Annotated in this window: 242 protein-coding genes, 18 tRNA genes, 3 rRNA genes, 2 other RNA genes, 1 riboswitch and 2 other annotated features (2 of these 268 only partly in view); of the genes, 106 read left to right on the top strand and 159 right to left on the bottom strand. The window is 32.2% G+C overall.

Features of this window, described 5'->3' with window-relative positions:
* On the bottom strand, positions 1–974 hold the 5' portion of the coding sequence (locus tag ACY3IT_RS05285; protein WP_463081934.1) for a DUF362 domain-containing protein. The gene continues 166 nt to the left of window position 1, outside the view; only the first 974 of its 1,140 coding nucleotides appear in the window; its start codon is at positions 972–974; its stop codon lies beyond the left edge, outside the window.
* Positions 975–1,168: 194 nt separating this feature from the next.
* Between ACY3IT_RS05285 and rplU the strand changes: the two genes are divergently transcribed.
* Genes rplU through ACY3IT_RS05320 form a run of 7 tightly spaced genes read left to right on the top strand, consistent with a single transcriptional unit; the run spans position 1,169 to position 5,772 of the window.
* Complete coding sequence (gene rplU, locus ACY3IT_RS05290) at positions 1,169–1,483, top strand: 50S ribosomal protein L21 (RefSeq protein ID WP_463081935.1); 315 nt, start codon at positions 1,169–1,171, stop codon at positions 1,481–1,483.
* Between the two features lie 19 nt (positions 1,484–1,502).
* The gene (gene rpmA, locus ACY3IT_RS05295) at positions 1,503–1,763 is read left to right on the top strand and encodes a 50S ribosomal protein L27 (protein ID WP_148807410.1); all 261 of its coding nucleotides are present in this window, start codon (positions 1,503–1,505) and stop codon (positions 1,761–1,763) included.
* A gap of 8 nt (positions 1,764–1,771) precedes the next feature.
* Positions 1,772–3,076 carry a GTPase ObgE gene (obgE, locus tag ACY3IT_RS05300; RefSeq protein WP_463081936.1) on the top strand — a complete coding sequence of 435 codons (1,305 nt, stop codon included), beginning with the start codon at positions 1,772–1,774 and terminating at the stop codon, positions 3,074–3,076.
* A gap of 2 nt (positions 3,077–3,078) precedes the next feature.
* Positions 3,079–3,693 carry a nicotinate-nucleotide adenylyltransferase gene (gene nadD / locus ACY3IT_RS05305; protein WP_463081937.1) on the top strand — a complete coding sequence of 205 codons (615 nt, stop codon included), beginning with the start codon at positions 3,079–3,081 and terminating at the stop codon, positions 3,691–3,693.
* A complete protein-coding gene (locus ACY3IT_RS05310; protein ID WP_463081938.1) occupies positions 3,683–4,138 on the top strand; it encodes a VOC family protein in 456 nt (151 codons plus the stop codon). The genes nadD and ACY3IT_RS05310 overlap by 11 nt, the downstream gene beginning before the upstream one ends.
* A 3-nt stretch (positions 4,139–4,141) precedes the next feature.
* Positions 4,142–4,753, top strand: a complete 612-nt coding sequence (locus ACY3IT_RS05315; RefSeq protein ID WP_463081939.1) for a ThuA domain-containing protein — start codon at positions 4,142–4,144, stop codon at positions 4,751–4,753.
* A complete protein-coding gene (locus ACY3IT_RS05320) occupies positions 4,744–5,772 on the top strand; it encodes a polyprenyl synthetase family protein (RefSeq protein WP_463081940.1) in 1,029 nt (342 codons plus the stop codon). Before ACY3IT_RS05315 ends, ACY3IT_RS05320 begins: the two co-directional genes overlap by 10 nt.
* On the opposite strand, the gene ACY3IT_RS05325 is transcribed toward ACY3IT_RS05320, so the two are convergent.
* From ACY3IT_RS05325 to ACY3IT_RS05335, 3 genes are read right to left on the bottom strand one after another with little or no spacing between them, the layout of a single operon-like run.
* Positions 5,739–6,356, bottom strand: a complete 618-nt coding sequence (locus ACY3IT_RS05325) for a YaaC family protein (protein ID WP_463081941.1) — start codon at positions 6,354–6,356, stop codon at positions 5,739–5,741. The genes ACY3IT_RS05320 and ACY3IT_RS05325 overlap by 34 nt on opposite strands.
* Before the next feature lie 14 nt (positions 6,357–6,370).
* Positions 6,371–7,810 carry a glutamate--tRNA ligase gene (gltX, locus tag ACY3IT_RS05330; protein WP_463081942.1) on the bottom strand — a complete coding sequence of 480 codons (1,440 nt, stop codon included), beginning with the start codon at positions 7,808–7,810 and terminating at the stop codon, positions 6,371–6,373.
* A 24-nt stretch (positions 7,811–7,834) separates the two neighbouring features.
* Positions 7,835–8,245 (bottom strand): OsmC family protein, encoded by a 411-nt coding sequence (locus ACY3IT_RS05335; RefSeq protein ID WP_463081943.1) that lies wholly within the window; start codon positions 8,243–8,245, stop codon positions 7,835–7,837.
* Positions 8,246–8,373: 128 nt separating this feature from the next.
* On the opposite strand from ACY3IT_RS05335, the gene ACY3IT_RS05340 reads away from it, so the two are divergent.
* Genes ACY3IT_RS05340 through ACY3IT_RS05350 form a run of 3 tightly spaced genes read left to right on the top strand, consistent with a single transcriptional unit; the run spans position 8,374 to position 10,819 of the window.
* Positions 8,374–9,444 (top strand): bifunctional phosphoglucose/phosphomannose isomerase, encoded by a 1,071-nt coding sequence (locus tag ACY3IT_RS05340; RefSeq protein WP_463081944.1) that lies wholly within the window; start codon positions 8,374–8,376, stop codon positions 9,442–9,444.
* On the top strand, positions 9,441–10,025 hold the full coding sequence (locus ACY3IT_RS05345; protein WP_463081945.1) for a metallophosphoesterase family protein: 585 nt from the start codon (positions 9,441–9,443) through the stop codon (positions 10,023–10,025). Before ACY3IT_RS05340 ends, ACY3IT_RS05345 begins: the two co-directional genes overlap by 4 nt.
* A 2-nt stretch (positions 10,026–10,027) precedes the next feature.
* On the top strand, positions 10,028–10,819 hold the full coding sequence (locus ACY3IT_RS05350; protein WP_463081946.1) for a DUF4032 domain-containing protein: 792 nt from the start codon (positions 10,028–10,030) through the stop codon (positions 10,817–10,819).
* Here the strand turns inward: ACY3IT_RS05350 and ACY3IT_RS05355 are convergent.
* Positions 10,816–12,066: an endonuclease Q family protein gene (locus ACY3IT_RS05355; protein WP_463081947.1), complete on the bottom strand. Its 1,251-nt coding sequence runs from the start codon at positions 12,064–12,066 to the stop codon at positions 10,816–10,818. The genes ACY3IT_RS05350 and ACY3IT_RS05355 overlap by 4 nt on opposite strands.
* A gap of 94 nt (positions 12,067–12,160) precedes the next feature.
* On the opposite strand from ACY3IT_RS05355, the gene ACY3IT_RS05360 reads away from it, so the two are divergent.
* A complete protein-coding gene (locus tag ACY3IT_RS05360) occupies positions 12,161–13,159 on the top strand; it encodes an alpha/beta hydrolase family protein (RefSeq protein ID WP_463081948.1) in 999 nt (332 codons plus the stop codon).
* Positions 13,160–13,231: 72 nt separating this feature from the next.
* Complete coding sequence (locus tag ACY3IT_RS05365; protein ID WP_463081949.1) at positions 13,232–13,645, top strand: RrF2 family transcriptional regulator; 414 nt, start codon at positions 13,232–13,234, stop codon at positions 13,643–13,645.
* A 6-nt stretch (positions 13,646–13,651) separates the two neighbouring features.
* On the opposite strand, the gene ACY3IT_RS05370 is transcribed toward ACY3IT_RS05365, so the two are convergent.
* The 6 genes from ACY3IT_RS05370 to cysE all read right to left on the bottom strand — a co-directional run bounded on the left by ACY3IT_RS05370 (position 13,652) and on the right by cysE (position 19,937).
* Positions 13,652–14,653 (bottom strand): DUF933 domain-containing protein, encoded by a 1,002-nt coding sequence (locus ACY3IT_RS05370; RefSeq protein ID WP_463081950.1) that lies wholly within the window; start codon positions 14,651–14,653, stop codon positions 13,652–13,654.
* A complete protein-coding gene (locus ACY3IT_RS05375) occupies positions 14,653–15,069 on the bottom strand; it encodes an archease (protein WP_463081951.1) in 417 nt (138 codons plus the stop codon). Before ACY3IT_RS05375 ends, ACY3IT_RS05370 begins: the two co-directional genes overlap by 1 nt.
* The gene (gyrA, locus tag ACY3IT_RS05380) at positions 15,066–17,489 is read right to left on the bottom strand and encodes a DNA gyrase subunit A (RefSeq protein ID WP_463081952.1); all 2,424 of its coding nucleotides are present in this window, start codon (positions 17,487–17,489) and stop codon (positions 15,066–15,068) included. Before gyrA ends, ACY3IT_RS05375 begins: the two co-directional genes overlap by 4 nt.
* A 69-nt stretch (positions 17,490–17,558) precedes the next feature.
* The gene (locus ACY3IT_RS05385) at positions 17,559–18,203 is read right to left on the bottom strand and encodes a thiamine diphosphokinase (protein ID WP_463081953.1); all 645 of its coding nucleotides are present in this window, start codon (positions 18,201–18,203) and stop codon (positions 17,559–17,561) included.
* An 11-nt stretch (positions 18,204–18,214) separates the two neighbouring features.
* Positions 18,215–19,015, bottom strand: a complete 801-nt coding sequence (locus tag ACY3IT_RS05390; RefSeq protein ID WP_463081954.1) for an energy-coupled thiamine transporter ThiT — start codon at positions 19,013–19,015, stop codon at positions 18,215–18,217.
* A gap of 90 nt (positions 19,016–19,105) precedes the next feature.
* Positions 19,106–19,216, bottom strand: a riboswitch (TPP riboswitch).
* A 22-nt stretch (positions 19,217–19,238) separates the two neighbouring features.
* On the bottom strand, positions 19,239–19,937 hold the full coding sequence (gene cysE / locus ACY3IT_RS05395) for a serine O-acetyltransferase (protein WP_463083628.1): 699 nt from the start codon (positions 19,935–19,937) through the stop codon (positions 19,239–19,241).
* A gap of 99 nt (positions 19,938–20,036) precedes the next feature.
* Positions 20,037–20,273, top strand: a binding site (T-box leader).
* 43 nt (positions 20,274–20,316) lie between these two features.
* On the opposite strand from cysE, the gene ACY3IT_RS05400 reads away from it, so the two are divergent.
* Positions 20,317–21,669: a TrpB-like pyridoxal phosphate-dependent enzyme gene (locus ACY3IT_RS05400; protein WP_463081955.1), complete on the top strand. Its 1,353-nt coding sequence runs from the start codon at positions 20,317–20,319 to the stop codon at positions 21,667–21,669.
* Positions 21,670–21,775: 106 nt separating this feature from the next.
* Positions 21,776–21,850, top strand: a tRNA-Ile gene (locus ACY3IT_RS05405).
* 793 nt (positions 21,851–22,643) lie between these two features.
* Here the strand turns inward: ACY3IT_RS05405 and ACY3IT_RS05410 are convergent.
* From ACY3IT_RS05410 to ACY3IT_RS05435, 6 genes are all read right to left on the bottom strand, one after another.
* Positions 22,644–23,198, bottom strand: coding sequence for a hypothetical protein (locus tag ACY3IT_RS05410; RefSeq protein ID WP_463081956.1), 555 nt, complete (start codon positions 23,196–23,198; stop codon positions 22,644–22,646).
* Between the two features lie 44 nt (positions 23,199–23,242).
* Entirely contained in the window at positions 23,243–23,365 is a 123-nt protein-coding gene (locus ACY3IT_RS05415) for a hypothetical protein (RefSeq protein WP_463081957.1), read from the bottom strand.
* An 88-nt stretch (positions 23,366–23,453) separates the two neighbouring features.
* Positions 23,454–24,584 (bottom strand): thermonuclease family protein, encoded by a 1,131-nt coding sequence (locus ACY3IT_RS05420; protein ID WP_463081958.1) that lies wholly within the window; start codon positions 24,582–24,584, stop codon positions 23,454–23,456.
* Positions 24,585–24,611: 27 nt separating this feature from the next.
* Positions 24,612–24,785: a hypothetical protein gene (locus ACY3IT_RS05425; protein WP_463081959.1), complete on the bottom strand. Its 174-nt coding sequence runs from the start codon at positions 24,783–24,785 to the stop codon at positions 24,612–24,614.
* On the bottom strand, positions 24,786–25,223 hold the full coding sequence (locus tag ACY3IT_RS05430; RefSeq protein ID WP_463081960.1) for an ImmA/IrrE family metallo-endopeptidase: 438 nt from the start codon (positions 25,221–25,223) through the stop codon (positions 24,786–24,788).
* Between the two features lie 17 nt (positions 25,224–25,240).
* Complete coding sequence (locus ACY3IT_RS05435; RefSeq protein WP_463081961.1) at positions 25,241–25,552, bottom strand: helix-turn-helix domain-containing protein; 312 nt, start codon at positions 25,550–25,552, stop codon at positions 25,241–25,243.
* A gap of 157 nt (positions 25,553–25,709) precedes the next feature.
* Between ACY3IT_RS05435 and ACY3IT_RS05440 the strand changes: the two genes are divergently transcribed.
* From ACY3IT_RS05440 to ACY3IT_RS05500, 13 genes are all read left to right on the top strand, one after another.
* On the top strand, positions 25,710–26,018 hold the full coding sequence (locus tag ACY3IT_RS05440) for a hypothetical protein (protein WP_463081962.1): 309 nt from the start codon (positions 25,710–25,712) through the stop codon (positions 26,016–26,018).
* A gap of 46 nt (positions 26,019–26,064) precedes the next feature.
* Positions 26,065–26,217: a hypothetical protein gene (locus ACY3IT_RS05445; protein WP_463081963.1), complete on the top strand. Its 153-nt coding sequence runs from the start codon at positions 26,065–26,067 to the stop codon at positions 26,215–26,217.
* Positions 26,204–26,419: a helix-turn-helix domain-containing protein gene (locus tag ACY3IT_RS05450; protein ID WP_463081964.1), complete on the top strand. Its 216-nt coding sequence runs from the start codon at positions 26,204–26,206 to the stop codon at positions 26,417–26,419. The genes ACY3IT_RS05445 and ACY3IT_RS05450 overlap by 14 nt, the downstream gene beginning before the upstream one ends.
* Positions 26,409–26,732: a hypothetical protein gene (locus ACY3IT_RS05455; RefSeq protein WP_463081965.1), complete on the top strand. Its 324-nt coding sequence runs from the start codon at positions 26,409–26,411 to the stop codon at positions 26,730–26,732. The genes ACY3IT_RS05450 and ACY3IT_RS05455 overlap by 11 nt, the downstream gene beginning before the upstream one ends.
* Positions 26,719–27,405, top strand: coding sequence for a hypothetical protein (locus tag ACY3IT_RS05460; RefSeq protein WP_463081966.1), 687 nt, complete (start codon positions 26,719–26,721; stop codon positions 27,403–27,405). The genes ACY3IT_RS05455 and ACY3IT_RS05460 overlap by 14 nt, the downstream gene beginning before the upstream one ends.
* Before the next feature lie 181 nt (positions 27,406–27,586).
* On the top strand, positions 27,587–28,174 hold the full coding sequence (locus tag ACY3IT_RS05465; protein ID WP_463083629.1) for an ATP-binding protein: 588 nt from the start codon (positions 27,587–27,589) through the stop codon (positions 28,172–28,174).
* Positions 28,175–28,495, top strand: coding sequence for a PDDEXK family nuclease (locus tag ACY3IT_RS05470; protein WP_463081967.1), 321 nt, complete (start codon positions 28,175–28,177; stop codon positions 28,493–28,495).
* The gene (locus ACY3IT_RS05475) at positions 28,467–28,676 is read left to right on the top strand and encodes a hypothetical protein (protein WP_463081968.1); all 210 of its coding nucleotides are present in this window, start codon (positions 28,467–28,469) and stop codon (positions 28,674–28,676) included. Before ACY3IT_RS05470 ends, ACY3IT_RS05475 begins: the two co-directional genes overlap by 29 nt.
* A 69-nt stretch (positions 28,677–28,745) precedes the next feature.
* Entirely contained in the window at positions 28,746–28,955 is a 210-nt protein-coding gene (locus tag ACY3IT_RS05480; RefSeq protein ID WP_463081969.1) for a DUF1659 domain-containing protein, read from the top strand.
* Between the two features lie 38 nt (positions 28,956–28,993).
* A complete protein-coding gene (locus ACY3IT_RS05485; RefSeq protein ID WP_463081970.1) occupies positions 28,994–29,227 on the top strand; it encodes a DUF2922 domain-containing protein in 234 nt (77 codons plus the stop codon).
* An 85-nt stretch (positions 29,228–29,312) separates the two neighbouring features.
* Positions 29,313–29,549: a hypothetical protein gene (locus ACY3IT_RS05490; RefSeq protein WP_463081971.1), complete on the top strand. Its 237-nt coding sequence runs from the start codon at positions 29,313–29,315 to the stop codon at positions 29,547–29,549.
* Between the two features lie 8 nt (positions 29,550–29,557).
* Positions 29,558–30,019 carry a glycosyl hydrolase 108 family protein gene (locus ACY3IT_RS05495; RefSeq protein WP_463081972.1) on the top strand — a complete coding sequence of 154 codons (462 nt, stop codon included), beginning with the start codon at positions 29,558–29,560 and terminating at the stop codon, positions 30,017–30,019.
* An 18-nt stretch (positions 30,020–30,037) separates the two neighbouring features.
* Positions 30,038–30,208: a YvrJ family protein gene (locus ACY3IT_RS05500; RefSeq protein ID WP_463081973.1), complete on the top strand. Its 171-nt coding sequence runs from the start codon at positions 30,038–30,040 to the stop codon at positions 30,206–30,208.
* Between the two features lie 78 nt (positions 30,209–30,286).
* On the opposite strand, the gene ACY3IT_RS05505 is transcribed toward ACY3IT_RS05500, so the two are convergent.
* Positions 30,287–30,520 carry a hypothetical protein gene (locus tag ACY3IT_RS05505; protein ID WP_463081974.1) on the bottom strand — a complete coding sequence of 78 codons (234 nt, stop codon included), beginning with the start codon at positions 30,518–30,520 and terminating at the stop codon, positions 30,287–30,289.
* Between the two features lie 67 nt (positions 30,521–30,587).
* Between ACY3IT_RS05505 and ACY3IT_RS05510 the strand changes: the two genes are divergently transcribed.
* From ACY3IT_RS05510 to ACY3IT_RS05520, 3 genes are all read left to right on the top strand, one after another.
* Entirely contained in the window at positions 30,588–31,472 is an 885-nt protein-coding gene (locus ACY3IT_RS05510; RefSeq protein WP_463081975.1) for a hypothetical protein, read from the top strand.
* A gap of 367 nt (positions 31,473–31,839) precedes the next feature.
* On the top strand, positions 31,840–32,055 hold the full coding sequence (locus ACY3IT_RS05515; RefSeq protein ID WP_463081976.1) for a hypothetical protein: 216 nt from the start codon (positions 31,840–31,842) through the stop codon (positions 32,053–32,055).
* Entirely contained in the window at positions 32,052–32,447 is a 396-nt protein-coding gene (locus ACY3IT_RS05520) for a type II toxin-antitoxin system death-on-curing family toxin (RefSeq protein ID WP_463081977.1), read from the top strand. Before ACY3IT_RS05515 ends, ACY3IT_RS05520 begins: the two co-directional genes overlap by 4 nt.
* A 79-nt stretch (positions 32,448–32,526) precedes the next feature.
* On the opposite strand, the gene ACY3IT_RS05525 is transcribed toward ACY3IT_RS05520, so the two are convergent.
* Positions 32,527–33,423, bottom strand: a complete 897-nt coding sequence (locus tag ACY3IT_RS05525) for a tyrosine-type recombinase/integrase (RefSeq protein WP_463081978.1) — start codon at positions 33,421–33,423, stop codon at positions 32,527–32,529.
* Positions 33,424–33,539: 116 nt separating this feature from the next.
* Between ACY3IT_RS05525 and ACY3IT_RS05530 the strand changes: the two genes are divergently transcribed.
* The 45 genes from ACY3IT_RS05530 (at position 33,540) to ACY3IT_RS05750 (ending at position 74,320) form a co-directional block, all read left to right on the top strand.
* Positions 33,540–33,615 (top strand) — tRNA-Val (locus ACY3IT_RS05530).
* A 615-nt stretch (positions 33,616–34,230) separates the two neighbouring features.
* Complete coding sequence (locus ACY3IT_RS05535) at positions 34,231–36,087, top strand: glycoside hydrolase family 127 protein (protein ID WP_463081979.1); 1,857 nt, start codon at positions 34,231–34,233, stop codon at positions 36,085–36,087.
* 54 nt (positions 36,088–36,141) lie between these two features.
* Entirely contained in the window at positions 36,142–36,858 is a 717-nt protein-coding gene (locus tag ACY3IT_RS05540; RefSeq protein WP_463081981.1) for a zinc ribbon domain-containing protein, read from the top strand.
* Between the two features lie 315 nt (positions 36,859–37,173).
* An RNA gene (gene rnpB / locus ACY3IT_RS05545) (RNase P RNA component class A) lies at positions 37,174–37,542 on the top strand.
* Between the two features lie 170 nt (positions 37,543–37,712).
* On the top strand, positions 37,713–38,153 hold the full coding sequence (gene mraZ, locus ACY3IT_RS05550; RefSeq protein ID WP_463081982.1) for a division/cell wall cluster transcriptional repressor MraZ: 441 nt from the start codon (positions 37,713–37,715) through the stop codon (positions 38,151–38,153).
* Positions 38,141–39,034, top strand: coding sequence for a 16S rRNA (cytosine(1402)-N(4))-methyltransferase RsmH (gene rsmH, locus ACY3IT_RS05555; RefSeq protein ID WP_463081983.1), 894 nt, complete (start codon positions 38,141–38,143; stop codon positions 39,032–39,034). Before mraZ ends, rsmH begins: the two co-directional genes overlap by 13 nt.
* On the top strand, positions 39,031–39,336 hold the full coding sequence (locus ACY3IT_RS05560; RefSeq protein ID WP_463081984.1) for a hypothetical protein: 306 nt from the start codon (positions 39,031–39,033) through the stop codon (positions 39,334–39,336). The genes rsmH and ACY3IT_RS05560 overlap by 4 nt, the downstream gene beginning before the upstream one ends.
* A gap of 21 nt (positions 39,337–39,357) precedes the next feature.
* Complete coding sequence (locus tag ACY3IT_RS05565) at positions 39,358–40,911, top strand: peptidoglycan D,D-transpeptidase FtsI family protein (protein ID WP_463081985.1); 1,554 nt, start codon at positions 39,358–39,360, stop codon at positions 40,909–40,911.
* A complete protein-coding gene (locus ACY3IT_RS05570) occupies positions 40,908–42,398 on the top strand; it encodes a UDP-N-acetylmuramoyl-L-alanyl-D-glutamate--2,6-diaminopimelate ligase (RefSeq protein ID WP_463081986.1) in 1,491 nt (496 codons plus the stop codon). Before ACY3IT_RS05565 ends, ACY3IT_RS05570 begins: the two co-directional genes overlap by 4 nt.
* Positions 42,388–43,785, top strand: a complete 1,398-nt coding sequence (locus tag ACY3IT_RS05575) for a UDP-N-acetylmuramoyl-tripeptide--D-alanyl-D-alanine ligase (RefSeq protein WP_463081987.1) — start codon at positions 42,388–42,390, stop codon at positions 43,783–43,785. Before ACY3IT_RS05570 ends, ACY3IT_RS05575 begins: the two co-directional genes overlap by 11 nt.
* Positions 43,782–44,720, top strand: coding sequence for a phospho-N-acetylmuramoyl-pentapeptide-transferase (mraY, locus tag ACY3IT_RS05580; protein WP_463081988.1), 939 nt, complete (start codon positions 43,782–43,784; stop codon positions 44,718–44,720). Before ACY3IT_RS05575 ends, mraY begins: the two co-directional genes overlap by 4 nt.
* Positions 44,705–46,075: a UDP-N-acetylmuramoyl-L-alanine--D-glutamate ligase gene (murD, locus tag ACY3IT_RS05585; protein ID WP_463081989.1), complete on the top strand. Its 1,371-nt coding sequence runs from the start codon at positions 44,705–44,707 to the stop codon at positions 46,073–46,075. Before mraY ends, murD begins: the two co-directional genes overlap by 16 nt.
* Positions 46,062–47,147 carry an FtsW/RodA/SpoVE family cell cycle protein gene (locus ACY3IT_RS05590; protein ID WP_463081990.1) on the top strand — a complete coding sequence of 362 codons (1,086 nt, stop codon included), beginning with the start codon at positions 46,062–46,064 and terminating at the stop codon, positions 47,145–47,147. The genes murD and ACY3IT_RS05590 overlap by 14 nt, the downstream gene beginning before the upstream one ends.
* Positions 47,144–48,223, top strand: coding sequence for a UDP-N-acetylglucosamine--N-acetylmuramyl-(pentapeptide) pyrophosphoryl-undecaprenol N-acetylglucosamine transferase (locus ACY3IT_RS05595; protein ID WP_463081991.1), 1,080 nt, complete (start codon positions 47,144–47,146; stop codon positions 48,221–48,223). Before ACY3IT_RS05590 ends, ACY3IT_RS05595 begins: the two co-directional genes overlap by 4 nt.
* Positions 48,224–48,225: 2 nt before the next feature.
* The gene (gene murC, locus ACY3IT_RS05600; protein WP_463081992.1) at positions 48,226–49,617 is read left to right on the top strand and encodes a UDP-N-acetylmuramate--L-alanine ligase; all 1,392 of its coding nucleotides are present in this window, start codon (positions 48,226–48,228) and stop codon (positions 49,615–49,617) included.
* On the top strand, positions 49,601–50,485 hold the full coding sequence (gene murB / locus ACY3IT_RS05605; RefSeq protein ID WP_463081993.1) for a UDP-N-acetylmuramate dehydrogenase: 885 nt from the start codon (positions 49,601–49,603) through the stop codon (positions 50,483–50,485). The genes murC and murB overlap by 17 nt, the downstream gene beginning before the upstream one ends.
* Before the next feature lie 4 nt (positions 50,486–50,489).
* Complete coding sequence (locus ACY3IT_RS05610) at positions 50,490–51,068, top strand: hypothetical protein (protein WP_463081994.1); 579 nt, start codon at positions 50,490–50,492, stop codon at positions 51,066–51,068.
* On the top strand, positions 51,069–52,280 hold the full coding sequence (gene ftsA, locus ACY3IT_RS05615; protein WP_463081995.1) for a cell division protein FtsA: 1,212 nt from the start codon (positions 51,069–51,071) through the stop codon (positions 52,278–52,280). It abuts the gene before it with no gap.
* Between the two features lie 27 nt (positions 52,281–52,307).
* A complete protein-coding gene (ftsZ, locus tag ACY3IT_RS05620) occupies positions 52,308–53,378 on the top strand; it encodes a cell division protein FtsZ (protein WP_463081996.1) in 1,071 nt (356 codons plus the stop codon).
* Positions 53,375–55,072: a radical SAM protein gene (locus tag ACY3IT_RS05625; protein WP_463081997.1), complete on the top strand. Its 1,698-nt coding sequence runs from the start codon at positions 53,375–53,377 to the stop codon at positions 55,070–55,072. Before ftsZ ends, ACY3IT_RS05625 begins: the two co-directional genes overlap by 4 nt.
* Entirely contained in the window at positions 55,069–55,782 is a 714-nt protein-coding gene (locus ACY3IT_RS05630; protein WP_463081998.1) for a purine nucleoside phosphorylase YfiH/LACC1 family protein, read from the top strand. The genes ACY3IT_RS05625 and ACY3IT_RS05630 overlap by 4 nt, the downstream gene beginning before the upstream one ends.
* On the top strand, positions 55,779–56,690 hold the full coding sequence (locus ACY3IT_RS05635) for a biotin/lipoyl attachment domain-containing protein (protein WP_463081999.1): 912 nt from the start codon (positions 55,779–55,781) through the stop codon (positions 56,688–56,690). Before ACY3IT_RS05630 ends, ACY3IT_RS05635 begins: the two co-directional genes overlap by 4 nt.
* A 6-nt stretch (positions 56,691–56,696) precedes the next feature.
* Positions 56,697–57,410 (top strand): YggS family pyridoxal phosphate-dependent enzyme, encoded by a 714-nt coding sequence (locus ACY3IT_RS05640; RefSeq protein WP_463082000.1) that lies wholly within the window; start codon positions 56,697–56,699, stop codon positions 57,408–57,410.
* A complete protein-coding gene (locus tag ACY3IT_RS05645) occupies positions 57,407–58,099 on the top strand; it encodes a response regulator transcription factor (protein ID WP_463082001.1) in 693 nt (230 codons plus the stop codon). Before ACY3IT_RS05640 ends, ACY3IT_RS05645 begins: the two co-directional genes overlap by 4 nt.
* A complete protein-coding gene (locus ACY3IT_RS05650) occupies positions 58,092–59,132 on the top strand; it encodes an ATP-binding protein (protein ID WP_463083630.1) in 1,041 nt (346 codons plus the stop codon). The genes ACY3IT_RS05645 and ACY3IT_RS05650 overlap by 8 nt, the downstream gene beginning before the upstream one ends.
* The gene (locus ACY3IT_RS05655) at positions 59,129–60,352 is read left to right on the top strand and encodes a DUF1015 family protein (protein WP_463082002.1); all 1,224 of its coding nucleotides are present in this window, start codon (positions 59,129–59,131) and stop codon (positions 60,350–60,352) included. Before ACY3IT_RS05650 ends, ACY3IT_RS05655 begins: the two co-directional genes overlap by 4 nt.
* A gap of 3 nt (positions 60,353–60,355) precedes the next feature.
* On the top strand, positions 60,356–61,459 hold the full coding sequence (gene rodA, locus ACY3IT_RS05660; protein ID WP_463082003.1) for a rod shape-determining protein RodA: 1,104 nt from the start codon (positions 60,356–60,358) through the stop codon (positions 61,457–61,459).
* On the top strand, positions 61,456–63,246 hold the full coding sequence (locus ACY3IT_RS05665; protein ID WP_463082004.1) for a TIGR03960 family B12-binding radical SAM protein: 1,791 nt from the start codon (positions 61,456–61,458) through the stop codon (positions 63,244–63,246). The genes rodA and ACY3IT_RS05665 overlap by 4 nt, the downstream gene beginning before the upstream one ends.
* A complete protein-coding gene (locus ACY3IT_RS05670; protein ID WP_463082005.1) occupies positions 63,239–63,874 on the top strand; it encodes a TIGR03936 family radical SAM-associated protein in 636 nt (211 codons plus the stop codon). Before ACY3IT_RS05665 ends, ACY3IT_RS05670 begins: the two co-directional genes overlap by 8 nt.
* On the top strand, positions 63,867–64,619 hold the full coding sequence (locus ACY3IT_RS05675; RefSeq protein ID WP_463082006.1) for an HAD family hydrolase: 753 nt from the start codon (positions 63,867–63,869) through the stop codon (positions 64,617–64,619). Before ACY3IT_RS05670 ends, ACY3IT_RS05675 begins: the two co-directional genes overlap by 8 nt.
* Before the next feature lie 13 nt (positions 64,620–64,632).
* Entirely contained in the window at positions 64,633–64,944 is a 312-nt protein-coding gene (gene cutA, locus ACY3IT_RS05680) for a divalent-cation tolerance protein CutA (RefSeq protein ID WP_463082007.1), read from the top strand.
* An 8-nt stretch (positions 64,945–64,952) separates the two neighbouring features.
* The gene (locus tag ACY3IT_RS05685) at positions 64,953–65,387 is read left to right on the top strand and encodes a nucleoside deaminase (protein ID WP_463082008.1); all 435 of its coding nucleotides are present in this window, start codon (positions 64,953–64,955) and stop codon (positions 65,385–65,387) included.
* Positions 65,388–65,417: 30 nt separating this feature from the next.
* Positions 65,418–65,509, top strand: a tRNA-Ser gene (locus ACY3IT_RS05690).
* 36 nt (positions 65,510–65,545) lie between these two features.
* Positions 65,546–65,773 (top strand): ABC transporter permease, encoded by a 228-nt coding sequence (locus tag ACY3IT_RS05695; protein ID WP_463082009.1) that lies wholly within the window; start codon positions 65,546–65,548, stop codon positions 65,771–65,773.
* 12 nt (positions 65,774–65,785) lie between these two features.
* An RNA gene (ffs, locus tag ACY3IT_RS05700) (signal recognition particle sRNA large type) lies at positions 65,786–66,051 on the top strand.
* Between the two features lie 22 nt (positions 66,052–66,073).
* Positions 66,074–66,838, top strand: coding sequence for a TatD family hydrolase (locus tag ACY3IT_RS05705; protein WP_463082010.1), 765 nt, complete (start codon positions 66,074–66,076; stop codon positions 66,836–66,838).
* Entirely contained in the window at positions 66,835–67,434 is a 600-nt protein-coding gene (locus ACY3IT_RS05710; protein WP_463082011.1) for a TatD family nuclease-associated radical SAM protein, read from the top strand. Before ACY3IT_RS05705 ends, ACY3IT_RS05710 begins: the two co-directional genes overlap by 4 nt.
* Positions 67,431–68,336: a radical SAM protein gene (locus ACY3IT_RS05715; RefSeq protein WP_463082012.1), complete on the top strand. Its 906-nt coding sequence runs from the start codon at positions 67,431–67,433 to the stop codon at positions 68,334–68,336. Before ACY3IT_RS05710 ends, ACY3IT_RS05715 begins: the two co-directional genes overlap by 4 nt.
* A gap of 48 nt (positions 68,337–68,384) precedes the next feature.
* Positions 68,385–68,522: a hypothetical protein gene (locus tag ACY3IT_RS05720; protein WP_463082013.1), complete on the top strand. Its 138-nt coding sequence runs from the start codon at positions 68,385–68,387 to the stop codon at positions 68,520–68,522.
* A 7-nt stretch (positions 68,523–68,529) separates the two neighbouring features.
* Positions 68,530–70,077 (top strand): 16S ribosomal RNA (locus ACY3IT_RS05725).
* 80 nt (positions 70,078–70,157) lie between these two features.
* Positions 70,158–70,234, top strand: a tRNA-Ile gene (locus ACY3IT_RS05730).
* 15 nt (positions 70,235–70,249) lie between these two features.
* Positions 70,250–70,325: transfer RNA gene (locus ACY3IT_RS05735), tRNA-Ala, on the top strand.
* A gap of 55 nt (positions 70,326–70,380) precedes the next feature.
* Positions 70,381–73,394 (top strand): 23S ribosomal RNA (locus tag ACY3IT_RS05740).
* A 66-nt stretch (positions 73,395–73,460) separates the two neighbouring features.
* Positions 73,461–73,577, top strand: a 5S ribosomal RNA gene (gene rrf / locus ACY3IT_RS05745).
* The 16S, 23S and 5S rRNA genes sit together here with 2 tRNA genes alongside, the layout of an rRNA operon.
* 224 nt (positions 73,578–73,801) lie before the next feature.
* The gene (locus ACY3IT_RS05750; RefSeq protein WP_463082014.1) at positions 73,802–74,320 is read left to right on the top strand and encodes a TlpA disulfide reductase family protein; all 519 of its coding nucleotides are present in this window, start codon (positions 73,802–73,804) and stop codon (positions 74,318–74,320) included.
* Positions 74,321–74,438: 118 nt separating this feature from the next.
* On the opposite strand, the gene ACY3IT_RS05755 is transcribed toward ACY3IT_RS05750, so the two are convergent.
* On the bottom strand, positions 74,439–74,993 hold the full coding sequence (locus ACY3IT_RS05755) for a 5-formyltetrahydrofolate cyclo-ligase (protein ID WP_463082015.1): 555 nt from the start codon (positions 74,991–74,993) through the stop codon (positions 74,439–74,441).
* Between the two features lie 156 nt (positions 74,994–75,149).
* On the opposite strand from ACY3IT_RS05755, the gene ACY3IT_RS05760 reads away from it, so the two are divergent.
* The 6 genes from ACY3IT_RS05760 to ACY3IT_RS05785 all read left to right on the top strand — a co-directional run bounded on the left by ACY3IT_RS05760 (position 75,150) and on the right by ACY3IT_RS05785 (position 82,147).
* Positions 75,150–75,875 (top strand): ECF transporter S component, encoded by a 726-nt coding sequence (locus tag ACY3IT_RS05760; protein WP_463082016.1) that lies wholly within the window; start codon positions 75,150–75,152, stop codon positions 75,873–75,875.
* Between the two features lie 3 nt (positions 75,876–75,878).
* Positions 75,879–76,646, top strand: a complete 768-nt coding sequence (locus tag ACY3IT_RS05765) for a type III pantothenate kinase (RefSeq protein WP_463082017.1) — start codon at positions 75,879–75,881, stop codon at positions 76,644–76,646.
* 56 nt (positions 76,647–76,702) lie between these two features.
* Complete coding sequence (locus ACY3IT_RS05770) at positions 76,703–78,475, top strand: FecR family protein (protein WP_463082018.1); 1,773 nt, start codon at positions 76,703–76,705, stop codon at positions 78,473–78,475.
* Between the two features lie 75 nt (positions 78,476–78,550).
* Complete coding sequence (locus ACY3IT_RS05775; RefSeq protein WP_463082019.1) at positions 78,551–80,302, top strand: CHASE2 domain-containing protein; 1,752 nt, start codon at positions 78,551–78,553, stop codon at positions 80,300–80,302.
* Positions 80,292–81,428: an HD domain-containing phosphohydrolase gene (locus tag ACY3IT_RS05780; protein ID WP_463082020.1), complete on the top strand. Its 1,137-nt coding sequence runs from the start codon at positions 80,292–80,294 to the stop codon at positions 81,426–81,428. The genes ACY3IT_RS05775 and ACY3IT_RS05780 overlap by 11 nt, the downstream gene beginning before the upstream one ends.
* Positions 81,413–82,147: a DUF3307 domain-containing protein gene (locus tag ACY3IT_RS05785; protein WP_463082021.1), complete on the top strand. Its 735-nt coding sequence runs from the start codon at positions 81,413–81,415 to the stop codon at positions 82,145–82,147. Before ACY3IT_RS05780 ends, ACY3IT_RS05785 begins: the two co-directional genes overlap by 16 nt.
* Here the strand turns inward: ACY3IT_RS05785 and ACY3IT_RS05790 are convergent.
* The 12 genes from ACY3IT_RS05790 to ACY3IT_RS05845 all read right to left on the bottom strand — a co-directional run bounded on the left by ACY3IT_RS05790 (position 82,116) and on the right by ACY3IT_RS05845 (position 92,008).
* The gene (locus tag ACY3IT_RS05790) at positions 82,116–82,907 is read right to left on the bottom strand and encodes an HAD-IIA family hydrolase (protein ID WP_463082022.1); all 792 of its coding nucleotides are present in this window, start codon (positions 82,905–82,907) and stop codon (positions 82,116–82,118) included. The genes ACY3IT_RS05785 and ACY3IT_RS05790 overlap by 32 nt on opposite strands.
* On the bottom strand, positions 82,882–83,619 hold the full coding sequence (locus tag ACY3IT_RS05795) for a biotin--[acetyl-CoA-carboxylase] ligase (RefSeq protein ID WP_463082023.1): 738 nt from the start codon (positions 83,617–83,619) through the stop codon (positions 82,882–82,884). Before ACY3IT_RS05795 ends, ACY3IT_RS05790 begins: the two co-directional genes overlap by 26 nt.
* On the bottom strand, positions 83,619–85,202 hold the full coding sequence (locus ACY3IT_RS05800) for a bifunctional riboflavin kinase/FAD synthetase (protein WP_463082024.1): 1,584 nt from the start codon (positions 85,200–85,202) through the stop codon (positions 83,619–83,621). Before ACY3IT_RS05800 ends, ACY3IT_RS05795 begins: the two co-directional genes overlap by 1 nt.
* Before the next feature lie 5 nt (positions 85,203–85,207).
* The gene (gene truB, locus ACY3IT_RS05805; RefSeq protein ID WP_463082025.1) at positions 85,208–86,086 is read right to left on the bottom strand and encodes a tRNA pseudouridine(55) synthase TruB; all 879 of its coding nucleotides are present in this window, start codon (positions 86,084–86,086) and stop codon (positions 85,208–85,210) included.
* Positions 86,061–87,056: a DHH family phosphoesterase gene (locus ACY3IT_RS05810; protein WP_463082026.1), complete on the bottom strand. Its 996-nt coding sequence runs from the start codon at positions 87,054–87,056 to the stop codon at positions 86,061–86,063. The genes truB and ACY3IT_RS05810 overlap by 26 nt, the downstream gene beginning before the upstream one ends.
* A complete protein-coding gene (rbfA, locus tag ACY3IT_RS05815; protein ID WP_463082027.1) occupies positions 87,040–87,402 on the bottom strand; it encodes a 30S ribosome-binding factor RbfA in 363 nt (120 codons plus the stop codon). The genes ACY3IT_RS05810 and rbfA overlap by 17 nt, the downstream gene beginning before the upstream one ends.
* A gap of 21 nt (positions 87,403–87,423) precedes the next feature.
* Positions 87,424–87,705 carry a DUF503 domain-containing protein gene (locus tag ACY3IT_RS05820; RefSeq protein ID WP_463082028.1) on the bottom strand — a complete coding sequence of 94 codons (282 nt, stop codon included), beginning with the start codon at positions 87,703–87,705 and terminating at the stop codon, positions 87,424–87,426.
* A 3-nt stretch (positions 87,706–87,708) separates the two neighbouring features.
* On the bottom strand, positions 87,709–89,697 hold the full coding sequence (infB, locus tag ACY3IT_RS05825; RefSeq protein WP_463082029.1) for a translation initiation factor IF-2: 1,989 nt from the start codon (positions 89,695–89,697) through the stop codon (positions 87,709–87,711).
* Positions 89,697–89,984 carry an RNase P modulator RnpM gene (gene rnpM / locus ACY3IT_RS05830; RefSeq protein ID WP_463082030.1) on the bottom strand — a complete coding sequence of 96 codons (288 nt, stop codon included), beginning with the start codon at positions 89,982–89,984 and terminating at the stop codon, positions 89,697–89,699. Before rnpM ends, infB begins: the two co-directional genes overlap by 1 nt.
* Positions 89,977–91,065 (bottom strand): transcription termination factor NusA, encoded by a 1,089-nt coding sequence (gene nusA / locus ACY3IT_RS05835; protein WP_463082031.1) that lies wholly within the window; start codon positions 91,063–91,065, stop codon positions 89,977–89,979. The genes rnpM and nusA overlap by 8 nt, the downstream gene beginning before the upstream one ends.
* Before the next feature lie 15 nt (positions 91,066–91,080).
* Positions 91,081–91,551, bottom strand: coding sequence for a ribosome maturation factor RimP (locus tag ACY3IT_RS05840; RefSeq protein ID WP_463082032.1), 471 nt, complete (start codon positions 91,549–91,551; stop codon positions 91,081–91,083).
* Positions 91,552–91,801: 250 nt separating this feature from the next.
* Positions 91,802–92,008 carry a hypothetical protein gene (locus ACY3IT_RS05845; protein WP_463082033.1) on the bottom strand — a complete coding sequence of 69 codons (207 nt, stop codon included), beginning with the start codon at positions 92,006–92,008 and terminating at the stop codon, positions 91,802–91,804.
* Positions 92,009–92,216: 208 nt separating this feature from the next.
* Here ACY3IT_RS05845 and rpsB point away from each other — a divergent pair, with 208 nt between their 5' ends.
* The 10 genes from rpsB (at position 92,217) to galK (ending at position 100,053) form a co-directional block, all read left to right on the top strand.
* Positions 92,217–92,960 (top strand): 30S ribosomal protein S2, encoded by a 744-nt coding sequence (rpsB, locus tag ACY3IT_RS05850; RefSeq protein ID WP_463082034.1) that lies wholly within the window; start codon positions 92,217–92,219, stop codon positions 92,958–92,960.
* 28 nt (positions 92,961–92,988) lie between these two features.
* On the top strand, positions 92,989–93,585 hold the full coding sequence (gene tsf / locus ACY3IT_RS05855; protein ID WP_463082035.1) for a translation elongation factor Ts: 597 nt from the start codon (positions 92,989–92,991) through the stop codon (positions 93,583–93,585).
* A gap of 4 nt (positions 93,586–93,589) precedes the next feature.
* The gene (gene pyrH / locus ACY3IT_RS05860; protein ID WP_463082036.1) at positions 93,590–94,339 is read left to right on the top strand and encodes a UMP kinase; all 750 of its coding nucleotides are present in this window, start codon (positions 93,590–93,592) and stop codon (positions 94,337–94,339) included.
* Positions 94,332–94,889, top strand: coding sequence for a ribosome recycling factor (frr, locus tag ACY3IT_RS05865; protein ID WP_463082037.1), 558 nt, complete (start codon positions 94,332–94,334; stop codon positions 94,887–94,889). The genes pyrH and frr overlap by 8 nt, the downstream gene beginning before the upstream one ends.
* A gap of 4 nt (positions 94,890–94,893) precedes the next feature.
* Entirely contained in the window at positions 94,894–95,109 is a 216-nt protein-coding gene (locus ACY3IT_RS05870) for a hypothetical protein (protein ID WP_463082038.1), read from the top strand.
* Positions 95,087–95,815 (top strand): isoprenyl transferase, encoded by a 729-nt coding sequence (locus ACY3IT_RS05875; protein WP_463082039.1) that lies wholly within the window; start codon positions 95,087–95,089, stop codon positions 95,813–95,815. The genes ACY3IT_RS05870 and ACY3IT_RS05875 overlap by 23 nt, the downstream gene beginning before the upstream one ends.
* Positions 95,808–96,590, top strand: coding sequence for a phosphatidate cytidylyltransferase (locus ACY3IT_RS05880; protein WP_463082040.1), 783 nt, complete (start codon positions 95,808–95,810; stop codon positions 96,588–96,590). Before ACY3IT_RS05875 ends, ACY3IT_RS05880 begins: the two co-directional genes overlap by 8 nt.
* Positions 96,587–97,729 (top strand): 1-deoxy-D-xylulose-5-phosphate reductoisomerase, encoded by a 1,143-nt coding sequence (gene dxr / locus ACY3IT_RS05885; protein ID WP_463082041.1) that lies wholly within the window; start codon positions 96,587–96,589, stop codon positions 97,727–97,729. The genes ACY3IT_RS05880 and dxr overlap by 4 nt, the downstream gene beginning before the upstream one ends.
* 216 nt (positions 97,730–97,945) lie before the next feature.
* Positions 97,946–98,905: a galactose-1-phosphate uridylyltransferase gene (gene galT, locus ACY3IT_RS05890; protein ID WP_463082042.1), complete on the top strand. Its 960-nt coding sequence runs from the start codon at positions 97,946–97,948 to the stop codon at positions 98,903–98,905.
* Positions 98,906–98,907: 2 nt separating this feature from the next.
* On the top strand, positions 98,908–100,053 hold the full coding sequence (galK, locus tag ACY3IT_RS05895; RefSeq protein WP_463082043.1) for a galactokinase: 1,146 nt from the start codon (positions 98,908–98,910) through the stop codon (positions 100,051–100,053).
* Here the strand turns inward: galK and cimA are convergent.
* Genes cimA through ilvB form a run of 8 tightly spaced genes read right to left on the bottom strand, consistent with a single transcriptional unit; the run spans position 100,050 to position 109,268 of the window.
* Positions 100,050–101,624 (bottom strand): citramalate synthase, encoded by a 1,575-nt coding sequence (gene cimA, locus ACY3IT_RS05900; protein WP_463082044.1) that lies wholly within the window; start codon positions 101,622–101,624, stop codon positions 100,050–100,052. The two genes, galK and cimA, sit on opposite strands and share 4 nt — an antisense overlap.
* Before the next feature lie 6 nt (positions 101,625–101,630).
* Positions 101,631–102,725 carry a 3-isopropylmalate dehydrogenase gene (gene leuB / locus ACY3IT_RS05905; RefSeq protein WP_463083631.1) on the bottom strand — a complete coding sequence of 365 codons (1,095 nt, stop codon included), beginning with the start codon at positions 102,723–102,725 and terminating at the stop codon, positions 101,631–101,633.
* A complete protein-coding gene (gene leuD / locus ACY3IT_RS05910) occupies positions 102,722–103,222 on the bottom strand; it encodes a 3-isopropylmalate dehydratase small subunit (RefSeq protein ID WP_463083632.1) in 501 nt (166 codons plus the stop codon). Before leuD ends, leuB begins: the two co-directional genes overlap by 4 nt.
* Positions 103,223–103,224: 2 nt before the next feature.
* Positions 103,225–104,499 carry a 3-isopropylmalate dehydratase large subunit gene (gene leuC / locus ACY3IT_RS05915; protein WP_463082045.1) on the bottom strand — a complete coding sequence of 425 codons (1,275 nt, stop codon included), beginning with the start codon at positions 104,497–104,499 and terminating at the stop codon, positions 103,225–103,227.
* Between the two features lie 39 nt (positions 104,500–104,538).
* Positions 104,539–106,050, bottom strand: coding sequence for a 2-isopropylmalate synthase (locus ACY3IT_RS05920; RefSeq protein ID WP_463082046.1), 1,512 nt, complete (start codon positions 106,048–106,050; stop codon positions 104,539–104,541).
* Between the two features lie 23 nt (positions 106,051–106,073).
* A complete protein-coding gene (gene ilvC, locus ACY3IT_RS05925; protein ID WP_463082047.1) occupies positions 106,074–107,069 on the bottom strand; it encodes a ketol-acid reductoisomerase in 996 nt (331 codons plus the stop codon).
* A 26-nt stretch (positions 107,070–107,095) separates the two neighbouring features.
* Positions 107,096–107,578 carry an acetolactate synthase small subunit gene (gene ilvN / locus ACY3IT_RS05930; RefSeq protein ID WP_148807603.1) on the bottom strand — a complete coding sequence of 161 codons (483 nt, stop codon included), beginning with the start codon at positions 107,576–107,578 and terminating at the stop codon, positions 107,096–107,098.
* Positions 107,579–107,594: 16 nt separating this feature from the next.
* On the bottom strand, positions 107,595–109,268 hold the full coding sequence (gene ilvB, locus ACY3IT_RS05935) for a biosynthetic-type acetolactate synthase large subunit (protein WP_463082048.1): 1,674 nt from the start codon (positions 109,266–109,268) through the stop codon (positions 107,595–107,597).
* A gap of 43 nt (positions 109,269–109,311) precedes the next feature.
* Positions 109,312–109,533 (bottom strand) — a binding site (T-box leader).
* Positions 109,534–109,787: 254 nt separating this feature from the next.
* On the opposite strand from ilvB, the gene ACY3IT_RS05940 reads away from it, so the two are divergent.
* From ACY3IT_RS05940 to ACY3IT_RS05955, 4 genes are read left to right on the top strand one after another with little or no spacing between them, the layout of a single operon-like run.
* Positions 109,788–111,500, top strand: a complete 1,713-nt coding sequence (locus ACY3IT_RS05940; protein WP_463082049.1) for a DUF4900 domain-containing protein — start codon at positions 109,788–109,790, stop codon at positions 111,498–111,500.
* On the top strand, positions 111,497–111,739 hold the full coding sequence (locus tag ACY3IT_RS05945) for a hypothetical protein (protein ID WP_463082050.1): 243 nt from the start codon (positions 111,497–111,499) through the stop codon (positions 111,737–111,739). The genes ACY3IT_RS05940 and ACY3IT_RS05945 overlap by 4 nt, the downstream gene beginning before the upstream one ends.
* A gap of 17 nt (positions 111,740–111,756) precedes the next feature.
* Positions 111,757–112,317: a type IV pilus modification PilV family protein gene (locus ACY3IT_RS05950; protein WP_463082051.1), complete on the top strand. Its 561-nt coding sequence runs from the start codon at positions 111,757–111,759 to the stop codon at positions 112,315–112,317.
* Positions 112,314–113,075: a pilus assembly FimT family protein gene (locus ACY3IT_RS05955; RefSeq protein WP_463082052.1), complete on the top strand. Its 762-nt coding sequence runs from the start codon at positions 112,314–112,316 to the stop codon at positions 113,073–113,075. The genes ACY3IT_RS05950 and ACY3IT_RS05955 overlap by 4 nt, the downstream gene beginning before the upstream one ends.
* On the opposite strand, the gene ACY3IT_RS05960 is transcribed toward ACY3IT_RS05955, so the two are convergent.
* The 48 genes from ACY3IT_RS05960 to rapZ form a co-directional block, all read right to left on the bottom strand.
* Positions 113,072–113,413: a hypothetical protein gene (locus ACY3IT_RS05960; RefSeq protein WP_463082053.1), complete on the bottom strand. Its 342-nt coding sequence runs from the start codon at positions 113,411–113,413 to the stop codon at positions 113,072–113,074. The genes ACY3IT_RS05955 and ACY3IT_RS05960 overlap by 4 nt on opposite strands.
* The gene (locus ACY3IT_RS05965) at positions 113,365–114,384 is read right to left on the bottom strand and encodes a lamin tail domain-containing protein (RefSeq protein WP_463082054.1); all 1,020 of its coding nucleotides are present in this window, start codon (positions 114,382–114,384) and stop codon (positions 113,365–113,367) included. The genes ACY3IT_RS05960 and ACY3IT_RS05965 overlap by 49 nt, the downstream gene beginning before the upstream one ends.
* A gap of 2 nt (positions 114,385–114,386) precedes the next feature.
* Positions 114,387–114,773, bottom strand: coding sequence for a type II secretion system protein (locus ACY3IT_RS05970; protein ID WP_463082055.1), 387 nt, complete (start codon positions 114,771–114,773; stop codon positions 114,387–114,389).
* Positions 114,770–115,204, bottom strand: a complete 435-nt coding sequence (locus ACY3IT_RS05975) for a pilus assembly FimT family protein (protein ID WP_463082056.1) — start codon at positions 115,202–115,204, stop codon at positions 114,770–114,772. The genes ACY3IT_RS05970 and ACY3IT_RS05975 overlap by 4 nt, the downstream gene beginning before the upstream one ends.
* 42 nt (positions 115,205–115,246) lie before the next feature.
* Complete coding sequence (locus tag ACY3IT_RS05980) at positions 115,247–115,702, bottom strand: hypothetical protein (RefSeq protein ID WP_463082057.1); 456 nt, start codon at positions 115,700–115,702, stop codon at positions 115,247–115,249.
* A 54-nt stretch (positions 115,703–115,756) separates the two neighbouring features.
* The gene (locus ACY3IT_RS05985; RefSeq protein ID WP_463082058.1) at positions 115,757–116,140 is read right to left on the bottom strand and encodes a type II secretion system protein; all 384 of its coding nucleotides are present in this window, start codon (positions 116,138–116,140) and stop codon (positions 115,757–115,759) included.
* Positions 116,141–116,225: 85 nt separating this feature from the next.
* Entirely contained in the window at positions 116,226–117,428 is a 1,203-nt protein-coding gene (locus ACY3IT_RS05990; protein WP_463082059.1) for a type II secretion system F family protein, read from the bottom strand.
* Position 117,429: 1 nt separating this feature from the next.
* Complete coding sequence (locus ACY3IT_RS05995; protein WP_463082060.1) at positions 117,430–119,118, bottom strand: GspE/PulE family protein; 1,689 nt, start codon at positions 119,116–119,118, stop codon at positions 117,430–117,432.
* On the bottom strand, positions 119,115–120,560 hold the full coding sequence (gatB, locus tag ACY3IT_RS06000; RefSeq protein ID WP_463082061.1) for an Asp-tRNA(Asn)/Glu-tRNA(Gln) amidotransferase subunit GatB: 1,446 nt from the start codon (positions 120,558–120,560) through the stop codon (positions 119,115–119,117). Before gatB ends, ACY3IT_RS05995 begins: the two co-directional genes overlap by 4 nt.
* 2 nt (positions 120,561–120,562) lie before the next feature.
* Entirely contained in the window at positions 120,563–122,011 is a 1,449-nt protein-coding gene (gene gatA / locus ACY3IT_RS06005) for an Asp-tRNA(Asn)/Glu-tRNA(Gln) amidotransferase subunit GatA (protein ID WP_463082062.1), read from the bottom strand.
* A 5-nt stretch (positions 122,012–122,016) separates the two neighbouring features.
* The gene (gene gatC, locus ACY3IT_RS06010) at positions 122,017–122,343 is read right to left on the bottom strand and encodes an Asp-tRNA(Asn)/Glu-tRNA(Gln) amidotransferase subunit GatC (RefSeq protein ID WP_463082063.1); all 327 of its coding nucleotides are present in this window, start codon (positions 122,341–122,343) and stop codon (positions 122,017–122,019) included.
* Positions 122,321–123,310 (bottom strand): ABC transporter ATP-binding protein, encoded by a 990-nt coding sequence (locus tag ACY3IT_RS06015; protein WP_463082064.1) that lies wholly within the window; start codon positions 123,308–123,310, stop codon positions 122,321–122,323. Before ACY3IT_RS06015 ends, gatC begins: the two co-directional genes overlap by 23 nt.
* Complete coding sequence (locus ACY3IT_RS06020; protein ID WP_463082065.1) at positions 123,307–124,293, bottom strand: ABC transporter ATP-binding protein; 987 nt, start codon at positions 124,291–124,293, stop codon at positions 123,307–123,309. Before ACY3IT_RS06020 ends, ACY3IT_RS06015 begins: the two co-directional genes overlap by 4 nt.
* 75 nt (positions 124,294–124,368) lie before the next feature.
* Positions 124,369–124,456, bottom strand: a tRNA-Leu gene (locus ACY3IT_RS06025).
* 61 nt (positions 124,457–124,517) lie between these two features.
* A complete protein-coding gene (gene recA, locus ACY3IT_RS06030) occupies positions 124,518–125,585 on the bottom strand; it encodes a recombinase RecA (protein WP_463082066.1) in 1,068 nt (355 codons plus the stop codon).
* 59 nt (positions 125,586–125,644) lie between these two features.
* Positions 125,645–126,685, bottom strand: a complete 1,041-nt coding sequence (locus tag ACY3IT_RS06035; RefSeq protein ID WP_463082067.1) for an NAD(P)H-dependent glycerol-3-phosphate dehydrogenase — start codon at positions 126,683–126,685, stop codon at positions 125,645–125,647.
* Positions 126,667–127,272, bottom strand: a complete 606-nt coding sequence (gene plsY / locus ACY3IT_RS06040; protein WP_463082068.1) for a glycerol-3-phosphate 1-O-acyltransferase PlsY — start codon at positions 127,270–127,272, stop codon at positions 126,667–126,669. Before plsY ends, ACY3IT_RS06035 begins: the two co-directional genes overlap by 19 nt.
* A 5-nt stretch (positions 127,273–127,277) precedes the next feature.
* The gene (gene der / locus ACY3IT_RS06045) at positions 127,278–128,624 is read right to left on the bottom strand and encodes a ribosome biogenesis GTPase Der (protein WP_463083633.1); all 1,347 of its coding nucleotides are present in this window, start codon (positions 128,622–128,624) and stop codon (positions 127,278–127,280) included.
* Positions 128,582–129,433, bottom strand: a complete 852-nt coding sequence (ispH, locus tag ACY3IT_RS06050) for a 4-hydroxy-3-methylbut-2-enyl diphosphate reductase (protein ID WP_463082069.1) — start codon at positions 129,431–129,433, stop codon at positions 128,582–128,584. The genes der and ispH overlap by 43 nt, the downstream gene beginning before the upstream one ends.
* A complete protein-coding gene (locus ACY3IT_RS06055; protein ID WP_463082070.1) occupies positions 129,430–130,065 on the bottom strand; it encodes a lysophospholipid acyltransferase family protein in 636 nt (211 codons plus the stop codon). The genes ispH and ACY3IT_RS06055 overlap by 4 nt, the downstream gene beginning before the upstream one ends.
* Positions 130,052–130,714, bottom strand: a complete 663-nt coding sequence (locus ACY3IT_RS06060; RefSeq protein ID WP_463082071.1) for a lysophospholipid acyltransferase family protein — start codon at positions 130,712–130,714, stop codon at positions 130,052–130,054. Before ACY3IT_RS06060 ends, ACY3IT_RS06055 begins: the two co-directional genes overlap by 14 nt.
* The gene (locus tag ACY3IT_RS06065) at positions 130,695–131,621 is read right to left on the bottom strand and encodes an ABC transporter permease (protein WP_463082072.1); all 927 of its coding nucleotides are present in this window, start codon (positions 131,619–131,621) and stop codon (positions 130,695–130,697) included. The genes ACY3IT_RS06060 and ACY3IT_RS06065 overlap by 20 nt, the downstream gene beginning before the upstream one ends.
* Positions 131,614–132,717 carry an ABC transporter permease gene (locus ACY3IT_RS06070; RefSeq protein ID WP_463082073.1) on the bottom strand — a complete coding sequence of 368 codons (1,104 nt, stop codon included), beginning with the start codon at positions 132,715–132,717 and terminating at the stop codon, positions 131,614–131,616. Before ACY3IT_RS06070 ends, ACY3IT_RS06065 begins: the two co-directional genes overlap by 8 nt.
* The gene (locus ACY3IT_RS06075) at positions 132,714–134,246 is read right to left on the bottom strand and encodes an ABC transporter ATP-binding protein (RefSeq protein WP_463082074.1); all 1,533 of its coding nucleotides are present in this window, start codon (positions 134,244–134,246) and stop codon (positions 132,714–132,716) included. The genes ACY3IT_RS06070 and ACY3IT_RS06075 overlap by 4 nt, the downstream gene beginning before the upstream one ends.
* 64 nt (positions 134,247–134,310) lie before the next feature.
* Positions 134,311–135,321, bottom strand: a complete 1,011-nt coding sequence (locus ACY3IT_RS06080; RefSeq protein WP_463082075.1) for a BMP family lipoprotein — start codon at positions 135,319–135,321, stop codon at positions 134,311–134,313.
* Between the two features lie 75 nt (positions 135,322–135,396).
* Positions 135,397–137,346, bottom strand: coding sequence for a DNA translocase FtsK (locus tag ACY3IT_RS06085; RefSeq protein ID WP_463082076.1), 1,950 nt, complete (start codon positions 137,344–137,346; stop codon positions 135,397–135,399).
* Entirely contained in the window at positions 137,334–138,977 is a 1,644-nt protein-coding gene (locus ACY3IT_RS06090; protein ID WP_463082077.1) for a ribonuclease J, read from the bottom strand. The genes ACY3IT_RS06085 and ACY3IT_RS06090 overlap by 13 nt, the downstream gene beginning before the upstream one ends.
* Positions 138,967–139,863 (bottom strand): 4-hydroxy-tetrahydrodipicolinate synthase, encoded by an 897-nt coding sequence (gene dapA / locus ACY3IT_RS06095; protein WP_463082078.1) that lies wholly within the window; start codon positions 139,861–139,863, stop codon positions 138,967–138,969. The genes ACY3IT_RS06090 and dapA overlap by 11 nt, the downstream gene beginning before the upstream one ends.
* Positions 139,864–139,879: 16 nt before the next feature.
* Positions 139,880–140,674 carry a 4-hydroxy-tetrahydrodipicolinate reductase gene (gene dapB, locus ACY3IT_RS06100; RefSeq protein WP_463082079.1) on the bottom strand — a complete coding sequence of 265 codons (795 nt, stop codon included), beginning with the start codon at positions 140,672–140,674 and terminating at the stop codon, positions 139,880–139,882.
* A complete protein-coding gene (locus ACY3IT_RS06105; protein ID WP_463082080.1) occupies positions 140,671–141,945 on the bottom strand; it encodes a M16 family metallopeptidase in 1,275 nt (424 codons plus the stop codon). Before ACY3IT_RS06105 ends, dapB begins: the two co-directional genes overlap by 4 nt.
* A gap of 14 nt (positions 141,946–141,959) precedes the next feature.
* Positions 141,960–144,041 (bottom strand): polyribonucleotide nucleotidyltransferase, encoded by a 2,082-nt coding sequence (locus ACY3IT_RS06110; RefSeq protein WP_463082081.1) that lies wholly within the window; start codon positions 144,039–144,041, stop codon positions 141,960–141,962.
* Positions 144,042–144,045: 4 nt separating this feature from the next.
* Positions 144,046–144,315: a 30S ribosomal protein S15 gene (rpsO, locus tag ACY3IT_RS06115; RefSeq protein WP_463082082.1), complete on the bottom strand. Its 270-nt coding sequence runs from the start codon at positions 144,313–144,315 to the stop codon at positions 144,046–144,048.
* A gap of 82 nt (positions 144,316–144,397) precedes the next feature.
* A complete protein-coding gene (locus tag ACY3IT_RS06120; RefSeq protein ID WP_463082083.1) occupies positions 144,398–144,910 on the bottom strand; it encodes a S16 family serine protease in 513 nt (170 codons plus the stop codon).
* Positions 144,911–144,987: 77 nt separating this feature from the next.
* Complete coding sequence (locus ACY3IT_RS06125) at positions 144,988–145,431, bottom strand: ATPase (protein ID WP_463082084.1); 444 nt, start codon at positions 145,429–145,431, stop codon at positions 144,988–144,990.
* Between the two features lie 2 nt (positions 145,432–145,433).
* Positions 145,434–145,919, bottom strand: a complete 486-nt coding sequence (gene coaD, locus ACY3IT_RS06130; protein ID WP_463082085.1) for a pantetheine-phosphate adenylyltransferase — start codon at positions 145,917–145,919, stop codon at positions 145,434–145,436.
* Positions 145,916–146,488 carry a 16S rRNA (guanine(966)-N(2))-methyltransferase RsmD gene (rsmD, locus tag ACY3IT_RS06135; RefSeq protein WP_463082086.1) on the bottom strand — a complete coding sequence of 191 codons (573 nt, stop codon included), beginning with the start codon at positions 146,486–146,488 and terminating at the stop codon, positions 145,916–145,918. The genes coaD and rsmD overlap by 4 nt, the downstream gene beginning before the upstream one ends.
* Positions 146,478–148,829, bottom strand: coding sequence for an ATP-dependent DNA helicase RecG (gene recG, locus ACY3IT_RS06140; RefSeq protein ID WP_463082087.1), 2,352 nt, complete (start codon positions 148,827–148,829; stop codon positions 146,478–146,480). Before recG ends, rsmD begins: the two co-directional genes overlap by 11 nt.
* A gap of 6 nt (positions 148,830–148,835) precedes the next feature.
* The gene (locus ACY3IT_RS06145) at positions 148,836–150,479 is read right to left on the bottom strand and encodes a DAK2 domain-containing protein (RefSeq protein WP_463082088.1); all 1,644 of its coding nucleotides are present in this window, start codon (positions 150,477–150,479) and stop codon (positions 148,836–148,838) included.
* Positions 150,476–150,901 carry an Asp23/Gls24 family envelope stress response protein gene (locus ACY3IT_RS06150; protein ID WP_463082089.1) on the bottom strand — a complete coding sequence of 142 codons (426 nt, stop codon included), beginning with the start codon at positions 150,899–150,901 and terminating at the stop codon, positions 150,476–150,478. The genes ACY3IT_RS06145 and ACY3IT_RS06150 overlap by 4 nt, the downstream gene beginning before the upstream one ends.
* Positions 150,873–151,754, bottom strand: coding sequence for an ABC transporter permease (locus ACY3IT_RS06155; protein WP_463082090.1), 882 nt, complete (start codon positions 151,752–151,754; stop codon positions 150,873–150,875). Before ACY3IT_RS06155 ends, ACY3IT_RS06150 begins: the two co-directional genes overlap by 29 nt.
* 27 nt (positions 151,755–151,781) lie before the next feature.
* Positions 151,782–152,711: an ABC transporter permease gene (locus ACY3IT_RS06160; RefSeq protein WP_463082091.1), complete on the bottom strand. Its 930-nt coding sequence runs from the start codon at positions 152,709–152,711 to the stop codon at positions 151,782–151,784.
* Positions 152,712–152,775: 64 nt separating this feature from the next.
* Positions 152,776–154,341, bottom strand: coding sequence for an ABC transporter substrate-binding protein (locus ACY3IT_RS06165; RefSeq protein WP_463082092.1), 1,566 nt, complete (start codon positions 154,339–154,341; stop codon positions 152,776–152,778).
* Between the two features lie 25 nt (positions 154,342–154,366).
* Positions 154,367–154,588: a preprotein translocase subunit SecG gene (gene secG, locus ACY3IT_RS06170; protein ID WP_463082093.1), complete on the bottom strand. Its 222-nt coding sequence runs from the start codon at positions 154,586–154,588 to the stop codon at positions 154,367–154,369.
* Positions 154,589–154,604: 16 nt separating this feature from the next.
* Positions 154,605–155,354: a triose-phosphate isomerase gene (gene tpiA / locus ACY3IT_RS06175; protein ID WP_463082094.1), complete on the bottom strand. Its 750-nt coding sequence runs from the start codon at positions 155,352–155,354 to the stop codon at positions 154,605–154,607.
* Positions 155,355–155,387: 33 nt separating this feature from the next.
* The gene (locus ACY3IT_RS06180; protein ID WP_463082095.1) at positions 155,388–155,744 is read right to left on the bottom strand and encodes a roadblock/LC7 domain-containing protein; all 357 of its coding nucleotides are present in this window, start codon (positions 155,742–155,744) and stop codon (positions 155,388–155,390) included.
* A gap of 19 nt (positions 155,745–155,763) precedes the next feature.
* Positions 155,764–156,954: a phosphoglycerate kinase gene (locus ACY3IT_RS06185; RefSeq protein WP_463082096.1), complete on the bottom strand. Its 1,191-nt coding sequence runs from the start codon at positions 156,952–156,954 to the stop codon at positions 155,764–155,766.
* A gap of 72 nt (positions 156,955–157,026) precedes the next feature.
* Positions 157,027–158,001 (bottom strand): gluconeogenesis factor YvcK family protein, encoded by a 975-nt coding sequence (locus ACY3IT_RS06190; RefSeq protein WP_463082097.1) that lies wholly within the window; start codon positions 157,999–158,001, stop codon positions 157,027–157,029.
* Positions 157,998–158,891 carry an RNase adapter RapZ gene (gene rapZ, locus ACY3IT_RS06195; protein WP_463082098.1) on the bottom strand — a complete coding sequence of 298 codons (894 nt, stop codon included), beginning with the start codon at positions 158,889–158,891 and terminating at the stop codon, positions 157,998–158,000. Before rapZ ends, ACY3IT_RS06190 begins: the two co-directional genes overlap by 4 nt.
* A gap of 71 nt (positions 158,892–158,962) precedes the next feature.
* Between rapZ and ACY3IT_RS06200 the strand changes: the two genes are divergently transcribed.
* Positions 158,963–160,876, top strand: coding sequence for a transglycosylase domain-containing protein (locus ACY3IT_RS06200; RefSeq protein WP_463082099.1), 1,914 nt, complete (start codon positions 158,963–158,965; stop codon positions 160,874–160,876).
* Between the two features lie 8 nt (positions 160,877–160,884).
* Here ACY3IT_RS06200 and hisIE read toward each other — a convergent pair whose 3' ends face one another.
* The 9 genes from hisIE to ACY3IT_RS06245 are packed head-to-tail and all read right to left on the bottom strand — an operon-like array spanning position 160,885 to position 168,055.
* Positions 160,885–161,511, bottom strand: a complete 627-nt coding sequence (gene hisIE, locus ACY3IT_RS06205) for a bifunctional phosphoribosyl-AMP cyclohydrolase/phosphoribosyl-ATP diphosphatase HisIE (RefSeq protein WP_463082100.1) — start codon at positions 161,509–161,511, stop codon at positions 160,885–160,887.
* Entirely contained in the window at positions 161,496–162,251 is a 756-nt protein-coding gene (gene hisF / locus ACY3IT_RS06210; protein ID WP_463082101.1) for an imidazole glycerol phosphate synthase subunit HisF, read from the bottom strand. Before hisF ends, hisIE begins: the two co-directional genes overlap by 16 nt.
* A complete protein-coding gene (locus ACY3IT_RS06215; protein WP_463082102.1) occupies positions 162,241–162,969 on the bottom strand; it encodes a 1-(5-phosphoribosyl)-5-[(5-phosphoribosylamino)methylideneamino] imidazole-4-carboxamide isomerase in 729 nt (242 codons plus the stop codon). The genes hisF and ACY3IT_RS06215 overlap by 11 nt, the downstream gene beginning before the upstream one ends.
* Positions 162,966–163,568: an imidazole glycerol phosphate synthase subunit HisH gene (gene hisH, locus ACY3IT_RS06220; protein ID WP_463082103.1), complete on the bottom strand. Its 603-nt coding sequence runs from the start codon at positions 163,566–163,568 to the stop codon at positions 162,966–162,968. Before hisH ends, ACY3IT_RS06215 begins: the two co-directional genes overlap by 4 nt.
* The gene (gene hisB / locus ACY3IT_RS06225) at positions 163,565–164,125 is read right to left on the bottom strand and encodes an imidazoleglycerol-phosphate dehydratase HisB (protein ID WP_463082104.1); all 561 of its coding nucleotides are present in this window, start codon (positions 164,123–164,125) and stop codon (positions 163,565–163,567) included. Before hisB ends, hisH begins: the two co-directional genes overlap by 4 nt.
* Positions 164,122–165,174, bottom strand: coding sequence for a histidinol-phosphate transaminase (gene hisC / locus ACY3IT_RS06230; RefSeq protein ID WP_463082105.1), 1,053 nt, complete (start codon positions 165,172–165,174; stop codon positions 164,122–164,124). Before hisC ends, hisB begins: the two co-directional genes overlap by 4 nt.
* A gap of 4 nt (positions 165,175–165,178) precedes the next feature.
* Positions 165,179–166,435 carry a histidinol dehydrogenase gene (gene hisD, locus ACY3IT_RS06235; protein WP_463082106.1) on the bottom strand — a complete coding sequence of 419 codons (1,257 nt, stop codon included), beginning with the start codon at positions 166,433–166,435 and terminating at the stop codon, positions 165,179–165,181.
* On the bottom strand, positions 166,422–167,048 hold the full coding sequence (hisG, locus tag ACY3IT_RS06240; protein WP_463083634.1) for an ATP phosphoribosyltransferase: 627 nt from the start codon (positions 167,046–167,048) through the stop codon (positions 166,422–166,424). Before hisG ends, hisD begins: the two co-directional genes overlap by 14 nt.
* Complete coding sequence (locus tag ACY3IT_RS06245) at positions 167,030–168,055, bottom strand: ATP phosphoribosyltransferase regulatory subunit (RefSeq protein WP_463082107.1); 1,026 nt, start codon at positions 168,053–168,055, stop codon at positions 167,030–167,032. Before ACY3IT_RS06245 ends, hisG begins: the two co-directional genes overlap by 19 nt.
* A gap of 92 nt (positions 168,056–168,147) precedes the next feature.
* On the opposite strand from ACY3IT_RS06245, the gene ACY3IT_RS06250 reads away from it, so the two are divergent.
* Positions 168,148–170,211, top strand: a complete 2,064-nt coding sequence (locus ACY3IT_RS06250) for a phosphodiester glycosidase family protein (RefSeq protein ID WP_463082108.1) — start codon at positions 168,148–168,150, stop codon at positions 170,209–170,211.
* 4 nt (positions 170,212–170,215) lie between these two features.
* Here ACY3IT_RS06250 and ACY3IT_RS06255 read toward each other — a convergent pair whose 3' ends face one another.
* The 3 genes from ACY3IT_RS06255 to ACY3IT_RS06265 are packed head-to-tail and all read right to left on the bottom strand — an operon-like array spanning position 170,216 to position 172,286.
* A complete protein-coding gene (locus ACY3IT_RS06255) occupies positions 170,216–170,776 on the bottom strand; it encodes a CDP-alcohol phosphatidyltransferase family protein (RefSeq protein ID WP_463082109.1) in 561 nt (186 codons plus the stop codon).
* Positions 170,733–171,695 (bottom strand): ROK family protein, encoded by a 963-nt coding sequence (locus tag ACY3IT_RS06260; protein ID WP_463082110.1) that lies wholly within the window; start codon positions 171,693–171,695, stop codon positions 170,733–170,735. Before ACY3IT_RS06260 ends, ACY3IT_RS06255 begins: the two co-directional genes overlap by 44 nt.
* 12 nt (positions 171,696–171,707) lie before the next feature.
* Positions 171,708–172,286 carry a hypothetical protein gene (locus tag ACY3IT_RS06265; RefSeq protein WP_463082111.1) on the bottom strand — a complete coding sequence of 193 codons (579 nt, stop codon included), beginning with the start codon at positions 172,284–172,286 and terminating at the stop codon, positions 171,708–171,710.
* Positions 172,287–172,449: 163 nt separating this feature from the next.
* On the opposite strand from ACY3IT_RS06265, the gene ACY3IT_RS06270 reads away from it, so the two are divergent.
* Positions 172,450–172,677: an FmdB family zinc ribbon protein gene (locus ACY3IT_RS06270; RefSeq protein ID WP_463082112.1), complete on the top strand. Its 228-nt coding sequence runs from the start codon at positions 172,450–172,452 to the stop codon at positions 172,675–172,677.
* A gap of 11 nt (positions 172,678–172,688) precedes the next feature.
* Here the strand turns inward: ACY3IT_RS06270 and ACY3IT_RS06275 are convergent, their stop codons facing one another.
* Genes ACY3IT_RS06275 through lepA form a run of 7 tightly spaced genes read right to left on the bottom strand, consistent with a single transcriptional unit; the run spans position 172,689 to position 180,619 of the window.
* Positions 172,689–173,450: a class I SAM-dependent methyltransferase gene (locus ACY3IT_RS06275; RefSeq protein WP_463082113.1), complete on the bottom strand. Its 762-nt coding sequence runs from the start codon at positions 173,448–173,450 to the stop codon at positions 172,689–172,691.
* Positions 173,437–175,296 (bottom strand): tRNA uridine-5-carboxymethylaminomethyl(34) synthesis enzyme MnmG, encoded by a 1,860-nt coding sequence (mnmG, locus tag ACY3IT_RS06280; RefSeq protein ID WP_463082114.1) that lies wholly within the window; start codon positions 175,294–175,296, stop codon positions 173,437–173,439. The genes ACY3IT_RS06275 and mnmG overlap by 14 nt, the downstream gene beginning before the upstream one ends.
* The gene (locus ACY3IT_RS06285; protein ID WP_463082115.1) at positions 175,283–176,311 is read right to left on the bottom strand and encodes a glycosyltransferase family 4 protein; all 1,029 of its coding nucleotides are present in this window, start codon (positions 176,309–176,311) and stop codon (positions 175,283–175,285) included. Before ACY3IT_RS06285 ends, mnmG begins: the two co-directional genes overlap by 14 nt.
* Positions 176,308–176,904 (bottom strand): ANTAR domain-containing response regulator, encoded by a 597-nt coding sequence (locus tag ACY3IT_RS06290; RefSeq protein ID WP_463082116.1) that lies wholly within the window; start codon positions 176,902–176,904, stop codon positions 176,308–176,310. Before ACY3IT_RS06290 ends, ACY3IT_RS06285 begins: the two co-directional genes overlap by 4 nt.
* A 17-nt stretch (positions 176,905–176,921) precedes the next feature.
* Positions 176,922–178,046 (bottom strand): radical SAM family heme chaperone HemW, encoded by a 1,125-nt coding sequence (hemW, locus tag ACY3IT_RS06295; RefSeq protein ID WP_463082117.1) that lies wholly within the window; start codon positions 178,044–178,046, stop codon positions 176,922–176,924.
* A gap of 6 nt (positions 178,047–178,052) precedes the next feature.
* Positions 178,053–178,811 carry a 5'/3'-nucleotidase SurE gene (gene surE / locus ACY3IT_RS06300; protein ID WP_463082118.1) on the bottom strand — a complete coding sequence of 253 codons (759 nt, stop codon included), beginning with the start codon at positions 178,809–178,811 and terminating at the stop codon, positions 178,053–178,055.
* A gap of 5 nt (positions 178,812–178,816) precedes the next feature.
* Positions 178,817–180,619 carry a translation elongation factor 4 gene (gene lepA, locus ACY3IT_RS06305; RefSeq protein ID WP_463082119.1) on the bottom strand — a complete coding sequence of 601 codons (1,803 nt, stop codon included), beginning with the start codon at positions 180,617–180,619 and terminating at the stop codon, positions 178,817–178,819.
* Between the two features lie 132 nt (positions 180,620–180,751).
* Here lepA and rpsT point away from each other — a divergent pair, with 132 nt between their 5' ends.
* Positions 180,752–181,027: a 30S ribosomal protein S20 gene (rpsT, locus tag ACY3IT_RS06310; RefSeq protein WP_463082120.1), complete on the top strand. Its 276-nt coding sequence runs from the start codon at positions 180,752–180,754 to the stop codon at positions 181,025–181,027.
* Here the strand turns inward: rpsT and holA are convergent.
* The 31 genes from holA to rho form a co-directional block, all read right to left on the bottom strand.
* Complete coding sequence (gene holA / locus ACY3IT_RS06315) at positions 181,017–182,000, bottom strand: DNA polymerase III subunit delta (protein WP_463082121.1); 984 nt, start codon at positions 181,998–182,000, stop codon at positions 181,017–181,019. The two genes, rpsT and holA, sit on opposite strands and share 11 nt — an antisense overlap.
* Positions 181,981–183,309, bottom strand: coding sequence for a ComEC/Rec2 family competence protein (locus ACY3IT_RS06320; RefSeq protein ID WP_463082122.1), 1,329 nt, complete (start codon positions 183,307–183,309; stop codon positions 181,981–181,983). The genes holA and ACY3IT_RS06320 overlap by 20 nt, the downstream gene beginning before the upstream one ends.
* Positions 183,310–183,312: 3 nt before the next feature.
* Positions 183,313–183,870 carry a helix-hairpin-helix domain-containing protein gene (locus ACY3IT_RS06325; protein WP_463082123.1) on the bottom strand — a complete coding sequence of 186 codons (558 nt, stop codon included), beginning with the start codon at positions 183,868–183,870 and terminating at the stop codon, positions 183,313–183,315.
* Positions 183,871–185,124 carry a S41 family peptidase gene (locus tag ACY3IT_RS06330; protein WP_463082124.1) on the bottom strand — a complete coding sequence of 418 codons (1,254 nt, stop codon included), beginning with the start codon at positions 185,122–185,124 and terminating at the stop codon, positions 183,871–183,873.
* Between the two features lie 15 nt (positions 185,125–185,139).
* Positions 185,140–186,270: a murein hydrolase activator EnvC family protein gene (locus tag ACY3IT_RS06335; RefSeq protein WP_463082125.1), complete on the bottom strand. Its 1,131-nt coding sequence runs from the start codon at positions 186,268–186,270 to the stop codon at positions 185,140–185,142.
* Entirely contained in the window at positions 186,267–187,076 is an 810-nt protein-coding gene (locus tag ACY3IT_RS06340; protein WP_463082126.1) for a permease-like cell division protein FtsX, read from the bottom strand. Before ACY3IT_RS06340 ends, ACY3IT_RS06335 begins: the two co-directional genes overlap by 4 nt.
* A gap of 15 nt (positions 187,077–187,091) precedes the next feature.
* The gene (locus ACY3IT_RS06345; RefSeq protein WP_463082127.1) at positions 187,092–187,337 is read right to left on the bottom strand and encodes a DUF4321 domain-containing protein; all 246 of its coding nucleotides are present in this window, start codon (positions 187,335–187,337) and stop codon (positions 187,092–187,094) included.
* On the bottom strand, positions 187,334–187,861 hold the full coding sequence (locus ACY3IT_RS06350) for a Gx transporter family protein (RefSeq protein WP_463082128.1): 528 nt from the start codon (positions 187,859–187,861) through the stop codon (positions 187,334–187,336). The genes ACY3IT_RS06345 and ACY3IT_RS06350 overlap by 4 nt, the downstream gene beginning before the upstream one ends.
* On the bottom strand, positions 187,858–188,793 hold the full coding sequence (locus ACY3IT_RS06355) for an FAD:protein FMN transferase (protein ID WP_463082129.1): 936 nt from the start codon (positions 188,791–188,793) through the stop codon (positions 187,858–187,860). Before ACY3IT_RS06355 ends, ACY3IT_RS06350 begins: the two co-directional genes overlap by 4 nt.
* 32 nt (positions 188,794–188,825) lie before the next feature.
* Positions 188,826–189,626, bottom strand: coding sequence for an RnfABCDGE type electron transport complex subunit B (locus ACY3IT_RS06360; protein ID WP_463082130.1), 801 nt, complete (start codon positions 189,624–189,626; stop codon positions 188,826–188,828).
* 15 nt (positions 189,627–189,641) lie between these two features.
* On the bottom strand, positions 189,642–190,229 hold the full coding sequence (rsxA, locus tag ACY3IT_RS06365) for an electron transport complex subunit RsxA (RefSeq protein ID WP_463082131.1): 588 nt from the start codon (positions 190,227–190,229) through the stop codon (positions 189,642–189,644).
* 4 nt (positions 190,230–190,233) lie between these two features.
* Entirely contained in the window at positions 190,234–190,830 is a 597-nt protein-coding gene (gene rsxE, locus ACY3IT_RS06370) for an electron transport complex subunit RsxE (RefSeq protein WP_463082132.1), read from the bottom strand.
* A gap of 12 nt (positions 190,831–190,842) precedes the next feature.
* A complete protein-coding gene (locus tag ACY3IT_RS06375; protein WP_463082133.1) occupies positions 190,843–191,379 on the bottom strand; it encodes an RnfABCDGE type electron transport complex subunit G in 537 nt (178 codons plus the stop codon).
* Positions 191,376–192,347: an RnfABCDGE type electron transport complex subunit D gene (locus ACY3IT_RS06380; protein WP_463082134.1), complete on the bottom strand. Its 972-nt coding sequence runs from the start codon at positions 192,345–192,347 to the stop codon at positions 191,376–191,378. Before ACY3IT_RS06380 ends, ACY3IT_RS06375 begins: the two co-directional genes overlap by 4 nt.
* An 18-nt stretch (positions 192,348–192,365) precedes the next feature.
* On the bottom strand, positions 192,366–193,679 hold the full coding sequence (gene rsxC, locus ACY3IT_RS06385) for an electron transport complex subunit RsxC (protein WP_463082135.1): 1,314 nt from the start codon (positions 193,677–193,679) through the stop codon (positions 192,366–192,368).
* Positions 193,680–193,713: 34 nt separating this feature from the next.
* Complete coding sequence (locus ACY3IT_RS06390) at positions 193,714–196,356, bottom strand: valine--tRNA ligase (protein ID WP_463082136.1); 2,643 nt, start codon at positions 196,354–196,356, stop codon at positions 193,714–193,716.
* 12 nt (positions 196,357–196,368) lie between these two features.
* On the bottom strand, positions 196,369–197,598 hold the full coding sequence (gene clpX, locus ACY3IT_RS06395; protein ID WP_463082137.1) for an ATP-dependent Clp protease ATP-binding subunit ClpX: 1,230 nt from the start codon (positions 197,596–197,598) through the stop codon (positions 196,369–196,371).
* Positions 197,599–197,624: 26 nt separating this feature from the next.
* Entirely contained in the window at positions 197,625–198,212 is a 588-nt protein-coding gene (gene clpP, locus ACY3IT_RS06400; RefSeq protein WP_463082138.1) for an ATP-dependent Clp endopeptidase proteolytic subunit ClpP, read from the bottom strand.
* A gap of 7 nt (positions 198,213–198,219) precedes the next feature.
* On the bottom strand, positions 198,220–199,512 hold the full coding sequence (gene tig, locus ACY3IT_RS06405) for a trigger factor (RefSeq protein ID WP_463082139.1): 1,293 nt from the start codon (positions 199,510–199,512) through the stop codon (positions 198,220–198,222).
* 154 nt (positions 199,513–199,666) lie between these two features.
* A tRNA-Gly gene (locus ACY3IT_RS06410) sits at positions 199,667–199,741 on the bottom strand.
* Between the two features lie 17 nt (positions 199,742–199,758).
* Positions 199,759–199,842: transfer RNA gene (locus ACY3IT_RS06415), tRNA-Leu, on the bottom strand.
* A 5-nt stretch (positions 199,843–199,847) separates the two neighbouring features.
* Positions 199,848–199,923: transfer RNA gene (locus tag ACY3IT_RS06420), tRNA-Lys, on the bottom strand.
* Between the two features lie 5 nt (positions 199,924–199,928).
* Positions 199,929–200,005, bottom strand: a tRNA-Arg gene (locus ACY3IT_RS06425).
* Positions 200,006–200,018: 13 nt separating this feature from the next.
* Positions 200,019–200,095: transfer RNA gene (locus ACY3IT_RS06430), tRNA-His, on the bottom strand.
* Positions 200,096–200,125: 30 nt separating this feature from the next.
* Positions 200,126–200,202, bottom strand: a tRNA-Arg gene (locus tag ACY3IT_RS06435).
* A 16-nt stretch (positions 200,203–200,218) separates the two neighbouring features.
* Positions 200,219–200,293 (bottom strand) — tRNA-Gly (locus ACY3IT_RS06440).
* A gap of 12 nt (positions 200,294–200,305) precedes the next feature.
* Positions 200,306–200,383 (bottom strand) — tRNA-Pro (locus tag ACY3IT_RS06445).
* Positions 200,384–200,446: 63 nt separating this feature from the next.
* Positions 200,447–200,995, bottom strand: a complete 549-nt coding sequence (gene yfcE, locus ACY3IT_RS06450; RefSeq protein ID WP_463082140.1) for a phosphodiesterase — start codon at positions 200,993–200,995, stop codon at positions 200,447–200,449.
* Between the two features lie 5 nt (positions 200,996–201,000).
* Positions 201,001–201,726 carry a metallophosphoesterase family protein gene (locus tag ACY3IT_RS06455; RefSeq protein WP_463082141.1) on the bottom strand — a complete coding sequence of 242 codons (726 nt, stop codon included), beginning with the start codon at positions 201,724–201,726 and terminating at the stop codon, positions 201,001–201,003.
* Positions 201,727–201,728: 2 nt separating this feature from the next.
* The gene (locus ACY3IT_RS06460) at positions 201,729–202,235 is read right to left on the bottom strand and encodes a GerMN domain-containing protein (protein ID WP_463082142.1); all 507 of its coding nucleotides are present in this window, start codon (positions 202,233–202,235) and stop codon (positions 201,729–201,731) included.
* A 6-nt stretch (positions 202,236–202,241) separates the two neighbouring features.
* A complete protein-coding gene (gene rho / locus ACY3IT_RS06465; RefSeq protein ID WP_463082143.1) occupies positions 202,242–203,648 on the bottom strand; it encodes a transcription termination factor Rho in 1,407 nt (468 codons plus the stop codon).
* 197 nt (positions 203,649–203,845) lie between these two features.
* Here rho and ACY3IT_RS06470 point away from each other — a divergent pair, with 197 nt between their 5' ends.
* Entirely contained in the window at positions 203,846–204,535 is a 690-nt protein-coding gene (locus ACY3IT_RS06470; protein WP_463082144.1) for a DUF72 domain-containing protein, read from the top strand.
* On the opposite strand, the gene hflX is transcribed toward ACY3IT_RS06470, so the two are convergent.
* The 9 genes from hflX to ACY3IT_RS06515 are packed head-to-tail and all read right to left on the bottom strand — an operon-like array spanning position 204,524 to position 215,777.
* Positions 204,524–205,744 (bottom strand): GTPase HflX, encoded by a 1,221-nt coding sequence (gene hflX, locus ACY3IT_RS06475; RefSeq protein ID WP_463082145.1) that lies wholly within the window; start codon positions 205,742–205,744, stop codon positions 204,524–204,526. The two genes, ACY3IT_RS06470 and hflX, sit on opposite strands and share 12 nt — an antisense overlap.
* Entirely contained in the window at positions 205,708–206,913 is a 1,206-nt protein-coding gene (locus ACY3IT_RS06480; protein ID WP_463082146.1) for an LL-diaminopimelate aminotransferase, read from the bottom strand. Before ACY3IT_RS06480 ends, hflX begins: the two co-directional genes overlap by 37 nt.
* Positions 206,906–207,883, bottom strand: coding sequence for a tRNA (adenosine(37)-N6)-dimethylallyltransferase MiaA (gene miaA, locus ACY3IT_RS06485; RefSeq protein WP_463082147.1), 978 nt, complete (start codon positions 207,881–207,883; stop codon positions 206,906–206,908). The genes ACY3IT_RS06480 and miaA overlap by 8 nt, the downstream gene beginning before the upstream one ends.
* On the bottom strand, positions 207,880–209,607 hold the full coding sequence (gene mutL / locus ACY3IT_RS06490; RefSeq protein ID WP_463082148.1) for a DNA mismatch repair endonuclease MutL: 1,728 nt from the start codon (positions 209,605–209,607) through the stop codon (positions 207,880–207,882). The genes miaA and mutL overlap by 4 nt, the downstream gene beginning before the upstream one ends.
* A complete protein-coding gene (gene mutS / locus ACY3IT_RS06495) occupies positions 209,595–212,183 on the bottom strand; it encodes a DNA mismatch repair protein MutS (protein ID WP_463082149.1) in 2,589 nt (862 codons plus the stop codon). The genes mutL and mutS overlap by 13 nt, the downstream gene beginning before the upstream one ends.
* Complete coding sequence (gene miaB, locus ACY3IT_RS06500; RefSeq protein ID WP_463082150.1) at positions 212,176–213,498, bottom strand: tRNA (N6-isopentenyl adenosine(37)-C2)-methylthiotransferase MiaB; 1,323 nt, start codon at positions 213,496–213,498, stop codon at positions 212,176–212,178. The genes mutS and miaB overlap by 8 nt, the downstream gene beginning before the upstream one ends.
* Before the next feature lies 1 nt (position 213,499).
* On the bottom strand, positions 213,500–214,930 hold the full coding sequence (locus ACY3IT_RS06505) for a histidine kinase N-terminal domain-containing protein (RefSeq protein ID WP_463082151.1): 1,431 nt from the start codon (positions 214,928–214,930) through the stop codon (positions 213,500–213,502).
* Positions 214,931–215,422, bottom strand: coding sequence for an arginine repressor (gene argR, locus ACY3IT_RS06510; RefSeq protein WP_463082152.1), 492 nt, complete (start codon positions 215,420–215,422; stop codon positions 214,931–214,933).
* A complete protein-coding gene (locus ACY3IT_RS06515) occupies positions 215,385–215,777 on the bottom strand; it encodes a Fur family transcriptional regulator (RefSeq protein WP_463082153.1) in 393 nt (130 codons plus the stop codon). Before ACY3IT_RS06515 ends, argR begins: the two co-directional genes overlap by 38 nt.
* 113 nt (positions 215,778–215,890) lie before the next feature.
* Here ACY3IT_RS06515 and ACY3IT_RS06520 point away from each other — a divergent pair, with 113 nt between their 5' ends.
* A complete protein-coding gene (locus ACY3IT_RS06520) occupies positions 215,891–217,411 on the top strand; it encodes an amidohydrolase (protein ID WP_463082154.1) in 1,521 nt (506 codons plus the stop codon).
* Here ACY3IT_RS06520 and ACY3IT_RS06525 read toward each other — a convergent pair.
* The 10 genes from ACY3IT_RS06525 to ACY3IT_RS06570 all read right to left on the bottom strand — a co-directional run bounded on the left by ACY3IT_RS06525 (position 217,393) and on the right by ACY3IT_RS06570 (position 223,310).
* Positions 217,393–218,790, bottom strand: coding sequence for an NAD(P)/FAD-dependent oxidoreductase (locus ACY3IT_RS06525; protein WP_463082155.1), 1,398 nt, complete (start codon positions 218,788–218,790; stop codon positions 217,393–217,395). The genes ACY3IT_RS06520 and ACY3IT_RS06525 overlap by 19 nt on opposite strands.
* On the bottom strand, positions 218,787–219,611 hold the full coding sequence (locus ACY3IT_RS06530) for a DUF4388 domain-containing protein (RefSeq protein ID WP_463082156.1): 825 nt from the start codon (positions 219,609–219,611) through the stop codon (positions 218,787–218,789). Before ACY3IT_RS06530 ends, ACY3IT_RS06525 begins: the two co-directional genes overlap by 4 nt.
* A gap of 21 nt (positions 219,612–219,632) precedes the next feature.
* Positions 219,633–219,709 (bottom strand) — tRNA-Arg (locus ACY3IT_RS06535).
* A 66-nt stretch (positions 219,710–219,775) separates the two neighbouring features.
* Positions 219,776–220,024 carry a metal-sensitive transcriptional regulator gene (locus ACY3IT_RS06540; protein ID WP_463082157.1) on the bottom strand — a complete coding sequence of 83 codons (249 nt, stop codon included), beginning with the start codon at positions 220,022–220,024 and terminating at the stop codon, positions 219,776–219,778.
* Positions 220,025–220,027: 3 nt separating this feature from the next.
* Positions 220,028–221,422, bottom strand: coding sequence for an NADPH-dependent glutamate synthase (gene gltA / locus ACY3IT_RS06545; RefSeq protein WP_463083635.1), 1,395 nt, complete (start codon positions 221,420–221,422; stop codon positions 220,028–220,030).
* Entirely contained in the window at positions 221,397–222,248 is an 852-nt protein-coding gene (locus ACY3IT_RS06550) for a sulfide/dihydroorotate dehydrogenase-like FAD/NAD-binding protein (protein ID WP_463082158.1), read from the bottom strand. The genes gltA and ACY3IT_RS06550 overlap by 26 nt, the downstream gene beginning before the upstream one ends.
* Before the next feature lie 72 nt (positions 222,249–222,320).
* Positions 222,321–223,016 carry a hypothetical protein gene (locus tag ACY3IT_RS06555; protein ID WP_463082159.1) on the bottom strand — a complete coding sequence of 232 codons (696 nt, stop codon included), beginning with the start codon at positions 223,014–223,016 and terminating at the stop codon, positions 222,321–222,323.
* 32 nt (positions 223,017–223,048) lie between these two features.
* Positions 223,049–223,123: transfer RNA gene (locus ACY3IT_RS06560), tRNA-Ala, on the bottom strand.
* A 17-nt stretch (positions 223,124–223,140) separates the two neighbouring features.
* Positions 223,141–223,216, bottom strand: a tRNA-Cys gene (locus tag ACY3IT_RS06565).
* A gap of 19 nt (positions 223,217–223,235) precedes the next feature.
* Positions 223,236–223,310, bottom strand: a tRNA-Gly gene (locus ACY3IT_RS06570).
* Between the two features lie 153 nt (positions 223,311–223,463).
* On the opposite strand from ACY3IT_RS06570, the gene ACY3IT_RS06575 reads away from it, so the two are divergent.
* The 5 genes from ACY3IT_RS06575 (at position 223,464) to ACY3IT_RS06595 (ending at position 230,060) form a co-directional block, all read left to right on the top strand.
* On the top strand, positions 223,464–225,566 hold the full coding sequence (locus ACY3IT_RS06575; protein WP_463082160.1) for an ABC transporter substrate-binding protein: 2,103 nt from the start codon (positions 223,464–223,466) through the stop codon (positions 225,564–225,566).
* A gap of 74 nt (positions 225,567–225,640) precedes the next feature.
* Positions 225,641–226,705: an ABC transporter permease gene (locus ACY3IT_RS06580; protein ID WP_463082161.1), complete on the top strand. Its 1,065-nt coding sequence runs from the start codon at positions 225,641–225,643 to the stop codon at positions 226,703–226,705.
* Between the two features lie 10 nt (positions 226,706–226,715).
* Positions 226,716–228,101: an ABC transporter permease gene (locus ACY3IT_RS06585; protein WP_463082162.1), complete on the top strand. Its 1,386-nt coding sequence runs from the start codon at positions 226,716–226,718 to the stop codon at positions 228,099–228,101.
* A gap of 11 nt (positions 228,102–228,112) precedes the next feature.
* A complete protein-coding gene (locus tag ACY3IT_RS06590) occupies positions 228,113–229,081 on the top strand; it encodes an ABC transporter ATP-binding protein (RefSeq protein WP_463082163.1) in 969 nt (322 codons plus the stop codon).
* Complete coding sequence (locus ACY3IT_RS06595) at positions 229,074–230,060, top strand: ABC transporter ATP-binding protein (RefSeq protein ID WP_463082164.1); 987 nt, start codon at positions 229,074–229,076, stop codon at positions 230,058–230,060. Before ACY3IT_RS06590 ends, ACY3IT_RS06595 begins: the two co-directional genes overlap by 8 nt.
* A 9-nt stretch (positions 230,061–230,069) precedes the next feature.
* Here ACY3IT_RS06595 and ACY3IT_RS06600 read toward each other — a convergent pair whose 3' ends face one another.
* Complete coding sequence (locus tag ACY3IT_RS06600) at positions 230,070–230,378, bottom strand: YerC/YecD family TrpR-related protein (RefSeq protein WP_463082165.1); 309 nt, start codon at positions 230,376–230,378, stop codon at positions 230,070–230,072.
* Positions 230,356–230,686, bottom strand: the final stretch of a protein-coding gene (gene aroA / locus ACY3IT_RS06605) for a 3-phosphoshikimate 1-carboxyvinyltransferase (RefSeq protein ID WP_463082166.1). The gene runs 977 nt beyond the window's last position; 331 of the gene's 1,308 nt are visible here — the last part of the coding sequence; its start codon lies beyond the right edge, outside the window; its stop codon occupies positions 230,356–230,358. Before aroA ends, ACY3IT_RS06600 begins: the two co-directional genes overlap by 23 nt.

A 230,686-nucleotide genomic window follows, 5' to 3' on the forward strand; every position in this document is an offset into this window, starting at 1 on the left:
ACTATAGTTACATCTGAAAGATCAACATCTGGATAGTTTTCAATGATGTCTGAGAGACCACTGCTTACTGCCCTTTTACATCCCTGGCATGCCTTAAATGGATCTATTATATTTATTCTGTCCCTAAAATTTTCATAGTCTATGATTGGCAAAGCAATATTTTTTCTCCATTCTAAAGATTCTATAGATTCACCAACAAGTTCTATATTCCCCATATCTATAGGTCCAAGTCCTAAGTCATTTGCTAATGTTAGGTGTCTTATATTGTGAGGATCAGCATTTAATATTAATGCTGATACAGAATCTACAGCAACTACATTATCTCCAGCAATCAATGTATTACTCTCTATTCCATATCCTGTAACTGGGAAATTTCCAACTATAGTATGTATTGCAGTAGAAATTACAAGATTACTTCTTCTAAAATAGTTAAGATCTACAATTGCATCCTCTAATCCAGAAAGGTGTATCAAAAGAGTTGTTTCCTTAGGCATAATTCCCATTATGTTTTTCATACCATTTGATATAATAGTTAAGGCATGAAATCTCAGACCAGGTACATTTATAAATACATCACATTCTTCTACAATTTTAGGTATGGGAACAGCTGTTTTTATAACTCTGGCATTAGGTAATACCCTTAAATTAAAATGAGTGTCATCAAAGCATACTACTTTTGCTATATCTATTTTCTCTTGAGGATACCATTTATAAACACTAGGTGTTCTCTCTCCTATATATACCTCTTTTGCTCCTTGCTCTTTACATAACCTTGCTATGGAAAGAACCACATCAGGGTCTGAAATAAAACCTTTCTCTTCCTTACTTATAAAGGCATTTGGTTTTATTAGAACAACATCACCTGACTTTACAAATTTATCAATTCCGCCAATAAGATCTATCGCATCTCCAACAGCATTATATATATTTTTATTAGTTGTTCTCACTATACTAACCTTACTTTTTTGGTTCATATTATTTACCTCCATTTTCATAATTTGCAAAATATATGTATAAAAGTAAAAGCTTATTAAAGTATAGAATTATATAACTAAAGTTGTCAAATTTTATTTTCTAATCTTGAAATCTTGACAAATACTTGTATAAAGTGATAAATTGTAATGTTAATTCATTTAAAATATCAACTTTTGTAAGGAGGTTATAGGGAATGTTTGCTATAGTGGAAACAGGAGGGAAACAATATAAAGTAAGTGTAGGAAGCTTAGTTAATGTGGAAAAAATAAAAGCAAATGTGGGTGAAGAGGTAGTATTGGATAAAGTTCTATTGGTAAGTAAAGAGGATAACGTTTTGGTAGGAAAGCCATACGTAAATGGTGCTAAGATTAAGGCAAAGGTAGTTAGGCAGGATAAATATCCAAAAGTAATTGTATTTAAGTTCAAAAGAAAGAAACATTATAGAAGAAAGTATGGTCATAGACAGCCGTTTACACAACTCTTAATACAAGAAATAGTAATACCTTAAAAATAGGAGGTGAAAATAAATGGCTCACAAAAAATCAGGTGGAGCAAGTAGAAATGGTAGGGATAGTAATCCTAAATATTTGGGAGTAAAGAGATTTGAGGGGCAGTTGGTGGATGCTGGAAATATATTAGTTAGACAGAGAGGTACAAAGATTTATCCAGGTATAAATGTGGGTTTGGGTAAAGATTTCACTCTTTATGCATTAAAACCAGGTATTGTTAAGTTTTCTGTAAAACATGGCAGAAAATATATAAATGTTCTCCCTGTTTCTCAAAATTAATCCAAGGTATGTTTATAGACCGGGCAAAAATATATATTAAAGCAGGTGATGGGGGTAACGGATGTATTGCTTTTCGTAGAGAAAAGTATGTGCCCAAAGGAGGACCTGCTGGTGGTGATGGTGGTAAGGGTGGAGATGTAATTATAGAAGCTGATGAGAATTTGGATACTCTGCTCGATTTCCATTATAAACGTCATTATTATGCTGAGAGAGGAGAGCACGGAAAAGGTAAAAATCAAAAAGGAAAAGATGGAAGGGATTTAATTATTAAAGTTCCAGTAGGAACTTTAATTTTTGATGCTGAAACAGGAGAATTACTAGGGGATTTGACATTCCATGGGCAAAGAATAGTAGTAGCAAAAGGTGGTAAGGGTGGTAGAGGTAATGCTAATTTTGCAACCTCTACAAGACAGACCCCTTATTTTGCAGAAAAGGGAGAAAAAGGAGAGGAAAGGTGGCTATATTTAGAATTAAAACTTTTAGCTGACGTAGGACTTGTGGGCTTGCCAAATGCGGGTAAATCAACTCTTCTTTCAAAAATAACTAATGCAACTCCAGAAATTGCTCCCTATCCTTTCACAACAAAATTCCCTAATCTTGGTGTTGTGGATAGAGGAGATTTTACATTTACTGTAGCAGATATTCCAGGAATCATAGAAGGAGCTCATGAAAACAAGGGAATGGGAGATGAATTTTTAAGACATATTGAGAGAACATCAGTTCTGGTTTTTGTTCTTGATGGAAGTGATTTGGAGAATCCTCTACAAAAAGCATATGAAATATTACAAAAAGAGTTAAGTCTTTATAGCCCAAAACTTCTTGAAAAACCGAGGATTATTGTAATCAATAAAATTGATTTACCAGAGACTCAAGAAAGAATGAAAGAAATTAAAGAATGGCTTAAAAGCTTAAGTATACCTTATATCTTTATCTCAGCCAAAGAGGGAATAAATGTAGATAAGTTTTTAGAAATGTTAGAAAAATATGTGAAAGAAAAGAAGAAAGATATTCCTGCTATTGACTTAGATAAAGAGATTTCTAATAAAGAATTAATTAAAGAGTTAGAGGTACCATTACTTGAGAAAAATGAAGAAAATATATGGGTACTTAAAGATGATAAAACTGAAAAAATAGCTAATAAATTAGATCTTTATAATCCGCAAGCCTTTGCCTATTTTTCTAATTATATTAAAAGACGAGGAATTATAAAACTTTTGAATAAATATAGAGTGTCTGATGGGGATATAGTTAAAATAGGAGATTACATGTTTATATTTGATAAAAAAAATAATTCTTTAATATTGAAGGGATAACTATGAAGAGAATTGGCGTTTTAGGAGGTACTTTTGATCCTATTCATTATGGACATCTCTGGTTTGCAGAATATGCAAGAGAAAAATTTCATTTAGATAAGGTATTTTTTATACCTAATAAGATACCACCCCATAGAGAAATTCCAGAAGCTACCTCAAAACAAAGATATGAGATGGTTATGTTAGCTATTCTTAATAATCCTTATTTTGAGGTATTACCTATAGAGCTTGAAAGAGAAGGTGTTTCTTACACTATTGACACTTTAAAAGATCTATCTTCTCTTTTTTATAATACGGAGATGTATCTTTTACTGGGACAAGATGCATTTAAATATTTTCTAACTTGGAAGGATCCTTATGATATTTTGGGACTTTCAAAAATAGTTATTGGAAGTAGAGGAGAAAATTATTTTTCCGAAGAGATTAAGGAGCTTTTTGAAAAATTTGAAGATAGAATCTTTTTTCTGGAATTTCCATATTTCCCAATTTCGGCAAGAGAGATTAGGGACAGAATAAAAAAAGGGTTGTCTATTAAATACTTGGTACCAGATCTTGTAGAAAATTATATAATTAAAAATAGAATATATTGTAAGGAGGAAAAGGAAAATGGTGAATGATATTTTAGGTACTGATGTAGTGGTTCAGATAGGTATAATTGTGAGAGATATTGAAAAGGCAGTAGAGGAATATTCTAAAATTTTTGGGGTTGAAAAACCTGAAATTATTATCACTGATGTCTATGAAAAAGCTAAGACACAATATAAAGGAAATCCTACACCAGCAAGGGCTAAGCTTGCTTTCTTTAAAAATTTTAAGAACGTAGAGATAGAACTTATTGAACCGGATGAAAATCCTTCTACTTGGAGAGAGTTTTTAGATACTCATGGGGAAGGGGTACATCATTTAGGATTTTTAGTAAAGGGTACGAAAAAGATAATAGAGGATTTTAAGAAAAATGGGATAGAAGTTGCTCAGCAAGGCTACTATACAGGTGGTATGTATACTTATCTTGATTCATTTGAAAGAATAAAATTTATAATAGAACTTTTGGAGAATTTTTAGAAAATGAGGAGAATTCTTGCAATATTAGGGGATTTTTATCATCCTGAAGTTTATTTGAAAGAAGTCTTAGAAAAAGTAAAAAATAAAGAGGACTATATTGATTATATAATTCCAGATGATTTTCCTATTAATTTAAAAAATTATCATCTAATTATTTTGGGAAGGGAAAATAGAATAGGGCAAGATAAAGACAAAGTTTGGATGCGAAAAGATATAGAAAGTAATATACAAAATTATATATTAGAAGGAGGAAAATTTTTAGTCTGGCACTCTGGTCTTGCCTCCTATGATCCAGAAAGTCTTTTTGTAAAAGATATATTAAAAGGTTATTTTAAATATCATCCTGAAAGAGGGAAAGTAGAATATTTCGGAAAATCGCCTAAGGATGGGAAAAATATAAATTTTGAGCTTCTTGATGAACACTATTTTGTATATTGTGATAAAGGAAGAACAAATGTTTTTCTTTATTCCAAATCCTTAAATGGGGAATCCATAGCAGGATGGTATCATTGTTATGGTAATGGAAAGGTGGTATGTATAACACCTGCTCATAACGAAGCTTTATCAGATAAACATTTTTTGGAATTTTTTAAAGAATTAATGGAATGGATATGAACGAAATTCAAAAATATCTTCTTCAAATAGAGAAAAGATTACAAGAAAATTGGAATAAGTTTTCATCAGAGGTTCCAGTTCATTTTATTACTGCATACCATATGGGCTGGGTGGGTGAAAACTTTCAGCCTCTTATGGAGTTTAAAGGTGGAAAAAGATTAAGACCTCTTTTTTGTGTATTAATAAATCAATCCTTAGGTGGTGATCTTGACTCTGTTTTAGATATAGCATCCTCTTTAGAATTTCTTCATAATTTTTCTCTTGTTCATGATGATATTCAAGATAGAGATGAGAAAAGACATGGAAGATGGACTGTATGGAAAATTTGGGGAGAAGCTCAAGCTATAAATGTGGGAGATCTTTTATTTGATATGACATTTCAGGTTCTATCTAATTTAAATCCTCAGCTTCTTGCTAAAACCCTATCAACTATTACTGAGACTATAAGAGAACTTATAGAAGGTCAATATCTGGATTTATTGTTTGAAAAAAAGAAAGAAGTATCTCTTAAAGAATATCTTATTATGATAGAGAAAAAGACAGCTAAACTTTTTTCTACAAGCTTCTATTTAGGAGCTTATTCAGCAATTTATAAGGAGGATATAGCAAAAATCTTCCAAGAGATTGGTAGAGATTTTGGATTGTTCTTCCAGATAGCTGATGATGCTATGGGAATTTGGGGTGATCCAAATAAAACAGGAAAGAACACCTTTAATGACCTTTTACGACGGAAGAAAACTTATCCTGTATTGTACTTATATTCGGAGGCTTCAGATAAGGAAAGAATGATGTTAGAAGAAATATGGATGAGGGAAAGATTATCTGAGAGGGATATTTTATATATAATTGAGCTTTTAGATAAAAAAAGGGTAAAAGAAGCTACCTTTAATATTGCTGAAAAATACTTTGACAAAAGTTATAATAAGCTAATGAGTTTTAAAGATCTTTATAATATTTCTCTAATTAAGGATCTTTTTGAAAGCTATTATAAATTAATCTTCTCTCTCCAAAGATCATAAATCTCTCTTCCTACAATTTTTAAATAGGTATTCAATTCTCTTGAGAAAGAAGATTTTTCATATGCCCATCCCCACTTTTGAGGTTCATATCTTGCTAGCATAGATAGAAGAAATAGAATAAGATAATGGACAGCTAAAGGTTCTAATGAGGTTTTTTTTTTTTCGAGAAAGAGGAAGAGATCTCCTAAGGTGTATTTTTCACCCTCGGGAAGAGCATGGGAAGATATAGATTTGTAAAAAGTAGGAAAAAGACCTTTTTCCTTAACGAGAACTGTTTCATTTTTAGGATCATAGTTTTTAGTCCAATCTATGGATTTTTCTCCAGCTACTCTTACTGTAAGTCCATGTAAAACCTCTCTTGGTATAATCTTGGAGTTTTTCAAAATTATAATTTTGGCTAATGCTACTATACCATAGAAAAAGAGAAGAGGAGAGACAAAATAGTCAGATTTTTCAGCTATTTCCAGATTACTTTTTGCTTGTATTAAGGTATAGTGCAGAAAAAGACGCTCTCCTTCTCCTATATCCTTAGAAAGGATATTTTCGTAATTTATTATATCTTTATAAGGAGAGCGTCTTAACATATTACTTTTGGAGTTTAAAGTTCTTTAAGGCACTCTATAAACTCTTCTAATCTTTTTATGACTCTTTCTTTCCCAAGAATTTCTGCAAGTTCGTAAAGACCAGGCCCAACAGTTTTATTTGTTAATGCAACACGGATAGGATGGACTAAATTTTTTGTTGGAATCTGATGGGTTTCAGCTAAATTTCTTAATATGTTTTCTAAATTTTGAGCGCTGAATTCTGAATTTGGAATTTTAGACCATTCTTCTTTAATTTTCTCTAAATAGATATGTATATCTGGACTTTTACATACTTTTTTTACAGTTTCAAGGTCGTAATTAAGTTTATCTAAGAAGAAATAATCTCCATATTCTCGTATCTGGGATAGGGTTTTTAATCTTTCTTGTAGAATAGAGACAACTTTTAAATAGTAATTTTTATCAAAATTGTTCCTATTGAACCATTCTACCTCTTCTAAGAATGGCAAAGTAAGCTCAGCCAATTTTTCCACAGAAAGTCTTCTTATATGTTGTGTATTTATCCACTCAAGTTTTGTTATATCAAAGATACCTGGATTTTTAGTGACCCTTCTTAAATCAAAAAGTTCTATTAATTCTTCAATTGTATAAATTTCTTTATTTTCTTCTGGGGTCCACCCTAAAAGAGCAAGGTAGTTAACTAAAGCTTCTGGTAAATATCCCATCTTTTTATATTCTGTAACAGATGTAACACCATGTCTTTTTGAAAGCTTAGATCGATCCGGGCCAAGAAGTAAAGGTAAATGGGCAAATTCAGGTGGAGTCCAGTTAAGGGCATTATATATAAAAAGCTGTTTGGGAGTATTTGATATATGATCTTCTCCTCTTATTACATGAGTGATTCCCATTGTGTAGTCATCTACAACTACAGCAAAATTATAGGTAGGAATGCCGTCTGATTTCATTATCACAAAATCTCCTATATCCTCATTATCAAATTCTATTTCGCCTCTTATGATGTCATTAAAAACAGTTTTACCTTCTGGAACTAATAATCTTATAACAGGTTTTCTTCCCTCTCTTTCGTATTTTGCTATTTCTTCATCTGATAGATATAAGCATTTTCTATCATATTTTGGAGGTCTTTTTTGAGCTAAAGCCTCTTTTCTTCTTTGTTCTAATTCTTCAGGAGTGCAATAACAATAATATGCTGCACCTATTTTAAGAAGCTCTTCTGCATATTTTCTGTACAGATCTAATCTTTGAGTTTGATAATATGGACCTTCATCCCAATATAGACCAAGCCAAGTTAATCCTTCTAAAATATTTTCTTCATATTCTTTTGATGACCTTTGTATATCAGTATCCTCAATTCTTAATATAAATTTTCCATTGTTATGCTTTGCAAAAAGCCAGTTAAAAAGAGCAGTATGAGCAGTCCCTACATGGAGATATCCAGTGGGGCTTGGTGCTATTCTTACTCTTACATTATCCATACTTAGCCTGTTCTCTCCCTTCCACTAAAGTATTTTATATGAGTATGTAACTTCTGCTGTGTTTCTTAACATAGCAGATACAGAGCAGTATTTTGTTTGAGAAAGATCTATAGCTTTTTTGATGTTAGCTTCATTTAAATTTTCCCCTTTGAAAATGTATTCAATATGTACTTTGGTATAAACCTTAGGATGCTCTTGGGCTCTTTCTGCTGTGATTTTCATTTCAAAATGTTCAACCTTCTCTTTCATTTTATTTAAAATAGAGATTACATCCATACCTGTACATCCCCCAAGAGCTACAAGTATAAGCTCCATAGGGCGAGGTCCTTCATTTCCTCCTCCATGATCTGGTGTAGAATCCATGACGATATTGAAGTTAGAAGGAGTTGTTCCTGTAAATTTCATTTCTCCATTCCATACAACCTTTGTTTCCATTTCTTTCATCCTCCTTTCTTAAATTATTTTAAATACTTTTAAAGTATACAGAGTATTTAATTATTGTCAACGATTTAATTATAAGCTAAAATAATTTCACAAACAAAATAATTAAAGGAGGCATAAAGATGGTAGAGAAATTGGATCAAATTGAGGTTCTTAAAAACTTAGACCCCAAGGACATGTATTCAGCAGTTTATAATTTGCCAGAACAAATAGAAAGAGCCGCAGAAGTTTCTTATTCTACTCCTATAAAAAATGTGTCTTATAATATAGAGAGGGTTCTTGTGCTTGGTATGGGCGGATCTGCTATAGGAGGCGACGTTTTACAAAGTGCCCTTTTTAAAGAAGCAAGATTTCCTATATATGTAAACAGAGATTATGATCTCCCTACTTGGGTGGATAGTAAAACCTTAGTATTTGCGGTTAGTTATTCAGGTAATACTGTAGAAACTTTAAATTCTGCCAAAGCTGCTTATGATAAAGGAGCCTCTGTTGTAGCAGTAACAAGTGGAGGAAAATTAAAAGAATTTGCAAATGAAAAAAATCTTACTTTGGTTGAGATACCATCAGGCATGGCACCAAGAGCTGCTATAGGCTATGTAACAATTCCTTCTTTTGTAGTTTTGGAAAAAATAGGAGCAGTATCCTCTAAAAAGTCAGAGATAGAGGAGACTATTAATTATCTTAAAAAGGCAAGAGAAAGCTTCAAGAGAGAAGTACCAACAGAAGAAAATGTAGCCAAAAAAGTTGCAAAAATGATCTTTAAGCGTATTCCTGTTATTTATGCTGTAGAGGAAAAATGGAAGGTAGCAGCTTATAGATGGAAATGTCAAATCAATGAAAATTCAAAATATCCTGCATTTTATCACTTCTTTCCAGAGCTTAACCATAATGAAATTATGGCGTGGGAAGCTATGGATGAAGTTATTAAGCCATTAACTCTTATTTTCTTGTACACCTCTCTTGATGGAGAAATGAAGATTAGGGTAGAGTTCATGAAAGAGAAAATATCTGAAAGAGGAGTACCTATATTCATGTGGCAAGCTGAAGGAAAATCTCCTCTTACTCAGTTCTTTTCTATGACATATTTAGGAGATTTTGCTACTGTATATCTTGCTTATTTAGCAGATAAGGATCCTTTCTCTATAGGATATATTAATGAACTTAAGATGAGGATAGGACAGCCCTTAAGTTGAAGGTATTAGCTCTATCTGACATTGAATCTCCAAATTTTTATGAAAAATTTGATATAACTCCATATAAAGGGGTAGAGGGGGTTATATCCTGTGGTGATGTTATGCCGGAACTTCTTACTTATATAGCTACAATGTTAAATGTACCAGTATTTTATGTACATGGAAATCACGATGAGATATATGAAAAGAGGCCTCCAGAAGGTTGTGAAAGTATTGATGGAAGGATGATAGAGTTTAAAGGGAGGAAAATTTTGGGACTTGGTGGTTCTATAAAATATAGTGTAGGTAAATTTCAATATACCGAAGAGGAAATGGAGTGGAGAATTAGAAGATTGTTTTTAAAGTTAAGAAAAGGGGTGGACATTGTGGTAGCTCACTCTCCACCTTTTGGAATTCATGAAGGAGATGATTTAGCTCATAAAGGTTTTAAAGCTTTTCTAAAATTAATAGAGAAATATCAACCTCAATATTTTCTTCACGGGCATACACACATGAATTATGTTTATAACTCTAAAAGGTTTGCAGAGCTTGGTAATACAAAAATTATAAACTGTTCTGGAATAATTCTTTTGGATTTATAGAAATGAGGTTTTTTAAGAGATTTTTAAAAAATAAAAAACATTTAAAGAGTTTTGATGAAGTTTTAAAAGAAGAAGAAATTTCAGGATGGAGAGACTTAGGTTATCAGACTATTGAGGTTGATAAGATTGTTGGTAGTGTTGGAAGATATAAAGATTTTGATGAAGAGTTTAGACCTTTAAAAGGTAGTTCAAAAAGTAGATTACAAGAGCTTGAAAATGCAATTTTGAGAGGAAAAATTTTACCTCCTATCGAGGTTTATAAGATAAAAGATGAATATTATGTTGTTGATGGAAATCATAGAGTGGCTGTAGCAAAGAAATTAGGTCAGAAAGAGATTGATGCTCATGTAATTGAATATATTCCTTCTGAAAACAGTATAGAAAATATATTACACAGAGAAAGGTCAGATTTTGAATTAATTACAGGGTTAAGAGGGATAATTCTTACAGAAATAGGGCAGTATAGAAAGCTTTTAAATCAAATTTTAGAACATAAATATTATATGAGCGAAAAAAAGGGGGAAGAGGTTAATATTAAAGAAGCGGCAAGAGATTGGTATAGAAATATTTATCTACCAATTGTTAAAAAAATCCAACAAGAAAGACTTTTGGATGCTTTTCCAGGAAGAACAGAAGCAGATCTTTACGTTTATATATCAGATCATAAATGGTTAGAGAGTCAGAAAAGAGGTTATGATATCGGATTTGATAAGGCCATTGAAGATTTTAAAAACTTACTACCAGGCATAACTTTAAAGGATAAAATTTTAGAGCTTTTCAAAAGACCTTTTTAGAAGAGAGAAAGTTGATTTTCTGAAGATGCCTCTTCTGGAAAAATTATTATTTTACCATAGACCCCATCATATCCCGGAATTTTTTTTATTTTTCCTTGTCTCATAAGGTTTATGCCTTTGGCAATTTTTTCTCCAGAAATTCTAATTATATCCTCTAATGATACATCCATTAAGATGCTTAGCTCATTTCCAAGATTTGATATGGTTTTTAAATATTCCCTTTGTACTATAGGTGATGAAGGTTCTTTATTTAAAGATTGCCCAATAATCTCTTCCAATGGTACTAAATTTTTATAAGGTATTTTAATAGGTAAATATACCTCTTCTCTATCAGCTAATTCTTCTACTCTATGTAGAACACCTATAGTAAGTGGTTTACCGCAAATGGGACAGATTTTCCCTAACTTAATACTCTCTTTGGGGTGTAATGATATATTACAATTTCTATGACCATCAAAGTGGTATTTTCCTTCTTCTGGGAAAAATTCTATAGTATATAAAAATTTATCTTTATCTTGATTTTTAATAGCATTAAAGATATCTTTGTAATTTAAATTGCAATTAAGTACATTAGCTTCTCTACCTATTTTATTTGGAGAATGGGCATCTGAATTTGAAATTAAACAAATCTTATCTAATTTACTTAACCTCCAATTCATAGAGGGATCACTACTTAATCCAGTCTCTATAGCAAAAATGTATTTAGAATAATTACCAAAGGCTTCTTCTATTGAGTCAAAACCTGATTTTGAGCCAAATATAGAGTACCAAGGTGTCCAAGCATGAGCAGGTATTATATGGATCTCTTCAGATAAATCCCAAAGTTGAGGTATAACTTTTTGTATGGGTTCACCCAATGTTGGCCTTCCATCTGACGTTAAATTACTATATTTTTCAAGTATGCGATTAATCTTATATGCTATCTCAAAGGAAGGAGCAAAAATAAGAAGATGAATTCTCCTTAATTTGTTATTTTGATTATATATAAGACTTATCTCTGAGGATAAAATAAAATAAATATCATTGTAAGAATATATGCCGTAATTTTCTTCTTTTAATTTACCTTTCAACTCGTTAAACCATAATGGATGCGTAAAATCGCCAGTACCTAAAATATTTACTCCCTTAATTTTAGCCCATTTTGTAAGGCTATGGAGATCCATATCTTTACTTGTAGCCCTGCTATATTTTGAATGTATATGAAAATCCGCAATTAACCTCAATTTATTAATCTCTTTATAATTCATTTTAAGTTATTTTAAAACAATCATTTATTTTTGTTAACATCAGATAAATTAATAGTGTACAATATAAACATTATTTTGATTAAGGAGGATACTTATGGACTTTTTATATTTTAAAAAGCTTTATCAAAACGAAAGATTATATGGATTTAAAGCAAAGAATAAGGAAGAATGGCTAAATTGGAGAAAAAATTTTAGATTAAAGTTAATTGAACTTTTAGGGGGATTTTCAGAAAAATGTGATACCAATTTGAGGGTTTTAGATACTAAGGATTTTGAGGATTATAAGAGAGAACTTATTATATTCAATTCGGCAGAAGATATAGAAGTTTATGCTTATCTTCTTACTCCCAAAAAGGTAGAACTTCCTGCTCCTGCTGTTATTGCTGTTCCTGGTCATGGAATAGGGATGAATGATGCTGTTGGACTTGATGAGAATGGTAATGAGAGAGAAATTCCATCTGGTTATATGAAGGATTTTGGAATCTCATTGGTAAAACAGGGTTTCATTACATTTGTTATTGAACAATTGGGTTTTGGATACAGGAAAATAGTAAAGAATGAAAAGATTTCTTCTTGTAGAGAGTTATTTTTCTGGGCTTTAATGCTTGGTAAAACAGTTATAGGACTTAGGGTTTGGGATATAATAAGAAGTATTGATTTACTTCAAGGTTTCCCTGAGGTAAAAAAAGATTCTATAGGCATTTATGGGATTTCAGGTGGTGGGACCTCTTCCTTATTTGCATCATCATTAGATGATCGTATTAAAGCTACCGTTATTAGTGGATATTTAAATACCTTTAGAGACAGCGTATTAAGTATTTCTCATTGTGAATGCAATTATATTTATGGTATTTTGAAATATGCAGAGATGTATGATATTGCAGGACTTATTGCACCAAGATTTCTATTTATTGAACATGGTATAAAAGATCCTATTTTTCCTATAGAAGCAACAAAATTTGCTTTTTCAAAGATTAAAAAAGTATATGATTTTTTAAATGTATCTGATAATTTAAATTATGAGTTTTTTGATGGGGGACATGAGATTTGGGGGAATAAATCTTTTCAATGGCTGAAGAATGTTTTGGTCTGATTGATGTTTGACTTTTAAAAGGATAACATGTAAAATATCCTAAAAAAGTATGAATTTAGAGGTGTAATAATTATGAAATTATCAACAAGGTCAAGATATGGTTTGAGAGCTCTCATATACATAGCTAAAAATCAAAAAGAGGGAAATCCTGTAAGTGTAAGGAGAATATCTGAGGCTGAAGAGATTCCTCTAAGATACTTGGAAAGAATTATGAGAATTCTTTCGCAAAACAAATTTGTTAAGGCTGAGGTTGGAGCAGAAGGTGGTTATTATATAAATGGTGATCCAAAGGAAATTAAGATTTTAGAGGTGGTAGAGGCTTTAGAGGGTAGGACTGCATTAGTGGATTGTATAGTTTTTCCTAATAAGTGCAAGAGGGTTTCTCAGTGTAAAACAAGACCTTTATGGATTGAGATGACAAATAAACTAAGAGAAACGCTAGCTAAATATACACTTTATGATTTTGTTAAAGGAGAAAAGACTTAATTAATTTTATATGTGGAATCTTATATATAATACATCTCCATCTTCTACTATATAATCTTTCTTTTCTACTCTTACTTTTCCTTCTTGATATGCCTTTTTCCAATCACCGATTTTTACAAGCTCGTCCCATCTTATTACTTCAGCTCTTATAAAACCTTTTGCAATATCTGTATGAATAACACCAGCAGCATTTAAAGCTGTGCTTCCTTTTTTTAGCTTCCAAGCTCGAGCATCCTTTTCTCCAACTGTAAAGAAGGAAATAAGATTGTTAAACTCAAAAATTTTATCTATTAATAGGTTTCTTATGCTTTTTGATAAGTTATACATGGACAAATACTCTGTGACATCTTTTTCATCAAGTTCTAAGAGTTCTTCTTCTAATTTAGCCGGAAATAAGAAATAGATTTTATCTTTTAATTTCTCCTTTATGGAATTTAGAAGTTTTTCATCTTCTAATTGAGTATTTGAGATATTTATTATGTAAAAAATTGGTTTTATAGATAGTAGATTCCAAGCAGAAAGTATTTTTAGTTCATCCTCTCTAAATTCCATATTGCTTAATGGAATCTCATCTAATAAACTTTTTTGGATTTTATCTAAAACTGCTTTTTCAGGTATACCTAATTTTCTATTTTTCAAAAGTTTTTCTGTAGTTTCCAGATCTTTTAGTATAAATTCATTTTCTTGGTTTTTTATCTCATCAAGATCTTTATCTTCTCTAAAAAGAGGCAGCATATAAAGAATTATTTCTGCTTTTTGTATTTTTTCATAAAGTTGGGGATTTAGGGATGTAAAAGTAGCATTACCTGGTGGATCCATAAAGTCTAAGTTTATAAAATTAATAGATTTACTTTTAAAGATTTTCCAAAGTTCTATTAGCCTTTCATCCTCTTTGGGTACTGCACATATATTATAATCAGAAAATTTAATGTGTGCCTTTCCTTTTGAAAGGACTTTTATAAGTGTTGTTTTTCCTGATTGAGATTCTCCAACTATTAAGTTTGCCATTAAATATCAAATACCACCTGTATTATCCATTGGTTATCTTTATTTTCAATCTTTAATAGATTATATGTTACTGCTTTTATTTCTCTTATGATTTCATGTTTTCTAGGATCAAATTTCTCACCAAAACAGTGGCTTATTAGTTGATTATTCCCTATAAGGGTGACATTAAATTTTTTGAATATAAGTCTTTTAACGTCAAATACATAAAGGAGTTCATTTAACCATGTAACAAGTAGAGATTCTAAATCTTCAGCATCTACTTCAATGTCAAACCTTTCCTTTTCATCAATTTTTTCTAACGGACACATAAGGTCAAACATTGCTTCTGCTGATACCTCAAAAGCTTCTTCCTTCGTACTTCCATATGCAATTATTCCTATATCTGCTGTATGATCTATTAATTCATATTTTTTCATTCTTCGTTACTCACCAGATCAATACTAACTACTCTATCTTCATCATTTAATTTTACCAATTTTACCCCTTGAGTATTTCTACCCATGATAGGTATATTTTTTACAGCTAATCTTATGATTTGACCCTTTTGAGTGCTAATTAATATTTCATCATTTTCTGACACATTTTTTACTCCTATTAAATTACCTGTTTTAGGTGTTATTTTTATTGCTCTAATTCCAATTCCACCTCTTTTTTGCAAATTGAATTCATCAGGTTTTATCCTTTTACCTATGCCATATTCTGTAACAAGTACAATGTCTTTATCATTTTTAACTATTATTCCACCTATTACAGAGTCGTCCTTTCTTAGTTTTATTCCTACCACTCCTTGAGCAGATCTCCCCATAGGTCTAACATCTTTTTCATCAAATCTTATAGCATTACCTTTTTTTGTAAGTAATATAATTTGATCGTTTCCAGTGGTTAAGAATACGTTAACCAATAGGTCATTATCTGCTAATTTTATAGCATTTATGCCGGTTTTTCTAACATTTTGAAATTCTTCCACAGGAGTCTTTTTGACTATTCCTTGAGAGGTTACAAATAGAAAATAGAGATTTTGAGGAAATTCATTTAAAGATATAATTTCTGTTATTTCTTCTCCTTCTGATATGCCTATATAATTCTTAAGAGGAGTACCTTTACTTTGTCTTGAAGTTTCATCTAATTCATAGGTTTTTATGTAAAAGACCCTTCCTTTGTTGCTGAATAAAAATAATGTACTTCTTGTAGATGTAACCACAAAAGAGGTTATTATGTCATTTATATTATTGGCAAGAGTATTAAGACCCTTTCCACCTCTTTTCTGTATTTGATACGTGGATAATGGAAGTCTCTTTATATATCCTTCTCGAGTAAGACATACAACTTCAGGATTATCAGGTACTAAATCCTCAATAGTTATGTCGCTTTTTTCTTCCTCTTGAATTTCTGTTCTTCTTTTATCAGAGTATTTATTTTTTATCTCTTTTAATTCCCCTGCAATTACTTTCCATAATTCTTTTTCATCGTTAAGTATTTTTTGTAGTTCTTCAATAGTTTTTCTTATGCTTTCCATCTCATTTATTAATTTCTCTTTTTCAAGCTTTGTTAATTGATGTAATCTCATGTCAAGAATTGCCTGAGCTTGTACCTGTGTGAGCTTAAATTTTATCATTAATTCCTCTCTTGCAGAATCAGCATTCTCAGCTTGTCTTATAATTCTTATTACTTCATCTAAGTGATCTAATGCTATTAACAATCCCTCTAAAATATGAGCCCTTGCCTTTGCTTTCTCCAGATCATACTTAGTTCTTCTCAGTACAACATCTTTTCTATGTTCTAAGAAAATCTTAAGTAATTCTATAAGATTAAAGACTTTAGGCTGACCATCCAAAATAGCGAGCATGATAACTCCAAAAGTGGTCTCTAATTGGGTATGTTTATAAAGCTGATTAATAACAATTTGGGGTTCTGCTTCTTTTCTAAGCTCTATTACAACTCTTATTCCATGTTTATCCGACTCATCTCTTAGATCTTTTATTCCAGTTATTTTCTTTTCTTGTACAAGTTCGGCAATTTGGGTTAGTAGATTAGCCTTGTTAACCTGATAGGGTATTTCGGTAATAATAATATTTTTTTCACCTTTCTTTGTTTCCTCTATTTTAACCTTTCCTCTTACTATGATTTTACCTTTACCTGTTAAGTAACTTTCCCTTATTCCTTTTCTTCCCACAATTATTCCACCTGTTGGAAAATCAGGACCATCTATAAACTTTAATATTTCATCAAGCCCTGTATGAGGATTTTCTATTAAATATAGTAAGGCATCTATTAATTCTCCTAAATTATGAGGTGGGATATTAGTTGCCATTCCTACAGCTATTCCAGAAGAACCATTCATAAGAAGCTGAGGAATTTTAGTGGGAAGTACTACCGGCTCCTTTAGTGAATTGTCATAGTTGGGTACAAAATCTACCACATCTTTTTCTATATCTGCAATCATTTCTGAGGCTATAGGAGCAAGTCTTACCTCTGTGTATCTCATAGCTGCTGGTTCGTCTCCGTCTATGGAACCAAAATTCCCATGTCCATCTATTAATGGGTATCTGAAGGAAAAATCCTGAGCCATTCTTACTAATGCTTCATAGACTGCAGCATCCCCATGAGGATGATATCTACCTAAGACATTACCTACTACATGGGCACTCTTTTTGTAGGGTCTATTATGTAGCATTCCAGATTCGTACATAGAATATATAATTCTTCTTTGTACAGGTTTTAGTCCGTCCCTTGCATCAGGTAAAGCTCTTCCTACGATTACGCTCATAGCGTAATCCAAGTAGGAATTTTCCATCTCTTTTTCTAAGCCAACTAATATTATTTTGCTTTTTTCCATTTTCTCCTCAGAATTAAAAAAATTTCAATGATATTGAAAAATAAAGACTATATATTTTAACATAAGAGCTTATTTTTTGTGTAGATGTATTACAAAGAGTGTCCCTTCAGAAGTTTTTATTTTTGCTTGCGGTAAAAGGAATTCATTACTTATTCCTCTTGTAAGCTTTCTATATAATGGTTCATTTTGTAAGGGGTATTTTAAGCCTTCTAAAGAGATACCATCAACCACATCTGATAGGGGAATGAGGGAGAGTGTATCTCCCTTGTTCCCCCAAAATATTCTTTCTTCTTCCCCTTTCATAAGATATATATTTAAATTTTTATCTATTACATATGGCTCTATGCCCATATCTTTTACTTTTTCTAAAAAGAATAGATTAGAAAGTAAATGGTCAATCCTTCCCCCCAATAGTCCAATAAAATATATTTCTTGGGGGTTGAATTTTATAGCTTCTCTTACAGCTAATTCTAAATCAGTTTCATCTTTTTCTTTTGGATAAATTTTCCACTCTATTTTTTTATTCTCAAACTTTTTAGATATATCTTCTGTTAATGAATCTAAATCACCTACAATTATGTCAGGTGTTATATCAAACCTTAATGCCAATTTAGTACCACCGTTAGCACAAATAATTTTGTCGACAGGGAATATAGTTCCTATATCATTTATATCTAAATTGCTTTCTCCATTTGCAAAAATTACTATTTTCATAGATTCTTTTATTATATCTCACTTTCTTTTAGTCTGGGGTATATAAGTAGTACTAATGGTAAACATACAAAAGTACTAGGTACAACTACAAAAAGATTATATATTAGGGAGTAAATCCATGCAGGTGTCCCAGGTGGAGCATATTGGGAAAAGAAAATCACGCCTGACAGGAAATGAGCAAATAATCTTCCAAGACCACCAATAAATACTCCAAGTTCTATGGGTTCTTGGGTCTTTCTGAGGACAGCACCATAAATTAAAAGTAATGCCCCAAGAATACCTGCAACTATTAAAACTATTCTTGAAATTGGGAACCACTTCAATTTAAATTCTAAATCTTTAATATCCTCTTCTATATTAGTTTTTTCTTCACCTTGGGCAGATTGAAGTTTTAATTTTAACTCTTCTAGGGTTTTTTGAGCTTGAGGAAGTTCATTAGATATATTAACTACAAACAGAATTGAACCTGCTAAGAAAAGTAAAGCTATAAAAAAGGAAATTATTTTTGAGACCTTAACCTTTTTTGCTATTCCTGAAAGGCCTATTAAACCAAAAGCAATGGGATAATCTAATAAATATTGGGCCCAATGAACAACATACATATCTTGTAAGGAGTGTATAACCCCATATACTAATCCTACTAAAATACCTGGTAATGTTCCCCATCTTAAAGCAAAGATAAAGAGAGGAAGCATTTGCATACTTATACTTCCACCTTGAGGCATAGCTCCTATTCGCAAATACCAAAGAAGTAGAGATAAAGCTATGGATAGAGCACCCTCTGTAAGAAGCCTTACAGGCTTTTGAGACATTATGAAGCACCTCCTATATTAAAAATTAAGATTCCCTATCCAGCATAGTGGAAGGGAACCTTAATTTTTATATACCTTAAATGTTATATTTTTTTATCCTTAGCCCTTCCCTACGCTGGCATTACCCAGATCAGGTTCAAAGGGTCGGTAGCTTCCGCTACCATCTCAGCCTCGGATTAAGAGGCTCCCCCGGGAACCTTTTTTCTTTTAATCTGTAATTATATCATAAATTTTCTGGTTTTTCTCTTAATAGTCTTTCCAGCTTTTCTATTCTATTTTCAATGTTCTCAATTCTTGATTTTAGTTCTTCAATTAAACTTAGTTCAGGGTCTGGGATATTACCATGTTCTAGCATTTCCTTAGGAGTTAGTTTTCTCCCCTCTTGAACTATAACTCTTCCAGGTACTCCCACAACTGTACAATTGGGGGGTACAGACTTTAATACTACAGACCCAGCACCTATTCTTGTATTATCTCCTATAGTTATTGGACCAAGAACTTTTGCTCCTGCTCCTATAACCACATTGTTGCCTATCGTAGGATGTCTTTTACCCTTTTCTTTACCTGTTCCTCCTAAGGTAACGCCTTGGTATATGAGTACATTATCTCCAATTTCTGTTGTTTCACCTATCACTACCCCCATACCATGATCAATAAAGAAACCTTTACCAATCTTTGCTCCAGGATGGATCTCTATTCCTGTTAAAAGTCTATTGAGATGGGAAATTAAACGTGGAATAACTGGTATTTTTAAATTCCAAAGAAAATGGGCTAATCTATGTAATAATATAGCATGAAAGCCCGGATAACAAAGTATTACTTCTAAAAAATTTCTTGCAGCAGGATCCTTTTCAAATACAGCCTTGTAGTCTGCAACTATTGTTTCAATTATTTTAAGCATTTTTTTCACCCCATCCTTTATAAATTATACCAATTTGATATAAAATAACATAAAAATAAAAAATTTTCCACTGAGAGTTTTTGTTATTAAAAATTTATAGTATAATATCATCTAAAAATAGGAAAGGCTGTGAAGGGAAATAGTAACTACCAAATAGCAAGATAACAGAGAGGTTGGTATTAGCTGTAAACCAGCCATCTTGCAGGTAGTGAATGGGGCCTGGAGCCTTGGAACGAAAGAGATAATATATCTTCGAGTAGTCTCCAACGGGTTAGCCTCCGTTAAATGGGCAAAGAGTTGGGGGATATCTACCTCAATTAAGGTGGTACCACGAGATCAAGCCTTCTCGTCCTTTGTGGATGAGAAGGCTTTAATTTTTATTAGGGGAGGTTTTTAATGTATGAGTCAGTATAAGTATATTTTAGAAGAGTCAAAGCTTCCTAAGGATTGGTACAACATTATACCTGATCTTCCTTTTCCGCTACCTCCTGTAATTCATCCTGCAACATTACAGCCTGTTAAGCCTGAAGATCTTGCACCTATTTTCCCCTTGGAGTTAATTAAACAAGAAGTGAGTCAAGAAAGGTATATTCCTATTCCTGAAGAAGTGTTAAATATTTATAAGCTTTGGAGACCCACACCTTTGTATAGAGCTGTAAATTTGGAAAAATATTTAGATACACCAGCACATATATATTATAAATATGAAGGGGTTAGTCCTCCAGGAAGCCATAAACCAAATACTGCAGTAGCTCAAGCTTTCTACAATAAACTGGAAGGTGTAAAAAGATTATCTACAGAGACTGGAGCAGGCCAATGGGGCTCTGCTTTATCTATGGCATGCAATTTCTTTAAGTTAGAATGTAAGGTATATATGGTTAAAGTAAGTTATTATCAGAAACCTTATAGAAGATCCTTAATGGAAATATGGGGTGCAAAGGTTGTACCAAGCCCAAGTCAAGATACAGAAGCTGGAAGAAGGATTTTGGAGAAAGATCCAGATTCTCCTGGTTCATTAGGTATCGCTATTAGTGAAGCAGTAGAAGATGCAGTTAAGAGAGATGATACAAAATACTCCCTTGGTAGCGTACTTAACCATGTACTTTTACATCAGACCATAATTGGAGAAGAAGCTTTGATGCAGATGGAAATGGCAGAAGAATTTCCTGATGTGGTTATAGGATGTGTGGGTGGGGGAAGTAATTTTGCAGGTCTTTCTTTTCCTTTTGTAAGAGAAAAATTTAAGGGTAAAAAGATTAGAATTATTGCTGTAGAACCCGAATCTTGCCCAAGTCTTACAAAAGGTATATATACATATGATTTTGGTGATGTGGCTAAAATGACCCCCCTTTTAAAGATGTATACACTTGGCCATAATTTTATCCCTCCTTCTATTCATGCAGGAGGTTTACGTTATCATGGAATGGCACCTTTGGTAAGTGCTCTTTATCATAATGGATATATTGAGGCTGTAGCGTATCCTCAAACAAAAGTATTTGAAGCAGGAATTCTTTTTGCAAGGACGGAGGGTATTGTACCAGCACCAGAATCTTGCCATGCTATAAGAGCAGCTATTGATGAGGCTTTGGATGCCAAAGAAAAAGGAGAAAGAAGAGTAATATTATTTAACCTTAGTGGTCACGGTTTCTTTGATCTTTCTGCCTATGATCAATATTTAACAGGTAGACTGGAAGATTATTCTTATCCTAAGGAAAAGGTTGAAGAAGCACTTAAGGATCTACCTAAGATTTAAGCTATTTGAAGAGGGGAGAATTTAAGATTTCTCCCCTCTACTTTTTAAATCACACTTAAGCTCTTGAAATTTGTAAAAGAATATAATATAATTTACGTTGAAAGTTGGGCCCGTAGCTCAACGGCAGAGCAGCCGGCTCATAACCGGTTGGTTCTAGGTTCGAATCCTGGCGGGCCCACCATTTTTTATATAACTTTCATCATAAATACTTATAACTCCTTAAAGTCTATATGAATTTTTTTAATTTAACCTATTTGACTTTAGTTAATGGATGAAAGGAAAGAAGAAGATCAAAATATTCTTTTTGTAAAATACTTTAATTAGTAAAAGAGTTTTAAAGGAAAACCCAATTTTAACCTCTAAAAAGGGAGGCAAACCTTAATCCCATGGCGATATGTTTATCTTTTAATCTTTGGCTATTTTAAACTTTACATAAATTTTTCCATAAGAGAGATCTATGAATATATCATTATAAGTTTCAAAAAGTTGTAAAGGAGATTTTACATGAGTTAATTAAGAAAGTTGGGAAAATATTTTTTCAAAGAAAAGAAGTAAGATAGAAAGGGTTAATAGTTGATGGGACTGGATTTGGTTGTAGAAAAGTATGTATTTGAGTGACTTTGTGGGACATCTTAAAAAAAACTTTCATTACATGTTATAAATAATCTTATATTATTTGGGATATATGAGAGAATGAGAAAAATGATAGGACATTTGGGGATTTTAATACTATATTTTAGAATTTACCGAAGGTCTCTTCATAGTTATTGACAAAAATTTCTTTTTGTATTACTTTATCATTAGCAAGCTTGGGCGGATAGCTCAGTGGTTAGAGCGCCTGCTTCACACGCAGGAGGTGTATTTTTTTATATATTCCATCTTTAATTTTTATAGTAAAATCCCAGTTTTTAATGAGTTCAACCCTCCTTTCTTTTTTAATTTTGTTCGCCTGACTCAGGAAAATCTTTTGAAACTCAGAAAGTAAAGTCCATTTTAAATTCTTTCCCTAAGACTTTGATTATATCTCCTTCAACTTCTGCTTTCTCTCCATTTATCCATATCTCACATTGTTTAAGAAATTCTGCTCTTGTTATCTTTTCTTTAAAGAAGTCAAGTAATGCACCTATTGGAAATTCAACAATTAAAGAATCAGTATCTTGTAATTGTATGTAGAAATTAAGTTTAATTGTTGGAGGATATTTTGAAATACCATAGCCAAAGACTCTCCATATGGAAGAGAAAAATAAATTAAGATCTTCTTCTTTTATACCTTCATAAGGTGGTAAAAAGGTACGAAATTTTACTGAAATAATAATACCTTTAGGTTCCACATAAGTAACAAAAATATCTGTAGTTCCTCCTTCTCTTATTTCATCAGCTCTCATTCCTCCTATAATCAATTTATTAAATTCTCTTTCCTTTAAGTCATCTCTAATTTCCTTAGTACTCATTTGAGCAAAAACAAATGAGGTAAGAATGGTTAAAATAACAGTTAATATTAAGCTGATATTAAGTATTTTTTTAAACATAGCTTAATCTCCCCCCCATAATTAAAATCAAAAAGTCATATTAATTATTTACTCTCTTTCTCAAGTTCACCAATAAGTCTTTCTTTTTCTTTTTGTAAGTTCACTATTTCTTCTCTTAATCTTACAATTCTTTCATAAAGTTTTAATATCTCTTTCTCTTTATCCATAATTTCTCTCTGTTTATCCTTGATTTTTTTATTTAATCTCTCTATTTAATACCTTAACCTATCAATACTCATTGAATTCACTCCTTTCTTAAGGTTTACAAACTTCACAGGGTCTATAACCTGAATTTATCGCGTTTTCTCTGCTTGAGAAATATACCTTATTTTTCTCACTCATTGCTTGAGCATATTTACACCAAGGATAATGGAAGATTTTTGAGTTAATATTTCCTATATAAAGAGTTTCTGCAAATGGATATTCTATTTTTCCTTCTTTTATATTAACCTTCATGCCATTAATGAGAATAATGCATTTAGAAAGAAAATCTGTTCTTGTGATTTTCTCTTTGAAGTAGTCAGTAATTGCACTTAGTGGTACTCTCACTATTAAGGAATAGTAATCAGGAATAGCTACATAAACATTTATCATGGTTTCTAGGGGATACTTTGCAGTTACAAAAGCATCACAAAGTTTGTCAAAGAAAAGATTAAAGTTATCTTCGTTTAATAAACTCCCATATCCTCCTATTAGAATGATTACTATTCCTTCTGGTTCTACATATGTAGCTAAACTATATATTGCACCATATTGTGAGAAAGTATACATTTTTCTTATAAACTCTCTTCTGTCATCAAGATCAGTCCTTATTTTCTTTATCTCTTCTGGTGTTAACTTTGAAGTTTTAATCTCTTTTTTCTCCTCTTCTTTTGCAACTATTATGCCCCACAGTCCTTTTTTACTTTCTCTTGCTTCTTTTTGGAATTTTAAAAAGTAGTCTACATATTTTACATTTGGAGGAACTGTCATTACTTGTGCGTATCCTTCTAAGAGTAATATTGCATTAAACATTTTATTCCTTATTTCCTGTTCTGATATTCCCTTAGGTTGAGATAGCCATACATATGCAAGAAGTCTTCCATAAGAATCATATTTTTGTACATCAAATTCTATCAATATTTGTTTGCCTAAGAGTAATGTTGTGGTAAATTGAGTTGCCTCTATCCCAAGAGCCTCAATACGGGTAGTGCTTTCTGGACAATCAACCCCAATAAATCTTACTTTTTCAGTTTTACCATCTAAAATTACTTCTATAGTATCTCCATCAATAACTCTTGTAATTTTTGCTGGGATTAATTTTGGTAATTCTTGAGAAATTGCTAAAAAAAGGTTTATAAGAAAAAGGAAAATTAATAATATGGAAATTCTTTTTAGTATTTTCATTTTACTTCACTCCCCCATATATGTCTTTCATTTTTCCTTTTTAACTTTTATAATTTGCCCCCATTTTGCCATTGCTTCTATAGAGTTTTTCTCGGCTATAACCTCTAAATGATTTGCTATTCTACTTATTTCCTTCCTGATTTCTGTAAGCTCTTTTAAAATATCTTTAATTAATTCTTTTTCATCTATTCCATTATTCATTTAATATCCCCCCTTTAATAATTCTCTCACTCTTGTAAGTTTTATATAAAACCTTATCACTTCTTCATCTACATCAAAGTATTCTGCAAGTTCCCAAACTTCTGTTATTCCTTTTCTTATTGCCTCTAAAAATTTTTCTTCAGGGATAAGATAAAATACTTGCCATTTTTTTGCTCTATATTCTTTTCTTGAAATCTCAATCTTTTCTCTATAATTTTCTGGGTTTTTGCTTTTGTATGTTGAACCTGTGAAGTAGTGTCCAAGTTCTTCAGCAAGAACACATTTTAGTTTTCTATTACTTTTATCAATACCTTTTTTCAATCCTATTATTTTACAATCATCTACTTCTACATATACACCTAATAGATAATCTGGAAAATCCCACCACTCCAAATTAATGTCTTCCTTTTCCAGGATCTCAAAGATTGCAGAAAGCATCCATCACCCCACATTTTTTATTTTTTCCCATACTTTTTTCTTACAAAATCAATGAACTCTTCAATACTTTTTATTGCCTCATCAGGAAGATCTGAGAGATCTTCAAGATTTAAAGACGTACCTATTTTTGCATCTTCTTTTCCAAGAAGATAGTCTATAGAGATATCTAAAATTTCAGAAAGTTTTTGCAATGTTCCAAAATCAGGTTCTCTTTGATTCCTTTCCCATCTGCTTACAGTAATTGGTGCTACGTTAAGTAGCTCTGCAAGTTTATTAAGAGATAAACCCCTTTTTTTTCTAATATGTCTGAGTCTCTCTCCAAAAGTCATATTATCATCTCCTTATTACCATTATGGTTATATTCTAAACCTAAAATCTAAAAATGAAAAGAGAAATTTTATTCTTGACAATTAACCTTTATGGTTATAGAATGTATATAAAGATAACCAAATGTGTTATTAATTATCATGAAAGGAGCGTATAAAAATGAGAGAGGTTAGAACTGGAAATTATATCTTAATAGTTCCTGATGATTATCAGGAAGAACCCAAAGCAACACCAAAACAAATTAATTATATTCATGTCTTAGTAAAAGAATTAAATTGGTCAAAAGAGGAATATATAAACTATTTGCAAAGAAATTTCCAAGTTAAATCCTCAAAAGATCTTAGTAAGAAAGATGCATCAAGAATGATTGATAAGCTTCTTAGCTTAAAAGTCAAGCAAACAAAAACTGATGAAGTAGAGTTTGAAGAGTTCCCGCAAGATCTTCCAGATTTTGGAAGTGATATATAGGGGGCCGAAAGGCTCCCTAATTAATTTCAATAGGGAGGTAGAAAAGATGAATGAGTATTTTTTAGATGAGGCAATTGAGTATTTAGAAGGAAAGCTTGGGTATTTTGTTTTCAAAAGTGAAGAAGAAATAATTGATTATATTATGTCAGATGAAAGATTAAAAAATATATTGAGGAGGCTACTTTATGATAGATCTTGAGAAGATTAAAAAGTTAAGGAAGGAGAAAGGAATAAAGATGGGGGATATAGCAAAAGAACTTGGCTATAAATATTACCAAAGCTATTACAGGATAGAAAATGGGAAGAGGAAACCAAGCCTTGATAAACTTTTTAAAATCTCAGAAATTTTGAATATCTCTATTGAAGAATTAATAAAGAAAGGAGAAGAAGATGAAAGATAGACTTTTTAAAATCTTTGATGAAATATTATCTTCTGAGATTTTATATTTCAACATAAATGAAGAGATATTACTTCCTGATAGTATTGGCGATAGCAAAAAGAGTTTAAGGATTGATTTTAGAAAGAAAATTTATGAGAAAAAAATCACAGAGAAGCAATTAAACCTACTAAAGAAGATCCTTGCTAAGGATGAGAATAAAAAGATACTTGTTGATAAATTTCAGATAGACCCAGAGGATATAGAGGATATTTCTTTAGATTTAGCAAAAGAAATTCTTTCATTCTTTATGGAGGAAAGGAATGCCCAAAAATAAAAACTGGTTCAGAGTATATGACAGGATGATATACTCCCCACAAGTCATAGAGCTTTCAGATAGTGAGTTTAGACTTCTTGTATCTTTATGGTGTCTTGCAAGTTCTCATGGAGATGTAGAAGGGGCAATTCCCTACACAATTACAGCATTAAAAAGATTAATCATGCCATATAAAAAAGAGGAAGAAATAAAAGCTATGCTAAATAAACTTATTAGTCTTGATCTTCTTTATATAGATGAAGAAGTCTTAAAAGTATCAAGGTGGAAAACTCATCAATATGATTATGAATCAAAAAATCCTGAGTATGTAAGAGAATACAAGAGAAAATATAGGGAAAGAAAGAAGCAAGAAAATAACAATGATAATGAGGATGTCCGAAATTTGTCCGAAGAATGTCCGAAGGATGTCCGAAGTGTGTCCGAAGAATGTCCGAAGGTAGAAAAGAAAAGAATAGAAAAGAAAAGTAAAGAAAAGAATATTAAAGAAAATATATTTATAAATAACTCATCTGAAAATAAAAATTTTAATCTTTTAGGAGGAGATTATGGAACAACTAAAAGAGAGTTTAGCGAGAATTCCTCTAATAGAGAAGATAGAGAGTTTGAGAGATGGCTTGAAGGAACAGAAGATATCCCTGTCTGCTACATACCCGAAATTTTACGAGAGGGTTAGAGCATTGAATATACCAGAAGAACTTATAAATGAAAATATAAATTTCTTAGAGAAGTATTTTGATGCAGGAGAAGAGATCTTGGAAAGATGTATAAAAAAAGATTGTGAGGGTTGTCTATCTGCTATACCAACATTTGAGCTTTTAGATGGAAAAATCTATCCCACCTATGAGCCATGCAAGATGTATTACTATAGAAAATACAAAGAAAAGCTAAAAGGATTTATTATTGAGATACCTACACATAAAAGCTTCAAAAACTTCACAATCACAAAAGAGATAGAGGGAGCAATAAATCTTGTTAATATTTTTTTATCAAAAGAACTTTTCAAGGAAGGGAAAGGAATATTCTTTTATGGTCCAACGGGAACAGGAAAAACTCATTTATCATATGCCATATTAAATGAGATAAACCAAAAGACTGATACATTTTCATATGCAATATTTGTCCCTGAGTTTGTCCAAAAAATAAGAGATTATTATTCTCAAGGAGATGTTGAGATAAACCCTATACTTGAGATTGCAAAAATTCCTGTACTTCTTGTTGATGATCTTGGAGCTGAAAGATACACTGAGTGGGTGCAGGAGCAAATAGTCCAGCTTTTGGATTATAGATATAGGAATAATCTTTCAACAATTATTACATCAAACTTAAACCTAAAAGAGTTAAGGGATAAAGTAGGTGAAAGAATATATTCCAGAGTGGTTGGGCTTTGCAAACCTATATTAATTTATGGGAAAGACTTTAGAAAGAAACAACAGGATTGGTAGATGGGAAGAAAGAGCAAAAGGAAAGGATACAGGATTGAGCATGAGATAGAGGGGATCCTCAGAGAAAGTGGCATTGTTGCCAAGAGGATCCCTCTTTCTGGAGGATCATGGATTAAAGGAGATATTGCAATGGAATTTCTTGGAAAAGGATATATAGGTGAGGTAAAAGCAAGAAAAGATGGCTTCAAGGAGATTTACAAGTGGATTGAGGATAAAGACTTTTTATTCTTAAGGGCGGATAGAAAAGATTTCTTAGTTGTCATGGATATTAAAACTTTTTTGGAGATTGTAAATGGATATAAAAGCAAAAGAGATAATTGAACTTCTGGATTTAAAAAGTGAATATGAAGAATTTAAAAGAGTGATGGATAAAACTATTGAGAAATTTATCAGTACTGGATATGATGAGGATTTTTTAATCTACAAGCTTAAGGTTTGTTTTAAAAAGAATAAGAATGTAATTTCATTGATATTTTTAAATGCGTATGAAGAGGAGAGGTAATACTACATATTGTGTTATAATAAAAATATATGCTACTAAATTTAGTATTAGAAAGGAGGTGAAAAGTGAATGGCTGTCCAAAGTTTTCCCAGAAATTCCCAGATAGTTTTAAGACTTTCTGAGGATGGAATTGCTTTTAGGTATCTAAGGATAAACAATATTAAATATGATGCAAGCGATCAAGATGTTTACGATGTTGCAGTTGCAATTGGTGGTCTACAAAAATATCCAGTTGTAAATGTAATAAGAACCAATGATGAAGAGCTTGTTGAGGTGTAGTTGCCTGAAAAATTTTATTTGAAAGGAGGTAAAGAAGCTTGGGTGTTGTAAGTTCTCGTAAAGTAATAAGGATGACTTTTCTTGATAGTGGAGGAGAAAGGAATATAATAACTGTTGCAAATCCAAGGGATGATATTACAGAGCAGGATATTTTAAATGTTATGGACTTAATTATCCAGAAAAATATATTTGTAGGAAAATCTGGAGATTTAACTTCAAAATATGATGCAAGAATAGTAGAGACCACTTCCAACGATATCTATAACCCTTAGAATATTATCCTGTTTAAGGGGGTGAGAATTAGGGGGCTTGTGCGAGGACGTGCGATAGCGTGGCCGAGCCAAGCCCCATTTAAAAATGAAAATTGGAGATTTAAAGATTTATTTTAAAAATGATGAGTTAGTTTTTATAGATAAAGATGATAAATTTCTCTTTTCTCTCGGATTTACTGGAGATATAAAAAAACTTCAGGAGGTTTTAAATGATGATCCGAGGAAGATTAAAATATATTTTTCTCTTTTCCCTTTTGGTCTTGGGATTTTTGATTTGTCTTCCCAAAAAACAATTGGGGTTTTGAGGATAAGGCTTTGGTAGGTGATAATATGGCAGAGTTTAATTATGGAATAATAAAAGAGTGGATCCTTGAGATTGAAGGAGGATACGTAAATGATCCAAGAGATCCAGGAGGAGAAACAAAATTTGGGATATCAAAAAGAAGTTATCCAGATCTTGATATAAAGAAAATAACAATTGAAAAAGCAATGGAGATATACAGGAAAAATTTTTGGGATCCTCTACCACTTGAAAATTTACCCTTCTCAGTTGCGTTTGTAATTTTTGATACATCAATAAATACGGGAAAGGAAACTGCATTAGTTTTGATGAAAAATGTAAAGTATGATCCAGTGAAGGAACCCATAAAATTTGTAATGAAATATTTGGGATTAAGAGAGAAATATTACACAAGATTGGCAAATTTTAATTACTTTGGAAGAGGATGGATAAATAGGATTGCGAAGCTTAAAGACAAATTTTTAGAGTTATATGATAAGGAGGTGAGATAGCTGAACGAAGTAAGCGGATTGATACAGATTATTTCAAATGTAGGCTTTCCTGTTGTAGTTGCCCTATATCTTTTAGTAAGAGTAGATAAGACAATTGAGAAGTCTACAGAAGCATTAACAGAATTAACAAAGACAATAATTGAACTTCAGGAACTTATTAAATCTGTTTCCATTAAAGAGAAAGAATGAAATTCATATGAATACAATCATTTTAAAAGCTCACAAGGATAAAAAATCTTGTGGGCTTTTTTTTAATTATAAAAGCTCTTACTTTTTCCACCACTCTTTAAATTTTTCTGCTTTTATCTTTGCTTTTTCAGTTAAAGCTTTTAAAAAGATACTAAAACCTACAAGGAGCAAAACAAGGCTTAAGAAAATACCAATAAATCTCACATAAGCAAGAAGAGGCCAAAAAATTATAATAGCTACAATCATTAACAGGCTTGAAATTGTTATTTTTTTATTTAACTCTTTCTCTTTTTCTTCCAAATCTTCCTTCATGTTAACACTCCCAATATATTATAATTAATAATAAAAAATAAAAGAAAGTTTATTGGAGTAATAGGTAATGACAAGAGAAGAAATGGACAAGATTAATAATCACTATGTACTTTTTATTGATGAAGTTGGTGACTGGAAAAATCCTCTATATATAGTTGGAGGATTAGTATTCAACCTATGTGATTTTTGGGATATCACTACAGAAATTAGAAATGCTAAAAAAGAAATTTTAGGTAAAAAACCACATGAAGAGTTTAAATGGAATGAGTGTACATGTATTGAAAAAAGTAATGAAAAGAATAAACTCAAAGTTAAGGAATATATAGACGTAGCAACGAATATTATTAAAGATAAATCAGAAACTTTTCTTGCTGCTATTGTTGATCTTAAAAGAGTAATATTATGGAATGAATGGAAAGAACAAAAACAAAATGATAACAAAAAGAAATATAAAACAAATCTGGATAAATGGGTAAGAGAAACATGTATGAAAGATTTAATTGATAGGTATCAAAATTGGTTAGAAGAAAACAAGGGTTTAGGACTTATTATTATAGATAGATATCGTGGTCCAACAAAATATGCAGAGTTTGAAAAAGAACATATAGGAGTCTTAACAAGCTTAATTTATGATGGATCTAAATATAGAGAGAATTATTGTAACATTATTCCGCCATTGTTTGCAAATTCGGAGTTTTATGCTCTATTTGATATAAATGATTATGGACTTGGTGCATTTAGTTATGTTTTAAGACAACTCTATGATAAAAAGGAAGATTCTATTTACTATGAGCAAACTTTAAAGTTATACCAAGTAGTATTAGATAAAGTAAGAAAATCAAAAGACGGGAAAATATGGGGTTATGGTCTTATAGATATTCCTAAAAATTTTAAGCCATTATTAAGAAATGTCATTAGTGAAGATGTACTTTACAATGTTATAAAAATATGAAGCCGGTGGGTTAATACACCCAACAGGATCACCCTGCCACCTATAGGTGCCCGGCCCTAAAATATTATATCATATTTAAAATTATGATGCGACAGCTCAGCCTCGCTTACGCTCGTTTTTGCTCTCGCAACTTTTTTAAATCTTTTCCCACCCTCCACCCTAATTTCAAATGCTTCGTTTCACTCCGCATTTCAAATTCTGCTCGCTTTGCTCGCAGTGTTTTTTCTCTCGCTCATGCTCGCCCTTGACCCTCGCTTTTGCTCGGACTATCCGCTCGCATAAGCTCGCTTCAAAAACAATCTATTCCCACCCACCACCCCAAAAGACAAAATTTGTGTTAAAATAATGGAATGAAGGAGGAAAAATTATGAAGTATCTCGGAATAGTAAGAAAAGAAAATAATATACTTTTTATGCCTGAAGGTTTTAAAGAGAAGGATAAAACCTATGAAGCTTTAGAGATTGAAGGAGTTATTATTTTAATCCCCTCACCTATAGATAAAGAAAGACTTTCTCATATAGAAAAGCTAATAGATGTATCTATAAATGAACATCGCAAATCCCTTGAGGATCTTGCTAAGTGAATTTTATTACCCTTGAAGAAATTCTATTGATCCATGAAAAGGTAGTTTTAGAAACTGGTGGGATTTTTGGCATTCTAAATTTTGAAGCAATAAAATCATCCTTAGAAAGACCCTTTTCGTCTTTTGAGGGAAAAGAGTTTTATCCTGATTTATGGCACAAAGTAGCTGTATTAATTCATAGTATTATCTCTTATCACCCTTTCATAGATGGAAATAAAAGAACAGCTCTTGTTGCTGGTGATGTATGTTTAAGGTTAAATGGATATAGGATAAGACCATCGGAAGAGGTAGAAAAATTCTTTTGGGAAATAGCAAGGGGAGAAAAGAGTATAGATGATATTGCAAAATGGTTGCAAGAAAACTCTGAGCCATGGGAAGAAAGAACAAAATAGGAAGGCGAGAGCGAGCAAATGCGAGCTGTCGCCCAAAAAATAATTGGCTTTGAGATTGCGAAAGCAATCTGAAAGCCAATTAATATCTCTCCATTCTATCCACCGGACTAAATTTCATCATGGCTTCCTGTATTTGCCTTCCTCCCATATGAACATAGATCATGCATGTTGTGATATCAGAATGTCCCAGAATTTTCTGAAGTGTAAAAACATCTCCACCATTTCTAATGAAATTTGTTGCAAAGGTATGCCTTAATGTGTGAGGTGAGCATCTTACTCCTGTTATTCCTGCCTTCTTTGCAAGTCTTTCAATGACCCTTTCAATCCCTCTTTTATTTAGAGGATCACCTTGTCTTGTGATAAATACTCTATCCTCATATGGGAAATGTCCTCTCATCTTTATCCATTTTGCCATCTCTTTTAATAATGTCCTTCCCATATAAACTTCTCTGTCTTTTCCGCCTTTTCCATCTCTGATCAGGATGCTTTTCTTATTAAAATTAATATCTTGTAGCTTGAGATTAATTAATTCAGAAAGCCTTATTCCAGTATCAAGAAATGTAATCATCATTACGTAATTCCTGAAGCCTTCCCATGTTTTTTTATTACATGCTTTTAAAAGAGCAAATACTTGTTCATCATTCAGTACATAAGGATACTGTTTTGGGAGCTTTGGCTTTTTAATCTTTTTAGACAGATCCTCATCAATATATCCTTCCTCATGAATAAAATGTAAGAATGTTTTAATTGCTCTTATATGGCAATCAATTGTTGTTGGTTTTAATCCTCTTTTTTGTAATTGTGCGATATATCTTCTAATTTCCAGAATATTGAGGTTTTCAAAAGAGAGAGAATTAATAAATGGAGTAAGCATATCTTTATACCAAGATAATGTTTTTTGTTTTTTTCCATTTACTTGAGAGAATAAAATAAAATCATCAAACAATTTTTTCAGTGTAATATCTAATTTTTTCATTGTTCGCCTGACTCATTAAAAACTGAGATTTCAGAAGAATATTTAATTAAATATCTAAAATTTAAAATTTTATTGACAAAAATTTCTTTTTGTATTACTTTATCATTAGCAAGCTTGGGCGGATAGCTCAGTGGTTAGAGCGCCTGCTTCACACGCAGGAGGTCGTAGGTTCAAATCCTGCTCCGCCCACCATTTTTAATTAATATTGACCCAAATCTGATCCATATTTTCTATTCTTAATTTTTTATATATTAGAATGAGTAGAAAGAAGTTAAAAAATACCGTATTTGTTGGTTTCATGGGTAATGGAAGTGTAGGAATTATAATTTCTACAAAGAGTTAAAAATAAACTTAAAGATTTGATAAAAATGTGCCTGAAATAAATAAAGAAAATAGTGATACAGATAATGACTATTAAAGCGAAAACATATTTTTCTATAGGTAAAACAATTTGAATTGAAAGACTTATTAGATAAAATCAAAGCTGTTCTTAATTAAGAAGACCCATTATTTCTTTTATAAGAGCAGTAACGATTGTGAACATAGAAAAAATATCTAAAAATAAAAGTTTCAAAGTTAACTCATACTAAAATATCAGATATAGATGAGGACATGTGATTTTAAATCATATATATGGAATAGCTAAGCTTTTCTTAGAAAAAAAGAGTTCTTTTAGTGAGATCATAGAAAGGTTACCTGAAGTTTTTTAATCCTCTTTTTGACAAGACTTTGGAAAAACGTAAAATAATTAAAGAGAAAACTAATAAAATTTTCCAAATATATTAATAATATAAGGTGGGCGAAAAGATGAATAGAAGTTTTGTAATTGATACTACAAAGAGTCCATATGCGAAATTAAAGACAATACCTATATCCTCTGTAAAGGTATCTGGTTTTTGGGGGAAAAGAATAATAATACTACACGATGTTACCTTACCAGAGCAATATAGACTATTAGAAGAGACACAAAGATTGTACAACTTTAGAAGAGCAGTGGGAAAAGTAGAAAGGGACTATTTTGGCTTTTTCTTTAATGATACAGATGTATATAAATGGCAAGAAGCAGTATCATTTTCCTTTGCATCTTATGGAAGAGATGAAAATTTAGAAAAGATATTAGATCAAACCATAGAGGAAGTAGCAGAAACCCAAGATGAAGATGGATATTTAGATACCTACTTTACCTTTGAAAGAAAAAAGGACAGATGGACAAACCTAAAAGACATGCATGAACTATATTGTGCAGGACATTTAATACAAGCAGGAATAGCGCATCACAGAACATCGGGAAAAGATACTTTGTTAAACATTGCAAAAAGATTTGCAGACCATATAGACCATGTATTTGGGCCAGGCAAAAAAGAAGGCACATGTGGACATCCCGAGATAGAGATGGCACTTGTAGAACTATACAGAGAGACAGGAGATAAAAGATACTTAAATCTTGCAAAATTCTTTATAGATGAAAGAGGAAAAGGACTAATAGGCGGAGAAACATATCACATAGACCACAAATCATTCAGAGAACTCACTGAAATTGTGGGGCATGCAGTAAGAGCCTTATATCTAAACTGTGGGGCTACAGATCTCTATTTAGAGACAGGAGAAAAAGAGCTAATGGAAGCGTTAGAAAGATTATGGAAAAATTTTGTAGAAAAGAAGATGTATATAACAGGAGGTGCAGGAGCAAGACATGAAGGAGAAGCCTTTGGAGAAGAGTACGAACTACCAAATGATACAGCATATGCAGAGACATGTGCAGCAATAGGAAGTTTCATGTGGAATTTTAGGATGCTACTTGCAAAAGGAGAAGGAAGATTTGCAGATATAATGGAACAAACATTATACAATGGATTACTATCAGGAATATCTCTAAATGGTAAAGAATACTTTTATGTAAACCCATTAGAAAACAATGGAGAACACATAAGAAAGCCATGGTTTGCATGTGCCTGTTGTCCACCAAACATAGCAAGATTAATAGCATCAATACCGGGATATTTTTATACTACATCAGAAGAAGGAATATGGGTTCATTTATATGGAGAGAATGAAGCCCAAATTCCATGGAGAGATAAGGAGGTAAGGCTCATAGAAAAGACTAATTATCCGTGGGAAGGGAATATAGAATTTGAAATAAAAACAGAAGGAGAATACAAAATCTTTTTAAGGATACCGAGCTGGGCAAAAGGCTACACGATAAAGATAAATGGAAATCATTTAAATACAAAGGAAATAAGAAATGGATATATAGAAATAGAGAATCAATGGAAAGAAGGGGACAAAATAAATTTAAGATTACCCATGGAGATAGAAATAATAGAGAGTCATCCAAAGGTAAAAGACAATATAGGGAAAGTAGCGATAAAGAGGGGACCAATAGTTTACTGTATGGAGCAGGTTGACAATTCATGGGGTGATCCAAGATACATGGAAATTTCTGAGTATAATTTAAAAGCAGAGCTATCAGAGATTCTTGGAGGGATAGTTACGATAAAAGGCAAGGGAAAGATTATAAACAGTAGAATTTGGGAGAGCAATTTATATTTACCGAAGGAAGAAGTAGAAAAAAACAAAAAAGAGGTAGAATTTATAGCCATACCGTATTATGCATGGGCAAATAGAGAAAAAGGTCCTATGACAGTTTGGATAAGAAAAGGATAGATTATAATAAAATGATATACTTTATATAAATAAAAAAAATTTTAGGGAGAAGGTATGAGGAGAGAAATAATACCAAGTTTACTAGAAATCCAAGAATTAATATTACAACTAAGAGATTATGAAAAAAGGCTTAAAAATTTGGAATTAGAATTTGAAAACTATCTCAATGAAAATCTTAAGTTGATTAATGACAAAGAGGAAGAGTTAAGAAAGATCATTGATGATTTTAAGTTAATTAGAGATCAGCAAAAGGAAAAGGAAGATAAGGTTGTAATATATAGGGAAAAACTATCTCAGGAGGAAAAAAGAAGCTTAACTTTAAAAAATCCTAAAGAGGTGATGCATATTGAAAAGGAAATTGAAAATCTAAAGAAACAAATTAATAATCTTGAAGATGAAATATTAAATTTAATGATTCAGTCAGAAGAAATAGATTTAAGGAAAAAACATGTAAGTTTAGAATTACAAAAAATGAGAGAAGAGTTTGAAAACAATAAGAAAATATTAGAAAATGAGATAAATTTAGTTAAAGATGAGATAAGGAACTTATCTGATAATATTTCTGAAAAAAGGTCTAAGATACCTGAGCAAGATTTGATTGAGTTTGACAATTTATTAAAATCTAAAAATAGTAGAGCAATTGCCAGAGTTATAAATAAAGAAATATGTGAAGGCTGCAGACTTTCGATACCTAAAGCTGTTTTAGAAAAGGTTAAAAAAGGTGATATTGTAAATTGTCCAAATTGTGGTAGAATTTTATGGTTGGAATAATATTATTAAGGTAGGAAATTTATGGAATTAATATTATTATTACTTTTTGCAATCTTGATATTGTATATAGGTGATAGAGTTATTAAATATTTAACAACTCCTCGATGTCCTAATTGTGGTAAAGTTTTGAATGTACATTACAAATTAATCAAAGCTCCAACAACTATTGAGGATGGAATAGAAGAAAAGACTTTATACTGTGAATGCGGATACGAAAGGAAAGTAACATATAAAGTTCCTTACTGGAAAATAGTTAGGAAAGAAGGACTTAGAGGTTTTGAAGTTGTACCTTGGACTAAGTTGTATGAGGGGGAAGAAGTAGACCAGGCAACCGCGGAATCGAAAGATTCCGAGGAAAGTCCGAACACCACAGGGCAGGGTGCTGGGTAATACCCAGTCAGGGTAACCTGAAGGATAGTGTCACAGAAAACAGACCGCCCATATAAGGTTAATGAAAATTCTTATATGGGTAAGGGTGAAAAGGTGAGGTAAGAGCTCACCAGCAGGAAGGGTGACCTTCCTGGCTTGACAAACCCCACCCGGTGCAAGGCCAAATAGGAGGGGTTGAGGTGGCCCGCTGACCCTCGGGTTGGCCGCTTGAGGTAAGGAGTAATCCTTACCCTAGATAGATGGTTGCCGCCCCTAAAAAGGGGAACAGAATTCGGCTTATGGTCTGCTTCTTCCCTCTTAGTGTTTATTAAACAAAACTTGAACAAAAGTTAGGCATTAATTTAACCAGTTTTAATAAACCCTTATTACATCATATTTAACTCTTATTTCTATTTGTTAAGGATTACATTGTATAATTGTGTAAAAAGGTGGTAAAAAGTGGAAATCTTGTGGGGGATATTAAATTGTTTTGTGGGGAATATCATTATTCTTTAGATGAGAAAGGGAGGATAGTTATACCTACAGTTTTTAGACAAGTATTAGGAGATACTTTTTATATAACAAGAGGCTTTGAAAAATGTTTAAACATTTATACTATTGTGGATTGGAATAATTTCTCAGAGATAATAAGTAGTTTTTCTCCTACGGATGATTATATAAGAAGATTATGTAGGTTTTGGTTTTCAGGCTCTGTACAAGTTACAACAGATAAGTTGGGCAGGATTCTTATTCCCTCTTTTCTTATCGAATATGCCCAACTAAATAGAGATGTGGTGATTGTAGGGGCTGGTAGACATATAGAGATTTGGGCAGAGGAAAAGTGGAAAGAAATTAATAAAGAAGAAGATTTGATTAATAATATGAACGAAATAAATGAAAAGATAAAGGACTTATGGAAGAGATAGAAATTATACATAAGCCAGTTATGCTAGATAAAGTTTTATATTACCTTAAGGTAACACCTGGAAAAATCTACATTGATGCTACTTGTGGACTTGGGGGACATAGTAGTGCCATATTGAGAGAATTAAATAGATCAGGGTTACTGATAGGTATAGATAGAGACATAGAAAGTTTAGAAATAGCTAAAAATAGGTTGAAAATTTATGGAGATAATTTTGTACTTTTTAATACAACGTTTGATAGAATTCCAGAAGTTTTAGAAAAGCTAAGTATAGCTAAAGTTGATGGTATCTTATTTGATCTTGGTTTCTCATCATATCATATAGAGAAAAGCAAGAGAGGTTTTTCCTTTCAAAGGCCTGAGGAACCTTTGGATATGAGATTTTCTAAAGATGACTCTTTAACAGCTGAATATATTTTGAATAATTTTTCTGAAGAGGAACTTGCAGAAATTTTTTACAAATATGGTGAGGAACCCAATGCCTACAAAATAGCAAGGAAAATAGTAGAAAGAAGAAAAATAAAACCCTTAAAATATGTGGGAGATTTGTTAGAAGTTATAGGGAAAAATATCCAAAATTATAAAAAGCATCCTGCAACCCGTATATTTCAAGCATTGAGAATAGCTGTAAATAGAGAATTAGATCTTTTAGAAAGGTCTTTAGAAATTACATCTCATATTCTTAATCCACAAGGAAGAATTGTAGTTATAACCTACCATTCCTTGGAAGATAGAATTGTAAAAAATTTTTTAAAGAACAACAGAGATAAATTTGAAATTATTACTAAAAAGCCAGTAGTACCCTCAAAAGAAGAGATTGAAAATAATAAGAGGGCAAGGAGTGCAAAGTTGAGAGTGGGGGAAAGGAGGGTGGAAAGTTGAAACAATTTTTAGTAATTATATTGTTTTTTTTAGTGTTTTTAAGTACAGTTTTTTTAAATGTAAAAGTTTCAGCTCTTAAAAGTGAAATAGCAAAAATAAACAGAGAAATAGATAACTTAGAAAAAGAAAAAGTATACTTGGAAACAAAGATTCAATCATCTTTAAGTATTAAAAATATAGAAACTAAGGCTCAAAAATTAGGTTTAACTTATCCTAAAAATGTGGTAGAAATAAAAGTTTATAATGGTAGCGTGGCAGAGGTAATAAGGGAGAAGTATTATGCAGCTTCTTTAGAACAATAAATATGGTAATATAAATTGTTTATGAATATTATAAGAGCACGAATATTCTTAACTTTTTGGATTATAACAATTTTTTTCATTGAAATATTTATCATTATACTCCAGTTAGGAGGGGGTATATCTTACTCTCAAACAAGGACAAAAGACAGGGGGATTATATTAGATAGGAATGGGGAAGAGATTGTATTTAATGTTAAAAGGAAATCTTTAGCTATTAATCCTAAAGGCATTGAAAGTAAAGAGAGAAAAAAAATAATATCCATACTTTCCAATAATCTTAAACTTTCTTCAGATGAACTTTACAAAAAGATAGATCTTCCATATGAATTTGTTTGGATTAAAAGAATGCTCTCTGATGAAGATGTCAAAAGAATAGAAAAATATGTTGATAATAAAAAGATTATTTTAATAGATGAACCTTATAGGACTTATCCTATAGGAATAGGAATTTCAAATCTTATTGGTTTTGTCGGAGTTGATAACCAAGGACTATCGGGATTAGAGGCATATTTTGATTCTTATTTAAGAAATGGATATAGTATTTATCTTACTATAGATAAAAATCTTCAAGAGCTTTTGACTATGTATTTAAGAGAATACATGAAAGAGTATAATGCAGATAATGCTTTTGGTGGAATTATGGATTTAAATACAGGAGAAATTATTGCCCTAACTACTCTTCCTGAAATTGATTTAAGTAGAAATCTTGATGAAATAATAGAACAGAATAATAGATTTAGAAATCTTTTAAATACTGTTTTAGAACCTGGATCTCTCTTTAAAGTAGTTACAACTGCTATTGCCTTAGAAGAAAAATTGGTAGATGTAAATTTTTCTGTTTATTGTAAAGGAGAAGAAATAATTGACGGTTATAAAGTAAGATGTACAGAGCATCATGGATTAGTAAATATAGAAGATGCTTTAGTTAGATCCTGTAATATATATTTTTATTATTTAGCAAAAAAAATACCTGCATCTATCTGGGAAAAATATTTTAAACTCTTAGGGTTAGATTCTGATATACCGTTAGATGTGAAGATATTTTCTGGAGATACAATTTTACCTGATGTTAAAAGTAGTATTGTTATGCATGGTACGTTAGGTTTTGGACATGGTATTGGTATGACACCTTTGAAAATGTTATGGACTCTTAGTTTTGTAGGAAATGATGGGTTTTTAGTAAAACCTAAACTAATCAAAAAGATAGAAAATAATGGTAAAACTATATATACGTCTAAATCAGAAATATACAGACAAGTTTTTTCTAAAGATACATCTCTGCAGACATTAAATTATATGTTTCAAGTGGTAAAAAGAGGAACGGCAAATATCCTAGCTGATTTAAATTATAAAATAGCTGGAAAAACAGGAACTGCTCAAGTTTCCGGTAAATTTGGATATACATCTTATTATAATCACTTTTTCTTAGGTTATCTCTTTTTAGATGATAAAAAATATTGTATTCTTGTTATGTTAGATAAGCCAAAGAAAGGTAGGTTTGCAAGAGAAACAGTAGTACCTATATTTGGTGAGATTGTTAATAAACTCTCTATATATGGGAGGTTAATAAATTGAAAAATTTGCAGGATATATTAGGTTATCTTAAAGAAGAAATAATTGATATTATGGGAAGTACTTCTCTATATATTGAAGGTATTAGTGTAGATTCAAGAAAGGTTAAAAATGATTATGTATTTTTTGCTTTGCCTGGAACTAAAGATGATGGGAAAAAATATATTGATCATGCAATATCAAATGGTGCTAAAGTAATCTTTTACAATGGTGATTTAAATTATGCAATAAAAGATGGTATAACTTATATTAAAGTAAATGATATATTCAAAGTTCTTGGGATTTTTTCTTCTTCTTTTTATGATTTTCCAAATAAACATTTAAAGATATTTGGAGTTACGGGTACTAATGGAAAGACTACTACTGCGAATTTAATCTACCATTATTGGAAATCAAAAGGTAAAAAATCAGGCCTTATAGGTACTATAGATTATAGAATAGATGATGAGATCTATCCTTCCAATTTTACAACCCCACAGCCTCATGAACTACAGGAACTTCTAAGGAAGATGGTAGATAAAGAAATAGAATATGTTTCTATGGAAGTATCATCTCATGCTTTAGCTCTTAAGAGAATTGAAGGATTAGAATTCAAAGGTGTTATATTTACCAACCTAACTCAAGATCACTTAGATTTTCATAAAACTATGGAAGAGTATTTTAATTCAAAGATGAAAATCTTTGATTATTTAGAGCAGGATGGCTTTGGAATTATAAATAAAGATAATGAATGGACAGGAAAAATAAATCTAAAACATAAAAAAATTTATTGGGTGTCTCTATATGATGAGAAGGCGGATATAGTCCTTAAAAAAGTTTTTGTAGATAAAAAAGGAATGTTCATAGAAGCTATTACTCCTAAAGGTCAAATAGAATTATCTACCAAGTTAAGAGGAAAATTTAATATTTATAATCTTCTTTTTGCGGTAGGTTTATTAATAGCAAGTGGTGAAAACTTAGATGATATTGGTAAATATTTAGCTACTTTTAAAGGGGTAAAGGGAAGATTAGAGTTTATAGAAGAGGGGCAAAATTTTGATGTGATTGTTGATTATGCTCATACACCAGATGGATTACTGAATGTTCTTGAGACAATTAAGGAGTTTACTAAAGGGAGGATAATTGTGGTATTTGGATGTGGTGGAGATAGAGATCTTACAAAGAGAGATAAAATGGGTGAAATATCTGCTAAATTATCTGATTATGTGATAATAACTTCGGATAATCCAAGAACTGAGGATCCTTTAAAAATCATTAGGGACATAGAGGCAGGAGTCAAAAGAGTTGGTTTTAGAAATTATGAGATTATAGAAAATAGAGAAGAAGCAATAAAAAAAGCCATAGAAATAGCAAAAGAAAACGATACTGTGCTAATTGCAGGTAAAGGACATGAAAACTATCAGATTATAGGAACTCAGAAATATCCATTTAGTGATCAAGAAGTAGCAAGAAAATATATAAAGGGGCGCTTATCAGGGCATGAAGATTAATCTTACTGTAGAAGAAATGCTAAAAGCTACAAAGGGAATCCTAATTAAAGGGAATTTGAAAGACGTAGTAAATAGTGTCTCTATAGATTCGAGAACAATTAAACCTGAAGATCTATTTATACCTTTAAAAGGAGAGAAATTTGATGGACATGATTTTATAAACGATGCAATAAGAAAAGGTGCAAAAGGCTTCATCTTTAGTAGGGATTTGGAGATTCCAGTGGAAGAAGTAATTGTTATAAAGGTAAAAGATACTCTTATAGCCTTACAAAATTTAGCAAATTATTATAGGAAAAAGATTAAGGCAAAGGTTATCGGAGTTACAGGTAGTAGCGGTAAGACTACTACTAAAAATTTAATTGGTGAATTGTTAAGTAAGATAGGAAAAGTTAATATAAGTAGAGAAAATTATAATAATGAAATTGGAGTTTCACTAACTATATTGGAAACGGAAATAGATACGAATTTCTTAGTTTTAGAAATGGCTATGAGAGGTAAAGGACAGATTAGAGAATTAAGTAAAATTGCAGAACCTGATGTAGGAATCATAACCAATATAGGTTGGGCTCATATTGGAATTTTAGGTTCTAGAGAAGCGATTATGGAGGCAAAAGCTGAGATTTTTGATTATATTAATGATCAAGGTTATGCAATTTTAAATAGAGATGATGACTTAAGTATGCGGATTTTTGAAAATTTAAAATTAAATAAATATACCTTCGGGTTTAGTGAGGATAGTAATATAAGAGGAAAAATTTTGGATAAATTAGATGATAAAGTAAGAATGTCTATAGGTTTTCCAGATAAATCAGAGATTGAGATCTTACTACATTTATATCCATTAAACATATATAGAAATGTCCTTTCTGCTTTTGGAGTATTGTGGATATTTTCTCCCAAATCTGTAAATAATTTTTCTTTTGTCAATTATGATTTGTCATTACCCAAACAGAGGTTGAACACTAAAATTACATATAAAGGGATTAAAATTATTGATGATACATATAACGCAAATCCTGATTCTGTTAAAACAGCAATTGAGTACTTAGATATATTGCCTTCATCTGGTAGGAAAGTCCTATTATTAGGGGATATGTTAGAACTTGGGGAATATAGCATTTCTGCACATAAAGAAGTAATAAAACATGCTATAGACAAGGATTTTTATTATTTATTATTTTATGGCGAAGAGTTTAGTAAGGCTATTGATGATATGAAAGCTGAATTAAAAGATATTTTTGATTCTAAAATTTTTTATACGAAAGATGAAAGAGAGATAAAGGGTTTTTTAAGAAAAATTTTGAGACCTTATGACATTATTTTAATTAAAGGTTCAAGGGCTATGAAAATGGAAAATTTCGTTAAGTTCATTGAGGAGGAAATATGAAAGAACTATTATTTTTCAGTATTGTATCTTTCATATTTTCATGGTTTTTTTTAAATTACTGGATTAAACTTCAAAAGAATAAACAAATAGGCAAATATATTAGAAAAGAAGGACCTTCATCTCATTTTTCTAAATCAGGAACTCCTATAATGGGAGGATTAATTTTTATAATTATTTCATTACCCTTTTTGTTTATAAAAGAAACCTTTTTTATCTCTTTATCCACCATACTTTTCGGATTATTAGGACTTATAGATGATTTAAAACTACTCAGAAATAAAGATTATGGAATAAGACCTCTTAAAAAAATATTTCTATCTTTTGCTTTAACCTTGATACTGCTCTTTGCTTATGGTTTATTTTTTACTACAGATTATAAGATAAGTTGGGGCTCATACACTCTATTTAACTCAAGAATTATTTACTTTATATTATTTTTTTGCCTCTTTATCGCAGTACCTAATGCAGTTAATTTGACTGATGGTCTTGACGGACTAGCAGGTGGGACTACTTTAATTACTTTTTTAACCTTTTTAATTTATAAGTTTTCTTATACTTCCTTACAAATAAGCATATATATAGGTGTTATTATAGCATCTATCTTAGCCTTTCTTTGGTACAATATGCATCCTGCTGAAATATTTATGGGAGATGTGGGTGCTTTTTCCTTAGGAGGAGCAATTTCTGCCTTAGCTGTAACAAAAAAGGTAGAACTTTTAATGATCTTTTTAGGAGGTATTTTTTTAATAGAATCTTTGTCCGTCTTTATACAAGTATTCTTTTATAAATGGAAAAGGAAAAGAATCTTTTTGATGAGTCCTCTCCATCATCACTTTGAGTTAAAAGGATGGAAAGAAACAAAGATAGTAGCAAGATTTAATATAATTCATATCATTATGATTGTAGGAGGAATTATTTTATGGATGTTAATTTAAATTTTAAAAAAGCTTTAGTTTTAGGGCTTGGTATAAGTGGTTTGAAGATTGCAGAATTTTTAAAAAATGAAGGCATAGATGTAATTGTAAATGATTATAAAAAAGAAGATAGTTTTAAAGATGTGATCCCTTTGCTTAAGGAAAAAGATATAGATTTCTTCTTTGGAGATCATCCGGTAGAACTTTTACAAGATATTGATTTATTAGTGTTAAGTCCTGGTATCCCGAAAACAAATCCTATTTATCAAGAAGCTATAAAAAGAAACTTAAAAATTGTTGGAGAAATAGAACTTGCTTATTGGTTTGCAAAGGTGCCTATTATTGCTGTGACTGGAACCAAGGGAAAATCAACAACTACTACTTTAATAGGGGAGATCTTAAATGGAGCAAAGATAGATAATGTGGTGGCTGGTAATATAGGCTTACCATTTATAAGTGTTGTAAAAGATCTTGATAAAGGTTATTTTGTATTAGAAGTAAGCAGTTTTCAGTTAGAAGATATTGAGAGTTTCAGACCTTACATATCGGTTTTTACAAATATTTATCCTGATCATTTAGATAGATATGGTAGTATGAATGAATATATAGAAGCAAAAGAAAGAATTTTTATGAATCAACAAGAAGAAGATTTCGCTATTTTAAATTATGATCAAGATATTATTAGAGAAGTAGCCAAAAAGTACCCCGTAAATAAACTATACTTTAGTGAAAACCCAATTAAAGAGTACGGCATATATTTCGATAAAAATAAACTTATTTATCATACAGAGAACAAAAATGGTTTTATGAATCCCTCTCCTAATGGGTTATGGAATAGTATTTTACTAAAGAATTTTATGGCTGCATCTTTAGTAGGATTGATTCTTGGTATAGATGAAAAAGTTATTGAAGATGTGGGAAATAGGTTTAAGGGAATACCTTTTGCTTTGGAAAAAGTAGATACCGTAAATGGAAGAGTATTTATTAATGATTCAAAGGCTACTAATCCAATTTCAACTATATTGGCTATAAAAAGTATTAATGCAAGTATCGTATTAATATTGGGTGGAAGAAATAAAAATTTTGATTTTACTGAGCTTTTTGAAAGTATAAAACAAAATGGCAATGTAAAGCATGTAGTTCTTATTGGAGAAACTAAAAATATAATGAGAGATTTAGCTAAATCTTATAATATATCATATGAGGAAGCAAATACATTAGAGGAAGCTGTTAAAAAGGCTTATTATTTATCAGATTTTGGTGATGTAGTATTACTTTCTCCTGCTTGTGCAAGTTTCGATATGTTTGAGAATTATAAAGAGCGAGGTAAAGCTTTTAATAAGATAGTTGAGAGATTAAAAAATGAAAAGATATGATAGAATGATATTTATTTTATCATTGCTACTTTCCCTTATTGGGCTTCCAGTAATTCATACAGCGAGCTGGAAGTGGGCAAGTATTTCGCTCAATAACCCTTCTTATTTTTCTAAACACCAATTGATTTATTTACCTTTAAGTATTGGAATTGCATTTTTTGTATCTATAATCCCAATAAATTTTTGGAAAAAGTTTTCTTTTCCTTTCTTAATATTAGGTTTTTTAGGATTAATATTAGTTTTTATACCACCTTTTGGGAAAGTCTCAAGAAATGTTGCACGTTGGATTGAAATAGGGCCTATTCAGATTCAACCAATAGAGATAATGAGGTTTACATGGATTATTTTTCTTGCTCAATTTTTATCTTTAAATAAGGATAAAAAATTAGAAAACATAAGGTTAATATGGATAATGTTTTTTTTATTTTTAATAGCTTTTCTTCTATATCTTCAACCTAATGTGAGTATGCTAGTATTATTTTCTCTTTCAACCTTTATAATCCTCTTTATTTCTAATATGGATTATAAACAAACCACGTTTCTGGCTTTAATCTTGATCCTTTTTATTGGTATCTCAATATTAACTGGTGACTATAGGAAGCAGAGAATAGTTATGAGTGGATCAATTTTCCCCCTTTTTTCCACTTATCAGCAAAGTCAAGCTTTAAATGCAATAAAAGATGGAGGATTATTTGGAAAGGGTTGGGGTAGAGGTAGCTTGAAATTTTATATTCCAGAAGCATATAATGATTTCTTGTTACCAGTAATCTTTGAGGAAGGAGGATTAGTAGCTGGTACTTTTATTATTTTTATTTATGTTTTGTTAGTTTTAACTATATTTTATTTATCTTTAAATATTTCGAAAAAAGATCTTTTTAGTGGGTTATTAAGTATTGGAATATTAGTTTTTTGGAGTATTGAAATTATTTTAAATATATTAATGAATATAGGTCTTTTACCTGTTATGGGTTTACCATTACCTTTTTTAAGCTTTGGGGGTTCTGCTCTAATAGTTAATTGGGCTCAAGTAGGATTATTAATGAAACTTGGAAGTATGGGTGATAGAAAATGATTAGTTTAGTTTTTGCTGCTGGAGGAACAGGTGGGCATGTGATACCAGCCATTAATATGGCCGATTTTATTATTAGTAAAGCACCCCATTGGAAAATTATCTTTATAGGAAGAGAAAATAGTTTAGAAGAAAGACTTATAGTTGGGAAATATCAATTTTATGGTCTTCCACTTAATAGAAGTACAGAATTAAAATCTATAAAGTTTTTATCCTCGGTGAAAAAAAGTATACATATTTTAAATGAAATAAAACCTGATCTTTTAATAGTATTTGGAAGCTATATTACAGTTCCAGTTTTGATCTCTGCTATTATTAGAAGATATCCTTTTTGGCTTCATGAGCAAAATGTTATTCCAGGAAGAGTAACTAAATTGTTTACCCCCTTTTCAACAGGTGTAGCAGTTACTTTTTCTGACACAAAAAAATATTTGGGAGATAGATCAAAAATTTTTGTAACTGGTAATTTTATAAAAACTGAATTATTGACTTTAGATAAAGAGAATTGTAAAAAAGAATTAGGGTTTCAAACAGATAGAAAACTTCTTCTGATTACTGGAGGAAGTCAGGGGGCAAGGATGATAAATATGGTAGTAAAAGAGATTATTCCTCAGCTTTTAGAGAATGGTTGGCAGGTACTTCATCAAATAGGTGAAAAAAATTATGTAGAATTTGTAAAAGATATTCCCCTTGAAGAATGGGTCAACAAGGGATATAATCCTGTTCCTTTCATAAAAAATATGGAGATTGCAATAAGGGCATCAGATCTTGCTATAAGTAGGGCTGGTGCTACAACCATTTCTCAGTTTTTGGTAGCAGGTTTGCCTGCCATATATATTCCTTATCCATATGCGAAAGATAATCACCAAATATATAATGCAGAATTTGTAGTTAAGAGGGGAGGGGGAGAGATAATTTTTGAAAAGGATCTTAATCATGATCTACTTTTTAAACATATTATGAATTGGGATGATAATAGGCTATTAGAAGCTTCTAGTGCTTGTATTTCAATTTCTAATCCTTATGGTAGAGAATATTTTTGGAATTTGATTTTAGAGACATTAGAAGGGAGGAACTAAATTTGTTTAATTATAAGAGGATTCATTTTATTGGTATTGCTGGTACAGGTATGAGTGCTCTTGCATACATTTTTGCAGAAAAAGGTTATGAAGTATCAGGATCTGATATACAAGAAAATATTTCTACAATAAGATTAAAAGCAAAGGGTGTAAAAATATATAATGGACATCATAAGAAAAATCTCAAAGGTGTGGATGTAGTTATAGTCTCTTCAGCTATTCCTCCCGAAAACGAGGAGTATTTAGCTGCAAAAGAAAAAAATATCCCCATATTACATCGTAGTGAACTTTTAGGAGAACTAACTAAAGAAAAAAAGTCTATTATTGTCAGCGGGACTCATGGAAAAACAACAACCACTTCTTTAATAGGGCTTGTTCTTGAAAATAATAGGGTAGATCCAACAATTATTGTGGGTGGGGAAGTAGAAGATATAGGTGGAAATGCAAAACTTGGGAATGGAGATTATTTGGTGGCAGAAGGAGATGAAAGTGATGGTTCTATTTTAAAACTTTTTCCATTTATTCTTGTGGTCACTAATATAGATAATGATCATTTAGATTATTATAAAGACTTAGGTAAGATAAAAGAAACATTTCTTAATGTAATAGATAAAATACCCCAAAATGGAAAGGTTCTATTATGTTCAGAATGCGATAATATAAAATCTATCATACCCTATATTAATAAAGAATTTTATACCTATGGCTTTGATAACGCAGATTTTACCGCTAATATTATAAATATTACACCATATGGATCTGAATATGTGGCTTATTTCAGGGGAGAGGAAATAGGTAAGGTTAAATTAAAAATACCAGGTAAACATAATGTATTAAACTCTCTTTCTGCATTAGCTACAGCTAAAATACTTGGATTAGATATAGATCTAACAATCAAAGCATTAGAAAAATTTAATGGTGTGCAAAGAAGAATACAACTAAAAGGTATATTAGAAAATAATGTTTTAATTTTTGATGACTATGGACATCATCCCACAGAGATAAAAGCAACTTTATTAACTCTTAAGCTTTATAACAGAAGAATAGTAGTAGTTTTTCAACCTCATAGATATACACGTACTTTCTATCTTTATAGAGACATAGCAGAAGCATTAACCTTAGCTGATGTAGTCATCTTGACAGAGATTTATTCTGCTGGTGAAAAACCTATATTAGGAGTTTCGGCTAAAAAAATATATGAAGAAATTAAGGGAAAAAGGCCAGATTTTAATATATACTATGTAGAAAATTTAACCGATGCAGCTTCTACAGCATTAGACATATTAAGAGATGGAGATATATTATTGACAATAGGAGCAGGAAACGTTTGGAAAGTAGGAGAAGTACTACTTGCTAAATTGAGGAGTGAAAGTAAGGTTGAATATCATCAATAATGAGAAACTTAAGAGTAGAATACTTTCACAACATGATCTGGCTCCTTATACATCTTTTAAAATAGGTGGAAAAGCAGATTTATTTATTATTCCTTATTCATGGGATGAACTTATTTATATATTGTCTGAGCTTAAAGAAAAAGAAATTCCTACAAAGATTTTAGGAGCAGGAACTAATGTGCTGATTTCTGATGAGGGTATAAAAGGAGCAGTGATAAAAATATGTAAAAACCTTGGTAATGTTAAAAGAATAGATTCTTTAATAGTTGAGGCTGAGAGTGGATGTTTGATTTCAGAATTGTTGTATTTTGGATGGCAAAACGAATTAGGTGGATTAGAATTTTTAATGGGAATTCCAGGAACCATTGGTGGGGCTGTAACAGGAAATGCAGGAGCGTGGAGAAAGGCTATTGGAGATTATATAGAAGGATTATATGTTATAGATAATTCTTTAAGTGTAAAATATATAGATAAAAAGGATTTACATTTCTCTTATAGGAATTCTAATATTCCAAAAGAGTATATTGTTAAATCTGTATTGGTAAGATTTGAAAAAAAAGATAAAGATATTTCTATAGAACAAGCTAAAAAATACTTAAAAGAAAGAAGTAAAAGGTTACCTAAATATCCCTCTGCAGGAAGCGTTTTTAAAAATCCTCCTCAAGGGCCAGCAGGAGTTTTTATAGAAAGACTTGGTTTAAAAGGAAAAAGAATTGGAGATGCTATGGTATCTTATGAACACGCTAATGTGATTATTAATTTAGGCCACGCTAAATATAAGGATGTTATTTCTTTGATAAGTTTAATTAAGGAAGAAGTGAAGAAGGAGTATGGTATAGAGTTAGAACCTGAGATTAGGATTTGGTAAAATTATGAGAAAATTTCTTGTCTTAATTTTAATAATAATCTTTTCGTCTACGTGGATCTTATACGTAATAACAAATGATGGTGATACGAAAATTAAAGAGGATATTTGTCAAATTTTTAAATTTAATAATATTCTTTTTTTAAATAGAAAAATCGACCTAATTGAGAAAAAGCATGAAATAATAATAAAAGATATAAATTACCTTCCTTGGGGTGTAAAGATTAATTGGGAACCTGAGGTGACTCTTCTTGAGGTAGACTATGACAGTATAAAATTTTTTTATAATCAAAAACTTAAAGAGATGAAGAAATTTAAATCTTTTGATGGTACAATAAAGATAGAAGGTACAAAGAATATTCAACTTATTAGAACAATATTAGAAGCCTTTAAAGATCTAAATATAAAAAAAATAGTTTTTTATAAAAATTATTTTGAGATTTATGGAAATAATTTTTTATTAAAATTTTCTAATGATAACTTTAAAGAGAAAATTGAAACATTTAAAGAAATTGTCAAGAAGATGGGTATAGAAAACAAAAGTTTAGATTTCAGGTTTAGGATTCCTTTTATTGGAGGAATATAGATGGCCGATACTGTTGGGGCTATAGATTTAGGTTCTACAAAAATAGCGGTTGTGGTAGGAAATGTTTTAGAAAAAAACATTGAAATAATCGGTTTTGCTATTTCACCTTCTAAGGGAATAAAATATGGAGTTATAGTTGATATTCAAGAGGCAAGTAATAGTATAAAAGATGCATTAAATAAGGCTATAAGAATTGCAGGAATAAAGAACATATCAAGATTATATGCAGCAATTAGTGGAGAAAAAGTAACAGCTATTCCAAGCAGAGGCATGATTATAGTAAAAAGCAGAGAACAAGAAGTTACGGAAAAGGATGTTGAAAGGGCGATTGATGCAGCAAAAGCAACCTCTATTCCTCCGGATAGGGAAATTATATATCATGTAGTTAGGGGATTTAGATTAGATGGCCAAGATGGAATTGTAAATCCAGTAGGCATGATGGGTACTCGCTTAGAATCTGATTTGTTATTAGTAACTCATGATAAAATTCAACTTAGAAATATTATCAATACTTTGGAAAAAGCAGAAGTGAATATTGAAGGATTTGTTCCTCAAGAGATAGCAGCAGCAGAAGCAGTTCTTACTCAAGAAGAAAAAAAATTAGGAGTAGTAATGGTAGATATTGGAGGAGATTTAACTAATCTTGCTATTTATAGAGAAGGTTGTCTTCATAGTATTGGTATATTAAAATTAGGTGGGGAAAGAATAACAAGAGATTTGGCTATTACGCTAAGAATTTCTACCGAAGAAGCAGAAAAGGTTAAAAAAATATTAGGAACTTTAAAAGATGAAGAAGAAGAAACGTTAGAAGTTACATCATTACAAGAAAGAAAAATTAGAGTATCAAAGTCTCAAGTTAGAGAGATCATACAACCTCGCGTAGAAGAGATTTTAGAATTTATACAAAAAAAACTAGAAGAACTAAATTCTCCCTTAGAAATTATTCCAGGAGGTATCGTGCTTACAGGTGGTACTGCTCTCTTAGATGGTATAGATGAATTTGCAAGTAATTATTTAAAAGTACCGGTCAGAATAAGTGCCCCTTCTCAAATGAGAAGTTTTCTGGGAGAAAAAGATGCTGTATTTTACTCTTCTGCAGTAGGGGCTTTAGAGAGTTTTTTGAAGACTATTTCTTTTGAAGACAAAAACAAAAAACTTCTTGACTATTTAAAAGAAACATTTAACAATATATTTAGACCTTTTAAAGAGTAAAGAATTAGGGGAAGGTGGTGTTAGAAATTGACTTTATCAAGATTTACAGACAGCTTAGATAATGGAGAGATAAGGGCAAAAATTAAGGTTATTGGTGTTGGGGGTGGTGGTGGTAATGCCATTAATAGGATGATTGAAGCTGGAATTCATGGCGTTGAGTTTATTGCAGTTAATACCGATATTCAAGTACTTGATCTTAATAAAGCTCCTCATAAAATCCAAATAGGGGAGCAAGTGACTCAAGGTCTTGGTGCTGGTGGAGATCCTAAGATTGGGGAAAAAGCAGCTATAGAAAGTAAAGAGATTTTGAAAGATATCTTAGATGATGCAGATATGATCTTTATAACTGCAGGAATGGGAGGAGGTACTGGAACAGGAGCTTCTCCAGTTATAGCTGAAATAGCAAAAGAAATTGCAAAACTTGTGGTAGCTGTGGTCACATTACCTTTTACTTTTGAAGGAAGAAAAAGAAGAGTTAATGCTATGGAGGGAATAGAGAAACTTAAGGATAAAGTTGATACTCTTTTAATAATACCTAATGATAAACTTTTAAAACTTGGTGATAGTAGATTGCCTTTAGTTGAGGCTTTTAAGAAAGCCGATGAGGTTTTAAAACAAGCTGTTCAAGGAATTACAGAATTGATTACTGTTCCTGGATTGATAAACTTAGATTTTGCTGATATACAATCTATAATGTCAAAGGCTGGTACAGCTTACATGGGTATAGGAGTAGGAAAAGGTGAAAATAGAGCAAAAGAAGCAGCTCAGAATGCCTTACAGAGTCCTCTTTTAGACTTCTCTATTAATGGAGCTAAAGGAGTTATATTTAATGTAACAGGGGGCTTAGATTTATCCTTACATGAAGTAGAAGAAATTGCAGAAGTTATTACTCCTAAGGTTGATCCAGAAGCTAATATTAAGTTTGGTGCTGTAATTGATGAGAATATGAAGGATAGTATAAAAGTTACATTGATAGCCACAGGTTTTGATCATCAAGGTGAGGAAATAGAAGAAAGTTCTAGTAAGAAGGATTATACTAACATATCAGAAGATGATTTAGATATTCCTGCTATCTTACGGAGAAAGAGATATTCTTGAACTGGAAACTAAAGAAAGAAATATTAGATGTATTAAACAGTGAGAAAGGATTTAAGTTAAGTAAAAAGGGTGGAGATGTAAAATTATTATTTATATACCCTAGCACATATAATGTATCCATAAATAATTTAGGATATATAGGTTTATATCATATTTTTAATGAGCAACAAGGAATTTTATGTGAAAGAGCGTATATTCCTATAGATTGGAAAAAGAGAAAAGATTTTAGAGTTTATTCAATTGAAGGATTTAGAGAATTAAGAGACTTCGATGTTTTGCTTTTTTCTGTTAGTTTTGAACTGGATTTTTTTAATATAATTTATATTTTAAACTTGGAAAAAATCCCCCTTTATAGTTACGAAAGGGATGACAGTTATCCTCTAATAATTGGAGGGGGAATTGCTTTAAGTTCCAATCCAGAGGCAATATCTGAGATTTTCGATCTAATACTAATAGGTGAAGGAGAAGACATGGTTTCAGAATTATCAGAAGCTTTAATATTAAAGAAAAAAAACGGTTGGACAAAAGAAAGGTTTTTAAATACTGTAAAAGATTATGAGGGTTTTTATATACCTAAATTTATCAAATTCACATATAACGGTAAAAAAATAGAGAAAATATGGGGAGATCAAAAATTACCAGTAAGAAGAAGAATTTATTCAAATTTTTCCAATAACCCCATGGTTTCACCTATAACATCTAACAAAGGTGTATTTTCTGATATGGCATTATGTGAATTGGTTAGAGGGTGTAAATATCAATGTAGATTTTGTTTGGCTGGTTATTTCTATAGACCCTATAGGGTTTCTTCCCTAGAGAGAATATATGAAAAGGTTAATTGGTTTTATAAAGAGGATATACCTAAATTAGGATTTATTGTTCCTGCCATAGATCCCTCTTTAAGCCTGATAAATGTTAAGGATTATGTGGTGAGAGGTGAAATACTTATATCTTTCTCATCTCTTAGACTAGAAGATATTACAGAAGACATATTAGATCTTATAAAAATTACTAATCAAAAAACTATTACTATAGCTCCAGAGGCAGGTACTGATAGGCTTAGAAAAGTATTGAATAAAAAGTTTACTAATGATGATATCCTAAATTTTAGTGGGAAAATTAAGGATTATGGGATAAAAACTTTAAAATTATATTTTATGATTGGATTACCTACTGAAACTTGGGAAGATATTGAAGGGATTTTGGATTTAATAATGAATATCAGAAGAATTGTTAAAAAAATGGAGATAAGTGTAAGTGTTTCTACCTTTATTCCTAAACCCCATACACCTTTCCAATGGGAAAAAATGGCAGATCTTGAATATATTGAAAGAGTTAGATCTTATCTATTAAAAAATCTTAGGAAAATGGATAATGCAAAAATGGAAGATGAAAATATCATTTGGGTTTTTTGGCAAGGAGTTTTAAGTAGAGGAGATAGAAGATTGAAAGAATTTTTTAAAGAATATATAAAAGATCCTCATAGTTTAAGAATTTTAAAGAAACTTGTAAAAGATAATCTATTAAAAGAGTATTACTTAGAAGAAAAAGAAAAGGATGAAATTTTTCCTTGGAGTTTTATAGATACAGGAGTTAAAAGAGAATATTTGTGGAGAGAAAGGGAGAAGGCATATCAAGGAGTTATTACTTTGCCATGTAACAATTATTGTAAGACTTGTGGGGTGTGTATATGATTTGGCAATCCAATCTTTTGAATAAATTTCACGAAATATCCCATGGATTCGTATCAGATCCATATTCTTTTCCTTTTTATTTCTCCCTTAAGCATATCCCTTCATATATAAGGTTTCTTTCTTTGATTAAGATATTTCCAAATAGATGGGTTGTAGCAGAACAAGTACATGGAGATAATATATATGTATCAAAAATTAGCAATGTATCTTTTTTTCCAAAAATTGCAAATAAAACTGATATTATACTAACCCAAGAAAGAAGACATCCCCTTATTATGTTTTTTGCAGATTGCATTCCAATTTTTGTCTATATACCTAAAATTAGATTGATTGGTTTGGCACATTCTGGATGGAGAGGAACAATTAAAAAACTTCCCCAAAAATTAATATACGAATTAAGGAATAGATATAATATCTATTCTGAGGATATATTTATAGGTGTTGGTCCAAGCATTCATTCTTGCTGTTTTGAGGTTAAGGAAGATTTTATTTCTCAGTTGCCTAAGGAATATAGAAAATACCTTATATATGAAAAAGAAAAGGTAAAATATGATCTTATAGCCCTTCTTTTGCAACAACTCGAAGAAGAGAAAATACCAAAAGAAAATGTTGATATATCTGATATATGTACCTATTGCAACAATGCTTATTACTCCTATAGGAGAAATAAAACATCCGAAAGAAATATTGCCTATATATTTTTAAAATGAATCCTTTTTATAAAGAAGGTTTTTATAGATTAAGAAAGAATAGAAAAAGACTTTTTAGAAGAGTTTTATTATTTTTTATTATTTTTATAATTTTCATAGTTTTTCTCATTTATGTTTTACTGTCTAATAGAATCCCTCCTATAATTGGATATTTTGAATTTGATGAAAGTCTTATAAGAGCTCCAGTTGATGGAATCTTTAGAACAAGTATAGAGGATATGGAGAAAGTTAGAGTAGGACAAATAATTGGTTATATGGATACAGTTAATAAAAGGAAAGAACAGAATATTTTATACGATAAAAGATACATAGATCTACTTGAAGAAATAAATAAACTGGGCGATAAAATTAATTTGAAAATTGATGAAATCAGGATTAAAGTTTTTAATAATGATTTCAAAGAAATAGATAAAGATATTTTATATCTTAAAAGTGTATCTGAAGAAAGATTAAAAATTTTTAACAGTATAAAGGTTTTAGAAGAAAATATTCGGAAGGAGATAAAGAGGATTCAGGGAGAAAATTATATTTTTGCAATTAAATCTGGATATATTTCTTTTTTTATTGATAATTTAATAGACAAAAATCTTAATGAGGTATCACTTTCACAACTCAATAATGTAAAATATACTTCTTTTTCTGGAAAAAGAGTAAAAAAGGGGGATCCTTTATGTGTGATAAGGGAGTTACCACCTAAATCTTTAATACTTTTTTCTAAAAGCTTGGTAGAATCTGGTAGATATGTAATAATCGATACAAATTTTCCTTCCAAAAATCTAATTAGAACAAAAGTCTTAAAAGTTGAATTTTTAAAAAATTTTTACAAATTAACTACTTTACCTTTAGAATTTAACAATATAATATTAAAAGAAAGGATTATTAAGGGAAAAATTCTAAAGATATATTAATCTCTTATGGATAACGAATTAAATTTTATTAAAGAAAATTGGGAAAAAGTAAAAGAAAAGATAGAGAAAGCTGCTCTTAGAGTGGGAAGAAATCCTGATGAAATTAAAGTAGTTGCAGTTTCTAAGGGTTTTCCATCAACTTATATAAGAAAGGCTTATGAGGTCGGAGTTAGAAAAATTGGAGAAAACAGAGTGCAAGAAGCAGAAAAGAAAATAAACGAATTAGCAGGAGATTTAGAATGTGAATGGCACTTAGTGGGTCATCTACAAACAAATAAGGTAAAGAAAGCATTAAAATTATTTGACTTGATTCATTCCTTAGATAGATTGGATCTTGCTAAAGCTTTAAATAAAGAAGCCCAACGTGAGAACAAAGTAGTAAAGGTATTAATTCAGTTAAACTTATCTGGAGAAAAGACGAAATATGGATTTAAAGAGGATGAATTTTGGAAATCATTAAATGAATTATTGAGTTACGAATACCTAAAAATAGAAGGTCTTATGACAATAGGTCCTTTGACTACAGATAAGGATGAAATAAGGAGGGTTTTTAGAAGTCTTTATAATATCTGGGAGGTTTTAAAAGTTAAGGAAAACCTAAACTTAAGGTATCTATCAATGGGAATGTCGGAAGATTTTGAAATAGCCATTGAAGAGGGATCTAACCTTCTTAGGTTAGGAAGAATAATATTCTCTAAAGAATTTGAGGTGAGAGGATGAAAAAGATATTACTAGTGGAAGATGATAAGGGTATAGTAAGCTCTCTATCGCTTTTATTGAAAAAAGAGGGATATGAAGTGGAAGCAGCTTATGATGGTGTAGAAGCATTAAACAAATTCAAGCTCTTCAATCCTGATTTAGTGCTTCTTGATATAATGTTACCTGAAAAGGATGGATGGGAAGTATGTAAAGAGATAAGAAAAGTAAGTAATGTACCAATTATAATGTTAACAGCCAAAGATGAGGAAGTAGATAAAGTTCTTGGTTTAAAAATAGGAGCAGATGATTATATTACAAAGCCTTTTAGCGCAAAAGAATTACTTGCAAGGATAGAAGCTGTTTTAAGAAGGTATCAATCAGATCTTTTAAAAAGTCAAAAAATCGTTGCCCCACCTTTTGAAATGGATTTAGTCAAAAGAACTGTAAAAGTGAAAGGAAAAGAAGTTAATCTTTCATATAGAGAGTTTGAAATATTAAAACTATTAATATCTTCACCTGGAAGAGTGTGGACGAGGGATATGATTATAAAACATATATGGGGAGAGAACTTTTGGGGAGAACCTCGAGCGGTAGATGTATATATAAGATGGTTAAGAGAAAAAGTAGAGGATGATCCTAGTCACCCTAAATATATTGTGACAGTTAGAAATTTAGGTTACAAATTCCAGGAGGCGAGCGAAAATAAATAAGTTAAAAGAAAGATGGAATTTTCTTTTAGAATATATTCCTATAGGGGTAATTATCATTAACAAGGATGGTACTGTACTATGTGTGAATAAGAAGGCTTCTGAAATTTTTGATATACCGAAAAAAGCGAGAAGGAAAAAGTTAATAGAATTAATACCGGATTATGAAATAGATGATGTATTTAGAAAAACATTAGAAAATCAAAAATATAATAAAATATCCCTCAATTTTTGGGGAAATGAAAGAAAATTTTTAGAAATCGAAGCCTATTATTTAAAGGAAAATAATGAAGTGATGTTAATAATAAATGATTATACTCCTATACAAAAAATGGAGGAAAACTTCAAGGAATTCTTAGGAAATGCATCTCATGAATTAAGGACACCGCTTACTTCTATACAGATATTAATAGATCTTTTCTCTGAAAAAAAGATTACTCTTGAAGAAATATATAGTGAATTTTTCCCTTATTTAAGAAGAGAAATAGAGAGAATGTCAAAACTAATAAGTAATCTTCTTAATTTATCAAGATTAGAGGCTGGTGTTATGGAACTTCAACCTAAAGATGTATCTCTCTATGAAAGTGTAATTAATGTCTTAGATAGACTTAGTCCTCATATTTCTAAGAAGAACTTAAAAGTAAATATAAATTTACCAGAGAACATTGTAATATTTGCAGATCCACAGTATTTAGACACTATTTTATTTAATTTGATTGAAAATGCTGTTAAGTATACCCCTTCTGGAGGGAAAATTGAGGTAGGAGTAAATGATAAAAATGAATACTTACACTTATGGGTACAAGATACAGGTATTGGAATTCCTGAAAAGGATATAGATAGAATATTTGACAGATTTTATAGAGTAAGTAAATCTCGCACTAATGAGGATGGATTTAGTTCAGGGTTAGGGCTTTCTATTGTCAAAAAGTTGGTTGAAAGACATGGGTGGAGTATAAAAGTAGAAAGTAAACTTGGAGAAGGGACAAAATTTGAAATTATAATTCCTAAAAGAAAGGAAGGTAATAATGTATGATTAAGTTTTTACCATTTAGAGCTCTAAGATATAATTTAAATCTTCCCTTAGAAAAACTTATTGCTCCACCTTATGATGTGATACAAAAAGAAGAAAGGGTTTATTTTCTATCTATGCATCCTTACAATATAACTCATCTTACATTAGGAGATAAATATCCAACCAATTATATAGAAATTTCTAAAGTTTTTAAAGAGTGGATAAATCAAGGTATTCTTGTCTTTGAGGAAAATGGATATTTTTTATATAAACAAGAATATCAATGGGGAGACAAAATAGATAAGATGTATGGACTTTTAGGAATATTAGAATTACAACCCTTAGGCGAAAACATTTTACCTCATGAACGTACTTTTTCTGGTCCAAAGAAAGATAGATTAGAGCTTCTCAAAGAATTAAGGGCTAATCTTGAACCTATTTGGGGCATTTATGAAGACAAAGAAGGAAAACTTTCATCATTGTGGAAGAAGATTGAAAAGGAGAAACCTCTCATTAAAGTAACTAGCTGGGATTATAGAGATCATTATCTATGGAAAATAAACGATGAATCACTTATAAATCTCATTGAACAATATTTGATTGAAAAAAAGATTTTAATTGCAGATGGTCACCATAGATATGAAGCCTCATGGCTTTATTATAGTGAGACTAAAGATGAAAAAGCCAAATATATACTTATGCTTATTACTGACTTATATGATCCAGGAGTTAAGCTTTTACCAACCCATAGAATAGTTAGTAAAGAAGTTCAATTAAATATTGAGGATCTCAGAAAGAACTTTGATGTATATTTAGGGGAGAATATGGATGATTTAGATCTTGTATTTAATCCAAACAAACCTTTTATATACCTTCTTAAAGATAATAGAATATTGAAATTAATTCCTAATACCTCATATATAAATAGTAGGAATAATGACGTTTCAGATTTATGGTGGATCTTACCTACAACTCTACTTCAAAAAGGTGTTTGGGAAGGTATATTAAATACTACTGAAAGTGATTTACAAGAAGAAGGATTAATAAGATTTTCCCATGATCTTAAAGAGTTAAGAAAAAATATAAATTCTAACGAATTTGAATATGCTTTCATATTACCCTCCATACCTATTGAAATCGTCTATGCTTTGGCTATAAACAGAGAAAGACTTCCTCAAAAGTCTACATATTTTTATCCAAAACCAGCATCAGGATTGGCTCTTTGGAAAATGGATGAATAAAACATGGTACGAAAATATTTAGTACGTATTTTTATATTATCTATATTACTTACGTTTATAGGACTTTTTCTTATTTATGATACTACTGTAAGTAGACTAACTTATCAGGAACTTTCACCCTTTCTTTTTGTAAATAGACAATTAGTAGCTTTTTTAATAGGGATTATATTTTTCTTTCTATTTATGTCCATTCCCTTTAGAGTTTGGGAAAGGGCTTGGAGTTTAGTATATCTATTAAATTTAATTTTACTGATATTTGTTTTATTCTTTGGAAGAAGAAGTTTAGGAGCTCAAAGATGGTTTTCTATTCTTGGTTTTTCTTTTCAGCCCTCTGAATTATCAAAACTCTTTATAACCATATCAATATCGGGCTTTCTTATTGAATTATCAAAACATAAAAAAAGTTTTTCTTTTAAAGACTATACTTTAATTTTATCACTCATCTTAGTTCCTACTATGTTAGTGGTTATACAACCGGATCTTGGAACAGCAATAGTTATTTTTACTTCTGGAATTTTTGTTTTATATCTTTATGGTATTCCCAAAAAATATATTATAAGAACCTTTTTTCTAATACTTACTATTCTTCCTTTTCTTTGGCTTTCTCTTAAGCCTTATCAACAACAGAGAATATTGACATTTTTTGATCCTATGAGAGATCCTCTCGGTAGTGGATATCAAGTAATTCAATCTATGATAGCTATAGGTTCTGGAAGAATTTTGGGAAAAGGATGGTTACAAGGACCCCAGACCCATTTAAGTCTTATTCCAGAACAACATACTGATTTTATATTTTCTTCTCTTGCTGAAGAATTTGGGTTTATAGGTAGTGTTTTGCTAGTTTTACTCTATTATTTATTATTTAGAAATATATGGGAAATTTTGAAAAGGCTAAAAGATAATTTTGGTAAGTTAGTAGTTGGAGGAATACTTTTTACCCTTTTATTCCAGACCTTTATAAACCTAAGTATGGTTATGGGAATGGCACCAGTTGTTGGTATTCCTCTGCCCTTTGTAAGTTTTGCAAGAACCTCATTAATCGTAAGTTATGCTATGTTGGGATTAATGTTTAACATTGCATTGAGGAGTGAAATAAATATTTTATGAGAGATTTAGAATTAATCTTGGATAAAGTAGAAAAACCCTCAAGATATATAGGCAATGAGCACAATATTATTATTAAGGACTGGAATAAAGTTAAATTGAAAGTTGCATTAGCATTTCCAGATTTATATGAAATTGGAATGTCTCATTTAGGTTTTCAGATAATTTACTTTTTACTAAATAATAGAGAGGATACACTATGTGAAAGAGTTTTTGCCCCTTATATAGATTTAGAAAATTTGCTAAGGGATAGAAAAATCCCTCTTTTTTCATTAGAAACGAAAAAGCCTATTAAGAGTTTTGACTGGTTGGCTTTTAGTTTATCCTACGAGCTTACTTACTCTGGAATTCTTACCATATTAAATTTATCACATATTCCTATTTTCTCAAGGGATAGAGATGAATCTTATCCTTTAATAATAGCAGGTGGTCCTACAGTATTAAATTCAGAACCTATTGCTGATTTTATTGATGTAATTTTTATTGGTGAAGCAGAGGAAGCTATTAACGAAATTATTAATGTATATTTGGAATGGAAGGAGACAAAAGAAAATAAAACTCAACTGTTTAAAGAACTTGTAAAAATAGAAGGAGTATATATCCCTTCATTATACAAGCCAATTTATGAGAAGGATAAATTTAAAGAAATAATTCCTTTATATCCTTGGGTTCCTCCAAAAATATCAAGGAGAATTGTCTATGATTTAGAAAAAGCTCCTTTTCCAACTCGTCCTATTGTGCCCATCCAGCAGGTTGCTCATGATCGTGGATCAATAGAAATTATGCGAGGATGTCAAAGAAGTTGCAGATTTTGTTTTGCAGGTTATATATATAGACCTAAAAGATACAGAAGTATAGATACTATAAGAAAATATGCTAAGGAAATATTTGAGAACACAGGTTATGAAGAAATTAGTTTATTATCTTTAAGTACTAATGACTATCCCAATATAGAAAAACTATTAGATTTATTGAACGAGGATTTTGAAGGAAAACATGTAAACTTTACTTTACCATCTCTTAGAGCTGATAAATTCTCCTTAGAGCTTGCAGAGAAAGTAGAAAAAAATAAAAAATCAAGTCTTACTTTCGCGATAGAAGCAGGAACTGAAAGGTTGAGAAAAGTTATAAATAAAAACCTTAAAGAAGAAGAGTTTTTTAAGACTCTCGATGTGGCTTTTAGTAAAGGTTGGAATAATATTAAGTTATACTTCATGCTAGGACTACCTACAGAAACAGATGAGGACATTTATGAGACTGTCAATCTAGTTGAAAAAATAATAAGGTTAAATAGAAGATCTAAAATACATTTGAGTTTCTCCATATTTGTTCCAAAACCTCATACCTCATTTCAATGGGAAAAATTTGAGGATAGAGAAATAATTGAGAGAAGAAAAAATATTTTAAGAAAAGCTCTTAAAAGAAAAAATATTTCTATAGATTTCCATGACTATAGTATGAGTTATTTGGAGGCAATTTTTTCAAGAGGTGACAGAAGACTTTCGAATATTCTTAATTTAGCTTGGCAAATGGGAAGCAGATTTGAAAGTTGGACAGAGTTTTTAAGAATAGATATTTGGGAAAAGATCTTTAATAATCTAAATATAAATCCTAAATGGTATACAGAAAAGAAAAATATAGATGATCCTTTACCCTGGGATCATATATCTTGTGGGGTTAGAAAAAATTATCTTATAAAAGAAAGAGAAAAAGCTTATAAATGTGAAGAGACACCTCCTTGTGAATGGGGATTATTTTGTGATTTTTGTGGAGTATCTCATTATGGATAAAATAGTCTATAGACTTGCATTTTACAAAAAAAGGTTGCTTAAATATATAAGTTCAATAGATATGTTAAATTTTATGAATAGGGCTGTAAGGAGGTCTGGATTACCTGTAGCTTATTCTCAGGGGTATAATCCAAGGCCTCTAATATCCTTGGGATTACCTTGTCCAGTTGGAATTGAGAGCAAAAAAGAATGGTTAGATATAACGTTAAAGTATTATATTGAAAAGGAAGAAGTTCTTAATAAATGGAACAAAGAATTACCTGAAGACCTTCAATTTTTTGAGGTGTTAGAATCACCTAAATCATCTCTTATCAAAGATACTTACGGCATAAATTATGAGTTAGAAGTTTTTGTGGCTAATGAAAGTTCATTTTTAGAAGATATTGAAAGATTTAAGAATAATGATAAGGTTTATATATTAGTAAGAAGAGGGGAAAAGATAAAGGAAATAGATTTGAAAAGGTATATTTACGATATAAAAATAGAAAAAAGGGACAATAGATATAATATAGAATTGAAGACCAAAAAGATAGAAGATTCAATTATTAGAGGAGAGGAATTCTTAGAAATTTTTTCCTATAAGCCTTTGCTAATAAATCAAGTAAGAGAAGTGATTTTAAATGTATAAGCTACTTGTGGCTGATTTTGATGGAAGTATAGTTGATTATACAGAAACCTTATCATCTCAAAACATTATTGCTATAAGAAAGCTCAGAGAAAAAGGAATAGATTTTACCATAGCAACGGGTAGAAGATGGTCATCTATAGAATCGAAGATAAGAATATTAAATATTAATATACCAGTAATATTATACAATGGGGCTGGAATATATCACCCTGTGGAGAGTAGATTTTTATTTATCAAATATTTATCCAATAGAGAAGTTAAAGATTCGCTTCAGTTTATAAAGATATATTATGAAAAAATAAAAGTAGGGGTATATTATGAAGATATGCTTTTTGAAGATGAAGAGGCTTTATTGCTACTTGAAAGAGAAAACGAAAAAATAATTAAGATATTCTTGGAAGGAAAAGAAGAAGATTTAAAGATTATTAAAACTCATATAGATAGAAATTATAATAATAAAATTAATGCTGTATTCTCTGCTCCGTATTATTTAGAAATATTACCATATGGTATATCAAAGGGTAATGCCCTCAAGATGCTTATAAATATGTTAAATATATCTCCTAAAGAAGTTATTGCCATTGGGGATTTTGATAATGATGAGGATATGTTAAAATTAGCTGGATTGAGCTTTACATTGATAAACTCATCAGAGAAACTTAAGAAGGTTGCTAATTTTATATTAGATTGTAATCCAAATGATTCATTATATAGAATTGGGAAGAAGATTATTAATTTAAAGTGAGGTGAAGAGAAAAATGATATTATGTATTATAACGGTGGATAAGGAAGAGACAGCAGAAAAGATAGTCAACGCTCTTTTAGATGATCATCTAATTGCTTGTGGTAATATTATTCCTAATGTTAAGTCTTACTTTTATTGGAATAATGAAAAACAAATTGCAGATGAAGTGATAGTTTTATTAAAAACAGATAAAAGTAAATTTCCAGATTTAGTAAAAAAAGTGAAAGAGTTACACCCATATGAACTTCCTGAAATTATAGGTATCCCAATAAATTATGGACTTCCCGAGTATATAAAATGGGTCATGGACTCAGTAAAGATATAAACTTTTTTATGTCAGAAGCATTAAGAGAAGCAAAAAAGGCTTTAGAAAAGAATGAAGTACCTGTAGGTGCTGTTGTTGTAAAAGATGGGGAAATAATTTCTCGAGGACACAATCTTCGTGAATCAAAAAAAGATATTCTTTGCCATGCAGAGATTATAGCTATAAGGAAAGCATATAAAAAGCTTGGTGATTGGAGATTTTATGGCTGTACTATATATGTAACGCTTGAACCTTGTATAATGTGTTTCGGAGCTATACTACAAGCAAGATTTGATAAATTAATATATGGGGCGAGTAATCATGAAGAAGGATTTTCAAGGTTTATATGTAATATTGAAAATTATAAAAAGTGGCAGAAATTGGAAATTATAACTGGAATAATGAAAGAAGAAAGCGAGGAAATTCTAAAGAAGTTTTTTACTAATTTAAGGAGTTCACCTTAACGTATTTTTATGATAAAATATAATCAGAGCGGAGAGGTGGCTGAGTGGACGAAGGCGCTCGCCTGGAGAGCGAGTAGGCCACGAAAGTGGCCTCGTGGGTTCGAATCCCACCCTCTCCGCCATTTAGTATAAATAATTAATATTAAAGATATGAAGATATGAAAAATATAAGAGAATTAATGAGTCTAACGAGTATTATAATTAGTTTTTTTGTTGGTATATTGGCTGCTTTTGCAGTTGTAAAAGAGCTAAATTTTTCTTTGTTTTTTAGAAATGAAAAAAGCATAGGAGCATGGATAGGTAAAATATTAGTTTTCTTATTAATACTTTCATTTGTTTGGGTTATTTTTAGTACTTTATTCATATTATTAAGAATTCAAGAATAAAAATGCCCAGGGCTATGCTTAGGCGGGGAGCTAGCGGTGCCCTGAACCTGCAATCCGCTATAGCAGGGCCGAAAGGCCACCTGAGGTTTGATCTTGTGGGTAAGAAGGGAGAGATGGAAGCGATGAAGATTAGGAGCTGTGCACTAAGAGGTCCTCAAACCCCGCCAGGTCCGAAAGGAAGCAACGGTAAGAGGTACTTCTTAGGTGCCGCAGTGAACCTAATTGGAGCTTTCCTATCTCTCTTCTCCCGGAGGATCAAATCGACGGTGGAGGCATAGCCCTGGGCTATTATTTTAAAGTATGTGGATTGATACACATGTTCATCTAAATGATAAGCAACTTTATGCTTCTTGGGAAGAGATCGTAAATAGAGCTAAAGAAAAAGAGGTTAATAAATTTTTTGTAGTAGGATATGACATAGAGTCAAGCCGAATTGCAGTGGAACTAAGTGTGGATGATGATATTTATGCAGTCATAGGCTTACATCCGCATGAATCCGACAAATTTGAATTCAATAAAAAAGAGTGGGATAAACTTCTTAAGTCAAAGGTAATAGCTATTGGAGAAATAGGGCTTGATTATTATAAACTATACTCTTCAAAAGATTCTCAGAAACAAGTATTTATACAATTTATTCAATATGCCAAAGAAAATAAACTTCCTATTGTCATTCATAGTAGAGAGGCCTGGAAAGATCTTATAAATATTATGAAAGCCGAAAGAGTATGGGATGTAGGAGGTATAATGCATAGCTTTAGTGGAAGTTATGAAATAGCAAAAATTATAGCAGATTGGAATTTTTTGTTCAGTTTTTCTGGACCTATAACTTATCCAAATGCAAATAATTTAAGAGAAGTTTTAAAAAAATTACCACTAGATTTAATAGCTATTGAGACTGATGCACCTTATCTTCCTCCTCAATCTATAAGAGGAAAGATTAATGAACCTGCCTATTTACCTGAGATAGCCCAAAAAATATCCGAAATAAAAAAAATAGATCTAATCACTCTCTCTGATATTATCAAGAAAAATTTAAAAAGAATATTCAAAAATATAAATATATGAACGTAGTATATGTATTAGGTGAAAATTTGTATCTTAATATAACCAATAAATGTACTAATAGATGTACATTTTGTATACGCAATTATTCAGATAGAATCGGTGATAAAATATTATGGTTAGAAAAAGAACCTACCTTTAAAGATATTATTATTGAATTAAAAGAATTAAATTTGAACGACTATAAAGAAATAGTATTTTGCGGATATGGAGAACCCTTATTAAGAGTAGAAATAGTAAAGAAAGTTTCAAGATATGTTAAAGAATACTATCCCAACAAAAACATAAGAATAGATACTAATGGACATGCTAATATCTTTCATGGAAGAAACATTTTGCCAGAAATTGCACCTTTTGTAGATAGTATTTCTATTAGTCTAAATGCAGAAAATGAATATAAATATAACTTAATATCACGACCAGTATTTAAAGATGCATATAAACATTTAATTGAATTTATCAAATTCTCTTCTATTTATATTAAAGATGTGTGGGTAAGTGTTGTCAATATACCTTCTATAGATATAAAAAAATGTGAGGAAGTGGCCCATAATTTAAATGTAAAGTTTAAGATAAGGGAATTTTTAAGGTCCTTATGAGACCTATTTACATTGAGAGTTATAAGAAAGGTGATTTGGAAAGAAAAATTAATATCTTAAGTAAAAAACTGGAATCATGCAACCTGTGTCCAAGAAATTGTAAAGTAAATAGAAAAAAAAGAGAAAAAGGGTATTGTAAGGCTTCATCAGAAATAACTATATCAAGTTATTTCCCTCATTTTGGTGAAGAAAAGGTTCTAGTTGGGAAAAGTGGATCTGGTACTATATTCTTTACTTATTGTAACCTGGGTTGTATTTTTTGTCAAAATTATACTATTAGTCATTTAGGGATTGGAGAAATTATTGATACAGAAACCTTAGCAAATATAATGATTGAACTACAGAATATGGGTTGTCACAATATTAATCTTGTCACACCTACTCATTATGTACCTCAAATATTAGAAGCTCTTTATTATGCTATTCCTAAGGGTTTAAATATACCTTTAGTTTATAACAGTAGTGGATATGAGTCTTTAGAAACCCTTAGAGAGTTAGAAGGTATAATAGATATATATATGCCAGACATAAAATTTTGGTCCTATGATATATCTTTAAAACTTGCTAATGCATTTGATTATCCTGAGGTAGCAAAAGAAGCAGTAAAGGAAATGTATAGACAAGTAGGAAATCTTATAACGGACGAGAATGGCGTAGCTATAAGAGGCCTTATTGTAAGACATCTCCTACTTCCCAATGGGGTTTCATCTATAAAGGAATGGCTCGAATTTTTAAAAAGGGAAATCTCTACAGATGTTTTTATAAATATAATGCCTCAATACAGACCGCTCTATAAAGCCTATGAATATCCATTAATAAACAGAACAATATTACCAAGTGAATATAAGGAGGCAATAAATTTAGCTAAAAATATGGGGTTTACAAGAATATATATAGACTAATTTCTTCTAAAAAATTTAAATCCCCCCTCTTGCAAAAGGGAGATATATATGATAGAATTTAATCCGCCCGATGAGAAAGGGCGGATGCACATTAGACAAAGGGAGAAAAGGGAGAGAGAAGAGAGAAGGAAGAAGAGAGGAAGGCATATAGAGAGCGAGGATACAGACCCGAAAGGGAAGGTATGATATATACTGGATGGAGGGTTTGATCCTGGCTCAGGACGAACGCTGGCGGCGTGCCTAAGGCATGCAAGTCGAGCGGTAGCTCCTATTGGGATAACCGATAGGAGTGAGAGCGGCGCACGGGTGAGTAACACGTAGGTAACCTACCCCAGAGAGGGGGATAACACCCCGAAAGGGGTGCTAAACCCCCATATACTTACCGAGCGGAGAGCTAAGGTAAGGAAAGAGTATACAGAGGCAACTCTGTATACTGCTCTGGGATGGGCCTGCGGCCTATCAGCTAGTTGGTGGGGTAATGGCCCACCAAGGCGAAGACGGGTAGCCGGCCTGAGAGGGTGGTCGGCCACACTGGGACTGAGACACGGCCCAGACTCCTACGGGAGGCAGCAGCCGGGAATCTTCCGCAATGGGGGAAACCCTGACGGAGCGACGCCGCGTGAGGGAAGAAGCCCTTCGGGGTGTAAACCTCTTTTCTCGGGGAAGAAAGCTGACGGTACCCGAGGAAAAAGCCCCGGCTAACTACGTGCCAGCAGCCGCGGTAAGACGTAGGGGGCGAGCGTTGTCCGGATTTACTGGGCGTAAAGGGCGTGTAGGCGGCTTAGCAAGTCAGATGTGGAAGCCCCAAGCTCAACTTGGGGAGGCCATCTGATACTGCTAAGCTAGAGGGCAGGAGAGGAGAGCGGAACTTCCGGTGTAGCGGTGAAATGCGTAGATATCGGAAGGAACGCCGGTGGCGAAGGCGGCTCTCTGGACTGGCCCTGACGCTGAGGCGCGAAAGCTAGGGGAGCGAACGGGATTAGATACCCCGGTAGTCCTAGCCGTAAACGATGGGCACTAGGTGTGGGGAGTCAGACTCTCCGTGCTGCAGCAAACGCGATAAGTGCCCCGCCTGGGGAGTACGGCCGCAAGGCTAAAACTCAAAGGAATTGACGGGGGCCCGCACAAGCGGTGGAGCGCGTGGTTTAATTCGATGCTAAGCGAAGAACCTTACCAGGGCTTGACATGCAGGCTGAAAGCTTACCCGAAAGGGTAAGTGCCGAATGAGGGGGTTTCCCCTTATTTGGAGCCTGCACAGGTGGTGCATGGCTGTCGTCAGCTCGTGTCGTGAGATGTTGGGTTAAGTCCCGCAACGAGCGCAACCCCTGCCCTTAGTTGCCAGCGGGTAAAGCCGGGCACTCTAAGGGGACTGCCGGCGATGAGCCGGAGGAAGGTGGGGATGACGTCAAGTCAGTATGCCCCTTATGCCCTGGGCTACACACGCGCTACAATGGGTGGTACAGAGGGGAGCGAAGCTGCGAGGTGGAGCGAATCCCTAAAGCCACCCCCAGTTCAGATCGCAGGCTGCAACTCGCCTGCGTGAAGGCGGAATCGCTAGTAACCGCAGATCAGCCACGCTGCGGTGAATACGTTCTCGGGCCTTGTACACACCGCCCGTCACACCACGAGAGTCCGCAACACCCGAAGTCAGGCGAAGAGCCTGCCGAAGGTGGGGCGGATGATTGGGGTGAAGTCGTAACAAGGTAGCCGTACCGGAAGGTGCGGCTGGATCACCTCCTTTCTTATGGAGAAGGAAAAGTGTCCTCTTTTTCCTTTATCTCTTCTCCCTCTTTTCTCCCGACTAATCATGATTATTAAAGTGGGCTCTTAGCTCAGGTGGTTAGAGCGCACCCCTGATAAGGGTGAGGTCCCTGGTTCGAGTCCAGGAGGGCCCACCATTTTATTTGAGGGGTGGGGCTGTAGCTCAGCTGGGAGAGCACCTGCTTTGCACGCAGGGGGTCACCGGTTCAAGTCCGGTCAGCTCCACCAAATTTGCACCTTAGACAAGAGAAGATAGAGAGGGATGATGCAGTAATCAGCCGGGCGTCAAAGTAGAAAGGGCGTACGGTGGATGCCTAGGCACCAAGGGCCGAAGAAGGACGCGGCAGGCGGCGAAACGCCCCGGGGAGCTGCGAGCAAGCTATGATCCGGGGATTTCCGAATGGGGAAACCCACTCTGGGTAATGCCAGAGTATCCCTAAGGGGAAACTCTTAGGGAGGGGAACCGGGGGAACTGAAACATCTTAGTACCCCGAGGAGAAGAAAGAGACAATCGATTCCCTGAGTAGTGGTGAGCGAAAGGGGAGGAGCCTAAACCTGAGTGGTGGAGAAGCTCGCGGGCGTTGCCACTCAGGGGTAGAGGGATAAGGCCGGAGGGAGCCGCGACTCTCTCGTAAGGGAATGCATACTTAGCCGAACAGTCTGGGAAGGCTGGCCAGAGAGGGTGAGAGCCCCGTAGGCGAAAAGTATGTATCTCTTATGGGCCTTAATCCCGAGTAGCGTGGGGCACGTGGAATCCTGCGCGAATCAGGGCGGACCACCGCCTAAGGCTAAATACCCTTGGTGACCGATAGCGCATAGTACCGTGAGGGAAAGGTGAAAAGAACCCCGGAGAGGGGAGTGAAATAGAACCTGAAACCGTACGTCCACAAGGAGTAGGAGAGCGATGCTCAAAAGGGGTAACTCTTTTGAGCTGGCTCGACTGCGTGCCTGTTGAAGAATGAGCCGGCGAGTTAATGCGTGTGGCGAGGTTAAGGGAGAGGAGTCCCGGAGCCGAAGTGAAAGCGAGCCTGAAGAGGGCGATTAGTCACACGCATTAGACCCGAAACCAGGCGAGCTACCCATGGCCAGGATGAAGCGGGGTTAACCCCCCGTGGAGGTCCGAACCCGTTAGCAGTGAAAAGCTATGGGATGAGCTGTGGGTAGGAGTGAAAAGCTAATCGAGCCTGGAGATAGCTGGTTCTCCCCGAAATAGCTTTAGGGCTAGCCTCAGCCGATGAAGCCTAAGGAGGTAGAGCACTGGTTGGGCGAGGGGCGGGGATCCGCTGCCGAGTCCAGTCAAACTCCGAATGCCTTAGGTGGATGGCTGGGAGTCGGACTGTGGGGGATAAGCTCCATAGTCGAGAGGGGAACAGCCCAGATCAACAGCTAAGGTCCCAAAGTCCGGGCTAAGTGGTAAAGGAGGTAGCTTGGCGAAGACAGTCAGGATGTTGGCTTAGAAGCAGCCATCATTCAAAGAGTGCGTAATAGCTCACTGATCGAGCCAAGCTGCGCCGAAAATACACGGGGCTAAAGCCCGGCACCGAAGCTTTGGGTTCTACCTATCTTCGGGTAGGTAGAGCGGTAGGGGAGCGTTCCGCTGTAGGGAGAAGGCGGACCGGAAGGACCGCTGGACGAGGCGGAAGTGAGAATGCCGGCATGAGTAGCGAAAAGGAGGGTGAGAATCCCTCCCACCGAAAGCCCGAGGTTTCCTGGGTAAAGCTCGTCTTCCCAGGGTTAGGCGGGAGCTAAGCCGAGGCCGAAAGGCGTAGGTGATGCACAGCCGGTTAATATTCCGGCCCCACCTGCTAACCGTTAATACCGAAGGAGGGACGCAGGAGGGTAGGTGCGCCTGGTGGTGACATACCAGGTCCAAGCTCTAAGGGAGGGAGTGTAGGCAAATCCGCACTCCTGATGAACCGAGGAGTGATGGGGAGTCCTCGAGAGAGGGCGAAGGCATCGAGCCCACACTGCCGAGAAAAGCTTCTAGGGAGGTTAGCGGGTGCCCGTACCGCAAACCGACACAGGTGGGCGAGGTGAAGATCCAAAGGTGCGCGGGATAACCCTCGTTAAGGAACTCGGCAAAATGGCCCCGTACGTTCGCAAGAAGGGGTGCCCGAGTAAGGTGAATAGTCTGAAAGGGCCGCAGTGAAGTGGCTCTGGGGACTGTTTACCAAAAACACAGGTCTCTGCTAAGGCGTAGAAGCCGATGTATAGGGGCTGAGGCCTGCCCGGTGCTGGAAGGTTAAGGGGAAGGGTTAGGGGAATACCCGAAGCCCTGAACCGAAGCCCCAGTGAACGGCGGCCGTAACTATAACGGTCCTAAGGTAGCGAAATTCCTTGTCGGGTAAGTTCCGACCTGCATGAAAGGCATAACCACTGGAGCGCTGTCTCAACGAGGGGCCCGGTGAAATTAGAGTGTCCGTGAAGATACGGACTACCCGTGGCAGGACGGAAAGACCCCGTGAAGCTTTACTGCAGCCTGGCATTGAACTTTGGCACCGCATGTAGAGGATAGGTGGGAGGCTGAGAAGCAGGGGCGCCAGCCTCTGTGGAGCCGCCGGTGGAATACCACCCTTGTGGTGTTGGGGTTCTAACCCCAAAAGAAGAGCCTTTTGGGGGACAGTGCTTGGTGGGCAGTTTGACTGGGGCGGTCGCCTCCTAAAAGGTAACGGAGGCGCCCAAAGGTAGGCTTGGCACGGTTAGAAATCGTGCCTAAAGTGTAAGGGCGTTAAGCCTGCCTGACTGTGAGGCCGACGGGCCGAGCAGAGACGAAAGTCGGGCCTAGTGATCCGGTGGTCCCGAGTGGAAGGGCCATCGCTCAACGGATAAAAGTTACTCCGGGGATAACAGGCTGATCTCGCCCGAGAGTCCACATCGACGGCGAGGTTTGGCACCTCGATGTCGGCTCACCGCATCCTGGGGCTGGAGAAGGTCCCAAGGGTTGGGCTGTTCGCCCATTAAAGCGGTACGTGAGCTGGGTTCAGAACGTCGTGAGACAGTTCGGTCCCTATCCGCCACGGGCGTAGGAAACTTGAGGGGAACTGCTCCTAGTACGAGAGGACCGGAGCAGGCGGACCTCTGGTGTACCAGTTGTGCCGTCAGGTGCAGGAGCTGGGTAGCCAAGTCCGTACGGGATAAGCGCTGAAAGCATCTAAGCGCGAAGCCCACCCCAAGATAAGGTTTCCCACAGGGAGAACCTGGTAAGGCACCTCCGAGAAGAGGAGGTAGATAGGCCGGAGGTGGAAGCGCAGCAATGCGTGAAGCCGACCGGTACTAATATGCCGAGGCTTTGACGCCTGGCTGGTTACGGTGTGATCTCTCTCAAGAAGGATTTATGATGGAGTTATGAAGGAAGAGGAGGCTACTGGTGATTAGAGCGGAGGGGAAACGCCCGTTCCCATTCCGAACACGGAAGCTAAGCCCTCCAGCGCCGATGGTACTGCCCTGGCAACGGGGTGGGAGAGTAGGTCATCGCCAGAGAGCCTCCTCTTTTTTTGATCAGTGTAAATTATTTCTGTTATTATTTTTAATCAATTTTAAAATTAGGAATCTTGACAAAAAATTTTTAAAATGTTAATATTATTTCAAAAAGAATTTGTTAAGAACCTTTCCAGGCGAGGGTCCCCTTCCCCCCTCACCCATCACCCCCTACCTCGCCTGGAAAGTTCTTTTAATTAATATATGCAAAAAGGGAGGAGTTTAAAATGAAAAAAATGATGAAGAATAATAGATTTTTAAAAATTTTTTTAATGATTATATTATTTGTCCTATTAATTCATACATCTTACTCAATAGCCAATATAGGAGAAAATGAAAAAGCTATAGATTTTTCACTTAAAGATCTAAAGGGGAAAAATTATAGGCTTTCTGATTTTAAAGGGAAAGTTATTTTATTAAATTTTTGGGCTACATGGTGCCCTCCATGTAGATATGAAATGCCGTTATTAGATAAGCTATACAAGGAACATAAAAATAAAGGATTTGAAATAGTGGCTGTTAGTCTAGACTCCAATCCTAAAAATGTTAATGATTACTTAAAGAATAATCCAGTTAGTTTTACTATTCTTTCTGACAGAGAAGGAAAAGCAGGATATACATATCAAATTGTAGCTATACCAACATCTTTTTTAATTGATAAAAATTTTATTATAAGAAAAATTTATTTAGGAATTATCTCAGAAAAGGATATTAAAAAGGAATTGGAAAAATGGCTAAAAAAGTAATTATAAGATTTTTTATATTCTTTCTTATATTCCTTTTTTTGACTATTGGTATTTATATGGGAGAATTTTATGAGATCTATAGAAATAGTATTATTTTGTGTTTATCTTGTATAGGTATTCAATAATTATTAGTAAAAATAATCTTTTTCTCTGAAATAATAATATCAACTTTTTGATCGTAAGGATCTTTTGGAAGTTCATTAATGATTAAATCGTCAAAGGTTAAACCTATTTTTATACCTCTTTTAATGTTGCTTAAAAAACGATCATAGTAACCTTTACCATAACCTATTCTATAACCTTTAACATCAAATGCAATTCCAGGTACTACAATAATATCGAACAAGTTATAATCTATTTCATAAATCTCCTTAGGTTGCAGTATACCAAATGGACCTTTTTCTAAATCATTAATTGTCTTAATTTCTCCAAATTTTAAGTCTTTACCAAAGATAACGGGGCAAAATACTCTTTTGTTTTCTACAAGAGCATGATAAATTATGAACCTTGTATCTACCTCATCTTTTATAGAGACATAAGTGTTAATTATAGATGCTTTTCCCCAAATAACTAAATTCTTCAGCTTATGAAAAATTTCATGAGATTTTACCTCTTTATCTCTTATATTCCTTCTTTTTTCTAAAAATATCTTCCGCAATTCTTTTTTATCCATTTATATAACCTCTTTTCTTTTTTTAGTTTATATATTATAATCCAAAAAAGCCTGCAGATCTTTAGGATCGCGGGACAATATCAATAAATATCAATATAAATAGTCAAATCAAAAAAACGGCATCCCTTGTTGGGGAGCCGGAAGGGAGGTATTAAAATGTTTAAAAACATCAAAAAAATCTCATTAGCATCTCTTTTTGTTGCAATTACCCTCTTATTAGGTTTTTCACGTATAGGCTATATATCCCTACCAACACCAGCAGGTGCTGCAACAATAATGCATATTCCAGTGATATTAGCAGGCATTGTTATGGGACCATGGTTTGGAGCCTTAGTAGGTAGCATTTTTGGCATTTCTGCAGTTATGTATTTTTCCCATATTGCTCCTTTCTGGGTGCTTTTTCCTGCAAGACCTTTTATTGGTATTGTTTCAGGTCTTGTTTATAATTTTCTCTTATCCTTTTTTAGGTCTCAAAAGAAGCTTAAAAACTCTACCGCTTTTATTATCTCTTTTGTAGTTTTCTCTTTCGCATATCTTAGTGGTGTCTATATCATGAGAGAGTGGTTTACAGAAAGCCTTATTAATTACTCTTTAGAATTTAGTTTTTTAATAGCTTTAATCTCTTTTATCATAGCTTTTTTAATTTTATTTATAATAAAAGAAAAAGAAGGAGAAATAGTTGCCATTGGAATAGCATCCTTCTTAGGAAGTATGACTAACACTGTGGGAACTCTTGGTCTTGCAGCAATTTTTAAAATTTTCCCATTAGGAGTTATTATATCCATAGGAATTCTTCATGGTATTCCAGAAGCAATTATCGCGTCAATAATTTGTCCACCTATAGTTGTATTATTAAAAAGATTAATTAAGGAGAGTGCATAGGGTATGCTTTTAACTATAGATATCGGCAATTCAAATATAGATATAGCTTATTTTAAAAAAAATAAAATTATATCTCATTATGAATTTGAGACTAAGAAATACTCTACAAGCTATGAATATTCACTACTTATTGAATGGACTCTAAAAAGAAATGGGATCTCCGAGGCTAAAGTAGAAGGTATAGCTATATCTTCTGTAGTTCCATCTCTTACCTCAGTTTTTGTTGATGCCATAAGATATATCTTCAATTATTCTCCTTTTGTTGTAGAACCAGGAATAAAAACAGGAATCTCCATAGAGACAGAAAACCCCAAAGAGGTAGGTTCAGATCTTATATGTAATGTGGTTGCTATTCAAGAAGAGTATGGTCCAGTTGGAATAGCTATAGATTTTGGCACAGCAACTACTTTTTCTGCTATAGAGAATAAGAAATTTTTAGGAGTAGCTATAGCACCGGGCGTAGGGACGGCATCCTACGCCCTCTTTGAAAAAACCGCTAAACTTCCTCAAGTAGATATTAAAGCTCCAGAATCTTCCTTAGGAAAAAACACTATATCTGCAATTCAAGCAGGAATAGTTTTTGGGTTTGCAGGACTTGTTGATGGAATTTTAGAAAGACAAATATCAGAAATGAATGGAAATCCTGTTCTTATAAGTACTGGTGGTTGGGCTAAAAGAATAGTACCTCATTCAAAATACCTTAAATTAGAAAATATTGATCCTTATCTTACTCTTAAAGGACTTTGTTATCTTTATAAAAAGAACCTGTGATATAATATAAAAAGTTTAAGATTATTTTAAAAACAATTTAGTGGGGTGTATTAAAAATGTTTAAAAAACTTTTTGTCTTTCTTTTAGTTTTATTAATCCTTATTGTCCCTATTTTTGCTCAAGCAACAAAAAGGGTAGCAATAATAACATATCTAAAAGGAAATGTTTATGTAAAAAAGGCTGAATCAGAGTTATGGATACCTGCTAAGTTAAAAATGGAACTTTCTTCAGGAGATAAGATTTGGGTACAACAAAACTCACAAGCTATATTAGAGTTTTCAGATAGATCAACCCTAAAACTTGCTTCAAATACCCAGCTTGATATTTTAAGATTGGATCGTGATAAAGATACACAAAAAGAAGTATCAATATTTAAATTACTTTTAGGAAAAGTATGGGCGACAGTTGAGAAGATATTATCTATAGGAGAAAGAGTAGAGATACACACACCTACAGCTGTTGCAGGTGTAAGAGGTACGGAATGGATTCAGCAAGTAAGTGAAGATGGAACGACTGTGGTGAAAACTCTTAAAGGAGTAGTTTCTTTTTCTGCTAAAGGTGTAACAGTAGATGTAAAAGAAGGTTTTCAAAGTATTGTAAAACCTGAAAATCCTCCTGAAAATCCGACACCAATAACAGAAATTGAAAAGTTTGATGAAGAAGAGAAACCAAAAGAAGAAAAGCCCAAAGAAGAGATTAAAGAAGAGAAACCTATTACACCTCCTCAAAGGGGATCATCCGAAGGTGTTAGATTAGCGCTTAATAATAATTTAGATTATGGTTTATATAAAAAGAATGATTTGATGCTTGCTAAACTTTCCTTTTCTCCAGAACTTTCTTTTGGAATATTAAAACTCGGTCTTGATCTTTCTTTATATACCGATGGAGAAAGTATAAGTTATATTCAAGGAAAAATAAGGTATGGAGAACTAAATTTACCTTGGCTTGGAATAAAATATGGTGTTATAGATCACTTTACTCTTGGATACGGATTAATTGCCAATAGATATTCCACATATGAAATGGAGGGGGTAGTACTTCGATTAGAAGATCCAAAAAGAGGGGGTATTCTTACTCTCTTTCCTTCTCCTTTTAATAAATATGAAAATCTAACCTCAACATATGCATTGAGAGCTTTTTATCGACCCATAAATAGATTAGAAATTGGTATAAATGGTATGATGGATATGGATGTTGATGAAAATAAAAGACAAGCAATAGTTGGAGCAGATTTATCGTACTTTTTGACAAAAAATACTGTTATTTATTCATCTTTTGCACAAAGAATAATACATGATGGAGTAACAATTAGTGATCCAAGAGTTCTAAGTGAAAATGGTGTTGCATTAGGTCTTCAAAGCAATTTCAGTCTTTTCAACAGTGTTTTTAGTGTCCAGCTAATAAACTTTTCTGATAATTTTTATCCTGGTTATTTCAATGCTTATTATGAAAAGAATAAGGTACTTAAAACTCTATCTCCTTTAAAAGAGTCTGTAAATAGAATATTTGGTTTAACATTAGACTTAGACACTAATATATTAAATATTGCCTTTTTAAATGTAAATTACCAATCTTTTAATGGTATGCGTCCATCTATATATAGTAGATTTACTATGTCATTAAATGAAAGATTAAAGATGAACTTACTATACGAGCAAAAAGAGATAAAAACTCCATTTATGCTCTTTAATGAAAATACAATTATGACTTTAAATATAACCTATCCATTAGCTCAAAATGTAGATGCTATACTAACTATAAAAAGAACTTTTGATCCTTATGGTAATCCAACAGATATATATTTTGTATCGACAAAGTTAAGACTTTAAAAAGTGAATTATATAAATAGGTTTATAAAGAATGGCATAATAATAAGATGTATAATAGTGCTAATATCTTTTGTAGTGACTTTATTATTGTTTCAAAGTCAAGTACTTCAAAAACTTGAATTAGGCTCTATTAACTTAAGATTTATATTTAGAGGGGAGAGAGAGTCAGAAAGTAATATCGTAATAATAGGAATAGACGATAATTCAATACAAGAATTAGGTAATTTTCCTTGGAATAGATCTTTATATGTGGAATTAATAAATAAACTAGGGAAAAATCCCAAAATTATAGCCTTTGATATATATTTTGATACAGAAACAACTCCGGTAGATGATAAGAAATTTGAGGAACTTTTAAAAAGGGATAAAAGGATAATACTTTCTGCTTTTTATATATCAGTGGATGATCCAAGATATGGTTCTCTTAAAAGACTCTTTCTTCCCATTGATAAATTTTTGAAAAACGCTAAGGTTGGACTCGTTAATCCAGAACATGATTTGGATGGATTTATAAGAAGATTCCAACTAAAAAATTTCGTATTAGAAAAGGAATGGATTTCTTTTCCTTTTTTAATAACATTAAAATATCTTTCTCTAACTTCAGACGAATATATTTCTAAAACAAAATTGTTCACAGATAAAAAAAATAACATATATATAAATTACAGAGGAGGACCTTTTAGTTATCCTGTTTACTCTTTTGTTGATATATTAAAAGGAAATATTGATCCAAATGTTTTTAAAAACAAAATTGTTCTTATAGGTGCAGTAACTGAGACATTACACGATACTCATTTTACTCCATTTTATGGTTTTATAAGATATGGAGGTTCTATTAGATTAGGAAAAATGCCGGGAGTAGAAGTTCATGCTAATGCTATAGACACCCTTATTAGCAAAGATTTTATAAAACCTTTTAATGATGGATCCCCATTATATATAATTACACTACTTATGAATTTTATTCCTTCTATTTTAATAAGAAAATACAAGACAATTTTTATATTTGTAATATCCGTGATATTTTCCTTATTATACCTCACAATAGCCAATTTATTTTTTGTTTATTTTAATACGTTACTTCCATATTACATACCAGTATTTGGACTTTTAATTTCTTATTTATTTAACATGTTATATGAAATTATAAAAACAGAACAAGAAAAGAGAGAAATTAAGACATTATTTCAAAGATTTGTCTCTCCAGAAGTAGTTGAAATGCTTCTTAAAACAGAAAGAGATAAAATTTTCACTACCAAAAGAGAGAAGATAAGCGTTCTGTTTGCAGATATTAGAAATTTTACTTATTACTCTGATATAAGAGAACCTGAAGAGATAATTAAGATTTTAGATGATTTCTTAAAAAGCTCTTCAGATATTGTTTTAAAAAACAATGGGACTGTAGATAAATTTATGGGAGATGCAATAATGGCAATTTTTGGAGCTCCTTATCCTTTGGAAAATACTGCAGAAAAAGCTGTACTTTCTGCCTTAGAAATACAAGAAAAGATCAGGAAATTACAATTAGAATGGAAAAGTCAAGGTTATCCTTCTTTTGAAGTGGGAATAGGAATTTCCTCAGGAGAAGCTTTAGTGGGTATTATAGGACCCAAACAGAAGATAGAATATACAGCAATCGGAAATACTGTAAATCTTGCATCTCGATTAGAAGGTTTAGCTAAAGGAGGAGAGATTCTAATATGTGAACAAACATATAATGAAATAAAAGATAAGTTTATTATTGAAGATCTTGGTTTTTTCAATATTAAAGGAAAAGAAAAACCTGTTCATGTATTTAGAGTATTAGGGTACAAAAATGAAAATTAAAATAGGTAAAATACTTAAAGAAAATATATCTTTAAAAAAAGAAATAGAGAGACTCTATTTAATTAGGGAGATTTCCTATAAGATTGTTTCAAATTTGAATCTTTCTGATCTTTTAAAAATAATCATGGAAATAGTAAAAGAGAGTTTAATGGTTGAGGCTTGTTCGTTACTTCTTCTTGATTCCAAAAAAGAAGAATTATATTTTGAAGTAGCTCTTGGAGAAAAGGGAGATACAATCAAAAGATATACAGTAAAAGTAGGGGAGGGGATTGCAGGAAAAGTTGCTCAAACAAGAACTCCTATTATTGAAAATAATGTGGAAAGTAGTAATATATTCAATCCAAAATTTGATTATTTAACCTCTTTCAAAACCAAATCCATTTTAGGGGTACCAATGTTGTATAAAGATGAACTAATAGGTGTAATAGAAGCTATAAACAAAAAAAGCGATAAACCTTTTGACTATGAAGATTTAGACTTACTACAAACTATAGCAAATGAAGCTGCTGTAGCAATAAAAAATGCTCTTTTATACAATAACTTAAAAAGTCTATTTTTTGATACTATAGAATCTCTTGTAAATGCTATTGATGCAAAAGATCCTTATACTCATGGACATTCAAAAAGGGTCTCTGAATTTTCATATTTAATTGGTAAAGAATTAAATTTAGATTCTGATTATTTAGAAAAAATTAGACTTGCAGGGTTACTACATGATATAGGAAAAATTGGGGTAGAGGATAATATTCTGAGGAAAAAGGATAAACTTTCTGAAGATGAATTAATGGAGATAAAAAAGCATCCAATAATAGGGAAAAATATATTAGCACCCATCGATCTTTTAGAGGATATTATAAAAGGTATTGAAGAACACCATGAAAGATATGATGGTAAAGGATATCCAAAAGGCTTAAAAGGTGAAGAAATTTCTCTTATTGGAAGAATTATTTCTGTGGTAGATACTCTTGATGCTTTAATATCTGATAGACCTTATAGAAAAGGTGTAAGTTTAAATTTGGCAATAGATAGAATTAAAGAGGAAAAAGGAAAGCAATTTGATCCTTCTATAGTTGAGGCTCTTTTATCTCTTTACAGAAAGGGATTACTTAAATGTTCTGGTTTTTAAGGTTATTTTTAGCACATCTTATTGCAGATTTCACTTTACAGACGAACAGAGTATTTAAATATAAAGTCTATAATAAATATGGAGTACTGATACATACAAGTATTTACTTAGTAATTACAATTCTACTTTCCATACCTTACTTAACTTCCCCAATGTGTTTCTCTTATATTTTTATTCTATTTTCATTACACACTATAATAGATCTTTCGAAAATCAAAAAGATATCCAAAAGTAATGGTATTAGGGAATTTTTGAAAGATCAAATTCAACATTTTATAACTTTAATTTCTGTTTTCTTATTACCTCAAACAAAGGAGCCCAAATATCTAAATCTAAGCTCTCCTTTATCCTTTTTAAATCGCTTTTATAATAGTGATTACTATATTCTTTTATCTATTGGTTATTTTTTCGTTGCTTTTGCAGGAACTATCTTTTATTTTTATGTTATAAAAACCTTTGGGGGGAAAAATATATTTTACAAAGATGGAATATCAATAAAGGAAAAATATATGGAGGTTATTTTAAGAACTATAATATTCATTACTTACTATATAGGCTCATTTTATGTATCACTTTTTGTTTTTATAATTTTGAGAATTTTAGAGATGATCATTAATAAGACTTATAGAAACATTATATCTTTTCTATTGATATTAACATATGATTTTACCTTTATATTTTCCATGATTACTTTTCTAAATGCCCTTTTAGGAACTTAGTTAAATCCTCAAGATTTTCAAATACAAAGTCAGGTTTTATCTTCGATCTTTCTAAATCTTTACTTTGAGTTACTCCTGTAAGGAGTAAAAAAGTTTTTACATTAAGTCTTTTTCCTAAGCAAATATCTGTATCTATTCTATCCCCAACAACCCCTACTTCTTCTGATTTCAGGCCCAACTTTTCTATAGCAATTTTTCCCATGTATGGTGATGGTTTCCCAATTATAAAAGGTCTTTTTTGAGATGCTGAAGAAACAGCTGCGACCAAAGATCCAGCTCCTGGATCTATACCATTTTCAGTTGGAAATGTCTTATCGGGATTTGTAGCTAAAAACTTCGCCCCATTTCTTATATGGTAGTTCGCTTTTCTTAATTTTTCAAAAGTAAACTCTCTATCTAATCCTACTACCACAGAATCAACCATATCCTTATCTTCGCATAATTCCCAACCAATGTCAGAAATAACTTTCTTCAATGCTTTTTCTCCTATAACGTAAGCTGTACCTTGATTTTTAATTTTTTTAAGATATATAGCTGTAGCAATTCCAGATGTTAGAATTTCATCAGTATTAGTGAAAATTCCCATTTTTTGTAATTTTTCTATATATTCTTCGGGAAGCTTAGTGGAATTGTTAGTTAGAAACATGAATTTCACATTTTTCTCTCTTAAAAATTCTATGAACTCTTTACTGTAGTGAAGTGGGACATCTCCTCTATAAATAGATCCATCAAGATCAATAAGTAATCCTTTTAATTTCAAGTGAAATACCTCCCCATGGATATTTTTTGATTTTATTTTCTTCTTCCAATATAATACTTCCATTATCATCTATATCTACTATTTTAACTTCTTTTCCATTTAATCTGTTTACAGCATTACTTCCTATATACGGAAACCTACTCTTGTAAAACTGAAATACATAATCCCAATTATCAGGATAATCAGCTATATGCGAAAGAATCTGATTTCTTATCTCTTTTAATATGATTAGTTTATCTTCAACCAAAACAAGGTCTTTAAGGGAAGTAGCATCTATATCATATTTTTGAAAATATGACTGTTCTACAAAAAGATTTATTCCGACACCTGCTATTATGTATTTTATTTCATTATTTTCATAAATACTTTCCAATAGTATTCCTGCAACCTTCTTTTTATTGAGTTCTAAATCATTAGGCCATTTAAAATTAAGAATATCTTTTTCTTTCAAGAATATATCTAAAGCTTTATATACTGCTACAGATATAAGAATACCTAAACAATCTATTTTCTTTTTCAGATAGATAGAAGGATAAAGGATTATAGAAAACCAAAGGCCACCTTCAGGAGAAATCCATTTTCTTCTTAATCTACCTCTTCCTTCTGTCTGTATATCAGCCAAAATAATTGTGCCATGAGGAAAATTCTTTGAAGCATAATCATGAGCAATATCCATAGTAGAGGTTACTTGTTTATAGTAAATAATCACCATTACATTGACCTCATAAATAAAGTAGTAATAATGTTTAGAACTTCGTCTATTGTGGTATATGAATTATCTATAAAATAACCTCCCTGAGGAAGCCTAAGAGGTGCTACATCTCTGTTTATGTCTAAGTAGTCTCTTTCTCTTATGCTTTCAAGAAGTTTTTCTTTATTTGTATCATTAAGATCTTTTGCTCTTCTTTCACATCTTATATCAATATTAGCATTAATAAAAAGCTTTAAGTTTGCGTTTGGAAAAACTATTGTCCCACTATCTCTACCTTCTATAACTAATCCCCGTTTCACCTTTTTAAGAAAATCTCTTTGCCAGTCTGTTATAATCTCTCTAATTCCTCTAAATCTACCTATTTTAGAAGCTACAAGTCCTACTTCTGTAGTTCTTATCAAATCTGTTAATTCCATTTCTTTATAGAAAACTCTAAATTTTTCTCCATCCCACAAAAATTTTATTTGATTTTCTTTTATAATTTTTGCCAATTTACTCTCATCAAAAATATCAAATTTCATAGCCAAAAGTCCCACACTTCTATATAATGCACCGCTATCTATGTAATCAAAATTAAATTTTCTTGCTAAAGATTTTGCTATTGTAGTTTTACCAGATCCTGCAGTGCCGTCTATTGTTATGATTTTAATTTCTTTTTCTTCTTCATATATTCTATATTTTATAAATAAAAGGTCTTGAGTTATTTGCTTCTTTAATTCTTCTAATGAGGGAAATTTTATATCAGGTCTTATGTATTCTTCTAAGACTAATTCAATAATCTCGTTATAAATATTACCAGCAAAATCAAATAAATATGCCTCTATACGAAGCTCTTCACCATTAAAAGTAGGTCTTGTTCCTATGTAAATAGCAGAGTGATATATTTTATCTCTTATTTTAGCTTTACCTTTATATATTCCATTTTTAGGAATAAGTTTAGAAGGATCAGGTTTTACATTTACAGTTGGAAAGCCTATCTTTTCTCCTATATTATCACCTTTTATCACTTTACCTCTTATAAAATATTTATAGCCTAACATTTTATTAGCAAAAGAAATGTCTCCTTTCTGAAGGGCTTCTCTTATCATACTACTTGATACAGTTGTATTATCTATATCATGAAGTGGCTTTACCAATACTTTAAAATTGTAATTTTTACTCAATTCTAATAAGACACTTACATCTCCTGTTCTTCCTTTTCCAAACTTGAAATTATCCCCTACAAGTATGCATGAGAATTCCATATTTTTTCTAAGAAATTCAATAAAATCCTTCGGACTAAGATTTCTAAGTTTTGAGTCAAAGGGCAAACAAAACATATAATCAATTCCTTTTAAACCTATCATTTCTCTTTTCTCATCCTTTGTTAGTAGAAAGGAGGATAAATTTTTGAAAACTTTGGGATATGTATCTTCAAAAGTTATTATTCCAGTATTTGAATCACTAATCAGCGCATAGTTGAACATCTCTTCCAGAATAGAGGAATGCCCTTTGTGTATTCCATCAAATACTCCTATACTTAGAATTAGTTTTCCCTTTTTTTCTATATTGTTCAGCTTTATTACTTTAATATCTTTTTCCATAATAATTATTCAATTGAAAAGACCTTTTCTGGTTTTAGAACATTTCCTTTTATCTTACCTACAGCAATAAAATTATCTTTTGAATTAACCACTGAGACAAAAATTTCCTTATTTTCATAAGTAGGTAAAAGAACATTGTTTCCATTTAAAATTCTTTTCTCTTCCAGAGCATCAACTTTTATTAGAGGAAAGTTTAATATTTTAACTGGAGAAACTAAATTTTCTTTCCAATGTTTAGAGAGTTTGTTAAAAGATATACTATCACTTATAGAGATATGACCAATTTCAGTCCTTAATAAAAAAGAGGTTATTGCATAACATCCAAGTTTCTCACTTATATCTTTTACAAGGCTTCTTATATAGGTACCAGCTGAAACCTTAAATTCAATTAAAGCAATAGGAAATTTACTTTTCTTATAATCTAATAGTTCAGCCTTAAATATTTTTACCTTCCTTTTTGGAAGTTTCAAATTTTTCCCTTCTCTTGCTAGTTCATAAGCCCTTTTACCATTTATATGAAGAGCAGAATAGATTGGGGGTTCTTGTTCAATTTCTCCTAACAAGCTTTTTAATATTTCTTCTATTTTTTGGGGAGAAATATCTTGATTTTTTATGTTTTGATATTTAAAAGAATAAGCCTCTCTATCATAAGTGTCACTACTTATACCAAAATGAATCTCTACAATATATGTTTTTGTAAAGTTTAAAATGTATTCCTCTAATCTTACATATTTTCCCAAGCCTATTATTATAAGCCCACATGCTCTGGGATCCAAAGTACCCATATGTCCTACTTTATCTATTTTTGTTATTTCTCTTATTTTTTTTACTACATTGAAGGAGGTTATACCAGGAGGTTTATTTACTAAAAGAAATCCGTTCATTTTCTTCAATAAACTCTTTTAGCTTATTGATAACTAAGTTATAAACATCGGAATTGTTATTTTTTACTTGAAAACCTGCTGCCTCTTTGTGTCCCCCTCCACCAAAAGATTGTGCAAATTTACTTACATCAATACGATTATCTTTAGATCTTAGGCTGACTTTTAATGTTTTTTCATTTATTGGATAGAAGAACACTACAACTCTCACATCTTTCAACATCCTAAGATTGTCTATTATTCCCTCTGTGTCTTCTAAAGTTGCATTATATTTCTCCATATCTTCCATATTGATAAAACTCCAAGCAATATCTTTATCAACATTTATTCTTAGTAATGATATTCCTAATAATTTTAATGATGAAAGTTTTCTTTTCTCGTATATCTCCTTTGATATAGAGGAAATATCAACCCCTATCTTAACAAGATTACTTGCTACTTTTAGGCTTTTAGGAGTAGTGTTACTAAATCTAAAGCTTCCTGTATCAGTTATTAGACCAGTTAAAAGACAAGCAGCCACATTTATTGATATGTTGAATTTTGATTTGGTAAGAATATCGTAAATAATTTCTGTTACCGATGAAGCTTTTTCGTTTATAATATTTATGTCTCCAAATTTTGAATTTGAAGTATGATGGTCTATATTTATTAGTATTTTAGTTTTTTCTTTTACGTTTAAATCTTCCTTAACCCTATATATATCACTACAATCAAAGACAATACCTATATTATATGATCTATCCAAATTACTTATTATGTTTACATCCCCCTTTAAAAGGAATCTATAAAAAGAGGGGATAGGTGAATTTAGAAAAATATATGGTTTTTTTCCTATTTCTAATAGAAAATAATAAAATCCTAATATAGATCCAATAGCATCTCCATCAGGATTTATGTGTGTGAATAAAATAAAATCTTGATATTTTTCTATTATATCTATTAATCTTCTAATCTCTTTATTGATCTTCTTCATCCTCTAATTTCAATTCTTTCAATTTTCTAAGTATCCTGTCTCCTCTTTCTAAGGATTCGTCAAGCTCAAAAGAAATTTCTGGTATAAATCTTATTCTAAGATCTTTTCCTAATTCGCTTCTTATGAATCCTTTAGCACTTTCAAGTCCCTTCATAGTTTCTCTTTTTTCTTCTTCACTACCATAAACACTCACATATATTCTTGCATATCTAAGATCTTTACTAATTTCTACCTCAGTTATTACAACAAAATTAGATGAGATTCGAGGATCTTTAACCCTTCTTAATAATATCTCACTTATTTCTTCTCTAATTAAAGCACTTAATCTTTCTTGTCTTTGTCTCATGTTAACATCACTCCTGGTAATTTACAAAATTTCTATTTCATAATCTACTATCTCTGTGTCTTTTTGTTCTTCTAACAACTTTATAACATCTGATAATATTTGATATATATGTTTTGACTCTGTAGATACAATACTTATTCCTAAGACAAGTTCGTTCCATATTTCTTGAGCGTCTACCTCAGCTATAGAAACATTAAATCTTGTCCTTATTTTGTCTACAATACTTCTTTTTACTCTCCTTTTTTCCTTAAGGGAGAAACTTTCAGGAATCGATAAAATAACTCTACATACTCCTATTAACATAAATTACTGAACTTGTTGAACGGTATAGACTTCCAAAATATCCCCTGGTTTTATATCTCCAAAGTTCTCTAAACCTACTCCACATTCAAAATTTGTAAGAACCTCTGTGACATCCTCTTTAAACCTCTTTAAAGAGGCTATCTTTCCATCATATATAACTACACCGTCTCTTATTAGTCTAACCTTTGCATTTCTTTGAATTTTACCTTCTCTAACATATACTCCTGCCACAGTACCAACCTTGGGAACATTAAATGTAGCTTTCACTTCGCCTCTTCCTATAATTACTTCCTTGATCTGGGGAGCTTTTAACCCTTTGATATAATTTTGTAAATCATCTATTATTTCATATATAATTCTGTATGTTTTAGCAATTACTTTTTCTTTCGTAATAGCTTCTTGAGCCCTTGAATCGGGTCTTACGTTAAAACCTATAATCATACCTTTGGAGGCAGATGCTAACATGACATCACTTTCTGTTATTCCCCCTACACCTGAATGTATTATTTTAACAGTTATATCTTCTGTTGGAAGTTTGTCTATAGTTTGTAAAATAGCTTCTAAAGAACCCTGAGTATCAGCTTTTACAATTAATGGTAAAACTTTTTCACCAAGTCCTACCACTTCTATGTTAGATTTTTCCTTCTTTTTCTTTCTTTCCTCTAAAATCTCTTTGGCAACTGCCTCATTAGGTACAACTTCAAGAATATCTCCAGCTTGTGGCAACTCTTCAAATCCTGAAATTTCAACAGGCCAAGAAGGATAGGCCTCCTTTAGAGATCTACCCTTATCATCGACCATTGTTCTAACACGTCCCATAACATCCCCAGCCACAAAAATATCCCTTAATTTGAGGGTTCCTTCTTGAATTATTACTGTTGCCACAGGTCCTTTACCTTTATCTATTCTTGTTTCAATAATTGTTCCTTTGGCAGGCTTATCAGGGTCAGCCTTTAATTCTAAGACATCTGCCATAAGTAAAATCATTTCTAATAATTGGTCGATGCCTTGTTTCCTCATAGCAGAGATAGGCACCATTATGGTATCTCCACCCCATTCTTCCGGAATAAGGCCATATTCAGACAATTGTTGTTTTACTCTTTCAGGGTTTGCATCAGGTTTATCAATCTTATTTATAGCCACAATAATAGGTACATTAGCTGCTTTGGCATGATTGATTGCTTCAACCGTTTGAGGCATAACACCATCATCAGCAGCTACCACAAGTACAGCTATATCTGTAACTTGAGCACCTCTTGCCCTTAAAGCTGTAAAGGCCTCATGACCAGGAGTATCTAAAAAAACAATCTTTCTTCCATTATGTTCTACCATCGACGCTCCAATATGTTGAGTTATCCCACCATATTCTTTTTCTGCCACCTTTGTCTGTCTAATAGCGTCTAAGAGGGTAGTTTTACCATGATCCACGTGTCCCATTACTACTACAACAGGTGGTCTTGGTTTTAGTCTTGCTTCTTCCTCAGGTGTTAACTGCACTCTCTTAACTATTGCTTGAGGTTTTACCTCTTCTACTTTATATCCATGTTTAATCGCAAGTTTCTTAATAACATCTGGATCTAAAATTTGATTCACATTGGCTAATATTTTCATATTTAAAAGTTCCATTATTAAATCTGTAGGAGATACGGAGAGAGCATCAGCTACATCTTTTATCCTCATACTTCCTTGTATTATTAATACCTTTTCCTTTTCTTTAACAGTTATTTGCTCGTTTTCCTCTGTTTTTTGAGATTTTGTCTCTGTTAATTTTTGATCTTCCTTTATTTCTTCTACTTGAATAGCCTCTGAGGCAGTGGGGGGATTTTCTTCTTTACTCTTTCCTGTAACAAGTTCCTTTATAATCTCTTCTACTTCTTCATCTATTACATTTAACGCTGACTTTGCATTAACTCCTAAATCACTAAGAATCTTTAATAAGTCTTTACTTTCTATACCCAGTTCTTTACTTAATTCATATATTCTCTTTTTCATTACTTTATCTCCCCCCGACGAGAAATTTCGTTTTGTAATTCTTCTTTAATTTTTTGCAATGTTCCGAAAGAAACCTCACATCTTAAAGCATGTGAAAATGCTCTTTTCTTGAAAGCCAAATCTAAACATTCTATCTTTGGACATAAATATGCACCTCTACCCGAAGCCTTACCAGTAGGATCAAAACTTATATTATTATCTTCATCTCTAACAATTCTCAAAAGCTCTCTTTTGGGCTTTTTTTCTCCGCAACCTATACATGTTCTTATAGGCACATGCTTACTCACTTTTTTCTACCACCTTCTCTATTTCCTTATTATCTTTTTCTTTAGAATATTCTTCTGGAGTCCTTACATCAATCCTCCATGATGTAAGTTTTACAGCTAATCTTACATTTTGACCTTCTTTGCCTATAGCTAAAGAGAATTGATCAGGAGGCACTATAACAATAGCTTTATGTTCATCTTCCTTTATTTCTACTGATATGGGTTTAGCAGGACTCAAACTTCTTGCAACAAATTCCGCTGGATCTTTACTCCATAATACTATATCAATTTTCTCACCATTAAGCTCGTTTATAATATTTTGTATTCTAACTCCCTTAAACCCAACACAAGCACCAATTGGATCTATTTCAGGATAATGAGAATAAACAGCAACCTTCGATCTTAAACCTGGTTCTCTTGCTATGCTTACAATTTCTACAGTTCCTTCTTTAATCTCAGGAACTTCCAATTCAAAAAGCCTTTTTAAAAATCCAGGATGGCTTCGTGATAATATTACTAAGGGATCTTTTGTGGTCTTTCTTACCTCCAAAAGGTAAGCTCTTAATCTTCTTCCTATCCAATATTCTTCTCCTGGAATCTGTTCTTTTACAGGTAACACTGCCTCAATATCAGGAAATCTTACATAAACATTTCCTCTTTCTATTCTTACCACAGTACCATTAACTAATTCTCCCTCTTTAGCTTTATATTTATCATATAAAATTTTTCTTTCGGCTTCTTTCAAACTTTGCATAATAACCTGTTTTGCAACTTGAACAGCTATACGCCCAAATTCTTGAGGTTCCACTTCTATTTCTATCTCATCTCCTAATTTTGCATCAGGTTTTAAGGCCTTTGCCTCATCAATCGTAATCTCTGAAATTGGATCTAATACCTTTTCAACCACTCTCTTTACCACATAAATTCTTATTTCTTGTCTATTTACATCTATTTCTACACGCGCACCTTTGCTTGTACCATAAGCTTTCTTAAAAGCTGAAAGTAAGGCTTTTCTTAAAGCCTCTATAACTACAGCTTTATCTAACTTTTTCTCTTTAATAATCTGTTCTAAAACAACCCAGAAATCTTCACCTAATCTCATAAATTATCATCCTCCTCAAAATTCTACAATCAACCTTGCTTTTTTTATTTTGGAGAAAGGAATATGAATAAATTTACCATCAACTTCTATTATTACATTTTCTTCATCAGTACTTATAATTTTTCCCTCAACCTTCCTTCTCCCTTCAATATTTTCTAAAAGTAAAATATTTACTTTTTCGCCAACATGTCTATCAAAATCTCGCCTTTTCTTTAATGGTCTATCTAAACCAGGAGATGAAACTTCAAGCACATATGAATGTGGAATTGGATCGTGAATATCAAGTTCCTTGCTTATTTTTTCACTTATATAAGCACAGTCCTCTACTGTGACACCTCCTACTTTATCAACAAATACCCTTAGTACCCATCCACGAGATTCTCTTTGATATTCTAAGTCTACAAGTTCAAAATAGTATCTCTCGCAGACAGGCTCCACGATACTTCTTAGTTTTTTGATAAACTCCATATGTATTTGATCTTTCACTTTCTTTTACCTTATTAAAAAGAAAAAGTGGGAACTCCCACTTTTTCGTCCTTAAACTTTCTCTTCTAACAAACTTTATTTAAGTATACATTAAATCACTATAAAAAGCAATAAAATAATTAAAAATTTTAGCTTATTTTAACCATCATTACTAAAAATTTCTTTTGGTATTTCATATATTTCTATAACATTCAACAAAGCTAAGATCTTTAAGAAAGTGTTTATTTCTAAATTTTTAGTATTTATCCCTCTATCCTCTGCCTGTTTTTTTGTATATTTGAAAAAATTCTGATAAACTAAGTTTTGGAGCCAATATCTTTTGACAAAGTATTAAAATTTCTCGAGCATTTCCAATAGCAACCACAGGAATATCGTACCTGTTAATATTTTCATCTTTTTTCAATATTCTTACTATATATATTGGGAAATTGTAGCTCAATCTTAATACAACTCCCATTCTTTTAAAGAAATTTTAAACAAAGTATACCATAAATAAAAATTTCTTTAAATAGTCTTGTAAACCAAATCACTTCGTGATATACTCCTTTTTGAATGATTTGAGAACTCACCCTTCCAGATTCTCTTGGGGGTGCTTCTCTTTTAGGAGAAGTTCCAAGAGAAGAAGAAGGAAGGGGAGGAAAAAACCAAAATATGGAGGTGTTACAATGGCACATGTATTAATGAAACAGCTCTTAGAAGCAGGAGTTCATTTCGGGCACCAGACAAAAAGATGGTGTCCAAAAATGAAAGAATACATATTTTCTGAGAGAAATGGTATCCACATTATTGATCTTCAAAAAACACTTGTTAAACTTGAAGAAGCTTATGAGTTTGTGAAGGAACAGGCAAAAGAAGGTAAAACTTTTCTTTTTGTAGGAACAAAAAAGCAAGCTCAACAGACCATTGAAGAAGAAGCAAAAAGATGTGGAGCGTTTTATGTTACACAAAGATGGCTTGGAGGTATGTTAACTAATTTTACTACTATAAAGGCAAGAATTGACTATATGATAAAATTAGAAGAGCTGAAGAATAATGGTTATTTTGAAAAGCTACCTAAAAAACAGGCATCAAGATTAAACAGAGAATTAGAAAAACTTGTAAAAATATTTGATGGCTTGAGAGGTATAGAGAGAGTTCCAGATGTATTGTATATAGTTGACCCCAAAAGAGAAGAAATTGCTGTAAAAGAAGCAAATAGGTTGGGTATACCTATTGTTGCTATTGTGGATACTAATTGTGATCCTGAATTAATCACTTATCCAATTCCAGGAAATGATGACGCAATAAGATCTATAAAACTTATCACTTCAAAAATAGCAGATGCTATTATAGAGGGCAGAGATTTAAGAGAAAAAGAGCTTTCTCTTGAGTTTAAAGAAGAAGATCTTCAATCAGAAATTTCAGAATAATTAATAAAAAGTAGGAGGTTGAATAAAGATGGAAATAACTATTGAAATGATAAAGGAATTAAGAGAAAGGACAGGAGCAGGAGTAATGGAGGCTAAGAGAGCCTTGGAGGAAGCTAATGGAGATATGGAAAAAGCAGTTACCATATTGAGGGAAAAGGGTGTTATAAAGGCTGCTAAAAAAGCTGGAAGAATAGCAAAAGAAGGGATTATAGAGGCATATATACATACGGGAGAAAAACTTGGAGTTTTAGTAGAAGTAAACTGTGAAACAGACTTTGTAGCAAGAACAGATGAATTTAGAAGGTTAGCAAAAGAAATAGCTCTCCAGATTGCAGGAATGAACCCCCAATATGTAAGTAAAGAAGATGTTCCTCAAGAGGTTATTGAAAAAGAAAAAGAAATATATAGAACTCAGCTTAAGAACGAAGGGAAACCTGACCATGTGATTGAAAAAATTATAGAAGGAAAACTTGAAAAGTTTTATGAAGAAGTATGTTTATTAGAACAACCTTTTGTAAGAAATCCCGAAATAAAAGTAAAGGATTTAATAACTGAGGCCATATCCAAACTTGGAGAAAATATAGTGGTGAGAAGGTTTGCGAGGTTTGTTGTGGGAGAAGAGTAAGTATATGGAACCTAAATATAAAAGAATACTTCTAAAAATAAGCGGAGAATCGTTCAGTGGAACTCAAGGTTTTGGTTTAGATCCTGAGAGTATTAAAAATATTGCTGAAGACATAAAAGAAGTTCATGATTTAGGGGTAGAAATAGGAGTTGTTGTAGGAGGAGGAAACTTTTTTAGGGGCAGAGAAAGTAGAACTTTAGGAATAGATAGGGTCACTGCTGATTATATGGGAATGTTAGCTACAACAATAAATGCTCTTGCATTACAGGATGCATTAGAAAAACTTGGAGTTGTAACAAGAGTACAAACAGGAATTGAGATGAGACAAATTGCTGAACCTTTTATAAGAAGAAGAGCCATAAGACATTTGGAGAAGGGTAGAGTAGTAATTTTTGCAGCTGGAACTGGAAATCCTTTTTTCTCTACCGACACTGCTGCTGCTTTAAGGGCAGCTGAAATTAAAGCAGAAGTTATTCTAAAAGAAACAAAGGTTGATGGAGTTTATAACAAAGATCCATTAAAGTATCCTGATGCTGAAAAATTTGATTCCATAGAACCGATTGAATTTCTTAAATTAAGATTGCAAGTTTTAGATGCTACAGCAGTTTCTTTATGTATGGATAATAAAATTCCTATAATTGTATTCAATATGTCCGAACGAGGGAATCTTAGAAGAGTTATATTAGGAGAAAAAGTAGGAACCTATATAGGAGATGTTGAAATTATATCCGAGAAGGGGGGAGAAGATGGGTAAAGAGCATTTTAAAGAAATAGAAGAAAAAATGAAAAAGGCAGTAGAGGTTGTAAAAAAAGAATTTCAGGGTATAAGAACAGGTAAACCTTCTGTAGGAATATTTGATGAAATAAAGGTTTCATATTATGGGAATCTTATGCCATTAAACCAAGTAGCAAGTCTTAAAGTGGCAGAAGGAAGAGTAGTTATTATTCAGCCATGGGACAAAAGTATTTTAGGAGAAATAGAAAAGGCTATATTAAAATCTGATCTTGGTTTGACCCCACAAAATGATGGTCAGGCAATAAAAGTTGTATTTCCACCACTTACTGAGGAGAGAAGAAAAGAACTTGTCAAAGTGGTACATAAAGAGGCAGAAAATGGACGTGTAGCCATAAGAAATATTAGAAGAGATTATTTGGAAATATTTAAAAAAGAAAAACAAGAAGGAAAAATATCAGAAGATGAATTTTATCGTCTACAAGAAGAACTGCAAAAACTAACTAACAAATTTATAGATGAAATCGAGAAACTTATAAAATTAAAAGAGAAAGAGATTATGGAAGTTTAAATCTATGGGTTATTTAGGAAGAAAATACGAAGAAATAGAGAGAGAAATTGGCAAAGAAAATATAATTTTTGACTTAAACTATTTAGATGCACCATGCGAAGCCTTTGGAGATTTAAGAATAGTTGCTGAAAAAAGAGTAAATGGGAAGTGGTATTTCTTATTATCATATGAAAATTACCAAATAAGAAACATCAAAGATGGTAGAGATTCCAAAAGATAAATTACCAAATCATATAGCTTTTATAATGGATGGAAATGGAAGATGGGCAAAAGAAAGAAATCTTCCGAGACTGATGGGACATAGAGAAGGTGCTTTGGTTGTTGAAAGAATATCTGAAACTGCCTTTAATTGGGGGATAAAATATTTAACCTTTTTTGCCTTTTCTACAGAAAACTGGAAAAGGCCAAGAGAAGAAGTAGAAGGTCTAATGAAACTTTTGGATGAAAGTATTGATAACTTTAAAGACAAATTAATTAAAAACAATATTAGATTGAAGGTTATAGGAAATATAGAAGCTTTACCAGATTATTTACAAAGAAGAATAAGATATGTAATTGAAGAAACTAAAAACGGGAAGGATAGAGTATTAACCATAGCATTAAACTATGGTGGAAGATGGGACATATTAGAGGCAGTAAAAAAGATTTTAAATGAGGTAAAATCTAAAAAATTCTCATTAGATGACTTAGACGAAAACACCTTTTCATCTTTTCTTTCAACCTATGATATTCCAGATCCAGATCTTTTAATAAGAACAAGTGGAGAATTTAGAATAAGCAACTTTCTTTTATGGCAATTAGCTTATACAGAGTTATGGTTTACACCAAAATATTGGCCTGATTTTAACGAAGAAGACTTAAAATTAGCCTGTATTGAGTTTTCTAAAAGAAAACGAAGATTTGGCGGTTTAGATAACAATGCTTAAAAGAATTTTTACTGCCTTATGGGGAATTCCCTTAATTTTATGGATTGTTCATGTAGGTGATCAACCTTTCTTTATATTTGTGGTATTAGTCGCATGTTTAGGACTTTACGAATTTTATTCTCTTTTAGAGAAAAATAATTATAAAACTCTTAAAACAGAAGGTATAGTAGCTGGTTTTTTATATTTAACCTTTCTTTATCTCGAAAGTAGATGGGCTCTGAGAATTTTTTTACCTCTACTTATAGTTTCAATCCTTGTATATGAATTACTGAAAAAAGAACATTCTATAATAGAAATATCACTAACCTTCTTAGGCTTCTTTTATATTCCTTTTTTATCGGGCTACTTTTTGTTATTGAGAAATCTTCCTCAAGGTGAAGTATTAACTTATTATACCCTTTTTGTTACTTGGGTTAGTGATTCAGCATCATATTTTATAGGTAAGTTTTTTGGTAAGCATAAATTAGCACCTTCTATTAGTCCTAACAAAACAATAGAAGGGACTGTTGCAGGTATTATAGGATCAATTATAGTATCTCTTGCTTTTGGGGCTGTTTATTATGAAAAATATTTATTACCTATAATTCTTGGAATATCCTTAGGTATAATGGGACAATTAGGAGATCTTGTAGAATCAATGTTAAAAAGAGAAATAGGGGTAAAGGACTCATCTTCCTTACTTCCAGGCCATGGTGGGATTTTAGACAGATTTGATAGTCTATTTTTTATTGTACCTACTACTTATTACATGTTGTTTATTTTACGATTATTATGAGAAACATAGTAATATTAGGTGCTTCTGGATCAATAGGCATACAAACTATAGACGTGATAAGAAAACATAAAAACAAGTTTAAACTTTTGGGGTTAGCCGTAAGGGAGAATATATCATTATTACAAGATGTAATAGAAGAATTTAAACCCCCCTATATCTCTATTTATAATAAATCAGTAAAATTACCAAATTTAAATTATTCACCTAAAGTTTATTATGGAAGAGAAGGTTTAGAAATTTTAGCCTCTTTAAGCGAAGCAGAATTGATTGTTATAGCTATTTCGGGGATAGAGGCTATTTACCCTACTCAAAAAGCAATTTTAAATAATAAAAAAATCGCCTTAGCCACAAAAGAAGTAATCGTTGCTGCAGGAAAATTTATTAAAGAGTGGCTAAAAAATACAAAATCAGAAATAATACCTGTAGATAGTGAACACAGTGCTATATTCCAGCTTATTAAAAATAGGATCCATATAGAGAATATTATATTAACAGCATCAGGGGGACCTTTCTTTAAAAATGATAAAAAAGATATTGAAAATGCAAAAATAGAGGATGTATTGAAACATCCCCGATGGAAAATGGGGAAAAAAACTACTGTTGATTCTGCAAATCTGGTTAATAAAGCCTTAGAAATCGTGGAAGCTCATTATCTTTTTAATGTACCGTATGAAAATATTAAAGTTGTTATACATCCACAGAGTATCGTTCATGGAATCATTGAATTATTAGATGGTAGTATGATGGCATATCTTTCACCTCCCGATATGAGGTTTGCAATTCAATATGCTCTTTTTTATCCTGAAGGACCAATTTATAAATGGGAAAAATTAAACCTCCAAAATTTAATACTTGAATTTTATCCAGTTGATGATGACATGTTCCCTATTATTAAATATCTTTATAATGTGGTAAAAAACGGTGATATATATCCTGCAATTCTTGCTATTTCTGATGAAATATTTGTTTCATATTTTATAAATGGACAAATAAGATTTTCTCAAATTGTTCCATTAATAATGGAACTTATGGAAAAATGGAAAGGAAAAAGTAACATTGACAACATTGATGAATTGTTTAGCCTTATTGAATGGGTTAAAAAAGAATCGGAAAATCTTATTAAAACCTACTCTTCTTAAATATAGTACCCGTTTATTAGAATTAGAGTTCATATAATCTATTTTGGAATTCTATATTTGTTGAATTTTTGCTAAAATCAATCTAAAATTTGTATAATACTAATTCTTAGGAGGAATCATTTATGAGGAAATGGAAAATGATTAAAAAGATAGAAACAAAAGAAGATGGTAGGCTTATGTATTATTACGATTTTGAATTAGAGGGAGAGATTAACGATGAGCAGTGAACTTAGATGGCATCCATTTTTAAAAGAATGGGTAATTGTGGCTGGTAAGGTCCAAGAAAGACCTGTTCTTCCAGCAAGAAATGCATGCCCATTATGCTATGGAGGTGTAGAGATTCCAAAACCTTTTGATATAGCAGTTTTCGAAAATAGATATCCATCCTTAACAAAAGAAACTCCTGATATTATACCTTGGGAAGATGATTTGTATAAATTAGAAGAGGGAAGAGGAGTATGTGAAGTTGTTCTTTATACTATGGATCATGATTCCTCCATGTCGAGAATGCCCTTAGAACAAATAGAAAAGTTAGTTTTAGTTTGGGAAGACAGATACAAGGATTTAGGAAGTCTGGATTTTATAAAATATGTTTTTATATTTGAAAATAGAGGAGAAATTATAGGTGTAAGTTTACACCACCCGCATGGACAAATATATGCTTTTCCTTATATTCCTCCAATTATAGAAAAAGAGATTATATCAAGCGATGAATTTTATAATCAAAAGAATAAATGTCTCTTTTGTTCAATTCTGGAAAGAGAACTTAGTGAGGGAGTAAGAGTTGTATATGAGAACAAACATTTTGTAGCTTTTATGCCCTTTTATGGAAGATATCCTTTTGAATTACATATATACTCTAAAAGACATGTAGGATCTCTTTCAGAGATGACATATGCTGAAAAAATATATCTTGCTGAAATAATTCAGAAAATCACAAAAGCCTATGATAATGTATATGGCTTTAACTTTTCCTACATGATGGTTTTTCATCAAAAACCTGTAAAAGGTGACTTTCCTAATTATCATTTTCATATAGAATTTTATTCCCTACATAGAGCAAAAGACAAAATAAAATATTTAGCAGGAGTAGAGTCGGGTGCCGGAACTTTTATAAACCCTTTATCTCCAGAAGAATCTGCTGAACTTATGAGGGATAGTATAAGGAGGCTTTAAAGATGCTTGATGAAACCATTAAGAGGATTTTTGACGATATAGAAGGATTTAGAATTTTTAGAGCTCCTGGAAGAGTAAATCTCATAGGTGAACATACTGATTATCATTATGGATTTGTGTTACCAGTAAGTATTGATAGATATTTTTATTTTTGCATTAAGGAAAATAATCTCAATAAATTTAGAATATATTCGGAAAATTTTACAGAACTTTATGAATTTGACTATGACTCTATCAAATATGATCCCGAAAAACTTTGGATAAATTATTTAAAAGGAGTTATCAATGAAATTATAAAACTGAAAGGTAAAATACCTTATTTTGACGCATTAATATATGGCGATATACCAATGGGATCTGGACTTTCAAGTTCTGCAGCCTATGAAGTTGCTGTAGCTTTTGGAATAAATACTTACTTTAATCTTGGAATAGATAAAAAAGAGATTGCTAGATTATCTCAAAGAGCTGAAAATAATTTTGTGGGTGCACCATGTGGTATTATGGACCAGTTTATCGCTACTTTTGGTAAAGAAAATACAGCCTTGTTTATCGATACATTAACTTTGGATTTTGAGAATGTACCTTTTGATCTAAATAAGAGAAATTTAAAATTAGTGGTGGTTGATACAAAAATTAAGCATTCTATTGCTGGTGAAGGATACTCTACAAGGAGAAGGGAAGGGGAGGAAGCCTTAAAAATTCTTAGGAAATATCTTCCCATAAATTCACTTAGAGACTTAAATGATGAAAGTTTTAAAATATCACAAGAAGTCTTGCCTTCACCATTAAAAGAAAGAGTCGCTCATGTTTATAACGAAAATAAAAGGGTTGTTGCTTTTGTTGATGATCTCAAAAGAAATAATTGGGAAAATCTTCCTAAATATATGTTAGATTCCCATTTAAGTTTAAAGTATCTCTATGAGGTTACTTGTGAAGAATTAGATTTTTTAGTAGAAAAAGCCTTAGAATATGGTGCATTTGCATCGAGAATGACAGGTGGCGGTTTTGGAGGATCAACAGTAAATTTAGTTCATCAAGACATATTAGATAAATGGTCTGATAACATTTCTAAGAGCTATAGAGAAAAATTTGGTTTTGATCCAGGAATTTTATTACTAAATATCTCAGATGGGGTGCGGGAGATTTAAATCTCCCGCATTTTTAGAATTCCATATTCTATACTCTGGACTAATGCTTCCCAGCTTGCTTCGATAATATTAGTTGAAACTCCCACAGTACTCCAAGTTTCTCCTTTAAAATTAGAAGAATCAATTAATACTCTTACCTTTGCTGCAGTACCTGCACCTCCATTAAGTACTCTGACTTTGAAATCTGAAAGATGAATGTTTTTTAACTCTGGGTAGAACTCAATAAGAGCTTTTCTCAATGCTTGATCTAATGCATGTACAGGACCATCCCCATCGGCTGCAACGTGAACCACATTATCTCCGATTTTTAATTTTAATGTTGCTTCAGTAATAGTTTCACCTTTATCTCCAATTTTCTCTATAATAACTCTCAATCCTATTAGATCAAATAATTTAGTTTCTTGCCCTAAGGCATGTCTTACTAAAAGCTCAAATGAAGCTTCTGCACCTTCAAAATAGTAACCCTCATTTTCAAGATGGGTAATCTGTTCTAATATCATTTTTGCGAGAGGTGAATCTCTATCAATATCAATATTTAATTCTTTTACTTTTGATACTATCGTACTTGTACCTGAAAGTTCAGATATGAGAAATCTTCTTTTATTTCCTACTTTTGATGGATCAATATGTTCGTAAGACCTGGGATTTTTTAACACAGCATTTACATGCACTCCACCTTTGTGAGCAAAAGCACTTCTTCCAACAAAAGGAGCAGTAGGATCAGGAGGAAGATTTGCCACTTCAGAAACCCAATTAGCTAAATCTGTAAGCTGAGCTAATTTATCTTCTGGAAGTACCTCATATCCCATTTTTAATTGAAGAATTGGAATTATTGTACATAGATTTGAATTTCCACATCTTTCTCCATATCCGTTTATAGTTCCTTGAACCTGTGTAGCTCCTTCTCTAACTGCTATTATTGAATTAGCAACTGCAACACCACTATCGTTGTGAGTATGAATACCTAAAGGAACTTTTATTCTCTCTTTTACTTTTTTCATAATTTCTTCTACTTCCCATGGTAGTGTACCACCATTTGTATCAGCTAATACAATCCAATCAGCTCCTCCTTCGACTGCAGCATCTAATGTAGCCAAAGCATATTCCGAATCAGACTTGAAGCCATCAAAGAAATGTTCAGCATCATATATTACTTCTTTATTATGACTTTTTAGATATTTAACTGAATCATATATCATTTTAAGATTATTATCTAAAGTAGTTTTCAAAACTTCCATAACATGAAGATCCCAAGTCTTTCCAAAAATTGTAACCACAGGGGTTTCGCTTTCTAAAAGAGATTTTAAATTAGCATCATCCTCCGGTGTTACCTGGGCTCTTCTTGTACTCCCAAAGGCTGCTATCTTGGCTTTTTTAAGTGGTATTTCCTTAATTCTTTTGAAGAAATTTAAATCCTTAGGATTAGAACCTGGCCATCCTCCTTCTATGTAATCAAAACCAAATTCATCAAGTTTTTGAGCTATTCTAATTTTATCTTCTAAAGAAAAAGAAATTCTTTCACTTTGAGCTCCATCTCTTAAGGTAGTATCATATAAAAAGATTTTTGTCATGAATTACTAAGCACCTCCTTCAATTATCTTACAAACCAAATCACCCATTTCTTCTGTACTTACTAATTGCTTTGCGTAGGGATTTCCTGTAAATAAATCTTGTGTAAAGTATCCACTATCAATTACTTTATCCACTGCATTTTCTATATCCTTTGCTTCTTTTTCTAAGTCAAAAGAATAACGGAACATCATAGCCACAGAAAGAATTGTTGCCAAAGGATTTGCTATATTTTTTCCTGCAATATCTGGAGCTGTACCATGAATAGGCTCATATAAACCTTTTGTCCCTTCCCCTAAACTTGCTGAGGGTAACATTCCTATTGAGCCTGTAATTACTGCTGCTTCATCACTTAAAATGTCTCCAAAAGTATTTTCAGTAAGAATTACATCAAACTGTTTAGGATTTCTTACAATCTGCATAGCACAATTATCTACGTACATATGCTCTAAATTCACATCCATGTATTCTTTACTTACTTCATCCACAATCTTTCTCCATAACCTTGAACATTCCAATATATTCGCCTTATCTACTGATGTAACTTTTTTATTTCTTTTTTGAGCCATTTTAAAAGCCACATGAGCAATTCTTTTTATTTCAGAAGCTTTATATGTCATAGTATCTATAGCCATTTCTTCTCCATTTTCAACCCTTATCTCCTTGGGTTTTCCAAAATATAGTCCTCCGGTAAGCTCTCTAACTATTACAAAATCTACTCCTTTTAAAACCTCTGGTTTTATAGTAGATGAAAATGAAAGTTTTTCAAATACTTTAATTGGCCTAATATTAGCAAAAAGATTAAAGCCACCTCTAAGTTTTAAAAGAGCTTTTTCAGGACGTTTTTCACCCGGAAGATTGTCCCACTTAGGTCCACCTACAGCTCCAAGTAGTATAGCATCGCTTTCTTCACATAATTTCCATGTCTCATCAGGCAAAGGATCTCCATATTTATCAATTGCTTCTCCTCCAACAATACCCTCTAACAATTCAATCTTATGCCCATATTTTTTCTCAATAGTTTTAATAACTTTAATAGCTTGCTTAACTACTTCAGGACCTATGCCATCACCAGGAAGTACTGCTATCTTAAGCTTCATTATTTCCCTCCTTTAATTCTTTCCTTAGCAAAATTAATTAGACCACCTTTTTTAATTATTTCTTGAATAAGGGGAGGGAAGGGGAATGTTTTAAAAGTCTCTCCCGTTGTTATGTTCTTTACAATCCCATTATCAAAATCTACTTCTATTTCGTCTCCTTCTTTTATTTTATCAACTGATTCTGGTACCTCCAATATTGGTAAGCCAATATTTATAGCATTTCTATAAAATATACGAGCAAAGGATTTTGCTATTATACATTGAACTCCAGAAGCTTTAATTGCAATAGGGGCGTGTTCCCTGGAAGAGCCACAGCCAAAATTTTCTCCTACTACTAATATATTTTTTTCTTTTACTTTATTTTTAAAGTACAAATCAAGATCTTCCATACAATGTTCAGAAAGTTCCTTAGGATCGGTTGTATTTAAGTATCTTGCAGGGATAATTACATCGGTATCAATATTGTCTCCATATTTTAATGCAAACCCTCTAAACACCATCATTACTCTTTCACCTCCACTTCCCATGGAGCAGCTATTCTTCCAAGAATAGCAGAAGCAGCTGCTACTGCGGGATTAGCCAAATATACTTCACTTTTCGGATGCCCCATTCTACCAACAAAATTCCTATTAGTTGTTGCTACAGCTCTCTCACCATCTGCCAATACTCCCAAATGTCCTCCTAAACACGGTCCACAACTTGGTGGTGTTATTGAAGCTCCAGCTTCTAAAAATATTTCTAATAAGCCTTCTCTTAATGCATCCATATATATACGCGGTGTGGCGGGTGTTATTATAAGTCTAACATCAGGATGTACCTTATGCCCTTCTAAAATTTTAGCTGCCATCCTTAAGTCTTCAATTCTTCCATTAGTGCATGACCCTATATAGACTTGATCTATATAAATGTCTTTACTTATTGAAGAAATCGGCTTTACATTACTTGGTAGATGAGGAAAAGCTACAACAGGCTCCCACTTACTTACATCCCATTCATATATTTCTTTATAATTAGCATCAGGATCACTTTTATAGAATTTATACCCTCTTTTTGCTCTTCCTTTTACATATTCTAATGTGATTTCATCGGGTTCTATTATTCCGTTTTTTGCTCCTGCTTCAATAGCCATATTGCATATAGTAAGCCTATCAGACATAGGAAGGGTTCTAATGATTTCACCTGTAAATTCCATTGCTTTATATCTTGCACCATCAACTCCTATATATCCTATTGTTTGTAGTATTAGATCTTTTCCAGTTACCCACTGTGGTAATTTTCCATAATAAACAAATTTTAAACTTTCTGGAACTTTAAACCATATTTCTCCAGTTGCCATAGCATAAGCAAAATCGGTACTGCCTACACCTGTTGAAAAGGCTCCTAATGCTCCGTAGGTACATGTATGAGAATCAGCCCCAATAATACAATCACCTGGTAATACTAAACCCTCCTCAGGGAGTAAAGCATGTTCAATTCCAACTCTACCGACCTCATAATAATATTTTATATTATGTTTTTTTGCAAAATCTCTTAACATTTTACTTTGCATAGCTGACTTTATATCTTTATTAGGCGTAGAATGGTCTGGAATTAAAGCAATTCTTTCAGGATCAAATACCTTTTCTGCCCCAATTTTTTCAAATTCTTTAATTGCAAGTGGACCTGTAATATCATTAGCAAGAATAAAATCAAGTTTTGCAAAAATTAATTCTCCTGGATATACTTCTTTTCTTCCAGAATGATCTGCTAATATTTTTTCTGTTATTGTCATTCCCATTTATCTAAAAGCCTCCTTTTTTTTACGAAACTTATTCTGTTAATCTTTACCCCTAAACATAATCATTTGATTAATAGCCCTTAAATAAGCTTTTGCACTTGCTTCTACGATATCAGTACTTGACGCCCTACCAACATAAAAGTTTCCGTCTTTATCTGATATCTTTACCACTGCTTCTCCTAAAGCATCAGTACCACCAGTAATAGACTTTAATGAGAAATCTTCAAGATTATGCTGTATTTTTACCGCCTTTGATATAGCTTTATAAACAGCATCCACTGGACCATTTCCTATCTCTACAGATTTTATTGTTTCACCATCTTCTGCAATGATTACAGTTGCAGTTGGTACTATTCCTATTCCGCTGACTACTTGAAGATGTTCTAACTTATAAAATTCAGGTATAAGTCTCATTTGATTAGATACTATTGCCTCAATATCCCTGTCTGTAATTTCTTTCTTTTTATCAGCCAATTCTTTGAACTTCTTAAAAGCTTCCTCCAATTGATCTGCTGACAAATTATAACCTAATTCTTGCAATCTCTTTTCAAAAGCATGTTTGCCTGAATGTTTACCAAGGACTATTCTACTTTCAGGTATACCTATCATTTTAGGATCTATAATTTCATAAGTAGTTGGATCTTGAATTATTCCATGTTGATGGATACCTGATTCATGAGCAAAGGCATTTTCTCCAACTACTGCTTTATTAGGCTGAATAGGAATACCTGTTAGAGTACTTACTAATTTGCTTGTTTTATATATTTCTTGAGTATTAATACCTACTTCATAAGGAAGTCTTCTTACTTTTATTGCCATAATAATTTCTTCCATGGCTGCATTTCCAGCTCTTTCACCCAATCCATTTATTGTACATTCTACTTGTTCTGCTCCATTTATTATTGCAGAGAGAGAATTAGCAGTAGCAAGCCCTAAATCATTATGGCAATGTACACTAACTATAACTTTATCTATATTTTTTACATTTTCTTTCAGCCTCTTAATAAGTTCACCAAATTCCCAGGGTAAGGCATAACCAACTGTATCAGGTACATTTATGACAGTTGCTCCAGCCTCTATAACAGCCTCAAACACTTTACATAGAAAATTAAAATCACTTCTAACTGCATCTTCTGCTGAAAACTCCACATCACTACAATATCTTTTTGCATATTTAACAGCTGAAACAGCTTGTTCAAGAACCTCATCTCTTGTTTTTCTTAGTTTTTTCTCAATATGTATATCAGAAGTGGCAATAAAGGTATGAATCCTAGGAGATTCTGCTCCTTTTATAGCTTCCCATGCTCTATCAATATCTAAAGGAATAGCTCTTGCAAGAGCAGCAATAATAGATCCTCTTACATTATCTGCTATATTCTTTACAGCCTCAAATTCTCCAGGAGATGCAATTGGAAATCCAGCTTCAATGATATCCACATTAAGCTTAGCAAGTTGTTTTGCTATTTCTAATTTCTCTTCCTTATTTAAGTTAACTCCAGGGGTTTGTTCTCCATCCCTCAAAGTTGTATCAAAGATGTACACCTTTGACATAAAAACTCACCACCTTAAATTAATTACTTTTTCTTTAACCAAGGCATCATTTCTCTTAAGATTTTTCCAACCTTTTCTATTAGATGTTCCTCATCCTTTTTCAAAAGAGCATTAAAAACTGGTCTTCCTACTTGATTTTCAAGTATCCATTCCTTTGCAAATTGTCCACTTTGTATTTCATACAATATCTTTTTCATTTCTTTTTTAGTCTCTTCATTAATAATCCTTGGACCTCTTGTTATATCACCATACTTAGCTGTATCTGAGATGGCTTTTCTCATAAAGCTTATACCACCTTGGTTTATAAGATCCACAATAAGCTTCATCTCATGTAAACACTCATAATAAGCAACTTCTGGCTGATAACCTGCCTCAACAAGAGTCTCAAATCCAGCCTTAATTAACGCAGTAACTCCACCACATAATACTACTTGTTCGCCAAAAAGATCTGTTTCTGTTTCTTCTTTAAAGGTGGTCTCTATTACTCCTGCTCTTGTAGCTCCGATACCTTTGGCATAAGCAAGAGCAATTTCTTTAGCTTTTTGAGAATAATCCTGATATACGGCAAACAATGCAGGTACTCCTTTACCTTCTACATATAAATCTCTTACAAGTGGTCCAGGCCCTTTAGGAGCTACCATAAATACATCAACAAAGGGTGGGGGAACTATTTGGGAAAAATGTATATTAAATCCATGAGCAAATCCTAAAGCTTGATTTGGTTTTAAATATGGCATTACTTGATTATTATAGATATGTGGTTGTTCTGTATCTGGTATTAAAAACATTATTATATCGGCTTTTTGTACAGCATTCTCTATTTTTTCTACGTTCATACCTTCCTCTACAGCTCTTTTCCATGATTCACCGTTAGGTCTTACTCCCACTATAACGTTGAGTCCACTGTCCTTCAAATTTCTGGCATGGGCACGACCTTGACTACCATAGCCAATAATAACAATAGTTTTACCTTTAATGATATCTAAACTAACATCTGAATCATGATAAACCTTTGCCATAGTAGAACCTCCTCATATTAAAGTTTTCATAATTTTAATCCTCTCTCCATAACAATCTTTCCAGTACGTACCATTTCCTTAATTCCGTATGGCTCCAAATTCTTCTTAAAGGCATCTATTTTCTCGCTATCTCCAGTAACTTCAATAATAAGATCCTTATCACTAACATCAACTATACTTGCCCTAAATATTTCAACTAAATCTATAATAGCCCTACGAGTTGATGCATCTGATTTAACTCTTATTAAAGCGAGTTCTCTTTCTACAACAGGAACACCTGTAAAATCATTAACTTTAATAACTTCTATTAGTTTGTAAGCTTGCTTTGTTATTTGCTCTAATACCTTTTCATCTCCATTTACAACTAATGTAATACGAGAAAGATTAGGAGTTTCTGTGGTATTAACTGCTAAACTCTCTATATTATAACCTCTTCTACTAAAGAGTCCTGCAATTCTTGCTAATACTCCAGGCTTATTTTCTACAATTAATGATAAGGTATGTTGCATAAAACATTCGCCTCCTTTAGTCAATCATCATTTTATCAATAGAACCACCGGCTGGGATCATAGGAAAGACATTAGCTTCCCTTTTTACTTTAATATCTACTATTACTGGAGCATCGTTTATATTCAGTGCCCACTCAATAGCATCTTCTAGTTCATCAATTTTAGTAACTTTTCTCCCATATGCTCCATATGCATCTGCTAATTTTTCAAAATCGGGAGCTACATCTAATAATGTACATGCATATCTCTTGTTATAAAAAAGTTCTTGCCACTGTCTGACCATGCCAAGACAGCTGTTATTTAAAACAAAGATCTTAACAGGTAGTTTCTCTGCTGAGGCAGTAGCTAATTCCTGAATATTCATCTGTATACTTCCATCACCTGCTATATCAATAACAATTTTATCTTTATTTGCTATTTTGGCTCCTATTGAGGCTGGAAATCCAAATCCCATCGTTCCTAAGCCACCAGAAGTAATAAATTGTCTAGGTCTTTTTACTTTATAAAACTGGGCAGCCCACATTTGATTTTGTCCTACTTCTGTGACTACTATAGCTTCTCCTTTGGTTTTTTCATAGATTTTTTCAATTACATACTGGGGTACTATTTCATCATCATACCATCTATATCTTAAAGGATACTTAGTCTTCCATTCTTTAATCTTTTCCCACCAGATAGGATTATGTTTTGGCTCTACTATCTCGCACAATTTCTCTAAAGCTCTTTTAGCGTCTGCCACAATAGGTATATCAACAGAAACATTTTTACCAACTTCAGCTGGATCTATATCTATATGAATTATCTTAGCATGTGGAGCAAAGGTTTCTACTTTTCCTGTAGATCTATCACTAAATCTTACTCCTATAGCAATAATAAGATCACTTTCATTTATAGCATAATTTGCATAAGCAGCCCCATGCATCCCTATAAATCCACAACATAACTCATGATCTTCTGGTATAGAGCCTTTTCCCATTAATGTGGTTACTACAGGAGTATTAATTTTTTCTGCAAATTTAATAAGCTCTGTAGAAGCATCTGAAGATATTACTCCACCACCTGCCAGTATAATTGGTCTTTCTGACTCTTTTATTAATTGGGCAGCTTTTCTAAGTTGTAATGGATGTGGTTCATAATTAGGACGATATCCAAGAAGTTCTACTTTGTTAGGTACAGAGTATTCAATTTTTGAAGAAAATACATCTGCTGGAATATCAATTAAAACAGGACCTTTTCTACCTGTTTTTGCTATATAAAAAGCTTCTTTAATTATTCTTAGTGCCTCACTTGGATCTTTCAATAGATAATTATGTTTAGTAATTGGCATGGTTATACCACGGGTATCTACTTCTTGAAATGAATCTTTTCCTATAGCAGAAGTTCTTACCTGTCCAGTTATAGCCACGATTGGAGTAGAATCCATATATGCTGTTGCTATACCTGTCACTAAATTGGTAGCTCCTGGGCCAGAGGTAGCCACACATACACCAACTTTACCTGTTGATCTCGCATAACCATCTGCAGCATGAGCTGCACCTTGCTCATGCCTTACTAATACGTGCTTAAGGGTAGAATTATATAATGCATCATAAAAACTTATGACAGCACCACCCGGATAACCAAATAATATTTCAATCCCTTCTTCTTCCTGCATATATTTTATTATTGCTTCAGCTACTGTCATCTGCATGATATTTTTACCTCCTTTCTTAAAATAAAAGCTTCTCAACCACAACAAGGATGAGAAGCTCCCACGGTACCACCTTTATTGCCTTAAGATAATTATACTTAAGGCCTCTCTTCTCTTTAACGCAGAGATACGTGAAATCCTACTAAAAGTTTCAGATTTCAAGCTCCGAGGCGAGTTCTATAGACCGCAACACCAGGTCACACCAACCCCCTGGCTCTCTGTAAAATATGCAAATCTACATACTGCTCCTCTTCATCGCCTTTGATTTTTTATATTTAATCAGGAATATTATCATACAAAATTTTTTTTGTAAAGAGGGTTAGATGAAATTTTTATATGAATTTTCCTATTTTTATTTTTACTTCCGATAATATATATTATGTAAAGTTATTTTGAGAAAAAAATTAAGAAAGTGGATTATATATTTAATTAAAATCCCAAAATTTTTGTTATAATATAACAAATTTTAGGGTATAATTATTTAATAAGAAAAAATTGTAAATAAAGGGAGTAGAGAGTATGAAAAATAAAAATTGGGTGAGGGAAAAGGGGGATATAAGTTTAATAACAGCTTTAACTCTTGCAATTTTTGTAACTGCTCTTATTGCTTTACTTTTAAATCTTCCCATTGAACAATCTTACTTTACGCGCAGAAATCAAGCAAGAGATCAGGTTTTATATGCTACTCAAATAGGAATCAAAAGTATTTTAACTACTGCAAGATATTATTTAAAAGAAGAAATAGGTAAACTTAAAGTCTCCGAAATTACAGAAGATAGAATGAGAAATATATTATCTTCATCAAATCCAAATTTTATAAATACAATTCAATTTATATATACAAATACAGCTCAGGTGGATCCTACTACAATATATTCCTTAAATAGTTATTCTTTTACTTTATCTGCTTATTCTGCAAGTGTTAGAGGTGGAGTTACAGATTATATAACCTATACATATAATTACACCATTGTATGTACAGGTAGGAAGGTAAATTTTTCACCTGCAGTTACTCTTACAGTTACTGTTACCGGAAAAATTGAAGGAGTTTTACGAAGAGAAAATTTTGCAAGATTTGCCCTATTTACAGATTTACATCAAATGGCTGATGGCTCAACAGTATGGTTTACAGATAGGACACGATTTTATGGACCAGTTCACACCAATGGGGAATTTGCCTTTGCTTATACTCCACAATTCTTTGATATAGTGACATCATCTGCAGCAACTGCAATGTTTTACAATAGAGGAAGAACAGTAAGACTTAGTGCAGATAGAAATCCTCCAAATGACGTTCCATTCTTTGCACAAGGATTTATAAGAGGTGCTAGTAAAATTGATCTTCCACCTACCACATATACTCAGCTTTATGCAGCGCTATCTTATTTTCCTGGTGATGTTTTTCCTACTTATTCTCCAACATACTCTATTATTAGAAGCTATTTAGGTTTACCTGTTAATAACAATCCTCCTCCAGATGGTGTATATACTATTACAATTGCAAATGGTGGTGGTATATATGTAAAAGGAGATGCTAGTATAGAATTCGGCAAAGACTCATCAGGAAGAGCTGTATATACTATCGCCCAAGGAAACAATACATATGTTTTTACTATTGATTCTGAAAATAATAAAACTTATGTAAAAATAGGGAATAATACTATTGTGATAAATAAAGTACCAAATGGAGTTATATATGTGGACGGAAATATAACAAGTATAAAGGGGTTAATTCAAAAAGATCAAAGATTGTCTGTTATTGCAGCGAACACAATTACTATCACAAATAATCTTGTTTATGAAGATGATCCAAGAAATAATCCTAATGCAATTAATGTTCTTGGTCTTTTAGCACAAAATGGAAATATATGGATTGATACCAAAAATCCAGATGGTACTCCTCTTAGGGATCCAAATATTCATGGAGTATTAATGGCCCCAAATGGAGTCGTACAAGTAATGAACTATAATACAAGATCTCCTGCAGGTGATGTACATTTACTTGGAGGAATTATATCAAAAAGGTACGGAGCATTTGGAACTTTTACTACAGATAGAAATGGTAATCCCGTACCAAAGACTGGTTATGGTAGAGATTTCTGGTATGATTATAGAATGCGTACTGGGTATGCACCTCCATATTTCCCTACTACTAATAGAACTATTCAGGAAGGTAATCCTCAAACCCAGAGATGGGTAACTATAGATTCATGGGTGGAGAGCTGGAGATGAAAGATTTAGATAGAATATTGCTAATAATCAGTATAGGCATATTTATAGTGATTCTCATATTTAGATTGATACCTTCAAAAACCGAAGAATATTCATCTATGGAAATAAAGAGTAAAGTAGAAAGGGATATTAATTTGGAGATTGAAGAGAAAAATACATATACAAATCCAATCAAAAAGGAGAATGAGAATCATAATAAAAGAGGTCCTTATCCTCCATTTGTGGAGTTTACCGAGTAACCTTAGGGGGTGATGGTATGAAAAATAAAAGAGAAAAAGGACAATCCTTAATTGGAGTGGTAATTTTTGCTATAATTTTGATGGTTCTTGTCTTAGGAGCAACAGGAGCAACAGTGTTAAGTTTTACCTTAAATAAAAGATTGAAAGATAGAGCTGAAGCTCAAGACATAGCTAAAAACATCATAGAAACAATTAAGGTTTGGTCTGGGAATAGTCTTGATAACTTTTTATCTTTAAATGAAAATGAAAAGCAGAATGTCCAAGGGGCGATCCCAGCTATTCCAACAATATGTCCAGCTATTCCAGCTGATCCTTCAGGTGGTGATATGATCTATACACAATTCATGAGCATACCTCAAGTAAATGGATCTCCCAAATATGCTGTACAATTTTTAATTAAGGATTACTATCAACCTGGAACTTCCACAGTCATACTAAAGAGAATTACAATTAGGGTATATTACACAAAAAGAGATGGAAAAATTGATACCAGTTTCCACAAGCCAGGACCTGGAAGTCCACCAAAAAGATATGAAAATCCATTAGCTGAAATTGTAGGAGTTATTTCAAGGCCATGAAACAAGGAATGTCTTTACCAGAATTAATAATATCAATTACCATTCTTTTTATAGTATTAGCTTCTGCTTTTAGTATGTGGTTTGCTATACAAAGGGATCTTATTGTTCAAAGGCTCGATAGAGAAATATTTGATCAACTATCTACAGCAAAGTCTCAAATATTAGATTCGGTTCTGAAAAGTATTTTCATATATCCTCCTGATGTGAATATTGTTTTGAGGGATAATTCTCGTTTTAATTTGAATATAAATGAAAAAGTATCCTATAATAAACTATTAACTATTTCACCCACATCAGGAGGATATTATTTAAATGCATATTTATCTGTACCAAGAAATCCTCAAGATGCATTGTTACCAAATTCAAGAATGCTCCTCTATTACAAAAAATTTATAAACTGGGCTCCTCAATATAATACTTTTACTTTAACTGTTGTAGAAACAGGAGGAACTAGAGTTATTAAACTTGCAAAAATAATTAATTATCCTACAAACATTACCTTTACTACTGGTGAAGGACCTAAGGTTATAGCTGATTATATAATAAATAATGGATTTACAGTAAATTATTATGTTGTTGATGTAACATCAGCTTACACATATACAACCTATACAAACTCCATAACATCGAGAAGTATAAATATACAACAAGTGGAAGTAACTATAAGAGCTCAAAGAAGATATCAAAATATCTACAGAAATAAGGAGATAAAATTTAAAGGTGCAGTCTTTTTAGAAGAACTTCCTATAGCTTATTAAATTCTCATTTTTAATTTATAAGAAATATTTCCTTTCCTTAATATTACCTCTCCTTTTTCCACATCTATATTATAAATCTTATATCCATCTATTTGATTTCCTTTCTCTAAAATTGTGCCTTTATCTTCTCCTACTTTTTCAAGAATGACTAATTCTTTTTCTTCTCCTTTTAAAATACCTTTAAGCTCATATGGAAACTTATCCTCAGAAGATTCTTTCTCCTCTACAAAAAGATTATTAATAGTTTTTATATTTTGACTTGTAGTTGTATTTTTTTCTTCCTTTACTTTTACAAGAGGAGCGAAACGTACAAGCTTGAAGTATAATAATTTAAACAAAGACTATTTCTCCAATTTGACGGATCATTGGAGGGAGCTGATATAGATTTACGAAGAAGAGAATAATAATTATTACCCGATGGATAACCACCCCAAGTATAGGAATAATCTACTTGATCAATTACATTTTGCCTATCATCCTCTATAACAACAGATCCATAATTATCAGGCATCTCCCCATTTGCAGAGTAAAGACCTCTTTGCTGTGTTTTCAAATATAAATAGGAAGATGGAAGATTGTAAAAATTAGTTAAATTTGAATCTTTTCCTCCTATAATAGCATAATTACCAGGTGTTAATAAAAAGCTTCCTGAAGGACTGTCAAAAATTCTTGTAGTTCTATTAACTCTCCAACCATATAAGTTTACAGTATAAGTTGTTCCATTATACAGAACAATAAATTCCATATCTCTTTCATCTTGAGAATTTCCATTTTTATCAAGACTTGCAGGATAATACATAATCTCAGTAATGAATATACCTGATAACTGTGGTTGGACTTGAGTTCTTAAAGATACCAAAGTCATATGTTTTTCATTATTGTCCATGACAAGTGTAATTGATAGAGTTCTTATAGTAGATGTCAATGTGGTGTAGGTACCATTAAAATCATATCCAATAAACCTAAGCTCTTTTATTGGACCCGCTTGAATCTCCCCATCAACAGTAAAATAATATTTTCCATTATATAATGTGTAGGAGAAACTTCTTATATCTCCTGTACAAAGCTGAATGGAAAGTTTACCAAGGGTATCAGTAGCAGAACTTATATCTAACACTTGAGATCCTTGTCTTATCTCTCTTGTTAATCTATCGAGAATTATTTGGGCATTTGAGAATATTTCTTGAGATTCTTGTTTTCTACCAAAAAGATCTATGGTTCCTATAAGAACATTGGCAAGAAGAAGAGCAATCATTCCTAATATTAAAACACCTATAATCACTTCAATTAGGGTTAAGCCATTCCTCATTATTATCTCCTTCTTGATATTAAACTAACAAGAACTGCTTTACCCTCAAAATTATCTAATGTATTGTTATTATTTGCATCATTCCAAACTGTAATTGTAAATTGTCTTAGTGAATTTGTAATGTTTGTAATGCTTATTGTATAAAGATAGCTTGTATATCCAATACTAGCAAAATTTCCAGAAATGGGAAAAGAAGCTGTCCAATTGGCTAAAATAGTTTTTCTATAATCTTCTATAACTCTTTCAGATAATTCTAAGCATGTACTTTCAATTTTTTCCATATCATCCTCATTTAAAATATGGTATAACCCAACTCCAAAGGATGCCATAAATATTCCTAAAATAAGTATTGATATCAAAACTTCTAAGAAGGTAAAACCTCTTTTCATAAACCTTCCACTTCAATAAAACCTAAGGAATTTATCCTTATAGTAGAAGTATAATTATCAATTATTAATGTTAAAATGGCATAAGTTTCTGTATAATCAGCTGTAAAATTGCCATCTCTATCAAAGGAAAATAAAGTAGCAGTTGTATTTACAGAAATATTATTAAAAAATCTTGTTACAATCTTTCCCTTATCATCAAGGAAGGTATAGGAAGTATATGCCTGAGGTGAGATTATTAATATCCAGTCAGTTTTATTAATTATTGCTCTTTGTCTTATATATCTTATATCCTGAATAAATTGATTTGTAGTATTCTGTAATAATATTTTAGAGTCCGGTTTACTCAATATAGAGTTATATGTAATCCATAAAAGGATTCCTAAGATGGATATTACTACTATAACCTCTAAGAATGAAAACCCCTTTTTCATGTTTTTATTTTATCAAATCTTTAAAAGTTTTTACAAGAAGTTTTAAAAACTCACCTTTCCATTTTTATAAAACTTTATAACTCTCTTTGTAAAAAATGCTGAAAGTGATATTTCACCTTCTGGATATATATTTCCATTTTCAAAATAAAAAGTATAAGTCCCTTTTGGGCTATATGCTCTTATACCTGAGGGAATAAGATGAGGAGAAAGATATATTTTTTTTGTTTTTTCCCCATACATCCAATAAAATTGAATAGAATTTGTCTTAGAAGAGTAATAAAAATCAAAGACTACTTTTTCATTTTTTAAAACTGAAAGCTGTAGAGCATAGTTTGCATTTATTACTATCTCATGGGAAATTATAAATGCTTGTACCCCTAACCAAAAAAATATATTAAAAAACATATAAAGAAGAATTAATAAAATACATGTAAGAAGAGTATATAATAATGGACTTATAATTTTTTTAAGCTTTAAGATATTAAAAAGTTTCTTCATTTATTAACAAAAAGCCCCGAAGACAAGCTTCGGGGCATAAATATAGTTACAAAACTATGGAGATGTATAAGATAAAGTATAGGATTTTGCTGAACCCTGATAAACTAATATATGAGCATTACTCTCATCCCAAGTAGCAGGTGCAGATCCTTGAGAAGTATATGTTTGCCCATTATACGGACATACTGGTGTTTCTGAGAAGTAGTTAGGATCTTTTAAGAAATTAACAAATGTCTGTGTATCTGTTGGATATGTGTTATTTTTGTTCCTATAATATTCTAAGCTCGTTCTTATTATTGCTATATTTGTTCTCTGAGCATTTCTTTTAGCATCTGCCACTGCATCAAAATATCTTGGTAATGCGATAGCTATAAGGATTCCAAGAATAGCTACTACAACTAAAAGCTCTAACAAGGAGAAACCTTTACTATTTTTCAAATAACTCACCTCCTTTCCCAAAATTTAAAAATTATTATCTTTACTAAATTATATCACAAATTTATCATATACCAAGTATTAATTCCTACCTTCTAAAAAGTCTTACCATATTAAACATTGGGAGATACATGGATATAACAATGAAGAAAACTACAATACCTAAAAACAATGTTAATGCAGGTTCTATTAGAGAGGTTATTCTTTTTGTTCCAATCTCTATCTCTCTTTGGGAAAATCTACTATATTCTTCTAGCATAGAATCCAATCTTCCACTCCTCTCCCCTACTGCTATCATTTGCTTTAAAAGAGGGGTAAATACATTCTCATCAATAAGCTCTGATAAATTTCTTCCCTCCAAAACCCCAGAAAGGATTTTTCTAAGATTCTCTGAGAAATATAGATTTCCCATTACGTCTTCAAGGATTTCCAAAGATTGGGTTATTAATATTCCACCTGTTATAAGTACATAAAAGGTACTAGTAAATCTATTAAGTAACACTTTTCGCCACAGATTGCCTATTTTAGGAATATTCAGTTTAAACTCATCCCACCATCTTTTTATCTTTTTAATTTTTAGGGCTTGTTTTATTCCAATAATAATCAAAAAAAACAAGATAAAAATAATAAATAGATTTTTCTTAACAAAATCTCCTAATAATATAGTAATCCTTGTGGGAAGAGGAAGAGGTACATTAGTTCTCCCATAGATTCTTTGAAAAGTAGGCACTACAAAAGTTAGCATAAATATTACAACCAAGATTGCAGCAACCATAACTATTATAGGGTAAGTAGTAGCTGATTTTATTCTTTCCCTTAATTCATGTTGTTCATCAAAATACCTTGAAAGTCTCTCCAACATAATATCAAGACTTCCTGTAATTTCACCCGTTCTCACTAAGCTTATAAATATTTTGGGAAATACATTAGGATATTTAGAAAGAGCCTCTGATAGACTCAATCCAGAATCAACACTTTTTCTTACATCATTAAGTATATCTCTAAAATAAGGATTGTTGGTTTGAGATGATAAAGTTGTAAGACATTCTGTAAGAATAATTCCAGATCTTAAAAGAGTTGCAAATTGGGATGTGAATAAAACAAGCTCTGGAAGAGTAACTTTCTTTTTATAGGTTAAAGTTTTCCATAATGAGGATTCTTTTTTTAAGGATATTACATATAATTTCCTTAATTTTAGAATTCTTCTTGCTTCTCTTTCATTGGTTGCTTCAATTATACCTTTATATCTTCTTCCCTCAAGATCTCTTGCCACATATCTATAGGAGGGCAAATTAATCCTCCTCCCAAGCTATTACTCTACGTGCCTCCTCAATAGTAGTTATTCCTGATAATACCTTTTCTCTTGCATTCATATGTAAGGTTTTCATCCCCTCTCTTAATGCCATATCCCTAATTTCATCAATAGATGCCCTTTTATTTATTAATGTCCTTATGTTCTTAGTTATTTTTAATAACTCAAAAATTCCAGTTCTTCCTGAATATCCTGTATAATTACAGAATAGACAACCTTTTCCTCGCACAAGTCTTATATTTCTTCCTTCATCCTTTGTTAATCCGAGTTCTTCTATTTCCTCCGATGAAGGTATATACTCTTCTTTACAAGATAAACATATAGTCCTTACTAATCTTTGGGCTACTATCCCTATAAGTGAAGATGCAATTAAAAAAGGTTCCAGCCCCATTTGTATCAATCTCGCCACAGCACTTACAGAATCATTTGCATGAAAAGTACTTAACAACAAATGACCCGTTAGAGCAGCTTCAATAGCGGTATTTAATGTTTCTGAATCCCTAATTTCACCCACCATTATAATATTGGGATCAAGTCTCAAGATATTTCTAAGTCCCATAGCAAAATCTATACCTATCTTTGGTTGTATCTGAATCTGATTTATTCCTGGAAGTTCGTATTCTACCGGATCTTCTAAGGTTATTATATTTACTGATGGTTTATTTAAAACATTTAAAGCTGAGTATAATGTGGTAGTTTTACCGCTTCCTGTAGGTCCTGTGACAAGGATCATTCCAAAAGGTCTTTTTATAAGATGTTCAAATACATTAAGGTCTTCATTTGTCATGCCCAATCTATCAAGCTCAATAAGTACTTTTGATTTATCCAGTAATCTTATAACTACCATTTCTCCGTGTATAGTACCCACTGAAGCTACTCTTAAATCAAAGATTTTATTTTCATATCTATAAGTTGCTCTTCCATCTTGAGGTCTTCTTCTTTCTGCTATATCCATTCCTGATATTACCTTTATTCTTGTTACTACAGCATCTTGAATTTCCTTAGGAATACTCATAATATCATAAAGAATTCCATGGATTCTATATCTTACCTTCATCTCTTTCTCTTGGGGATCTAAATGGATATCGCTGGCATTTCTTGTGATTGCTTCATTAATTATAGAAGATACCAATCTAACAATAGGTGCTTCTTCAACGCCTATTGCAGGAGGGGCTTCAACTATTGTTTCTACCGGCATACTCCTTTGAAAGTCTTGAACAGCAGAAAGGGTACTCTTCTCTAAAGGGAAAAGTTTTGACATAATCTGATTAAACTCTTTATCGGTAGTAATAAACAATCTTATTGGTGCCTTTACTATTCTTCTTATTTCATTTACTACTACAGGATCAATAGGAGGAACTATAGCAACATGTATTATTCCACTTTCTCTTTTCATAGGTATAAATTTATATTTTCTTAAAAGATTTTCTGGAAAGGATCCAGCTAATTTTTCATCAATAGGGATTTCAGACAAAGAAATATAGGGAATTTCACTTTGCCTTTCTAATACTTTTCCAATATCCTCGGGCTTTACATATCCTCTCTCGATCAGTATTTGTCCTAATTTAACCCCAGTTTTCTTCTGTTCCTCGAGAGCTTTCTCTAATTGCTCCTTTGTTATAAGTCCTAATTCTAAAAGATATTCACCTAAGGGCTTTTTCTCTTTCATAATTTATTTAATTCTTCTTCAAGAAGATTTTTTACTAAATCTAAACTCGCTCTTCCTTTTGTCTCTTTCATCACCTGACCTACTAAAAAGTTCAAGACTTGTTTCTTCCCCTTCTTCCAGTCAGAAACTGCTTTTTCATTATTTAATATAACCTTTTGAATAACCTCTTGTAAATATGAAGTATCAGATACTGTTTTTAAACCTTCCTCTTCCACTATCTTCTCTGGATCTTTACCTGTGGTTAGATATTTTCTTAATACGTCCTTTGCTACAGGACGTGTTATTTCGTTTTTATCTACCATTTGTATTAATTTTATAAATTTTTCAGGAAGTATATTTAAATCTTTAAAGGACATATTATTATCATTCAAATAACTTAAGATTTCTACAGATATCCAATTTAAAAGATTTTTGGGATTAGTATATAACACTAGAGACTTATCAAAAAATTCTGCTAATTCCCTTTCAGAAATAATTATCTCAACTTCATTAGGTAATAAACCTAATGCAAAATATTTTCTTCTTAGTTCCTTTGGTAATACTGGAATTTCCTTTTTTATTTTTTCCTTCATCTCCTCTGTCACGATTAAAGGGGGAAGATCAGGTTCAGGAAAATATCTATAATCTTCTGCTTCTTCTTTTCCTCTTAAACTCACTGTTTTTTGCTTTTTTTCATCCCAATGCCTTGTCTCTTGTATTACTTGTTCACCATTTTTCAAAAGTTCAATCTGCCTTTCAATTTCATATTCTAAAGCCTTTTCCAAGGAATAAAAAGAATTTACATTTTTTATCTCAGTTCTTGTTCCTAAAACTCCTTCCTGAGTTTGTATAGAAATATTAGCATCACATCTTAGAGAACCTTTTTCCATATCTCCGCTACTTATTTCTAAATATCTTAAGATTAATCTTAGTTCCTGTAAAAATATTCTTGCTTCTTGAGGAGAATTTATATCAGGTTCTGTAACAATCTCAATAAGAGGAATGCCTGCCCTATTAAAATCGACAAGACTGTAATCGGCTTCTGATAATCTATCCCCTGTCCCTATATGTAATAATTTTCCAGCATCTTCCTCTAAATGAATTCTCTTTATTCTTATTTTCTTAACTTCCCCATCCACAAAAATTTCCAAATAACCATTCTTGCATAAAGGTAAATCATATTGAGATATTTGGTATCCTTTGGGTAAATCCGGATAGAAATAATTTTTTCTATCAAACTTTGAATAATTTGAAATCTCGCAGTTCAAAGCTAAACCAGCCTTTATTGCAAATTCTACCGCTTTTTTATTAAGTACTGGAAGGACTCCTGGAAACCCCATACATATTGGGCAAACATTAGTATTTGGGGGGACATTTTCATGATCCGTACTACAAGAGCAAAAAAGTTTAGTTTCAGTAGATAGCTGAGCATGTACTTCCAATCCTATTACTGGTTTTAGCATTTTTAAGTCCTCCTCTTTTGAGGAAGAGTTGGGTATTTACTTGAAAAATCCATCATTTCTTGATATGCATAAGCAAACTGAAGAAGTCTATTTTCTGAAAAGAAAGTACTCATGAATTGAATTCCTACAGGTAGATTATTATAGAAACCAGCAGGCATAGAGATAGCAGGAATACCAGCAAGGTTTACTGGTATAGTCATTATATCGGTTAGATACATTTGAAGAGGGTCAGATATCTTCTCTCCTAATTTAAATGGGAGTATAGGACTTGTTGGTGAAACAATTATATCAACTTTTTTGAATGCTTCCTCAAATTCTTTTCTAATTAAATTCCTTACCTTTGTTGCCTTTAAATAATAGGCATCATAATACCCAGCACTTAAAGCATAAGTACCCAATATTATTCTTCTTTTAACTTCACTTCCAAAGCCATGACCTCTTGTGTTCTTATACATTGATATAAGATCTTCTGCCTCTTCTCTATATCCATACTTTACTCCATCATATCTTGCCAAATTGGAACTTGCTTCAGAGGTAGCAATGATATAATAAACTGAAAGGGCATATTCTATAGAAGGAAGAGATATCTCTATTATTTCAACTCCTAAATCCTTGAATATATCAAAGGATTTGTCAAGAACTCTTAAAACTTCCTCTGAAACCCCTTTCTGCCAAAGTTCTTCAGGGAATCCTACTTTCCATCCCTTTACGCTCTTACCCAAGTTTTCAAAATAATTTGGAATCTCATAAGGAGAAGACGTAGAATCCATGGGGTCATATCCAGCAATAACCTGAAGAATTAAAGCCACATCCTCTACTCTTCTACCAAAAGGTCCTATCTGATCTAAGGATGATGCAAAGGCTACAAGTCCATATCGTGATACAAGGCCATATGTGGGTTTTAATCCTATAACTCCAGTAAAAGACGCAGGCAACCTTATAGATCCACCCGTATCAGATCCTATCGAAACAGGTACTTCTCCTGCTGAAACACATGCTGCAGATCCACCACTTGACCCTCCTGGAACTCTCTCAATATCCCAAGGGTTTTTAGTAGGACCAAAAGCAGAATTTTCTGTAGAGGAACCCATGGCAAATTCATCTAAATTTGTTTTTCCAATTATTATCGCTCCATTATCTTTAAGCCTTCTTATAACAGTAGCATCATATGGAGGTGTAAAATTTTCAAGAATTTTGGAAGCGCAAGTAGTCCTAATATTTTTTGTAAGTATATTATCCTTTACAGCAATAGGAATTCCATAAAGAGGTAAATTTTTAGGTTTTTTCTCAATTTCACTAATTTGTTTTTCTATTTCATTATAAGGCACTATAAGGAAAGCATGAATAAATGGTTCCCATTCTTCTATCTTTTTTAGATAAAAATCTATTAACTCCCTTACTTTTAGCTCATTTTTACTATATAAATCTTTTAATTCCTTAAGAGTTCTCATACTAATTATTCTTCCCTTTTTAAAATTCTAGGAATTTTGAATCCATCTTCCTCCACTTCAGGGGCATTCATAAAAATTTCTTCCTTAGGAATACTCTTTCTAATATCATCCTCTCTCCACACATTGGACAAAGGTAATACATGTGCCATTGGCTCTACATTAGTAGTGTCTAATTCTTGAAGTTTATTAAAATAATCAAGAATACTTTGTAATTGACGAGAAAATAATTCTTCTTCTTCTAGCGTTAGATATAATCTCGCCAGATGAGCAGTTTTCTTTAGTTGATTTTTAAAATCTTGTTTTTCCATATCAATATAAATGGCAAGCCACAAAATGATTTGGTTTTACTTCTTTTAATTCAGGCTCAACTTTTGAACATACATCCATTACGCTTGGACATCTGGTATGAAACCTACAACCATTTGGTGGATTTAAAGGACTTGGTATATCTCCTGTAAGTACTATCTTTTTTCTTTTTTCTTCTAATTCAGGATCTGGTATAGGTATAGCAGAAAGAAGAGCTTGAGTATAAGGATGCAGTGGAGAAGTATATAAATCATCATTTTCTGAAAGTTCTACAATCTTACCTAAGTACATAACAGCTATCCTATCACATATATGTCTTATAACAGCTAAATCGTGAGATATAAATAAATAAGTTAATTTAAATTCTTTTTGTAAATCTTGAAGTAAATTTATAATCTGAGATCTTATAGATACATCCAATGCAGATGTTGGTTCGTCAGCAACTATAAATTTTGGATTTAATGCAAGGGCTCTTGCTATTCCAATCCTTTGCCTTTGACCCCCAGAAAATTCATGAGGATAACGGGTTGCATGGTAAGGAGCAAGACCTACAAGTTCTAATAACTCTTGTACCCTCTTCTCTCTCTCTTTTGAAGAAGATACTATTTTATGAACTTGTAACGGTTCACCTATTATTTCACTTATAGTCATTCTTGGATTTAATGATGAATATGGATCTTGGAATATAATTTGCATATCTTTTCTTATTCTTCTTAGAGCACTATGGGGAAGTTTTGATATATCTACCCCATCGAAAATAATTTCACCATCTGTAGGATCTAAAAGTCTTATAATAGTTCTCGCTACCGTACTTTTCCCACAACCTGATTCTCCTACAAGACCTAATGTTTCTCCCCTTCTAATATAAAAGCTTAGTCCATCTACAGCTTTTACATCTCCCACATGTTTTGAAAAAACGATGCCACTTTTTATTGGAAAATATTTTTTTAGATTTCTGACTTCTAAAATTACATCATCTGTATAGTTATTCATACTTTCACTCCAATTCCCTTAGCATAAAAACAGCGAGAATAATGCCCAGGTTCTACCTCAATTAAATCAGGTATTTCTTCTAAACATCTATCAGTTTTATAAGGACACCTTTCAGCATAATAGCAATAACTTGGAAGGGCAACAAGATCTGGAGGTTGACCTTCTATAGCCTTCAATCTTTCTTTCCTTACATCAAGCCTTGGCACTGATTCAAGAAGTCCAATTGTATAAGGATGAGATGGCTTTTTGAAGATAGTACGTACATCAGCAAACTCAACTACTTTCCCAGCATACATAACAAGCACATTTTTACAAGTTTCTGCTACTATTCCCATATCGTGAGTTATTAATATAAGAGACATTCCTAATTCTTTTTGAAGTTGTTTAATTAATTCTATAATCTGAGCTTGAATTGTAACATCTAAAGCAGTAGTAGGCTCATCAGCTATAAGGATTTCAGGACTACATGATAGTGCAATTGCTATCATTACTCTTTGTCTCATTCCACCACTAAATTGATGAGGATATTCATCAATTCTTTTAGATGCCTCCGGTATTCTAACAAGTTCTAACATCTCAATAGCTTTTTTTCTTGCTGAAACCTTATCTAGTTTTTGGTGTAGAATTATAGCTTCCATTATTTGATCCCCTATTGTAAAAACAGGATTGAGAGAGGTCATTGGATCTTGAAATATCATAGATATTTTGTTCCCGCGCACCTCTCTCATTTCCTCTTCTTTCTTTTTAAGAAGATCTTCTCCTCTAAATATTATCTCTCCACCAACAATCTTTCCAGGAGGATCTTGTATGAGTCTCATGATAGAGAGAGCAGTTACACTTTTACCACTTCCTGATTCTCCCACAATTCCTAAACTCTCTCCCTTTTTTAAACCAAAGGATACATCATCTACTGCTTTAACGATTCCTTCATCTGTAAAAAAATATGTTCTTAGATTTTTTACCTCTAACAAACAATCTTCCACAACAATGATTCCTCCGTCAGCTAATTAAAATAAAACCCTTCCCTGAGTATTGGGGAAGAGTTTCATATTCTAATTTGGTGCCGAGGCCGGGATTTGAACCCGGACGGGCGTAAGCCCATAGCACCCTCAATGCTACGTGTCTGCCAAATTCCACCACCTCGGCATTTCTTGATTTTGATTATATAAATACTATAAACCGATGTCAAGATTCTAAGATAATTTTGTTATTTAGAAGAAGATCTTTTTGTAGTCTTTTCTTCTTTTGTCTCTGTTTTCTCACTCTCTTTGGGTTCTCCTGATACTTGAGAAGTTTCAAAACCCCATATCTTTCTTATTTCTCTTTCTATCTCATCAGCAAGTTCTGGATGCTCTTTAAGATATGTTTTTGCATTCTCCCTACCCTGCCCTAATCTTATATCTTTGTATATATACCATGTACCACTTCTTTCAATAACTTTTGCTTCTACTCCAGCATCCAATATACATCCTTCTCTTGATATTCCCTCACCATATATTAATTCAAATTCACCTTCTTTAAATGGAGGAGCTACTTTGTTCTTTACAACTTTAACTTTTACTTTTGTCCCTGTAACCTCACTTCCTTCTTTCATTGATTCTGCTTTCCTTACATCAATACGAACTGAAGCATAGAATTTTAAAGCTCTTCCTCCAGGTGTAGTTTCGGGATTTCCAAAGAAAACTCCTACTTTTTCTCTTAATTGATTGATAAATATGGCTACAGTTTTAGATTTGCTAATAACTCCAGTTAACTTTCTCAAAGCTTGAGACATAAGTCTTGCTTGCAAACCTATAAAGGCATCTCCCATCTCTCCCTCAAGCTCCGCTCTTGGCACTAAAGCAGCTACTGAATCTATGACAATCACATCTACACTGCCACTTCTTACAAGAATCTCAGCAATTTCTAATGCTTGTTCTCCAGTATCTGGTTGTGAGATAAGAAGATTTTCTAAATTTACTCCTATTCTTTTTGCATAATTTGGATCAAAAGCATGTTCAGCATCTATAAAAGCAGCAATTCCGCCTTGTTTTTGAGCAGAAGCAATAATCTGTAAGGCAACTGTTGTCTTACCAGAACCTTCTGGTCCAAAGAGTTCAATAATTCTTCCTCTCGGAACTCCTCCAACTCCTAAAGCATAATCCAAGGTAAGAATACCAGTCGGTATGACCGGTACCTCATATCTCTCATTACTTCCTAATTTCATTATGGAGCCTTTTCCAAATTGTTTCTCAATCTGAAAAATTGCTGATTCTAATGCTTTCTCTTTTTCCATACTTTAATACACCTCAAAATTTTTTATATTTCTAAAAGTATTATAACAAGAGTAATTTTTTATAACAAGTTAATTTGAAAATTTTCGTCAATTTCGCGTTTTAGTTCTTTTGATAAAAGACTTATTAGAGCTGATTTAGGGGATTTTCCACTATACAATACTTCATAAACTTCTTCAGTAATAGGCATATAGATATTATATTTCTGGGAAAGATTATAAACTGATTTTACAGTATAAACTCCTTCTGCTACCATACCATGAAGTTCAGATAATGCCTCCTGTAAACTTTTCCCTTCTCCTACATATTTTCCTACCCTCCAATTTCTACTTAAAGTACTTGTAGCTGTAAGTACCAAATCTCCAAGTCCAGAAAGACCGAGTATAGTAAAAGGATTAGCTCCAAATAAAATAGCAAACCTATTAATTTCTGCCAAACCTCTTGTAATAAGACTTGCTTTTGCATTATATCCAAAATTTAAACCATCCGATATTCCAGCTGCTATTGCAATTACGTTCTTCAGAGCACCTCCTAATTCCACACCTACTATATCATCACTTCTATATACTCTCATAAAATCCATATTAAAAATATTTTGTAGAAATTCTGCAGTTACAATACTTGGAGAAGCAATCACCATAGCTAAGGGTTTTCTTTCCATCACCTCTTTTGCAAAACTTGGACCCGAAAAAATAGCAACTTGTCCCTGTTCAATATTAAGCTCTTCCATTATTATTTCAGAAGGCCTTTTAAGAGTTTCTATATCTATACCTTTTCCAGTGTTAACAAAATATGGAATATGGGTAAGATAATATCTATTCGATCTAATAAAATCTCTCAAGCCTTGAACAGGAATACTCAAAATTGCTATCAGAGTATCCTTTGTGGCTAATTCTATATCACTTGTAATCTTTAAATTGGGATTTAACTTATACCCTTGAAGATAAAAGATATTTTCTTTTTTTTCTTCTATAATTTTCGCCTTTTTGCTATCTCGTACCCAAAGAGTTACATCATAATTCTTTTCCGATAATATATCTGCTAATGTGGTTCCCCAACTTCCTCCACCAAAAACTGTAATTTTTATCTTTTTATTCTCCAATCTATTTTATGTTCCTCCCCTCTTATAAGCCTCCTAATATTAGGTATATGTCTATAAATAATAAAAAGACATACGATTACCACACAAATCATATATTCCATTACTGGTCTTTCTAAAGAATATAAAATAAAAGGATAAATAATAGCAGAGGTTATAGAAGCTATTGATTTGTATTTTGTTATACTCACAATTATTATGGCAATTATCAGAACAGTCAAAGAGGTTTTAGGGAAAAGATAAAAAAGAATACCAAAAGAAATCCCTACACTTCTTCCTCCTCTAAAATCAGCAAATATAGGAAAAGAATGTCCTATTACTGCAGAGATAACACATAATAAAATAGCTATATGATCATTTTTAAGGATAAATGTTGCAAGATATACAGCTAAAACTCCCTTACCCACATCCATTAAGGCTGTAATAATAGCAGGTCCCCATCCAAGCACTCTAAGAACATTAGTAGCACCTAAATTACCACTTCCATGTTTTCTTACGTCTATACCTTTCCAAAGTTTACCCACAATTAATGCACTAGGTATAGATCCTAATAGATAAGAAATCAACATTAATAAGATTTTTGTGATCATGGCTTTTACTCCCTCTTTCTTACTTCTATTTTTATAGGAGTACCTGTCCAAGAAAAGTAATTTCTAATATACTTTTCAAAATATTTTTGAACATTCTTATTCATGATTTCTGGTTCATTTACGAAGAAGACTATTCTTGGAGGAGAAGTTTCAACCTGTGTGGCATAATAAATTTTCAAGCTTTTACCCTTTTTTGAGAAGGAAACTCTACTTAAAGCTTCTTGAATTGCCATATTAATTTGAGATGTAGGAATTCTCATATGACTTAGTCCATACAATTTGTCTACCCAAGGAATAATCTTTTTTACATTATATCCAGTAAGGGCAGATGTAAATATAAAGGGAAAATAATCGAAAGGAGAAAGTAAACTTGGAACTATTTTTTCAAACTCTCTTCTTTCTTTCAAAGAGGGAAATAAATCTGTTTTATTAAAAACAATTAAACAAGATTTTCCCTTATCTTCAATATAATGCAAAATTCTTTTCTCTTGATCTCTAATTCCTATCGAAAGGTCAACAACCATTATAGCTACATCCAATCTTTTTATAGTATTTAATGCTTTTCTTACTGATAATTCTTCGAGCTCTTCTTCAATTCTTGAGGGCCTTCTTAATCCTGGAGTATCAAGAATCATGTATTTCTTTCCATTAAATTCCCATATTATATCCACTGTATCTCTGGTAGTTCCAGGAATTTCACTAACAATATTCCTATATTTACCTATCAAGGTATTTACTAAGGATGATTTACCGCTATTTGGTCTACCTACAAAAGCAAATTTTATTAACTGTTCTTCTTTTCCTACTTCTACATTTGGAATAAGGGATAATATTTTCTCAATAAGCTCAGTAAGATTTTGTTTATGAATAGCAGAGATAGGGAAAGGTTCACCTAAACCCAACACAGTAAAAGGAGAAAGATAAATTTCAGAATCAATTCTTCCTTCCATTTTATTTACTACTAAAATTATCTTTTTTCCAGATTTCCTAAGAATCTCAGCAAATTCAAAATCAAGAGAAGTAAGCTCTGACCTTCCATCTACCACAAATAGTATAAGATCACTTATTTCAATCACTTCATATATTTTTTCTTTAACAAGTTCACTTAAATCATCATTTAATCCATATCCTGCTGAATCTATAAGATAAAAAAACTTACCTTTATATTCGCAAAGGTGCACTAAAGGATCCCTAGTAACTCCAGGCTCATCAGCAACTATAGCTTTTTCCTCTCCTGCAATTCTATTAAAGAGCACAGATTTTCCTACATTAGGCCTTCCTACAATACTTACTACAGGGATTCCTACTTCTATACCAAATGTATCTCTAAGGGATGATGGGTTTCTAATAATTTTAAAACCTCCTCTACAAAAGCATCTGGTGTAGATGTGCCTGTTATAATACCAATTTTTTGTTTATTATCAAACCATTCCATATCAATTTCTTCTAAGTTTTCTATATGATAAGTAGGCACACTTTTAACTAAAATATTATACAATCTTCTTGTATTAGCACTATTTCTTCCTCCAAGAACTAACACTAATTCTACCATTTCTGATAATATCTTTGCCTTTTCCTGCCTTTTCTCAACTTCAGGACATATGGTATTGAAAATCCTAATTTCCTTCCCTTTAGTTAGTATTAACTTTATAATCTCTTCCACCTCTTCCCAACTTTGAGTCGTCTGAATAACTATACCTATTTTAGGAAATGACTCTACCATTATAGCATCATTAATATTTTCAATTACTATGCCTTTTTCTTCAGCATAACTCATTATACCAATCACTTCTGGATGTTTTTTCTCGCCAACAATTAATACTTTATAACCATTTTTTTTTAAAAATTCAGCTAATTTTTGTACCTTCTTAACCAAGGGACACGTTGCGTCATAAATTTCATTACCATACTCTTTATATTTTTCTACCTCCTTATATGGCAAACCATGAGCTCTTACAATAAGCTTTTTTCCCTCTGGAATTGACTTATTATTCCAAATTTTTATTCCTTTTCTTTCTAAATCTTCTATCACTTTTGGATTATGCACTAATGCACCTAATGTATATACTTCACCTTTTGTTTGTAAAATCTTTTCCGCTAAACTAATAGATTTCTTAACACCTGAACACCATCCATAAGGTGTTACCAAATATACCTTCATTTTAAAAGCTCCGTAATACTTTCTTTAATCTTATCATTAAGATCTTTTATCTCTTCTTTAGTAGGTTTATTATTTTTTATAACAAAAATTGGTCCTCCTATTTTTATAGTAATATTTCCTCCTAATTGAGGAATTACTTTTCTTCTTCTCCAGATCTTTTCAGTACCCTTAATTCCAATCGGAAGTATGGGAAGACCATGAGTAATTGCAAGAGTGGAAGCTCCATCCTTTATCTCAAGAAGTCCTTTCTCAGGATGTTCATTTCTTGTTCCCTCAGGAAAAATTACAATTATTTCATTTCCTTTTATAAGTCTTTTAATCTTTTTCCATGTTTCAAACCTAAAATCTCGTCTATCTACATCTATAGCTCCAAGCCATCTTAGAAAAGGGTTGAAAATCTTTGATTTAAAAAGCTCTTTTTTAGCAAGATAAAAAAGTCTCTTATCAAAGGCAGCACCTATAACAATAGGATCCAATAAACTGACATGGTTAGCAACCACAATGAAAGAACCTTTAGGAATCTTTTCTTTCCCTTCAACTTTATAGCCCCATAAAATTTTTAATAGAAATCTTACAATATAAATAATTATTTTATAGAAAAAATAGGAAATTTCCTTCTTAATCCTTTTCATTTTCTATCCTTGCTTCCATTAAAATTTGATTTATTATTTCCATCACTTTATTCGTAAATTCTTCTTCTTTCTTTCTATCATGTTCACCCTCATAAACTAATGGTTCTGAGTATATTACTTTTATTTTGCCAGATAAATGAGGAAATTTTTTCTCAGGAGGCCATATATTATCAGCTCCAATTATAGCTGTAGGAATAACAGGAGCCTTAGTCTTCGCTGCAAAATAACCAATTCCTCTTTTGATTTTAACATCTCCATTATCTCTTCTTAAACGCGTGCCTTCTGGAAATATTAATAATACTTCACCTTCTCTTATAGCTTCTAAACCATCCTTTACAGCAGACAAATCAATATTTTCTCTTTTAACTGGAATTCCTCCCAAATATCTTGCAAATCTACCAAATATGGGATATTCGAATCGTTCTATTTTACCCAAAGCCTTAATAGGTCTTGGCAGGGTCGTAGCTATAACCAAAACATCGAGACTACTCCTATGATTAGGAGCAATAATGACAGGCCCTTCTAATGGTATATTTTCAATACCATACACTTTCAAATTATAAAACCATTTTAGTAATCTTCTAAGAACAACTGCAATACTTTTATAAACAAATATTTGAAACTTTTCCCTATATCTCCTCTTTTTCATAGGGTACTCCATCTGCCGAAGGAGGAGTAGATTTTCCTACAGCTCCTGCTAAAACTAACATAGTAAGAATATAAGGTATCATTTGTATAAATTGCGTTGGAATACCTACACCTTCTAGTCTCATTCTTAGAGCTTCAGCCAGACCGAAAAGTAAACATGCACCTAAGGAACCTATAGGATTCCAATTACCAAATATCATAGCAGCAAGAGCTATAAAACCCCTTCCCCCGGTCATATTCTCGACAAAAACCCTCGCATGTTCTAAGGAAAGAAAGGCACCTCCTATACCCCCTAAAATTCCACTTATAAGCACACCTATATATCTGTATTTATAAACATTTACTCCCAATGTATCTGCTGCCTGTGGGTTTTCACCTACTGCCCTTATTCTTAAACCAAAGACTGTTCTATACAGTATATATTGGGACAAAAAGACAAGAACAATCATAAGGATGATTAGTGGAGAAAGGTCTCTAAAAATTAACCCTATACCAGGGATTTTAGAAATGACTGGAATATCTATATGTACAAAACCCTCAATGTGGGGAGAAGATCCTGCAGCTTTAAATATCAGCCTTGACAAAAAAGTGGTACCTCCAACAGCTAACATGTTTAATGCTGTACCACTTACTATCTGATTTACTCTAAACTTAATCGATACCACTGCATGAATAAATGCAACAATTGAACCAGCAATTATAGAGAATAATAATCCAATTAAAGGATTTTTAAAAAAATATGTTCCAACTGCAGCAAAAAATGCTCCAAATAACATAATACCTTCTAAAGCTATATTCACTACTCCACTTCTTTCCGAAAAAACTCCCCCTAAGGATGCATAAGCAAGTGGAGTTGCCATTCTTATAGCAGAAGTTATGGTTTCCCAGGCAAAAATTGTTTCAAGCATATGTAACTTTCCTCCTTTTTTTCAGAAAGCGAATGAGTACTTCGTTACTTACCACAATAGTTAATATTATGACTGCTTGTAGGACTGAAATTATTTCTCTTGGTATATGAGTAAAAACATCCATACCAATAGCCATTCTATTTAATGCACCAAAAAGAAGTGCAGAAAATATTATGCCTACAGGGTGATTTTTCCCAAGTAGAGCAACTGCTATTCCAGTAAAACCAAGTCCGTGAGAAAAATTATCAAGATATCTGTATCTATATCCTAAAACATCGTTTATACTAGCAAGTCCAGCTATAGCACCACTTATTAACATAGTTACCAATATGACATTTTTCACATTTATACCTGCATTCTCTGATGCATGTATATTAAGCCCCAAAGCTCTTATCTCATAGCCTAATTTAGTTTTCCATAATAAATAGTAAGTAACTATAACCATTAATGTAGCAATTACCAATGCATAATTTACAGGGTTACTTTCTGGTATATTAATACCTATCTTTTGAAAAATTGAATACAGCTTAGGTAGAACTGCTGAAGGAGGCAATTTATCAGTTTGTGGTAATGGATATAAAACTCCTTTTTCTCTAAAAGTATTAACAACTAAATAATTAGTAAGAGCATAACCTATCCAATTCATCATTATGGTATTAATAACTTCATGGACCCCTAATCTTGCCTTTAATATGGCAGGAACAAATGCCCAAATAGCTCCACCTAAAGCAGAAAAAACAAGAGTAATGGGTAAGTGTAGAAAGGGTGGAAATAACGGAGCTATATAAAGACCTGCCAAAGCAGATACTAATCCTCCTACAAGAATTTGCCCTTCTGCACCAATATTAAAAAGACCTCCTTTAAAACCAATAGCTACTGCTAATCCAGCTAATATAAAAGAGGTGGTATTAAATAATACATAACCCCATCCATTTGGATTTCCAAGAGAAAAATTTATCACTTCTCTATATGTTTCCCATGGATTATGTCCAAGTAAATAAATAATAATCCCGCCAAAAAATAATGCTATAAATATTGATATTAAAGGACTTATTATACTGAGAATTAAGTTTTCTATAAATTCCCGATTTTTCAAATTAATGCCTCCTTTAATTCAGTCTGCCTCTTAACTCCAGTCATGTAATAACCTAATTCTTTTTCATCAACTTCTGATTGACTAAAAGATCCTACTATTTCCCCATTATACATTACCAAAATTCTATCACTTAAATTTAAAATTTCATCTAAATCCGCAGAAACAAGAAGCACAGCTTTTCCTTGATTTCTTAGATCTACTAAAAGTTGATGAACAAATTCTGTAGCTCCTATGTCTAAACCACGAGTTGGTTGAGCTGCGATTAAAAGATCAGGTAAAAAGCTTAATTCCCTTCCTAAAACTATTTTTTGTTGATTACCACCTGATAAATTCCTAATAGGTATTTTTATGTTAGGAGTTTTTACTTGATATTTCTCTACAATTTCATTGGCATGTTTATACACTTTTGAATAATCTATAAATATTCCCTTTGAAAATTTATTAAAATAGTGAAGACCTAAAATACAATTCTCCGCTACAGAGAAATCTAAGATTAATCCTCTTTTATGCCTATCCTCTGGTATATGACCAAAAAGAAGACGTCTTTGTCTAATCTTTTCCAAAGTTATGTCCTTGTTTTTAAAAAATATTTTTCCTCTTTTTAAAGGTAAAAGCCCTACTATAGCTTCTACAAGCTCAGATTGTCCATTTCCCTCAACTCCTGCTATACCCAAAATTTCTCCCTCTCTTATATTAAAAGATACACCTTTAACTACATCTAATCCCTTTCTTCCCCTTACCCATATATCCTCAACTCTAAATATTTCGCCTCCTCTTTCTCTCTTAATTTTATTAACTTTTAGAAAAACCTCTCTTCCTACCATCATTTGAGCGAGTTCAAACTTATTTGTTTCTTTAGTATTTACTGTATTTACTAATTTTCCTCTTCTCATTACACTTACTCTATCAGATATCTCAAGGACTTCATTCAACTTATGAGAAATAAATATTATGGTTTTCCCTTGAGAAGAAAGCTTTCTAAGAATAGTGAAAAGCTCTTCTACTTCTTGGGGAGCTAACACAGCTGTAGGTTCATCTAAAATTAATATTTCAGCCTTTCTGTATAAAAGTTTCAAAATTTCTACCCTTTGGGCCTCACCAACAGAAAGATTTTCAACCTTTTCATACAAATCTATTTTAAAACCAAGAGAATTAATAATTTCATTTAGAGTCTCTTCAGCTTTTTTTAAATTTAAAGATATACCATTTTTTACTTCTGATCCCAAAATAATATTTTCAATAACTGTAAAAGGAGGTATCAGCATAAAATGCTGATGCACCATACCTATACCATAATTTATAGCAATTTTAGGAGAATGTATATTAACCTTTTTCCCACTTATATAAATTTCACCTTTATCTGGTCTATAAAGACCATATATTATCTTCATTAAGGTAGATTTTCCAGCACCATTTTCTCCAACAATTGCATGAATTTCTCCCTTATAAATTGTTAAGGATACATTATCGTTTGCAACAACTCCTGGGAAAATCTTAGTGATTCCTTCTAATCTTATTATCTCTTCCACTTACTTTCTTACCTCCCTTTATAAAACCCCCTCCCATTATGAGAGGGGGTAAGAAATTATATTTTTACTTTAGATATTTTGCTTTAAATTGTTCGAAGGTCTTACCATCATATGGAACTACGATTTTTCCTAATATTATATCTTTTTTAACTTGTTCAACTTTTGAAATTACACCTAAAGGAAGAAGTTTTGTTTTTTCATAATCAACCCCACCATTTGCTGCACCAAAAACTCTAATTCCCGGTTTAAATTTTCCTTCCTTTACATCTTTTATGGTTTCATAAACTGCTACATCTACCCTCTTTAACATACTTGTAATAATCCTATCGGGCATAATCCAAGATTGAGGAGAATCTACTCCAATAGCATATTTCTTAGTTTCTTTTGCTGCCTCAAATACTCCTTCTCCAGATGCCCCAGAAGCATGATAAATTATGTCAGCTCCTTGTTTGTATTGTGCCAAGGCTAATTCTTTACCTTTCACTGGATCTTTAAATGCATCTCCTGTTACACCAATATAATTTATCAATACCTTTACTTTCGGATTAACATACAATGCTCCAGCTTTATACCCAACTTCAAACTTGTGTATTAAGGGAATATCCATTCCACCTACAAACCCAATAATATTACTCTTAGTCATTAAACCTGCAATAACACCTACTAAGAAGGATCCTTCATGCTCATTAAATACTAAAGAAGAAACATTAGGAAGTCCCTCTATAACCCCATCTACTATGGCAAACTTTACTTTTGGAAAATCTTTAGCTACTGCCATAATAGCATCAGTGAAAAGAAAACCTACACCAATAACTAAGTCATAGTTTTGTTCAGCAAGGGTCCTTAATAGTTCTTCCCTATTCGCCCCTCCAGGACCAGGTTCTAAATCCTTTCCTTCCACTTTAAGTACCCTAATCGCTCTTTGCAATCCATTATATGCAGCATCATTAAAAGATTTATCTCCTCTACCACCTACATCATATACTATACCAACTCTAATAGTTTTTGCAGAAAATCCTAAAGAAGAAAATAGGATAAGAGAAAGAACTAAAAAGGTAATTAAAAACTTACGCATAATAATTTAAACCTCCTCCATTGAGAAAATTTTCTAAAACAAACAACCCCTTAAAATTCTAAATTCTTAATCTTACTAGATGTCATCACCTCCCCTTAATACTCTTCTTGGTTTCCCCTCTCCTTGTGATGCTACATAACCCTTTTCTTCTAATATATCTAATATTCTTGCTGCCCTATTATAACCTATACTAAATTTTCTTTGAATATAAGATGTAGAAATTACTTTTTTTCCCTTCAAAAGTTCTATAACTTTTGGTAGAAGTGGATCTCCAAATTCCTCAATCTCTTTTCCTTCTGTCTCTTCTTTCTCTTCAAAGGTAATAATATCATAATTTAAATTTCCAAAATTTTCTACGATATATGATACCACATTTTTGATATCTTTGTCTTCCACATAAGGTGCTTGGAGCCTTATAGGATGACTGCTTGTTATTGGATGAAATAGCATATCTCCCCTTCCTATAAGTTTTTCAGCACCTGCATCATCCAATATTATTCTTGAATCTATTTGTGATGATACCGCAAAAGCAATACGAGAAGGAATGTTAGCCTTTATAAGGCCTGTTATTACATCTGTAGAGGGTCTCTGAGTAGCAACCACTAAATGCATACCAGCAGCTCTTGCTTTTTGAGCTATTCTACATATTAAATCCTCAATTTCCTTTGGAGCTATCATCATAAGATCATTCAATTCATCTATAATAATTACTATATAGGGTAAATTTTCTTCTATTTGAGAAAGATTTTTATATTCATCTATGTTTCTTACTTCCAATTTTTCAAATACCTCGTATCTCCTTTCCATCTCTGAAACTGCCCATCTTAACGCATAAACAGCTTTTTTAGGTTCAACCACAACTTTGTGTCTCATATATTTACCTAATAGTTTATTATACATTGATAATTCTACTCTTTTTGGATCTATAAGAATGAGATTCAAATTTTCAGGGGAATTTTTGTATAAAAGACTTAAAATTAAAGAATTAATAAACATACTTTTACCAGAACCTGTAGTACCAGCAATCAAAAGATGGAGCATTTCTGCAAGGTTACCAACTTTTATATTTCCAATCAAATCCTTTCCAAGAGCTATAGTTAATGGATGAACAGATTTTTTAAAAACATCACTCTCTAAGATTTCCCTCAAATATACTTTAACTGGCTTGCTTCTTGGAATTTCAATTCCTATAACTGATTCACCGGGAACTGGAGCCTCAAATCTTACACTTGGTACTGCAAGAGCTAAAGCTAAATCATTAGAAAGACTCAAAATTCTACTTACTCTAACTCCAGGAGGTATAGATATATTATATCTCACAACAGAAGGTCCAATATTCCAGTCTTTAACCTTAGCTTCTATTTTAAAGCTTTTAAGAGTTTCCTCCAAACTACGAGCCATTTTTTCATAGTTTTCCTCATCATTTTTTTGAGCAGAATAGGAAAGAATATTTAGAGGGATAGAAAATTCTTTAGTAACAGGTTTTTGAGAAGTATTTATAAATTTGGCTTGCTCTCTATTTTGTATCCTATCAATCTTTCCTTCTTTCTTTCTTTTTACTACTTTTTCTTCCTTTGAAAGAGTCTTTTTTTTATTAAAAATTTCAAAGGATGGATAAAAGAGAAATCCTAAAAAAGTAAAAAACAAAGTTAATAGTATGTATCCACCTATTCCCACATATTGATATATGTTAAAAGATAATCTTCCAATAAATTTACCATGATCTTGAAGATTAAAAATATGTATCAAGATCGAAATTAGAAGCAATAAAGATAAAAAATAAAACAATAAAGCCTTTAAAATATTTGGTTGATAGTCCTTTTTAATGAGCAGAAATGAAATACTTGTTAGATAAAGAAACAAAGGAATTAGGTATATACCAAAAACACAAGTTAAAAAGTCTATTATAGTTTTCCCTAAACGACCGCTTGCATCAGGAAATAACCAAGCCATAAAGATAAATATAACAATAGAGAAGATAATTATTCCTATAAGCCTATGTTTCTCCATAACTATATTTCCCATACTAAAGGAATTATTACAGGCTTTCTTCTTATTTCTTCATTAAAAAAGTTTTCCAGATAGGTCTTTACTAATACTTCCTTACTTACATTACCATTTTTAATTTTCTTCTTAAATAATTCTCTAACGACCTCTTTAGCTTCTTCTATTAATTCTTCAGATTCCTTCATAAATATGAAACCCTTAGATATTATCTCAGGTCCTTCAAGAATTAACCCAGTAGCACTATCTAATAAAACACCTATTACTAATACTCCATCTTCTGCTAATGCTCTTCTTTCTCTAAGAACAATATTTCCAACATCTCCCACACTTAACCCATCCACATAAACATTAGAAAGTTCTATATGATCAACTATTTTAGCTGTTTGTTGATCTAATTCTAAAACATCACCATCTTCCATCAGAATTATTCTATCTTCAGAGAAACCTAAATCTTTACCTAACTTTTTAAGTAATACTAAATGCCTATATTCTCCATGATAGGGTATAAGATATTTAGGTTTTAGAATATTTATTAAAAGCTTTATCTCTTCCTGAGCAGCATGACCTGATACATGTACTCCTGCATCTTTTCCATATATTACCTCAATCCCTTTTCTAAAAAGCTGATCTACCAATCTATACACAATTACTTCGTTTCCTGGTATAGGCTTTGTAGCAAGAATAACAGTATCTCCAGGTTGCAAAGAAAGTTGTTTATAGGAATGATTAGTAAGAAGTGATAATGCAGAATAAGTTTCTCCTTGACTTCCAGTGGAAAGTACCAACACCTTTTCAGGAGGAAGATTATTTACCTCTCTAATATTCATAATAAGATTATCTGGTATATCTAAGTATCCTAATTTCTTCCCTACTTCTATATTGTTTATTAAGCTTTTACCAGCAATAGCTACTTTTCTACCAAATTTATGAGCCATATTTATAGCTTGTTGTATTCTATGAAAGTTAGAAGCAAAAGTAACAAGAAAAATCCTACTTTTCGTAGATGCAAATATATTTTCAAAAGTGCTTTTAACAAGACTTTCAGAAGGAGTTGTACCCGGTTGTTCAATATTTGTAGTATCACAAAAAAGGGCAAGAACACCTCTTCCGGCAAGTTCAGCCATCTTTTTAAAATCAGGAGTTATACCATCTATGGGATTCTGATCAAGTTTAAAATCTCCACTTATAACTACTAATCCTACTGGTGTATTAATAGCAAGTCCAACAGTATCTGGTATACTATGGGTTTGCCTGAAAGTTTCAATTATAAAGGGTGATATTTCTATAGACTCTCCAGGTACAATCCTCTTCAGGGTTGCCTTATACCCAAATTCTTCCAGTTTTCTCTCTATAAGTCCCAGGGTCAAAGAAGTTCCGTAAATAGGCACATTTATATCTTTTAAAATATATGGTAAAGCTCCTACGTGATCTTCATGTCCATGAGTTACAAAAATAGCTTTAACTTTCTCTTTATTAGAGACCAAATATGAGATATCTGGTATTATGAAATCAATACCTAACATGTCACCATCAGGAAACATTAACCCTGCATCTACAACCAAAATACTATCCTGGTATTGGATAGCCAACATATTTTTCCCAATTTCTCCAAATCCTCCAAGAGGTATAATCTTCAACTTATCCTTCATTTACTTCAAATCCATACTCTTTCAATACTTTTATAAGATCAGCTCTACTTTTCGCATCTATAGGGTTTAGTGGAAGTCTACATTTACCTACATTATACCCTAATAAATTTAATGCCTCTTTCAAAGGTATAGGATTGGTGGTTACAAAAAGTACCCTAAATATAGGTAAAAGTTTCAGATGTAATTCAGATGCTCTATTTACATCACCTTTAAAATAGCTATTTATCATTTCTTTTATTTCTTTTCCTACAATATGGGATGCTACACTTATCACCCCATCTCCCCCCACACTTAAAAGAGGTAAAGTCATAGAGTCATCTCCACTATATAGTAAGAAGGGGTGTGGTAGAATTCTTCTTATAGTAGAAATTTGATTCATATCACCGCTTGCTTCCTTAACACCCACAATATTAGAGTAATCATTGGCTAATCTTTTTAATGTTTCAGGAAGAACATTAACTGCTGTTCTGGATGGGATATTATAAACAATGATTGGTAGTGATGTTTCAGATGCTATTTTTGCAAAATGTAAATACAATCCATCTTGAGGTGGTCTATTATAATATGGTGCAGTAGCTAAAATACCATCTACCCCAATTTTTTCTGCTTCCTTTGTAAGTTCTATCGATTCTTTTGTACAATAAGTAGTTGTTCCTGCAATTACTTTAGCTTTGTTTCCTACTCTTTCTTTTATTCGTGCAAAAAGTTCTAATTTTTCCTTCTTAGACAATGTTGGAGCTTCGCCTGTAGTACCAGATACAAGAATGCTATCACTGCCATCCTCTAAAAGCTTATCTACTATTCTATCTACTTCTTTCCAGTTTATTTCATCATCGTTACTGAAAGGTGTTATCATAGCAGTAATTAATGAACCAAAATGAATCATAAGCTTTACCTCCCCTCTATTCTAAAAAGCTTTCTAATCCATAAAAGAAACCATCTCTTTTTACAATCTCTCTTAAAGCCATAAGGACACCAGGAATATAACACTCTCTACTCAAAGCATCATGCCTGATAGAAAGGGTTTGCCCTATACCTCCAAATATAATTTCCTGATGAGCTACAAGTCCAGGAAGTCTTATACTATGAATATTTATACTTTCTACTTTCCCCCCTCTCGATCCAGGGAGTTTTTCAATCTTTGTAGCATCTTTATGAGTTAGATTATATTTTTTCATCTCTTGAGAAAGAAGTTCGGCAGTTAATAAAGCTGTTCCTGAAGGAGCATCTATCTTCTCATTATGATGCAATTCTATAATTTCTACATCAGGAAAATACTTTACTATTTGTTTTGCAATCTGCATCATAAGAACTGCACCGAGAGCAAAATTAGGTGCAATCAATATCGAAGTCTTATTTCCTATAGCTAAATTCTTTATCTCTTCTATACTTTCTTTAGGAAGTCCTGTTGTTCCCACAACCATTCTTTTACCTTTCAACAAAACCTTCTTTATGTTATCATAAGCTGCTTCTGCTGTTGTGAAATCTACTCCTACATCAAAATCATCCTTTACTTCATCAATTGATCCTAACACATCTAAAGAAATTTTATCAGTACCTATAATTTTTCCATAGTTTTCCCCAGTAAATTTAGGATCTATTGCACCTACAAGTAACATATCATCTGCATCAACTATTGCCTTTCCAATAACTTTTCCCATCTTACCACAAGCGCCAAATAGAACCACTTTTATCATAATACTCTCTCCCCTTTTAAAAAATTTTTTATTTGAGAATCTAAAGTACCTATTACTGCTAAAGAGAAAGGCTTGTTAAAGATATCCATTATAGTATCATTAACATCATCTATTTTTATCTTTCTTATCTTTTTAATCTTTTCAATCCAAGGAAAAACTCCTCCATATACTAGATAAGAGTCTATTAAATAAAAAAGTCTCTGCGTTGGACTTTCGATAGCCATAAGTATATTATTTATGATTTGTTTCTTTGCAAGATCTAATTCCTCTCTCTTTATTCCATATTTTAAAAGTTTTTTCTTTTCTTCTGATAGAGTTTTAAAGGTTTCTAAAAATGAATTAGGAGAAGTAGCCGTATATATACCGAAAAGAGATGCATCCCTAAAGGTAATAAGTTGGGTCTCAATATTATAAACTAAACCGCGTTTATCTCTTAATTCTCTAAATAATCTTGAACTTATTCCACCCCCTAATGATACAGAAAGGAGAGACAAAGCTTCTCTTTTTTCATGACCAGGTGGGTATCCTTCAGTTCCCCATATCAATTGAATTTGCTCAAAATTTCTTCTTAGAAAAATATTTTTAGGTTTAAAAACAGGTGGTTTAGAAGAGATTTTTTTATTTACATTGTTGATATTTGACTCATTAAAAATAAAAAAGTTTCTGAAAGTTTCTTCAACTCTCTTTGTAGGGATATTACCACTTATGCCAATAATGAACTTATTTGGTACATAATGTTTTTTATAAAAAGAGACAATAAGATCTTTATTATAACTTGACACTTTTTTTTCAGTCCCAAGAATTTCTTTTACCAGTGGATGACCATCCCAAGATGCCTTCAGAAAATTGTCAAAGACTAATTCTTCAGGTGAATCTCTATACATTTTTATCTCTTCTTTAACTACCATTTTTTCTAACTCTATTTCTTCCTCAGTAAAATCAGGTTTTAATATAATATCACTGAGAAGTTTAACTCCTCTTGTAAAATGATATCCTAAAATCTTTAACGTGAAATAGGTAGTTTCCCTTGTGGTGAAGGCGTCCAACTCTCCGCCTAAGCGATCTATTTCTTCGTGAATGTCATCAATTTTCCGGGCAGAATTGTTTTTGAAGAGTAAATGTTCTACGAAATGAGCTAAGCCATGCTCTTTTTTATCTTCATCACGGGTTCCTACCTTTACTGCTACTACAACATTCACGGTTTTTCTGCCTGGATTAAAATCATGAATTATCTTTAGACCATTTTCAAACTCTATTTCAGTAACTTGCATCCTTTTAACATGAGTTATAGATCTTTTCTGCTCAGACTGATTCTACCCATTGGATCAATAGAATCAACCTTAATCAATATCTCATCTCCTAAATTAATCTCTTCTCTTACCTCACTTTTACCGCTTTTTGTAGTTTTAAACTTTGATATATGAAGAAGTCCTATTTTTCCAGGTAATATTTCTACAAATACTCCATAATCTGTAACTCTTACAACTTTGCCTAAGAACACATCTCCTTCTTTTATCTCTCTAGTATAATTTTGTACCATTTTAGCTGCTTTTTCTGCTGATTCCTGATTGGGAGCTGAAATGTAGACTAATCCTTCAGGTTTTATATTTATAGTAGTATTTGTCTCTTCTATGATCTTCTTTATATTCTTACCACTCGGCCCAATAAGATCTCCAATTTTATTAGGATTGATCTCTAATACCATGATACGAGGAGCATAAGGTGATATTTGAGGTCTTGGTTCAGGAATAGTTTTTTCCATTATTTCAATAATTTTGGTTCTTGCTTCTTTAGCTTGCCTCAAGGTTTTCTCGATAATATCAAAAGTAAGACCATCTACCTTTATATCAAGTTGTACTGCTGTTATACCATTACGTGTACCAGCTATTTTGAAATCCATACCACCTAAAGCATCCTCAAGACCTTGAATATCAGTCAATATTTCATACCTATCACCATCTTTTATTAATCCCATAGCCACACCAGCCACATGTGTTTTTATAGAAACTCCAGCATCCATTAAAGATAAACTACTACCACAAACACTAGCCATAGAAGTTGAACCATTAGAACTTAAGACTTCTGATACAACCCTAATAGTATATGGAAATTCTTCCTCCTTGGGTATAAGTGGGAGTAAAGCTCTCTCAGCAAGAGCACCATGCCCAATTTCCCTTCTCTTTGGCCCTCTTAAGGGTTTTGCTTCTCCTACTGAGAAGGGTGGAAAATTATAATGATGAATATATCTTTTAGGCTCATTCTCTATTACACTTTCAATTATCTGTTCTTCTCCTGCACCTAAGGTTACTACAGAAAGAACTTGCGTTTCCCCTCTCTGGAACAAGGCTGATCCATGGACTCTACTAAGTACTCCTACTTCACAACTTATTGGTCTTAACTCATCAAGTTCTCTTCCATCAACTCTTCTCTTTTCCTCCAATATAACTTTCTTTAATATTGCTTTTGCTTCTTCATTTATAATTTCATCTATTTGTGCTTTTACTTCTCCATAGATAGGTTTCAAATAATCAAGAGCTTTTTTCTTTAGATCCTCTAAGGATTTCTGTCTTTCCGATTTACTGGGTGTAAATATCGCATCTTTGATTTTATCTAAGGTTACGAAATCAAGAACTGCTTGCTTTAGTCTTTCATCGACTACAAATGGATTATAAGAAAAGGGATTAGGATTTACTGTAGAGATAATTTCTTCTTGAAAGCTTATAGAATCTTGTAATGCTTCATGAGCTTTAACTATAGCTTCTAAGAAAATCTCTTCAGGTACTTCCTTGCCACCTCCTTCTATCATAAGAACAGCATCTTTAGTGCCAGCCACAACTAAATCTAAAAGCAAATCCTTTGATAAAGAAATAGATGGATTTATATACCAATTATTACCATCCCAACCAATTCTAACCGCTCCTACTGGACCCTTAAATGGAAGTCCTGAGAGTATTATTGCGGAAGATGCACCAATGATTGATGGTATATCTGTAGAATTTTCGTTATCATAAGAAAGTACAGTTACTATAACTTGTACTTCATTTCTAAAATCTTTAGCAAATAAGGGTCTTAAAGGACGATCTATCAAACGAGCAAAAAGAATTTCCGGCTCTGTAGGCTTACCTTCCCTCTTGAAAAAACCTCCTGGAATTTTGCCTGCAGCATATAATCTTTCTACATACTCAACTGTTAGTGGAAAGAAATCAACATCTTCTTTACTTTCTTCTGAAGCTACAACAGTAACTAAAACAGTGGTTTCTCCATATTGTACAAGAACTGCTCCTGTCGCTTGCCAAGCAACCTTACCAACTTCTATTTTTAAAGGTTTTCCTGCATATTCTTTAGTAAATGTATAAACTTGCCGCATAACCTTACTTTCTCAAACCTAATTCTTGTATTAGTTTCTTATATCTTTCAAAATCTTTCTCTTGAAGATATTTTAATAATTTTCTTCTTCTTCCTATCATCTTTAAAAGACCAACACGAGAATGGTAATCCTTTTTATGAACCTTCAAATGTTCAGTAAGCCTCTTTATCCTTTCAGTAAGCAAAGCAATTTGTACCTCTGGTGAACCAGAATCATTCTCATTCAATCTAAATTTTTCAATAATTTTTCTTTTTTCTTCTTTTGTTAAAGCCATTTTTTACCTCCTTTTTTATTTCAAAAAATCGCCTATAGCAATGGTAACCCATCACTATAGGTTAGTTATATTTTAACATAAATTATTCAGTTATGCCAACCTTAGGTAATACAAACATCAATAAGTTTCTTTTTGCATCATCATAATCCTTAGGATATATATACAAAATTCCATCATAACCTCTATCTTTTCTTTGAGAAAAAGGTAAAAACATAACATTGATTCCGTTTCTCTTAGCTACCTTTAATTTTAAATCTAACCCAAGTACAGGATTGATCTCTCCATTATTAGAAATCTCTCCTGTTCCTGAAATCTTTAGGTTTTTTGGAAAACTCAATTTTTTCTCAAAACTCCAGAAAGCAAGATTTAAAATAATATCAGAAGATTTTCCATATATGTATATATCTTTTCTTGTTTTATATCCATGAAAGCTTTCCATTTTCACATTGGTTAGATTGTCCTTTAAATACAAATGACCCTTTAAAAAGAGAAAGATAAAATTATAAAAATGAGGTTTTTCTTCCTTTAAGAGTATTACATAAAAATTATCAGGAAAATGTTGAGGCAGATTTTCTAAAATCTCTTTTATATTCATACAAAAACCATCATAAAAGTAAACGTAAAATTGGGATACTATTTCTAAGATAAAAACTATAAATAAGAGTAGTATAATTATAGTTCTGATTTGCACTTTCTTATTAACTCTATTTCTCTTTCCAGTAAATTTTCAACCTTATTCAAAAGATTATTAATATAACCTTCCATCTCCTTTTTAATTTCAGTTGCCTCTTTCTTAGCATTATTTATAATTTTCTCAGCTTCTTTTTGAGCTTCTATGGTAATATTATTGCTACTGACAAGAAGCTTAGCCTTTTCCTTTGCGTTTCTTATAATATCTTCTGCATCCTCATAAGCTCTTTTGAGAATTTTATCCCTTTCTTCTACTATTTTTTTGGCTTCTGAAAATTCGGCAGGTATACTTTTCTCAAGATCACTAATAAGTTCTAAAAGCTTCTCTTTATCAAGAATAACTTTATCCCAGACAGGAACAGTAGGTGAATTTTCTAAGATACTTTTAAGTTTTTCTAAGTTTTCCAATAATTTATCAATATCCATACTTATCTTTTTACATTAAATTTTTCATAAAGTTTTTTAGCCACACATTCTGGAACCAAATCCTCCACACACCCACCAAATTTGGCTATTTCTTTTACCATACTTGAACTTAAAAAAGTATATTTAATATCACTAATTAAAAATACCGTCTCACATTCAGGATAAAGTTTTTTGTTGGTCAATGCTTGTTGAAATTCATATTCAAAATCTGAAACAGCCCTCAACCCTCTTATTATTATCCTCACATCTATTTTTTTAATATAATCCACTAACAAACCTTTAAAAGAGTCTACTTTAACATTAGGAATATGTTGTAGACTTTCTCTCAGCATGCTTAATCTTTCTTCTAAAGTAAAAAGAGGTATCTTAGATATATTTTCAGCCACTAAAACAATAACCTCATCATATATCTTAGCCCCTCTCTGTATTATATCTATATGACCATTGGTAACAGGATCGAAACTTCCTGGATATACTGCTCTAATCATGTATTTACTCCTTTACAACCGTAAAAGGATAATACTGTTTCTCCATAATTTTTATTAAAAATTAATACCAAACTACTATATTCTTTTAAAAGTTCTGTTTTTTTGTGATGTTCTATTATTAACATGCCATCCTTTTTAAGCCATTTATTATCTCCTATGTATTTTACCACATCTTTCATCTTTTCTCCTAATTCGTAAGGTGGATCTGCAAAAATAATATCAAAAGTTTCATGAGGATTTTTTCTAAGAAATGTAAAAACATCATCAAGATGAACTTCTGTCCTATTCTCTAATCCGAATTTTTTTAAATTTTCTCTCATTAATCTTACAGCAGGTAGATGTTTTTCAACAAATACTACTTTTTTCGCCCCATAACTTAAGGCTTCTATTCCCACAATTCCCGATCCAGCAAATAAATCCAAAAAGCTACAATCTTTTATTTTTTCATCTAAAATATTAAAAATAGAACTCCTCACTTGTTCCATTGTAATTCTATAATTCCCCTTTTTAAGAGTCTTTATGGTCTGACCCTTCAAATATCCACCAGAAATTCTTACTTCAGAGGACAATTCCCTTCTCCTTATAAGGAATATTCACTGAAAGATGTTTTTCAAGAATTAGTTTTTCATTATCTTTCACTTCGATTTCATTTTTTATAACAGAAATAGCCTCTTCTCTTGCCATTTCTAAAAGTCTCATATTTTGAGATAAATCTGATATATTCACATTTAAAATTTTCATTGAAGGTGCTCCATGTTGTCTTACTCCAAAAAATTCACCAGGACCCCTAATATTAAGATCCTCACTTGCTATCTTAAAACCATCATTTGTCTCTACCATTACTTTTAATCTTCTTTTGGCCTCTTCAGTATTAGTATTAGCTATTAAAAAACAATAAGACTGCACTGATCCTCTACCAACCCTACCTCGCAATTGGTGGAGTTGGGCAAGACCAAACCTATGAGCATCTTCGATAACCATTATAGAAGCATTTGGTACATCTACACCCACCTCTATCACTGTTGTTGCTACCAACATTTTTATTTCTCCTTTTCTGAATTTTTCCATTATCATATTTCTTTCATCCCTAGGAACTAAACCATGGATAAGTCCCATAGGAATATGAGAGTAATACTTTTGAAGCTCTTCAAATAACTTTTTTGCAGATTCCACCTCTAATTTTTCCGATTCCTCTATCAAAGGACATACAACAAATGCCTGTTTACCCTGCATTATTTCCTTAGCTACAAAATCATAGATCTTTTTTCTATCTCTCTTAGAAACAAGATATGTTATTACAGGTTTCCTACCAGGAGGTAATTCATCAATTACTGAAACGTCAAGCTCTCCGTATAAAACAATAGCTAAAGTTCTCGGAATAGGAGTTGCGGTCATAACTAAAAGATGAGGATTTTCTCCTTTTTTCCAAAGTATAGATCTTTGAGTTACTCCAAATCTATGTTGTTCATCTATAATTACTAATCCCAATTTACTAAATTTAACATCCTCCTCAATTAATGCGTGAGTACCTACAACTACAAATAATCGACCTTCAGCAAGATCGGTATAAATTCTATTTTTTTCCTTTTTAGATACACTACTTGTAAGAAGACCAACTCTAATTTCTAAAGGTTCAAGATATTCCCTCAATCTATTGTAATGTTGCTCTGCCAAAATTTCTGTAGGAACCATAAAAGCAGACTGATATCCGTTTTCATAGGCACATATTATAGAAAGGACTGCTATAATAGTTTTTCCAGAACCCACATCTCCTTGTAACAATCTATGCATTGGTCTTCCAGATGAAAGATCATTTTTAATCTCCTCCCAAACTCTTTTTTGTGCATTTGTAAGTTCAAAGGGTAATTTAGAGATAAATTTCTCAACTAAAGTGTTTTCCGTTTTAAAGATAGGAGCCTTAAGTTGTTCTATCTCTTGCTTTTTCCTAATTAATAATAACTGCATAAAGAAAAGTTCTTCAAAAAGAAGCCTTTTTGTAGCACTTCCCAAGGTAAGAAAGGAAGTTGGAAAATGTTTTTCCCAAACACTTACTGGCTTATCTAAAAGATTATATTTCTGTTTTAAACTTTGAGGTATAGGATCTTCTATAAACATTGTATATTCTGTTAAAGCGTCATAAATTATTTTTCTAATTACTTTTTGAGAAAGTCCAGCAGTTGATGAATATATGGGAACAATTCTTCCCACATGAATCAATTCTTTTTCTTCTTCTTCTTCCAATATCTCATATTCCGGATTTTCAAATTCCCAATGACCCAAAACCCTTTCTGGTATTCCAGATAAAAGAACTTGAGTCCCAGGTGGTAAAACTTGTTTAATATATTTTTGATTATACCAGACAGCAAAAGCTACTCCTGAGTTATCTACCACTCTTGCCTTTACAATAGGGATTTTCTTATATAGTGTTTTTCCTTCCTCATATTCGATTATTTTAACTTTAACAGTAACCTTTTCGTTCTGTTTTAATTCTGAAATCTTTTTTAACTTAGATCTATCATCATAGTCTCTGGGATAATAAGTTATAAGATCATGAAGAGTTTTAATTTCAAGTTTCTCAAACAATTTTGCTTTTTTAGGACCAATACCTTTTATATATTGTATCGATCTATTCCAAAAATCTTCAGATGAGTAGAATACTATAGCTTTATCAATTATTTCATATACTTTATCCACCACTATCTTTCTTTCATCCAAAGGTTTTATATCATAATATTTCACTAAATCTAATACCTTTTGAGTCCAGAAACCATTCCAGATAGGAAATTGATTAATAGCCACACTTACAGTCTTCTCTAAGCCATATTTAATAGCTTTATTTGAATATCCTGAAGAAATTTCTTTTTCAAGGACCGATTTTAGTCCTTTAATAATCTTCACTTTTTCTTGCATTACCAACTATTCAACACCTAAATAATAAAAATAATAGGGTTGACCACCATAAAGGAGTTCAATTGATAATGAAGGATATTGGTTATTTAATTTATTAACTAATTTCTCTGCTTCTTCCTTAGATACATCTTTTCCATAAAAAACAGAAATAACCTCTGAGTCTCCATCAACAAGAAGCGAAAGAAGATCTAAACATACAGTCTCTATATTTTTACCAGCTACTTTTACCTCATCATTCGTTAATCCAATAATATCTCCTTCTTCAATCTTTAATCCATTATAAGATGAATCTTTTACAGCCCTTGTTATTTCTCCAATTTTAATTTTTTCAATACTTTTTTCCATTTTCTCTTTTAGAATTTCCCATGTATCTCTTGGGTTATATTCATAAAGAGCTCTTATTCCTTCTAAAACGTGCTTTGTGAGAATAATTACAACTCTTTCTTTATGTATATTTTCCAGCTGTTTTGCTGCTAATATAACATTTTTATTATTTGGTAAAACAAATACTTTTTTGGCTCTTACTTTTTCTACTGCATTTGAAAGTACTTCTACGCTAGGATTTAAAGTCTGACCTCCATTTACAATAATATCTACTCCTAATCCTTTAAATATTTCATTAATCCCTTCGCCCCAAGAAACTGCAACAAATCCTATCTCTTTTAATGGAGTTATACTATCTCTATTTATCTCTTCTTTTAATCTTTCTTCATGTTGTTCTGCCATATTGTCGATCTTTATTCTCGAAAGCGAACCTAATTCCAAGGCTTTTTCTAAAACAAGACCAGGATGATTAGTATGAATATGAATCTTCAAAAGTCCAGGAGCCTCAGAAGTAACAATACTATCACCTTGACTCTCTAACCATTTCTTGAAACCACTGAAATCTGTATTTTCAGAAGAATTTATTATAAATTCTGTACAATATTGATAAGTAATTACATAACTTTCAAGAACCTCTTTTTCCGGTCTTTCCTTTACTTCTATCTTTTCCTCTTTCTCCTTCATCGGTTTTTCTATGAAAATTTCTATCCCCCTAAGAACCTCATAGAATCCTGTCCATATCCATACAAGTCCCTGTCCTCCAGCATCTACAACTTTTGCTTCCTTCAAAATAGGAAGAAGATTAGGAGTGTTCGCTAAAGATTCTTTAGCTTTATTTAACATTCTTTCCATAATTAATGTAATGTCATTCGTTTCTCTTGAAGCAATTACCCCTTCTTTTACCCCTTCTCTTAATACTGTCAATATAGTTCCTTCTGTTGGTTTTATTACTGCTCTATATGCGACTCTTGTGGCATTTTGCCAACTTTTAATCCATACTTTTGCATCAATATACTCATTTTCTCTCATTACCTCACAGAAGCCTCTTATTATTTGTGAAAGAATAACCCCAGAATTCCCACGAGCTCCCATTAATGAACCTTTTATTGCAGCTTCTGCTATTGTCCTTATAGTTTTATTTTTAACTTTTCTAATTTCATCTAAAGTAGATTGAAGAGTATATAACATATTTGTACCTGTATCACCATCGGGTACTGGAAAAACATTAAGTAAATCTATCTCTTCTCTATGTTTCTTTAATTCGTAAGTTGCGTATTCAAAAAGCTTTATCAAAAGATCTGAATCAATATTTTCTACTCTCATCATATCTCTTCCCAAGGAAATGGCTCCTTTTCTTCTTGAAGTCTTATTCCCCACACATTAACATTTATTTCTTTAACTGATAAACCAGTTACCTTTTCAAGATTCCATTTAACTCTTTCCATAATATTATGGGCAACCTCAGGAATCCTGACACCATATGCTACAATAATATAAAGATTTATTTTTATTCCATTCTCATCAATCTCAACATCGACACCCCTATTAACCTCTTCCAATCTTAATAATTCAGAAATTCCATCTGCTATATTTCTTGCAGCCATACCTACTACACCATAACTTTGTATAGTTGCCATACTTGCAATAGAAGCTATGGCATTTGGTGAAACTTCGATCCACCCTATTTCTGTATAATATTTTTGCTTATTTTTTTCTTTTTTAGATATAAAGTCTTGGATCCAACGCATCTCTCAAACCATCCCCTAATAGATTAAATCCAAAAACTACTATCATTATGACAACACCGGGAGCTATAGGATACCACCAACAACTCCTTAGATATGCAAGTCCCGCTTGTACCATAGAACCCCAGCTCGGAGTTGGAGCTTGTACACCAAGACCCAAAAAAGACAAACCAGCCTCTAACATAATCATTCCACCCATCCCTAAGGTAGCTTCTATTATAAGTGGAGAAAGTGCGTTAGGCAATATGTGTCTAAACAATATTCTCCAAGTAGAAGCACCAATAGCTATAGCACCGGCTATAAAATCCCTCTCCCTTAAACTCAAAACTTGCCCCCTAATTATACGGGAAACACCAGCCCAACCAATTAATGCTACTGCTAAATAAAGATTTTGTATTCCAGGTCCTAAGGTTGATACTACTGCAATAACAAATAATAAAAATGGAAAAGCAAAAAGAATTTCCACTATTCTCATTATAAGATCATCAACCCAACCCCCATAAAAGCCTGCAATAAGTCCTAATACTGTGCCTATAGATATGGATATTAACTGAGCAAAAAATGCAAACTGTAATGATACACGTGTACCATATATAATCCGGCTGAATATATCTCTTCCAAATTCGTCTGTCCCTAAGAGATGTCTCCAGCTTGGAGGTTGAAGAGCTCTTGATAAATCCACTTCATTCCATGGGTATGGAGCAATATAAGGAGCCAAAACAGCTACAATTACAAAAAAAATAACTATTCCAAGCCCTAAAAGAGCTAATTTATTCTTTGCAAGCCTTTTCCAAGCAATTCTCCATAAGCTTCTTGGCTTTCTACTTTGCAACAAATTTTCTGTTTTCATTGTCATAATACTTTTTACCCCCAATAAATATCATTACTCATATCTAATTCTTGGATCTATAAGTGCATAGGAAAGATCAACTACAAGGTTAGCAAGAATGTATATAAAAGCTATGACAATAACACCACCCTGCAAAACTGGTAAATCCCTATCAAAAATTGATTGAACAACTAATCTTCCTATTCCAGGCCAAGCAAAAATTGTCTCTGTTAAAACTGCTCCTGTAAGGAGATCGCCAACCACCATTCCTGCATACGTAACAACAGGAATAAGGGCATTTCTTAATGCATGTTTAAAAATTATCTTTCTTTCAGAAACTCCCTTTGCTCTTGCAGTTAATATATATTCCTGTCTAATTACTTCTAACATGGAAGATCTAGAAAGACGAGCAAAGTAAGCCGCGGGTCTTGTTCCAAGAGTTATTGCAGGAAGAATAACAGCCTTCAATCCATATTCTGTTACATATCCTCCTAAAGGCAACCATCCTAAGTTAAAACCAAATATTAATAGAAGAATTATTCCCACCCAATAAACTGGAGCTGAAACTCCCAAGAGAGCAATAACCATTGCAGAATAATCAAAAATAGAATATTGTTTTACAGCAGAAATAATACCAGCAGTGACTCCTATTAAAATTGCTATAAGAAAGGCAAAAAGAGCAAGAATTGCAGTTGCTTGTAATCTTTCTCCAATAGATACTATAACAGGAATATTTGTTTTAAACGATCGACCAAAATCAAACCTTACAATTCTTCCCAAAAAAAGTAAATATTGAATAGGCAGAGGCTTATCAAGCCCCCATGTGGAACGTATTCTAGCTAATGTCTCAGTATCAGCTCTTTGCCCTGCAATTAATCGTGCTGGATCGCCAGGTGCAATAAAAAACAAAATAAAAGTAATAAGTGTAACTCCTATAAAAACTGGTATTGCTTGTAGAAGTCTTCTTATTATGTATCTTAGCACTTCTTTCCTCCTTTCTTGAAAAAAGAGGAAGAGGAGCAGAACCCTCTTCCTCTTTAAATTCTACTTATTTCTTATCCATCCACACTACCCTATATCTTACTCCAGAAAGACCTGTTAGAGGATCTAAGTATAATCCATGGACCCATGGTTGATATATTACTTGAGATACATAATAATAAATTGGAACAATTGGACAATCCTCTAATATTATTCTTTCTGCCATGTTATAATATTTTACTCTCACACTCCATAAAGTTTCGATTCTTGCCTTGTTGGTATATTCATCAACCTTATAATTTTTATAAAAACTATGGTTACCTTCAGGCCCAAAATTACTTGAATTGAAAAGAACCCATAAGAAATTGTCAGGATCAATATAATCCGCTACCCATCCAAGTCTATATACAGGAAGCTCACCCTTGTCAAGGAGATCTAAATATACTGCCCAATCATAATTTTGTAATTTTGCATTTATTCCTATCTTTTGAAGATCTGCTTGTATTGCTTCCATAATCCTCTTATGTGAAACGCTTGTATTGTAATAAATCGTTATCTCTGGAAGCCCTTTTCCATTAGGGTATCCAGCCTTTGCAAGTAGTTTTTTGGCTTCTTCTACATTATAACTTAGCTTCTCTTTTGCCCAATTATAATTTTCTTTACTAAAACCTGGCATAGATGGAGGAAGAATAGTATAAGCAACTTGTGCTCTTCCTCTTCTTATAACTTTTACTATACCTTCTTTATTAATAGCTCTTGCAATTGCTTGTCTGAGATATTTATTATCAAGGGGTTTCTTTTGTACATTAAATCCTAAATAATATATACCAATTATTGGTTTTTCTAGAATATATGGTTTATACTTGGGATCATTACTTACCCTATCCCATTCTGGATCAGGTATTCCAGTAATATCAAGCTGTCCTTTTTCAAAATTCATGAAGTCAACATTTTCATCTGGAATTATTACCCACTCTATAGCATCCACATATGGACGCCCACGGAAATAATTGGGGTTAGCCTTTAATCTAATCTTCACATCATGCTTCCACTCATCAAACATAAAAGCCCCAGTACCAATTGGTTTTGTAGCAAAATCTTTTCCAAGTTTTTCAACTTCTTCCTTAGGGACAACCCAAAAACATGAATAAGTCAACGTAGAAAGGAAAGGAGCAAAGGGTCTTTTGAGGGTTATTACTAAAGTATATTTATCTTTTGCTACTACATCTTTGATTGGCTCTGCAAAACTTGCTCTTGGGGATGCTGTCTTTGGATCCATCACTCTCTTTATGGAATACACAAAATCTTCAGCAGTTACATTTCTTCCGTTATGGAAATATACGTTGTTGTTTAAATAGAAAGTGTAAACTGTTCCATCTTTTGATATAGTCCATCTTTTTGCAATTGAACCAACAACTTTTCCATTGGGATCATATTCTACTAATCCATCAAAAATTTGCCTTGCCACCTCATCTGAGGCAGTATCAGTTATCATCGCCGGATCAAGAGTTGGTGGATCATTTACTAAACTTCTCTTAAGAACACCACCATATTGTGGTGTTTGGGCTACAGATAAACCTATCATGGAAAAAATTAAAAAAACTAACAAAAAGAACCAAAAAATTTTCCTCATTTTAGAGCACCTCCCATGTATTTATTTAATGGAGAACAAAAATAAGAACAGATGTTACCATAAACAATAGAGCTAAAACTACAGTCGCTTGTTTTAATCCTTTCTCCATCTTACGCTTGGCCTTATAAAAAGTAGTTTCTCCTCCCCCTATAAAGCCAAGTCCTTCTCCAACTTCTGATTGGAAAAGAATTACTACTATCATTCCCAAAGATACTAAAAAGTGAATTATATACAATAATACTTGCATTTTTATTACACCTCTCCTATGATTTTACAATTTCCCAAAAAGATTGAGGTTTTAAGCTTGCTCCTCCAACGAGGGCTCCATCAATTTCAGACTGGCTTAAAAACTCTACTATGTTTTGAGGATTCACGCTCCCCCCATATTGTATTCTAACTTTATTAGCAATATCACTATTATATAGGGTTGATATAATATCCCTTATCAATTTTGCAACCTCATTTGCATCTTCTCCTTTTGCAGAATGACCAGTACCAATTGCCCATACTGGTTCGTAAGCAATAACTATCTTTTCAACATTTTCCATTGGAAGTCCTTCTAATCCTTTAGTTACTTGTTCTCTTATTACGTCTTCAGTTTTACCTTTTTCTCTCTCTTCCCATTTTTCACCAACACAAAATATGGGTGTAAGTCCCCAATTAAAAGCAGTTTTTATTTTCTTATTTATATTTTCATTGGTTTCACAAAAATATTGCCTTCTCTCAGAATGACCTATTATAACATATTCACAATTTAAATCCTTCAACATTACCGGAGATATTTCCCCTGTATATGCACCTTCTTTTTCCCAAAACATATTTTGGGCCCCAAGTTTAAATGGTGTATCCTTAAGTAAGTTTTGGGCAACAAACAATGAAGTAAAAGGTGGACAAATGACTACTTCCTTTTCTTCATAATTTCCTGCTAAATTTTTAAATTCAGCAATAAAACTTTCTGTCTCTGTACAAGTTTTGTACATCTTCCAGTTAGCCGCAATAATCTTTTTTCTCAAGATTGTTCCCTCCTAATTCAATATAATTAAAAATTATATTATTCTTGCCAATTGAAATACTCCTTTTTTAATCCCTATTCTAATCTTACCTAAATTAGCACTTTTATTCGATACTACAACGAGAATGGCAGGTTTCCCTTCTACTGGAACTATGAATACTGCTCCATCTTCAAATATAATAACCATTTCTCTTGTACTTCCTTTTGCGAGTTCTGTCCCTATCATTTCTGATGCCCTTAAACTTCCTGATGCAACAGCCGCAAGCGGTTCCGCATTTGAACCATTTCTACCTACACTTTCGATAACTAAACCATCGTCACTAACCAAAACCGTAACTTGCACACCATCTAATCTTGATATTTCTTCAAGTGTCTCTCTTATAGTTGCCAATTTATCCCCCTCTTTTTAATTATTTATCTTGAAGAACTGCCACCCCCGGCAGAACTTTTCCTTCCAAGAACTCTAAAGAGGCTCCACCCCCAGTAGAGATATGAGTAAATTTATCTTCTAAACCAAAGAGTTGTACGGCAGCTGCAGTATCTCCTCCTCCCACAATACTTACACAATTTTTATTTTCTGTGATAGCTTCAGCTACTTTCTTTGTTCCATTTGCAAAAGCAGGTATTTCAAATATTCCCATAGGACCATTCCATATAATTGTCTTTGCTTTCATTATTTCCTCTCTAAATAGTTCTATAGTTTTTGGTCCTATATCTACTCCAATATCATCTTTATCAAACTTATCCACATCTTTAATAGTAGTAGGAGCATCCTCCTTAATCTCTTTAACAACTACAGCATCTACAGGAAGAATAAATTTTACTCCTTTTTCTTCGGCAAGATTCATCAAATCTTTTGCAAGATCAAGTTTATCTTCTTCAACAATAGATTTACCTATCTCATAACCCAATGCCTTAAGGAAAGTGAACATCATTCCTCCACCAATTAACAAAACATCCACTTTATTCACAAGATTTTGGATTACACCAATTTTATCAGAAACCTTTGCTCCACCCAAAATACAAATAAAAGGTCTATCGGGATTCTCTAGGGCTTTACCCATAATTTCAATCTCTTTTTTCATCAACAAACCAGCTACACCAGGAATATAATTAGCAACACCTGCTGTTGATGCATGTGCTCTATGAGCAGTACCAAAGGCATCATTTACATATAAATCAGCAAGTTTTGCTAATTTCTTGGCAAACTCAGGATCATTTGCTTCCTCTTCTTTATAGAATCTAATATTTTCTAAAAGAACCACATCTCCAGGATTCATATTAGCAACTTCTCTTTCTACCTCTTCTCCAATACAATCATTTAATTTCTTAACAGGTTTTCCGAGTAATTCACTTAATCTTTTAGCAACAGGATCTAATCTTAAGTCATCTTGAAAACCTTTTGGTCTACCGAGGTGAGACACAAGAATAACTTTTGCTCCTTTTTCTATTAAGTATTTAATAGTTGGTAAAGCTTCTCTTATTCTTCTATCATCAGTTATAATTCCATTTTTAATAGGTACATTAAAATCAACCCTTACAAATACACGCTTTCCCTTAAGCTCCTCATCCTTCAAATCTAAAATGGTCTTTTTCGGCATAGAAAATCCTCCTCCCTTTATTAACTTTATATTATAGAATTTTACAATCTTTTGTCAATTTATAAAACTATTTTATTCTATAAAATTTTTAACAAGGAAATTGGAAACTTTATAAGGATCGTGTCTTACTACGTTTGTTTCAGAAATAAAATCACCAGAGATTATCTCCACATTCAAAGCCCTAATATTTTCTATATCAGGATGAACAAAATCAGCTCCACTTTCTTGATATTTTTTAAGTATATCATCCTTTGGCTTTTTATTATTTAAAATTATATAATGAAAAATATTAAAACCAATATGCTCAATGATAGCTTTTAAATGATCAGAAGCCTTATATCCTGTTGTCTCTCCTGGCTGAGTCATGACATTACAAATATAAATAATTTTAGCTTTATCATTTAAGTAAATATTTTTCAAGGTTTCTCTGATTTCATCAAGAATAAGATTTGGAATTATACTTGTATATAAACTTCCAGGACCAACAATTATAATATCTGATTTTTTTAATGCATAAATAGCTTCAGGGGTTGCACATATCTTTTCCCCATCTTTTACTGGTATCAATTCAATCTTCTTAATTCTGCTTTTTTTATAATTTGAAATAGCCGTCTCTCCAATAATTTGAGTGTTATCCTCAAAAATTGCTTTCAACCTTACACGATTTAATGTGGATGGCAATACCTTACCTCTTATGGCCAATACTTTGCTTGTTTCTTTTATACCTAATAAGAAATCACCTAAGATATCTGACATAGCAACTAAAAATAAGTTCCCAAAAGAATGCTCTTTTAATCCTCCTTCTTTAAATCTATATTGAAATAGCTTTGCCATCAACGATTCTTCATCTGCCAAAGCAACAAGACAATTACGTATATCTCCAGGAGGTAAAACACCTAGTTCTTCACTAAGTCTTCCTGAACTTCCACCATCATCACTAACAGTTACAATAGCACTTATATTAAGAGGATAATATTTTAACCCTCTTAATATATTAGATAAACCTGTTCCCCCACCAATAGCTGTTACATTTCTTATTTTATTCATATTTTTATATCTTTATCTATATCTCTATGGAAAATTTTCACATTATACCTATCTGATAAATAATTCCCTATTTCATTTGCTATAACTACTGCCCTATGTCTTCCACCTGTACACCCTATTGCAATATTAAGATTTGTTCTTCCTTCCTCTTGATAAAGGGGAATTAAAAAATCTAAAAGTCTTTTTAAGTAATCTAAAAATTCTTTTGCTTCTTTAGTTTCTAATACATAATTTCTTATTTTTTCATTTTCACCAGATAAAGGTCTTAACTCTAAAATATAGAATGGATTGGGTAAAAACCTCACATCAAAAACAAGATGTGCATCAATAGGTACCCCATATTTAAAACCAAAGGAAGTAATTCCTACCATGAATCTTAATTTAACATTGGAAATATCTTCGGATACAATTTCAAGTATCTTATCTTTAAGATTTTTAGTACTCATATTAGAAGTATCAATTATATGGGTTGCCATTTCTTTTATCTCTGATAATTTCTGTCTTTCCAGTTTTATACTTTCGAAAATTCCTATACCCTCTTTATCTAATGGATGTCTACGTCGGGTTTCATTATATCTTCTTACTATAACCTCATCCTCAGCTTCTAAAAATAAAATTTTATAGTAAACATTTAATTTTTTAATATTATCTACCATTTCTCTAAAATCTTCTAAGAAATTTTCACTTCTTATATCTATAACTAAAGCAATTCTTGATATTTTGCCATCAGTAGAAAAACAAAGTTCTATAAGAGTAGGAACAAGCTTGGGAGGTATATTATCCACACAGAAAAATCCTAAATCTTCTAATATACGTAATGTTTGCGACTTTCCTCCCCCTGAAAGTCCTGTAATAATGTAAAGACTAAAGTTATCTGTTTTTGCTTTCATATTGTTAAAACCTTCCCTGATTTTATATAATACATAATACCATATGTTTTAAGGAGGTACAAAGAGGAAAAATGACTAAAAAATACATAGAAGAAGTCGCAATAAAAAAAGGAAAAAGATGGAAAAAAAATCTTTTATATATATTAATTGCTATTATTAGTTTAATTTTACTATTGGGCTTATCCTTAGCAATATATGTTTTTTTAGTGATAAGAGAAGTACCACCTATTGATAAATGGATGGAAATAAAACCAAGTCAAACAACTATAATATACTCTTCTGATAATAAAACACTTGGAAAAATATATAAGGAAAATAGAATTTACGTACCTCTATATAAAATTTCTCCCTATTTGCAACAAGCTGTAGTAGCCTCTGAAGATAAAGAATTTTATAATCACAGTGGTGTGAGCTTAAGGGGACTTATAAGAGCAGCTCTTATTGATCTATTACATTTAGAGAAAAAACAAGGGGGAAGCACTATAACTCAACAATTAGCAGAATTATTATTTTTAAATCCAGAAAGAACAATAAAGAAAAAGATAAAGAAAATATATATAGCTTTACAACTTGAAAGATATTTTACAAAACAACAAATATTAGAAATGTATTTAAACCTTATTTATTGGGGTCATGGAGTTTACGGAGCAGAAACTGCAGCTCAATTTTATTTTGGAAAAAGCGCTATAGACTTAAATATACCTGAATCAGCACTTCTTGCTGGTATTATTCCTGCACCTGAAATTAATTCTCCCTATAGAAATCCTGATTTAGCTCTAAAGCTAAGAAACATTGTTATAGAGAAAATGTACAATCTTGGGTATATATCAGAAGAAGACTATAAAAAAGCTATAAAAGCACCTCTTGGCATTGTGAAAAGAAATAATCCAAGCTCTGGTTATATAGCTCCTTATTTTTTTGATTTTGTATTAAAAGACCTCATTAAAAGATTTGGAAAAGATATGGTATATGAAGGCGGACTTAAAGTCTACACAACTATAGACACAAAAATTCAAGATATGGCTGAAAAAGCACTTTTAAAAATTATAAATGAATATGGGAAAAAATATAACGTAACCCAGGGAGCTTTGTTTTGCTTAGATCCCAATACTGGATACATCAAAGCATGGGTGGGTGGTTTAGATTATAGTAAAAGTCAATTTGATAGAGTCTATATGGCTGTAAGACAACCTGGGTCAGCATTTAAACCATTCGTATACTTGACTGCTCTTCAAAAAGGTTTTAGACCATGGGATTTGATTGAAGAAAAAGAATTAACCTATACTTTTAATAAAAAGGAATGGAAACCCAAAAACTATGATGGGAAAATACATGGTACCGTTACACTTCAAGAAGCATTAGAAAATTCATATAATATAGCAACCATACTCCTATTAGAGGAAATAGGCGTAGGTGACGTAATTAAAAATGCAAGAAAACTTGGAATAGAGAGTCCTTTAGAACCAAGTTTAGCACTTGCTCTTGGTACTTCAGGTGTAACCTTATACGAAATGGTAAGAGCTTATTCTAGTTTTGCAAACGGAGGAAACAGAATTACTCCTATAGCGATCTTGAGAGTAGAAGACAATAATGGAAATATAATATATAATGCAATTCCTGAAACCACACCTGTTATTGAAAGAGATGTAATATCAACACTTGTCAAAATGATGAAACAAGTAATAACAAAAGGTACAGGAAAAAGAGCAAATATTGGCAGACCTGCAGCAGGAAAGACAGGAACAACAGATGATTATAGAGATGCTTGGTTTATAGGTTTTACTCCAGATCTTTGCACTGGGGTCTGGATGGGTAACGATGATTACACCCCTACAAATAAAGTACCTGGCGGGCTACTCCCAGCTATGTCATGGAAAGAATTTATGAGTAATGCTCTTAAAGATATTCCTCCAAGAGATTTTGATTTCTTAATAGAATATTCTGTACCTGTTACAGAAACCTCTAATCAAACAAATACTCCATAAAAACCAACTTAAGCTCTATGCCTTCTAATTAATTCCTCAATGATATCCTTTAACCCTATATTCTCTTCTACAAGTACTAATAAAAGGTGAAATAAAAGATCAGAACTTTCATAGATAAAATCATTTCTATTGTTCTTCATCCCTGCTATTATAGTCTCAACTGTCTCTTCTCCTAACTTCTGAAGAATTCTGTCTTTCCCTTCTTTAAACAGTTTTGCAGAATAAGACTCTCCTGGAAGTTTTTCCTTTCGATCTCTCAAAAATTTCTCAAGATAAAAGAGAAAACTATCTCCTGAATTTTTTGCTCTGTAAAAACAGGAAAAATTACCTGTATGACAAGCTACTCCTATTTGCTCTACTAATAAAAGAATAGTATCCTTATCACAATCAACTGCTATATCTATAACCTTCTGAAAATGTCCTGAGGTTTCCCCTTTATGCCAAAGGGCATTTCTACTTCTACTAAAATACCATGCTTCGCCTGTCTCAATTGTTCTCTTTAGTGCTTCTTCATTCATGTATGCTAACATCAAAACTTTCCCTGTTTTATAATCTTGTACAATAACTGGTATTAATCCTTTCTCATCATATTTTAAATCTTTAATAAGATCATCTATATTCATAATCTTATCCATATACCCCTTTCTTTTAAGTATTCTTTTACTTCCCTAATACTATATGTTCCAAAATGAAAAATAGAAGCAGCAAGTACTGCATCAACTCCAATATAAAGGGCTTTATATAAATCCTCCAAATTACCTGCACCACCTGAAGCAATAAGAGGAAGATTACAGTAATTTAAAGCCAACTCTAAAAGTTCAAAATCATATCCAGCCTGATGCCCATCTGCATCAATACTTGTTAAAAGAATTTCACCAGCCCCTCTTTTTTCTACTTCCTGTATCCAATCCTTAAAATTTATACCTGTCGGCTCTTTACCCCCTTTAACATAAACTTCCCACTCTCTATTATTTCTTCTCTTTACATCTATAGCTACAACCAAACATTGACTTCCAAATTCTTCTACTATTTTATTTATAAGATCAGGATTTTTGACAGCAGAAGTATTAATAGAAACTTTGTCAGCTCCAGCCTTAAGAAGATTTCTTACGTCTTCTATATCTCTTATACCTCCTCCTACTGTCAAAGGAACAAAAAGTTCTTCTGCTACTTCTGAAACTACCTCAATAAAAGTTTTCCTGTTTTCCTCACTGGCTGTTATATCTAATAAAACCAACTCATCCGCACCTTCTCTCTCGTACCGATGAGCAAATTCCTTAGCATCTCCTACAACTCTAATATTTCTAAAACTTGTTCCTTTAACGACCTGTTTTCCAATAGTATCTAAACACGGAATTATTCTCTTAGCCAGCATTTATAATTTGATTAACCTCCTCCCAATCTAACCTTCCTTCAAGAAGAGCTCTTCCCACAATTATGCCTTTTATTCTCCCTGTTACCTTTGCTAATTCCTTGATCTTTATGACATCTTCTATAGAGGAGATCCCTCCTGCAACCCAAATATCCCAATTGTTTAAATTCAAAAAGTTATTAATATGAGATATGTTTATACCTTTCAATGTACCGTCACGCGATATATCAGTAAAGATAACTTCTTTAATATTTAACGTTTCAAATTTTTCTTTAATATCATCCCATTCAATAAAATTTTTCCACCCTTTTATTCCAATCTTTCCTTCTTTCCAATCTAAACTTGGTATAATTTTCTCTGGAAATTCATCGAATATCCTTTTAAGTAAATTTATGTCCTCCACTAAAATACTACTCACAATAACTCTCCAAACACCCCAATCTAATGCGTTTTTTATTTTTTCATAACTTCTAAATCCCCCTCCTACCTCAACAGGAATATCTATTTCCTCTATTATTCTCTTTATAATTTCCTTATTCTCATCATTGTTATCTATGGCAGATTGTAAATCTATAACATGTAGAGCCTTTGCTCCTTTTAAATACCAATATTTTGCAAGTTCAATAGGATTATCAAACTCTAAAACAATCTTTTCCTTTTTACCCATTTCCATCCTAACAGCTTTCATTCCGAAAATATCAATAGCAGGAATGACAATCATTTTTTACACTCCTTAATAAAATTTTCTAATAGCTTTATTCCATAACTACTACTTTTTTCAGGATGAAATTGGACTCCAAAAATATTTTCTTTTTCTATGTAGGATGGAAATTTTATTGAATATTCTGTTAAACCAATTACAATATCTTCCTTAGGATTAACATAATAAGAATGAACAAAATAGAAGAATGAGTTATTTGGAATTCCATTTAGAAGTCTACCATGCTTTTCAAATTCTACATTATTCCATCCAAGATGAGGAATTTTTTTGGCAGGTAATTTTTTCACTTTTCCCTTGAAAACACCTAATCCTTTTTCCAATTTAGATTCTTCACTTTCTTCAAATAAAATCTGAAGTCCTAAACAGATACCTAAAAAATATTTATTTTTAAGAATCTCTTTTAATGCTTCATCTCTCGAATCTTTTTTTAGCTCCGATATAGCTTGAGCAAAATTTCCTTGGCCTGGAAATACAACTGCATCTCCTCTAAACCAATCTTCAGGATCTTTACTTACTATGGTCTCTACTCCTATATATTTTAAAGCCTTCAAAATACTAAAAAGATTACCACTCAAATAGTCTATAATTACAACTTTCATAATATCCTTCCCTTTGTAGATCTTAGACTATCTATAATTTGACTTGCATCTTTAATAGCAAGACCTAAACCCTTAAAAATTGCCTCTTCAATATGATGTGTATTTTCCCCTGAAAGAATCCAAATATGCAGTGTAATACCTGCCTTATTTACAAAAGCTCTTAGAAACTCTTTTACAAGTCCACCTTTTAGAAGTTCTCCATCATCCCTAAAAGAAAAATAAGGCCTTCCACTAATATCTATTACTACCATCACAAGAGCATCATCCATAGGAATAATTCTCTGTGAAAATCTATTAAAATTGGAATCTTTTATTGCAGTAATAAAAGCCTCCCCTAAAACTATTCCTGTATCTTCTATTAAGTGATGAGGATCTACCTCTATATCTCCTTTGGCTATAATATTTACATCCCATTGCGCATAAAAAGAAAGGGCAGTTAAAAGATGTTTAAAATAAGGAATAGGATATTCTCCATCAAAGTTTCCTGTTCCATCTAGATTTATATCTATCTTTATATATGTTTCCTTTGTCTCTCTTTCAATGCTGGCTTTTCTCATGAAAGCACCTCACTTAATATTTTTAAGAAAAGATCATTCTCTTTTCTATCTCCTATTGATACCCTTAAACAATTTTCTAAAAGGGGTTCTTTACTAAAATCCCTTAAAGAGATACCATTTTCTTGACATCGTTTCAAGATTTCATCCTTCTTATCAGATCTAAAGAGTATAAAATTGGTAAGAGAAGGATATACAATTATTCCCTCCATAGTTTTCATCTCTTTATAAACTCTTTCCTTTTCCTTTTTAATTATATCAATCTTATCTTTTAAATAGTCCCAATAAGAAAGAAGAATTTCCCCTGCAATCTGAGAAAAAATGTTTAAATTATATGGCAGTCTAAAATTATCCAAATATTCTATTACCCTTGAGTTAGCGATAAGGTATCCTAATCTTATTCCTGCAGAAGAAAAGGCTTTAGAAAAAGTTCTTAAAATTAAAAGATTTGGTAATTGATTAATATAAGGAAGAAAAGTTAAACCAGAGAATTCAAAATAAGCTTCATCTATCAATACAAAACCAGAGAAATCAGAGATTTTTTCTAAATCCTTTTCTTTTATAAGAAAATTACCAGTAGGATTGTTGGGATTTGTCAAAATTAAAAGCTTTGGACTATTCTTAAAGGTTTCTCTTAGCTTTTCAAAATCTAATGAAAAATCTTTTTCATTAAGATATGTTTTTATAATCCTAACATTTTTTTGCTGAAGCAATTTTTCATATAAAGGAAAAGTAGGAATAGGAAGAACAACTTTATCTCCTTCTATCAACAGCCCATTAAAAATGATTTGTATAACCTCTCCTGAGCCTGTACCTAAAAGTAAATTCTCAGGACTTACCCCTAAAAAATCTGAAAGCTTATTTTTAAGGTTTTTAGCACTACCATCTGGATATCTATTCCATGGGGTTTCAGCTAACTTTTTTAAAATTTCTTCCTTAATGTATAATGGTATATCATAAGGATTTTCATTTCTTGAGAGTTTTATAGGAAGATCAGGAATATTTACCTTATAACCCTTATAATCACTTTTAATAATATCTTTCCAACCCAATTACCTAATCTCCTTTCTTAAAGTAGTTTTTTAGACTCTTTTCATGCATATCAAAACCCTCTTCTCTTGCCATTATACTTCCAAAATATGATAATCTTTCTTTATCTTCATCAGTTAATTTTACAAAACTTATTCTTTTTAAAAACATATTAACATTTAAACCTGAAGAAAATCTTGCAGAACCACCAGTAGGAAGAATATGATTTGGCCCTGCAATAAAATCCCCAAAAATAGAAGACTGATTTATAAAAATAACCCCTGCATTCTTTATGTAAGGTAAAAATCTTTCTCCATTAGGATCCACAACCTCTAAATGTTCTGGAGCTATAGTATTTATAATCTCTATGGCTTTTTCTTCCCTTTCTTCCACTATAATATAAGCATTTTTAATGGATTTTTCTAAGATATCTCTTCTTGATGACTTATTTATTTCTTCTTCTATTTTCTCAACTACAAGATTAAGTCTTTTTTCGTCTAATATTAACCAGCCACGATCAAAAGGTGAATGTTCTAACTGGGCTAAAAAATCACACACCACTATATTTATATCTATATCTTCTGATTTCAACCATACACAAACCTCACTGGGACCAAATATACCATCTATTCCCACATCTCCAAAAACCTTCTTTTTAGCAATAGCCACATATAAATTTCCAGGTCCAATAATCATATCTACTTTAGGAACAGAGTAAGTACCATAAGAAAAAGCAGCTATGGCATGAGCTCCACCTAATAGATACAACTCCTTTATACCAAGTTTATTAAGAGTATAAAGAAGATTTTTATCATCTTTTTTGCTTGGAGGAGTAGTTATATAAATATCTTTTACTCCAGCTATTTTAGCAGGGATAGTACCCATAACAACAGTAGACGGATAGGATGCTCTACCTCCTGGAACATATAATAAAACCTTCTCCATTGGTACTAATAGTTGCCCTAATAAGCTTCCATTTTCAGTATAAAACCAAGAATTTTTATATTCATGGCTATAAAAATTCTGAACCCTTTTTATCATTATATCTATAGCTTCTGCAAAATCTGATGAAACCTCAACCTTATCAGGTACAGAGATTTTTAATCCATTTTTCTTTATATCAAAATTATCAAATCTTAATGAAAACTCATATAAAGCTTCATCCCCCTTTTCTTTAACTAATCTTATTATTTCTTCCACATCTTTTTCAATTTTATCGATCTCTTTTTCCTTATCTTCTGCTAAAAGAAAAGGATTAAATTCATAACCTTTAATTATTTTCATAAATGTTCTCCACCTCTTTCAGAATATCTGATATCTCCTTTCTTTTCCATACATAACTGGATATATTAGCTATTAAACATGCAGAAGATTCAAAAAGAATTTCTTTAACAACAAGCCCATTTTCTTTTAATGTTCGACCTGTTTCTACTAAATCCACAATATAATCTGATATATTTAAAATAGGACCCAATTCAACAGATCCGTTAAGTTTTATTATTTTTATTCTATTCCAACGATTATTGAGATATCTCCTTGTAATATTTACATACTTAGACGCAATTTTCACTTCTTCCAAATTCTTATCTTCAGGAAAGCCTGCAAGTACCATTTTACAATATCCAAAAGGAAGTTTAATCAATGAGACCACTTTCCTTTCTTGTTCTATTATTATGTCCCTACCTATAATTCCCAAATCAGCAACTCTCTCCTCCACATATAATGGGAGATCCCATGGTTTAGCCAAAAAGATTTCAAACCTTTCTCCTTTGAACTTCAATTTCCTGTTTGAAACATCATCCTCTAATGATGGATCTAAAATCTTTAAGAAATTTAATGCTTGTTCTAACATTCTCCCCGTAGGAAGAGCTATTCTTATTAAAGGTTCTCTATTAATATGATCTCACCATCCTTTTCTAATTCTTTTATATTTAAACCTTCTAATTCCTTAGGTACAAAAACAGCAATATTACCCTTCCTTCTTTCTTCCTCAATCAATTTCTGAATTTTATGAAAATCCTTTTCAGAACAAACATAATATTTTTTATTAATTTTCTGGTTATGATCATTTATATTTTTTAACAAATCTTCTTCTACAAAAGCAAAACCTGTACCAAAAATTTTTTCCCCATTTTTATTCGTGGCCACATAACTTCCTCCCCCTCCTAAGGCTTGCTTCATATCCTCCAAATAAACCTCAAATATTAGTCCGTTATAGTATTCAAAAGGTCTAATAAAAGCTGGATTTATTAATATAGATTCCGATGAATATCCTAAGTTTATCAACTCTCTTTTAAAAGAGTTTAATGACTTAAGTTCATCATTTAAATCTTTATCATAAAAGGAATAACTATCTTCAAAAAATAGGAGTTTTTTAATATCATTTAAAACATTTGTTGATAAAGAAAGTTTCTCTAAATATTCCATTAGAGATACATAATCTTTTATTAGTAAAAGATTTTTTAAACTCTTAATCTCCTCTTCTTTAATATATTTTCTTAAAAAATTCCAAATGTTTGTGTTACTTATTTCAATAATATAATTTTCTATGCCTATTTTTTTAAATATATTTTTAATGGTTAATAATATCTCTAAATCTCTCCAAAGAGAAGGTGAATATATAAGTTCCCAACCGATTTGAAATTTTTCTTCTATACTATATCCGTTAAGGCTAAAGACAGGTCCCATATAAAAAAGTCTAATAGGGAAGTTTTCCCTTTTTATATTTCTTAATATTTCAGAGGTCATTTCTGGACGAAGAGATAACAATTTACCATTTTTTTCAAAAAATAATAGGTTTTCATTTCCCCATAAATTTTCTGAAACTATAGGGATTCTAATCTCTGTATACCCCCAAAGTTCTAACTCTTTTCTAATTATATTTTCTATGTTTATACTCTTCATTTATTTATCACTTTAAATTATTAAAGCAATAAAGATTATATTTAAAAATATATTTTTTGTCAAGAGAAAGCTCATAAGATATAATATTAAATATGAGTAAGGCAATTAAATTTATACAACCCCTAATTTTTATCCTACTTTTAGTATCCTATATATTAGGAGCAGAAAGCTTTTATATAGCTCCTTCTATAGAGTATAAAAAGGTTACATCAGATGGTTTAGTATATCACATTACTTCAATAAATCAATTCGATTCTTTATTAGACATAGAAACAGTGGTAACAAACACAAAACTTTCAGATGTATTAAAAGAAAAGAACTACGATATTATTATTAACGCAAACTTCTTTGATCCTAATAGTAAAGAGCCTGTTGGACTTGTAGTTAAGAATTATGAACTGTTACATTTACCTATAAAAAGGGGGGTCTTTGGAATAACCTCAGACAATAAAGCTATTATAGATATTTTTAATATCAACATAAAATTAAAAATTGACAATACAATAATACCAATTAATAACTTAAACTCTCCTCGTGGGGCAGACCAAATCACAATTTTCACTAAATTCTTTGGAAAAGAGACCAAAATATTAGATAATGCAGTAGCCGGAGTTGATATAGAAGTAAGTTTAGATGATAAAATTCCATCCTTAGGTACAACCTCAGGCAAAATTTCTAATATATATTATGGGGTAAAAAAATCTATTATTAAAGATAATTCTTGTATTATATCTTTAGGAGGTACTGCCTTAAAATATCTTCCTTTCTTTAGTTTAAATAAAAAAATAGAAATAATAGTTGAAAGTAATCCTCCTATAAGGTTAAAAGAAGCAGTATGTGGAGGACCTATTCTTATAAAAAATGGTGAAATCGTATTAGATAAAACAGGAGAAATTCCTTTCAACTCAAATATCATCAACTCAAGACATCCTCGTACTGTTGTAGGAATTACAGATGATAAAATTTTCTTTATAGTGATAGAAGGGAGAAATAATAATTCCTCAGGTCTTTCTATTCCAGAAACATGTGAACTTGTAAAAAATATGGGTATTAGAGATGCTATTAATCTTGATGGGGGAGGATCAAGTCAAAAAATAATTTGGGGAAATTTAATCAACCAAGTATCAGAAAGAAGTGTTCCAGTAGGAATAGGAGTTAAAAATAACTATCCTTACAAAAATCCTACATATCTAAGCTTTAAAGAAAAGGACGATATCTATATAAGAAAAGGAGAAAAATTAAAATTGGAGCTATTACTTCAAGATGAAAATTATCATCCCTATTCTATTACATATACAATGTTAACATGGACCATAGCCAATGATAATATAAACTTTAATCCCTCAATATTAGAGGTAGAAGGAAGGGAATTAGGAGAATCAAGTCTAACAATTTATTTATCCAATTTGGAGGCTTCTAAAAAAATATATGTATGGGACTATGTAGCATTAAAAATAGAGATTGATGAGGATAAAGTATACTTGGGGGATAGTATTCTCCCTAAAATATATGCTATAGATAATCTTCAAAGGGAAAAGATTCTTTCATTAGACGGATTAAAATTTGACCCTAATTATTTCAGGAGAAATGGAAAGGGATTAACTGCTATTAACCCAGGAATTACAACCATAACGTATACATTCAATAATCTTTCTGCGACTTATACAATAGAAATTGTGCCAAATACAATAGAAGATTTTGAAGAAGACAAGAAATGGAATATAAGGGGAAAAAATTATAATCCTGATAGTACATTTTACAAACTTACATCAGATGCATACACAGGAAAAAGTTCTTTTATGTTAGTTTATGATTCAAAAGAAGAAAATTCTTTTATCTATGTTGATTTAAATATATCAATTCCTCCTGATAAAATTTCCCTCTCTATTGCACTAAAAGGGCAAGGAAATGGCTGGATTAGGTTATTATTTTATGATGACGATGGAACCCCATGGGTAATGGATCTAACAACAACACTACAATATAACTTTAATAAATGGACAACTATTAATAAAGATCTCACAGAAATAAGACCTTTAATATCTATAAATAAAAATACTCCCAAAATTCCTATTAGATTAGCTAGCATCTATTTAGTTGGATTAAACAATAAAATCTCTGGAAACCTTCTCATTGATAGCTTAAATTTTAAATAAAAAATTATTTTCTCAAAACCTTTAAGTAATAGTTTAAATAATCTAAGCCTGCAAATATGGAAAAGAAAAGTCCAATAGCAAAAACCGATACAGATAAGGGTATTTGAAGTAATGCCATTAATATAGATATAGACGTTAACACCATTGCAATCTTTCCATACATTCTTGAAGATATTATCTTTATCCCTTTTAATAAAAACCACAAACCCACCAAAAGCATCAATAACTCTTTTAATACAAATATGATAACCAGAACTGGCGGAAAAATTCTTTTGAATGAAAAAAATATAAGAGTTACTCCTACAATTAACTTATCAGCTATTGGATCTATTATTTTCCCTAACTCAGAACCTTGATTCAATCTTCTTGCCAAATATCCATCCAATATATCACTGACAGCAGCAAGTCCATAAAGAACTGCTGCTGTCATGTAACGATTAGAAACTAAAAAATAAAAATAAAAAGGTACAATAATAAATCTTATAAAGGTCAATAAATTAGGAATAGTAAACATGTTAATCTCACCTATATAACACAAATAAAGCTGCTCCAATGCCTCCTGCATCTTCACCTAACTCTGCCCATGCAAAGGATATCTTATCCCTTAAGCTTGGTAAAACTCTTTTATAAAACTCATCTCTCATAGGCTTTCCAATATAATCTCTTACATTAGCAACACCACCGCCTACAACTATTTTCTCAGGATCAATTACGTGAACATAATTCGCCAAGGCTATACCAAGATAATATCCTGCTCTATTGAAAATGTCTATAGCTAACTTATCTCCTTTTTCTGCAGCTTGGTATATTACCCTTACAGTTACTTTATCTACATCTCCATTTACTAAATTCCATATAAGACTATCCTTATTATTTGGAATAATAGATTTTGCATATCTTTCTATACCACTTCCCGAGGCAATTGCTTCAATACACCCTTTATTTCCACAACCACAAATAGGCCCATCGGGAATTACCGTAGTATGCCCAAATTCACCAGCCATTCCATGTGCTCCAATCCATAATTTACCATTTAACACTATACCAGAACCAATCCCTGTTCCAATCGCGATAGATATCATTGTTTTAGTCCCTCTTCCTGCCCCCACAAGCCATTCTGCCCAAGCCACTAAATTTACATCATTTTCCAAAAATACAGGCACCTTAAAATAATTCTCCAGCTCTTCTCCTAGAGGTACTTCCCTTTTCCATTCTTCACCTAAATTAGGAGCATATAAGGTTGTTTTCTTTTCTCTATCCATAATACCTGGAAACCCTACACCTATACCCTCCATATCACTAATTTTAATATTTGCTTCAACAAGTACTTTATTTATCATGTTTTTAATCTTTCGAATTACATAGTCTCTTCCTTTTTCAGACTCAGTGGGTTGTTTATCTCTTGAGATTATCTTACCCTTTTCATTAACCAGAAGTACATCTATTTTAGTACCACCTAAATCAACACCTATAGCTTTTCGCATCTTCAACCTCCTTTATCTTACTAATATAAATTCAAAATTTATTTTCCTCATTGTTGTTTCAAAAAGAACATCAGGAATGATAAATCTTGCGGGGAATTTACAATAAGGTAAATGAAAAGCTATCAAACCACTTACTCTTGCACCTGCAAAAATTCTCCCATCCTTAAACTTTAAAAGTTCATAACTTTTTATAATTTCTTCCAAAGATTTTTCTTTATTAGAAGAACTTATACTGAAAGAAAAAGTCGGAGGTTGGTTTGTCCCAAATGAAACTTCAAAAGATACTTTTGGGGTTGTGGAGGGTTGATAATATATCTCTCTTATTGGTGAAAATTGTTTTCCGGTTTGATCTATAATCACAGATTTTCCTAGTGGATAAACCCAAATATTTTCTGAAGAGTTATTCACTATTTCCAGGTTTATAACCAAAATATCCTCTGAAAGATTATACCATCTTGAATCCCTAATAATATCAACGCGTGCTTCTACTCCCCCTTTGGATGTAATTTGAGGGGATATATTTACGGGTTTTATACAACCGCTAATTATTAATATAGTAAATATTAAAAAACAAAAAATAACCTTTTTCATAATTAAGCCACTCCTTTAAATTTAAACTAAATTAAAAAGTTTCACACTAATACATTTTACATTAAAATAAGACTTCTTGACAATAAATATCTTAAGATTTAAAAATATGAAATGGTGAACCTTAAAAAGAAAGTTTAATAATTATACTAAGGAGGTGAAAGTAATGCCTATCTATGAATATGAATGCGAAAGATGTCATGAAAGATACGAGATTATGACAAACCTTGGAGAAGAACCCCCAAAAACTTGTATAAAATGTGGTGGCAACTTAAGAAAAATCTTTTCACCTGTAGGAATTGTCTTTAAAGGATCAGGATTTTATACTACAGATTATAAGAAAAAATCTTCTAATTCTAGCGAAAAATCTAGTGATAGTAAGGGGGAAGAATAATTTCTCCCCCTTTATTTTTTAATTGCCAATATTATTAATCTTCTTGATCCAATATGAAATTTACGACCTTCATAATCTCCCATAAGCCTATCTACATGAAATCCGCTCTCTTTAAAAAGATGTATAATCTCTGAAGGAGAATAAAGATATATTCTTCTTACAAATTCCTTTCTAATATTGTTTTTCAAATCAATAACTATTCTGTTTGATATATAAAATCCCGTATCCGGCTCAAAAAAATGTTCTGTAAGTAAAACATAATCCTCCCCAAAAAGATCCCAAGAGTATGGAATAAAATATTTAAGAAGGGCATCTCTATTTTCAATATCTATAAGAAATCTACCATCCCTTTTTAACACTTGATATACCTTATTAAGAGTCTCTTTATCTTCCTCATATGTGGAGAGTCCAAAACTGGTATAAAGAGAAAATACGATGTCAAATTTATAGTCAAGCTTATCAATATCTTTGTATTCCATCACATAAAATTCCACATTAAAAACTTTTTCTTTTTTAGCATTTTCTTTTGCTATCTCAATAAGTTCAGATGAACGATCTATTCCAATTGTTCTGTATCCTCTTTTGCCAAGTTCTAAAGTATGTCTTCCAAATCCGCAACCAAGATCTAATATTAAAGATCCCCTTTTTAAGCTTAGTACAGATTCTAAAAAATCCACTTCCCTTTTTGTACGCTCTGGAGTTAGATGTTTAGCAAGATATTGATAATAATCTCTACCAAAATATTGATCTCTCCAATCTTTACCTTCTTGCATATTTCTGCCTTAAATAATACAAAAGTATAGTAAGATCACCAGCGTTTACTCCTGTAATTCTCTGAGCTTGTCCAAAAGTAGTTGGTCTTACTTTTTCAAGCTTTTCTTTTCCTTCTCGAGAAAGATGCGGTATTTCGTCATAATTTATATCAGGAGGAATCACTAAATCTTCATATTCCTGAAATTCTCTAATCTTTTGGAGTTCTTTTTGTATGTATCCTTCATATTTAATATCTATTTCTATTATGCTTCTCCACTTTTTTGGTAAATCTCCAGAAAGACCTATTTTTTCCAAATCATCATAGGTTATTTCAGGTCTTTTCAATATCTGGATAAGAGGAATCGACTGTTCTATAGGATTAGTACCCTTTTCTATTAATAAGTCATTAATTTCATTAGGATCTACCGATGTTTTTTCAAGTCTCTTCCTTTCAAGCCTTAATTTTTCCATTTTTTCTTGAAACATTTTCCACATATCTTCATCTATTAGACCTAACTTGTAAGCCTTGGGAGTAAGTCTTTGATCTGCATTATCAGATCTTAAGAGTAATCTATATTCTGCTCTTGATGTTAAAATTCTATATGGCTCATCCACACCCTTTATTACAAGATCATCTATAAGTACCCCTATATATCCTTCGTCTCTTCTTACAATAAGTGGTTCTCTTCCTAATAGACTTAACGCAGCATTAGCTCCTGCAATTAATCCTTGTGCGGCAGCTTCTTCATAGCCAGTAGTACCATTTATTTGACCCGCCAAATATAAACCTTTTATTTTCTTTGTTTCAAGAGTAATCTTTAACTGTTGAGGATATACAAAATCATAAGCTATAGCATATCCAGGCCTTATAAGTTCAACCTCCTCTAAGCCTGGAATACTTCTTAAAATTTGGATTTGAATTTCCTCTGGCAAACTTGTATATATTCCTTGTACATAAATCTCTACCGAGTTTTTTCCTTCTGGCTCAAGAAAAACTTGGTGAGTTTCATGATGAGGAAACCACACATATTTTTCCTCTATAGATGGACAGTATCTCGGTCCTTTTTTTACCATCCCCCCAATTCGAGAGGCTGTTAGATGAATATTATTAAGTACTATTTCTTTCGTCTTTTGGGTGGTTCTAGTTAAATATGATAAAACTTGCTCTCTTGGTTCTGGCTCTTCCCAGAAAGAAAAAGAATGAAGTTCTTCATCTCCTGGTTGAGGTATGGTCTTACTAAAATCAATAGTTCTTTTATCTACTCGAGGAGTAGTGCCTGTATTAAATCTTCCTACTTCTAAGCCTAATCTCCTAAGAGCATCAGAAAGACCTATAGAGGGAAATTCTCCCATTCTTCCTGCTGGCTTAGACCAGGTACTTATATGGATAACACCATTCATAAAAGTACCAGGGGTAATAACAACTCTTTCAGCATAAAACTCTTTTTTAGTTGATAAAACTACACCTTTTACTTCATCATTTTCTACAATTAGATCTATAACTTCTCCTTGATAGACATCTAAATTTTTCTGCTTTTCAAGAAATTCTCTCATCTTTATAGGATAAAGCCATTTATCTACCTGTGCCCTAAGAGCCCTTACTGCTGGACCCTTAGAAGTATTTAGCCATTTTACTTGAATCATACTTCTATTTGTTATTCTTCCTATGGCACCACCCAAAGCATCTATTTCCAATATTAGGTGACCCTTCCCAGGACCCCCCATAGCTGGATTGCAAGGAAGCCATCCCAAGGTATCATAATTCATAGTAATCAAAAGAGTTTTAACACCAAGACGAGAGGCTGCATAGGCAGCCTCACATCCTGCATGACCACCACCTACTACAATGACATCATACTTTTCCATCGCCATTTCTCCTTATCTCTAAAACTCCTAACTTTTTCAGTATAAATAATATTAAAAATAAAGTTCCAAACACAAGAAGAGCTGATATATAAGGATCCTGGATTAAAGAAATTAGTATCGCCACTAAAGACATACAAATGGTAAATAAATAAATAAAAGCAATACTTTGCTCTGTTGTCATACCAATCTTCAAAAACCTATGATGTATATGATCCTTATCAAACTTCCAAGGTGCCCTACCTTCAATTAGTCTTCTCACAATAGAAAAAGCTGTGTCAAGAACTGGAAATCCCATAACAAGAATTGGAATAAACAAATTAATAATTGTACTTATTTTTAAGACTCCCACTATAGATATGGCTCCTAATATAAAACCTAAAAACATTGCCCCTGAATCTCCCATAATAATAGAAGCAGGTGGAAAATTGAAAAATAAGAATCCTAATACACCTCCCAAAATACTTGCCAATAAAAATGCCATCTCCAATCTTCCCAAAAGTAAAGAAATAATGAGTAAAGAGAAAGAAGATATTGCTGATACTCCTCCAGCAAGACCATCAAGACCATCTATAAAATTCATGGCATTTGCAATACCTAAAAGCCATATAAATGATATTAAATGAGCCCAAAAACCCTTTATTATTATTCCTGTATAAGGAATCCTCCACAAATCTACTCTAACTCCCAATATAACTGCCATAAGTATAGCTATAAATGTAAGAGAAAATTTGGGGGCTGGTTTTAATTCCACAAAATCATCTAATAATCCTACTAAAAATACTAATGTTCCCCCCATTAATATCCTCTCTACAATAAGAGACCTATTAAAAAGAATGTTTACTATTAAAACTCCTAAGAAAAATGAAACACCACCAATTCTTGGAATAGGTTTATTATGAACTTTTCTATCTGTAGGAATATCTATTCCACCTATTATAAAGGCTTTCCTTCTTATCCAAGGTGTAACTATTAAAGAAATAATTAAAGATAAAGTAAAAGATATTAATATGTTCATTTTTCCTTCTTATCTTTTAATTCGTAGGCTAATATAATAGCTTGAGCTATCTCTTTCATAGGTTTTCTTTTGTCCATACTGGCTTTCTGAATTAATCTAAAAGCTTCATGCTCTTTTAAACCTTCTCTATCCATAAGCAATCCTTTTGCTCTATCTACAAGCTTTCTTGTCTCAAGAGCATCTTTTAGGTCTTCTACTTCCTTTCTTAAAAGTTGAAATTCTTTAAATCTTGCAATAGCTATTTCAATAGCTGGAAAAAGATCAGATTCTTTAAAAGGTTTTACAATATAAGATATAACTCCAACCTCTTTTGCTTTTTCTACTAATTCTTTATCTGAATAGGCAGTAAGAAAAATTATGGGAGCAATTTCCTCTTGAGTTAATATCTTAGCTGCCTCAATACCATCTAAATTAGGCATTCTAATATCCATAATTATCACATCTGGCTTCAATTTTCTTGCAAGTTCTACAGCTAGCTGACCGTCTGAAGCTTCTCCTACCACTTCATAACCCTGTCCTTCTAAAATCTCTTTTATATCCATTTTAACTATAGGTTCATCTTCTGCTATTAATACTCTTATAGGCTTTTTCATATGTATCAGCAACCTCCTCAAAGTATATCTTTGAATATTTCATTTGCAAGTAATACTCCTTTTTTAGTCAGACATATTCTATCATTTTTTCTCTTTATAAGGCCTTTCTTCAAAAAAAGAGAGAGATTTGGAATATAATCTGATATTTTTTTTCCAAATTTTTCAAAAAACTCCTTTTCAGAAATTCCTTCCATAAGCCTTAGCTTTACAAAAAGATAATCCTTAGGATAAGTTTCATCATTTAAAATTTCTATATTTTCAATCGGCAATTCACCATTATTTATTTTCTCATAGTATACAAAAAGATTTTTGTAATTTCCATACCTTATGTGATTAGTAAAAGAATAAGCTGATACACCATATCCATGATATTCATCTTGATTCCAATACTTCAAATTATGTCTACATTTTAGATTAATGTTTCGTGCAAAATTAGAGATCTCATAATGGATAAAACCTACTTCTTCTAATAGATTCATTGCATACGCATACATATTGGCTTCTTCATCATTATCAGGTAAAGTAAATTCCCCCTTTATATATCCTTCATAAAATAATGTACCTTCCTCTATTATAAGATTATATATAGAGATATGCTCGGGATTTAGTGAAAGGGTAAAATCTAAGGACTTATAAAAGTTATTAGGGTTCTGAAAAGGTATAGAGTAAATAAGATCAAAATTTATATTATCAAAACCATATTCTCTCAATAAAAAAAATGTTTTTAACGTATCTGAAACAGTATGAATCCTTCCTAAAATGAATAATTCTTCATCTATGAATGATTGAGCTCCTATACTTATTCTATTAATTCCTATATTCTTCCAAAAACTTAATTTCTTCTTGTCTATAGTACCAGGATTGACTTCTATTGTTATCTCTGCATCTTTTCTTATCCTATAATTTTTATTAATACTCTCAAAAATCGAATTCAATACCTTTAGAGACATTAAAGATGGCGTTCCACCACCGAAATATATCGTATCTACAATCTCTCCTTCAGCCTTAAGTTGTATCTCTTTAGAAATATATTCCAGATATCTTTCTTCTTCCTTAATAGAATAAACAAAAGAGGTAAAATCACAATAAGGACACTTTTTCACACAAAAAGGATAATGAATATATACTCCTATAGTTTTCATAAATATTTATTCAGTTATAAGCTTTTTAATTATTTCTATTAATGGAAAATAAGTCATGTTAGAGTGAAGAGGAGTGATAGAAATCATCCCATGATTGATTGCCCAGATATCAGAACCTTCTTCTGCTTGCTTTTCTATTTCGCCATGAAGCCAATAATACTCTTTATTTCTGGGGTCATATCTTTTTTCTACTCTATTCCTATAATGAAACTTACCCTGGTAAGTTACAAAAATATTTGAAATATCAGCTTTAGGTGGTACATTTATATTCAAGAAAACATCCTTAGGTAATATCCCTAAAAATAAGTGTATATATTTCATTAAGAACTCTACAGCCTTTTCATAATCTTCCTCTTCTCCTTCATGAGATACAGAAATGGAAATAGCAGGTATACCATTAAGAGATGCTTCCCTTGCCCCAGAAACTGTACCAGAATAAATAATATCAGTTCCTAAGTTATATCCCTTATTTATCCCAGATATAACAACGGAAGGGAAGTCAGGAAGTAAAGCATAAAGCCCTAAAAGAATACAATCTGCAGGATTACCATTAGTAGTCCAGCACTTAATATTTGTAATTTTCCATGTTACCTCATTAACTCTTAAAGGCTTATGAAGAGTAATAGCATGACTTCCTCCACTTCTCTCTCTTTCAGGTACAATAATATAAACCTCTCCTATATCTTTTAGTCTTTTGCTCATAATTTCTAAAGCAGGTGAATTTATTCCATCATCATTTGTTATAAGTATTCTTAAGCTTTCCATAATTCCTAATCCCTCTTTAATACAGTCCAAAAAGCTTCTTGAGGTATTTCTACATGACCTATTTTCTTCATTCTCTTTTTACCTTCCTTTTGCTTTTCTAAAAGTTTCTTTTTTCTTGTTACATCTCCACCGTAACATTTTTGAAGAACATTTTTTCTTAAAGGCTTTATCTCTTCACGAGCTATAATCTTACTCCCAATACCCACTTGTATTACTACCTCAAAAAGTTGACGTGGTATAACTTCTCTCAACTTCTGTGCCAATTTTCTTGCTTCTTCATAAGCCTTTCCTTTATGTGCGATAAGAGAAAGTGCATCTACTGGTTTCCCATTGATATATACATCTAATTTTACTAACTCACTATTTTTATATCCAATCAGCTCATAACTTAATGATCCATACCCACGGGTAACAGATTTTAATATATTGAAAAAGTCAGTTATAATCTCAGAAAGAGGGATCTCAGCAGTAATTAACACACGATTAATAGTAAGATAATCCATACCCTTAAATTCTCCTCTTCTTCTATCAATCAATTCCATAACTGACCCAACATATTCATTAGGTGTTACAATGCTTGCTATTACAAATGGTTCTCTAAACTCAGAGATTTCATATGGAGGAGGTAAATCCAAAGGATTCTGAATAATTTTTTTCTCTCCTTTTTTCGTAATTACTTCATAAGCTACAGAAGGTACAGTAGTAATTATATTTAAATCAAACTCTCTTTCTAATCTTTCCTGTATAATTTCCAAATGTAAAAGTCCTAAAAAACCACATCTAAAACCAAAACCAAGAGCAGGCGAACTTTCAGGTTCATAATATAAAGAAGCATCATTTAGACTTAGTTTTTGTAAGGCATCCCTTAATTTCTCATAATCTTCATTCTCAATTGGATAGACCCCACAAAAAACCATAGGTTGTAATTTTCTATAACCAGGCAAAGGTAAATTTGCTGGATTATCAGTTTTTGTAATTGTATCTCCTACTCTGGCCTCTGAAATATTCTTTACATTAGCAATAATATATCCAACTTCTCCTGAAAGAAGACTTTCCACCTTTACCATATCAGGAGTAAATACTCCTACTTCTTGCACCTCATATTCCACGTTATTAGACATGAATTTTATTTTATCCCCTACCTTTACCATTCCGCTAAAGACTCTTACATAGACTACAACACCTCTGTATGGATCATATTTAGCATCAAAAATCAATGCTTTTAAGGGAGCATTAATATCTCCCTTTGGATGTGGTATATATTTAACAATACCCTCCAATAATTCCTCAATTCCCCAGCCTTCCTTAGCACTTACAAAAAAAGTTTCTCCTATATAATCCCTCCCAAGAAGTTCCTTGATCTCTTCAGCTACCTTTTGAGGTTCTGTATTTAGAAGATCTATCTTATTTATAACAGGAATTATGGCCAGATTATTCTCAAGGGCTAGAAGAAGATTATTTATCGTTTGGGCTTCTATTCCTTGAGAGGCATCTACAACTAAAATTGCACCTTCACAAGCCGCCAAACTCCTTGATACTTCATAAGTAAAGTCCACATGACCAGGTGTGTCAATTAAATTGAATTCATAGGTTTCTTTATCTTTGGCCTTATAAAAAAACCTTACCGCTTGAGCTTTTACCGTGATTCCCCTTTCTCTCTCAATTTCTAGAGTATCTAATAATTGATCTCTCATCTTTCTCTTATCAATAGCTCCTGTAAACTCTAAAAGTCTGTCTGCTAATGTAGATTTACCATGATCTACATGTGCAATAATGCTAAAATTTCTTATCTTAGTTATATCTCGCATAAATCCTCCTCCCAATCTTTGCCATATTTTTGATTATATAACATTTTGTAAAATCTTTTGAACTATTTTAATTTTATGGTATAATTCACACTGTTAAATCAAAAATTCTTATAAAGGAGAGGGAAAAGGAATATGGCAAATACAAAATCTGCAATTAAAAGAATAAAGATAAGTGAAAGAAACAGAATTAGAAATCGTGTAAGAATTGGAAAAATTAAATTTTATACAAAACAGTTTCTTAATCTCCTCAAAGAAAATAAAATAGAAGAAGCTAAAAAAATTCTTCCAGAAGTAATAAGTGCAATAGACAAAGCAGCACAAAAAGGAACTCTTCATAAAAATACTGCAGCAAGAAAGAAATCAAAACTCATGAAGCTTCTTAACGAAAAACTTGCTGTCAAATCTTAGCCCCGATTTTTAGCAGTACTTTTTCCAAAAGTACTCTTGGATCTTTAGCTGTAGTCTTAAACTCCAAATCAGTCTGCCGCAGAAGAAGATATATCTCAAAAATTTCTGCGGCAGAGTATTTTGTTAATGCATCTAAAAGCTTTTTTACTACAAAGGGATGTAAACCAAGTTTTTCCCTAATCTCTTCACTTGAATACCCATCTTTAAACAACGCATTTGCTCTTAGAAGTTGTCTCATTTGTCTAATAAGGATTTCCAATATAACTTGAGGATATGTTCCTTCATTAAATAAAGTATCAATTCCAGACAAAGCAAGATAGAAATCTCTCCTCAAAATAGCATCTAAAAAAGTATAAAAGGCTATCTCCACAGGAGAGAGTAATCCCTTAAAAACATCAATTGTAATATCCTTTTTATCTATAGCAAAAATACACACTTTCTCAATCTCTTGAATAAGTAATCCTATATTTTCAGAATAATAAGATGATAGAAAATATATACTTTCATCATCAATATTTTTACCCTTCTCTTGGAATTTTTCTTTTATCCACTTTCTCAAGGCATCAGTCCTAAATTTAGTAAACTCTACAACTCCTTCTGGGGGTATCATTTTTGAAAAAGAAATCTTTTTGGGTTTTTCTTCTTCAGCATTAGCCATAAAAACTAAACAAGTATTAGTCATTCTTCTAAATAAAATCTCTAATTTTTTTGGAATATTTTGATCTTTAAGATCTTGGGCATGCCTGACTACAATAAATTGATTCCCTAAAAGCGGAGGTGATTCTAAATATGGGAGAAGATCATTCCAATTTATTTCATCTCCAAAAAAGGCCACATAGTTAAATTCTTTAAATCTCACTTTCTTAAGTTCCAATAAAGCTTCTTCCATTAAAAATTTTTCTTCACCTATAAAAAGGTAAACAGGAGAAAACTTCTTTTCTTTTAATGAGTGCCTAAACTCCCAGTAATTCATAATCCTCTCTTTTCCTCATAATTATTGGTAAAAAGATAAGAAATAAGGAAATTACAAGACTAATTTTATAATGAGAAAGAATGAATTGCAAACCATTTAGCAGAATGTCAATCAAAATAGATAATAGTTTTACCAAAATATGATTAATTGGATAAATATTAATAAAAAATAATAAAAAACTAAAAATTAAAATAATATAGAATATGGGAATTGAAAAAATATTTGAAAGAATTGAGATAAAACAAATTTTCTTAAAATAGTAAAGGTAAAGAGGAGATAAAAATATCATTAACCAAAAAGAGCTTTCCCAAATTTCCTGAAAAAATTTTGGTAAAAACTTAGGAAATTGAGGCTTATACAGAAGACCTAACATGGAAAGATAAGAAAGTTGAAAGCTTAAATTAAAAAGCTTTAACGGAAATATTATAAGATTAATCAATGCAACCCAGAAAACTGCGTTCAAAGTATCTTCTTCACGTCTAAAAAGAAAAGCTAAAAGTAGAAAGATATATTCCCCTATAACTCTCCATATAGGTGGATTATCTCCAATAATATAACCATAAAAAATAAGTATGGGAAGAAAAATAATTCTGCTCAATACTTTCCTAAAAGGTAAAAAGTTAATAAAAATTCCTATTAACAAAGAAACATGTAAACCTGAAATTGCTAACAAATGAGAAGTACCAGTTTCAGAAAATATCTCTTTTATATCTTTATTTAGTCCTAATTTCTCTCCAATTGTAATAGCCTTGATAAATTCTTTTTTATCATCACTATAAAAACCCAAAATGTGATCAACATATTTTTTAAATTTTAACCTTAAAAGCTTAAATCTATTTTGGTATCTATGTCCGACTAATTGCATCTCCTTAACCTTTATTTTATATATAATACTTTCACTCCAAATATTATTATTTTCTAATGGATAATATTCTACTCCTCTTAAAAGAAGTACATCTCCCACTTCATATCTGACACTTTTACCAACAGACATAATAAATTCTTCCTTACTAATATCTGCTTTTATAACATATTGTATATATTTTTGGGAAAATCTCACATCTTTTACCTCTGCATAAATCTCATGATATTTTTTATGAAAAAGTTCATATTGAGGTGATGATACCTTATATAACAAAGATCCAAGAAAGAAAAAAGACAAAGATAAGAAAATAAGTAAAAATCTTTTCCTTAAAAAGATGAAAGAAGCAAGAATAAAAAAGGGTACTCCAAAACTAAAATGATATTTGGATATAATTATTCCTACCACATAACTTATTAAAAAAATAAATGAATAAGGTATTCCCAAAAGTCACCAAGTAATTTTATCTTTTATTTTTTCAAGTTTCTTTTCTCCTATTCCCTTAACATTTAATAGATCATCATAAGAAGTAAATAATCCGTGTTCATTTCTATAATCAATTATTCTTTGAGCAAGGGTAGTTCCAATTCCAGGTAAAGTTTCAAGTTGTTGTTTGGAAGCAGTATTTATATTAATCTTATCATTAGTTGAAATACCAACCGAAGTTCTTAATTCTTCTTTAGAAGATATGACTGAATTTAAGTACTGGACTTTGGAAGGAACGTTTATTTTTGATGCGTCTTTCAAATAATCTGCAAGGTTAAGCTTATCTAAATCAGCAGAGGGTAAGGGACCACCTGCCACATTTATAGCATCAATAACCCTTGCTCCATCTCGTAATTTATACACCCCAGGAATCTTAACTTCTCCTGCCACATGTACTACTATAAAACTATTTACATCCTCTTCTAATATTTTTTGTTCCTTTCCAAATAAGTTAAATACAGTAAAAACAATAACTAAACATACAAAAATTATGATAATTATTTTTTCTTTTTTATCAAACATCTATTTTCTTAATAATAATTTAGTTTTATCCCTCAAAAGAGAGATATTCTTTTTCAATATTTCTATAGCTCTATTTAGCTGAATATCATTATCCCTACCCACACTCTCTGGGGCCATCTCTACTAATACCTCTGGAACTATACCTTCTTTATTTATATCTCTACCTGATGGAAGTAAATATTTTTCTGTAGTTATTTTAACAGCTGATCCATCTGAAAGAGTGAAAATTGTTTGAACTACTCCTTTACCAAAAGTTTTCTCTCCTACTAATATACCTTTATTATAGTCATTTATAGCTCCTGACAAAATCTCAGATGCACTTGCAGAATACCTATTAACAAGAACTATTAAAGGCTTATTCCATTTATATGTTCCTTTTACTACTTTCTCTCCATATAATCTTTTATCCCTATCCTGTCTATAAACAATTATACCTTTTGTATCAAATGTTTTAGATGTATTATTATCTTTAATAATAGTTTTTACTTGATCATTTTCGGAAATAAAGAAACTTGCTATAGTAACTGCAGCTTTTAAATCTCCCCCTGGGTTATTTCTAAGATCTAATATTACTCCGCTTACTTTCTTCTCCAATGCTCTAAATGCATCAGATAATTTTTGAGGTGAGTTTTGAGTAAATTCATAAAATCTTATATAACCAATATTATTATCTAAAACCTTATATTCCACAACAGGCACTTCTATAAGCGCTCTCTTTAAAACAAACTCATAATATTTCTTCTCTGATTCTCTATATATTTTTATTTTTACCTCTTTACCTACCTCCCCTCTAATCATAGAAACCACAAGATCTAAAGGTTTATCAACCACACTTTGTCCATCCACTTCCACTATCTGATCCCCAGGTTTTATACCTGCCTTGAAAGCTGGTGTTCCTTCTATAGGTGATACAACTAAAATTTTACCGTCCTTAGACTCAAGCCTCATTCCAACCCCACCAAAAGAACCCTGCATATCCTCTGTAAAGGTCCTAAAAGCTTTTGGATCAAAAAATTCGGTATATGGATCGTCTAAAGCCTTTAAATATCCTCTTATTGCTTCATACTCTAATTTCTTATTGTCTAAATTTTTCTCAATATACGCATTTCTTACATAATAAACAGTTTCAATAAAAACCCTAACACTTGTAATAATGTCATCAATAGAATCCTTAGCTATATTTAATTTTGAGATTAAAAATACAGTTATTAAAGCAATGAAAACAATTATTAAAATTCTCTTTTTAAATCTCATTCTTTCCTCCTTCTATTATTTTAACCAATTTATTGGATCTACAGGTTCACCATTTACTCTCACCTCAAAATGTAAGTGGGGACCTGTACTTAAACCTGTACTTCCTACATATCCAATTATATCACCCTCAGAAACTTCTTCTCCAGATCTTACAGCTATCCTTGACAGATGTCCATAAACAGTAGATATATTACCTCCATGATCTATTATTATCATATTTCCATATCCACCATACCATCCAGCAAAAATAACTCTGCCAGAAGCTACTGCTCTTATAGGTGTTCCATAATCTGCTGAAATATCTATACCAGTATGGAAAAGAGGAGCTCCTCCAAGTATAGGATGTCTCCTCATACCAAATCCAGAAGTAACACTCCCAATAACAGGCCAAGAGAGGTATCCTTTTTTAGCTTTTTGAATTTTAGAAGATGCCAATCTCTTTATAAAATTCTCAATCTCCTTTGACTCTCGCTCTAAGGTTGCAATAACTTGTTGCTGATACCTTTTTTGCTCCCTAATTTTCTGAAGAAAGGCTTTTCTTTCTTTCTTCTTTGCTTCTATATATCCTTTTCTTTCTGATATATCCTTCACTAAAAGTTCAACCTTCCTTTTTTCAGCCTCCCATTCTTTTTTCTTCTTATCTATATCTTTACATTGTTTATCAATACTTTGTAGTCTATTTACTTCTTTCTTCATTAATATCTTCAAATAATATGGAACAGCAATAGAAGCAAATGTATTCTGTGTAAAGATAATATCTAAATATATCTTAGGTTGTATAGTTTTAAAAATATCACCTAAGGATTCTTTGTAGTTTAAACTTCTATATCTTAAATTTCTTTGCATTATACTTAATTGTGTTGATAATACCACCAATTTTGCTTGAGCTTCTCTAAGTTTCGTTTCCGCCATACTAAGATCTCTTTCTGCTTTATCAAGATCCATATCAATTTTGCTTATTTCTTGAACAATATTCAATTCCTTCTTTTCTAAATTTTTAACTTGCATCTTTAAACTATTTATTTGCTCTCTTTTTTTCTGCAATTCTTTTTGTTTTTGAAGTATGGTATAATCTACGTTACCCCATGTAAATATGGGTACTAACAATAGTGATAGAACAACTGTTACTGTAATTATCCTTTTCATCTAAGCCTCTGAAAGCTTATTAAGGCAGAAGTGAAACTAATAATTACGTTGGATATTACAAAATAAAAAATCCATATCAAGATGTGTTTTAAATCAAATACATAAGAGAAATAAGGAAGTATTGTTGATATATGATCTTTAAAAATGTTCCCCAAGAAATATATGGAAGCCAATGCAGAAAAAAAGGATATTGTTGTTATTATTACATTCTCCATTATTTGAGATGGTACTGAAAGTATGGGATAAGCAAGATGAGTATGAGTAAGTAATTCAACAGACAATAAAAGAAAAGACAAACTACCTAAGTATGTAAAAATCTTCTTAATGATCTCTACTAAGCCCTGCAAATTATACCATTGAGTAACCATTTCCTCAGGATATCTTACCTCTTCAACAAAGTTATAATTAAGAAGATACCTTATAATATCATGTATATTTTCTAATAAAGATGGGGTTATTTCGATAGTTTTAGGCAAAGAATCAGGTGATCCCCAAGCAAAAATATCATTCTCTCTTCCTACAACTTCCTTTAGCTTCTCCCAGGCCTCCTTCTGGGTTATATAAGTTGCTTCCTTGAAATGAAAATTAGATTTTAAATCTATCAATAATTTAACTATATCAGAATCAGAAGTTTTTGGATTTACAAAAGCATAAATTTTTATCTTCTCTGCCCAAAGATTTAGAGATCCATTCATAGAAGTAATAAAAACAATCAAAAACAATAAAAGTATATAGAGTATAAAAAACCCTATAAAGACGAAAAAACCTTTGTTTTTTAACCCCTCTATAAAATCTCTACTACCCATAGTTAAATTATAACTCTAAATATTACAAAAAAGCAACACAATTAATACTCCTAAGGCTCCACCCAAATTAATTTTTAAATCAAATCCTAATGTGAAAGTAAAAAAATACATGTTAAGAGTAACTGGGGAAAAGCCAATATTTAATCCCTTCTTTAAAAATTCTAACTTATCTCCAAATGCCTCAGCAATAACTCCACCCACAATTAGTCCCAGAACAATAAGAAAGATTAGAAGTTTTGTAGACATTTTACTTCTTCTCATAGGTCACCCCCTAAATAGTTTTTAATATATTTTATTAGATACCCCCCCACTATTCCATTAAAAAGACCTGCTAAAAACCCAAAAATGATAAGGAATGGAGCGTAGTAAAAAATACCCTTATGAAAAATGAAAAAGGCAACTATAAAAAGTTGGGTCATATTATGAATAATCGCTCCTATAATGCTATTATTTATAACACTTATTGAGGTTTTTGAAAAAAAACCCATAAAAAGATTACTTATCAATCCACCAAAAAACCCTAAATAAAAAGAGATATCTAAAAATCTTCCCATAATTATATTAACTATTATAACTCTAAGTACAGTTATAATTATAGCCTCTTTTATACCTACGGTATAAATAGCAACTAAGGGAACTAAATTTGCAATTCCAACTTTTCCACCTGGTAGAAAAAGAAAGGGAGAGATAAAAATACTTTCAAAATAATAGAGAACACAAGCTAAGGATATCATTAAACCTAAGGTAGTAATATAAACAACTTTATTTTCCTTTATCCTTTTCACTTTTTACTCTCCACTTTAAATTCCAGATTAGGAGAATACCATACATTTAAATTTGGAAAAACAATAACTAAGCCTAAGTAAGAAAATTTTTCTTTCCACAAAGATATGGCATCTTTACCTAAAACAAAAAAAGCTGTTGATAAAGCATCAGCTTCTGTTCCACTTTTACTTATCACACTAACACTTATAACGGAGTTTGATGGATATCCATTTTTAGGATTAATTATATGACAATATCTCTCATTGTCTTTAATAAAAAATCTTTCATAATCTCCCGACGTAGAAACAGAACCTTCTTTTATGCATACTTTTCCAATAAAACCTTGATCTTTACGGGGATGCTTGATACTTACTTCCCAAAGAGTTCCTTTCTGAGTTCTTCCATAAACTCCAACTTGTCCTCCAAAATTCAAAACAGCCCTATCTATAGAATATTTTCTCAAAACTTCAAATATTTTATCCATTAAATATCCTTTAGCAATACCCCCCAAATCTATTTCCATTCCCTTTTCTATCATAACTTTGTTTCCTTTTATATGAATTTTTCTATAATTCACATATTGAAGTTTATCTTCAATCTCTTTTTTGTAAGGAACTCTGTAATTTTTATCATAAAATCCCCAAATCCTCATGAGAGGAGCTATTGTTGGATCAAAATAACCGTTTGTAATCTGAGCAAAATATTTAGCCTTTTTTATAATGTCTACAATGTCATAAGAAATTTCAACATAATTTCCAGCATTTTTATTGATCTTACTTATTTCACTATATGGGTTGAACCTGTCAATTTTTTTACTCAAATTTTCTATTAAAGCCCAAGATTCATTAAGAGCTCTATAACTGTCTTTCCCCCAGATTCTTATATCAACAAAAGTATCCATTAAAATACCAATATGAGAAGCTTCCCTATTCCCTTGATAACTTCTAATCAAGAAAATAAAGAAAATCAATATAGACAATATAATTAACGCTTTAATAATATAAGCGCCTTTGTTGGACATTTTTCTACACAGATTCCACAACCATCACAAAGGTCATAATTTATAACTGGAAATCTACCCTCTATCTTAATTGCTCCTTTAGGGCATACCTTTTCACAAATACCACATCCAATACATGCATGAGAACATACCTTTCTTGCATCAGGTCCTGGAAGTTCTGTTTTACAACAAAGTAGTAAAGGGATATTAACAGGTAATAAAGTTAAAATACCCCTTGGACATGCTTTCACACACAAACCACATCCAGTACATTTATTCACATCAATTTTAGGTAGACCATCGTCTCCCATATGTATAGCATCAAAAGGACAAGCTCTAACACAATCACCATATCCTAAACATCCAGTAGGACAACCTTTATAACCTCCTTGAACCAAATTTGCTGCTTTACATTTTTCTACTCCCTTATATATAAACCTTTCCTGAGCAATTCCTTTGCCTCCTTGACATGTAAGGAAAGATACCTGTTTCACAAGACTAACTTCTTCATTAGCTCCCATAATCTTTGCAATTTCTTTCGCTACTTTATCTCCTCCTACAATACAAGCAGTAATAGGTGCTCTACCCTCTAAAATCGCTATAGCACAAGCCTCACACCCTGTATAGCCACACGCACCACAATTTCCCCCCGGTAAAACCGACATAATCTGAGAAATACGAGGATCAAGCTCTACCTTAAATTTCTCACCTGCTACTGCTAAACCTAAGCCAAAAAGAAAACCAATCCCTCCTAATACTAAGATTGATATTATTATTAATTCCATATCATTTCCTCCTTTTTAATGAGCAAGTCCTTGAAATCCAAGAAAAATTAATGCCAATAGGCCAGCGGTTATAAAAACAATAGGATATCCTTGCCAAAATTTAGGTATATCTGAAAAAGAAAACCTCTCTCTTATGGTTGCAAGAAGTACTAAGGCAATAGTAAAGCCAAGAGAGACACCCAATGAATAAATAATAGATTCAATAAGATCATGCTGATAGTTTATATTTAAAAGCGTAACACCTAATATAGCACAATTTGTAGTTATTAATGGTAAGTAAATACCCATAGCCTTATAAAGAGATGGAGAAGTCTTTCTTATAAACATCTCCACAAGTTGTACTAAAACTGCAATCACTAATATAAAAGATATGGTTCTTAAAAAAATTAAATTAAGTGGAATAAGAATATAATAATAGATAAAGAATGTTACCACCGATGCCATGGTCATAACAAAAGCTACAGCAACACCCATACCAATAGATGTTTCAAGAAAAGAACTCATACCTACAAAAGGACATAAAGCTAAAAATCTCATAAAAACAATATTATCGATAAGAGAAGCAGATAGAAAAAGAAGAAATAGTTTTCCAACATATCCCATGTTATTACCTCCTAATTTTACTATCTACCCATTTCAATATTCCTATCAACAATCCTATTCCCCAAAAAGCTCCAGGAGGCATTACAAAAACTTTAGCAGGCTGAAAATTTTGAAAAATATTTGTATTCAAAAGAGTTCCTGATCCCAAAAATTCTCTTATGGCTCCTAAGGCTACTATAGCCCATATATAACCTATACTTATTCCTATCCCATCAGCAATAGATTCCATTACTGAATGTTTATAAGCAAAAGCCTCAGCCCTACCAATTATTATGCAATTTACCACAATTAATGGAATAAAAATACCTAAAGCCTTATAAAGTTCTGGAAAATAAGCAGATATAACAAGATCAACAATGGTAGTAAAAGTACCAATAACTACAATAAAAATAGGTATTCTTATGTCGTGAGGTGTAAATTTTCTTAAAAGAGATACAAACAAATTAGAAAAAACCATAACAAAGGTAAAAGCAAGTCCCATTCCAATTGCATTTTGTACACTAACAGAAACAGCAAGTACAGAACACAGACCTATCATTAATATCAAAACAGGATTCTCTTTAAAAATACCATTTCTTATATATATCCATAGCTTTTTCATTTTTCTTCCCCCCTAAAAGTTTTTGTGTTTCAGAACCTCATTTACAGCTCTCACAATTGCAGAAGAGGAGATAGTTGCTCCTGATACAGGAGTAACATTCTTTTTTACTTCTAAATTTGGGGTATCTCTTCCTATAAACTGATTTAAAAAACTATCCTTAACAATTTCAGTCCCAAGGCCTGGTGTTTCTTGTTGAGAAAGTATAGTTATGTGGGAAATTTTACCTTCCTTATTTGTACCAATGATCATCAAAATATCACTACTATACCCCTTTGATGTCACTTCCCAAACAGTTCCAGTTTTTTCATTTCCTTTATAAGCAATATATACTTCGGTTATTTTTACTAAATTACTATCAGATTTTGGAGGATTCTCGACTTTTTTGAAATCTGTTGCCTCTGGAATTATTTCCTTTAAAATTCTTTCTTTTTCTTTTTTTCTATTGCTCTCAATTACTCTCTGAGTGTTTTCATATGTAAAGGCTAAAACACCAGCTGATATACTACATACCAAAAAAAGGATTAATCCATATCTTAATATCTGTTTCATTTTCTCACCTCTCCAAATTTGCGAGGTTTTAAGGTTCTATCTATAAGAGGAGTCAAAGCATTCATAACAAGAATTCCATAAGATACTCCTTCTGGATAAATACCAAATAATCTTATAACCATTGTAAAGAAACCTGCTCCTATTCCAAAAATAATTTTACCTTTTGTTGTAAGAGGGGTTGTTACCCAATCAGTAGCCATAAAGAAAGCACCTAAAAAAAGTCCTCCAGCTAATATTTGAAAAATAGGGTCTTTCCCGAATAAAAGGGAAATTATAATAACCGTTGAAATATATGAAAGTGGTATTCTCCAATCCACTATTTCTTTATAAATAAGGTAGAGACCACCTAAAAGCAATAATAAGGCAGAAGTTTCTCCTATACATCCTGGAATATCACCAATAAAAAGATGAAAATATGAGGGTATTTGATAACCAGTAAGTTTAAGTTTTTCTATAGCAAGAGGGGTGGCAGTAGAAGTAAGGGGAGATGCTTGTGAAACCATGCCTCCAATTTTATGAATAGGTTCCATCCATGAGGTCATTATTTGAGGATAGGAAGAGAGGAGAAAGGCTCTTCCAACTAAGGCAGGATTTAAAAAATTATCACCCAATCCTCCAAAAACCTGCTTTCCAAGAAGAATAGCTGCACCAGATCCCACTATAGGAATCCATAATGGAACCTTAGGAGGTAAAGTAAGGGCAAGAAGAAGCCCTGTAACTACAGCACTAAAATCTAAAAGTATATTTAATGGCTTTTTCCTCAAAATAAGAGCAAAAGCTTCCCATAAAACTGCTGAAATTATACTTACTAATATAACCAATAAAGAATACAAACCAAAAAAATAAACACCTGCAAGAGTAGCAGGTATTAGTGCATAAATTACTTGCCTCATCGCATATGAAACATCTTCTTTAACAAAAATATGAGGCGATGAAGAAACTATTAATTTATCCATCTCTGACTTCATAACTGGTTATGCCTCCCTTTACTTTCTTTTCTTTGCTAAGATATCCGTTTTACCTACTCTTATCCATTGAAGAAGGGGTCTTCTGGAAGGACATATATAATTACAAGAACCACATTCTACACAATCTAATATTCCTAACTCCTCCGCCTCTATTAGTTTACCTCTTCTTACATATTTAGCTAATATGGTAGGCATTAATCCCATAGGACAAACATCAATACATCTTCCACATCTTACACATTCCACAGGTTCATAATATTTTGTTTCCTTCTCAGAAAAAACAACCACACCTGATGTACCTTTAATAACTGGTGTATCCATATCATAAATAGCTATACCCATCATAGGTCCACCAAATATAATCTTTCCTGGCTTTTCTCTGAATCCTCCTGCAGCCTCAATAAGTTTTGATACAGGAGTACCTATCAAAACCTCTAAATTTTTAGGAGAATTAATATTCTCACCTGTAACTGTTACTCCACGAGAAATTAAAGGAAGGCCTGTTTTAAAATGTTCAGCAATAGCTACTGCTGTTCCCACATTATTAACAACTACCCCTACATCTAAAGGAAGACCTCCAGAGGGAACTTCCCTATCTAAAATAGCCTTTATGAGATGCTTTTCAGAACCTTGAGGATATTTCGTGGGTAAAATAGCAATTTCTATATCCCTATCTATATATTTTCTCAAAACTTCCGCTGCATCCTTCTTGTTATTCTCAATACCAATAATTCCCTTCTTAACTCCTAATGCATACATCAATATCCTCAACCCTTCTATAATTAGTTGAGGTTTCTCTAACATAAGCCTATAGTCTATAGTCAAGTACGGCTCACACTCTGCTCCATTGAGAATAACCGTATCTATCTTTTTCTCTGGTGGAGGTGATATCTTCACATGGGTAGGAAAAGCAGCACCTCCGAGTCCAACAATACCAGCCTCTCTAATTCTCTTTTTAATCTCGTCAGGTGAAAGATTTTGCCATGATAAATCTCTGGGAATATCTGGAAAAATCTCTTCTTTGCCATCTGGCTCTATCTCAATACCCAAAACATTTCTTCCATTGGGATGAGGAAAAAGTGCAATTCTTTTTACAGTTCCTGAAGTTGGAGCATGAATAGGAGCCGTAACAAAAGCCTGCGCATCTCCAATTTTTTGTCCTTTAAATACATGGTCCTTAGCTTTAACAAGAGGGGTTGTAGGAGCTCCTGTATGCTGAATTGTAAGAATAAGTAATCTTTCAGGGAGAGGAATTTTTGTTATTGGTACATCTTTTGATAATTCCTTTTTTTCAGGGGGATGTACACCACCTTTAAAGCCATATATTTTCATAATGACCTCCCTGTTTAATTTTTAAACTACTTAACTACTCTAATGTATTAAAACTTTCTTCTAAGCTCCTTATCTTTCTATTAATACTTTCTAATTTCTCTTTCTCCTTTTCTACCACATTTTCTGGGGCTTTTCTTAGAAACTCCTCGTTGGAAAGTCTTTCTTCAATTTTCTTCTTTATATTTAATGCTTCCTCTAATTCTTTCTTTATTCTCTCTTTTTCTTTTGTTATATCAATTAAACCCTTTAGATTTACATATAAATCAACACCTTCTAAGACTTTATGTACTACATTTTTAATATCTTTCTTTTCGTCAACTTTATTAATTTCTGCTTTTGCAAGCGTAGCAAAATAACCAGAATTACCGAGAAGTAAAATCTCCTTATCTTTATCAAGGGTGTAAAAATCTACTTTTATAACATCAGAGGGAGAGATATTGAATTCAGATCTAATTGCTCGAATTGTTCTGATTGACTCCATAATAAATTCCATATCCTTTTCTGCTTTTTCATCAATAAAGGTATCCTCAGAGATAGGCCAAGATGAGATCATTATACTCTCGCTGTTTTCTGGCAGTTTATGCCAAATCTCTTCAGTAATAAAAGGCATTACAGGATGAAGAAGTTTCAGATTATCACTTAACACCTTCCAAAGAATAGTTTGAGAAACTAACCTACTCTCTGGATCCTCTTTTTGAGATAATCTGGGTTTTACCATCTCAATATACCAGTCACAAAATTCATTCCAAAAGAAATTATATATAGTTTTTACATATTCACTAAATCTATAATTCTCTAAATGATCTGTTACCTCTTTAATCTCTTTTTGAAGCCTGCTCAATATCCATTTATCTGATAAAGATAAGAGATGGTATTCTAATTTTACTTCTGAATATTTTCTATCTTCCAAATTTGATATTACAAATCTGGAAGCATTCCATATTTTATTAGTAAAATTTCTTGTGTTTTCAAAATTCTCTTCATGAAACCTCAAATCTTGCATTTCAGTACACTGAATAGCAAGGCCAAATCTTGTAACATCTGCACCATATTTATTTATTAAATCTAAGGGATCTACACCTGTTCCCTTCGATTTACTCATACGTTTTCCTTCTCTTGTGAGTACTGTTGGATGAACATATACATGGTAGAAAGGCACATCCTTTTTAAACTCAAGCCCCATCATAATCATTCGGGCAACCCAAAGATTAATAATATCTCTTGCTGTACTTAATACAGAGGTAGGATAGAAATATTTAAGATCTTTTGTATCTTCTGGCCATCCTAAAGTACCAAGAGGCCATAAAGCAGAACTAAACCATGTATCTAATACATCATCATCTTGTTTTAGATTAGATGAACCACAATTCTCACATTTATCAGGAGATTTTTCAGCCACATTTATATAGCCACAATCATTACAATACCAAGCGGGAATTCTATGCCCCCACCATAACTGTCTTGATAAACACCAATCTCTAATGTTATACATCCAATCGAAGTAAACCTTCTTCCATCTATCAGGAATAAATTTCACTTTACTTTCCTCAACTGCTAATATGGCAGGATTTGCTAAATTATCCATTTTCATAAACCATTGTTTAGATATCATAGGTTCTATGGGAGTACCACATCTATCACAAGTGGCAATATCATGAACATATACTTCTTTCTTTAAAAGAAATCCTTCTTTTTCTAAATCTTCCTCTATTTTCTTTCTACATTCTAAAACACTAAGTCCTTTATATTTACCAGCATTCTCATTCATAAATCCTTTTTCATCAATCACAGATATGAAATCCAAATTATGTTTTTTACCTATCTCAAAATCATCAGCATCATGAGCTGGAGTAACCTTTAAAGCACCGGTGCCAAAATTAGGATCTACTGTCTCATCGCCAATAATAGGAATTACTCTCCCGACTAATGGTAGAATAACTTTTTTCCCAATAAGATTTTTATATCTCTCATCTTCCGGATTAACAGCTACAGCAGTATCACCTAACATGGTTTCAGGTCTTGCAGTTGCTATAACTATATAACCTTCTTCATCATAGAAAGGATATTTTATGTACCATAAATAGGAGGACTCTTCTATATATCTGACTTCCAAATCAGAGATTGCTGTTCTACAACGGGGACACCAATTTATTATTCTTTCTCCTCTATATATATATCCCTTTTTATAAAGCTCAACAAAAGCCTTAATTACAGCTTTTGAATATTCTTCATCCATGGTAAATCTAAATCTTTTCCAATCACATGAAACCCCAAGTTTCTTTAACTGCTCTACAATAGTATTTCCATATTTTTCCTTCCAGTCCCATACCTTTTCCAAAAATTTTTCTCTGCCTAAATCCCATCTGCTTTTTCCCTCTTTTAAAAGTTCTCTTTCTACTACCATTTGGGTTGCAATGCCTGCATGATCAGTGCCTGGAATCCATAATGCATTATAACCTTGCATTCTTCTCCATCTAATCAAGATATCCTGAATAGTCGCGTTTAAAGCATGGCCTAAATGTAAAGAACCTGTAATATTTGGGGGTGGCAATACTATACAGAAGGGTTTTTTTGAGTCATCCACTTCTGCATGAAAATAATCCTTATTTAGCCAATAATCATACCATTTTTTCTCCACATCCAAAAAGGAATAAACAGAAGCCATCTCCTCTTTCATAAAATAAACCCCCTAACCTGCCATCTTTTTTAATTTTTCTATAGATAATTTTCCACGATTATAAACTAATTCTGGTGTGATGACAAATTTTTTGATTCCTAAGGACGGTAGCTCATACATAAGTTCTAACATAAGTTCTTCCATTACAGCTCTTAATCCTCTTGCACCTGTAGCCTTTTCTTGTGCTTCTTTGACTATAGCTCTTAATGTATCCTCTGTAAAATCTAATTCTACCCCTTCTAAAGCCAATAATGCCTTATATTGTTTAACAAGAGCATTTTTAGGTTCTACTAATATCTTCATAAGAGCTTCCTCATTAAGAGGTTCTAAAACCGCTACAACAGGAAATCTTCCAACAAATTCAGGAATCATTCCGAATTTTATAAGATCTTCTGGAATGATATTTGAGAGGATCTGACTTAAACTTTTTCTATTTTTAGGTTCTATTTGTGCACCAAATCCGATACTTGATACATCAAGTCTTTTTTCTACTATTTTTTCTATTCCTTCAAAAGAACCACCAGCAATAAACAAAATATCTTTTGTGTTTATCTGAATAAACTCCTGATAAGGATGTTTTCTCCCACCTTGAGGGGGTACATTAGCTATAGTTCCCTCAACAATTCTTAATAAAGCTTGTTGAACTCCCTCCCCAGAAACATCTCTTGTAATAGATGGATTTTCAGACTTTCTCGATATCTTATCTATCTCATCAATGTAAACTATTCCTTTTTCTGCCCTTTTAACATCCCAATCTGCATTTTGAATGAGTCTTAAAAGAATATTCTCCACATCTTCCCCCACATAGCCAGCCTCAGTAAGTGTGGTAGCATCTGCTATAGCAAAAGGTACCTTTAAGAATTTTGCGAGAGTTTCTGCAAGAAGAGTCTTACCTACACCAGTTGGTCCAATTAGAAGTATATTACTTTTCTGAATTTCTATATCCTCTTTTAATTTATCTCTCATAAATATTCTCTTATAATGATTATAAACTGCTACTGATAATATTTTTTTTGCTTTCTCTTGCCCTATAACATATTGATCTAAGAAAGATTTAATATCGGATGGTTTTGGCAGTTCAAAATTATCATAAGTATCGTCTTTTTTATTCTCTTCTTCCAATATTTTATAAGCTATTGATATACATTCATCACAAATATAAACTCCTGGTCCTGCAATAAGTTTTTTAACCTCTTTTTGACTTTTTCCACAAAAAGAACAATGAAGCTCTCTATTTCCCATAAATTGATATCTCCTTTATCTATGATTTAGCCTTTTTTACTTTCTAATACTTCATCAACAATACCATACTCTTTTGCCTCATAAGCAGACATGAAAAAATCTCTGTCGGTATCTTTTTCGATCTTCTCTATAGGCTGTCCTGTATGATATGACAATATTTCATTTAATATCCTCTTTATTTTAAGGATTTCTCTTGTATGAATTTCTATATCTGCAGCAGGGCCATATGCACTACCCAGTGGTTGATGTATCATTACTCTTGAATGAGGTAAAGCATATCTTTTACCTTTGTCTCCTGCACTTAAAAGAATAGCAGCCATGCTTGCTGCCTGACCTACACATACAGTGGCTATTTTAGGCTTTATATGTCTCATAGTATCATAAATAGCAAGTCCTGCTGAAACTTCACCACCAGGGGAATTTATATAAAGATAAATATCCTTTTCAGGATCTTCAGACTCCAAAAACAAAAGTTGCGCAATTATAAGATTTGCCACATCATCATTTATGGCTGTACCTAAAAAAACAATCCTACTTTTCAAAAGCCTTGAATAAATATCATATGCTCTTTCCCCTCTTGGGGTCTGCTCTATAACAATAGGTACTAATGTCATAATAGATCTATTCCTCCTCTATTAAGTTTTGTTCTAATAAAAATTTCTTAACTTTTTCTCTAATAAGATTTCTTCTTAGAGTATTTATTAAATCTTCTTTCTCAATTTCTTTCTTAATCTCTTCGTAATCTCTACCTTCGCTATCAGCGATTTCTCTTATAGCATCTTCTATCTCTTGATCAGAAACAGAAATATTTTCAACTTCCGCTATCTTTTCAAGAATCATCTCCATCCGTATTCTATTCTTTGCATCTTCTATGACATTTCTAATAAACTCATCTTTTGTTATCCCCTTCTCATTAAGATAATTATCTAAGCTCATTCCTCTTTTTGTAAGATCATTAACGAATTCTCTAAAAATATTTTCTGCAAGATACTGTACATAACTTAAAGGAGGGTCAAGTTCTGTATTCTCCAATATTTTGCTCATAATTTCAGAAAAAGCTTTGTCCTCAGATCTTCTTTCTCTTTCTTCCTTTATGCTTTCTCTCACTTTCTCTCTAAACTCTTCAAAAGAATGTGCACCAACCTTTTGAAGAAAAGTTTCTTGATCAGGCTTCTCATATCTCCAAATCTTATTAACCTTCCATTTTAATTTTAAAGTTTGACCTGATAAATCTTTTTCATAAAAACCTTCAGGAAAAGTTATCTCAAATTCCTTTTCTTCTCCTGGTTTCATTCCCAATATCTTATCTTCCAATTCTTGAAACACCTTTCCATTTAATGTAAACCACATCGGGGGAAGCTGGGTACCATCTTCTTTAACTCTTTCTAAATAGACCACATCACCTTTCTCAACTTGTCCTTCTTCTACAGGATTTAATTTACTAAGTTGTAATTCTATCTGTTCTATAACCCTATTAATTTCTTCCTCAGTAACTTCTACTTTTTCTTTTCTAATATTTAAACCTTTATAATCTCCAAGCTTAAATTCTGGTGGCACTTCCAGCACAAAAGAGAATTTTAAATTTTCACCTTCTTTCCAAGAATCAGGAATATCAAAATAAGGATCCTGAAGAGGTGTAACATTTCCTTTATTTAAAAACCATTCCAAGGTTTCTCTCGCAACTATTTTTATTGCTTCACTTTCAAAGGTCTCATTTCCAAGGTATCTTTCCAAAATAGGACGAGGAGTATAACCTTTTCTAAAACCAGGCACTTGAATTCTTTTTACCAAAGATTTATATGCCTTCTCAAGACTTTTCTCCCTCTCTGATTGATCTATCTCTACATTCACTTTTACTCTACTTCCCTCAAGCTTTTCTACATCATATTTAATGTTGGTCTCATTAATTGTCATTACATTACCTCCTATCTGTTAAAATAGCATTTTTTATATTAAATACCAAAGCTATATTATATCATCATAAAAAATACTATTAAAGAAGAAAAATAGAAAAGAGTTTATCAAATTTGTGTAAAAAATGATTGCATGGGGTATATTATTAAAAATTTGGAGCGGGAGACGGGATTTGAACCCGCGGCCTTCTCCTTGGCAAGGAGACGCTCTACCCCTGAGCTACTCCCGCTCATCAATTTATCTCTTTGGTGCGAGGGGTGGGATTTGAACCCACACGGGAAATCCCACTAGATCCTAAGTCTAGCGCGTCTGCCATTCCGCCACCCTCGCACAACTGGTGAGCCGTGCAGGAGTCGAACCTGCAACCCCCTGATTAAGAGTCAGGTGCTCTGCCAGTTGAGCTAACGGCCCGTGAATGGCGCGCCCGGAGGGAATCGAACCCCCGACCCACGGATTAGAAGTCCGTTGCTCTGTCCTACTGAGCTACGGGCGCTTTTTATATATTATGGGGTGAACGGCGGGACTTGAACCCGCGACCACTGGGGCCACAACCCAGCGCTCTACCATCCTGAGCTACGTTCACCATCCTCCAAATTTTTTAACCTACTCTTACTGGCGCGCCCAGGAGGACTTGAACCCCCGACCCGCAGATTCGAAGTCTGCCGCTCTGTCCACCTGAGCTATGGGCGCAAATGCCCATCAAAAGTGGAGCGGGAGACGGGATTTGAACCCGCGGCCCTCAGCTTGGAAGGCTGATGCTCTACCCCTGAGCTACTCCCGCTCTTTTATTATATGGTCGGGGCAGCTGGACTTGAACCAGCGACCTCCTGGTCCCAAACCAGGCGCGCTAAACCAACTGCGCCATGCCCCGATTGCTAAATAAATATTATAAAAAATTGTCTCTAAAGTCAAGAGTTACCATGTAATTATATTATCACTTAGTCAATTCCAAACTAAAAATTTCTTTTTTGCTTATTATTTCTATAATTGAAACTTTATTTTCATCAAGAAAAGCTACAGATTTATATTCTGTCTTTGGTAAAGCAGGACTTCCAGGATTAAGTATTATTCTTTTATTTCTTTCTTTAAGAACTGGGATATGGATATGTCCAAATATTAAAAGATCTACATCAAAAAGTTCTGCAAGATTAAAAAAATCATCTTCATTTCTATTTTCTCCATGAGTAACAAAAATCTTCAAAGAATTCACATATAACAGAAGATAAGGAGAAGAAATAGGAAATTTTATAACTAATTGATCCACATCAGCATCACAATTACCCTTTGAAATAAAGAAAGGTTTTGAGTTATTTATAAGTTCAGCAAGCTTGCTAGGATTATATCCTGCAGGTAGTGGATTTCTTGGACCATGATAAAGAACATCTCCAGCATGTATAACGAAATTTGCTTCGGACAAAAAATCATTTATATATTCCCAAAAACTTGTATCACCATGAGTATCACTCATAATAAGTACTTTCAAATTAATCACCTCCCATATTGGAGCCTTTCCCAAAGCTGTTTAGGAAAACCCAAAAGTTTCATATAATTTTGTATTTTTCCTACATCATATTCAACTCTCTTAAATTTTAAAATCTTTTTATCAACATCATATATAACAAAGCTTGCTTTCCAATTACCATCTCGAGGTTGACCTACACTACCAGGATTTATTAAATATTTACTATTTTTCTGTAACTTTAATTCTCCTCCTTCGCTAAAATTTACATAGTATATTTCTTTATCCGAATATACAAAAACCCCAGCTAAATGAGAATGTCCAAAGAAACAAATATTCTCATCCATAATCTCAAAATTGGCCAATACTGAATAATAATTTATTAAATATTCATCAAGAGGTTCTCTGATGCTTCCATGAACTAAACAAAAATTATTATTTTCAATAATAAGAGGAAGCTTTTTCAATTTTTCAATATTCTCCCAACTTAATCTTTCTTTAGTCCAATCTATTGCAAATTGAGCATAAGGATTAAAATCATCATAGGTTCTCAAATCAACTACTGCAGCATCATGATTACCTAATACAGAATAACCAAATTTATTCAGATATTCCATACACTCATTAGGATATGGGCCATAGCCTACTATGTCTCCCAAAAAATATATCTCATCTACTTCTTTCTCAAGTTCACTGTAGACCTTTTCTAATGCAGGCAAATTAGCATGAATATCTGAAATAATCCCAATTTTCATTTTTATTTAACCAATGAAAGATCTCTTTCTAAAGGAGAGGTTAAATCCATATGTCCCACTAAGGTCTCTACCACAGCACCACTTATTAAAATTTGAACCTTTTTAATTTCTGGAAATTCTGTAAGCGTATCTACAATGCTATAAACAGTTAACATCTCTCCCAAACTACCACCAGGATGGTTCTTCCTTAATTCATCGGAAAAATCTATATAAGCTATATTGTTTTTGACAGATATATTAAGGATTTTTGTCCCTTTTGGTATAGGTAGATGATATATATTATTGTCAGAATAAGAAATAAGATTATTGATTGCTTCTTTATATATTTTTTCCTTTATAAAATATTTTTCAAGTCTGGTTAACTTAATATTTATATCCTTGCTTTCTAAGGCCTGTTTTTGAGGATTGTAAATATATAACCTTATAGAAATATCTTCTTTAGTAAGAAGAAAAGCCAAAGTCACTATTATTAGAGATATAAATAAAATAATTAATATTATTTTTCTCACCTTAACCTACCTTCTTACAGTATTTCCTTTCTTTATAATCCCATCAATAAATTTCAGAAATTCCTCATTATTTCTTGTTTCTCTTAACATTCTCTTTAAACCCTCAATAGCTTCTCCCTCTTCTTGCCCTATCAAAGTTCTTCTCAAGAACCAGATTTTCTTTAACTGATCCTCAGGATATAAAAGTTCTTCTTTTCTTGTACCAGATCTTGAAATACTTATAGCTGGGAATATTCTTCTATCTGCCAATTTTCTGTCTAAAACAAGCTCCATATTTCCAGTACCTTTAAATTCCTCAAAAATTACATCATCCATACGACTACCAGTCTCAATAAGAGCTGTAGCAAGAATAGTCAAGCTTCCTCCACCCTCTATATTTCGGGCAGCCCCAAAAAATTCTTTAGCATGATGTAAAGCTGCAAGCTCAACTCCACCTGAAAGAGTTCTACCACTTGATGGTACTGCCCAGTTATATGCCCTGGCAAGCCTTGTTATACTATCTAAGAGAATAACCACATGTTCACCATATTCCACCAATCTTTTTGCTCTTTCAAGAACTAACTTAGCAACTTGTATATGCCTTTCTGGTGGTTCATCAAAAGTAGATCCAATTACTTCACCTTGAACAGATCTTCTAAAATCGGTTACCTCTTCAGGTCTCTCATCAATTAGTAGAATAAATAATTTAACTTCTTTATGATTAGCAGAAATTCCATTTGCTATTTTCTTTAAAAGAGTTGTTTTACCAGCTTTTGGTGGAGAAACAATTAAACCTCTTTGTCCCTTTCCAATAGGAGCTAAAAGATCAATGAGTCTTGTGTCTACTTCTTCTGGGGTTGTTTCTAATTTTAGTCTTTCTGTAGGATGGTACGGAATAAGATCATCAAATTTGGGCCTTTGGCGAGAATGCATTAAGTCTCTTCCATTAACCGTATCTATCCTTAATATAGCATACCATCTCTCATTCTCTTTTGGTGGTCTTACCATTCCTCCAATTAAATCACCATACCTAAGTCCAAATTTTTTAATTTGGGATGCAGATATATATACATCTTCATCACTTGGCTTAAAGTTTTTCCTTATAAAACCATATCCCTCTTCCTGAATCTCTAAATAACCCTCTCTAAAAACACATTCAAAACCATCAATAATAACCTTATCCTTTTGTTCTTGCTTTTCCTCGATCTTTATCTCCGTCTCTCCTTTACTTTCAATTAAAACATCTGGCTCTACTTTGGTTTTCATCTCTTCACCTTTTTCCTCAATTAAAATTTCTCCCCCCTCTTCTAATTTCCTACTTATTGCTTCTATCATTTCTTCTTTTGTCATACGATAGTACCCAGGGATTTTCAATTCTCTTGCTATTTCTGCTAATTCTGCTCTTGTTTTTATTGCTAAATCCTCATAAGGCATTCCTCAAACCTCCTCTTGTAAGGAAATTTTTTTATGGATGTAAAAAAATACAAGTAATAAAATAGATAAGGTACATTCTTGAAAGTTCATGGTAGTATAGAACAAAAGTAAAAAATAGTCAACAAAGGAAACACAAAATTTTAAAAATTTATAATTTTTTATGATTCTATTATATAATATTTAAGGGGTAAATAAAAGTGGATATTTATATTGGAACATCGGGATGGAATTATAGTTGGAATCCAAAAAGAAGCTTAGATTGGTACATTGAAAATACTCCTTTCAATGCTATAGAAGTTAATAGTACCTTTTATCATATTCCTAAAAAACAAACAACTAAAAAATGGTTGTCCTTTGCAGAGAAATTAAGATTTGTCATCAAAGTGAATCGTTCAATCACCCACCTACATAGATTTAACGATAAAGCAATGGAAGAATGGAATAAATTTTATGAAGTTTTCTTAGATTTAGATCCCTTTATTGATTTTTATCTTTTTCAAATTCCTCCAAGTATAAAAATAAACTATTTAGAAAAAATTATTAAATTTTATGATTTTACCAAATTAAAAGAGAGGTTCGCCTTTGAACCAAGAAATATAGAATGGTTTGATGACAAGATTATTAATATAATAAAAAACTATGGAATAACTATAGTGTCAGTAAGTGCTCCTAAATTACCAGATAAAATGATACTAAATTTATACTCTCAAGTATATATGAGGTTTCATGGAAAAGAAAAATGGTATTCATATTATTACAAAGACAGTGAAATTATAAAATACGCTGAAGAAGTCAAAAAATTAAATTCTAAAAAAATATATTTATTCTTTAATAATGATTATATGTTAGAAAATGGAATCACTATGTGGGAACTCTTAAAGTCTTAAAGAATCCAAAACCTTCTTGTACTCTTTTGGAACCTTTGCTTTAATCTCTACAAAATTATCCTGATATTTTTCTTCTTCGATATAAATTCTACTTTTAATTTTTTGAAATGTACCCCATCTCTCATATGGTATTTTAAATTTATATGTTCTAACACCTTTTAGCAATTCTTTTACAATTGCACCTTTTAATTTCTTAATTCCTATTTTATGATAAGCTGAGATAAAAACCGAAGGCCTATAAAATAACTCTTTTCTCAGATAAGCTAACTCAGCTTTAGTTAACAAATCAATTTTATTATATACCCTTATTATAGGTTTATCTTCAATTCCCATTTCTTCTAATAAAGATTCAACAGTTTCTATATGCATCTCAAAATTTTTGTTAGATACATCAATGACATGTAATATAACATCTACATAATATATCTCTTCTAATGTTGCTCTAAAAGCTGTAAGCAACTCTTCGGGAAGATTTCTAATAAAGCCAACTGTATCTGAAATTAGAAATTCCCAACCATTCTCAAATTTCACCCTTCTTACCATTGGATCCAAAGTTGCAAAAAGTAGATCTTCTGCCTTAGCATTCTCTCCTGTAAGTACATTAAACAAAGTTGATTTTCCAGCATTTGTATAACCTACAAGAGCAATTTGCGGAATATCTAATCTTTTTTTCCTTTGTACTTCCCTTTCTTTCCTTAACTCTTCTAATTCATTCTTCAAGGTATGAACTCTTCTTCTAATTTTTCTTCTATCTATCTCTAACTTTGTTTCACCAGGTCCTCGAGTACCAATTCCTCCTCCTAATCTGGAAAGAGCTTCTCCTCTTCCCACAAGCCTTGGTAGAAGATATTGAAGTTGGGCAAGCTCAACTTGAATCTTACCTTCCTTCGTCATAGCGTGTTGCGTAAAAATATCTAAAATAAGCATGGTTCTATCTACAATCTTAACTGGTATTTCTCTCTCTATATTTCTCAGTTGTACAGGAGTAAGTTCATTATTAAAAATTACCACATCAATTTGATTTCTAAGAACCAGATCCTTCAGCTCATTTAATTTTCCAATTCTTAAAAATGAGGAAGGATCTGGTTCACCTCTAAAAACTAAAACATCCTTTACTAATACCCCTGCAGTTTTTGCTAATAGTTTTAATTCTTCTAAATCATCTAAATTTTCTATTTTAGCAACAAGGATGGCTTTTTCGATTTCCAATCCCCCTTACTGAAAAATTCCTTTATCCTTCTTAAAGCTTCTTTAAGTTTATTCTCCTCTACAGTAGTAGAAATCCTTATATAACCTTCTCCATAATCTCCATATCCAATTCCAGGTACTACTAATACTCCTATTTCTTCTAATAAAAAGGCAGCAAAATCAGTAGACGTAAAACCTTCGGGCACTGGTACCCACACATAAAAAGTTCCCTTAGGAGGAAGAATTTCAACTCCTAAATCTTTGAAAGCATCTAATACCATATCTCTTCTATTTTGATAAATCTTACTACTTTCCTTTGGAAAATCCCTAAGATTATATAAAGCCTCTATCCCTGCATATTGAATAGCCTGAAAAACTCCTGAGTCCACATTGGTTTTAACAGTAGAAAGAATAGATATTAGATCACTATTTCCTACAGCATAACCAATACGCCAACCAGTCATATTAAAAGTCTTAGAAAACGAACCAAACTCTAAAGCTATATCTTTTGCTCCTTTAACTTCTAAAATACTTGGAGCAATAAACCCATCAAAGGTTATCTCTGAATAAGCATTATCGTATAAAATCACTATATCATTTTCTCTTGCAAATGATACAGCTTCTTCTAAGCCATGCTTATCTATCACAGCCCCTGTTGGATTACTTGGATAGTTAAGAAACATTACTTTACTCTTTTTAGCTATATCCGATGGAATATCCTCCCATTTAGGAAGGAATTTATTTTCTTTCTTTAAAGGTATGGGATAAGGGATACCTTCTGCAAGAAGTGTTGCTATTTTATAAACTGGATATCCTGGATCAGGACATAAAACTATATCTTCCTTATCCACAAGTCCCCAAATAATATGCACTAATCCTTCTTTTGAACCAATAAGAGTTAAAACTTCTTTTTTAGGATCTAGGTCTACATTAAACCTATACTTATACCAATCTGCTACTGCCTTTCTAAATTCTAACATTCCTTCATAAGATGGATACCTATGATTTGCAGGATTTAATGCTTCTTCACATAATTTCTGAATTACTGGCATTGGAGTAGGTTGATCTGGATCTCCTATTCCTAAACTTATTATATCTATACCTCTTTTTATTGCCTCTTCTTTTAATTGATCAATTCTTGCAAAAAGATAAGGGGGTAAACTCTCTATTCTTTTAGCCTTTTTAATCATTAAAACTTTCACCTTCCCTTTCTTTGAATTTATATCCTAATAATTCCCAATCTTTGATTATGGTATTATAAACTAATATTGCCAATTGGTGAAGATCATATAAAGAAACATCAAACCAATGAATATTTTTGTCCTTTTTAAACCATGTATACTGTCTTTTTACAAATATTCTTGTTCTTTTCTTAATTAATTTTATACTTTCATCCAAACTTATCTTTCCTTTTATATACTGTAATATTTCTTTATAACCTATACCTTGCATTGAAACCTTATCTTCATCTATTCCATTTTCGTAAAGCCTTCTAACCTCATCAACTAAACCCATTTCTATCATCCTATCAACCCTTTTATCAAGAATCTCATAATGTAATTCTTTTGGTAAAAAAAGTCCAACTTTTGAAACTAAATATTTATCTTCAATTTTAGTACCAGCTAACTCACTGATAGGTTTTCCTACCTTATAGTAAACTTCTAATGCTCTAATAATCCTTTTATAATCATTAAAATGGATTTTAGATGCTGTTTTAGGATCAACTTTTTTCAATTCTTCATATATCTTTCCAATACCTTCCTTCTCTATTCTTTTTTTCATTTCTTCTCTAAACTTATAATCGGGTGGAACATGGGGAATATGAAATTCACCAAATAAGACTTTATAGTAAAGGGGAGTACCACCTACAAGTAGAGGATATCTACCTCTTTCATATATTTCTGGTATAATTTTTTCTACCCTTTCTTTAAACTCTGCCACTGTAAAGGGATAATCAGGAGAAACAATATCTATCATATGATGAGGTACTTTTTTCCTATCCTCTTCAGAAGGCTTTGCGGTACCAATGTCCATATCTTTATAAACTTGCATAGAATCAACAGATATAATTTCTATTGGAAGAAGATTAGCAAGTTCAAGAGAAAGTGCCGTTTTACCTGTACCTGTTGGACCCAAAATGACTGCAATTGGTATCTTCATTTTCTATGAAAGTATTTCTCTAACTCTTCTTTTTTTATTTCCCATATATAAGGTCTTCCATGAGGACATGTAATAGGGATTTGATTATCAAAAACCATTTGTATAAGAGCTTCCATCTCCTCCTTTATTAAAATATCCCCACTTCTTATAGCTCCATGACAAGCCATACTTTTTACAATTTTATCTTCTAAAACTTCTAAATCTTTTTCATTTATCTCAGAAATTATTTCTTTAAAAAGACTTTCAATGGATACAGACTCAAAATTCAAAAACTCATATGGTACCTTTATAAGCCTTATCCTATTAGGGCCAAAATCTTCCCATGAAAAAGCAAATTTTTCTAAAATTTCTCTTTTTTCTTCTAACTGCTTTTTTTCTTCTAAGGAAACATCAATTATAATAGGTAAAATAATCTCTACATTTTGAAGAAGACCTAAATTTAATTCTTCTTTTAACCTTTCATATCTAATCCTTTCATGGGCAGCATGTTGATCTATGATAAATACCTTATCTCCAGTTTCTACTATTACATAATTATTAAATATCTGTCCAACTATTCTAAAACTAAAACTTTTTTTGGTTTTGGGTAAGTATTTCTCGGTCTTTTCAGAAATATAAGTCTTCTCAATTGATGTTAAGGGTAATTGAATATTTTCTTGGATAATTTTTTTATCAGTTTCATAATTTTCCCCATTAACTTTTATGTTCTGATCTAAGTCCACTCTTCTAAATGTCTTTTCATAATTCTCTAAAGCCTTTCTTATAGAATTTTCTATAAAACTAAAAATCTCTTTTTCCTTTTCAAATTTTACTTCCCTTTTTGTGGGATGTACGTTTACATCTACTTCATCATAAGGTACCTTTAAAAATAAAATTGCAAAAGGATAATAACCCTCCAATATTCTGCCTTTATATCCTTCCTTTAGTGCTTGAAAAATACTAAGATTCCTTACCCATCTTTTGTTAACATAAAAGAAATCTTGAGGCTTTATGGAAACTAACTTCCCAGGTTTACTTAGTAATCCCCAAATAGAATAATCACCATGTGTATTCTCAAATTCTATAAAATCATCCAAATTTATATTTTTAAACACTTCAATTATTACATCCTCTATTTTTCCACTCCCTAAAGTGGTAAATTTAGTCTTTCCATCATCAATATACTGAAAAGATATATCAGGATAAGCCAATGCAATCTTTTTTACAAAATCTACTATAAGATTACTTTCTGTGATCTTAGTCTTTAAAAATTTCTTTCTTGCTGGCACATTATAAAAAAGATCTTTAACCCTAATACTTGTTCCCACACTTCCTTCCCATGGTAATACATCCAACATATTTCCACCTTCTACTCTTATAAAAACCCCCTTATCTTTTTCAGTCTTTGTTCTTATTTCCATTCTTGAAACACTGGCTATACTTGCTAATGCCTCCCCCCTAAAACCTAATGTTTTTATCTTAAATAGATCATCAATTTTTTTTATTTTTGAAGTAGCAAACCTATTAAGTGCAAGAATAGCATCATCCTTAGACATACCTTCTCCATTATCGGTAACTGAAATTAAATTTTCTCCTGCATTAATAATTTCAATTATTATTCTCTTTGCTCCTGCATCTATTGAATTTTCCACCAGTTCCTTAACTACAGAAACTGGCCTTTCTACAACTTCTCCTGCTGCTATTTTATTTCTAATCTCTTCCGGAAGTATTATTACTTTTCCCATTCTTTTATAATTTCCTTCCACTCATGGATTTTTAAAAGGGCCTGAATAGGTGTTAATTCGTTAGTATTAAGAGATAATATCTCCTTTTTTAATTTCTCAAATCGCATATCTGTAACCTCTGAAAAAAGTGGGAGTTGAATAATTTCTTTCTTTTGAATTTCTCTCCCCTTTTCCAATTCTACGAGTATTTTCTCAGCTCTTTCAATTACCTCTTTTGGTAATTCGGCAAGTTGGGCTACATATATTCCATAACTTTTATCTGCTGGTTTTTCAACTATTTTATGAAGAAATATTATATCCTTCCCTCTTTCTTGCACAGCAACACTTAAATTTTGCAGATTCTTAAGCTCTTTTTCAAGTTCAGTAAGCTCGTGATAATGGGTTGCAAATAGGGTTTTGGCCTTAAGTTTATTATGGATATATTCTAACACCGCCCACGCAATACTTATTCCGTCATAGGTACTAGTTCCCCTTCCTACCTCATCCAAAATAAGTAGACTTCTCTCTGTAGCATGAGAAAGTATATTTCCAACTTCTTTCATCTCTACCAAAAATGTACTTTCGCCAGATGAGATATCATCCCATGCTCCAATTCTTGTAAATATCCTATCTACAACCCCTATTTTTGCCTCCTCAGCTGGAATAAAGGACCCCATTTGAGCAAGAATAACAATAAGAGCAACTTGCCTTATATATGTTGATTTACCTGCCATATTTGGTCCCGTAATAAGTTTTATAAATTTATCCTTACTTAAATAGGTATCGTTGGGAACAAAGGTACCAGGAGGTAACATTCTTTCAATTACAGGATGTCTACCCTGTCTTATTATTATTTCATAATCATTTGTAACTTGTGGACAAACATATCCATAATCTTTAGCAGTTTTAGCGAGAGATATATAGACATCCAATTCTGCAACAACCTGAGCAAAAGTTTCTATATCCTTAGACCTTTCTACAACTTTTTTTCTCAACTCTTGGAATAAATTTTCTTCTATTCTTTTAATATTTTCTTCAGCATGGAGAATCTTATTTTCCCATTCTTTTAGCTCGGGTGTAATAAATCTTTCTGCATTTACTAATGTCTGTTTTCTTATATATTCGGGTGGAACAAGGTTCAAGTTTGCCTTAGTAACCTCTATGTAATATCCAAAAACCTGATTAAATCCAATTTTGAGAGACTTTATACCTGTTCTTTCTCTCTCCCTATTCTCAAGATCAATAAGCCAATTCTTACTATCTCTAAGAAGTGCTCTTAACTCATCAAGCTCCTCATTATAACCATCTCTAATAAAGCCACCTTCTTTTATATGGGATGGAGGAGAATCAACTAAAGCTCTATTTAACTCCTCATAAAGAGGTTCCAAATTTGGTATATTTTCCTTTAACTCAATTAATTTTGAAGATTCTACTTTCTCAAAGACCTTTCTTAAGGAAGGCAAGAAGGATAAAGCTTGCATGAGATATATAAGTTCCTTCGGAGTAGCAGTATTATAATTTACGCGAGAATTTATTCTTTCAAGATCTGGTATGTTCTTTAATAGTTCTTCAAACTCTCTTCTTAATACTTCTTTTTCTAATAATTCCTTGATAGCTTCCTGTCTTTTTCTGATAATGTTGACATTAAGAAGAGGCTGCAAAAGCCATTTCTTTAGAAGTCTTGCTCCCATTGAGGTTAAAGTTTTATCAATCACCCATATAAGGCTTCCCCTTCTCTGTCCCTCTCTAACAGTTTCTAATAATTCTAAATGCTTTATAGCAGTACTATCAAGGATTAAATATTGATGGGGTTTATAAAACTCTAACCTATCTATATGAGTAGGTATCGTAAACATTACGTCTTTTATATAATTTAAAATACCATAAGAAGCCTTTAAGGCTAAGGGATAATTCTCTTTTGGTTCGGAAAATTCCAAACTATGTTCTACCTCTTCGAAATATTCCTCAGGTACGAGAGTAATTTTAGGATCTATATCCCTCTTTAAATCAGTTAATATATCCACCAAAATATCCTTTGCTGAAAAAGGTAGAATAATCTCCTTAGGTTTTAATCGCACAAATTCAGAGTAGATTATTTCCTCAGCATCTTTACCCATCCACTCGGTTCCGAAGAATTCTCCAGTTGAAACATCAATAGTAGCTATACCTATATATTCTTTATTTAATATATAGATTGATGATAGAAAATTATTATTTCTATCTTCCAAAAGAGTATCCTCAACAAGAGTTCCAGGAGTAATAACTCTTACTACTTCCCTTTTTACAAGTCCTTTAGCTAAAGCAGGATTTTCAACTTGCTCACAAATTGCAACCTTGTATTTTTTTTGTACCAATTTTGAAAGATAGCTATCTAAAGCATGATAGGGCACACCTGCCATTGGAATTCTTTTTCCTTTTCCAACCTCTTTTGAAGTAAGCACGATATCTAATTCTTGAGATATAATCTTTGCATCGTCCTCAAAAGCCTCATAAAAATCTCCAAGTCTAAAAAGGAGGATTGCATCTGAAAATTGATCTTTTATACTCTTATATTGTTTATAAAGAGGAGTCATATTTTCCATAAAATATTTAATCATTCACCTCTCTTACAACTTCGCCTTTTAGAGACCATAATCTAGCTTCTTTTATTTTTACCACTAATAATTTTCCAAGAAGGGATCTATTACCTGGGAAAAATACAAGACGAAAATTTTTTGTCCTACCGCTTATTTCTTCTGGATTTTTAGGATTAATTTCTTCAGCAAGTACTTCTTCTTCCTTTCCTATCATACTTAAGTTTTTTTCATATATTATCTTTCTTTGAAGATTTTCTAATTCTTCAAACCATTTCTTTTTGGTTTCAAAAGGAATTGGATCTTCAAAATTAGCTGCTGGAGTTCCAGGCCTTGGGGAGTAAATAGCTAAATTCACAGTATCAAATCTTAGCTCTTCTAAAGCTCTTCTTGTAGCTTGAAAATCTTCTTCTGTTTCTCCAGGAAATCCTACTATAATGTCGGTTGAAAAAGACGAATCCTTGATTTCAGATCTTATTTTATATATTAAATCCTTATACTCTTGGTAAGTATATCCTCTACCCATTCTTTTCAAAACCCTATCAGATCCAGCTTGTAATGGTAGATGCCAATGCGGACAAACTTTAGGAAGTTTTGCCACTTTTTTAATGAGCTTATCAGTTACATCTCTTGGATGGGAAGTAAGAAATCTTATTCTCTTAATATTAGAGATCTTATGAATCTCTTCCAATAGATCCGCTAAATCAACATCACCAAGATCTTTACCATAAGAATCCACATTTTGTCCAAGAAGTGTTACTTCTACAACACCTTGTTCCGCCAAATATTTTGCTTCCTCTACAATATCTTCTAATTTTCTACTCCTTTCTCTTCCTCTAAGATAAGGTACTATACAATACGTGCAGAAATTATTACATCCATAAATAATAGGTATCCAAGCTTGAAATTTACTATCTCTCTTTATAATTTTCCAATCCAGGTCCTCTGGATAAGGCTCGTCATCAAATAATATAACTTTTTTATTATCTTTTAGTTCTTCTAATATTTCGGGAAGTCTTATAAATTTATAACTTCCTAAAACAAAATCCACATGAGAAAATTTTTCTGCAAGTTCATCTTTCATCCTTTGAGCCATACATCCAAAAACTCCAATTTTTAATTCTGGATTTCTCTTTTTTAACTTTTTGAGTTCTCCCAATTTACCAAATACCTTCTCTTCCGCTCTTTCCCTTACAGAACAGGTATTCAAAAGTATAAGATCCGCATCTTCTTCCCTATCAGTAGGAAGAAAACCTAATTTTTCAAGTATACCTGCCACTTTCTCCGAATCTGATTTGTTCATTTGGCAACCATAGGTAATTATATGATACTTAGGCATATTATTCGTCTCCTCTTGAAAAGATCAACTTAATTTTTAATGTATCATCTACTTTATCAATATCTATTTTACCTCTAATTTCATCTACTAACATTTGAACCAATTGAAAACCTAAACTTCCTTTAGATGAAAGAAGCTCTGAACTTTTTGTTTCTTTATCTAAAAGAGTATTTGTCACCTCTAATATTATATACTTATCATCCTGATTTATGGAAAGGATAATTTCTGTAACTATATCTTCAGAAGTGCCATGCTTTACTGCATTTTGTAACAGCTCATTCATAATTAAACTTACTGATGTGGCTTTCTTAGATGATAAGAAAATATTTTTTTTGTTTTTTTCAAATTTAAAATTACAAGGAAGCTGCTGATAAGTCTGCTTAAATGCATTAAGTAATTTTTCAGCCACCTCTATGATATCAACTCTATCTTCTTCAAATTTAGATAAAGATTCATGTACTAATGCAATACTATTTATTCGATTAATACTTTCTTGTAGTGCTATCTTGGCACTCTCAGAGTCAAGTCGCCTCATTTGTATCCTTAAAAGACTTGCTATAGTTTGCAAGTTATTTTTTACCCTATGATGAATTTCCTTGATAAGTACTGATTTAAAATTTAATTCCCTTTCCTTTTGACGAAGCTCAGTTGTCTCTTTTATTAAATAAAATATTCTCCATAGAGAATTATCCCCTTTTGAAACTGGAAGTATTCTCTTATAAAAACTTCTTGTTTCTTCGCCATATTCTTCAAAGAGTTCTTCCCCATATGCCTTAACAGTACCCATTTCTTTATAAGCATCTACGAATTTATAGAAGAAAGGATCTTTAATTTTTTTTCCCAAGATATTTCCCACTTCTCCAAGAGTTCTAAATAGTCTCATTCCAGCCATATTAGCAAAAAGCACTATACCATCTTTATCAAGGATTAAAACCCCTTCATTATCTAATAGTGGGTCCACATATCCTTTCCAACTTAGTTCTTGCTTAATAAAAGATTTTATTAACCAATGGGATGTTTCTTTGAATACCCTTGAATTATAAGGAAATTCATTATGTATTAAAAGATTTCTCTGTATCTTAAGAATTCCTATAATCTTTCCTGATTTTTTAATAGAATAAAACTCCTCTTCTACTGGAAATCCTCCTATTACAATATCAGTTTTTCTTATCTTTGATTTATCGGAGTATATTAGCTTAAATATCTCTGGCTCATCTTCAAAAAATATAAGCTTTCCCACTTCTTGCCTCAAAGAAATTGGAGGTACTACCTTAGGATGAGCCTCCGATATTAAAACAACAGCAGATAAATCCCAGATAGGTTGATATAAGTAAAGATCTGCTCCTAATAAATCAGAAATCAGATATAAATAGGGTAAATAGTCTTTAAATTCTTCAAAAAGATATATGGTATCTTTTTTATTATTAAGCATTTACTCCTGTAAATTTTGAAGTTTAGATAATGCTACTTGTATTTTCTCCTTAGTTCTCAAAACTATTAATATCGTATCATCTCCTGCTACACTACCTACAAAATAATCCCAATCTTTCATAAAATTATCTAACATAAAGGCGACAGCCTGTGCATTACCAGGTAAAGTTTTCACCAAAATAAGATTTTCTGCATAATCAATGTTTATCACGACCCTTTTGAATAGGTCTTTTAAGGATAGTAAATTGAAATTATTCTCCGGAATAATATATCTTTTTCCAAACTCAGTATTTTGTCTTATGACTCCTAATTCTTTAAGATCTCGAGATAAAGTAGCCTGTACCACATTAATGCCTTCTTTTTTTAAGGCTTCCATTAACTCTTTTTGGGTACCTATATAATTTTGTTTTAAAATAATTTTGATTTTTTCTAATCTTTCTCTTTTACTTAAAATATTATCTACTCCTTTTTGCACATCCTTCACAAATACCATAAATAATCATATGAAAATCTACATCTTTAAAAGAAGTACTTTTCTCTATTTCTTTCCTAATCATTTCACTATTTAAATTTTCTCCCTCCCAATCTTCAACCTTCCCACAGATCTTACAAATTAAATGATGATGAGGTACTATCTTTGCATCATATCGGGCGACTGCACTTCTATCATAAAATTTTAGAGCCTTACCCTCATTCACTAAAAGCTCTAAAGTTCTATAAACAGTACCCAAACTTATTTTTGCTCCTCTTCCCTCTGCTCTTCTAAAAACAGTAAGAGCATCTGGATGATCCATACTCTCCATTAAAATCTCCGAGACTAATTTCCTTTGTCTTGTTTCTCGTTGCATAGCTTTTTTCATCTCCTTTCCATATTAAAGTTTAGATTATAATTATTATTTTGTCAAAATAATCTATTTTTTGTGATATAATATTTCAAAATAAAAATCAATAAGGAAGATATATGAAAAAATATTTTCTTAAAGCTCAAAAAATATATTCATTTGACCCTTATTTTAACATTTATTCTTGGATTTTAATAGAAAATAACAAAATTATAGATTTAGGAAACGAATCCTTACCTTCTGAAACTAATATACCCATATATAATTTTGAAGAAGGCTATATATTACCAGGATTTATTGATTCTCATGTTCATCTTTCATCCACTGCTATCAGTGATATTTTATTGGATTTAAGTAATTTTTCATCTCTAAAGGAAATAATTAAAGCTTTAGAAGCATTAAGAGATTCAATGCCAGAAGGTGAATGGATTATTGCAAAGGAATTTGATCCTGAAAATATGGAGGAAAAAACAAATATTACAAAAGAAGATTTAGATAAATATTTTCCAAAACATCCAGTTTTAATAATAAGAAAAGACGCACATTCAAGTATTATAAATACAATAGGAGAAAAAGTTCTAAACTTAGATTTATCATACTCAGAAGGCGAAATATTAACAGGAAGAGATCATCAGATAGTGGTTGGAAAGGTTTATCAAAATATTGAACCTTCTTTATTGGTAAAAGGTATTTTAAAGATATTAAAAAAATCAGCAGAAAAAGGTGTCACAACAATACATGCCTTAGAGGGCGGATACACATCCCCTCCCAATATTCCTCAACTTTTATTGGGATTAAGGCAATATTTTCCAATAGATGTACTCATATATTACCAAACAACCTCTATAAAAAAGGTAAAAGAACTTGGCTTAAATCAAATTGGGGGATGTCTTCTTGTAGATGGTTCTATTAGCAGTATGACTGCAGCTTTGTCGGAACCATATAATGTAGATAACGAAAATTATGGCGTCTTATACTGGGATTTAGACTCCTTAATAAACTTTATCAGATCTGCCCATAACGAAAACTTACAAATAGCCTTCCATGCTGTAGGAGACAGAGGAATTGATCTTCTCCTCAAAGCTTATAAGAAGGTATTAAAAGATTACCCTAAAAAAGATCACAGACATAGGATAGAACATTTTGAATTACCTAAAAATGAACATATAAAAATGGTAGCAGATTCAGAATTAATGTTATCTATGCAACCAAGCTTTTTATACTTTTGGGGAGGAGAGGGGAAATTATATGAGGAATTTTTAGGAAAAGAGAGAAGTAAAAGAATAATACCATTAAAAAGTATTATAGAGAATAATATAATTGCTGGAGGTGGATCTGATAGTTCAGTAACTCCTATAGATCCATTTTTGGGTATTTATTCTGCAGTCAATCATCCAAATCGAGAGGAAAGTATATCTATAAAAGATGCTATTAAAATGTTTACTTTTAATAGTGCTTACATTGGTTTTTTGAATAATGAAAAAGGCTCTATTGAAAAAAATAAACTTGCTGATTTAGTAATATTGGATAGAGATCCGTTAGATATAGACACAAAAGATATTTTGGACATAAAAGTCTTAGCAACCATCTGTAGAGGAAGATTTGTATATAAAAATCCTTCTTACGATTTTAATGAATAAGAAGTAAGCCTCCTAAGAATTTCTTGTCCAACTACTAAACCTGAAACCGATGCTTGCATAAGACCTCTTGTAATTCCTGCACCATCTCCTATAGCAAATAAATTTTTAATTTCTGTTTCAAGTGAAGAGCTTAATTTTACTCTTGCTGAATAAAACTTAACCTCTACACCGTAAAGAAGAGTATGTCGAGAATAAACTCCTGGAGTAACTTTATCTAAAGCTTGAATCATCTCAATGATATCCACTAAATATCTATAAGGTAATACCAAACTTAGATCTCCTGGAACTGCATCTTTTAAAGTAGGAACAACCATTCCTTTTTGTAATCTATCCCATGTGGATCTTCTTCCCGCTAATAAATCTCCTAACCTTTGTAATATAACCCCATTACTTAATAGATTGGCAAGACTACCTATTGCTCTACCATATGCAATTGGGTCTTTAAAAGGTTCGGTAAAATTCTTTGAAACAAGAATAGCAAAATTTGTGTTTTCAGTTTTCTTTTCAGCAAAACTATGTCCATTTACCGAGATTATTCCTTCATTTTGTTCCATTACTACCTCACCATATGGATTCATACAAAATGTTCTTACCTTATCATCAAAAGTTTTTGTGTAATATATAAATTTTGCTTCATATAATTCATCTGTAAGTTCCTTCATAACTGCTGCAGGAATTTCCACCCTCACTCCTATATCTACAGGATTTATGACCCAAGAAAGCCCAATTCTTTTACCTTCTTCAGAAAACCATTTAGATCCCTCTCTACCAGGAGCAACAATCACAAAATCAGCATAATAAATTTTTCCATCCTCTAATTCTACACCCTTAACTTTATTTTCCTCAACAATAATTCTAATAACTTGCCTATTCAAAATAACATCTATTTTATCCTTTAGATATTCATACATGTTGAGTAATATAGGTGCACACTTTTCAGTACCGAGATGTCTAATAGCATAGTAGACTAATCTTAAATCTGCTGCTATTGCTTTTTTATGAAAATACGCAAACTTATCAGGATCTGGTTTTACAATAGGTTGATCTGCTCCAAATTCGGTATAAATTTCGTTTACATCATCCATCAATTTTATTAGCTTTTGCTCGCCAATATAATCCTTTAACCAACCACCAACCTCAGTTGAAAAAGTAAGTTTACCATCACTAAAAGCACCAGCTCCACCCCATCCAGATACAATATTACACCTCGGGCATAAAACACATCCTTGTCTATTTACAATAGCTGGACATATCCTTCTACTGGTAATATCTCCTTTTTCTACCAGCAAAATTTTAAGGGGCTTATTACCCCTTACTAAAGAAATGGCACTGAATATACCTGCTGGTCCGCCACCAACTATAATTACATCATACTTCATACTGGATACAAATTCTCCTGTGATAATCTTGGCAGATATTCAAGACCTTCTTTCAATCTCACTCTACCACCTTTAACTAATTTTACAAGTTCCGGTATAATTTTACCTCTTTCTTCTTCAATTTCCAAGAGGATTTTTTCCATATTCATCTTTCCATCCATAATCTTCAGCATCTTTTGGACTGCAGGATCATTAGATGAAACGTTACCCACCTTCTCAGGCACCACATACCGCAAATTTACAAGATCTCTTAATGCAAGCCTCCCTGATTCTAAATTATTTAATACTACATCTATAGCCAATAATGTGCCTAATCCACTTATTCTTGCAATTGTAGCAAAATCTCTCCTACCATCTATATTTGATAAAATGAACCTTTCCTTCTCTTCGGGTGTCATATTCTCTGGATCTTTTCTTAAAAGAAGTATTTGAACATTTGATGGTATAGCAAGAGATGGATTAGGAAAGAAAGGAACGACTGTAAGGGATCCTAATTTTTTTGTTTTTTCTTGCCACTCATCCATAATTCTTGCTGCTTCTAAAACTAAAGCTTCAGGAGACATAGATATAGCAACAGGAACATCTATATTTGTTTCTTCCACAAACTCAAAATTTCCATCATCCCAAGTAAATAGCTCAAGGAAAGCCGACATTCCTTTAAGTTTACCAACCTCGCCATTGATTACTCTTCCGTCTTTAAAATAAAGAATTCCTTTCTTAAAAGGTTTATTAACGATGAGTTTACCAGTAGAAAATTTTCCAGATAGTATCTGTATCAAAGAGACTAAATCGAATTCTTTTAAATTACCAGTAAGTGGCATATACCTCTCCCCTCATATATATGGTGCGCCCGAGAGGACTTGAACCTCTAACCTACGGATTCGTAGTCCGCCGCTCTATCCTGTTGAGCTACGGGCGCACTCTTCTAGATTGATTATAAAATGTTTTTTTTTAATAAGTCAAGAAAGTTAATGACTCTTATTTATTAGAACAGTGATTGAAGATCTCTTAATAATTCACTTATCTCGTTTTCTAAATCTTTATCTCCTTCAGCAAGACATTTTTTTGCATAATTTTCTACTAACAATACTCCTACTCTCTTTAAGGCAGATCTCACCGCAGCAATTTGAGAAATAATCTCTTTACAGTCCCTATCTTCCTCTATCATTCTTTGAAGTCCTCTAACCTGCCCTTCTATTCTTCTTAAAGCCACAAGATAATCTTTCTTATCCAATGTTTAATTCTCCTCCAATAAATGTTTAATAATACTCCTTGCTGCTATTTTTCCTGCACCCATAGCGTTTATTACCGTAGCTGCACCGCTTGCAATATCTCCTCCTGCATAAACCCTTTCTTTAGATGTTTTTCCTGTTGTTTCATCGATTATTATAGTTCCATGTTTGCTTATAGCTAAACCTGGAGTAGTCATACTTATTAGTGGATTTGGTACGGTTCCTATAGCTACTATTATCATATCTAAAGGGAAAAAGAAGTTTGAATCGGGAACAGGAATTGGTCTTCTCCTCCCACTACTATCTGGTTCTCCCAATATCATTCTTTGAAGTTCTACACCTATTACTCCACCATGTTCATCACCAATAAACTTAACAGGAGCAACTAAGAAATTAAATCTAATTCCTTCTTCCTTTGCATGGATGATCTCTTCATATCTTGCAGGCATCTCTTCCTCAGTACGTCTATATAAGACATGAACTTCTTCTGCACCTAATCTTAGAGCTGTTCTTGCAGCATCCATAGCTACATTTCCTCCTCCTATTACACCCACTCTTTTTCCTATTTTTATCGGTGTGTCATATTCAGGAAATCTGTATGCTTTCATAAGATTGACCCTCGTTAAAAATTCATTAGCAGAATATATACCCACAAGATTTTCCCCAGGTATATTCAAAAACTGAGGAGCACCAGCTCCCGTACCTATGAATACTGCATTGTATTCCTTCAAAAGCTCATCTATGGTTATAGTCCTTCCAACAACTATATTTGTGTAAATATTAACCCCTAAATTTTTAACATATTCTATTTCTGCTCTAACTATTCTTTTAGGAAGTCTAAACTCAGGTATTCCATAAATTAAGACTCCTCCAGGTTCATGGAAAGCTTCAAAGATACTTACATTAATTCCCTTCTTCGCTAAATCTCCTGCTACTGTAAGCCCTGCAGGGCCAGAACCAATTACCGCTACTTTTTTATCATACCTTTTCTCTATTTTGGGAATTTCTATACCTTCTTTTAATTCGAGATCTGCAACAAATCTTTCTAATCTACCAATTGCTACTGGTTCTCCAACTTTTTTTAAAGTACATAGTGCTTCACATTGGTTCTCCTGAGGACATACTCTTCCTGTTGTAGCTGGAAGATTATTAGTCTCCTTAATTTTTTTAATAGCCTCATCATATCTTCTTTCTCTTATAAGTCTAATAAAACTGGGAATATCAATATTTACAGGACATCCTTTTATACAAGGAGCACCCTTACATTGCAAACATCTACTTGCCTCAATTAAAGCTTGCTCCTCAGTATAGCCTAATGCCACCTCATCAAAATTCTTAATCCTTTCTTTTACTGGTTGTTCAGGCATCGAAGTTTTAGTCTTTAGAACTTTCAATTCTATTCGCCTCGCTTTCTTCAAGAATCTTTAGAGCGAGCATCTCTTCTTCCTTATAAGTCTTTAACCTTAATAAAAGTTCGTCAAAATCAACCAAATGCCCATCAAACTCTGGACCATCCACACAGGTAAACTTTATCTCACCACCCACAGTAACTCTACATCCCCCACACATACCAGTACCATCCACCATTATAGGATTAAGACTTACTATAGTTGGCACATTATATGGTCTCGTAACCTCAGAAACTACCTTCATCATAATAGTAGGACCTACAGCCCATATTCTATCTATTTTCCTATTTTCTAATAATTCCTTAAGTACATCAGTAACAAGCCCTTTTCTACCCAAGGTACCATCATCTGTTGTAATATAAGCTTCATCTACTAAATTTTCAATTTCATCTCTATAAATTACATAATCTTTACTTCTTCCACCTATAATACTTATTACATAATTTCCATAAGATTTTAGAGATTTTAATATAGGAAAAAGTGCTGCTATTCCTACTCCTCCTCCCACACCAATTACTACTCCGTATTTATCTATTTCACTTGGTTTGCCCAGGGGGCCAACCACATCAAGTATATATTCACTCCTTTCTAATTTTCCAAGAAGTTTTGTAGTTTTCCCTACTTCTTGAAAAACTATTGTAATACTTCCTTCTTTTTCATCTTTATCTGCTATAGTTAAAGGAATTCTTTCACCTTTCTCATAAACTCTTATTACAACGAATTGCCCTGCTAATGCCTTCTGAGAAATTAAAGAAGCTTTAACTTTAATTAACTTAACTCCTGGAGCTAATATTTTCTTGTCCAATATTTCAAACAAGAATTAACCCCTCCTTTTTTTTGAGAAAAAGTATAGCATCAAAGGATAAACAAGTAAACCCAAATGGGTATATTATGCTTTTGGAGGAGGCGATTCTATAAGAGGAAAATTTTCAAAAAACATAACATTTACATTAATCTCTTCTATCGTTATTTTAAATGATTTGGGTAAGTTGCTATAAGTAAAAAGAAGGATAAAAGAAAATGATTCTTTAGTTTTTAGAATCTTATTTATTGGAATATATATCAAAGAATCACCTAAAAGTTTTCTAAAAATATCATCATTGTTTAATAATTTTTCTTCGCTACGAGAAACATTTTCTAACACAAAAATTGCTTTACTTAAATCTAATTCCCTCGTCCCATTATTGTATATACTTACAAAGAGTGGTAATGTTTTATCATATAAATAATAATCAAATTTAGGATAATTCTTAAGATTAAGAACAGAAACTTTTAGAGGATAATTTATAGCATAACCATAATGAAGGTTAAAAAAATTAAGATTTTTAGCATTAATCCTAACACCTTCAATGTGCAACCTAACCAAGTTTTCCTGAAGCTCTAAATAATTTGCCGTTTGATACAGCTTAGTATAATAATCTACTGCAATATTCCAAGCCACATAACTATTATCAGGATTCTTCCAAAATCTATCTTCTTGGTCTTTTGCTATCTTTAATAATACATCATCATTCTTACCTTCAGATATGGTAAGAAGTCCAAATAGAATCATGATAAAAAGTGGAAAGAGTTTTTTTATAAACATATTTTCTCTTCTGAAAGAATATCAATAAAAATTGGTGGAGCTGGGGGGACTTGAACCCCCGACCTCTTCCGTGCCATGGAAGCGCGCTCCCTCTGCGCTACAGCCCCACCAAGATTTTTCAAATTGGAGGCGGCACCCGGACTCGAACCGGGGAATGGGAGATTTGCAATCTCCTGCCTTAGCCGCTTGGCGATGCCGCCACAAATTCTAAACAATTTTTGGAGCGGGCGACGGGATTTGAACCCGCGACCCTCGGCTTGGGAAGCCGATGCTCTACCTCTGAGCTACACCCGCCTTCCCAAGTATAAAATCAACTCATTTCTTAATAGAGAATAAATTCTTTTTTAAATTTTGTCAAGAATCAATTAAAATAATTATTTTGGTTGACAATAATTTATTTTCTTATTATTATAAGAATTAAAATTATCTTCATCGGGAGGTGTTAAGATGCCAAAGAGAGGTATTAGGGTTCTTTTATTAGTAGTATTTCTTTTAGGCCTATTCCTCTTATCTTCTCAAGCACAAACCGTTAATGTGAATCCAAATGGATGGCTTGACCAAGTAGCCTTCATTCCTGAAAAGGATATGGCAAAGGCTGTAGAAATGATGTCCAAAGGAGATATTGACATATATTTCAACGAAATAAGTGACCCACAACTTTTCAAGAGAGTCAAAGAAGATCCAAATTTAACCTATGGAACATCTTTTGGACTTTATTATGAACTTACCTTTAACCCAGTAGGACCAACCTATAAAGATGGAAGATTAAATCCATTTAGTAATAAGAGAATTAGAGAAGCAATGAACATAGTAGTAGATAGACAATATATAGTGGATGAAATCATGGGAGGACTTGCAGAAGTAAAGCTTTTACCTCTCAATAAAGGTTTTCCAGAATATGAAAGATATAAAGACACTATAGCAGGTTTGGAGAAACTCTATAAATATGATTTTGCAAAAGGCAAAAAGATCATTGATGAAGAAATGAGAAAGATGGGAGCAGAATTAAAAGGTGGAAAATGGTACTATAAAGGAAATCCTGTAGTAATAAAATTTATCATCAGAACTGAGGATAGAAGAAAACAAATAGGAGATTATGTATCAACACAGCTTGAAAAATTAGGATTTACAGTAGAGAGAATGTATAAAACATCAAGAGAAGCATCTCCACTCTGGGTAAGAGGCAATCCTGAAGATGGCCAATGGGATGTCTATACAGGCGGCTGGATAACAACTGTCCTTTCAAGAGATATGGCAGATAACTTCAGATTCTTCTATACACCAGATTCTGAAATGTCCTATTCTCCACTTTGGAGAGCTTATAAACCAGATAAAGAATTTAGAGATATAGCCAACAAACTTGCTCAAAGAACCTTTAAATCTATAGCTGAAAGAAACTACTTAATGAGAAAAGCCTTAGAACTTTGCTTGAAAGATTCAGTAAGAGTCTTTTTGATAGACCAAAAGGCTGCATGGGCAAGAAGAAAGAATATTGATATTGCAGTAGATTACGCAGGTGGAAATTCATCAAGAGCATGGCCATACACATTGAGGATTGTTGGAAAAGAAGGCGGAAGTGTTAAAGCAGGAATGGCTGAAGTAATAATTGACCCATGGAACCCAATAGCTGGATCTAACTGGGTTTATGATACTATTTTCTGGGAAGCAACTTTTGGAAGAAACTGGATCTACCATCCATATACAGGTCTTCCTATACTCTTTGGAATCAAGAGTGCAGATCTTACTGTTACAGCCGATGTTCCTACATTCCCCAATAAAGGCTCAGAAAGCTGGTTGAAATTTAAGAAAGTTAAGATTGTTACTGTCCCAGATGATGCATGGTATGGTTGGGATGTAAAGAAACAAACTATGGTTACTGTAAAAGAAGCTGGTGTAAAAGAAGCTAAAGTAAAAGTAGTAATTAACTATGGAGATGTTATTGGTAAGGATAAATATCATGACGGAACAGTTCAAAGTATTGCAGATTATTTAGTAGACTTTATTGTAGGCTTTGAAAGAGCAAGTAAAGATAGCAAACTTTACGATGAAAGTTTTGTGGACTACTTCAATTCATGGAGAGAAAGTTTTGTGGCTTGGAAAATTGTAAAAGAAAATCCACTTATCATCGAATACTATACTAACTATGCTGAACTCGATGCAGAATTGACAGCTCTCTGGCCAACTACCTCTGTATTATTCCCATGGCATGCCCTTGCAATTGGAATAAGAGCAGAAGAAGAAGGTAAACTTGCCTTCTCTGCTGATAAAGCTGAGTCCCAAAAGGTAGAATGGATGAACTACATTGGCGGACCAAGCTTAGGAGTACTTAAAGAAATGCTTGATAAATCACAAAAAGATAACTACCTACCATTTAAGAATTTCGTAGGAAAATATGTAAAAGAAGGAGAGATCAAAGAAAGATATAACGCTCTTGCTAACTGGTATAATAGATTTAAACATTTCTGGGTAAGTAATGGTCCATACTATCTTGAAAAAGCAGATACTGTTGCCCATACAGTTCTCTTAAAGAATACTAAATTTTTGAAGTAAAATATAGTATAATATAAACCCAGGGGAAAAAATCCCCTGGGTTTTTTTTTTGAACTTTTATAAAAAGGAGGTTGATGAAGATAAAAGAGCTTAAAAAAGTACTTCTATATTTTCTTAAAAGAGCAGTAGCAATTTTTATTACCGTTGCTATCGCTATTTATTTAACAATAGTAATAGCAAATGCAGGTGGATATGTAGATAAAATTGTTGAAGATGAAATAAGAATGAATGTCGCAATGAATTTAAGAAATGATCCCACAGTACGAGGATATACTGATGAACAGAAACAAAAGATCATTGAAAGTAGAGTAAGAAATGAATTAAAAAGAAGAGGCCTTGACCAACCCTTTTTAATAAGAAGTATCTATCATTTGAAGAGAGCATTACTCTTGGACCTGGGTACTGCTACTACCATGACCAGTGATAGTGGATCAATGCTTGTAAAAAACATTATCTTAGAGAGAATTCCTTTATCTGTATTACTTTTTACAACTATTACCCTTTTAGAATTTTTAGTAACTTTATATCTTGGTCTAAAACTTTCAAGAAAATATGGTTCCTTTTTTGATAAATTAATAGTATATTTGTCACCCCTTTCTACCATTCCAGGATGGTTTTATGGAATTTTTCTTATAATGATTTTCTATTCATGGCTTCATATATTACCCCCAGGTGGATTTATGGATTTTCCACCCCCCAACGATATTTTAGGAAAAGTATTAAGTGTTTTAAAGCATATGATTCTTCCTGTTTTTTCATGGCTTTTAAGTTATCTTTTCTTGGGAACATACAGCCAAAGAAACTTTTTCCTCATATATTCCACAGAAGATTATGTAGAAGTTGCTAAGGCTAAAGGACTTCCTGATAAAGTTATTGAAAGAAAATATATATTAAAGCCTGCCCTTCCACCTATAGTGACCTCTTTTGCTTTAGCCCTTATATCTTCATGGATGGGAGCAATAGTTACAGAAAGTATTTTTAACTGGCCAGGATTAGGTATGGTTCTTTCTCGAGCTATAGGATCTTTTGATGCTCCAGTGATAGTAGGAATAACTGTAATATATGCATACCTTTTAGGAGCTACTGTTTTACTCTTAGACTTTATTTATGCTCTAATTGATCCAAGAGTTAGAATATGAGGTGAAAAGTATGGATAATATGGAATTTACATCATCTTATAGTTTAAAAGGAATAATAAAAGAAGTTATTAAGAGTAAGGCTGGTTTATTTTCCCTAATTATATTTTTTATATTAATTGTACTCTCTATGTATGCATATTTGAGCATGCCTTATAATGAGGTTAAGACTTTATGGAATGATAGTCAGGTATGGCTTAAATATCCGAGAAATGCAATACCCTCCTGGTGGGCTTTATTTACAAGGAAAAATCTTCCCAAAAACATAAATCTTAAAGAACCTAAGATTGAGACTATATCAGATAATCCTAAGATTCTTAAATACGAGTATAGTTTTTCTTATTTTTATGATGATTTTCCCAGTGAATTTAATATATTCCTTAAAAGCAGTTATAAAGACACCCCACCAATTTTAAGATTTTATTGGATAAATTCAAAAGGAGATAAAATTTTTCTTTTAGAAAAACAACAAAGATCAGAAACAGATACTTTTTATTTAGCAAATGAATCATCTATTGAAGAAAATTTAACTAAATATATTCAAGACAAGTTGGGATATTATCCTCCTTTTCCTGTAACTACAATGAAAGGACTTTTTATTGAACCTAATGAGAACCAATCTATTGCCAAGGGATCCTATTCTTTTATAATTGAAGTGCAATTTTCAGATAAATCAGATACCATTGAGATAGAACCTATAATATATGGAAAGGTCTATGGTATAGCTGGAACTGACCACTTAAGAAGACCCTTAGAATTAGGAATATTGTGGGGGATGCCTATAGACCTTGCCTTCGGTTTAGGTGCTTCTTTAAGTATTACTATTATTCATCTAATTCTTGCAACAATAAGTGGTTGGTATGGTGGTATTGTGGATAACCTAATTCAAAGACTTACAGAAATATATATGCTTCTTCCATTTCTACCCCTCATGATCATGATTTCTTTATTCTATAAATTAACCATATGGAAACTACTCGTTGTATTAATAATATTAAGTCTTTTTGGGTCAGGTATAAAAACACAAAGAGCTATGGTATTACAAGTCAAAACCTTACCATATATAGAAGCTGCAAGAACTTATGGGGCAAGTAACATGAGAATAGTGTTTTTATATATTATTCCTAAAATCCTACCACCTGTAATTCCTGGTTTAATAATAAGTATACCTTCATATATATTTTTAGAGGCTATCTTATCCTTATTTGGAGTATTAGATCCAACAGAACCAACTCTTGGAAGAATTATTGAAGAGGCATTTCAAAATGGAGCCTTATATAAAGGATTCTACTATTGGGTAATAGAACCATCCATCATAATCATTCTTATGGCTATTTCCTTTGCATTGCTTGGATTTGTAATTGATAAGATAGTAAATCCAAGACTAAAAGAGATATAGGAGTGAAGAAAATGGCAGATGTAGTACTTAAGCTTGATAATTTTTCAGTATCTTATAAAACTCAAAAAGGAAGTTTAGAGGCAGTAAGAAATGTAAGTTTTGAATTAAAAGAGGGGGAAACTTTAGCTATTGTTGGAGAATCAGGTTGTGGAAAGAGTTCTCTTGCAAGAGGTATCCTAAGACTTTTTCCAAGAAATCTGGAAAAAGCAAGTGGAAAAATATATCTTGATGGTGAAGATATTTTATCTTTAAAAGAAGATATTTTCCGTAAAAACGTACTATGGAGTAAAATCTCTATGGTTTTTCAAGGAGCCATGAACTCTCTTAACCCAGTATTAAAAGTCATCTATCAAGTTGCAGAACCATTAATAGTACATATGGGAATGGATAAGAATTCAGCCTTTAATAGAGCAAAAGAGATGCTAAGTTTCGTAGGTATTTCTGAATCCTTCGCAGAAAGATATCCTTTTGAATTATCTGGGGGTATGAAACAAAGAGTTGTTATTGCAATGGCATTAGTTACACATCCTAAGATAGTGATATTAGATGAACCAACATCCGCTTTAGATGTTATTACGCAAGCCAACATTTTAAACTTATTAAAAATTTTGAAAAAAGAACTCAACCTTACATATATTTTTATAACCCACGATATAGCAACTACAAGTGAACTGGCAGATAAAGTAGCAGTAATGTATGCTGGTGAAATTGTAGAATTAAGCCCTTCTGAGAACTTTTATAATTTACCAGCCCATGGTTATACCATGATGCTTCTAAACAGTGTACCAACTTTAAAGACAATAAAAAAGTTAAAGTCTATTCCAGGATCTCCACCAAGTCTTATATCTCCACCAAAAGGATGTAGATTTCATCCAAGATGCCAATATGTTATGGATATATGCAGAGAAAAGGAACCTCCCATGTTTAAAAAAGGTGAAGAACATTATGCTAAATGTTATATAGGTGAGAGCCATGAATAATAATGAAATCTTACTTAGAGTTGAAAATTTAAAGGTTTGGTTTGAAATCAGGAAAACAATAATATCACAGCCTCTATACGTAAAAGCTGTAGATGGGGTAAACTTTGAGTTAAAGAAAGGAGAAACCATATCTTTAGTAGGAGAAAGTGGATCTGGAAAAACTACTCTTGGAAGAACAATTCTGAGGCTTTATGAACCTACTGATGGTAAAATTTTCTTTGAGGATAAAGATATTACAAATTTACCTTTTAAGGAACTAAATTGGTACAGAAGAGAAACAGGATTTGTACAACAAGATCCTTTTGGAGCATTAGCTCCCCATTTTACTGTTTATAGAATCTTAGAAGAGCCTTTAATTATTAATAAGATAGGAACACCAGAATCAAGAAAAGAAATGATTATAAAGGCACTGGAAGAAGTAAAATTAACACCAGTTTCGGATTTTATAAATAAGTATCCCCACATGCTTTCCGGTGGACAAATGCAAAGAGTTGTTATTGCAAGAGCTCTAATTATGAAACCTAAGCTAATAATAGCTGATGAGCCTGTATCTATGTTAGACGCATCTGTAAGAATTGAGATTTTAGATCTTCTAAGAGACATACAAAGGAACCATAATATGAGTTTAATTTATATAACTCATGATCTTGCTACTGTAAGATCATTCTCAGATTGGATTTTCATTATGTATGCTGGAAACTTAGTAGAAAGAGCGAAAACTGACGAATTACTAAATAATCCTTTACATCCATATACAAAAGCCCTTCTTTCAGCTATACCAGATCCAGATCCCACAAATAGGTTTAAACTAAGAGAAGCACCACCTGGAGAACCTCCAAATCTTATAAATCCACCAGAGGGCTGTCGTTTTCATCCAAGATGTTCTTTTGTCATGGAAATATGTAAGAAGGAAGAACCAAAGGAAATTAATATTGCAAAAGATCATTGTGTGAAATGCTGGTTATATAAAGAAGGGTAGGATTAAATCCTACCCTTCTTTTTTTATCAATCTATCTAATATAGTTTTGTAACCATCTGCTCCATAATATAGAAATTTTTTCACTCTACTAATAGTAGCAGAGCTTGCTCCTGTCTCTTTTTCGATCTCTTCATAAGATTTTCCCTCATAAAGCATTTTTGCGACTTTAAGCCTTTGAGATAACTCTTGAATTTCATTAATAGTACATATATCTTCAAGGAATCTTAATACTTCTTCTTCATTTTTTAAAGAAAGAATTGCTTTCACCAAAAATTTTACATCATCAACTACCCACTTAGGCTGATAACTCAATAACATTACCCCCTAACTGAGAAACAACCTCAACAAAATTAGGAAAAGAAATACTAATACTTTCACTTTCTACTATCGTTTCTCCTTCTGCTACTAAACCCGCAATAGCAAATGCCATGGCAATTCTATGATCATTAAAAGTATAAATCTCCGATCCTATAAGTTTAGAAGGACCATATACTACAAATCCTCCATCAATTTCTTCTGCCTTACCCCCCATTTTATTTATTCCATTAACTATAGCTTTTATTCTATCAGATTCTTTCACCTTCAGTTCTTCCACATCCTTAAAAACACTTTTACCTTTTGCCTGT

Source organism: Dictyoglomus sp. GBS, assembly GCF_055179815.1.

What these genes read in the sequence shown, in the direction of transcription:
- rplU (WP_463081935.1), top strand. Translation starts at nt 1,169, where the DNA reads ATGTTTGCTATAGTGGAAACAGGAGGGAAACAATATAAAGTAAGTGTA.
- rpmA (WP_148807410.1), top strand. Translation starts at nt 1,503, where the DNA reads ATGGCTCACAAAAAATCAGGTGGAGCAAGTAGAAATGGTAGGGATAGT.
- obgE (WP_463081936.1), top strand. Translation starts at nt 1,772, where the DNA reads ATGTTTATAGACCGGGCAAAAATATATATTAAAGCAGGTGATGGGGGT.
- nadD (WP_463081937.1), top strand. Translation starts at nt 3,079, where the DNA reads ATGAAGAGAATTGGCGTTTTAGGAGGTACTTTTGATCCTATTCATTAT.
- ACY3IT_RS05310 (WP_463081938.1), top strand. Translation starts at nt 3,683, where the DNA reads ATGGTGAATGATATTTTAGGTACTGATGTAGTGGTTCAGATAGGTATA.
- ACY3IT_RS05315 (WP_463081939.1), top strand. Translation starts at nt 4,142, where the DNA reads ATGAGGAGAATTCTTGCAATATTAGGGGATTTTTATCATCCTGAAGTT.
- ACY3IT_RS05320 (WP_463081940.1), top strand. Translation starts at nt 4,744, where the DNA reads ATGGATATGAACGAAATTCAAAAATATCTTCTTCAAATAGAGAAAAGA.
- ACY3IT_RS05325 (WP_463081941.1), bottom strand. Translation starts at nt 6,356, where the DNA reads ATGTTAAGACGCTCTCCTTATAAAGATATAATAAATTACGAAAATATC.
- gltX (WP_463081942.1), bottom strand. Translation starts at nt 7,810, where the DNA reads ATGGATAATGTAAGAGTAAGAATAGCACCAAGCCCCACTGGATATCTC.
- ACY3IT_RS05335 (WP_463081943.1), bottom strand. Translation starts at nt 8,245, where the DNA reads ATGGAAACAAAGGTTGTATGGAATGGAGAAATGAAATTTACAGGAACA.
- ACY3IT_RS05340 (WP_463081944.1), top strand. Translation starts at nt 8,374, where the DNA reads ATGGTAGAGAAATTGGATCAAATTGAGGTTCTTAAAAACTTAGACCCC.
- ACY3IT_RS05350 (WP_463081946.1), top strand. Translation starts at nt 10,028, where the DNA reads ATGAGGTTTTTTAAGAGATTTTTAAAAAATAAAAAACATTTAAAGAGT.
- ACY3IT_RS05355 (WP_463081947.1), bottom strand. Translation starts at nt 12,066, where the DNA reads ATGAATTATAAAGAGATTAATAAATTGAGGTTAATTGCGGATTTTCAT.
- ACY3IT_RS05360 (WP_463081948.1), top strand. Translation starts at nt 12,161, where the DNA reads ATGGACTTTTTATATTTTAAAAAGCTTTATCAAAACGAAAGATTATAT.
- ACY3IT_RS05365 (WP_463081949.1), top strand. Translation starts at nt 13,232, where the DNA reads ATGAAATTATCAACAAGGTCAAGATATGGTTTGAGAGCTCTCATATAC.
- ACY3IT_RS05370 (WP_463081950.1), bottom strand. Translation starts at nt 14,653, where the DNA reads ATGGCAAACTTAATAGTTGGAGAATCTCAATCAGGAAAAACAACACTT.
- ACY3IT_RS05375 (WP_463081951.1), bottom strand. Translation starts at nt 15,069, where the DNA reads ATGAAAAAATATGAATTAATAGATCATACAGCAGATATAGGAATAATT.
- gyrA (WP_463081952.1), bottom strand. Translation starts at nt 17,489, where the DNA reads ATGGAAAAAAGCAAAATAATATTAGTTGGCTTAGAAAAAGAGATGGAA.
- ACY3IT_RS05385 (WP_463081953.1), bottom strand. Translation starts at nt 18,203, where the DNA reads ATGAAAATAGTAATTTTTGCAAATGGAGAAAGCAATTTAGATATAAAT.
- ACY3IT_RS05390 (WP_463081954.1), bottom strand. Translation starts at nt 19,015, where the DNA reads ATGTCTCAAAAGCCTGTAAGGCTTCTTACAGAGGGTGCTCTATCCATA.
- ACY3IT_RS05400 (WP_463081955.1), top strand. Translation starts at nt 20,317, where the DNA reads ATGAGTCAGTATAAGTATATTTTAGAAGAGTCAAAGCTTCCTAAGGAT.
- ACY3IT_RS05410 (WP_463081956.1), bottom strand. Translation starts at nt 23,198, where the DNA reads ATGTTTAAAAAAATACTTAATATCAGCTTAATATTAACTGTTATTTTA.
- ACY3IT_RS05415 (WP_463081957.1), bottom strand. Translation starts at nt 23,365, where the DNA reads ATGGATAAAGAGAAAGAGATATTAAAACTTTATGAAAGAATTGTAAGA.
- ACY3IT_RS05420 (WP_463081958.1), bottom strand. Translation starts at nt 24,584, where the DNA reads ATGAAAATACTAAAAAGAATTTCCATATTATTAATTTTCCTTTTTCTT.
- ACY3IT_RS05425 (WP_463081959.1), bottom strand. Translation starts at nt 24,785, where the DNA reads ATGAATAATGGAATAGATGAAAAAGAATTAATTAAAGATATTTTAAAA.
- ACY3IT_RS05430 (WP_463081960.1), bottom strand. Translation starts at nt 25,223, where the DNA reads ATGCTTTCTGCAATCTTTGAGATCCTGGAAAAGGAAGACATTAATTTG.
- ACY3IT_RS05435 (WP_463081961.1), bottom strand. Translation starts at nt 25,552, where the DNA reads ATGACTTTTGGAGAGAGACTCAGACATATTAGAAAAAAAAGGGGTTTA.
- ACY3IT_RS05440 (WP_463081962.1), top strand. Translation starts at nt 25,710, where the DNA reads ATGAGAGAGGTTAGAACTGGAAATTATATCTTAATAGTTCCTGATGAT.
- ACY3IT_RS05445 (WP_463081963.1), top strand. Translation starts at nt 26,065, where the DNA reads ATGAATGAGTATTTTTTAGATGAGGCAATTGAGTATTTAGAAGGAAAG.
- ACY3IT_RS05450 (WP_463081964.1), top strand. Translation starts at nt 26,204, where the DNA reads ATGATAGATCTTGAGAAGATTAAAAAGTTAAGGAAGGAGAAAGGAATA.
- ACY3IT_RS05455 (WP_463081965.1), top strand. Translation starts at nt 26,409, where the DNA reads ATGAAAGATAGACTTTTTAAAATCTTTGATGAAATATTATCTTCTGAG.
- ACY3IT_RS05460 (WP_463081966.1), top strand. Translation starts at nt 26,719, where the DNA reads ATGCCCAAAAATAAAAACTGGTTCAGAGTATATGACAGGATGATATAC.
- ACY3IT_RS05465 (WP_463083629.1), top strand. Translation starts at nt 27,587, where the DNA reads ATGTATTACTATAGAAAATACAAAGAAAAGCTAAAAGGATTTATTATT.
- ACY3IT_RS05470 (WP_463081967.1), top strand. Translation starts at nt 28,175, where the DNA reads ATGGGAAGAAAGAGCAAAAGGAAAGGATACAGGATTGAGCATGAGATA.
- ACY3IT_RS05475 (WP_463081968.1), top strand. Translation starts at nt 28,467, where the DNA reads ATGGATATAAAAGCAAAAGAGATAATTGAACTTCTGGATTTAAAAAGT.
- ACY3IT_RS05480 (WP_463081969.1), top strand. Translation starts at nt 28,746, where the DNA reads ATGGCTGTCCAAAGTTTTCCCAGAAATTCCCAGATAGTTTTAAGACTT.
- ACY3IT_RS05490 (WP_463081971.1), top strand. Translation starts at nt 29,313, where the DNA reads ATGAAAATTGGAGATTTAAAGATTTATTTTAAAAATGATGAGTTAGTT.
- ACY3IT_RS05495 (WP_463081972.1), top strand. Translation starts at nt 29,558, where the DNA reads ATGGCAGAGTTTAATTATGGAATAATAAAAGAGTGGATCCTTGAGATT.
- ACY3IT_RS05505 (WP_463081974.1), bottom strand. Translation starts at nt 30,520, where the DNA reads ATGAAGGAAGATTTGGAAGAAAAAGAGAAAGAGTTAAATAAAAAAATA.
- ACY3IT_RS05510 (WP_463081975.1), top strand. Translation starts at nt 30,588, where the DNA reads ATGACAAGAGAAGAAATGGACAAGATTAATAATCACTATGTACTTTTT.
- ACY3IT_RS05515 (WP_463081976.1), top strand. Translation starts at nt 31,840, where the DNA reads ATGAAGTATCTCGGAATAGTAAGAAAAGAAAATAATATACTTTTTATG.
- ACY3IT_RS05525 (WP_463081978.1), bottom strand. Translation starts at nt 33,423, where the DNA reads ATGAAAAAATTAGATATTACACTGAAAAAATTGTTTGATGATTTTATT.
- ACY3IT_RS05535 (WP_463081979.1), top strand. Translation starts at nt 34,231, where the DNA reads ATGAATAGAAGTTTTGTAATTGATACTACAAAGAGTCCATATGCGAAA.
- ACY3IT_RS05540 (WP_463081981.1), top strand. Translation starts at nt 36,142, where the DNA reads ATGAGGAGAGAAATAATACCAAGTTTACTAGAAATCCAAGAATTAATA.
- rsmH (WP_463081983.1), top strand. Translation starts at nt 38,141, where the DNA reads ATGGAAGAGATAGAAATTATACATAAGCCAGTTATGCTAGATAAAGTT.
- ACY3IT_RS05565 (WP_463081985.1), top strand. Translation starts at nt 39,358, where the DNA reads ATGAATATTATAAGAGCACGAATATTCTTAACTTTTTGGATTATAACA.
- ACY3IT_RS05575 (WP_463081987.1), top strand. Translation starts at nt 42,388, where the DNA reads ATGAAGATTAATCTTACTGTAGAAGAAATGCTAAAAGCTACAAAGGGA.
- mraY (WP_463081988.1), top strand. Translation starts at nt 43,782, where the DNA reads ATGAAAGAACTATTATTTTTCAGTATTGTATCTTTCATATTTTCATGG.
- murD (WP_463081989.1), top strand. Translation starts at nt 44,705, where the DNA reads ATGGATGTTAATTTAAATTTTAAAAAAGCTTTAGTTTTAGGGCTTGGT.
- ACY3IT_RS05590 (WP_463081990.1), top strand. Translation starts at nt 46,062, where the DNA reads ATGAAAAGATATGATAGAATGATATTTATTTTATCATTGCTACTTTCC.
- ACY3IT_RS05595 (WP_463081991.1), top strand. Translation starts at nt 47,144, where the DNA reads ATGATTAGTTTAGTTTTTGCTGCTGGAGGAACAGGTGGGCATGTGATA.
- ACY3IT_RS05610 (WP_463081994.1), top strand. Translation starts at nt 50,490, where the DNA reads ATGAGAAAATTTCTTGTCTTAATTTTAATAATAATCTTTTCGTCTACG.
- ftsA (WP_463081995.1), top strand. Translation starts at nt 51,069, where the DNA reads ATGGCCGATACTGTTGGGGCTATAGATTTAGGTTCTACAAAAATAGCG.
- ACY3IT_RS05630 (WP_463081998.1), top strand. Translation starts at nt 55,069, where the DNA reads ATGATTTGGCAATCCAATCTTTTGAATAAATTTCACGAAATATCCCAT.
- ACY3IT_RS05635 (WP_463081999.1), top strand. Translation starts at nt 55,779, where the DNA reads ATGAATCCTTTTTATAAAGAAGGTTTTTATAGATTAAGAAAGAATAGA.
- ACY3IT_RS05640 (WP_463082000.1), top strand. Translation starts at nt 56,697, where the DNA reads ATGGATAACGAATTAAATTTTATTAAAGAAAATTGGGAAAAAGTAAAA.
- ACY3IT_RS05645 (WP_463082001.1), top strand. Translation starts at nt 57,407, where the DNA reads ATGAAAAAGATATTACTAGTGGAAGATGATAAGGGTATAGTAAGCTCT.
- ACY3IT_RS05655 (WP_463082002.1), top strand. Translation starts at nt 59,129, where the DNA reads ATGATTAAGTTTTTACCATTTAGAGCTCTAAGATATAATTTAAATCTT.
- rodA (WP_463082003.1), top strand. Translation starts at nt 60,356, where the DNA reads ATGGTACGAAAATATTTAGTACGTATTTTTATATTATCTATATTACTT.
- ACY3IT_RS05665 (WP_463082004.1), top strand. Translation starts at nt 61,456, where the DNA reads ATGAGAGATTTAGAATTAATCTTGGATAAAGTAGAAAAACCCTCAAGA.
- ACY3IT_RS05670 (WP_463082005.1), top strand. Translation starts at nt 63,239, where the DNA reads ATGGATAAAATAGTCTATAGACTTGCATTTTACAAAAAAAGGTTGCTT.
- ACY3IT_RS05675 (WP_463082006.1), top strand. Translation starts at nt 63,867, where the DNA reads ATGTATAAGCTACTTGTGGCTGATTTTGATGGAAGTATAGTTGATTAT.
- cutA (WP_463082007.1), top strand. Translation starts at nt 64,633, where the DNA reads ATGATATTATGTATTATAACGGTGGATAAGGAAGAGACAGCAGAAAAG.
- ACY3IT_RS05685 (WP_463082008.1), top strand. Translation starts at nt 64,953, where the DNA reads ATGTCAGAAGCATTAAGAGAAGCAAAAAAGGCTTTAGAAAAGAATGAA.
- ACY3IT_RS05695 (WP_463082009.1), top strand. Translation starts at nt 65,546, where the DNA reads ATGAAAAATATAAGAGAATTAATGAGTCTAACGAGTATTATAATTAGT.
- ACY3IT_RS05705 (WP_463082010.1), top strand. Translation starts at nt 66,074, where the DNA reads ATGTGGATTGATACACATGTTCATCTAAATGATAAGCAACTTTATGCT.
- ACY3IT_RS05710 (WP_463082011.1), top strand. Translation starts at nt 66,835, where the DNA reads ATGAACGTAGTATATGTATTAGGTGAAAATTTGTATCTTAATATAACC.
- ACY3IT_RS05715 (WP_463082012.1), top strand. Translation starts at nt 67,431, where the DNA reads ATGAGACCTATTTACATTGAGAGTTATAAGAAAGGTGATTTGGAAAGA.
- ACY3IT_RS05720 (WP_463082013.1), top strand. Translation starts at nt 68,385, where the DNA reads ATGATAGAATTTAATCCGCCCGATGAGAAAGGGCGGATGCACATTAGA.
- ACY3IT_RS05750 (WP_463082014.1), top strand. Translation starts at nt 73,802, where the DNA reads ATGAAAAAAATGATGAAGAATAATAGATTTTTAAAAATTTTTTTAATG.
- ACY3IT_RS05755 (WP_463082015.1), bottom strand. Translation starts at nt 74,993, where the DNA reads ATGGATAAAAAAGAATTGCGGAAGATATTTTTAGAAAAAAGAAGGAAT.
- ACY3IT_RS05760 (WP_463082016.1), top strand. Translation starts at nt 75,150, where the DNA reads ATGTTTAAAAACATCAAAAAAATCTCATTAGCATCTCTTTTTGTTGCA.
- ACY3IT_RS05765 (WP_463082017.1), top strand. Translation starts at nt 75,879, where the DNA reads ATGCTTTTAACTATAGATATCGGCAATTCAAATATAGATATAGCTTAT.
- ACY3IT_RS05770 (WP_463082018.1), top strand. Translation starts at nt 76,703, where the DNA reads ATGTTTAAAAAACTTTTTGTCTTTCTTTTAGTTTTATTAATCCTTATT.
- ACY3IT_RS05780 (WP_463082020.1), top strand. Translation starts at nt 80,292, where the DNA reads ATGAAAATTAAAATAGGTAAAATACTTAAAGAAAATATATCTTTAAAA.
- ACY3IT_RS05785 (WP_463082021.1), top strand. Translation starts at nt 81,413, where the DNA reads ATGTTCTGGTTTTTAAGGTTATTTTTAGCACATCTTATTGCAGATTTC.
- ACY3IT_RS05795 (WP_463082023.1), bottom strand. Translation starts at nt 83,619, where the DNA reads ATGGTGATTATTTACTATAAACAAGTAACCTCTACTATGGATATTGCT.
- ACY3IT_RS05800 (WP_463082024.1), bottom strand. Translation starts at nt 85,202, where the DNA reads ATGGAAAAAGATATTAAAGTAATAAAGCTGAACAATATAGAAAAAAAG.
- truB (WP_463082025.1), bottom strand. Translation starts at nt 86,086, where the DNA reads ATGAACGGATTTCTTTTAGTAAATAAACCTCCTGGTATAACCTCCTTC.
- ACY3IT_RS05810 (WP_463082026.1), bottom strand. Translation starts at nt 87,056, where the DNA reads ATGAAGAAGATCAATAAAGAGATTAGAAGATTAATAGATATAATAGAA.
- rbfA (WP_463082027.1), bottom strand. Translation starts at nt 87,402, where the DNA reads ATGAGACAAAGACAAGAAAGATTAAGTGCTTTAATTAGAGAAGAAATA.
- ACY3IT_RS05820 (WP_463082028.1), bottom strand. Translation starts at nt 87,705, where the DNA reads ATGTTAATAGGAGTATGTAGAGTTATTTTATCGATTCCTGAAAGTTTC.
- infB (WP_463082029.1), bottom strand. Translation starts at nt 89,697, where the DNA reads ATGAAAAAGAGAATATATGAATTAAGTAAAGAACTGGGTATAGAAAGT.
- nusA (WP_463082031.1), bottom strand. Translation starts at nt 91,065, where the DNA reads ATGAGATTAGGTGAAGATTTCTGGGTTGTTTTAGAACAGATTATTAAA.
- ACY3IT_RS05845 (WP_463082033.1), bottom strand. Translation starts at nt 92,008, where the DNA reads ATGGGAGTTGTATTAAGATTGAGCTACAATTTCCCAATATATATAGTA.
- rpsB (WP_463082034.1), top strand. Translation starts at nt 92,217, where the DNA reads ATGGCACATGTATTAATGAAACAGCTCTTAGAAGCAGGAGTTCATTTC.
- tsf (WP_463082035.1), top strand. Translation starts at nt 92,989, where the DNA reads ATGGAAATAACTATTGAAATGATAAAGGAATTAAGAGAAAGGACAGGA.
- pyrH (WP_463082036.1), top strand. Translation starts at nt 93,590, where the DNA reads ATGGAACCTAAATATAAAAGAATACTTCTAAAAATAAGCGGAGAATCG.
- frr (WP_463082037.1), top strand. Translation starts at nt 94,332, where the DNA reads ATGGGTAAAGAGCATTTTAAAGAAATAGAAGAAAAAATGAAAAAGGCA.
- ACY3IT_RS05870 (WP_463082038.1), top strand. Translation starts at nt 94,894, where the DNA reads ATGGGTTATTTAGGAAGAAAATACGAAGAAATAGAGAGAGAAATTGGC.
- ACY3IT_RS05875 (WP_463082039.1), top strand. Translation starts at nt 95,087, where the DNA reads ATGGTAGAGATTCCAAAAGATAAATTACCAAATCATATAGCTTTTATA.
- ACY3IT_RS05880 (WP_463082040.1), top strand. Translation starts at nt 95,808, where the DNA reads ATGCTTAAAAGAATTTTTACTGCCTTATGGGGAATTCCCTTAATTTTA.
- dxr (WP_463082041.1), top strand. Translation starts at nt 96,587, where the DNA reads ATGAGAAACATAGTAATATTAGGTGCTTCTGGATCAATAGGCATACAA.
- galT (WP_463082042.1), top strand. Translation starts at nt 97,946, where the DNA reads ATGAGCAGTGAACTTAGATGGCATCCATTTTTAAAAGAATGGGTAATT.
- galK (WP_463082043.1), top strand. Translation starts at nt 98,908, where the DNA reads ATGCTTGATGAAACCATTAAGAGGATTTTTGACGATATAGAAGGATTT.
- cimA (WP_463082044.1), bottom strand. Translation starts at nt 101,624, where the DNA reads ATGACAAAAATCTTTTTATATGATACTACCTTAAGAGATGGAGCTCAA.
- leuD (WP_463083632.1), bottom strand. Translation starts at nt 103,222, where the DNA reads ATGGTGTTTAGAGGGTTTGCATTAAAATATGGAGACAATATTGATACC.
- leuC (WP_463082045.1), bottom strand. Translation starts at nt 104,499, where the DNA reads ATGGGAATGACAATAACAGAAAAAATATTAGCAGATCATTCTGGAAGA.
- ACY3IT_RS05920 (WP_463082046.1), bottom strand. Translation starts at nt 106,050, where the DNA reads ATGTCAAAGGTGTACATCTTTGATACAACTTTGAGGGATGGAGAACAA.
- ilvC (WP_463082047.1), bottom strand. Translation starts at nt 107,069, where the DNA reads ATGGCAAAGGTTTATCATGATTCAGATGTTAGTTTAGATATCATTAAA.
- ilvN (WP_148807603.1), bottom strand. Translation starts at nt 107,578, where the DNA reads ATGCAACATACCTTATCATTAATTGTAGAAAATAAGCCTGGAGTATTA.
- ilvB (WP_463082048.1), bottom strand. Translation starts at nt 109,268, where the DNA reads ATGCAGATGACAGTAGCTGAAGCAATAATAAAATATATGCAGGAAGAA.
- ACY3IT_RS05940 (WP_463082049.1), top strand. Translation starts at nt 109,788, where the DNA reads ATGAAAAATAAAAATTGGGTGAGGGAAAAGGGGGATATAAGTTTAATA.
- ACY3IT_RS05945 (WP_463082050.1), top strand. Translation starts at nt 111,497, where the DNA reads ATGAAAGATTTAGATAGAATATTGCTAATAATCAGTATAGGCATATTT.
- ACY3IT_RS05950 (WP_463082051.1), top strand. Translation starts at nt 111,757, where the DNA reads ATGAAAAATAAAAGAGAAAAAGGACAATCCTTAATTGGAGTGGTAATT.
- ACY3IT_RS05955 (WP_463082052.1), top strand. Translation starts at nt 112,314, where the DNA reads ATGAAACAAGGAATGTCTTTACCAGAATTAATAATATCAATTACCATT.
- ACY3IT_RS05965 (WP_463082054.1), bottom strand. Translation starts at nt 114,384, where the DNA reads ATGAGGAATGGCTTAACCCTAATTGAAGTGATTATAGGTGTTTTAATA.
- ACY3IT_RS05970 (WP_463082055.1), bottom strand. Translation starts at nt 114,773, where the DNA reads ATGAAAAGAGGTTTTACCTTCTTAGAAGTTTTGATATCAATACTTATT.
- ACY3IT_RS05975 (WP_463082056.1), bottom strand. Translation starts at nt 115,204, where the DNA reads ATGAAAAAGGGGTTTTCATTCTTAGAGGTTATAGTAGTAATATCCATC.
- ACY3IT_RS05980 (WP_463082057.1), bottom strand. Translation starts at nt 115,702, where the DNA reads ATGAAGAAACTTTTTAATATCTTAAAGCTTAAAAAAATTATAAGTCCA.
- ACY3IT_RS05995 (WP_463082060.1), bottom strand. Translation starts at nt 119,118, where the DNA reads ATGAAAGAGAAAAAGCCCTTAGGTGAATATCTTTTAGAATTAGGACTT.
- gatB (WP_463082061.1), bottom strand. Translation starts at nt 120,560, where the DNA reads ATGCTAAAACCAGTAATAGGATTGGAAGTACATGCTCAGCTATCTACT.
- gatA (WP_463082062.1), bottom strand. Translation starts at nt 122,011, where the DNA reads ATGAGAACTCTTAAGGAATTAAAAGATTTATATAGTAAAAATGAGCTA.
- ACY3IT_RS06015 (WP_463082064.1), bottom strand. Translation starts at nt 123,310, where the DNA reads ATGAATAACTATACAGATGATGTAATTTTAGAAGTCAGAAATCTAAAA.
- recA (WP_463082066.1), bottom strand. Translation starts at nt 125,585, where the DNA reads ATGGAAAAAGAGAAAGCATTAGAATCAGCAATTTTTCAGATTGAGAAA.
- plsY (WP_463082068.1), bottom strand. Translation starts at nt 127,272, where the DNA reads ATGATCACAAAAATCTTATTAATGTTGATTTCTTATCTATTAGGATCT.
- ispH (WP_463082069.1), bottom strand. Translation starts at nt 129,433, where the DNA reads ATGAAGGTATATTTGGTAACACCTTATGGATGGTGTTCAGGTGTTAAG.
- ACY3IT_RS06055 (WP_463082070.1), bottom strand. Translation starts at nt 130,065, where the DNA reads ATGAAAAGGATTAAGAAGGAAATTTCCTATTTTTTCTATAAAATAATT.
- ACY3IT_RS06060 (WP_463082071.1), bottom strand. Translation starts at nt 130,714, where the DNA reads ATGAAAAAGAGGAGATATAGGGAAAAGTTTCAAATATTTGTTTATAAA.
- ACY3IT_RS06065 (WP_463082072.1), bottom strand. Translation starts at nt 131,621, where the DNA reads ATGCTTGAAACAATTTTTGCCTGGGAAACCATAACTTCTGCTATAAGA.
- ACY3IT_RS06080 (WP_463082075.1), bottom strand. Translation starts at nt 135,321, where the DNA reads ATGCGTAAGTTTTTAATTACCTTTTTAGTTCTTTCTCTTATCCTATTT.
- ACY3IT_RS06085 (WP_463082076.1), bottom strand. Translation starts at nt 137,346, where the DNA reads ATGGGAAATATAGTTATGGAGAAACATAGGCTTATAGGAATAATTATC.
- ACY3IT_RS06090 (WP_463082077.1), bottom strand. Translation starts at nt 138,977, where the DNA reads ATGAAGGATAAGTTGAAGATTATACCTCTTGGAGGATTTGGAGAAATT.
- dapA (WP_463082078.1), bottom strand. Translation starts at nt 139,863, where the DNA reads ATGATTCATTTTGGTTCATTAATTACTGCTATGATAACACCTTTCAGT.
- dapB (WP_463082079.1), bottom strand. Translation starts at nt 140,674, where the DNA reads ATGATAAAAGTGGTTCTATTTGGCGCTTGTGGTAAGATGGGAAAAGTT.
- ACY3IT_RS06105 (WP_463082080.1), bottom strand. Translation starts at nt 141,945, where the DNA reads ATGCAAGTTACTGAAATAGAGTTTGAAAATGGTCTAAAGATAATTCAT.
- ACY3IT_RS06110 (WP_463082081.1), bottom strand. Translation starts at nt 144,041, where the DNA reads ATGCGGCAAGTTTATACATTTACTAAAGAATATGCAGGAAAACCTTTA.
- rpsO (WP_463082082.1), bottom strand. Translation starts at nt 144,315, where the DNA reads ATGGCTTTAACAAAAGAAGAAAAAAGAAAAATTATTGAAAAATTTAGA.
- ACY3IT_RS06120 (WP_463082083.1), bottom strand. Translation starts at nt 144,910, where the DNA reads ATGAATATAAAAGAGATTTTAGAAAATCTGCCTCAACATTTTCCTGAT.
- ACY3IT_RS06125 (WP_463082084.1), bottom strand. Translation starts at nt 145,431, where the DNA reads ATGGATATTGATAAATTATTGGAAAACTTAGAAAAACTTAAAAGTATC.
- coaD (WP_463082085.1), bottom strand. Translation starts at nt 145,919, where the DNA reads ATGATTAGAGCAGTATATCCAGGAAGTTTCGATCCTGTTACCAATGGT.
- recG (WP_463082087.1), bottom strand. Translation starts at nt 148,829, where the DNA reads ATGCAAGAAAAAGTGAAGATTATTAAAGGACTAAAATCGGTCCTTGAA.
- ACY3IT_RS06145 (WP_463082088.1), bottom strand. Translation starts at nt 150,479, where the DNA reads ATGATGAGAGTAGAAAATATTGATTCAGATCTTTTGATAAAGCTTTTT.
- ACY3IT_RS06150 (WP_463082089.1), bottom strand. Translation starts at nt 150,901, where the DNA reads ATGCGTTGGATCCAAGACTTTATATCTAAAAAAGAAAAAAATAAGCAA.
- ACY3IT_RS06155 (WP_463082090.1), bottom strand. Translation starts at nt 151,754, where the DNA reads ATGACAATGAAAACAGAAAATTTGTTGCAAAGTAGAAAGCCAAGAAGC.
- ACY3IT_RS06165 (WP_463082092.1), bottom strand. Translation starts at nt 154,341, where the DNA reads ATGAGGAAAATTTTTTGGTTCTTTTTGTTAGTTTTTTTAATTTTTTCC.
- secG (WP_463082093.1), bottom strand. Translation starts at nt 154,588, where the DNA reads ATGCAAGTATTATTGTATATAATTCACTTTTTAGTATCTTTGGGAATG.
- ACY3IT_RS06185 (WP_463082096.1), bottom strand. Translation starts at nt 156,954, where the DNA reads ATGCCGAAAAAGACCATTTTAGATTTGAAGGATGAGGAGCTTAAGGGA.
- ACY3IT_RS06190 (WP_463082097.1), bottom strand. Translation starts at nt 158,001, where the DNA reads ATGAATAAAATAAGAAATGTAACAGCTATTGGTGGGGGAACAGGTTTA.
- rapZ (WP_463082098.1), bottom strand. Translation starts at nt 158,891, where the DNA reads ATGAAAGCAAAAACAGATAACTTTAGTCTTTACATTATTACAGGACTT.
- ACY3IT_RS06200 (WP_463082099.1), top strand. Translation starts at nt 158,963, where the DNA reads ATGACTAAAAAATACATAGAAGAAGTCGCAATAAAAAAAGGAAAAAGA.
- hisIE (WP_463082100.1), bottom strand. Translation starts at nt 161,511, where the DNA reads ATGGATAAGATTATGAATATAGATGATCTTATTAAAGATTTAAAATAT.
- hisF (WP_463082101.1), bottom strand. Translation starts at nt 162,251, where the DNA reads ATGCTGGCTAAGAGAATAATTCCGTGTTTAGATACTATTGGAAAACAG.
- ACY3IT_RS06215 (WP_463082102.1), bottom strand. Translation starts at nt 162,969, where the DNA reads ATGATTGTCATTCCTGCTATTGATATTTTCGGAATGAAAGCTGTTAGG.
- hisH (WP_463082103.1), bottom strand. Translation starts at nt 163,568, where the DNA reads ATGAAAGTTGTAATTATAGACTATTTGAGTGGTAATCTTTTTAGTATT.
- hisB (WP_463082104.1), bottom strand. Translation starts at nt 164,125, where the DNA reads ATGAGAAAAGCCAGCATTGAAAGAGAGACAAAGGAAACATATATAAAG.
- hisD (WP_463082106.1), bottom strand. Translation starts at nt 166,435, where the DNA reads ATGAAAATAATTAAAGGTTATGAATTTAATCCTTTTCTTTTAGCAGAA.
- ACY3IT_RS06245 (WP_463082107.1), bottom strand. Translation starts at nt 168,055, where the DNA reads ATGAAGAGTATAAACATAGAAAATATAATTAGAAAAGAGTTAGAACTT.
- ACY3IT_RS06250 (WP_463082108.1), top strand. Translation starts at nt 168,148, where the DNA reads ATGAGTAAGGCAATTAAATTTATACAACCCCTAATTTTTATCCTACTT.
- ACY3IT_RS06255 (WP_463082109.1), bottom strand. Translation starts at nt 170,776, where the DNA reads ATGCAGGAGGCATTGGAGCAGCTTTATTTGTGTTATATAGGTGAGATT.
- ACY3IT_RS06260 (WP_463082110.1), bottom strand. Translation starts at nt 171,695, where the DNA reads ATGCGAAAAGCTATAGGTGTTGATTTAGGTGGTACTAAAATAGATGTA.
- ACY3IT_RS06265 (WP_463082111.1), bottom strand. Translation starts at nt 172,286, where the DNA reads ATGAAAAAGGTTATTTTTTGTTTTTTAATATTTACTATATTAATAATT.
- ACY3IT_RS06270 (WP_463082112.1), top strand. Translation starts at nt 172,450, where the DNA reads ATGCCTATCTATGAATATGAATGCGAAAGATGTCATGAAAGATACGAG.
- ACY3IT_RS06275 (WP_463082113.1), bottom strand. Translation starts at nt 173,450, where the DNA reads ATGCAAGAAGGTAAAGATTGGAGAGATCAATATTTTGGTAGAGATTAT.
- mnmG (WP_463082114.1), bottom strand. Translation starts at nt 175,296, where the DNA reads ATGGAAAAGTATGATGTCATTGTAGTAGGTGGTGGTCATGCAGGATGT.
- ACY3IT_RS06285 (WP_463082115.1), bottom strand. Translation starts at nt 176,311, where the DNA reads ATGAACATATTAATATCTTTTACTTTATCTTTAATTATTTCTTTAATA.
- ACY3IT_RS06290 (WP_463082116.1), bottom strand. Translation starts at nt 176,904, where the DNA reads ATGAAAAAGCCTATAAGAGTATTAATAGCAGAAGATGAACCTATAGTT.
- hemW (WP_463082117.1), bottom strand. Translation starts at nt 178,046, where the DNA reads ATGAAAACTATAGGAGTATATATTCATTATCCTTTTTGTGTGAAAAAG.
- surE (WP_463082118.1), bottom strand. Translation starts at nt 178,811, where the DNA reads ATGGAAAGCTTAAGAATACTTATAACAAATGATGATGGAATAAATTCA.
- lepA (WP_463082119.1), bottom strand. Translation starts at nt 180,619, where the DNA reads ATGCGAGATATAACTAAGATAAGAAATTTTAGCATTATTGCACATGTA.
- rpsT (WP_463082120.1), top strand. Translation starts at nt 180,752, where the DNA reads ATGGCAAATACAAAATCTGCAATTAAAAGAATAAAGATAAGTGAAAGA.
- holA (WP_463082121.1), bottom strand. Translation starts at nt 182,000, where the DNA reads ATGAATTACTGGGAGTTTAGGCACTCATTAAAAGAAAAGAAGTTTTCT.
- ACY3IT_RS06325 (WP_463082123.1), bottom strand. Translation starts at nt 183,870, where the DNA reads ATGTTTGATAAAAAAGAAAAAATAATTATCATAATTTTTGTATGTTTA.
- ACY3IT_RS06330 (WP_463082124.1), bottom strand. Translation starts at nt 185,124, where the DNA reads ATGAGATTTAAAAAGAGAATTTTAATAATTGTTTTCATTGCTTTAATA.
- ACY3IT_RS06335 (WP_463082125.1), bottom strand. Translation starts at nt 186,270, where the DNA reads ATGAAAAGGATAATTACAGTAACAGTTGTTCTATCACTATTGTTAGTA.
- ACY3IT_RS06340 (WP_463082126.1), bottom strand. Translation starts at nt 187,076, where the DNA reads ATGGGTAGTAGAGATTTTATAGAGGGGTTAAAAAACAAAGGTTTTTTC.
- ACY3IT_RS06345 (WP_463082127.1), bottom strand. Translation starts at nt 187,337, where the DNA reads ATGAGAAGAAGTAAAATGTCTACAAAACTTCTAATCTTTCTTATTGTT.
- ACY3IT_RS06360 (WP_463082130.1), bottom strand. Translation starts at nt 189,626, where the DNA reads ATGGAATTAATAATAATATCAATCTTAGTATTAGGAGGGATTGGTTTT.
- rsxA (WP_463082131.1), bottom strand. Translation starts at nt 190,229, where the DNA reads ATGGGATATGTTGGAAAACTATTTCTTCTTTTTCTATCTGCTTCTCTT.
- rsxE (WP_463082132.1), bottom strand. Translation starts at nt 190,830, where the DNA reads ATGAAAAAGCTATGGATATATATAAGAAATGGTATTTTTAAAGAGAAT.
- ACY3IT_RS06375 (WP_463082133.1), bottom strand. Translation starts at nt 191,379, where the DNA reads ATGAAACAGATATTAAGATATGGATTAATCCTTTTTTTGGTATGTAGT.
- ACY3IT_RS06380 (WP_463082134.1), bottom strand. Translation starts at nt 192,347, where the DNA reads ATGAAGTCAGAGATGGATAAATTAATAGTTTCTTCATCGCCTCATATT.
- rsxC (WP_463082135.1), bottom strand. Translation starts at nt 193,679, where the DNA reads ATGAAAATATATGGCTTTAAAGGTGGTGTACATCCCCCTGAAAAAAAG.
- ACY3IT_RS06390 (WP_463082136.1), bottom strand. Translation starts at nt 196,356, where the DNA reads ATGAAAGAGGAGATGGCTTCTGTTTATTCCTTTTTGGATGTGGAGAAA.
- clpX (WP_463082137.1), bottom strand. Translation starts at nt 197,598, where the DNA reads ATGGGAAATAGAGAGCTTCATTGTTCTTTTTGTGGAAAAAGTCAAAAA.
- clpP (WP_463082138.1), bottom strand. Translation starts at nt 198,212, where the DNA reads ATGACATTAGTACCTATTGTTATAGAGCAGACCCCAAGAGGGGAAAGA.
- tig (WP_463082139.1), bottom strand. Translation starts at nt 199,512, where the DNA reads ATGACAATTAATGAGACCAACATTAAATATGATGTAGAAAAGCTTGAG.
- ACY3IT_RS06455 (WP_463082141.1), bottom strand. Translation starts at nt 201,726, where the DNA reads ATGAAAATTGGGATTATTTCAGATATTCATGCTAATTTGCCTGCATTA.
- rho (WP_463082143.1), bottom strand. Translation starts at nt 203,648, where the DNA reads ATGCCTTATGAGGATTTAGCAATAAAAACAAGAGCAGAATTAGCAGAA.
- ACY3IT_RS06480 (WP_463082146.1), bottom strand. Translation starts at nt 206,913, where the DNA reads ATGATTAAAAAGGCTAAAAGAATAGAGAGTTTACCCCCTTATCTTTTT.
- miaA (WP_463082147.1), bottom strand. Translation starts at nt 207,883, where the DNA reads ATGAAGATACCAATTGCAGTCATTTTGGGTCCAACAGGTACAGGTAAA.
- mutL (WP_463082148.1), bottom strand. Translation starts at nt 209,607, where the DNA reads ATGGGAAAAGTAATAATACTTCCGGAAGAGATTAGAAATAAAATAGCA.
- mutS (WP_463082149.1), bottom strand. Translation starts at nt 212,183, where the DNA reads ATGATTAAATATTTTATGGAAAATATGACTCCTCTTTATAAACAATAT.
- miaB (WP_463082150.1), bottom strand. Translation starts at nt 213,498, where the DNA reads ATGCCTAAGTATCATATAATTACCTATGGTTGCCAAATGAACAAATCA.
- ACY3IT_RS06505 (WP_463082151.1), bottom strand. Translation starts at nt 214,930, where the DNA reads ATGCTTAATAATAAAAAAGATACCATATATCTTTTTGAAGAATTTAAA.
- argR (WP_463082152.1), bottom strand. Translation starts at nt 215,422, where the DNA reads ATGGTATTTGTGAAGGATGTGCAAAAAGGAGTAGATAATATTTTAAGT.
- ACY3IT_RS06515 (WP_463082153.1), bottom strand. Translation starts at nt 215,777, where the DNA reads ATGCAACGAGAAACAAGACAAAGGAAATTAGTCTCGGAGATTTTAATG.
- ACY3IT_RS06520 (WP_463082154.1), top strand. Translation starts at nt 215,891, where the DNA reads ATGAAAAAATATTTTCTTAAAGCTCAAAAAATATATTCATTTGACCCT.
- ACY3IT_RS06525 (WP_463082155.1), bottom strand. Translation starts at nt 218,790, where the DNA reads ATGAAGTATGATGTAATTATAGTTGGTGGCGGACCAGCAGGTATATTC.
- ACY3IT_RS06530 (WP_463082156.1), bottom strand. Translation starts at nt 219,611, where the DNA reads ATGCCACTTACTGGTAATTTAAAAGAATTCGATTTAGTCTCTTTGATA.
- ACY3IT_RS06555 (WP_463082159.1), bottom strand. Translation starts at nt 223,016, where the DNA reads ATGTTTATAAAAAAACTCTTTCCACTTTTTATCATGATTCTATTTGGA.
- ACY3IT_RS06575 (WP_463082160.1), top strand. Translation starts at nt 223,464, where the DNA reads ATGCCAAAGAGAGGTATTAGGGTTCTTTTATTAGTAGTATTTCTTTTA.
- ACY3IT_RS06580 (WP_463082161.1), top strand. Translation starts at nt 225,641, where the DNA reads ATGAAGATAAAAGAGCTTAAAAAAGTACTTCTATATTTTCTTAAAAGA.
- ACY3IT_RS06585 (WP_463082162.1), top strand. Translation starts at nt 226,716, where the DNA reads ATGGATAATATGGAATTTACATCATCTTATAGTTTAAAAGGAATAATA.
- ACY3IT_RS06590 (WP_463082163.1), top strand. Translation starts at nt 228,113, where the DNA reads ATGGCAGATGTAGTACTTAAGCTTGATAATTTTTCAGTATCTTATAAA.
- ACY3IT_RS06595 (WP_463082164.1), top strand. Translation starts at nt 229,074, where the DNA reads ATGAATAATAATGAAATCTTACTTAGAGTTGAAAATTTAAAGGTTTGG.
- ACY3IT_RS06600 (WP_463082165.1), bottom strand. Translation starts at nt 230,378, where the DNA reads ATGTTATTGAGTTATCAGCCTAAGTGGGTAGTTGATGATGTAAAATTT.